Raw genomic sequence first — 218,151 nt, 5'->3', positions numbered from 1 at the left:
TCGGTTACAAGCTCTATTGGGATAGCGACGAGCCCAACCCGACCGATCTCGGCCGCGTGCAGTCGACCTATCACGGCGTCGGCGGCATTCCCGGGCAGCCGCGTCCGGAGGGCGCGGTCCGCTTCGTCGTCGATTTCACCGGTCCCAAGGTGGCCGAGCTGAAGCGCGGCGACGGCAAGGCCGACATCACCGTCTCGCGCGGCAATGTCACGCTTTCCGACGCCTATCCGGTCGTCGCCGGCGAGAAGGGCGTCTATCGCGTCTTCTTCGACCTGATGGCGCATGGCAACGAGCCGATCGACATGCGGATGTTCGTCCGCGACAAGGACGGCTCGGCGCTGACCGAAACCTGGCTCTACCAGTTCTTCCCCGGCAACGGACACGGCGACAAGGCCTGATCCCGGCCGGGCTTCTGGCATGTAGATGAAAAGGCCCGCCGGTCGCTCCGGCGGGCTTTTTGTTTGCCGCCTCTCTTCGTGTCATCCGTTCAGGAAGTGCAGGCTAACTCTGCCGTCATCCCGGCGGAGGCCGGGATCCAGACACACCGGCGCTTGGCCAGAAGGCTCGGCTCTCACGTGCCCGGCCGGTGTTCATGGCCCCCGGCCTTCGCCGGGGTGACGAGCTTTGCTCGTTGGCCGTGGCAACCTTCGACGCCGTGCAAGAGCCCCTTCCGGAAAGGTGAAGTAAGCAGAGCCATCCGCCCCCCGATCGCGCTAAAATCGGCGCGAGGGTGAACATGCGCTGCTGCATTGGCCTCCTCCTGCTGTTGCTGGCGAACGGCGCTTCGGCCGAGGAGATGGCGCGCGTCTATCTTGAGGCGTTTCAGCTTGGCAGTCCCACCCGGCGCATCGAAGGCTGGCGCGAGCTCGATCCGGCCCGGGCCGTGGCCGGCTGCAAGGCGCTCGGCTTCGATTGCAGCGACGACCCCGATCCGGCCCGCGCGGCGACGCGCTTCCTGAAGCCGATCCTCGTCTCCGGCCCCTATCGCGGCACGGCCAAGATCCTGCGCCGGCGCGGCAACAGCTTTTATGCCGCCTTCGAGGCCCCGCCGGGCTTTCGCCTCTGCAAGGCCGGCATCGACCGGGTGGGCGGCAGCATCCATCGCGGCGCCGTCTTCGCCGGATCGATCCAGCGCGCCGGCGGCGACCGCCTCGGCGTCTATGCGGCGGTTCCGGCCGACGGCTCCGGCGCCATCGCCTTCCGCCTGCTGGTCGTCATGGTGCCGGAAGCCCGCTTCGCCGCCGCACCCTGCTGGCCGGACGGCACGCTCCTGTTCCTCTGCTCCGGCTCAACCCGCTGCCAGGTCAGCCGCGCCTTTCCGGAGGCGGATTTGCGGTAGGGCTGAATCCATCGGCAAGGCAGCCTTCTCACCTCTTCCTTGGAAGAGGTGAGAAGCCAGAGCGCATCGGCTCTATTGCTGGTTGATTCCGCTCCTCGACCCCCGCCGGACGACCCCATCCCAGGCGCGGCGATACGCCTGTGGTGGGGAGGCGGATCCGACATGATCACTGTCAATGATGGGCAATGGCAATGGCGTCTGACCTATTAATGTTGTTGGCGTGCGACCCACTGCGTATGTTCGCGAGAGAAAGCGAGTTCGGTCTCGTTGACGAAATCCGAAAATTCTTGTTCTGTTTTGACTTCGGACAACCCAGCCTGTGCTATACCTATTTCATGCGCTGTAAGCGTGTAGCTTGACGCCAGCTCGTTGAATTTCTTAATCTGAATCCAGCCAACTATTGATGATGCGACTACTATAAGCGGTTCTATCGGCCAAATAGTCCAGTTTGGCTCCGCAATTCTGTATAGTATAACTGATATTGCGGCGGCATATACGAGTGAGCTGGCGATAACCCATTGGCGTGCGCGTTTCTTATTGTAGGCTGCTTTTTTCCGGTACCAATCGCGTTGATTTCGTATTCGCCCATCTAGATAGAATTGTTTTCGATCCGCTAGCTCGAGAGAGCGAGCTCGTTCCATTTCCGAAGTTATTTGATCGCCTGCGGCGAAATCGGAAGAAAACCTCTCACTTATTCCTCGGTTTGCCTCCAGAACACCTTTTAAATATTTTGCAAATTCCGTACGCGAAATACGAATGTCTTCCGAATCTGAAAATGGAGCCGATTTCATGCAGTATCGCCAAGTCGAGGTCTTGATTGACTCCGCTAGCGCCCGCCCTTTATACCAATCTTGTTCCGGTTTTTTGTGGGACCTGAATAGCAATGTTCCCAGTGCCAAGACGAATATCAATGCGTATGCTGAGTAGTAAATTCTACTTTTACTGAGGTCAATAGACAGTATCGCGGCGGATAAAAGTAATGCGTACTCTGCTCTCAGAAGATTTAGATATAGGTTCTGAGATCGACGTGATAATTCGTTTGCTGCTTTGTAGAGTGCTGGGTACTCGTCCATTACGGTGTGATCGCTCTAATGCCGCCCACAATTGCAGCAGAATTCCACGAGACCATTCTATCTGCCGCTTGAGTTACCGCTATTGGCGTTCGCTCCGCGCCCCATGGAACAACACCAAGTATGGGTTTTCCCATCTGCTTGGCTAAATCGATCTCATATTGAATCCATCCGCTGTGAGCGACGTACATTCCAGCCAGTATTACTACACATTGTACTGGAGCAATCTGATTTCTAAGTTGGTTTCCAAGCTGAGCGCTACTCAGTCCGGTGAACGCCTTGTTTTCCGGGACCGAGTAGTTTGTCCAGCGAAAGTGTGTTGAATCATTGATGAACCGTACCATGCGTTCGTAGCCGTCGCTATAACGCCAAGCGTGACTTATAAATATTCGATAATTGTGAAGATATGGCATGATATTCCCCCCAGGAGCGTTGATAATATTCATCGAGCGGCCGATTTTCAATGCGGAGCTGGCTATTTTCGGGAAACTCGATTTGTTAGCCGCATGCGGTTCTTGAGGCGCAGTTGATGTCCCGACGATTTCTCCGCTCCCCCTAATTTCCCGCAATCCCAACACCCCTTTTGCGCAATTTTCTTCTCCGGGGGTTGACGGCTCCCCGGAGCTGCGCCATGTTCCGGCGAATTCAATTCGAGGGGCCCGGACATGATCCGCCGCGACGTTATTGTACTTAGAGAGCGCACTGCCTGATGGTCTAAAGCCGTCACGATAGGTAGTGCGCGAAAATGGGCCCCGAGAGGGCCTTTTTTATTGGCTTGATGGAACTGACAAAAGGCGGACCCGGCGATGAGCGTCCGCGACGGAGCGAAACGATGACACGGCAGATGACCGGCGCAGAGATGGTCGTTCAGGCATTGATCGACCAGGGCGTGGAACACCTCTTCGGTTATCCCGGCGGCTCGGTGCTGCCGATCTATGACGAGCTGTTCCAGCAGGACAAGGTCCAGCACATCCTCGTCCGCCAGGAAGGCGGAGCCGGGCATTCGGCCGAAGGCTATGCCCGCTCCACCGGCAAGGTCGGCGTCGCGCTCGTCACGTCCGGCCCCGGCGCCACCAACATGGTGACCCCGCTCGCTGACGCGCTGATGGATTCCATCCCCATGGTCTGCATCACCGGCCAGGTCGCGACGCATCTGATCGGCTCGGACGCCTTCCAGGAGGCGGACACCGTCGGCATCACGCGCCCCTGCACCAAGCACAACTGGCTGGTCAAGGACGTCAACGACCTCGCGCGCATCCTGCACGAGGCCTTCTATGTCGCGCGTTCCGGCCGTCCGGGTCCGGTCGTCGTCGACATTCCGAAGGACGTCCAGTTCGCCACCGGCACCTATAACGGTCCGGCGATGGTCGAGCACAAGACCTATCGTCCGCGCGTTGAGGGCGACCAGGATGCAATCCTGGCTGCCGTCGAGATGATCGCCAAGGCGAAGAAGCCGATCTTCTATACCGGCGGAGGCGTCATCAATTCCGGCCCCGAGGCTTCGCAGTTGCTGCGCGAGCTGGCGCATCTGACTGGCTTCCCGGTCACGTCGACGCTGATGGGCCTCGGCGCGTTCCCGGCGACCGACAAGCAGTGGCTCGGAATGCTGGGCATGCACGGCACCTATGAAGCCAACCATGCGATGCATGACTGCGACGTCATGATCAATGTCGGCGCGCGCTTCGACGACCGCATCACCGGCCGCCTGGACGGGTTCTCGCCCGGCTCGAAGAAGATCCATATCGACATCGATCCGTCCTCGATCAACAAGAACGTCCGCGTCGACATCGGCATTGTCGGCGATGTCGCGCATGTGCTGAAGGCGATGCTGGCGGCCTGGAAATCGGCCGGCCACAAGCCGGACAAGGCCGCGCTGAAGAGCTGGTGGGGCGAGATCGACCGCTGGCGCGCGCGCAACAGCCTCGGCTTCCGCCAGAACAGCGAGACGATCCTGCCGCAATATGCGATCCGCACGCTCTATGAGCGGACGCGGGGCAAGGACGTCTACATCTCGACGGAAGTCGGCCAGCACCAGATGTGGGCGGCGCAGTACTTTGGCTTCGACGAGCCGAACCGCTGGATGACCTCGGGCGGACTGGGCACGATGGGCTATGGCCTGCCGGCGGCGATCGGTGCGCAGGCGGCGCATCGCGACGCGCTCTGCATCGACATTGCCGGCGACGCCTCGATCCTGATGAACATGCAGGAGCTGTCGACGGCAATCCAGCATGAGCTGCCGGTCAAGGTGTTCATCCTGAACAACCAGTATATGGGCATGGTGCGCCAGTGGCAGCAGCTGCTGCATGGCAACCGCCTGTCGCACTCCTACACGGACTCGCTGCCCGATTTCGTCAAGCTGGCGGAAGCCTATGGCGCGGTCGGCATGCGCTGCGAGAAGGCGTCGGAGCTCGAAGGCGCGATCGACGCGATGATCGCGGCCAAGGGACCGGTGCTGTTCGATTGCCGCGTCGCCAATCTCGCGAATTGCTTCCCGATGATCCCCTCGGGCAAGGCGCATAACGAGATGCTGCTGGCGGAAGAGGCGACGGACGAAGTGATCGCCAACGCGATCGACGCGGCCGGCAAGGCGCTGGTCTGAGTCTTTCGATATGCCAAACTTGGCGTCATCCCGGGCGAAGCGCAGCTGAGACCCGGGATCCATTCAGCCGAGGACCGTCACGGCTGAATGGATCCCCGCTTTCGCGGGGATGACGGCGAGTTCTTGTTTCAGGCGGATGCCGAATATTTGGAGAACAACATGCAGCCCGGATCCGTCTACGCGATCAAGGAAGGCAAGGATAAGACCGAGCAGCACACGCTATCGGTGCTTGTCGACAACGAGCCGGGCGTCCTAGCCCGCGTCATCGGCCTGTTCTCGGGGCGCGGCTACAATATCGAGAGCCTGACCGTCTCGGAGACGGAGCACGAGAAGCATCGCTCGCGCATCACGGTCGTGACCATGGGCCCGCCGCAGGTGATCGAGCAGATCAAGTCGCAGCTGGAGCGCATGGTTCCGGTGCACCGGGTCATCGACCTGACCGTCACCGGCAAGGCGATCGAGCGCGAGCTGCTGCTGATCAAGGTGCGCGGCGCCGGCGACGACCGGGTCGAGGCGCTGCGCCTCGCCGACGCGTTCCGCGCCCGCGTCATCGACGCGACCACCGAGAGCTTCGTGTTCGAGCTGACCGGCCGCACCGACAAGCTCGACCAGTTCATCCTGCTGATGCAGCCGCTCGGCCTGGTCGAAGTCTCGCGCACCGGCGTCGCCGCCATCACGCGCGGCGCCGACGCAACCTGATTCGTGACCTTGCCCCGGCCCGCCACGGGCCGGGGATCCGCCGCCTAGCCGAGCTTGGCGTGGCCCCAGGCCCGCATCAGCACGCGCTTCAGCACGGCGAAATCCGCCTCGCCCAGTTCGTCGCGCCAGTCGCGCTCGACCGCGTGCTGGATCTCGACGATTTTCCGGAACGCGGCGTGCCCCCGCTCCGTGAAGCGGATGACGCGCGCGCTGCCATCTCCCTCGACATTCGACCGCACGAGATAGCCGAAGCCTTCCAGGCTGCGCAGCAGCTGGTTGATCGCCTGCTTGCTCATGCCGACGCGCTCGGCCAGCGCAGCGGGGCGCACGCCATCCGGCCCCGGATATTGCAGCACCGGAATATGCGGCAGGCGCAATTCGTCGAAACCGGCCGCGTTCAGCTCGCGGATGACGCGCCGGTGGATCGCCTGCGCCGGCGCGCGCAGCAGCGCGCCGATCAGCGGATCCTCCGGGGAGAGGGCGGGTGCGTCGGGAGCTGTCAGGGTCATTGACTTTCAGTAAATGGAGTTTACCACTATGCGTAAATTCAGTTTACTCGAAGGAGCTTTTCGATGCCAGCGCCCGACACCGGCCTCCGCGTCAATCCGGCCGAGGAAATCATCGCCACCAAGGGGCTTTCCATCCGCTTCCTGCTGACCGGCGAAAGCTCGAATGGCAGCGTCGCCACCTTCGAGCTCACCGTGCCGCATGCCGAAGGTTTGCCCGCGCCGGCGCACAGCCACGATCACTATGAAGAGACGATCTATGGCCTGGAGGGCGTGCTGCGCTGGACGGTCGATGGCGCGGGGATCGATCTCGGGCCCGGCGAGGTGCTCTGCATCCCGCGCGGCGCGGTGCACCGCTTCGACAACCAGGGAACGCAGGATGCGAAGGCGCTCTGCGTGATCACGCCGGCGGCGATCGGGCCGGATTATTTCCGCGAGACCTTCGCGGTGATCAACGAGGCCGCCGGCGGTCCGCCCGATCGCGCCCGGATGCTGGAAATCATGCGCCGCCACGGCCTGACGCCGGCACCGCCGCCGGTGGCGAAGGCCTGAGGGCGGTAGGAATACCCTCATCCCAGCCCTCTCTCCCGCGTGGCGGGAGAGAGGGCAAGTCGGCGGTTGCCTTGCCTCAGGCGAGCTGCAGCTCGGCGCGCTTCCACCCGATCGCCGGCGCGATGTGGTCGGCGATGGTCTTCAACAGCTTGGCATTGTATTCGACGCCGAGCTGGTTCGGCACCGTCAGCAGCAGCGTGTCGGCGTCGAGCACGGCCTGGTCCTTGGCCAGTTCGGCCGCGATCACGTCCGGCGCGCCGATATAGCTCTTGCCGAAACGGGCGATGCCGCCGCCGAGATAGCCGACCTGGTCCTGGTCCGAGCCGTCGCGGGCGCCGAAATACATCCGGTCGACGTCGTCAACGATCGGCATCACGCTGCGCGAGACCGACACGCGCGGCTCGTGCTGCCAGCCGGCCGCTTTCCAGGCGTCGCGATAGAGCTGGATCTGCTCGGCCTGCAATTCGCTGAACGGCACGCCGGTATCTTCCGAAAGCAGGGTCGAGCTCATCAGGTTCATGCCGTGCTCGGCGGTCCAGACCGCCGTCTTGCGCGTGCCGGCGCCCCACCAGATGCGCTCCGGCAAGCCGGCCGATTGCGGCTGGATCGCCAGCCGGCCGCTCATGCCGGTCATCTTCAGGTCGGCCTTGGCGATGCCGGCGCCCTTGATGGCGGCGCGGAACAGTTCGGTGTGGGTGCGGGCGAGGTCGGCGCCACTCAGATCCTCGCCGGAATCATAGCCGAACGCCTCCCAGCCGCGCTCGGCAGGCTCGGGCGAGCCGCGGCTGATGCCGAGCTGCAGCCTTCCGTCGCCGATCAGGTCGGTCGCCGCGGCCTCCTCGGCCATGTAGAGCGGGTTCTCGTAGCGCATGTCGACGACGGCGGTGCCGAATTCGATCCGCTTGGTGCGGGCTGCGATCGCCGCGAGTACGGGGAAGGGGGCCGCCGCCTGGCGGGCGAAATGGTGGACGCGGAAATAGGCGCCATCGATGCCGATCTCCTCGGCCGCGACGGCGAGATCGATCGCCTGGAGCAGGGACTCCTGTGCTGTGCGCGTCTGCGAGCCGCGGGCGGCCTGCCAATGGCCGAAGGAAAGGAAGCCGATCTTTTTCTGCAACGAAATTCTCCATGGGCGGACGCGGCGATGACTGTTCAGATAGGCGCGAGGCCGCTCGTTTCCCATGGCTATGAACCCGGCAAGGCCTACCCGTCCAGAGCGCGTTCGGTGAACGGCCTGTCGCGTTTCGGTGATCGGGAAGCTTGACCGCCTCCGGGGCTTGCTGTAGTCAACTGGAACCGTACCGTACGGTACGCTGCAACGCAGCATGAGGCAGGTCGCCCCGCCTCCTGGCAAGGACATTCCGGAAGCCGCATGAACGAGACGCTGCCCCAGACCGAGGCCTATTCGCCGCGCCAGAACGCCGTTCTGGAAAGCGCGCTCGGCCTGCTGGTCGAGGGCGGCGAGCGGGCGCTGACGACGGCGGGCGTGGCGCGGGCGGCGAACTGCTCGAAGGAAAGCCTCTACAAGTGGTTCGGCGATCGCGATGGCCTGCTGGCGGCGATGATCACCTTCCAGTCGAGCAAGGTGAAGGCCGAACCCGCGGGTTCCGGTTCGACGGGCCGGGCGGCGCTGGCCGCGCAGCTGACCGGGATCGCCGCCACCCTGCTGAAGGTGCTGGCCGGCGACGTGTCGCTGGCGCTGAACCGGCTCGCCATTGGCCAGGCCAAGCGCGGCGAGGCCGATCTGGGCCAGCTTTTGCGTGAGCATGGCCGCCGGCCGATCGAGACGCGGCTTTCGGCGCTGCTCGAAAGCGGGCGGCGGGAGCGGCTGCTTGACTTCGCCGACACGCGCGAGGCCTATCGCACGCTGTACGGCCTGATCGTGCGCGACATGCATGTGCGCCTGCTGCTGGGCGACAGCCTGGACGGCGAGGAGCCGGCGAAGCGCGCGGCGCAGGCCATCAAGGAATTTTTCCGGCTCTATGGCACGGAAGAAAATACCGGACCGGCTCCAGAGAGAGCCGGCGCGGGAAACGAACGGACGGGATAGAAAGGAACACCCTCATGCGCGTTTATTACGATCGCGATGCCGATCTCAATCTGATCAAGTCCAAGAAGGTCGCGATCATCGGCTACGGCTCCCAGGGCCGCGCCCATGCGCTGAACCTCAAGGATTCGGGCGCCAAGGACGTTGTCGTCGCTCTGCGCGCCGGCTCGAACACCGTCGCCAAGGCCGAGGCCGATGGCTTCAAGGTCATGACCGTCGCCGAGGCAGCCGCCTGGGCCGACCTGATGATGATGGCCGCTCCCGACGAGCTGCAGGCCGACATCTACAAGGACGACATCGCCGCCAACATCCGTGACGGCGCCGCGATCGCCTTCGCGCACGGCCTCAACGTTCACTTCGGCCTCATCGAAGCCAAGAAGACCGTCGACGTCGTCATGATCGCGCCGAAGGGCCCGGGCCACACGGTCCGCGGCGAATACCAGAAGGGCGGCGGCGTTCCCTGCCTCGTCGCGATCTCGCAGGACGCATCGGGCAACGCGCTCGACCTGGCTCTGTCCTACGCCTGTGGCGTTGGCGGCGGCCGTTCGGGCATCATCGAGACCACCTTCAAGGAAGAGTGCGAGACCGACCTGTTCGGCGAGCAGGCCGTTCTCTGCGGCGGCCTGGTCGAGCTGATCCGCGCTGGTTTCGAGACGCTGGTCGAAGCCGGCTACGCGCCGGAAATGGCGTATTTCGAGTGCCTTCACGAAGTGAAGCTGATCGTCGACCTCATCTATGAGGGCGGCATCGCCAACATGAACTACTCGATCTCGAACACCGCCGAGTGGGGCGAGTATGTCACGGGTCCGCGTATCGTCACCGCCGAGACCAAGGCCGAGATGAAGCGCGTCCTCACCGACATCCAGACCGGCAAGTTCACCTCCGACTGGATGCAGGAATACAAGGCCGGCGCATCGCGCTTCAAGGCCATCCGTCGCAACAACGACGCACACCAGATCGAGGCCGTCGGCGCCAAGCTGCGCGAGATGATGCCGTGGATCGGCAAGAACAAGCTGGTCGACAAGTCCGTCAACTAAGCTTTCGGCTTCAGCAAGGGCCCTCGCCACAACCCTCTCCCGCTCGCGGGAGAGGGGACATTGCGGGGCTTCCTGCCACCGAACCGAAAAAAATGCCCTGCGGGAGCGATCCCGCGGGGCTTTTGCATGTCCGGCAGCGGCGGCTCAGTAGGAGCCGCGGCAGCGATATTCGTAGCCGTCCGCGCCGATGAACGTATCGGTCTCCGGGCTGTAGCTGCGGTAGCGGTCGAGGCAATAGTCGACATGCGCGCGCCAGGCGGCGCCGCGCGGCGGCGGAACCTCGTAGTCGTCGGCATAGGCGCGCGGTTGCGACGCGATGGCGCCGATGCCGAGGCCGAGCAGCGTGCCGGCGGCGAGGCCGCCAATGACGGCGCCGCTATTGTCGCGGTGATAATGGCCATAATAGCGCGGCCCGCCGTGCCAGCGGTCCGCCGACGCTGTCGAAGCCGTTGCCGTAACGGCAAGAATGCCGAGAACGCCAGCGAGAGACGCGGTAACGAAGCTTCTCATCGTGAAGCCTCCTGTTCGTGAAGCCTGTGATGACGCGAATATCCGTGCGCATCGGGGCAAAACTATGACTGGAGAACTTCAGGTTTCGGTTGTAAAACTACCTTAGGTAGCATCCCCGTTGTTGAATTAACCCAATTTAAACCAAGAATAGACGCATTCGCCGCGTCGCATCCGGGCGTGGCGGATGTCGTCGCGTCGGGCGGCCTGTTGCCGGGTGATCGTGGGCCCGCGCAAGGAGGGCGCGGGCCGATCTTCGCCGAGGCCGATCTCTAGAAAAAGTCGGTGGACGAGAGCTCTCGCCCCGTCAACCTATGGCGAAGGCCGGACAAACTGGCCTAGGCTGACGCCCAATCACGATTGGGAGGAACTGCATTGGCTGAAGGAATTATTCTGGTCGATCCGCTGCCGCGGACGCTGGATCTGATCATGGAACCGGATGTCCGCGCGCGGCTGGAAAAGCTGGGCCGGGTGGTGATCTCGGAAGATGCGCCGATGTCTGACGCGCAAATTGACGAGTTGCTGCCGGAGACGGTCCTGATCTTCGGCCAGACCGCATTGCCGCGCGAGCGGCTCGACCGGGCGAAGAAGCTGAAGGGGGTCATCAATGTCGAGACCAACTTCCTGCCCAATATCGACTACCAGGCCTGCCAGGAACGCAACATCTGGGTGCTGACGCCGGGCTCGGCCTTTGCCGCCCCGGTGGCGGAGGCCGCCCTCGGCATGGCGATCGACCTGGCGCGCGGCATTACGGCGGCGGATCGCGCGTTTCGCGCCGGCACGGAGCAGATATGGCCTCGCTGCCAACGCCGAGACCTTCCGCTTCGCCGGCGCCTCGGTCGGCATCATCGGGCTTGGTGATCTCGGCAAGAATCTGCGCGAGCTGATCCGGCCGTTCAAGAATCCGGTCAAGGTGTTCGACCCCTGGCTGCCGGACGAGATCATCGAGCGTCATGACTGCACGCCCGCCTCGCTGGACGAACTGCTTTCGACCAGCCAGGTGGTGTTCGTCTTCGCGGCGGTGACGGGCGAGAACCAGGGCTTCCTGGGCGCCCGCGAATTCGCGCTGATGCAGAAGGGCGCCGCCTTCCTGCTGATGAGCCGCGCGGCGGTGGTCGATTTCCCGGCCATGCTTGACGCGGTCCGCTCCGGCCATATCCGCGTCGCAACCGACGTGTTCCCGGAGGAGCCGGTGCCGGCCGATGATCCGGTACGCCAGATGGAGGGCATTCTGCTCTCCGCGCACCGGACCGGCGGCACGGTCGACGCGCTGTTTTCGATCGGCCGGATGGCGGTGGCGGATGCGGAACTGATCCTGCGCGGCCTGCCGCCGCAACTTTGCCGTCGCGCCGATCCGGCGCTCGCAAGCCGGCTGCGCTCGAAGCCCGTCAGCGTGACCTGAAGCCACCCCGCCGAAACGCAAAGGCGGGAGACCTTTCGAGGTTCTTCCGCCTAGCGGCTTTGCTGGAGCTGCGCTTTTCGGATCTTCCGGATCGTGCCGACGATGGCCAGGAGGAAGACCGCCATCGAAAGAAGGATCGAGATTTCGATGTAGCGCTCGAAGGCCCAGTCTCCGACGATCAGCCGGATCAGGCGTTCGTTGCGGGACATGATCGCCGGGATTCGATTGGCGCTCCAGATCGCATCCCGAAAGATGAATGCGATCAGCAGAAAGATTTCGATGCCGATGAAGGCGGCGAGATATTTAAGATTCTTCGACACGGGGAACGGCAGACTGCGGCTTGTATGAAAACAGACTGCAGCATCCTGGATTCGCGGGCGGGGGTAAACCTCGGCGGTCAACGGTCGGAGACAGGGACCGGAAACGGGCCGGGACAGGCAGCGCGTTCAACCGGCTGCCTGTCCCGAAACGGAACGTTTAGTAGGAACCGCGGCAGCGATATTCGTTGCCGTCGCGACCGATGAAGGTATCGGTGCGCTCGTCATAGGAGCGGTAGTTGTCGTAGCACCACTCGGTGTGGGCGCGCCAATTGGCGCGGACGACGCGGCGCGGCGGTGCACGGTAGCCATCGTCATAGACCGGGGCGGCGTAACGGGGCGGGGCGACCTCGTAGCCATTGTCGTAGCGGGGCGCGGCGAGCAGGGCGCCGACACCGAGGCCGACGGCCGCGCCGGCTGCCAGGGCGGCGTTGCGGCCGTTTTCGGCCGAGGCGGTCTGCGCCGTGCCGACGACGGCGGTGATCCCGATGAGGGTAGCAAGAGCGGCGGCTGCGATCTTCTTCATGCTGGTATCTCCGGTAGGCATTGATGCGGTTTTAGAGGGGGCGACCTGAACGCTCGCTGAATGACCGGAGCACACCAAAACGCGGCCTTCGCCGCTATGAATGCCATCACAGAGGCCGCGCCGCTTCCCGCCGTGCTATGACGGATCATCTAGTTCCGATCGACGCATGAGGTTGCCTTGTCCCGCCGTTTTGCCCTTCTCGACGTGTTTGCCAAAACCCCGCTTCAGGGCAATCAGCTTGCCGTGGTCCTCGATAGCGAGGGGCTGAGCGACGAGCGCATGCAGGCGATCACGCGCGAGTTCAACCTGGCCGAGACGGTGTTCGTCCTGCCGCCGGAACGGCCTGGCCATCGCGCGCATCTGCGCATCTTCTGCCCGGCCTATGAAATGCCGTTTGCCGGCCACCCGACCGTCGGCACGGCGGTGCTGCTGGCGCTCGAAACCTTTGGTCCGGATGCGGCCGGGCAGGATGCCGTCTTCGTCGTCGAGGAAAAGGTCGGCGACATCCGCTGCGCTGTGGCGCTGCATTCCGGCAAGGCGGGCCACGCCATCTTCGACGTGCCGCGCCAGGCGGAAAAGATCGAGGCCGACATCGACGACGCAGCGCTGGCGGCGATGCTGGGGCTGGAGCCCTCGCAACTGGGCTGCGAGAACCACCGCCCGTCGGTCTATTCGGCCGGTGTGCCCTATCTGCTGGTGCCGGTGCGCGATCTCTCGGCCATCGCCCGCGCCAGGCCGGTGATCCAGAACTGGAAGAGCGTGCTGCCGGAGGGCGTCGGCAGCGTCTATCTCTACACGCGCGAGACCACGACCAACGAGCACCAGTTTCACGCGCGCATGTTCTGGCTCGGCGAAGGCATCATCGAGGACCCGGCGACGGGCTCCGCCGCCGCCGCCTTCGCCGGCGCTGTCGCGGCCTTCGACCAGTTGCCCTCGGGCACGCATCGCTTCGTCATCGAGCAGGGTTTTGAAATCGACCGCCCGAGCCTGATCTCGCTCGAGGTCGACATCGAGAATCACGCCCTGTTCGCCAGCCGGATCGGCGGCGACACCGTGCTGATCGCCCGGGGAACGCTGGATATCTAGGTCTTCTGCAGGGCGTCGGGTGGCTTTCGCCAACAGACCCTCACCTCAGCCCTCTCCCCGTGCGGGAGAGGGGGAAAATTGGAGCTCCCCCATCTCGATCCCGCGGGGCCCTAAAGCCCTCGCTTGGCTTCGGGGGAGGGTGGGGTCGGGGCTTGCTTTTTTCCTGCTGCTCGGTGTCTCACCCGCAGCCATCATCCTGAGGTGCCCGGCAAAGCCGGGCCTCGAAGGAGCGTCCAGGGAATGACAAGTCAGGACGGCAAACCTGGCGTTCTCCGCTGGAGCCTCCTTCGAGGCTTCGCTGGCGCGAAGCACCTCAGGATGTTGGCGGTGCGGTTAGAGGCTTCCCTCACCTCTCCCTCAGGAAGAGGTGAGGGAAGTTGTCCAGCCCTGTCGAAACGGAGCCTGATCCGAACCTCAGCCCCCTACGATGTCAACGTAGAGCTCTCTCACGCCACCGCCGCCGGTTCTCCGTCCAGCGAACGCCCCAGCACCGTAGTCACCACATATTCCGCGCGGGCGCGGATCGTGTGGTTTTCCAGCGTGAAGGCCCGCGCCGCGACGGCCATGCCGGCGAGGCGGTCGGGGTCCTGCAGGGCGCCGCGCACGGCGCGCGCGAGGCCGCCCGGTTCGGGCGAATAGTAGAAGCAATGCTCGCCATTGCGGAACGGCCTGTGCTGGCAGATCGTCGGATAGTTCATCATCGGTACGGTGCCGAGTTCGCTCGACTCGTAGTGGCGATAGCAATCCCAACCATAGCCCATTGGCGACCAGGCGAGCCGGGCCGAGGCGAGGCGGTGGTGGAAGGTGGCGCGATCGAGCGGGCCATCCGGCACGTCGATGATGTAGCCCTCGTTGCGCAGCGCCAGCAATTCCTCGATGCCTTCGCTGCGCACGCTGCTGTTCGGGTGCGTGTCGCCGGCGAAGAACACGTCCGACGTCTTCACCGTCGTCGGCTGGCTGGCGAGCCGGCCGGGATAGCCGAGATGGATCGGCTTCAGTTTGTGGATCCGGCGCTGCGAGCTCTTCTTCAGCCGCCAGCGCCGGCCGGGCAGGTCCCAATGGCTCGACTTGAAGAACACCTGCCATTTGTCGGCGGTGAGCTCGCGCTTGAAATAGCTGTGGCAGCGGTCGATCAGGCGGAAATTGTGCTTACCCACGCCGAAGGAATCATTGATGTCGATCACCGCCACGGGCACGTCGTGGAAGCGATGCATCAGCCGCGTGGCGGCAATGGCGAACAGCGCCTTGGGCGCGCGCACGTGATAATCGCGCAACGCCGTCAGCCAGGTGCGCGGATGCCAGGCGGGAAGCGTCGGCCCGTCCACGACGACCAGATCATAGTCGCCGTCGCGCAGCATTCGCATCGTGCGGAAGAAGGCGCCGGGGCCGAGCAGGGGCGCGTTCGCGCCGCCGGGCTTCCGGCCCGACCAGAAGAAGTCGGTCTGGTCGGGGGCTGCATGATGGAACAGGCGCGTGTTGATATCGAGAATGCGCAACGGGCGGCCGCCACGCGTCCTGGCTTCGTCGACGGTCATGGTGGGGCCCGGTCCTCTGCTTCGCGTGGTCTATAGCAACCCGCCAAATCCCCATGCAACAGAAACGGCGAAGGTCCGATTGTCGCCTTGCTTCCGATAGGGGTCCTTTGCTATGGGTCTTGCAGTCTGATCCCGGCGTGACGCCGCGCGGTCCGGCGGAATGCAAACGAGGGCGAGAGCGTGCAGCTCTTCACGATTCATGGTTCCGGGTTCCAGGTTGCGTCCGACGCGACCGGCCGTGCCATGTCCGCTCTTCGTGGTCTGCTTCTCCTTAGACGCCCCTGAGCGTCGGCTGCCCCATGTCGGGCGGGCACTCAGGGGAATGAAAGCGAAGACCTCCGCCATTCATGCCCTGATCGCCATGCGCGAGTCGGGCACCCGATAAGGAAGACCAGAATGACCGCGAATGCCAACTCGTCCTCGTCCAAGGACCGGATCGTCATCTTCGACACGACCTTGCGCGACGGCGAGCAGTGCCCCGGCGCCTCGATGACGTTCGAAGAAAAGATCGAAGTCGCCGAACTGCTCGAAGACATGGGCGTCGACGTGATCGAAGCCGGCTTCCCGATCGCCAGCCAGGGCGATTTCGAGGCTGTGCACGAGATCGCCAAGCGCGCGGGTGACAATGTCACCATCGCCGGCCTCGCTCGCGCCATCTCCGGCGACATCATCCGCGCCGGCGAGGCGGTCCGCGTCGCCAAGCGTTCGCGCATCCACACCTTCGTCTCGACCTCGCCGATTCATCTGGCGCATCAGATGCGCAAGACCGAGGAGCAGGTGCTCGACATCATCGCCGCCACGGTTGCGCAGGCGCGCAACCTGGTCGAGGATGTCGAGTGGTCGGCGATGGACGCCACTCGCACGCCGATCGAATATCTGGTCCGCTGCGTCGACGCCGCCATCAAGGCCGGCGCCACCACGATTAACCTGCCCGATACGGTTGGCTATGCCGTGCCCGACGAATATGCGGCGATGTTCCGCCAGGTGATCGAGCGCGTGCCCAATTCCGACAAGGCAATCTTCTCGACCCACTGCCATAACGATCTGGGCTTGGCCGTCGCCAATTCGCTGGCGGGTATCGCTGGCGGCGCGCGCCAGATCGAATGCACGATCAACGGCCTCGGCGAGCGCGCCGGCAATGCGGCGCTGGAAGAGATCGTCATGGCGATCCGCACCCGCCGCGATGTCATGCCCTATGACAGCAACATCGACGCGACCATGCTGACCCGCGCCTCGAAGCTCGTCTCCAACGTTTCGGCTTTCCCGGTCCAGTACAACAAGGCGATCGTCGGCCGGAACGCCTTCGCGCATGAAAGCGGCATCCATCAGGATGGTATGCTGAAGAACGCCGAAACCTACGAGATCATGACGCCGGAGAGCGTCGGCGTGAAGGCGACCTCGCTGGTCATGGGCAAGCATTCGGGCCGCCATGCTTTCCGCGAGAAGCTGAAGGAATTGGGCTACGAGGTCGGCGACAACGCCCTGGAGGACGCTTTCAAGCGCTTCAAGGATTTGGCGGACCGCAAGAAGCATGTCTATGACGAGGATATCGAGGCGCTGATCGGCGACGAGGTCGCAACTGCGGCCGAATCGATCCGCCTGTTGTCGCTGACCGTCATCGCCGGCACCGGCGGCGCCGCCAAGGCGATCATCAGCCTCGACGTCGAAGGCTCGCACGTCACCAAGGAAGTCTCCGGCAACGGCCCGGTCGACGCGATCTTCAACGCGATCAAGGCGATTGTCCCGCATGAGGCGACGCTGTCGCTCTATCAGGTGCACGCGGTCACCGAAGGCACCGACGCGCAGGCCGAGGTTTCGGTCCGGCTCGAGGAAGACGGCAAGTCGGTCACCGGCAAGGGCGCCGACCCGGATACCATGGTTGCCTCGGCCAAGGCGTATCTCTCCAGCCTGAACAAGCTGACGGTGAAGCGCCAGCGCCAGCACGCCCAGGCCGTCAACGCCTGATCGGGTGACGTTTGAATGCCAACGGCCGCGTCGATGACGCGGCCGTTTTCGTTTGTGACGGCACTTTCGCGGATAGGGGCCTTCAACGACGGTTGCTCCGCCATCATCCTGAGGTGCTTCGCGAGAGCGAAGCCTCGAAGGAGGATCCAGCGTGACGCCTCTCGCCGCATACGATCGTGCCCGGCCTGCGTGGTCACTGGACCCTCCTTCGAGGCCCGGCTTCGCCGGGCACCTCAGGATGATGGCGGAGCCTTGGGCCAGCCCTGGAATCCGTCCCCGCCGAGTGAAATAGCGTCCCCAGCAGCGAAACGGCGCCCTGCTTTCGCAGGACGCCGTTTCCGTCGATCCGAATGCCGTCTTATTCCGGCAGGGAGAAATCCAGGCGCAGGAACTGCGTCTCGCCGGAATGGTCGTCGACGCCGTCATTGTCGGTGATCGCATAGCCATTGCCGGCAGCGTCGATGGCGAAGCTCTCGATCTTGTCGAGGACGTAGCCATTCGTCGCCTGCAGGGCCGGCAGCAGGTCGTAGAGGTCTTCCTTGGCGACCTTGGGCAGTTCGCCGCCGAGCGGTACCGGCTTGACGCCGTCCAGCGAGACGAAGGTCAGCTTCTTGATCTTCGCGTCGCGGCCGATCTGGTTGTCGCGCTCGATGGCGACGAGGCCGCCGGGAACGGCGGTCAGCTCGGACAGCCCGACCCATCCCTTTTCCGCCTTGTCGAGCGGGTAGAGCACGGCCGCCCATTCCTTCGACGCAGGCTTGTAGGCGAGGAGCTTGGTGAAGCCCTTGGGATCGTCCTTCCATTCGCGCTGCACGGCGACCCAGACCGTCTCGTCGGCGCCGGTGCCGACGACCGTCACGCCTTCGAAGCCGAATCGCGTGGCGTGCTGGGCCAGCGCTTCCGGCAGGGCGATCTCTTCCTGTACGACGCCCTTGGCGTCGACACGGACGAGCGAGGACTGGGTCTTGTTCTTCTCGCGCTCGGGATTGCCTTCCGAGGCGAGCCAGAAGCCGCCATCGTTCGAAAGCGCGATGCCTTCGAGGTCGAGGTTCTCGACCGGCTTGCCATCCTTGGTGACCGTCATCTCGTCGGTGATGACGGCCGGAGTCTGGGTGGCGTCGATGGTCAGGATGCGGCCGATCTTCTGCGCGCTGTCGATGACGGCGTAGAGCTTGCCGGCCTCCTTGGCGTCGGCAACCGTGCCCGAGAGGGCGGCCCAGCCGATCGGCTTGCCGTTCTTGTTGGCGGAGACGAGGGTCGGGTAGGCGGCCGGCGCGTCGCTGCGCTCATAGATCGTCACGACGGAGCCGATCAGGCCGTCCTCGCGCAGATCGTTTTCGGCGGCCGTCACGAACAGGTTGCGTGAGGGGATGGCGAGCAGGCCTTCCGGGCCGATGCCGCCCGGCAGCGCCTGAAGGAAGGTCGGGGCTTTGCCGGCGCCCTCGTCCTTGTAGACGCCGACTAGCGAGGCGCGCTCGGAGCCGACGAAGATCAGCTTGTCCGCGCCAAACGTCGCGACTTCGGCGCCTTCCGGCTCGTTGCCCTTCTTGTTGCGCTTTTCCGGGTAGTGGCCGAGGCGGACGGTCTCGTATTCGAGCGCGGTGCCCGAGTCATATTCGAGCGTGCCGTCGACGTTGAAGATCGAGAAGCCGCGCGAGCCGCCCTTCCAGTCGCCCTCATTGGCGGTGAAGAAGCGATTGGAGTCGATCCACTGCACGCCGTCCGGCTCGCGGGCGACCTTTTCCATCTTGCCGGAAAGGTCGATCACGCCGTCCTTCTTCACGTCGATGCCATCGAGATCGACGGTGCCAGCTGAAAAATGCTTCACGACCTTGCCGGTGGCGAGGTCGGCGATGACGATGTGGTTGTTCTCCTGCAGGGTGAGAACGACCTGGTTCTTGTCGTTGATATCGACGAATTCCGGCTCGGGATCGGTCGGGGCGACGTCGGCAAGGCCCGTGACGTCGATGACCATCTTGCTGGCGCAATCGACGGCACCATCGGCGCCAATCGCGAAGCTGGTCAGGTTGCCGCCCGGCAGCTGCGGGATGGCGCCTTCATTGATGTCCTCGTCGCGCTCGTTCTCGATCGCGATGGCGAGGAATTTGCCGTCCGGGCTCTTGGCGAGCGAATCCGGCTGGCCGGCGAGATCACAGGTAGCCTTCACGCTCTTGGAGGCGAGGTCGACGATGGCGAGATGGCCCGAGGGCTCGCTCTTCGACTTGGAGGTGACGACGCCGACCAGGGCGAAGCCGTTGGCGACGACGGTCGAGGTCGGCTCGCCGCCGAGCGCCACGGTTCCCGCAGGCTTCGGGGTCTTCGGATCGGTGATGTCGATCAGGCCGATGCGCTCGCCGGGGCTGTCGGTATAGACCAGCGTCTTGCCGTCCGCAGTCGCGGTGATGATCTCGGCGACCGTCTTTTGCTTCGCGTCGGCATCGGCAGGCAGGTTGTCGACGACATGGAAGGTCGCGATGCGGTTGAAGTTTTCCGCGGCGTGGGAGGCGAGGGCGGTGCCCGCCAGGAGGCTGGCTGCGAGCGCGCTGCGCAGGATCGGCTTGAGCATGGTTTCCTCAATCATTTCAGAGAGGTCCGGGGCGGAGAGCGCCAAGGATTGCCGGCAATAGACCGAGCGCGCATGACGGGAGAATGACAGTTTCCCGTGGCTTGCCGCCTGGCTTTCGAAGATTTCCACAGTCCATTGAAAGGGCGGCTGGACAGGCCGGGAGCGCTTTGCTACATACCGCCTCGTTCCGGGCGTCGCGGCGAAGGCTTCGAGGCCGCCACGGAATGGGTGCATAGCTCAGTTGGTAGAGCAGCTGACTCTTAATCAGCTTGTCCTAGGTTCGATCCCTAGTGCACCCACCAAATTCCCGACCGTTCGCGGGTTCCAGAGCCTTCTTGTTTTCGCTCTGTGATGTCAGCGAATGGGTGCATAGCTCAGTTGGTAGAGCAGCTGACTCTTAATCAGCTTGTCCTAGGTTCGATCCCTAGTGCACCCACCATCTTCGACAAGGCCGCCAGTCTCCGACTGGCGGCCTTGTTCGTTTCCGGACCTTGCCAGACCCACGGAGTTGCCCGACTGATACGGGAACGTCCCGGCGTCCGCGCGGTTGATTGCCCAGCGGGCGGGCGGATGGTCTACTGGCCCGACGACAACAAGGAGTGGTGAGCCGACATGAATGTCCTTCAATGCAGGATGGCGCTGGCGGGTCTTGGCTGGAGCGTCGAGGATCTGGCGCGGCACGCGGGTGTTCCGGCCGATGCGGCGCTGCGCTTCGACGCCGGCGAGGTCGTGCCGCCGCACGTCTACGAGACGCTGCGGGACACGCTGCAGACTGCCGGCATCATCTTCGAGGACGAGGGCCAGATGCTCGAGGGCGGGCCCGGCGTGCGGCTCCAGCGCAACCATATCGACGAAGGCAAGCGCCCGGAAGAGCTCAGCTCGGCGAATGACGGCTGAAGGTTGATTTCGGACAGCTGAGATTCCAAGGCCGGACGCCGAAAGACCCTCACCCCAGCCCTCTCCCGTGGACGGGAGAGGGGGCAGACCGAGGCCCGTCAGTTCGGTCTCAAAGGCGCCGCCAAGCCGGCCGGAAAGCCCTCGCCCGCTTGCGGGAGAGGGTTGGGTGAGGGGCTTTCTCATCCCCTTGCGCTGGCTGCCGGCTATACGCAATCCCTAAGGCTAGCCCACTTCTCCGAGGGCGAGTTGCCTCCCGCGCCTTCACCTGGCCTTCGGCAGCGTCGTGCCGAAGACGTGATCCCAGAACAGTGTCGTGACGCCGAAATTGCCTTCATCGCCGCTGTGGTGGTGAAGGGCGTGCCGGCGCTTGACCTTGTACAGGTAGGAATCGTGCGGCGGGTGCCAGTGGTGCAGCACGTGGTGCACGAAACTGTAGCTGAGATAGCCGGTGGTGACGCCGGCCGTGAAACCGCTCGCGACGCCGAAGCCGAACAGGTGCCAGCTCGGCCAGAACACGACGGCGGCGATGACGAAGAAGGACAGCCAGATCGGCGTGCCGATCAGCGCGGTCGGCGCGGCGTGATGCGTCTCGTGCAGATCGCGGAAATAGACAACGTTGTGCAGGATACCGCGATGGATCCAATACTCGGCGAAGGTCCACACGCACAGGCCGACGCCAAAGGCGGCGATCCAGACGAGAGGATTGATGTGTCCCTGCCAGAACACGACAGCCAAGACCAGCCCGGCTAGCGTGATTGGGTAGATGACGAAGTCGGAATAATACGTGACGGGTCTCAACTGCATTTCGCCAACCTAGTCTGGATACACGTCTACAGGAGCGTCATCTTGAATTGAGCCAGCTTAACAGCTTCACTACAAGTGGCGATCCGAGGGTGCGACCAAATATGTTCGACAGACCCATTTCGGGCCCGCGAGGCAGGTGACGGCATCGCACCGGCATGGCATGGTCGCGCCATGCGCATCCTCACTTTCTGCCTCGCCCTGCTGCTTCCCGCCGCTTCCCAGGCCATGGATCTCTCGACTCGGATCGGTTTCGCGGACCTGCAACCTGAGCGGTCGGCGCAGCTGCTGCAGCGGGTGAACATCATCGACGGCACGGATGACCGCGATTCGCTGCTCAAGATCGGGCCTTCGCTTGGCCTCACCCGCAGCGAGATTTCGCGCATCCGCAGCGTCTCGGGCTATGTCGGTTGCCTGTCGCCATCGCCTTCCGTCGGATCGGCGGCGCTGTTCCTGAACAACCAGCAGATCCTCACCGCGGCGCATGTCTTCTTCGAGCCCTCGGGCAAGCGGCGCTGGAAATGCTTCTTCCGTCCGCAGAGCGTCGATGGGCCGATGATCGACCTGATCGTCGACGACCGGACGCATTTCGGCTCCAAGAAGCCGAAGGCGGGATCGAACAATGATTATGCGATCGTGCGGCTGGTCGAGCCCCTGGCGGGCGCCGTGCCGTTTCCGGTTGTGCCGGACGTGCCGGTGCAGAATGGCGACAAGCTGATCGTCATCACCGCGCATCCGGCCGAGATGGAGAAGGAAGTCGATCGCGACATTCCCGTCGCGCAGGGGTGCCAGGTGCGGCGCGCCATCGACAAGTCGCGCTCGGCGGCGGCGACCTCGTTTTTCCGGACGGATTGCGATGCGACCGGCGCCTCGTCGGGCGGCATGAACCTGTCGCGCGTTAATGGCCAACTGGTCTTTCGCGGCATCACCATCACCACGGGGCCATGGCGGGATCCGCGCTACAAGGGCGCGCCCTATAACGAGAAGGGCGGCAGCGTCACCACAGCCCTGGGAGCTGACGCCGCCATTCTCGCCGCCGGCCGGGCAATGGCTGCCGGCGGTTCCTGACGCTGGGGTCGGATCCCGGTCATCTCAGCGGCCGCGCGCGCCGGAGAGATAGAGGTCGATCTGCGACCGGCTGATGCCGACATCGGCAAGCATGCGATCGTCCATCGACATCAGGATCCGGCGATCCTGGCGACGACGCAGCCAGCGCGGAAGGTTGAGCGCGTTCTTCATGATGGTATCTCCCTGCAAGACCGGCGGTTCATCCGTCGGCGAGGGGTTGATACCGTAGCGTCAGGCCGGGCGCTGTGAACGCTGTCACGGCGCGCGGCGGCTAGCCGAGATGCAGCGCCGCCGTGCTGCTCGCCGCGCCCTCATAGCGCGGCAGCAGGTAGATCGCGGCGATCGCCGGCAGGGTGATGACCGCGAAGGCGATGGCCAGCGCCGGCAGGCCGAACTGGATGAACGGCGCCACGAGCGCCGTGCCGATGGTCGGCAGCAGCGTGATCGCCAGCATCAGCGCCGCCGAGCCGCGCCCCTCGTCGGGGGCGGAAGCCGCCAGCGACTTGACGAAGCCGACGCCGCCGCGAAGTCCCAGCCCGCCCGGAACCGGCAACATGATGAACAGCAGTACGACGATGCTGGAGCCGCCGGCAAAGGCATAGACCAGAAGGGCGATCGCCGAGGCGCCGACCATCAGCGTGCCGATGGTGACCAGCCGCTCCGGACCCCAGCGATGCACGAACACGCCGGCCAGATTGGAGGTCACCACGAACATGGCGACGCTCAGGAGCTGGAACAGGACGAAGGCCTCCACCGTGCCGCCCATCGTCTCGACCATGATGTAGGGCGCGCTAAAGACGAAGGTGATCAGGCCGCCGAGGATCAGCGAGTGGCTGAGGGCATAGCGCAGATACGGCCGATTGCGGAGCAGCGCCCAATAGCCGCCGCGCGTCTGGCCGGCCTGCATCTCCGGATTGGCCGGCAGCAGCGACGGCTTGATGAAGATGACGGCGGAGACGAGCCCGCCCAGGACGGCCGGCACGATGAACGAGGCCTGCCAGCCGGAGACATGCAGCAGCCACGCACCGATCAGCGGCGCCAGGCCCGGCACCAGCGACTGGATGCTGCCGATGACGGAAATGGCGCGCACCGCGCCGGTGTCGCTGAAAAGTCGGCGCAGCATGGGGGCGGGGAGGACCGCCGCGCCGGCCGAGGTCGCGCCCTGGACGACGCGGATGGCGTTCAGCGTCCAGATATCGGTCGAAAGCGCCGCCAGCGCCGAAACGATCGCATAGGCCAGCAGCGACCAAGCCAGCAGCTTTCGTGCGTCGAAGCGATGGGCGATGCTGCCGAACAGGATCAGGCCGATGCTGGAGCCGCCCATATAGGTCGCGAGCACATATTGCGCCGCCTGCGGATCGCCGCCCAGCAGCGAGGGCAGGGTCGGGATTGCCGGCAGAACCAGATCGATCGACACCATGGTCGAGAGGGTGGCGATGACAACGATCAGGCAGGCCAGCATTCGTTCGCGCGAGGTGCGGGCTTCGTCGACGGCGGAATCAGGGTGGTGCATGGGAGACGCGATCCATAGGCAGGGATGCGTCAGCTACCGCAATGGGCGGCGCGGGGATAGTGCTGGAATGCAATCCGCGAGGGGTTCGCTGCTAGGAGCGAGTCGGGCGTCGCCGCGCCCAAAAGAAAAATGGCCTCCCGAGGGAGGCCATTTTCTGGTTCAGGCTAGAGCCTGCCCATCAGCAGGAGGATCAGAAGAATGATCAGGATCAGGCCGAGACCGCCGCTCGGGTAGTAGCCCCAGCCGGAGCTGTAGGGCCAACTGGGCAGCGCTGCGATCACCAGGATCACGATGATAATGAGAAGAATGGTACTCATGTCAGCTCCCCGAATTGGCTCATATGAAGCTCAATGCGGCGGGCCTGTTTCGGTTCCGTGAAACGCGCCGTCCCAAGGATCCATTTCGTTGGGATCAGGGGCGTCCGTCGAGATGGCGGGCGCGGCGCAGATCCGGGAAGAACCGGGCCCACAGCGCCGCGACGGCAACCGTGCCCGCGCCGCCGATCACCACCGCGCTGACGGCGCCGAAAACGGCGGCCGACATGCCGGCCCGGAACTCGCCAAGCTCGTTGGAGGCGCCGACGAACACCATGTTGACGGCGTTCACCCGACCGCGCACGGCGTCTGGCGTCCAGAGCTGGATCAGGGTTTCGCGGATATAGACGCTGACCATGTCGCTGGCGCCCATCAGGATAAGGGCGACGACCGAAACCCAGACCAGCGTCGACAGGCCGAAGACGATGGTGGTCAGGCCGAACATGGTGACAAACGCGAACAGCAGCAGGCCGGCATGGTTGCGGATCGGATGGAAGGCGAGCCAGGCCGCCACCGTCAATGCGCCGACGGCCGGCGCGGCGCGCAGCAGGCCGAGGCCCCACGGGCCGACGTCGAGGATGTCGCGGGCGAAGATCGGCATCAGGGCCGTGGCGCCGCCGAGCAGGACGGCGAACAGGTCGAGCGAGATGGCGCCCAGTACGATCTTTTCCTTCCAGACATAGCGGAAGCCGGCGATGACCGTTTCCCAGCTCGCCTTGTCGCCGAGGATCTTCTGCGCCGGCTTCGGCACCAGCAGGATCAGGATCGCGCCGATGATCATCATGGCCAGCGCGACGGCATAAGGCGCCTCGGGTGAGATGCCATAGAGCAGGCCGCCGGCGACGGGGCCGACGATGGTCGCGATCTGCCAGGCGGACGAATTCCAGGCGATGGCGCTGGCGAGATCCTGCGTCGGCACGAGATTGGGCGCCAGCGATTGCGAGGCCGGGCCCATGAAGGCGCGGACGATGCCGAAGAAGAGCAGGATGCCGAAGACGATGACGACCATCTCGCTGCCCGAGATGGTGAAGGCCAGCAGCGCCATCACGGCCACGGCTTCGCCGGCCAGGCAGAGCGCCATGATCATGCGGCGGTTGAAGCGGTCGGCGACCGAGCCCGTCACCAGGACGAGCAGCAGCGCCGGCAGGAACTGCACTAGCCCGATCAGGCCCAGATCGAAGGGATCGCGCGTCAGGTCATAGACCTGCCAGCCGACGGAGACGCTCACCATGTTGACGGCGAAGGTCGCACAGAGGCGGGACAGCCAATAGAACAGGAAGCCGCGATGTTGGAAGGCGCCGAAGCTCTTGCGCCTGTGCGCAGCCGTGGTGTCGGGCATGGGAGGGAGGTCCAGACCTCTGATGCTGGGAGCGCCGGAAGCGACGCCCGGCGCGATGGTCAGAATGGCCTGTCTAGTCCCGCGCCGGGACTGCGACAATCCGGAACAGCCCATTAATCGCAATGCAGCCGGCCGTGTGACCTTCTGGTCGCAACGAGCGGGCCCCAACGAAAAAGGGCGCAGCCTTGGCTGCGCCCTTTTGGGATTCCGGTGCCGGGTCGATCAGTCGAAACGGCCGCTCGCATGGGCGAGCATCGTGTAGACCTTGCCGGTATCGGACACGAGGTAGGCATTGTTGCCGGCCGTGTCCTGGCCGTTGCGGGCCACTTCCTTCAGCAGGCGCTCGAAATCGCCGACATAGCGATCGACCGCTGCCTTGAAGTCCGCCTCGCTCTGATACTTGCGGCGGATCTCGTCGAAGGTCTGCTGGCCCGCCAGCGTATAGAGGCGGCGGGTGAAGACGTTCTTCTCGCCGCGATGGTGACGCTCCCAGAGCTCCGCCGCCGCGCGCGGGTCGATCGCCCGGGCAATGTCGGAAGAGAGGTTGCCGAGCGACGCGCCGTTGCCGGCGGCGGCAGCCGGAGCTTCCGCCTCACGACGCTCGACCGGAGCGGCGCTGTGGTCTTCGTCGCGCGAGGCGCGGCGCAGCAGGTCGGAGACCCAGCCGCGCGGCTCGGCCTGTTCCGTGGCCGGAGCGGGCTTGGCCTCGGCGCGGGCCGGGGCCGGAGCCGGGCGGGCCGAAACCGCCGGACGGGCCGGCTCGACAGGAGCCGGACGAACCGGGGCAGGGCGCTGGGCAACCGGGGCAGGCGCCGCCGGAGTCGGAGCGACGGCCGCGGCGCGAACCGGCTCGGGTGCCGGCTGGCGGAGGGACGGCGCGGCGGCCGGCTGCGACCGGGCGAAGGAGGGCGCTGCCTCGGCGATGCGGCCGCGCGGCGCCGGAGCCGGCGTGCCGGGGACCGAGACGTCGAGCGACTTGCCATGCTTGCCGACGATTTCCGAAAGCTCGGAAAGGGCCTTCAGCTGGTCGGTGACGACCCGGCGCATGGCGTCGGCGCTTTCGCGCGTTTCGGCCGGGAGCTCGAGCACGCCACGCTTCAGTTCGGTGCGGGTGGTTTCGAGATCCTGCGCCATCTCCTTGGCGGCGGAGCGCATTTCATCGGTCGCGGCCGAGAACTGCTTGGTCGCCTGGGCCACCACGGCGGCCATGTCTTCCATCAGGGCGCGGTTCGCCTCGCGGACGGCGTCGGCTGCCTTCTGGCTCTGGCTGCTGGCGGTAGCCTGCATGCCCTCGAGGTTCTCGAGAACGCCCTTGGCGGCGGTCTCGCTCGAACGGGCGAGCATCCGGGCGACCTCGGCAGCGCGCTCCTCGGCATCCTTCAGCGAGGTGCTGACGGTTTCCGTGAAGGTGCGCATCATGCCATCCAGCTCGGACGAGCGGGCGGCAAGGCTCTGGGCGAGCTGGTCGAGGGCGATGCGACGCTGCTCGATCGAACCTTCGATCTCGCTGTTGGCCGAGGTGAGCGTGCTGGCGGCGAGGCTGAGCGAGCGGCCCTGGTCCTCGAAGCGGCCGGCGATGGCGCCGACATTTTCCAGCACGTCCTTCGACACGTCGCGCAGCATCTCGACCTGCGAGGCGAGCAGGGTGGAGGAATTCTGCGTGCCGCCGATGGCCTGTTCGATCGCCTGGGCGAACTCGCCGGTCCGGGTCGCGAGACCCGTCTCGATCTGGTTCAGGTTCTCGGTGGTGCGGGTCAGCAGCGCGTTGAGCATCTCGTTCGACTGCGCCAGGCGGTCGACGATGCCGGCCACGTCGGTGCGGAGCCGCTCATTGGTGGAGCCGAAGCTGCGCGACACGGTCTCGCCGCTGTCGATCAGGGCGCGGGCCGCCTCGTCGGTGCGCGACAGCACCATCGAGACGATCTCGGAGCCCTTCGTCGACAGCAGGTCGACGATGGTGTCGCCGGCGGTGGCGACGCTGCTGGTCAGGTCGTTGCTGCGCTGATCGATCGCTGCGACGAGGCGGTTGCCTTCGCCGTCGAGCAACTGGGCGAGTTCCGCGCTGCGGGTCTCGAGAACCGCGTTGAAGGCGCGGGTCCGTTCTTCCAGCGCGCTGGCCGTGTTCATCGCACGGCCGCCGAGGCTCTGCTCGACTTCGAGGGAGACCCGCGAAATCTGCTCGGCAGCTTCGGCGGAAACCCGCGACAGGTGACCGGCCGCGTCAGCGCTCGAGGTCGACAGCAGCTCGACCGTCGAGCTCGCCACCTGCGACAGGGCCTCGGATGCCTGATTGGCCGAAAGCGTGACGCTTTCGGAAGCATTGGCCGCCGAACGGGTGAGGTTCTGCGACGCGTCTTCCACCGACTGCATCAGCGCCTGCGTCGCTTCGGCCGCGGACTGCGAGAAGACCTGGGTGGCGTCGGCCGCCGACTGGGTCAGGCTCTGCGAGGCGTCGCTTGCCGAGGCACGCAGCACGCCACTGGTCGTGGTCGAGGCAGCAACGAGCTGCTCGGTCGCGTCCGAGAGCGAGCCAACGATCTGCTCGGCGGCGCGGACCGATTCACGGCCGAGCGTCGAGCTGATGTCGCTGAGGCGCGTCGAGAGGATCTGGTCCATCTGCGCGGCGCGGGCGTCGAAGCTGTTGGCTGCCTCGACTGCCTTTTCGCCCAGCGTCTCGTTGATCGACTGCCAGCGCTCGGACAGCATGTCCGAAAGGGCCTGGGTGCGATCCGAGAGACGGTTGGTCACGTCCGACAGGCGGTCGTCGATGATCGCGCCGATTTCGGCCTGGCCGTTGGAGAAGGCCTCGGCGATGTGGCGCGTGCGCTCGATCAGGGTCTGGTTGATCTGGGCCGAGCGGGCGTCCAGGGCCTCGTCGATGCGACGGGTATTGCTGTCGAGCGTCTCGGAGACGGCGCCGATCTTGGATTCGATCGCGTCGCCGAAGCCTTCGAGGCGTTCCGCCAGCGTCGTGTCCATCAGGTTGGCGCGATCGGCGAAGCGGGTGACCAGTTCGGGGCCGCGAACCTCGATGATGTCGCGCAGCGCCGCGAAGCGCTCGTCGAGACCGGTTGCGATGGCAAGGCCGCGATCGTTGATCAGGTCGCCGAAGCGGCTGGACGTATCGACGATCCGGTCATGCACGGAGGTGGCGCGGTTCTCGATCTCGCCGGCCAGGTCGGTGCCCGAGGCAACAATGCGCTCATGCACGGCCGTGGCGCGGCCCTCGATCTCGTTGGCGAGATTGGCGCCGGAGCTGACGATGCGCTGATGCACGGCATTGGCGCGGTCTTCGATCTCGTTGGCGAGCCCGGAGCCGGAGGTCAGGATCCGGTCATGCGCGACGCGGGCCTGGTTGGCGATCTCTTCCGAGAGCGACGTGCCGGACGCGACGATCTGCTCGTTGGCGAGGCGGGCATGGCTGGCGATCTGGTCGACCAAGCCCGAACCCGAGGTGACGATCTCCTCATGCGCGGCGCGCGCCTGGCTGGTCAGCTCGCCGATCAGCGTATTGCCGGACGAGATGAACTGGCGATGCGCGGAGAGCGCCTGGTTGGCGATCTGGTCGGCAAGGCCGGCGCTGGCTTCCAGCATCTGCTCCTGCGCCAGGCTCGCCTGGCCGGCAATGTCGCCGATCAGGGACGAGCCGGCGGTGACGATCCGGTCATGCACGGCGCCGGTGCGGGTCTCGATCTCCTCGATCAGGCCGGTGCCGGCCTGGATCACGCGCTGATGCACGGTCGAGGCGCGGTTCTCGATCTCGTCAGCGATTTCGCTGCCGGAGACGATGATGCGCTGGTGCACGGCTTCGGCGCGGCTGGTGATCTCGTTGGCGAGTTCGGAACCGGAGCTGACGATGCGCTGATGCACGTCGGTGCCGCGGCTTTCGATCTCGGCCGCGATCTCGCTGCCCGAGGAAAGGATGCGCTGGTGGATCGCGGTGGCGCGGTTGGCCAGTTCGTCGGCCAGTTCCGAGCCGGAGCTGACGATGCGCTGCTGCGCATCGAGGCCGCGACGCTCGATCTCGCCGGAGATGTCGGTGCCGGACGCGATGATGCTCTGGTGGACAGCATCGGCGCGGTCGGTGATGTCCTGCGCCAGCTCGGTGCCGCTGGAAAGGATGCGCTCATGCACCGCCTGGGCGCGGCTTTCGATCTCGCCGGCCAGTTCGGTGCCGGAAGCGACGATGCGCTTGTGCACGGCCTCGGCCCGGCTCTCGATGTCGCCGGCCAGATTGACGCTGGAAGACAGGATCCGCTCATGCGCCGCCTGGGCGCGCGTCTCGATCTCGCCGACCAGATTGCTGCCCGAGGTCAGGATGCGCTCATGCGCCACTTCGGCGCGGCTCTCGATCTCGCCGGCCAGGTTGGTGCCCGAAGCGATGATGCGCTGGTGCGCGGCTTCGGCGCGGCTCTCGATCGTGTCGGCCAGCTCGGTTCCGGAAGCGAGGATGCGCTGGTGCACGGCGCCGGCGCGGCTTTCGATCGCGTCCGCCAGTTCGGTGCCGGAAGCGAGGATCTGCTGGTGCGCGCTGTCGGCGCGGTTGGCGATCTCGTCGGCGAAACGGCTGCCCGAAGCGAGGATGCGCTCGTGGATGTCGGTGCCGCGGCTCTCGATCGTCGAGGCGATCTCGTTGCCGGAATGCAGGATGCGCTGGTGAACGGCCGAGCCGCGCGTCTCGATCGCATCAGCCAGCTGCTGGCTCGATTCGATGATCAGGTCGTAAACGGCAGTGCCGCGGCTCTCCATCGTGTCGGAGATCTGCTTGCCGGATTCGATGATCCGCTCATGCAGCAGGCCGGCGCGCGAGGCGATGGTCTCGGAAATCTCGTTGCCGGAGGCGATGATCGTCTCGTTGACCTTGAGGCCGCGCACCGCGATCGCCTTGGCGACTTCGCCGCCGACGGTGGCGAGGCGCTCGGTCAGCTCGGCCGAGCGGGCGTCAAAGGTCTCGTTGACCGCGTTGGAAGCGCCGTCGATGGTGTCGCGCAGCGCCGCCGTGCGGGCTTCGATCAGCGTCGCCATGATGTCGCCGGCCGAGGTCAGCCGCTCCGCGAGCGCGCTGCCGTCGATGGCGATGGCGTCCTGGATCCGGTCGCCGGTCAGCGCCAGACGGTCGGCGAGGTCGCCGCCGCGGTCGGAAATGGTATCGGCGATGCGGTTGCCGGTCTCGTCGAGCTTGTCGTTGATCTCCTGGCCGCGCAGGGCCAGGTCGACGATCAGGCTGTCCGCATTGGATTTGAGCGCCGCGTTCACTTCGCGGGTGTGCAGCGAAATCGTCTCGGCGACCTGGTTGCCGGTGACCGAGATCGAGCGGGTCATGTCGGCGGTGCGGCGGTCGAGGCCTTCGGTCAGCTCTTCCGTGACGCGCGCCAGGGTCTCGTTGACCTCGCGGCCGCGCTCCGCGACGGTTTCGGCCATGGCGCGGCCGGTCGTCTCGAGCGTCTCGTTGATGTCGGCGCTGCGCGACAGCAGCACGTCCGTCACTTCGACGCTGGTGCGCGAGAAGGATTCGGTGACGTCGGTGGCGGCGCTGGTCAGGCGGTTGACCAGATCCTCGCCGCGCAGCGACAGCTTGCTGATCATCTCGTCGCCGGCCGTGCCGAGCGCAGTGGTGATGTTTTCGCCGCGTCCGGCCAGGGCCTGGGTGATGCGGTCGCCGGAGCCGATGATGTTGGCGGCGATCTGCTCGCTCGCCTCGCCCAGATCCTTCGACAGCGATTCCTGCGCCGAAACGATCGAGGTGCGGACGCGCTCGGAATTGATGACGATCGCCTCGCGCTGGTTGGCGAGGTCGTCGATCAGGCCGCGCATGCGGACTTCATTGTCGGAATAGGAGCGTTCGAGCGCGGCGACTTCGTTATGGACGAGCAGTTCGAGCTCGCTGGCGCGGGCCAGTGCCCGCTCGATGCCGTCGCCCATGGCGGCGACTTCGCGGCGGATGGCCTGGCTGACGGTAACGACGGCTTCAGAAGCGGCGTCCTCGGGTTCGGAGAGGCGGGCGGCGACATCGGAGATCGAGCGCGCGGCGATGCGCATTTCCTGGGCGCGGGCCACCATCATGGCGATACCCCAGACGATGCCGACCGGCAGCACTAGGGCGAGCGCAATATTGGTGAACTGGGCCGAGCCCACGGCGCTGTCGCCGGAGAACAGGCTGATATTGGCGGAGCTCACATAGGCCGCAATGGCGCCGACCCAGGCGATCGAGAACAGCGAGGCGAGCGGATAGATCAGGCGCGACGGACGGCGCGCGGGCAGCGAGGCACCGCCGACGCGACGGTCGTCATTGGCGGGCATGCGGCTGTTGCGGCTGGACTGGCGGCCGCGCGGCGAGGCGCCGGCTTCTTCGGAACGGGTCGGGGAGGGCAGGGCGCGATTCGCAGCCGCTGCTGGGGCTTCTACCTTGCGCGGCGCATCGGCGCGGCGGGGCGCATCTCCCTTGCGGGGCGCCTCCTGAAGTCGGGGCGGCTCAAGCCGGCGATCACGTGGAACGCCACCAGCAGGTGCCCTCGGGCTTGCCGCCGTCGGAGCGTCGAAATCGATCCGGAGCGCCTCCTCCACGGCGGTGAGCGCTGCATCCACCGGGTCCTTGGACTTCGGGGTATTCGCCATTTTTTAGCCTCGCGTCCGTACTCGATACTCTGTCGGCCGCTTCGACGGGAACCCGTCAAAAGCACGAGGATGCTTCCAGGACACAGCTAGCGCTTGATACGTGCGCCGAGATTGCCACAACCCGTAGATCAGCCTGTCCCCCGGAGACGCCATACTCGCGATCCAGATCGGCCTTCACACCCTTGCCCGTAGCCCCACCTTTTGGCACATTAGGGGCAGGGGTACAAGAAAGTACGGCTTTCGGTCGCAATTTGTTAACAAGGTATTGACGGCGTGCGTCCCGGCTCCCCGCGAGACCGGCCGGAGCAGTTGTGTCCAAACGGAAAGACGTCGCAACCCGTTGAACGGCCCTTTGGCCCGCCCAGGTTGTATTGGATCTCGATCATCTTTGTGCCTTGCGGCTGTGACGTGTTTTTCGCGGCGGTTCGCCTGTCGAATTGGCTCTTTCAGAGCGGCTCTTCGAACGACGCGAAATATTCGCGATCGCGGTTGCAGCCTTTTCGGTCGCCGATTGCGATCTAGACCATCCGACGCCCGCATGACGAAACGGAAAGTCTGCGCGGCACCGCGATTTCGCTAGGGGATTCGCGGGCGTCGGATCGGCGATCGATCGTTAACCATCGCATCGGATTTCGGGTCGGCTGCGCCCATGCCGGCGGGGCCGGAGTACCAATCGGTCGCGGGCGCGGCTGCGCACAGGCCTTGGCACGCAAGCGGCATATCGCCTATAGGGGGCGGTCTTTTGCAGCGTCGCGGATGCCATGGCCAAGATCACCTATATCGCCTTTGACGGTACGCCATACGAGATTGAAGCCCGTGACGGCTCCACCGTCATGGAAAACGCCGTGCGCAATGCGGTGCCCGGCATCGAGGCGGAATGCGGCGGCGCCTGCGCCTGCGCCACCTGCCATGTCTATGTCGATGAGGCCTGGGTTGCGATCACCGGCGAGCCGGAGGCGATGGAGGAGGACATGCTCGACTTCGCCCAGGACGTACAGCCGAATTCGCGTCTCTCCTGCCAGATCCGCGTCAAGCCCGAGCTGGACGGCCTGATCGTCCGGATCCCCGAGCGCCAGGGCTAAGCCCCAGCGCGGCCGCGAGTGAGGTTGGTTTTGCTCGCTGGAGGCGTTTGCGCGGAACTTTGATCCTTTGCAGCGGTGCGCGCAGCGGTTAAACGTCGCGCGCATTCACTATTTTAACGGTATGATCATGAGCGAAACCATCGAAGCCGATGTCGTCATCGTCGGCGCTGGACCTGTCGGACTGTTTGCCGTCTTCGAACTGGGCCTGCTGGACGTTCGCTGCCACCTGATCGATATCCTGGACAAGCCCGGCGGCCAGTGCGCCGAGCTCTATCCCGAAAAGCCGATCTACGACATTCCGGCGTTTCCGATCATCACCGGCGACGGCCTGACCGAAAACCTGATGGCGCAGATCAAGCCGTTCGATCCGACCTTCCATCTCGGCGAGCAGGTGAACGGCATTGAGCGCCTGGAAGACGGTTCGTTCCGAGTCACGACCGATGCCGACAAGGTGTTCCTCACCAAGGTCGTCGTGATCGCGGCCGGCGGCGGTTCGTTCCAGCCCAAGCGCCCGCCGGTGCCCTCGATCGAGAACTTCGAAGGCAAGTCGGTCTTCTATTCCGTCCGCAAGATGGAATCCTTCCGCGACCACGACATCCTGATCGTCGGCGGCGGCGATTCAGCGCTCGACTGGACGCTGAACCTGCAGCCGATCGCCCGCAGCGTCACGCTGATGCACCGCCGCGACGCTTTCCGCGCCGCGCCGGACAGCGTCAACAAGATGCGCGCGCTGGTCGAGGCGGGCGAGATGAAGCTGATGTTCGGTCAGGTCACCGGGCTTGAGGGCGCCGATGGTCAGATCACGCACGCTGTCATCGCCGATAATGACGACAACGAGCACAAGCTGCCGACGACGCGTCTGCTGCCCTTTTTCGGCCTGACGATGAAGCTCGGCCCGATCGCCAATTGGGGCCTCAACCTGCATGAGAACCTGATCAAGGTCGACACCGAGAAGTTCCAGACCTCGGAGCCGGGCATCTTCTCGATCGGCGACATCAACTGGTATCCCGGCAAGCTGAAGCTGATCCTGTCCGGATTCCACGAGGCGGCGCTGATGGCGCAGGCCGCGAGCCGGATCGTGTTCCCGGACAAGAAGATCCTGTTCCAGTACACGACCTCGTCGACCAGCCTGCAGAAGAAGCTCGGCGTCGCCTGACCGACCGCGCCCGATGGCCCGGCGACAGCGCCGGGCCGGAACTCCGGGCGGCTCGGCCCGTTTTCCGATGATCCAGAGTCGGAGACGACGATGAAATCCAGCACGCATGAATTCGCCGATGCCGGCGACATCCCCAATAACCCGTCCTTGCCGCTGATCCTCTATCGGCAGGCGTTGACGGAGGACGGCACCGACCGCGCCTCCGCCTTCGAGCGCCTGTTCGCGTCGCATGGCTGGGGCGGCACCTGGCGGAACGGCATGTATCCGTTCCATCACTACCATTCGACCGCGCATGAAGTGCTCGGCATCGCTTCCGGGACGGTGACCGTCCAGCTCGGCGGCGAAACCGGCAAGGCGATGGAACTGGCGGCCGGCGATGCCGTACTCATTCCGGCCGGTGTCGGGCACAAGCGCCTCAGCTCCAGTCCCGACCTGTTGGTCGTCGGCGCCTATCCCGTCGGCCAGCGCTGGGATCTGATACGCGACGACGACGTCGTCGACGGCGTGGCGGTCCGGGCCAGGATCCGTGCGCTCGAGATGCCAGGCCAGGACCCGATCCGCGGCGCCGAAGGCCCGCTGCGCACCCATTGGGTGCAGGGCTAGGGGCGAGGTCCGAGGTCCGAGGCATCCCCACACTCGGCGTCATCCCGGGCTTGACCCGGGATCCATGCAGCCGGGTTCTTTGCCATCATGCTCTCGGGTAGTTCGGTCTGGAGCGAACCTCCCGGTATCACAGCTGCATGGATCCTCGCCTGCGCGAGGATGACGGCAGTGCGAGGGCTAAAGTCTGAAGGGCCTTGCGACGACCCAGCCCCGCGCCCGGCCGCCTTACGCTTCCGGTTTGCGGCCGCCCTTGCCGCCGATCTTGGTCAGTTCCGCGATGAAGTCCGCCATCGCCGGCGGCTTTTCGGCGATGAAGGGCAGGGGGCGGCAGACGTCGATCGCGGCGATGCCAACGCGCGCCGTCAAGATGCCGTTGATCACGCCTTCGCCAAGTCGCGCCGAAAGGCGGGCTGCGATGCCGTGGCCCAGGATCTGCTGCACCAGTGAGTCGCCCGCCGCCATGCCACCGGTAACGGCGAGATGGGCGATGACGGTGCGGGCGAGGCGGAGGAAGCCGAGCGTGCCGGGCCGGCCGCCATAGAGCTGGCCGAGCTGGCGGATCAGCCGCAGCGCGGTCACCAGCACGAACAGCAGGTCGACCAGCGCGCGCGGCGAGATCGCGGTCACCAGCGTCACCCGCTTGGCAGCGGATAGCACCAGCGTCTGCGCGGCGATATCGAGCGGGCGCAGCAGCTCCTGCTCGGAGAGGCCGATCAGGTCGCGTCCGTCGATGATCTCGGCGGCGTGCTGCGCCAAGGCGGCGCGGCCATGCGCCGTGTCCGGGCGCTCGCCATAGAGTTCCGTCAGGTCGCGCACCGAGGCGCGGGCGGCGATGCGGTCGTCGCGGCGGGCGGCGTCTTCGGCCGCCTCGCGAATCCTCGTGATCCGCCGCAGTCGCAGGAGGCCACCGATCTCGCGGAAGGCGAGGGCGATCAGCGCCATCCCGCCAATGGCGGCCACCGCCAGCGCGAACCAGCCAAGCCATTCGGCGCGCTGGAACAGATCCCGGATCAACTGGTCGACGGCGAGACCGATGCCAAGCGACAGCAGGATGCCGAGCGCGGAGACAAGAATGTTCGCCCAGCGCGGGCCGCGGCGCGGCTTCGGCAGGACAGGAACCGGCAGTTCCAGTTCCTCCGGCTCGGCGATCACCACCGGCCGGTCGCCGGGGCGGTGCGCGATATCGGGATCGTCGACGACGCGGATGCGGTCGAGGCGGAAGGCGGTCGGCTTGCGCGGAATGTCGGTCATGACAGCCGGTCTCCGATCAGGAATTCCAGCGCCCGGTCGAGGCGGATATGCGGCAGCGAGAGGGTGATGCCCTCCGCCGTCCGCTCCAGCGCGGGCGGACGGAAACGGACGAAGCGCAGCGAGGTCTGGCCCAGTTCAGAAGTTGAGTCAGCGCCTGAAAGAACTGAATCAGGATTGTTCGGCAAGTCGCCGGGAAAGAACGCGATTTCGGTTTTGCCGTCGAAGGTCTCGCCATCGATCGTCTCGCCGGCGAGCGGCGTTCCGATGATCGACGGCAACTTTTCCGAGTCCTGGATGACCACGCCTTCGCGGGTGGCGCGGACCGAGGCGAGGGCCGCCACCTCGACGCGCGCGCCGGCGGCCGAGGCCCGTTCGATCGCCGGCGCCAGCAGGCGGGACAGGATCGCTTCGAGCCGGTCATGGTCGGCGTGATGCAGGTGGTCGGCCTTGGTGGCGCCGATCAGGATGCGGTCGATACGGCGGGTCATCAGCCCGCCCAGCCACGAGCCGGAGCCGGGCCGGTAGCAGCCGAGGATCTCGGTCAGCGCAGCGCCGAGATCGGCCACGGCGGCGGGGCCTGCATTCAGCGCGTTCAGCGCGTCGACCAGCACGATCTGGCGGTCGAGCCGGGCGAAGTGATCGCGGAAGAATGGCTTTACCACCACGGACTTATAGGCCTCGTAGCGGCGCGCCATCATCCGGCCGAGCGAGCCGGGCGGCAGGGCGTCTTCCCGCTCGGGGAGCGGCGAGAAGGTCAGCGCCGGCGAGCCCTCGAGATCGCCCGGCATCAGGAAGCGGCCGGGCGGCAGGGTCGACATGGCGTTTTCATCGGCGCGGCAGGCGCGCAGATAACCGGTGAACAGCGCCGCCAGCTCGCGCGCCACGGCTTCGTCCTCTGCTGCCGCGGGATCGATGGTCTCGAGCCGCGCCAGCCAGGGGGCGGCGGCGGCCATTCGCGCCGGGCTTCGGGCCATGCCGAGCGCCTCGCGCGACCAGCTGGCGTAGTCCTTGGCGAGCAGGGGGAGATCGAGCAGCCACTCGCCGGGATAATCGACGATGTCGAGGTTGAGCTTGCCGGGCCCGAAGCGGTGCTTGAAATAGGACGCGGATTCGTAGGCGATGGTCAGCCGCAATTCGCTGATCCGGTAGGTCGAATCCGGCCAGATGCGCTGGTCGACCAGGGCGCGGACGTGATCCTCGTAATCGAAGCGCGGCACGTCGTCGTCGGGCTGAGGCTCCAGCTTGGCGCCGGTCACGCGGCCCGTCGAATAGGCGCGGAACAGCGGCAGGCGGCCGCCATGGACAAGATTGTGCACCAGCGCCGTGATGAAGACCGTCTTGCCGGCGCGCGCCAGCCCCGTGACCCCCAGGCGGACGGTCGGCGAGACGAGATCCGCCGCGCGATCTCCAAGCGTTGCGAGCGCGAGGCGCGCTTCGTCGGTCAGCGTGGTCAGCTTCAAGGGTCCCGTTCCTGGCCGGAGGAGTGCGGCCGCTCGCGTCTGGGCCGAACAGCCGGCCGCTGTCCCATGTAGGCACGGCCGGCGGGCGGCAAAAGATCTATTCGTCGTCGGCGATCGGTTCGGAGCCGACCAGCTCCAACTCGCGCGGGCGGAAGAAGGCGACGACACGCCCGGTCCGGGGCCGGAGTTCCGACCATTTGTGGATGTCGAAGTCGATGACCGCCAGGCCGGCGGTCGGGAACTTGTCGGCGATCTCCTCGCGCAACGCGGGATTGCCGTTGCCGATCAGTTCGATGGCGGTGTCCTGCATGGTCGGGTTGTGGCCGATCATCATGAGGTTGCGCGCATTGCCGCCCAGCGCGCCGATCGTGTCGATATAGGCGTCGGCGCCGACTTCGTAGAGCCCGCGCGTGATGCGGATCTCCAGATCGGTCGAGATCATCGGCATCAGCCCCATCAGCGTCTCGCGCGTGCGGCGGGCGGAGGAGCAGAGAATGCGGTCCGGGATCAGGCGGTGGGCCGCGAGATGCTCGCCGATCATCGTGGCCGCGCGCCGTCCGCGAGGGGCCAGCGGTCGATCGAAATCGGCGAGGCCGGCGACATCCCAGGCGGACTTGGCGTGGCGGAGCAGAAGAAGACGCATGTTGGTCGTTTCGTTCCCGGTTCGGCCGCGAATTCTACCTCAATCGAGGCAGCCGCGCGCGTTCTGATGAATACGCTGTCATGGCTTGCTTCCGAACTCAATCCGGCGCCGAAGGGAGACGGGGCGCCGATCGGCAGGGGGAGTGGCGTCAGCCCGCGTTGCGAGCGAAGCGCGGATTGGGGCGCACTTCCCCATTATAAGGCTCGGGACGGCGGACATTGCGCGAATTGTCGACCACGGCCTGGAGCGCGCTGTCGGAAACGGCGCGGGCGGTCGCCAAGGCGGCAAGGTTGATCTGCAGCACCGAGCGGAACTCCTCGTGCCGCTGGCGCAGTCGGGCGACCTGGCCCGGATCGAGGTCTTCCAGGCTCTGGCCGATCGCGCCCAGCACGGCGAGTTCGTCCATGTAGCGCTTGGCATAATAGCTCTTGCGCTGGCCCAGTTCGCGCGCGGCGAAGATCTTGCCGGCGCGCAGCAGCTCGGCCTCGGCTTCGATCAGCTGCAGCAGGGCATCCATGGTCGCCTCGATGCCGGTGAGCGTGGTGGCGGCGTCGGGGTTTCCGGCTTTGGGTGCCGGCTCCGGCGAGGGCCTGCGGTGGGCGTGCTGGGATCGAGCTTCAGTCACCGAGATTTTCCCTGGTCGAGCGCAGCGGACGCGGAACGGTAGGCCACCCGCCTGGACGCGGGACCGGCAGCTCTGGCCGCAAAGCTCATTCAAACATTGGTAATATTAACGAAGTTTTACCTTCCGTTGCGGCAATGTCACGGTCGTCGCGGGCCTATTGCGCCGCAACAAGGCCATTTTCCGGTTTGGCGGCGGCATGAGTATTTCAAGTATATTCAATGGGTTGAAGAGAAACCCGAAACTTCGGCGGCCGTCATAGCCGGCTTCGAAAGTGCTTTTTTCGGGAGTCTCATAATCCCGCTCGCGGGCGGTTGTCCTAGGCAAGACGCATCGCTATATTCCGCGCCGAAATGCCATCGACAAGGGGTCATTCATGACGCTAGATACCCTTGAAGCGTATCGGCCTTCGGAAGCCGAACCCTTCATGAACGAGCGGCAAAGGGAGTACTTCCGCAAGAAGCTCCTCGCCTGGAAAGACGATATTCTCCGGGAGTCCCGGGAAACCCTTCAGCATTTGCAGGACGAAAACGTAAACCATCCGGATCTCGCCGACCGTGCGTCGTCGGAGACGGATCGCGCGATCGAACTCAGGGCCCGTGATCGTCAGCGCAAGCTGATCGCCAAGATCGATGCCGCCCTGCAGCGGATCGATGATGGCAGCTACGGCTACTGCGAGGAAACCGGCGAACCGATCAGCCTCAAGCGTCTTGACGCCCGGCCGATCGCAACGCTGTCGATCGAGGCACAGGAGCGCCATGAGCGGCGCGAGCGCGTCTATCGCGACGAATAGCGCGATCGTCCTTCGAAGAATTGAAAAGGGCGCGGAACCATGGTTCCGCGCCCTTTTTGTTGCTTTCGCGCTGGCAGAGCCACGCGGTACCGACGGTTCGCCCTAGCGAACCGTGGCCCAGGCCTCGCTTAGCTCTTGCGAGCGTTGGAAATCTCGCCCAGCAGGCGCGCCATTTCCTTTTCGAGATCGCCGACCGACGACGAGACCTCGGAGGGTGCGGGCGATTCCGGCTGCGGCGCTTCGATGAAGTCCTCGGCGATCGCCACCGGGGCGTCTTCCGGCTGCGGCGGCTCGACCGAAGGAGCGGAGGAGCGGGGCGGCGCGCCATAGAGATGCGCGTCGTCGGCGCTGGCCGAGTCCGGTCCCAGATCGAAGATCGGCTCGAAGCGCGCCAGGCGGTCGGCCTCGTCCTCCATTCCCGCGAAGGGATCGGCATCTGAGATCACCGGAGGCGCGGGCGGAATGATCGGACGGCGCGGTCCGGCGCGGGCCGGGTCGACGGAAGGCGCCGGCGCGGCGTTGGGGGCTACCGGCGTCTGCTGCGAGCCGAGCAGCGGGCGCGGATCGTAGGGGCGGGGGCGCTGGCCGGTCGGACGACCTTCATTCGGCTCGGAGGGCGATGCCGCCGGCATCGGGCGCGGCATGGGAACCGATTCCGGCGGGATCTCGACGGTGGTCGGCGTGTGGCGCGGACGATTGCCGGACAGGAAGCTCGGGAAGCCCCGGCCGGTGCGCGGCTCGGGCGCCGGGCGCTGCGGCGGGGTAGAGGGAGCCGGCGGGGCGGCGCGCTGCGGCTGGGGCGCGGGCTCGAAGCTGGCGTCGGGTTCGGTCGGCGCGAAGTCCGTCTCGGTCACGCGCTCCTCGATCGATTCCGATTCCTCTTCGAAAACCGCAGCCGGACGGCGAGCGGACGCCTCGGCGGGCAAGGGCGCTTCGGCCGGCTGAATGTCGGCCGGCTGCGCCAGATCCGGGCGGCGCGATTCCGCCGGGCGCGCGGCACCTTCCGCGACGGGCGGCACGGCGCGGGCGGTCTGCGGCATCGGGCGCGCCGGGGCCGGCTCGGCGCGGGCCGGAACCGGCTCCGGACGCTGCGGCTCCTGGCGGATCGGATCCGGACGGATCGGTTCCTGCCGGATCGGCTCCTGGCGCAAGGGCTCGAGACGGCGCGTCTGCTGCTGCGGGCGCTGGATGCCGGGCTCGACGACCACGTCGCTCGGGCCACCGATCAGGATCAGGTGCTCGACATTGTCGCGGCGCACCAGGATCAGCCGGCGGCGCTGGTCGAGCGGCAGGGCGTCCAGCACGGCGAGCCGCGGCTGGCGGCCGCGCGCCGGGTTGGCGCCGAGACTGCCATTGGTGAACAGGCGGATCAGCCAGAAGACCACCAGGATGACCAGGAGAACCACGACGAGCGTGATCACGAACTGGGCAATGGTCGCGCCTGTGTCGCCGAACATTGGCGCCAGATAATCGTGCATCTTACTCTCCCGACTTCCGATTCCGGTGCTGCCCGCATGCAGGCCATGAAACGGATCGAACCAGCGCCATCAGGCGTCTCGGCTCGATTCCTTGCTTATTCGACGTCTTTGCCGGGCGCTAGGCCTGGAAAGGCCCCGCAACACCAGCCGTCGCCAACAATCCCTTGGCGCCGTTAAGAATTCATTGACCATGGCTGTGGCAGAATCCAGTGGATTCGCATGTCCATGCGCGTTGAAGGCGTCATTGTTCTGGGAAAAGTGGCCTTGTCAGGGCTCAGCCGGCTTCATGTCGCCGGTGATTCTCGATCCTGCGGGGGCAGGGGGAGGCTCCCTCTTTAGGGGAGAGCCTGCCGTCCTGCCCCGATTTCCGCCGGTCTGCGTTGAATTAACAAGCGATCCTCCGCATTCTGCCTGTTAGAAGCGAACAGCGATTCTTCGCGGTCAACAAGCGTTCGCAAGGATCTATGAACAGATGGGCAGACCGGGGTGCAGGGGTTCATGCCGCACAAGTCGAGCCGCGTGACGGCATGACCGACGACAGCAACCAGAAAACGCATCGCCGCGCGCTGGTCGATCGGTCGGATCGCCCCGGCGGGATCGGGCGACTGCTGGTGCTTGCCTGCTGCCTGGTCGGCGCGGCGCTCGCCTTTGCCCTGCTGCCGCCCCAGGCGGCGGAGCCCTTCATCTTCGCGCTGCTCGGACTGCTCGCCGTGGTCGGCGTCTTCACGCTGTTCGCTGCGGCCATCGGGCTGATGCGCTTCACCGGCCGCTCGCCGCGCGACGATCTCGGCCGCGGCTTCATCGACAGCATGGCCGAAGGCTTGGTCATCACCGATCGGGACAGCCGCATCCTCTATGCCAATGCCGCCTATGCCGATCTGGTCGGCGCCGACGAGGGCAAGGATGTGCGCGTCGTCGAGCGCGTCTTCTCCGGCGACCAGGCAGCGAGCGAGGCGATCTACCGCCTGTCGCAATCGATCCGCGAAGGTCGCGCCGCCGTCGAGGAAGTGCGCATGCCGAGCCCGCTGGCGGGGCCTGCTAACGGCACGCCGCGCTGGTATCGCATCCGCGTCCGCCCGGTGAATGCCGGCAAGGATGACGGCCGCCTGCTGACCGCCTGGCAGGTCGCCGACGTGACCCATGACCGCGCCCAGCAGGAGACCGTCTTCCAGGACCTGCAGCACGCCATCGACTATCTCGACCATGCGCCGGCCGGCTTCTTCTCGGCCGAGCCGGATGGCCGCATCGTCTATCTGAACGCGACGCTCGCCGACTGGCTCGGCATCGACCTGACCTATTTCAAGGCCGGCGCCCTCACGCTCGGCGACATCGTGCGCGGCGACGGCGCGGCGCTGCTCTCGGTCGACCGCGAGAATTCCGGCGAGATGCGGCCGCAGACGATCGATCTCGATCTCGTCAAGCAGAACGGCCAGAGCCTGCCGGTGCGTCTGCTGCATCGCGTGCCCTTCGCCGGCGACGGCGCACCGGGCGCGACCCGCACCATCGTACTCAATCGCGGCCCCGGCGAGGAGACGTCCGAGGCGTTGCGCGCGGCGGAAGTGCGCTTCACCCGCTTCTTCAACCATACCCCCTTCGCGATCGCCTCGATCGACAAGTCCGGCCGGATCGGCCGCACCAACGCGCCCTTCGCGCGCCTGTTCGGGCCGATCAAATCGGATGGCGGCAGCCGCGCCCGCCTGATCGACGTGATCGCCGAGAGCGAGCGCCCGGCGCTGGAGGCAGCGCTGGAAAGCGCTGCCGGCGGCCGCAGCGAGATCCCGCCTGTCGACACCACCATTCTCGGCCATGGCGAGCGCAGCGTGCGCTTCTATGTGACGGCCGTCGACGAGGGCGCCAACGAGCGCGAGATCGCCACCGTCTATGCGCTGGAGACGACCGAGCAGCGGGCGCTGGAGCTGCAATTCGCGCAGAGCCAGAAGATGCAGGCGATCGGCCAGCTGGCCGGCGGCGTCGCGCACGACTTCAACAACGTGCTGACGGCGATCATCGGCTTCTCCGACCTGTTGCTTGCCAACCATCGGCCGAGCGACCCGTCCTTCCAGGACATCATGAACATCAAGCAGAACGCCAACCGCGCGGCCGGACTCGTCCGCCAGCTGCTGGCCTTCTCGCGCCGCCAGACGCTGCGCCCGCAGGTGCTGGCGATGGGCGACGTGCTGTCCGATCTCTCGATCCTGCTGGAGCGTCTGCTCGGCGAGAAGGTCAAGCTGCAACTGGTGCATGGCCGCGATGTCTGGCCGATCAAGGCCGACCTCAACCAGTTCGAGCAGGTCGTCATCAACCTCGCCGTCAATGCGCGCGACGCCATGCCGAAGGGCGGCACGCTGACCATCCGTACGCGCAACGTCACGCCGGAAGAGGTAGCGGAGTTCAGCTACAAGCCGCTGCCGCCGGCCGACTACGTGCTGATCGAAGTGGCGGATACCGGCACCGGCATCCCCGTCGAGGTGCAGTCGAAGATTTTCGAGCCGTTCTTCTCAACCAAGGATGTCGGCAAGGGCACCGGCCTCGGCCTCTCGACGGTGTACGGCATCGTCAAGCAGACCGGCGCGCATATCTTCTTCGACAGCGAGACGGATGTCGGCACGACCTTCCGCATCTTCGTGCCGCGCCACGTTCCGCTCGTCTCGGCCAAGCCCGAGGTTATCGCCGAGAAGGCGCCGGAGATCGCCGATCTCACCGGCAGCGCCAGTATTCTTCTGGTCGAGGATGAGGAGGCCGTGCGCGCCTTCGCCGCCCGGGCGCTCGCCTCCCGCGGCTACACCGTGCACGAGGCGGCCTCCGGCATCGAGGCGCTGGAGATCATGCGCGAGACCGGCGGCACGATCGATCTTGTCGTCTCGGACGTCGTCATGCCGGAACTCGATGGCCCGTCGCTGCTTCGCGAGCTGCGCAAGGAGCGTCCGGGGCTGAAGATCATCTTCGTCTCTGGCTATGCCGAGGATGCCTTCGCCAAGAACCTGCCGGATGGCGAGACCTTCAACTTCCTGCCGAAGCCGTTCTCGCTCAAGCAGCTGGCGACCGCCGTCAAGGAAACGCTCGGCCAGTAGGCCGGGCGGTTAGCGCTGGCGCGTGCGGCGCTTGCCAAGCCGCGGCCGCCTGCGGAGAATGCTGGTCTGTTTCCAACTGGAATGATGTGCATGAACGACCGAACCGCGTCCGCCGTCGAGGCCGCGACCACCGCCTTGCCTTTCCGGATCGACCCGGTCACCCGGCGCGTTTCGATCGACGCGAAGGATCCGGCCTTCTTCCAGAACCCCTATCCGGTGTTCGAGGCGATCCGCGCCATCGCGCCGGTGTTCTTCTGGGAAGAGCTGAATGTCTGGTGCTTCCTGTCGGCCGATGACGTCAACGCGCTCTATCGCGACCGCCGCTTCGGCCGCGAGATCCTGCATGTGGCCACGCGCGAAGAGCTCGGCATCCCGGAGATCCCCGCGCACCTGAAGCCGTTCTACGACGTCGACAACCTCTCCATGCTGGAGCGCGAACCGCCGGTTCACACCCGCCTGCGCACGCTCGTGAACCGCGCCTTCGTCTCGCGCCAGATCGAAAGGCTGCGCCCGCGCATCGAAGCGCTCTGCCACGAGCTGATCGACGGGTTCGCGGCGAAGGGCGAGATCGACCTGATCGAGGCCTATGCGACGCCGATCCCGATCACGGTGATCGCCGAAATCCTCGGCGTGCCGGTGGAGCGCGCGCCGGACCTGCTCGCCTGGTCGCATGCCATGGTCGGCATGTACCAGCTCGGCCGCACCCGCGCGATGGAGGACGCCGCTGTTGCCGCGACGCTCGCCTTCTCCGCCTTCCTCCGGGGCTATGTGCAGGAGCGGCGCGGCAAGCCCGGCGACGACCTGATCAGCCAGTTGATCGCGGCCGAGGAACAGGGCGAGAAGCTCTCCGAGGACGAGCTGATCACCACCTGCATCCTGCTGCTCAATGCCGGCCACGAGGCGACGGTGCATGCGCTGGGCAATGGCGTGCGCGCGATCCTGCGCTCGGGCGCGGATCCGGCGGCCCTGTTCGCGACGCCCGAATCGACGGCCGCGACGGTGGAGGAATGCCTGCGCTACGACCCGCCGCTGCACATGTTCATGCGCTATGCGCTGGAGGATCTGGAATTCGGCGGCCTCGCGCTGAAGAAGGGCCAGCAGGTCGGCCTGATGCTGGGCGCGGCCAATCGCGATCCCAACCGCTATCTCGCCGCCGACCAGTTCGATACCACGCGGGAGCTGAAGCCGCATGTCTCCTTCGGCCTCGGCATTCATTTCTGCATCGGCGCGCCGCTGGCGCGGCTGGAAATGCAGGTCGCGCTGCCGATCCTGTTCGAGCGGCTGAAGGGCCTGCGCCTGGCCGGCGCGCCCAGCTATCGCGACGACTATCATTTCCATGGTCTGGACGGGCTGCAGCTCGCATGGGACGCCTGATGCGGAACGCCTCCGCCGACGCTCGTGCCGTTTCGTCGCTGCAGCCGCGCCGGCCTGTCCGGTGTGTGGCGGGTGCGGAAACGGGGACAAGGCCGCTTATCAAGCCGGGCCGCGTGGAGTAAAACCCAGCCATGATTGAAGGTCAGCCCAGCGCAACAGCCTTTCGCGTCGCCATGCGTCGCGCGGCCCACCAGCTCCTCGATAAGCCTTTGATATTCGAGGATCCGCTCGCTCTCACCATCGTCGGGGGCGATCGCGGCTCGGTTCTGGCCCGCGACGAACTTTCCCGCGCCGATTCGCCGGGCGGCGAGACGATCCGCGCCTTCCTCGCGGCGCGCAGCCGCTTTGCCGAGGACCGGCTCGCCGCCGCCGTCGCGCGCGGGGTGCGCCACGTCGTCGTGCTCGGCGCCGGGCTCGACACCTTCGCCTATCGCAATCCCTTCGCTGACAAGGGCGTCGTCGTCTATGAGGTCGACCACCCGGCCACCCAGGCCTGGAAGCGCGATCGCCTGGCCGCGACCGGCATTCCGGTGCCCGAAGGCGTGCGTTTCGTGCCGGTCGATTTCTCCGTCGACAAGCTGGACGAACGGCTGCTCGCCGCGGGGCTCGACCCCGCCGCACCGACCTTCTTCTCCTGGCTCGGCGTCGCGCCCTATCTGACCGAGGCGGCGATCTTCTCGACGCTGGGCATCATCGCGGCGCGCCCGGGCGGCAGCGAAGTCGTGTTCGATTATGCCGAGATCCCGGACAAGCTCACCCTGCTGCAGCGGCTGGCCTTCACGACGCTCTCCGGCCGCACAGCGAGCCTCGGCGAGCCCTTCGTCACCTTCTTCAAGCCCGATGATCTGGCAGGCCGCCTCGCCGGGCTCGGTTTCGCCTCGATCGAGGATCGCACCGGTCCGGAACTGGGGCAGCTCTATCTCGGCGGGGCTTCGGCGCTGGACCGCGCCGCCGTTGGCCATGTCGTGGCCGCGATCAAGGCCCCCGCAGCGCCATCGCCGTGACGGAGACTGTCCGCGGGCGGTAGCGCCGCCAGGTCTTCCGAGCCTCGGATCTCGCGCAGCAATTTGCGCCGGATCGCTTCCTGGAAATGGTGGAGCCCAAGCACGGGCTCCACGAAGGCGTCCGGCCCGCCAATCACCTCGCTGTGGAAATAATCGACCAGTCGCATCGGCGTGACGGTGTCGTCGTCCTGCGACGAAACCCCTTGCAGCAGGCGCTTGTAGACGATCGGCAGTCCGTTGATGGTGATGCCGCGCGCCACCAGGACATCGCGCACGCTGGCCGGGTCGGGTCCGCGATTGTTGACGCCATCGCCGGATATGTCGATCACCCGGCGCGCGCCGACATACCCGGCGCTGTCAAACAGCGAGGCGGCGCGAAGCAGCGCGCTACTGATCGAGGTTCCCATCGGCAGCCGACCGGGAATGCGGCGCTCCAGCGCATCGGCCAGTTCCCCGGCACTGGCGGCGTCCGAGACCAGTCGCCAGTCGACGATGACATTCTGGCGCTGCTCGCCGGCCCATTCCACGCACACCACGGCGATTCGCCGATGACGGCCGCTCCGGATCGCCTGCACGATCTCCGCGTCGCGAAACGCGGCGACGAAGCCATCGCGCTGCAGGGCACGCTCTTCGACATCCATGGACGTGGAAACGTCGAGGGCAATCACGAGTTGTAGATCAACTTGGATGCGGTCTTGGGCATTTGCTTCCCGCCAAATGCCTATTTGACTTATCGCGAAGGCAGCCAAAGTTATGATGAGGCATGTCCGAAGCGCTTTTCCAGTCTTCCGGAGGGCGGAAGAGCACGACATGCTTCACCCCATGGCGGCGTTGTTCTGGATTCCTGTGGCAGAATCCCTGGACAAGCCGCGTCTTCGCGCCATTGAGGGGATTATGCATGGCGCCATCCCATCACGATCTTGATGGAGGTGTCCATTCACATTCGCGCCGGTTGGGGACGGGCGCTGGGGGGCTTCTGGGATGTTGGCGCAATCGGCCTGGTCCGGCGGCGCGGCGTGCGAGCGGGCAGGGGTGGCTGACCGCCTCCGGCAAGGGGCCGAGCCCGGGCGCGAAATGCCCGGGGCTCGGCGGGGTCTCAGACCAGGGCCGCGGCGATCTCGGCGGCGAGCTTGGCATTGTTCTTCACCAGGGCGATGTTGGTGACCAGGCTGCGGCCGGCGGTCAGTTCCAGCATGCGGCCGAGCACATAGGGCGTCACCTGCTTGGCGCGAATGCCGTCGCGATCGGCATCGGCGATCGCGGTGTCAATATAGCCACGCATTTCCTCGGCCGGGATCTCGTCGGCGAGCGGCACCGGATTGGCGACCAGCATGCCGCCCTCGAGGCCGATCTCGGCGCGCTTGGCGATGAAGGCTGCGATCTCGCGCGGCGCGTCGAGGCGCAGCGGCGTGGGCAGGCCGCTCTGGCGCGACCAGAAGGCCGGCAGTTCGTCCTGGCCGACCGTGACGACCGGCACGCCCAGCGTCTCCAACACTTCCAGCGTCTTCGGGATGTCGAGCAGCGCCTTTGCGCCGGCGCAGACGACCGTCACCGGGGTCTTGGCGAATTCGTAGAGATCGGCCGAAACGTCATAGGTCGTCTCTGCGCCGCGATGCACGCCGCCGATTCCGCCCGTTGCGAACACGCGCACGCCGGCCAAATGGGCGGTGATCATGGTGGCGGCCACCGTCGTGGCGCCGGGACGGCCGGTCGACAGCGCGAAGGCGAGATCGGCCCGCGACACCTTCATCACATCCTTGAGGCCCGCCAGACGCTCGAGCTCGTCCGCCGTCAGGCCGACCCGGATCTTGCCGTCCATGATGGCGATCGTTGCCGGCACCGCGCCATTGGCCCGCACGATGTCCTCGACGGCGCGCGCCGTCGCGATGTTGTCGGGATAGGGCATGCCATGGGTGACGATCGTCGTTTCCAGCGCGACCAGCGGCTTGCCATCGGCCTTGGCCGCCGCGACTTCGTCGGAAAGGATGATGAGATCGGACTCGGACATTCTGTGGATCACCATTCTGAAGGGGGCGGACCGGCACCGGGGTTCGGCGAAGCGCATCCGCGAAAAGGCGGACCATGGCCGATCGCCCCCGTTCTCGGCAAGCCTTGTCCGCGCCGGGCGGCCATGTCCGGCGCACATGTCGCGCCGGTCGATTGCAGGCCGAGCGGTTTGCGGTTCTTATCGGCGCTCGATCGATCCAATCCGGCCTTGGCTGGCAGCAAGAGGCTTCCAGCATGTCGAAGACCGCTCTCGTCACCGCCGCCAGCAAGGGAATCGGCGCGGGTATCGCCCGCCGCCTGGCCGCCGACGGCTACCGGGTCGGCCTGCTCGGCCGTTCGGAAGGCGTCGAGTCGCTCGCCGAGGAGCTGGGCGGCTTCGCCGTGCGCGGCGATGTGACGAACGCCGAGGATTTGCAGGCGCTGGTCGAGCGCGCCCGGGCGGAGACGGGCCGGATCGACGCCATCGTCGCCAATAGCGGCCATGCCGCCAAGAAGAAGCTGCTCGATCTCGACGACGAGGACTGGCGCGCCGCGCAGGACATGTTCCTGATGCCGACCGTTCGCCTGTTGCGGGCGGCGCGCGCCGATCTGGAAGCCTCGAAGGGCGCTTTCGTCGCCATGTCGAGCTTTGCCGCCGCCCGGCCGGATGGCGATTTCGCCTCGTCCTCGGTGTTACGCGCCGGGCTTTCCGCCTATGTCGCGGTGGCGGCGCGCACGCTCGCCAAGGATGGCATCACCATCAACGCCGTCGCGCCCGGCTTCATCGATTCGCTGCCCAGCACGCCCGAGCGGATCGCCCGCATCCCGGCCGGCCGCTATGGCGAAGTCGCCGAGCTTGCCAGCGCCGTCGCCTATCTCGTCTCGCCGCTGGCGCGCTATGTCACCGGCCAGACGATCACCGTCGATGGCGGCCTGACATCCTGATCCCCCGCGCGGGCGGGGCTACTTGTCCTTCAGGTAGTCCGCCACGGCCGCGTAGGCCGGAAGGCTCGTCGGGTCGTTGGCCGCATTGCTGGTGACCGGGTTCGAAGCGAAGCGGGCAATCACCATCTGCGCGGCCGGATCGACATAGATCGCCTGGCCGTGCACGCCGCGCGCCATGAAGGCGCCGTTCGGATTGTTGGTGATCCACCACATGCCGGTATAGCTCCAGCCCTTGAGCAGCGGGTAGTCAGCCTTGGCGAACTTGGCCGGGTCGCCGCCGGCGCGGATATGGGCTATCGCGGCCTCCGGGATCAGGCGTTCACCATTCAGCATCCCGCCACCCAGCATCAGCTGGCCGATCCGCGCGAGGTCGCGCAGGCCGGCGTTGAACCCGCCGCCGGCAAACGGTGTGCCGATCGAATCAACCGTGTAATAGGCGTCCAGCTCGGCGCCCATCCGGCTCCAGATCCGTTCCGACAGCAGCGTGGCTACCGACTTGCCGGTGACGCGGGCGATGATCCAGCCGAGCGCATCGGAATTGATCGTCTTGTAGCCGAAGGCGGCGCCATGCTCGCCTTCCTTGCGCACCGTCTTCAGGTAGTCGAAATAGCTGCGCGGGCCCTTGTAGTCGGCGGGCTTTGGCAACGGACTGCCGGCGGCCGAATAGATCCAGACATCGGCGTTCGGATCCGAATAATCCTCGCTGTAGTGAAGCCCGGTGGTCATATCGAGCACCTGGCGCACGGTCGCGTCGCCGAACGCGCTGCCGGCGAGTTCCGGCACCAGCGTCGCCACCTTGGACTTGTCGTCGATCGTCCCCTCGGCGACGAGTATTTCGCCCAGCAGGCCGGTCAGCGACTTGGTCACTGACATCGCGGCATGCTGCCCGGTCTCGTCCAGGCAGCCGGCATAGCGCTCATAGACCAGCACGCCCTTGTGCAGGATGACGAGGCCATCGGTATAGTTGACGTCGAACGCCTCGCCGAACGTCATCGGCTTGGCTCCGCCGAGCGGCATGAAGCTCAGGCCCTCGATCGAATCGTCGATCTTCCGCTCGAAGAAGCGCAGCCGCCCGAGGCCGCGCCCGACGCCGATTGTCGGCATCAGCTGGCGGAAATGGCAGACCGTCCAGCGCAGCTTGGGGAAGGCGAAATAGTCGCCATCGCTGAAGCGGATGATCTTGTCGGCCGGCGGCGGCGCGCCGACCATCCAGCCAAGCGTTGCGGGATCCGATTGCTGCGCTGTCATCGGGGTCGCCTCCTCGGCGCTGGCAGGGTGTGGCAGTGTCATCGCGCAGCCCAGGCCCAGGGCGACAAGGGCGGCCAGGCGGCGGGGCAGGGCGCGGAGAGGCGGCGGAGCTGGAATCGGGGCCGGCGGGAGCGACATCATGCGGTCTCCTCGGGTCCGGCTTGCGGCTCGCAATGGCGGCGTCCGTGCCGTCCTCGCTGCCACTCTAGCCTGCCCTGCGGCGTCGTGGCTCAAAAAGAGAACAAGGGTCGCCGCATTGCCGCTTGAAGACGAGAACAAAACGTGTACATTGTCCCTGTTTGCTCACGTCCGAGCGGTGTGGAATAAGGAGCGCCGGAATGTCTCAATCTTCTCTCCGTCTCGTCGAAGGGGCCACAATGGACAAGTCGAAGGCGCTGGATGCAGCGCTCTCCCAGATCGAACGGGCCTTTGGCAAGGGCTCGATCATGCGCCTCGGCCAGAACAAGGCCGTCGAGATCGGAACCGTTTCCACCGGCTCGATCGGGCTCGATATCGCACTCGGCATTGGCGGCCTGCCGCGCGGCCGAATCGTCGAGGTGTACGGTCCGGAATCCTCGGGCAAGACCACGCTGGCGCTGCAGACCATCGCCGAAGCGCAGAAGAATGGCGGCATCTGCGCCTTCGTCGACGCGGAACACGCGCTCGATCCGATCTACGCCCGCAAGCTCGGCGTCAATCTCGATGACCTGCTGATCTCGCAGCCCGATACGGGCGAGCAGGCCCTGGAGATCACCGACACGCTGGTGCGCTCCGGCGCCGTCGACGTGCTCGTCGTCGATTCGGTCGCAGCGCTGACGCCGCGCGCCGAAATCGAAGGCGAGATGGGCGACAGCCTGCCGGGCCTGCAGGCCCGCCTGATGAGCCAGGCGCTGCGCAAGCTCACCGCTTCGATCTCGAAGTCGAACACCATGGTGATCTTCATCAACCAGATCCGCATGAAGATCGGCGTGATGTTCGGCAATCCCGAGACCACGACCGGCGGCAATGCGCTGAAGTTCTACGCGTCCGTCCGCCTCGACATCCGCCGCATCGGCGCGATCAAGGAGCGCGACGACGTCGTCGGCAACCAGACCCGCGTCAAGGTGGTCAAGAACAAGCTGGCGCCGCCCTTCAAGCAGGTCGAATTCGACATCATGTATGGCGAAGGCATCTCCAAGATGGGCGAGCTGGTCGATCTCGGCGTCAAGGCCGGCGTCGTCGAGAAGTCGGGCGCCTGGTTCTCCTATGACAGCCAGCGACTCGGCCAGGGCCGCGAGAACGCCAAGAGCTTCCTGCGCGACAACCCGAAGGCAGCGGCCGCGATCGAGCTGGCGATCCGCCAGAATGCGGGCCTGATCGCCGAGCAGCTGACCAAGGGCGAGCCCGAGTCGGATGACGGCGAGGACGACGCACTCGAGGCGTGATCGTCCCGGCCGGGCACATCGGGTGGCGGCGGTCGCCGCCATCCGCGCTTGGTCATGCTGGTTAGAAGTCGTGCCGGGGAGGAACGCAAATGACCGAGCTGGAGACGCGGAGCGGCGGCTGTCATTGCGGGCGCGTGCGCTTCACGGCGCGCGGCGCCTTCGACGCGGCGATCTCGTGCAATTGCTCGATCTGTGGCAAGCGCGGCCATTGGCTCGCCTTCGTGCCCGCCGGCGATTTCGAGCTGGAGCAGGGTGCCGATTCCCTTTCCGACTACCAGTTCAGCCATCGCCGCATCCACCATCTCTTCTGCGCGACCTGCGGCGTCGGCTCCTTCGGCCGCGGCACCGCGCCGGACGGTTCGGCGATGGTGGCGGTCAATGTGCGATGCCTCGACGACGTCGATCTCACGGCGGTGACGGTCACGGCCTATGACGGTCGCAGCGCCTGAACGGCGCCGCCGCGCGAGGCGTTAAGGACGGCTTACGCGTTTTCTGGACAGTCCGTCGACCGGTCGCTACAAACGCCCGCACAATTCCTTCGGCGGGGTACGCTCTTGCGCGCCCCCCTCTGTAGCAGGCGGGTCAGTTTCCATGAGCAGCGTCAACGACATCCGGTCGGCGTATCTCGGCTTCTATCAGAAGAACGGTCACGAGATCGTCGCGTCGAGCCCGCTCGTGCCGCGCAACGATCCGACCCTGATGTTCACCAATGCCGGCATGGTCCAGTTCAAGGACTATTTCACCGGCCGGTCGGCAGCGCCCTATCCGCGCGCCACGACCTCGCAGAAATGCGTCCGCGCCGGCGGCAAGCACAATGATCTCGACAATGTCGGCTACACCGCCCGGCATCACACCTTCTTCGAGATGCTCGGCAATTTCTCGTTCGGCGACTATTTCAAGGAACGCGCGATCGAGCTGGCCTGGACGCTGGTCACCAAGGAATTCGGCCTGGCGCGCGAGAAGCTGCTCGTCACCGTCTATCACGACGACGAGGAAGCCTTCGGCCTCTGGAAGAAGATCGCCGGCCTGTCGGAAGACCGGATCATCCGCATCGCGACGTCGGACAATTTCTGGCAGATGGGCGATACCGGCCCGTGCGGCCCGTGCTCGGAGATCTTCTTCGACCATGGCGACCACATCCCCGGCGGCCCGCCCGGCAGCCCGGACGAGGATGGCGACCGCTTCATCGAGATCTGGAATCTCGTCTTCATGCAGTTCGAGCAGATCGCGCCGGGCGACCGCGTGCCGCTGCCGCGCCCGTCAATCGATACCGGCATGGGCCTCGAGCGCGTCGCCGCCGTCATGCAGGGTGTGCACGACAATTACGACATCGACCTGTTCAAGGCGCTGATCCGCGCCTCGGTCGAGGCGACGGGCGTGCCGGCCGAGGGCGCCAACCGCGCCAGCCACCGCATCATTGCGGACCATCTGCGCGCCACCTCCTTCCTGATCGCCGACGGCGTGCTGCCGTCCAATGAAGGCCGCGGCTATGTGCTGCGCCGCATCATGCGCCGCGCCATGCGCCATGCGCATCTGCTGGGCGCGGCGGAGCCGCTGATGTGGCGCCTGGTGCCGGCGCTGGTCCGCGAAATGGGCCAGGCCTATCCGGAACTGCTGCGCGCCGAAGCGCTGATCACCGAGACGCTGCGGCTGGAGGAAATCCGCTTCCGCCGCACGCTGGCGCGCGGCCTGACGCTGCTCGACGACGCGACGGGCACGCTCACCAGCGGCGCGACGCTCGATGGCGAGACCGCGTTCAAGCTCTACGACACCTATGGCTTCCCGCTGGACCTGACGCAGGACGCGCTGCGCGCCCGCGGCATCGGCGTCGATACCGACGCGTTCCAGACCGCGATGGAGCGGCAGAAGGCCGAGGCCCGCGCCAATTGGGCGGGTTCGGGCGACACGGCGACCGAGACGGTCTGGTTCTCGCTGCGCGACAAGCTCGGCGCGACCGAGTTCCTCGGCTATTCGGCGGAAGCGGCCGAAGGCAAGGTGCTGGCCCTGGTACGCGACGGCGCCGAGATTGCCGAGGCCAAGGCCGGCGAACCGGTGTCGATCGTCGTCAACCAGACGCCGTTCTATGCCGAATCGGGCGGCCAGGTCGGCGATGCCGGCCGGATCGAGACCGAAGGCGGCGCCGTCGTCCGGATCGAGGACACGCAGAAGCGCGCCGATGGCCTGTTCGTGCATGTCGGGCAGGTCGAGAGCGGTTCGGTCAAGACCGGCGACGCCGTGCGCCTGGTCGTCGATCATGGCCGCCGCGGCACCATCCGCTCCAACCATTCGGCGACGCATCTTCTGCACGCGGCGCTGCGCCGCGTGCTCGGCGACCACGTGGCCCAGAAGGGCTCGCTGGTCGCGCCGGAACGCCTGCGCTTCGACTTCAGCCACCCGAAGCCGATCGACGAGGCCGAACTCGCCGCCGTCGAGGAGATCGCCAACCAGATCGTGCTGCAGGACGCGCCGGTCGTCACCCGCCTCATGGATCGCGACGAGGCGATGCATTCCGGCGCGATGGCGCTGTTCGGCGAGAAGTATGGCGATGAAGTTCGCGTCGTCACGATGGGTGAGGAGAACGGCAAGCCCTATTCGGTCGAGCTTTGCGGCGGCACCCATGTCGGACGCACCGGCGAGATTGGCCTGGTCACCTTTGTCGGCGAAAGCGCGGTCGCGGCCGGCGTGCGCCGCGTCGAGGCGCTGACCGGCAAGGCAGCCCGCGAGCATCTGGAACTGCAGGACAAGCGCCTGAAGGCGGTCGCGGCTGCGCTCAAGGTGCGTCCCGACGAGGCGGCGGACCGGGTCCAGTCGCTGGTCGAGGAAAAGCGTCGCCTGGAGCGTGAACTGGCCGAGGCCAAGAAGAAGCTGGCGCTGGGCGGCGGTGGCGGCCAGGCGGCCGGCGACGGCGTTCGCGAAGTCGGCTCCGTGCGCTATCTTGGACGTGTGGTGTCGGGCATTTCGCCCAAGGACCTGAAGGGACTGGTCGACGACGCCAAGAAGTCGGTCGGTTCCGGCATCGTCGCGATCGTCGGCGTCTCGGATGACGGTAAGGCCGGTCTGGTCGTCGGCGTCAGCGAGGATCTGGTCGGCCAGTACAGCGCCATCGACCTGGTACGTGCCGGCTCGGATGCGCTGGGCGGCAAGGGCGGCGGCGGCCGTCCGGACATGGCGCAGGCCGGTGGTCCGGATGGCGCCAAGGCCGACGATGCGCTGGCGGCGATCGAGGCGGTACTGGCAGGCTAGTTCCGGCGGGGCGAAGCCCCAACAGAGGATAACGCTGTGGAACATCTCGCGGCGGGCAGGGAACTTCTGATCTTCCTGGTCGCCGCGGGCATCGTCGTTCCGCTGTTCCAGTATATGCGGCTCGGCGTCGTGCTGGGCTTTCTCATCGCCGGCGTGGCGGTGGGGCCTGGCGGCTTCGGCCATCTGGCCGAGACCTGGCCGATCTTTGGCTATGCCGCGATCACCGACGTGACCCGGCTCCAGACGCTGGGCGATCTCGGCGTTCTGTTCCTGCTATTCACCATCGGGCTGGAGCTGTCGCTGGCGCGGCTTGCCGCCATCGGCAAGATGATGGTTCAAGTCGGCGGCCTTCAGGTCATCCTTGCCACCGGCGCCATCTACGCGCTCTCCGCGATGGCCGGGTTCCAGTTCGACGATTCGCTGGTGCTCGGCATGGCGTTCGCGCTGTCCTCGACCGCGATCGTCACCCAGTCGCTGATCGAACGGAAGCGCCTCGTGGCGCCGGCGGGCCGGACGACGCTCGGCGTGCTGATCCTCCAGGATCTGACCGTCGTCCCCGTGGTCATCGTCGTCGGCATCCTGGGCACCGCGGGGGCGACGGCCGGCGTCAGCGTCGGCCTTGCGCTCGTCCAGGGCATCGGAATCGCCATCGCCGTGGTCATCGCCGTGCTCGCGCTCGGCCGCTTCCTGATCAAGCCGTTGATGCAGCTGGCCGGCGCCACCGGAAATCGCACCCTGCTGATCGCGATCACGCTGCTGATCATCATCGGCGCGGGCGCGCTGACCTCGGCGGCGGGGCTTTCCTCGGCGCTCGGCGCGTTCCTTGCCGGCCTGCTGCTCAGCGAAAGCGAATATCGCCATCAGCTCGATGTCGACGTCGAGCCGTTCCGGGATCTGCTGCTCGGCCTGTTCTTCATGACCGTCGGCATGACGATCGATCTCGACATCGTCTACCTGCAATGGACGATGGTGCTGCTGGCGCTCGTGCTGATGCTGGCGGTCAAGCTCGTGACTGCCTATGTCGCCGCCCGTCTCGTCCGCGTCGAGCGGTCGGTGGCGATCGAGATGGCCTTCCTGCTCGCCGGCGCCGGCGAGTTCGCCTTCGTCATGTTCGCGCTGGCCTTCCGCGACAATGTCATCACCGCCGATGTCGCCCATTTCGCGACCACCGTTGCGGCGCTTTCCATGATGTTCACCCCGGCGCTTGGCATGATCGGCGGGCGCATCGCAAAGGCGATGGAAAGCCGGACCCATATGGCGAAGCACGGCGTCCACGCCGATGAGGAGTGGGTCGATCACGTCATCATCGGCGGCTATGGCCGCGTCGGCGGGATGGTCGGCGGCCTGCTCCGCGCCGAGGGCATTCCCTTCGTGGCGCTGGACCTCGATGTCGTGCATGTCGAGCGCGCGAAGCAGGACGGACTGCCGGTCTTCTACGGCGATGCGACGCGCGCCGAGATCCTGACGCGGCTCGGCGCGGAAAATGCGCTGGCTTTCGTGGTCACGGCCGATGGCGGCGACATGGCGAAGCGCATGGTCGAGACGATTCGCGCCCGCTGGCCGGGCGCCACGATCCATGCCCGCGCGCGCAGCGTCGCGCATGCGCGCGAATTGCTGGATCTGGGCGCCACCCATGTCGTGCCGGAGGCCTTCGAGGGCAGCCTGCAGCTGAGCGGCGAATTGCTGGCGTCGATTGGCCTTCCCCCGGAAGCGATCGCCAACCGCCTGGCGGTCGTGCGCGCCGTCGTCGAGGCGCGGCTGAGCGAGGAAGGGCCTTATCCGGCCAATCCCGAGGCGGAGGCCGGAGCCGCAATGCAGCCCGGCGACGGCTGACCCGCCAGAAGGGCAGGCCAGCCGGTCGTATCGTCAGTTGACCAGGAATCCGCCATCGACCGGCAGCGCCACGCCATTGATCATCGAGGCGCGGTCGGAGAGCAGATAGGCGATCGTCTCGGCGACTTCGCGCGGCTCGATGAACCGGCCAAGCGGGATGCGCGCCAGCATCGGGTCGGCCTTGGCCGGGTCGCTCCAGGCCTTGACCGCCATCGGGGTCAGCGTCACGCAGGGATTGACGGCATTGACGCGGATGCCCTTGCGGCCGAGCTCGTTGGCCATCACCGTGGTCAGCCCGTCGAGCCCGCCCTTGGAGGCGCAATAGGCGGCGTGATCCTCGAAGCCGATCCAGGACGAGAGCGAGGAGACGTTGACGATCGCGCCCTTCACGCCGCGCTCGATCATGCTGCGCGCGGTTTCCTGGGCCACGACCGCCGCGGCGATCACGTTGACGTTGTAGAGATGCTGGAAGCTCTCGACCTTGGCTTCGAGGAACGGCTCCAGCGTGGTGGTGCCGGCGCAATTGACCAGCAGGTCGATCGGCTGGGCCGCGCGGGCCGCCTCGCGCGTCGCGACCGGGTCGGCGAGGTCGACGGCATAGGTCTCGCAGCCGATCTCGGCCGCCAGCGTCTCCAGATCCTTCGGATCGCGCGAAAGCGCCACGACGGTGGCGCCATATTCGGCCAGCAGCAGCGCCGTGGCGCGGCCGATGCCCTTGCCGGCGCCGGTGACCAGGATGCGCTTGCCCTTGAATTCAGTCATGGATTTCCTCCCGATATTGTTGAGCGAAACTAGCCCGAACCCCGGGGAAAAGGCCATGGGGTTGATCACTCCGGATCATCGTCCCCAGATTGTCAGCGGCTCGCAGGCGGTGAAGCCCAGCGCGAGGGATTGGGCGAGCGCTTCGCCGCGCTCATAGCCGAGGAGCGGCAGGTTTCCCGCGAGGCTGAGCGCGAAACGGAGCGCTCCTGCGCGGCATTCGCGCGCTTCATCGTCCGGGACGAAGACATTGGACCAGCCCATGGCGCTCGTGGAGCGGTTGAGCGCCGCGCCGGCAAGGATCGTGTCGCCGTGCCAGCCGCCGACCAAGGTGATGGCAGGATCCGGAAGCAGCGACGCGGCGAAAGGCGAGGGGGTGCTGGCCTCGCCCGCCCACCCGGACTGCCAGGCGTCGAAGGCTTCCGGCGTCGAGACGATCCGCCAGTCGAGACCGTTGTAGTCGCCTGCCGGTACCGGATTGCCGGGCAGGCGGGCGATCCAGCTGGCAGAGAAGAGCGGTGCGAAGCCAAGCGGGGCGAGATCGAGCGTCGCGAAGCTGTCCTTGATCGCGAAGCCGTTGCCGAGTTCGTTTGCGAGCGCGTCGAGGGCGGCGCGCTGGCCGCGGTCGTCGTCAGGGGTGAGCGTGACGGCATTGGGATAGAAGGGCGGCGCCGGATGCAGGTTGAGCCAGACGTTCGGCCGGAACTCTCCCGGACGGCCCCAGTTGCGGCACACGGCGTCGCACCATTCTGCGTTGTTGCGGGCGGCAAGGCGGACGAGATCGCTCATCCGCCCTGCATCCCCTGGCGGCCGGCTGCCGTCAAGCGTCAGTCCGGACGGCGGTTGGCGCTCTGGCGTTCGATCATCCAGCCGGGATATTCCGCCGGCAGCGCGCTGACTTCATCGAGGCGCTTCAGTTCCTCGGCTGAGAGCGTCACGCTCGTCGCGGCGAGATTGTCGTCCAGCTGTTCCACGCTCTTGGCGCCGATGATCACCGAGGTGACCACCGGCTGGTGCAGCAGCCAGGCGAGCGCGATGCGGGCGACCGAGACACCCTTGGCGTCGCCGATCTCGCGCATCACGTCGATGACGTCGAAGGCGCGGTCCTTGTTGATCGGCGGGAAGTCGAAGCTGGCGCGGCGGGCGCCGTCCGGTCCCTTGCCGTCGCGATCATACTTGCCGGACAGGAAGCCGCCGGCGAGCGGGCTCCAGACCATCAGGCCGACCTTCTGGTCCCGCAGCATCGGCGCAATGTCGCGCTCCAGGTCGCGGCCGGCGATGGTGTAATAGGCCTGCAGCGAGGCGAAGCGGGCCCAGTCCTTGTGATCGGCGATCCCCAACGCCTTCATGATCTGCCACGACGCCCAGTTGGAGACGCCGACATAGCGGACATGGCCCTGGCGGACGAGATCGTCGAGCGCCCGCACGGTTTCCTCGATTGGGGTCAGCGGATCGAAGCCGTGGATCTGGTAGAGGTCGATATAGTCGGTGCCGAGCCGCTTCAGGCTCGCCTTGACGGCGTCCATGATGTGGCCGCGCGAAGCGCCGCGATCGTTCGGGCCGGGGCCGGTCTGGCCGAGCGCCTTGGTGGCGAGCACGATGTCCGAGCGCTGGCGGCCTGAATTGACCATGGCGCGGCCGGTGACTTCCTCCGAGACGCCTTCCGAATAGACGTCGGCCGTGTCGATGAAGTTGACGCCGGCATCGAGCGCCCGGGCGACGATGCTGTCGGCGACCGACTGGTCGAGCTGGCCGATCGCCGTCCAGAAGCCGCGGCCGCCGAAGGTCATGGTGCCGAGGCAGATTTCGGAAACGAGAAGTCCGGTGCCGCCGAGTGTCTTGGTGCGCATAAGTGAGATCCGTTCTGGTGGGGGCGCCGGGGCGCCGATCGGGAGATAGGGCAGGCGGCCGGACGCGCCAGGGGCGGTCCGGCCGGGCACAGGCCTTTGCGGGGCTAGAAGCTGCCGTCCGTGGTTGCGGAAAGCGGGCGGCTCGCTTCGAGTTCGGATTGCAGCCGCTCGATCTTCGTGGCGAACACGCCGGCGGAATCGGAGCCGGCGGCATAGCGGAACAGCGGCTTCTCGCGGGCAGCGAGTTCGACGATCACGGCCGCGAGCTTGGCCGGGTCGCCCGCCTGCTGGTGGTTGCGATCGCGATAGCCGGCGCGGATCTGGGCCGAGATTTCGGCATAGTCCTCGATCGGCTTAGCGCCGAAGCGCACCGAGCTTTCGTCCAGGAAATCGGTCCGGAAGAAGCCGGGTTCGACCACCGTCACATGGATGCCGAAGGGCTCGACTTCCTGGGCCAAAGATTCCGAGAAGCCCTCGATAGCGAACTTGCTGGCGCAATAGAGCGAGCCGCCCAGCCCGCCGCGAATGCCGGCGATCGAGGAGATGTTGAAGACATGGCCGGCACGCTGCTGGCGCATGACCGGCAGGACCGCGCGGGTGACGTTGAACAGGCCGAAGACGTTGGTCGCGAACTGGCGCTCGGCGTCTTCGGGAGCCGATTCCTCGAACAGGCCGAGATGGCCATAGCCGGCATTGTTGACCAGCACGTCGATGCGGCCGAACTTCGCGATGGCGGCTTCGACGGCGGCGGTGATCGCGGCCGGGTCGGTGACGTCGAGCGCCAGCGCCAGGACGCGGTCGGCATCCGCCGCGAAGGCCGCGCGGATCTTGTCGGGGTCGCGGCCCGTGGCGACGACGCTGTCGCCGCTCTGGAGTGCCGCCTTGACGATCTCGGCGCCGATGCCGCGCGTCGAGCCGGTGACGAACCAAATCTTGCTCATGTCGAACTCCTTCGATTGCAGGACCAAGATGGGGCGCGGGGTAACGAAGCGTTACCAGGATGCTACCAGCTTCTTGCCTGATCCTCTCAGAGTGCCGATCCAGGTTGCGACCGCGCTTGCGCGATGCGAAAGCCGGATGTCTTATCGGAGCCATCATGGAAGCGATGAACGAACTCCGCGCGCTGATCGAACGGCATTGCGTCTCGACCCGTTTCGAGACGGCTATCCCGCGCGTCACCCTGCTGCGCTCCTGCACCCAGACCGGGCCGGCCCGCGTGCTCTACGAGCCGCTGTTCTGCGTCGTGGCCCAGGGCCGCAAGCAGGTGATGGTCGGCGACAAGATGCTGATCTACGACACGGCGAAATATCTGGTGGTCTCGGTCGACCTGCCGGCCAGCGGCGCCATCCTGGATGCCAGCGCCACCGAGCCCTATCTCGCCTTCAGCATGCGTCTCGACCGCGGCGCGCTGGCTTCGCTGCTGCTCGAACTGGCGAGCATCGACGATGATGGCGCGCCCTCGGCCGGCATGGCCGTCAGCCCGATCGACGCGGAATTGCTCGATCCTGTCATCCGCCTGTTACGTTTGTTGGACCGTCCCCGCGACCTGGCGATTCTATCCCCGCTGATCGAGCGCGAAATCCTCTATCGTCTGCTGACCGGGGCGCAGGGGCGCATGCTGCGGCAGATCGCGCTTTCCGACAGCCGGCTATCCTGCATCAGCCGCGCCATCGACTGGATCAAGCACAATTACAGCGAGACGATGCGCGTCGAGGCGCTGGCCGAGATCGCCGGCATGAGCGGATCGTCGTTCCATAGGCATTTCAAGGCCGTGACCTCGATGAGCCCGCTGCAGTTCCAGAAGCAGATCCGATTGCAGGAGGCTCGCCGCCTGCTGCTGGTGCAGCGCGCCGACGCCGGCAGCATCGGCTTCGCTGTCGGCTATGAGAGCCAGTCTCAGTTCAGCCGCGAATATAGCCGCCTGTTCGGCGAACCCCCGGCGCGCGACGCCGCAAGGCTGCGCGACCTCTCGGCGCTCGATCCGCAGCGCCTGTCGCAGCCCGTCTGACCCTGGCCAACGAAAAAACGGCGCGGGAGGGCCCGCGCCGTTTCCAATGAGCTTGGCTGGAAGGCCCTCTATTCCTTGACCGCGCCCGTCATAGACGAGACGTAGGAGTCGACGAAGAACGAATAGAGGATGACGACGGGAAGCGAGCCGAACAGCGCGCCTGCCATCAGCGCTCCCCATTCGAACACGTCGCCGCGCACCAGTTCCGTTAGCACGCCGACGGGGATCGTCTTGTTCTCCGACGACTGGATGAAGGTCAGCGCGTAGATGAATTCGTTCCACGACAGGGTGAAGGCGAAGATGCCGGCCGAGATCAGCCCCGGCACAGCGAGCGGCAGGATGACCCTGATCAGGATCTGCCAGCGCGTCGCCCCGTCGACCAGGGCGCTCTCCTCAAGCTCGAAGGGAATCGAGCGGAAATAGCCCATCAGCAGCCAGGTGCAGAACGGAATCAGGAAGGTCGGGTAAGTGAAGATCAGCGCCAGCTTGGTGTCGTAGATTCCGAACTGGAAGACGATGACCGCGAGCGGGATGAACAGGATCGAGGGCGGAACGAGATAGGCGAGGAAGATCAGCAACCCCGCCGGCCGCGACCCGGTGAACCGCACCCTTTCGATGGCGTAGGCCGCGAAGACGGACGCTGCGAGGGAGAGGACCGTTGACCCGAAGGCGACCAGCATCGTGTTCCAGAGCCAGCCCGGATAGGACGTTTCGAACAGCAAGTACTTGATGTGGTCCAGCGTCGGCTCGACCACCCAGAACGGGCTGTATTGCTCGTAATTGGTCAGCTGGTGGTTGGGCTTCACCGCCGTGATCGCCATCCAGTAGAATGGGAAGATCAGGACGAAGACGAAGACGGCGAGCGGGAGATAGACCGTCACGATCCGGCGGGGCAGGCGGTTCAGATAGCTCATGCCCTCCGCGTCATCGTTGAGGGACGGGTCGTTCTGTGCGGTAATTGCCATGGTTTCTCTCCTAGTCCTGACCGCCCTGCTGCCACTTCCGCCGTTGCAGGCCGAAGAAGCTGAACAGGATTGCTGCGAGCAGGAAGGGGATCATCGCGACGGCAATCGCCGCACCCTCGCCAAGCTGCCCGCCGGGGATGCCGCGCTGGAACGACAGCGTCGCCATGAGGTGGGTCGCGTTGACCGGGCCGCCCTTGGTGAGGACGTAGATCAGCTGGAAGTCTGTGAAGGTGAACAGGACCGAGAAGGTCATCACCACGGCGATGATCGGGCTCAGCAAGGGCAGCGTCACGAGACGGAAGCGCTGCCAGCTGGTGGCGCCGTCGAGCGACGCGGCCTCCTGCAGCGACGGCGAGATGGTCTGCAAGCCGGCCAGCAGCGAGATGGCGACGAACGGAATGCCGCGCCAGACATTGGCCGCGATCACCGAGATGCGGGCATTGGTGGGATCGCCGAGGAAATTGATCGGGCCATCGATCCAGCCGATCTGCATCAGCGACCAGGAGATGATCGAAAACTGCGCGTCGAAGATCCACCAGAAGGCGAGCGCGGAAAGAACCGTCGGCACGACCCAGGGCAGAAGCACGAGAGCGCGAAAGAAGGATTTGAACGGCAGGTTCTCGTTCAGGATCATCGCCAGCCAGAGGCCGAGCGCGAATTTGAGGACCGAGGCGACGAAGGTGTAGACGACCGTGTTGAAGACGGAGGTCCAGAAAACCGGGTCGTGCCAGAGATATCGATAGTTCTCCAGGCCGATGAAGACGCCGTCGCGGCCGATCTTCGCATCGGTGAAACCAAGCCAGACGCCGAGGCCGAGCGGATAGGTCAGGAAGCAGATCAGGAACGCCGCGGCCGGCAGCATGAACATCAGTCCCATCGCATTCCGGCTCTGGAACATTTCCGCGATGCGCGATGGCGGCTTTTGGGTGGGGTAGGCACTCATGGACATCTCCGCGCCCAGCAAGGAATCAGGGTGTTTCCCGCCGCTTGCGCGGCGGGAAAGGAGGGCGTCGACTAGACGCGGTAGTAGCGCTGGGCCCGGCGCTCGGCCTGGGCGATGGCGTCTTCCGGCGACATCTGGCCGGTGACGGCGGTCGCGTACATGTCGACCAGCACATAGTCGGCCATCGTCGCGGCCGAGGCGGTGCCGAGCGGGCCGGCATAGCCATTGGGACGCAGCGAGCCCGATGCCTTCGCATAGGCCGCATGGATCGGATTGCTGGTCCAGACGGGGTTGTCGGCAAAGGCCTTGAGCGGCTGGCAGCAATAGGCGCTGGCGCCTTCGATCCAGCTGTTCATGTTGTCCGGCTGGTACATGAACTGCAGATAGGCCTTGGCGGCTTCCGGGTACTTCGTGTGCTTGAAGACCGAGAGGGTCGAGGCCTGGTGCAGCTCGACGGATTCACCGACCGGGCCGATCGGCAAATTGACCGAACGCATGTCCTCGGCAATCTCCTTCATCGAAGGATCCTTGAGGGCGGCGTAATAGACCGAGACGCCGTTGGCGGTCAGCGACACCTGGCCGGCCAGGAAGGCGCGGTTGTTGTTGACGTCCTGCCAGCTTTCCGTGCCCGGGATGAAGGTCTTGTAGAGCTCCTGCGCATATTTGACCGAAGCCAGCGTCTCCGGGCTGTTGAGGACGACATTGCCCCCCTCATCGACCATCTTGCCGCCATGGCTCCACAGCAGCCAATGCGCATAGTTGTTGCCGTCGCCCACCGCCTTGCCATGCGGGAAGCCCGCCGGCGTGCCCTTCGCCTGCAGGGCCTTGCAGAGTTCGAGGAAGCCGGCCGTATCCTTCGGGAATTCGTTGAAGCCGGCCGCCTTCATGTGGCTGTCGCGATAGACGATGGCGTTGCCGATGGCGCAGAGCGGCAGGGCAATGAACTTGCCGTCGCGCTTGGCATAGCCCTCGAGGCCCGGATACCAGCCGCCATTGGCGCTGCCCAGATATTCGCCGAGTTCCGTCAGGTCGACCAGCTTGTCGGGATATTGCTGCGGGTCGTCGAACCAGCTCATCACCATGTCCGGACCCGAGCCGATATTGGCCGCGACGGCAGCCTTCGGGCGGACGTCTTCCCAGCTTTCCTTGTCGATGCGCACCGGGACGCCGGTGGCGTCGGTGAACTTTTTGGTGTTGGCGAGCCAGGCGGCTTCTTCGCCCGGAACGAACGGGACCCAGCGCAACAGCCGCAGCGACGCGCCTTCCTCCGGCTTGTAGGTCGGCGCAGCGGCCTGGGCGAATGCCGGGCTGATACCGAAGCCGCCGAGGCCCGTGGCGGCGACGAGTCCGGCGGATGTGGTCAGAAAATGGCGTCGGTTCAAAGTCATGGGGTTCCTCCTCCTCCTGCTTTTGCGGGATTTGCCTGCTAGGCAGGCAACGCCGTCCCGAAGCGGCGCGGATCTTGGGACTCTCCTAGAGGCGAAGTCCCGTGGCGGCGTTGAAGATGTGCGTCGAAGCCGTGTCGATGCCGATGTTCAGCGTCTCGCCCGGCTTGGCGGGCACGCGCTCGCGGAACACGCAGGTGACATCCGTTCCGGCGAGCTTGGCGATGATCTGCGTTTCCGAGCCGGTGGGTTCGGTGACCAGAACGGTCGCGGGGATGCCGGCGGGGTCGAGCCGCATGGCCTCCGGCCGCAGGCCATAGACGAGATCCTGGCCCTTGGCGGCCTCGATCTCCCGGTCAACGGGGAGCACGGTTCCATCGGTGGCGAAGAAGCGGCGCGGGTCGTTCGGATCGAGGCGTCCCTTGATCATGTTCATCGAGGGCGAGCCGATGAAACCGGCGACAAACAGATTGACCGGCCGATCATAGAGCTCGAGCGGCGCGCCGATCTGCTCGACGCGGCCATCCTGCATGACGACGATCTTGTCGGCCATAGTCATGGCCTCGATCTGGTCGTGCGTCACATAGACGGTCGTCGTCTTCAGGCGCTGGTGCAGTTCCTTGATTTCGGCCCGCATGGCGACGCGCAGCTTGGCGTCGAGATTGGAAAGCGGTTCATCGAACAGGAACACCTGGGGGTCCCGGACGATGGCCCGGCCCATGGCGACGCGCTGGCGCTGGCCGCCCGAGAGCTGGCGCGGGTAGCGTTCGAGCAGATGGGTCAATCCGAGGATCTCGGCGGCGGGGCGGACGCGCTCGTCGATCGTGGCCTTGCTGGCGCCCTTCAGCGTGAGCGAGAACGCCATGTTGTCGGCAACCGTCATATGCGGATAGAGCGCATAGTTCTGGAACACCATGGCAATGTCGCGTTCCTTCGGCGGCACGCGATTCACGACCTTGTCGCCGATGCGGATCTCGCCCGCGGTGATGTTTTCCAGCCCCGCCAGCATCCGCAGCAGAGTCGACTTGCCGCATCCGGACGGGCCGACCAGGATGACGAACTCGCCATCATCGATCCGGACATCGACGCCCCGGATGATGGGCTGAGCACCGAAGGACTTCTTCACATTTACGAATTCTACTGACGCCATGCACGTCCTCCCGGAATTTTATGGTTGTGCCGCCTTGGGCTGAATTTGGGCGGGGATGGTTCGAAGCCCGCCTTGGTCCCGGGCGCCGACGGCGTGTGTCCCGCAGGACGCGTTGGCTCCGCATAGGAGGGCCCGGTCACGCCCTGTGACGGACCTGCGGATGCCGCCGGAAAGGGGGCCTGCAAGGCTCCCGGCGCCTGTCGCCCTTTGCGCCCGCTATGTCCCTCACGGGGCCGAGTGCGCCGGAGCGCGGCCGAAGCGGCCAGCCAGAGGGCGAGGGGGCGTTGCGGCACACATTCTGTCGATCGCCCCGCCAACAGCCAGAAGCTTCGCGCTTCGCCGTGCCAGCGACCGTCTCATTCGTCGCACGAAAGGTAGTGGGAATTCGACCCGATGATCAAAGACAGCTTCTCCCTCTGTCTGTGAAATGCGCTCCGTGGCGCCTCTCTATTGATCCTATGAAAACTTATCCGGCGGGGTCAACCGACTGTTGGGTGTATTTCCCAAGAAGGTCCGAGTCTGTGTATTTGTTGCGATGCAACAATATGATTATTGGCCGTAACTTAATCCATAGATACTGGCAAATTATCGATAGTATTTACTGTATAGCTTCAAATGCATTTTCCCTTTCCGTAATCGGAATCCTGACCGCTGGGGAAGCGCTTGGCGGGCCTGCCGGAGACTGGATGGGGCTGCCAGCGCAGCGGGAGTTGGGGCGAGGCTGCGCGATGCCAGAAAACGCAAACGGCGCGGGGATGAGCCCGCGCCGTTTCCTGTGTCGATTGAGAAGGGTGAGGCTTATGCCATCGCCTTGGTCAGGTTCTCGCTGACCTTGTCGAGGAAGCCCGTCGTCGACAGCCACTTCTGATCCGGGCCGACGAGCAGCGCCAGATCCTTGGTCATGTCGCCGGCTTCGACCGTATCGACGCAGACCTTCTCGAGCGTCAGCGCGAACTTCGCCAGTTCGGCGTTGTCGTCGAGCTTGGCGCGATGCGCGAGGCCGCGGGTCCAGGCGAAGATCGACGCGATCGAGTTGGTCGACGTCTCCTTGCCCTGCTGGTGCTGGCGATAGTGGCGCGTCACAGTGCCGTGGGCGGCTTCCGCTTCGACGGTCTTGCCGTCGGGCGTCAGCAGCACGGAGGTCATCAGGCCGAGCGAGCCGAAGCCCTGCGCGACCGTGTCGGACTGGACGTCGCCGTCATAGTTCTTGCACGCCCACACATAGCCGCCGGACCACTTCAGGGCGGAGGCGACCATGTCGTCGATCAGCCGATGCTCGTAGGTGATGCCGGCTGCCTTGAACTCGGCTGCGAATTCGGCGTCGAACACTTCCTGGAACAGGTCCTTGAAGCGGCCGTCATAGGCCTTGAGGATGGTGTTCTTGGTCGAGAGATAAACCGGATACTTGCGCATCAGGCCGTAGTTCAGCGAGGCGCGGGCGAACTCGCGGATCGATTCGTCGAGGTTGTACATCGCCATGGCGACGCCCGCGCCCGGGAACTTGAAGACTTCCTTCTCGATGACGGTGCCGTCTTCGCCCTCGAACTTGATCGTCATGCGGCCCTTGCCGGGGACAAGGAAGTCGGTCGCCTTGTACTGGTCGCCAAAGGCATGACGGCCGACGATGATCGGCTGGGTCCAGCCGGGCACCAGGCGGGGCACGTTCTGGCAGATGATCGGCTCGCGGAAGATCACGCCGCCGAGGATGTTGCGGATGGTGCCGTTCGGCGACTTCCACATTTCCTTGAGGTTGAATTCCTTCACGCGGGCTTCGTCCGGCGTGATGGTGGCGCACTTGACGCCGACGCCGACCTTCTTGATCGCCTCGGCGGCCTCGACCGTCACCTTGTCGTTGGTGGCGTCGCGATGCTCGATGCCCAGGTCGAAATACTGGAGGTCGAGATCGAGGTAGGGGTGGATCAGCTTGTCCTTGATGTTCTGCCAGATGATCCGGGTCATCTCGTCGCCGTCGAGCTCAACGACGGGATTGGCTACCTTGATCTTCGCCATGGATGAGAACCTCGCTTCGGGGTTGGACGGCTCGGCTTGCCGGCGGAAGGAGGTCGCGGGCGGCAAGGCAGCGCCGAGGATGGTGCGGGCTCCCCTATAGCATCGCACTCAAAACGCGCAAAGGCGCGCGGGCAGGAGAATGTTGCCGCGGCGCGGGGATTCGACAGCGTCGGCGGGGCTGCGTCAGGAGACGTGCGACGGCAGCATCCGGCGTCGTTTGCCGATGGCACGCTTGATCCGGGCGTGCAGGCGACGCGGCGCGCTCAGATGCAGTTCGATATGCGCATGGACCGGCCATTTGCCGCCATGAAGCGCTTCGACGCCCTCTCGCAGCAAGGGTTTTGGAATGAACGTCGCCAGCTTGCGAATGGCCCGGCGTTCCCCGAATGTTGCGGCAAGCTGCCGGACCTGCTCGTTGAAGAACTGGTCGCGGTTCCAGTCTGCGAGGTCGCGCGCCGTCGCGAGGCCGCCCCACTGGAACAGGGCCGCCAGCGCGTTCCAGTACCGCTTTTCGCCGATCCGTACCGAGAAGTCCGCTGCGTTGGCGACGAGAACCCGGACGCCCTCCCGCATGCGGATGGATTTGTATTGCGTTGCCGGGCCAGCGTCGCTGCCCAGATGGGCGAGACTCGGCGTCGAGGCCGCGAAATTGCTGCCATGGATGCGGTAGGTCGAAAGCGGAAGATCGATGACCATCGAGCCGCCGAGAAGATGGGCGAGACGGTTATAGTGCCCGTCCGCCGAGAGCTTCGGGAGGTCGCACGCTTGGCACGCCGGCGCGAGCATGGTGAGGATGAAGCGGCGGTACATGTTCGCCGTGCCGGGGGACCATGGCCACTCCATCGGCACGGGCTGAAGCAGGCGCGTGTTCCGGTGGAGGACTCCGTAAGTTTCGTCGTCGATCGAGCGAAGGCGAGGCACGATCTCGGCCGGGCGCAGCCCAGCGGATGTCACTTCTGGTCGTGTGCCAGCGGTATTGCGCCGCCCGTTGACGATTGCGCCATCCGGTCCCGTCTCCAGGGTGGAACTGGACGTGAAGGCCACGTTGAGCCGGCTCGCCAGATGCGCCTGGATATGAACCGAGGCAAAGTTCGACAGCAGCGTGTCATCGGAGTCGACGAACGTGACGAAGTCGCCTGTCACCAGTTCCAGGCCGCGCAGGGCGCCTCCCAATGGGCCGAGATTGACGTCGGAATGGACGACGCGAAAGCGCGGGTCCGCTGCGACGTGCTTTTCGATGACCTCGTGGCTCTCATCCGTCGAGGCGTTGTCGACGATCACGACTTCGAAGTTCGGATAGTCCTGGGCGCGGATGGAATCGATCGTGCGGCCAATGTACCGGCCGTAATTCCAGTTGCGGACGATGAAGGACACTTTGGGAAGCTGTACGTCTCCGAAAGCTGCCAGCCGGGATGTCGCGACGCCGCCAATCGTCAGCTCCTCGCCGAGGTTGGCGCGGCTCGATGCTGGCAGTTCCGATGATCCGGAATCGTCCAAGCGGTCCAACATGGCTCGAATTGCGCCCTTTCGAGGTGCTCATCCCCGTTCGATTGATCGGTTTGCCTCGGCCTCATGAGCTTGCCACGGCCAAACCTGCGAATGAGTTGTACTGGTATTAACATGCTCGTCGGTGCGCAATGACTGGTTTGGAATTCGTCCAAAATAGCCGTTGAAAAGGCTGCCGCTGAGGCAGGATCACAACACTGGAAAGCATATCGGTGTCGGTAGACTGCATGGGACGCTACGACGATGTCGATTCAGCAGAGGACAGGATGTATTCGCGCCGCTTCGCGCGGCGAATCGAGCGGGTTCGATTGGTCCAGTTTAATTGCCGTGACATGTCTTGCTGCGGTGGGGTGCGGATCCCCACGCGCCAGATTCCTCCGGGGCGTCCTGCGACAGGGAAGGCCTCAGCGCGCGCGAGATCTGCCCCCTTGCTAGCTTTGGCGGCGCTTCGCCTTGCGGGCGCGAAGATGCTGGCGGAGCCTCTCGTTCATCTGTCGCAGGACCGTGGTGTGAAGCGCGAAGTGCACACGCAGCGGCAGGCCGGCTCCGTGGTGCTTCCGGAGGATCGCCAGCACGGCGGGGCGAGGCAGTTGGCTGTCCAATCGGTGAATGGCCCGCCTCTCACCAAAGGCGCGGACAAGCAACGGCAGCAGGCCGTCGGTACGCTCCGCGATTTGTGAGGGGCTTGGCACTTCGCCGGATCCCGGCGGCAGGCCGCCAAGCAACAGGGTCAAGCCGTCCCAATAGCGTTGCGCGCCAATGCGGCGGGCAAAGTCCGAACCATTGGCGGCCCAGACCCGGAGCCTGAGCCGGTGGTCGGCGACAGGTCCCCCGGCCAAGTCCTCGTCGGTTGGCTCGGGAACGGCACCTGGCAACCGTCTCGAAAGCGGCATCCCGATCCCGGCCGACCCGCCCAGCAACTGGCAGAGGGGCGCATATAGCGCGGCAGGCGAGGATGGCTGTTCCGTCGACGCGCCGGCGCCTGGATCCAGCAGATCGATGATGAAGCGCCGATACATCTGGGCCGCGTCGGGAGAGGCCGACCAGCCCAGCCTTGGCGGCTCGATCAGCGTCGTGCGCGAGGCGAGATCCGCGAAGGCGTCGTCGGCGAGGCAGGAAAGCCGCAGGACCGGCGTTTCCGGCTGCAGCCACGCAGCGGCTGGCGCGGGCGCCGGGGATGCGGGTGGCAAGCCGCCGCGTGCGGGTTCGTCCGTTGAGATCGACGAGGCGGTGAAGGCGACGTTATGACGGCTCGCGAGATGAGCCTGGATATGGACGGCGGTGAAGCTCGGCAGTGGAATTTCCGTCGCCTCGAGAAACGTGACGAACTCTCCGTCGGCAGCCGCAAGACCAAGAGACGCCCGGCTGAACCGCCCCGGATCCGTATCAACGGACACCGTCTTGAAGCGCGGATCACCGTCGATCAGGTGCTCAAGGGTTGTGCGACTGGAGGCGGTGGCGCCGGCGTCTACGAGAATTGCTTCGAAACGGGGATAGGTCTGCATCCGCATCGCTTCGATGACCCGGGCGAAATCGTCGCCGGGCTGGCGCGTGAGCACGAAGGAGACCAGAGGCAGCCGGATGGCGCCGGGAGGGGCCAGGGTCGCCTCGCCACGGTCCTGGATGGAGAAATCGGATCTATCCATGGCGTTTCCCATCCAGAGCGATCGTGTTGGGTGCGGATCGGCTGTCGCACCGCAATGCGGCCGTCATGCCGTCCGCTGCTTCCGGAAGTTCTTGCGGAACCAGCGTTCCTGCCGCTTGTTTCCCTTCTCGAACGAAGCGCGCCCGGAATCGAAATGCTGCAATTGGGGTGCGGTCACGCTCGAATTCCTGCCGTGGATCCGATAGCCGGACAGCGGCTCGTTCAGCATGATGCTCCCGCCTTCCGTGTGACAGAAGGGGGCAGCCGAGGCGTCGAGCGCGAACTTGACCTCGATCGGATCGCGGATTGCCCGCATCAGGCGCTCGATTTTCGGCCGGCGGTAGACGATCGAGGTTCCCGGATACCAGCACCAGCGCCGCTGCGTCGGCGGGATCAGAGTCACGGAAAGCCGTTGTGGCGCGTCTTGATGCGTTGTGACCGCGGTGTCGACCCAACCCGGCCGGTCCACGCCCAGTTCCTTCCACCAATGCGGCATGTTGCCGGCGACAATTGTGCCGTGCCGGTCGACCTGCAGCGTGTCACCCGTCGAGACGTCGGCGCCGTTATTCAGCAGCAGATGCGCGCGAATGTGGTGGCTGATGAAATGCGGAAACAGGAAATCGTCGGTGTCGAGGAAGGACGCGTAATCGCCGGAGACGGGATGCTGCGTCAAAATGTGGTGCGCGGCGCCGAGCTGGCCGATGTTCTGCGCCAGTTGGATGAAGCGTACCTGCGGATTCTGCTCGACGAAGGTCCTGATCAGGGCCGGGCTGTCGTCCTCGGAGCCATTGTCGAGGACGATGATTTCCAGCGCCGGGTAGTCTTGCGCCACCGCGGATCGGAGCGCCGTCAGCAGATAGGCGGCGTAGTTCCAGTTGATCGCGATGATCGTGACGAGCGGCAGCTTTTCGCCGCCGCTCACGCCGTAGATCCGGCGCCACTCGGTCTCGTTCATGCAATGATGCGTCGCGCGGCCAGGGCCAGCGCGATGTAGCTCCAGCCCGTGAAGAGCAGCGAGATGCCCGCCAGCGTGCCGGGGACCCAGAGGCCCGAGAACGGATACTGCAGCAGGATGAACAGGCCGGCCAGGAAGGCGATGATGCCGGCGGCCAGGATCCAGCCCCAGCCATCCATCGGCCGGACGCGCATCGACAGGGCGATCTGGAAGATGCCCTTGGCCATGAAGACGGAAGCGATGATCAGGGTGAGCGCGACGCTGCCGACGACGGGCGACATGTAGATCGCGATGCCGCCGATCAGCACCACGATGCCGACTACCAGCTGCCACAGGAAGCCGCCCCAGCCCTGGACGCTGAAAGACTGGAAGATCTGGACCGCGCCGGCGATGACCAGGACGACGGCGAGGAAGATCGTGACGGTGACGCTGGAGATCAGCGGCATCGCGATGGCGCAAATGCCGCCAATCACGAACACGATGCCGAGAAACAGGAACCAGCCCCACTTTTCTCGAACGCTTGTCGAGAAGCTCTTACCGGCTGTCAGATCTGCGGCCATTTTCGCGTCCTCCCCATGAACCGTCCGTGTTGCCAAGGTTGCGACTCGGTTGAGCCCTGCAACCTGCTTTGCGCAGTGCAAATATAGCGTGAGAGCTCTCTATGGGCTAGGAGAGGGCGAAATCAACATGATGCACGGACGCAATGGTCGCTTCTGAACTTCTCGTCGACGGGCCTGCCGTCATTCTCGTCGAACCGCAGCTTGGCGAGAACATCGGCACGGCCGCGCGCGCCATGGCGAATTTCGGTCTGCGCGATCTGCGCATCGTCAATCCGCGCGACGGCTGGCCGAGCGAGACCGCGCGCCGCGCCGCCAGCCGGGCCGACCATGTCTTCGACCGCATCCGCCTGTTCCAGACGGTGGAGGAAGCTGTCGCCGATCTCGGCTATCTCGTCGCGACCACGGCCCGCTCGCGCGAGCTTGCCAAGACGGTACGCGGCCCCGCCGCCGCGGCCGGCATCATGCGCGGGCATATGACCGGCGGCGTGAAGACCGGCATTCTGTTCGGGCGCGAGCGCATCGGTCTCACCAATGAGGAGATCTCGCTGGCCGACGAGATCGTGACGCTGCCGATCGATCCGCAATTCGCCTCGCTCAACATCGCCCAGGCGGTGCTGATCCTCGCTTATGAATGGCGGCGCAGCGGGCTCGAGACGGAGGAGGCGGGGCTTCGCTTCACCACGCCGAACGATAGCCGGCCGGCGACCAAGCAGGAACTGATCGGCCTGTTCGAGCATCTGGAAGGCGCGCTCGACGCGGTCACATTCTTCCGCCCGCTCGAGAAGCGGCCTGTTGTCGTGCAGACCCTGCGCGCCATGCTGCAGAAGGCGCAGTTCACCGAGGCCGATATCCGCACGCTGCGCGGCGTCGTCGCGGCGCTGGAAAACCGGCCGACCCGGCCGCGCCGTCGCGCCGATGGCACGGAAACCACGAGCCGCGAGGCCGAGGATTGACCGCCAGGCTGCTGGTCTTCGATTCGGGCATTGGCGGCCTCTCGGTTCTGCGCGAGATCCGGCGCCCATTGCCGTCCGCCGATATCACCTATGTCGCGGACGATGCCGCCTTTCCCTATGGCGACTGGGAGGCCGGTCCGCTTTCCGATCATATCGTCGCGCTGATGGGGCGGTTGATCGAGCGCTTTCGGCCGGATGCGGTGGTGATCGCTTGCAATACGGCCTCGACGCTGGTGCTGCCGCCGCTGCGGGCGCTGCATGCGATCCCCTTCATCGGCACGGTGCCCGCGATCAAACCGGCGGCCGAGCGTTCCGGCAGCCATGTCGTCGGCGTGCTGGCGACACCGGGAACGATGAAGCGCGACTATACGCGCGAACTGATCCGCAGCTTTGCTCGGGATTGCCATGTCCGGCTGGTTGGCTCGTCGGAGCTGGCGCCGCTGGCGGAAGCGGTGATGCGCGGCGATCCCGTCGACGATGCCGCCCTTCGCACCGAGATCGAGCCGGCCTTCATCGAGGTCGAGGGCCGGCGAACCGACACGATCGTGCTCGCCTGCACGCATTATCCCTTTCTGATCGATAGGCTGGAGGCCGTGGCGCCCTGGCCGGTCACCTGGATCGACCCCGCCGAGGCGATCGCGCGCCGAGTTCTATCGGTCCTGTCGTTGCCGGCCGAGCCGTCGGACGTCCCGATGGCGGAGGGGCAGGCGTTCTTGACCTCCGGCAAGGCCTGGGCGCCCGCCCAATTGCGCCTTCTGGCGCAGTTCGGCCTCACCGGCGCCGTCCTGGACTGAAACGGGCGCGGGCCTGCCGCGCCCGGTCGCTTAGCCGCGATGCGCGTCCATCAGGATCTCGAAGGAACGCTTGCGGTCGGCCGGATCGTAGAAATCCGTCGTGACAATCAACTCGTCGGCCCCGGTCTGCTCGAGCACGGCCGCGAGCTTCTGCTTCACCGTTTCCGGGCCGCCGATGATCGCCACACCGAGGTGTGAGCGGACATAGGCTTCTTCGCGTGGCTCCCAGCGGCCTTCCATGCTGTCGACCGGCGGCATCAGTACCGTCGGCTGGCCGCGCACGAGATTGACCAGGCGCTGGTACTGCGTCGTCACCTGGTAGTTCGCTTCCTCGTCGGTTTCGGCCGCGATGACCGGCAGCCCGACCATCACATAGGGCTTCGCCAGATATTCGGACGGGCGGAAGAAGTGGCGGTAGGTCTCCAGCGCCTCCATCAGCCGCTGCGGCGCGAAATGGCTGGCGAAGGAGAAGGGCAGGCCAAGCAGCGCGGCGAGTTGGGCGCTGAAGGTCGAGGATCCGAGCAGCCAGACAGGCACGTTGGAGCCTTCGCCAGGAACGGCGCGCAGCTTCTGGCCCTCGGCGGCGGGCGCGAGCAGCGCCAGGAGTTCCTGCACATTCTGCGGAAACGCGTTGTCGTCGTCCGTCATGTCGCGGCGGAGCGCCCGCATCGTCATCGGGTCGCTACCCGGCGCGCGGCCGAGACCGAGATCGATGCGGCCGGGATAGAGCGCTTCCAGCGTGCCGAACTGCTCGGCAATGACGAGCGGCGCATGGTTGGGCAGCATCACGCCGCCGGACCCGACGCGGATCGTCGACGTGCCGCCGGCGAGATAGCCGATCAGCACCGACGTCGCCGAACTGGCGATGCCGGGCATGTTGTGGTGCTCGGCCACCCAGAAGCGATTGTAGCCGAGCTTTTCGACATGGCGCGCGAGATCGAGCGAGTTGTTCAGCGCCGCGGTGACGGTCCCGTTCTGGCGAACCGGTGCGAGGTCGAGGACGGAGAGCGGAATGGGGGATGGCTGGGGCATGGATCGGTCCGGTGGGGCAAATGTGGACTCCCATGTGGGAAGCCGCGGCCGGATCGGGAAGGTCGCGGGGCGAAAATTTTTGTATTGATCGGTACATAAATCTATGCCCCTTTTCGCGGCCTCTGTGCGACGCTGAAGGCACGGCAGGCAGGCAAGGGACGTGGCGATGATCGGTTGGGGCATTCTGGGCACGGGGTTCATCTCCGATACCGTTGCGGCGGCGATCGGCGAGAGCCCGGGGTCTCGGCTTGCCGCCGTTGCCGGGCGCGAAGTCGCCCGCACCGAAGAATTCCGCGCCCGCTTCGGCGGGAACCGCGCCTATGGCGATGTCGCCGGTCTGCTCGCGGATCCGGCCGTCGACATCGTCTATGTCGGCCTGCCGAACCATCTGCACCACGGCTTCGTCGCCGAGGCGGCGGCGGCCGGCAAGGCGGTCCTCAGCGAAAAGTCGCTCTCGATCGACATGGAGAAGAGCCGCGCGTTGGTCGATGCGGTGGCGGCGAACGACGTCTTCTTCGTCGAGGGACTGATGTATCTCGCCCATCCGCTGATCGCGCGTTTCGTCGATATCCTGAGGGATGGCAGGCTCGGGACCGTGAAGTCGATCCACGCCAGCTACGCGGCCGACATCTGGCAGGTCGTCAATCCGCAAGGGCGGGGCACGCTGTACAATCTCGGCTGCTATCCGGTCTCGCTGCTGCAACTCGCGGTGCAGACCGTGGCCGGCGAGGGCGCTTTCCGGGATCGGCGCCAGACCGGTACCGGCTCGATCTCTGCCCATGACGGCAATGTGAGCGAGGCGGCGCTGGCGGTTTGTTTCGGCAACGGCATTCTGGCGACCGTCCAGACTGCCGATACCTATGGCATGCATCCGGAATTCATCGTCGTGGGCGACAAAGGCAGCCTACGCTTCCTCGACAATCCCTGGCTGCCGCAGGCTGGCACCAGCCGGCTGCTCTTCACCGGCTTCGATGGAACGGTCGAGGAAGTCCAGGTCGACAGCGATGCGGACGCTTTCCTGCACCAGGTACGCATGGTCGAGCGCAGTCTTGCCGCCGATGCGAAGGTCGCGGACCGGCCGTCGCCGAGGCCGGCGGACTCGATCGAGATCATGGAGATGCTGACCGAGTGGGAAGCGGACATCCGTCGCGTTCCGGCCTGAAGGGCCGGACTCGTTCACTCTCAAGCCTTTCCCTAGCTTCTAGACGCGGCGTGGCCGCAACCATCAGGAGATTGCAATGGACCTTCAACTGTCGAACAAGACGGCTCTGGTGACCGGCTCTACCGGCGGCATCGGGCTGGCGATTGCCAGGACCCTGGCCGAGGAAGGCGCGGCCGTCATCGTCAGCGGCCGTTCGGCCGAGTCGGTCGAGAGGACCGTTCAGGAGATTGGCGCGGCGCGCGGCATTGTCGCCGATCCCGCCACGGCCGAAGGCGCCGCCGCGCTGACCAGTGCCGTACCCTCGGTCGACATTCTCGTCAACAATCTCGGCATCTACGAAGTGAAGCCCTTCGCCGAGATCACCGACGCGGACTGGCTGCGTTTCTTCGACGTCAACGTGCTCTCCGGCATCCGGTTGGCGCGGCACTATTTCCCGGCCATGCTGGAGCGCAACTGGGGCCGCATCATCTTCGTCTCCAGCGAATCGGCGCTGCAGGTGCCGCCGGACATGATCCACTACGGCATGACCAAGACGGCGCAGCTCTCCGTGGCGCGCGGCCTGGCCGAGCTCACCAAGGGTACTGCCGTGACGGTCAATTCCGTGCTGCCGGGGCCGACGCGTTCGGCAGGAATCGGCGATTTCCTGCGTTCCGTCTTCCCGGGCAATCCCGGCAGCGAGGCGGAACTGGAGAAGGAATTCTTCCGGCAGTATCGGTCGTCGTCGCTGCTGCAGCGGATGATCGATCCCAAGGAGATCGCCGCGCTGGTCGCCTATGTCGCGAGCCCGCTCGGCGCAGCCACGAATGGCGCGGCGCTGCGGGTTGAAGGCGGCTTGCTGATGTCGGCTACCTGAGGCGGCGAACCGTCTCCGGCATTTGACTCATCCGGGCTTCTCCTCTACACCCCGGCCCATCGCGTCGGCTCGTTCGGGCCGGCGTGGTATTTCACGCACCCGCGGAAACGTTCTTCGTTTCCTGTCGGCCGGCCCAAAAGACCGGCAGAGGAGGGCACGTGTCCCTGTAACTCGTATCCAAGGGATATGCGATGTCGAAGCGTGCTTCGTCTAAACACAAGATTGACCGCCGTCTTGGCGAAAACCTCTGGGGTCGTCCCAAGTCTCCGGTCAACAAGCGCGAATACGGCCCCGGCCAGCATGGCCAGCGCCGCAAGGGCAAGGTTTCCGATTACGGTACCCAGCTCCGCGCCAAGCAGAAGCTCAAGGGCTACTACGGCAACATCTCCGAGAAGCAGTTCCGGAAGATCTATGCCGATGCGACCCGTCGCAAGGGCGATTCGTCGGAGAACCTGATCGGCCTCCTCGAGTGCCGTCTGGACGCGATCGTCTATCGCGCCAAGTTCGTCCCGACCGTGTTCGCCGCGCGCCAGTTCATCTCGCACGGTCACATCAAGGTCAACGGCCGCCGCGTCAACATTCCGTCCTTCCAGGCGAAGGTCGGCGATGTGATCGAGGTCAAGGAAGCTTCGCGTCAGCTGACGATCGTCCTCGAGGCGACCCAGCTCGCCGAGCGTGACGTTCCCGACTACATCGAAGTCGATCATCACAAGATGAGCGCCAAGTTCTCGCGCGTGCCGGCTCTGGCCGACGTGCCGTATCCGGTTCACATGGAACCGAACCTGGTCGTCGAATTCTATTCGCGCTGATCCGTCAGCGTTATCGAGTTCTGGAAAAGGCCGCCTTCGGGCGGCCTTTTCTTTTTCGCCGCCTTTGCCGGCATTTCCGACCTTCGGATTGGCGGTTGGGCGGCGTATCAAGGAAACATCCGGCCAAAAGGGTGCGACATGACCGAAATCGGGATCGAGAAGCGGCGCGGCGGCGATCTCGTGGGTTTCGCGGCCATTGCCACGACGATCATCGGCTGGGCATCGGCTTTCGCGGCCATCCGTGTCGGGTTGACCGCGCTGACGCCGGTCGAACTGGCCGCCGCGCGCTATCTCGCCGCCGCCGTTCCGGCCGGCCTCTATCTGCTCATCGCCCGGCCGCCGCTGCCATCGCTCCGGGATTTCCTGCGCCTGATCGTCATTGGCGTGCTGTTCATCGCCGCCTATGCGGTGCTGCTCAACACCGGCGAGCAGACGATCGCGGCGGGTCCGGCCTCGTTCATCATCCAGATTAACCCGATCATCGTGGCGCTGATCGCCATGCCGCTGCTCGGCGAGCGCTTCGGCCTGGGTGGCTGGGTCGGCACGCTGGTGTCGTTCCTGGGCGTCGGGCTGATCGCCTATGGCAGCGGCGACGGGCTCGGGCTGAATATCGGGGCGCTGCTGATCCTCGGCGCGGCGCTTTGCACCTCGGTCTCGACCATCCTGCAGAAGCCGCTTTTGGCGCGCATGCCGGCGCTGGCTGTTACCGCCTGGGTGCTCCTTCTTGGTAGCCTTCCGTTAACCCCGGCGATCCCCGACACGCTGGCCGCGCTGAAACTGGCGCCGCCCGCGGTCCTCTGGTCGATCGCCTATCTCGTCGTGCTGCCCACCGTCGTCGGCTACCTGACCTGGGCGATCGCGCTGAAGCGCTTCCCGGCCTCGCGCGCCTCCAACTTCCTCTATTGCATCGCCCCGACCGCGACGCTGATCGGCTATCTGTGGCTCGGCGAAGTGCCCTCGCTCATCAGCCTGCTCGGCGGCGCCATGGCGATCGGCGGCGTCGTCATCGTGAATCTCACCCGCCGGCGATAGGCTCGCGGGCGTTTGGGCTTGCCGGGCGGCTCGCGAAGCGGCATCAAGGCGGCAACAGCCGGAACCCACACACCATGACCGAACTGCTCGACATCGCCCGCCGCATCGCGGCCTCGGACCCGCTGGAGGCGGAGAGCAGCGACGCGTGCCATCCGATGTTCCGCAAGGGGCCGGACAGCGTCGAGTTCGGCAAGCTGCGCAAGCGGCTGATCCGGCAGGTGCGGCAGGCGCTGGACGATTTCGCCATGGTGCGGCCGGGCGACCGCTGGCTGGTCTGCCTCTCCGGCGGCAAGGACAGCTATACGCTGCTGGCGCTGCTGCTCGATCTGAAATGGCGCGGCATGCTGCCGGTCGACCTGCTCGCCTGCAATCTCGACCAGGCGCAGCCGGGCTTTCCGGCCGAGATCCTGCCCAATTACCTGACCGAACTCGGCGTGCCGCACCGGATCGAGCGGCAGGACACCTATTCGATCGTCACCTCCAAGATCGAGCCCGGCAAGACCTATTGCGCGCTCTGCTCCAGGCTGCGGCGCGGCCATCTCTACCGGATCGCGCGGGAGGAGGGGTGCCAGGCCGTGGTGCTCGGCCATCACCGCGAGGACATCCTCGAGACGTTCTTCCTGAACCTCTTCCATGGCGGCAAGCTCGCCTCCATGCCGCCGAAGCTGCTGAACGAGGAGGGCGACCGGCTGGTGCTGCGGCCGCTCGCCTATGCGGCCGAGGATGACATTGCACGCTTCGCTACGGCGATGCAGTTTCCGATCATTCCCTGCGACCTCTGCGGTTCGCAGGAGGGCCTGCAGCGCAATGTCGTCAAGCAGATGCTGGCCGACTGGGAAAAGCAGACGCCCGGCCGCAAGGAGATCATGCTGCGGGCGCTCGGCAAGGCGAACCCGTCCCACCTGCTCGACCGCAACCTGTTCGACTTCGAAAGCCTGGTCGGCAAGCGGTAGGCGAAAGCCGCGCGCCTATCCCGCCGTCGTCAGCCAGAGCGCCAGCAGCGCGCCGATCAGGGCCGGCGGCATGACCAGAATGCCGAGCTTCAGGAAGGTCCAGGCGCCGACGCGCTGACCCTCGCGGCGCAGTGCGACCAGCCAGAGGATCGTCGCCAGCGAGCCGGTGATCGACAGGTTGGGTCCGAGATCGACGCCGACCAGCACGGCGCTGGTGACCGAATGCGGCAGCTGCGCTGCCTCGATGGTCGCACCGGCGATCAGACCGGTCGGCAGGTTGTTGAGCAGATTGCTGGCGATGGCGACGATGATGCCGGCGCCCGTCGCGGCCCAGCCGATCGAATGCGCCGCCGATTGCTGGGCCAAGCGCGCCAGCGCGTCGATGACGCCGGTCAACTGCAGCGCCTCGACCAGAACGAACAGGCCGGCCACCAGCGGCAGCACGCCCCAGGAAATGTCCCGCAGCACCGGCCAGGGGGATTGCCGGCTGCCGAGCAGGATCCCGGCGGCGGTCAGCGTTCCCGCGATGAAGGTCGGCAGGCCGAGCTGCCAGTCGAGCGCGGAGGCGACCAGCAGTACCAGCGCCGTCGCGGCGATGCCGCCGGCCGCAAGCTTGCCGCCGAAGGTCAGGACGACGGGCGGGATGTCCGTCCTCAGCCGGTCCCGAATGGACCGGCGCAGCGTCAGCCGCAGCATCAGATAGGTCAGGCCGATCGCCGCGATCGAGGGCAGGGTGAAGGTAGCGAGCCAGGTGGTCAGCGGCGGCATCTGGCTGCCGAAGATCACCAGATTGGCCGGGTTGGAGATCGGCAGCACGAAGCTCGCGGCATTGGCGATGAAGGCGCAGATGAACAAGTAGGGCAGCGGCTCGGCGTCGGCGGCGCGGGCGGCCGCATAGACGGCCGGCGTCAGCACCACGGCGGTGGCGTCGTTCGACAGGAACACCGTGACGACGATGCCGACGACATAGATCAGCCAGAACAGGCGCGTGCCCGAGCCGCGCGCGTGGCGGACCGCCAGCGTCGCCAGCCAGTCGAACAGCCCTTCCTTGCGCGCCAGCTCGGCCAGAAGCATCATGCCGATCAGGAAGAGATAGACGTCGCTGCCGCGGCCGATGCCTTCGAGCGCGGCCGAAAGCGGCATCAGCCCGAGCAGCACGAGCAGGGCAGCGCCGCCAAACGCCCAGATCGCCTCCGGCAGGTTCCACGGACGCACCAGGACGCCCCCGAGAGCGATGGCGGCAATGCTCCAGATGGCGACGGGCGCACCCATGGTCATGTCTCGTGCTTGGCGGGGAAACGGTTGGCGGGAGGCGGCTTCTGCCGTCTCCCGCAAGCTTGTGCCATATCCGCAGCGCCGCTTCCATGCGGCGTTGCGCACTTTTCGATCAGGGTTTGAACCAGGCGCGCGGGCCGCCATGCGGGGGCGGCGGCGGGCCAACCGGGCCGATCGCCTCGGCGCGTCCATCGGCGTGCACGACGAAGCTGGCGCGCAGGAAGCCATCGTCGAACCGCCCCTGGACGGTGACCGGCTCATCCTTGGCGACGAGCTTTCCGCCTTCGCCGGCGCGGCCCGTCTCGACCAAGGCGCGGCCGCTCGAATCCTGCAGCACGAACTTGTTGCCGTAGATCTCGGCGACCTGGCCCTTGACCGTTACCAGGCCGGTGGTCGGCATGGAGGCGATGGCGACCGGGGTCGTCGGCGCCATTTCCGGCGAGGGGCGCGTCAGGCTGACGGCACCGGCGCCGGCGATGATGCCGACGGCCAGGATTCCCAGAACGCCCAGCGTCATCGCCGCGTAGCGGGTCGAAGCGCCGTGTGGGGCGCGGGTCAATCGAGCGTCGCCCGGCTTCGGCGCGTTCGGCTCATGAGAAGGGGTGACAGTGCTATCCGAGGACATCGCGATCTCCTTTGGTTGCGACATGCCCTTTTCTAGCGAAGGGCCGCCCAATCCCGCCTGAACCGAACCGTTCAGGTTGAGTTAAGGTCGGGAGACTAGCGATGGATCTCGCAATCGGAGCCAAGCCAAGACATGCGCGTCCTTCTCGTCGAAGATGACAAGCTCCTCGCCGAGCGGATCGCAGGCGCGCTGCGGGCCGAGAATTTCGCGGTCGACGTGGCGAGCAATGGCGAGGACGGCCAGCATCTCGGCGCCACCGAACTCTTCGATGTCGTCATCCTCGATCTGGGTTTGCCTAAGGTCGACGGAATATCCGTCCTGAAGGCCTGGCGCGCCGAGGAGCGCGGCGTCCCCGTGTTGATCCTGACGGCCCGCGACGGCTGGTCGGAAAAGGTCGAGGGCTTCAAGGCCGGCGCCGACGACTATCTGACCAAGCCCTTCAAGCTCGAGGAACTGGTGATGCGGCTGCGCGCGCTGGTGCGCCGCTCCAAGGGCCACGCCGCGACCCGGCTGGTCTGCGGGCCGCTCGTCTTCGACGCGCAGGTGGGCACGTTCGAGCTGGACGGCCTGCCGCTGAAGCTGACGGCGCTGGAATGGCGCGTGCTCTCCTGCCTGATGTTGCGCAAGGAGGTGGTGGTCGAGCGCGCCGATCTCGTCGAGCGCGTCTATGAGGGCGATGCCGAGGTCGATTCCAACTCGCTGGAGGTGATCATCGCGCGGCTGCGGCGAAAGATCGGCCATGACCGGATCGAGACCTATCGCGGCCGTGGCTATCGGCTGACGGCCGAGTCGGCATCGGCATGAGGCTTCTCCCGGCCTCGTTGAGCGGGCGGCTTCTGGCCGGCGCCGCCGTCTTCGTCACCCTGGCGCTGGTGGCCGCCGCCGTCCTGATCAGCCTCATCCTGCAGCAATTCGTGACCGACCAGCTCGACCAGCGGCTGGACAGCCAGATGGTCGCCGTCGCCGACGCCCTGCAACGAAACAGCGAGGGCAAGCTCATCCTGTCGGTGGATGTCGATGGCCCGCCCTTCGATCGACTTGCCTCCGGCTGGTACTGGCAGGCGAGCGGCGATGGGGTGGACCTGCGGTCGAAATCGCTCGGCAATGGCTCCATCGATGTTCCGCCGCACCGTTTTGAGTGGCGCGAGCTTCTCTCGGGCCGGGGCAGCCCGGCGGAGGGAACGGGACCCGCCGGCGAGAGCCTGCATCTGCGCACGCGGACGATGGCCGCCGCCGGCCAGACCGTCACTTTGGTCGTCTCGGCGCCGCGCGAGGCCCTGCTCGGGCCGATGAAGAAGGCACTGGTGCCGCTGGTCGGCTCGCTGATTGCGATCGGCGTCGGATTGCTGCTCGCCAGTTTCCTGCAGGTGCGGCTCGGCCTGCGCCCGCTTCGGCATCTGCAGGCGAGCCTGCGCGAAATCCGGGCCGGCCGGGCGCAGCATGTATCCTCGGACCAGCCGGACGAACTGCGGCCTCTGGTGGACGAACTCAATGCGCTGATCGACCAGAATGCGCAGGGGCTCGCGGCGGCCCGGCGGCACGTTGCCAACCTGGCGCATGGGCTGAAGACGCCGCTGGCGACGCTGGCCCTGGAACTGAACGAACCGGGCGCCGACCCCACGCGGGCGATGAAGCCGCTGGTCGAGCGCATCGAGGGGAGCATACGCCATCACCTTGCCCGCGCCCGTTCGGGGGCCCTCGGTGCCTCGGGGCGGGTGTCGACCCCGCTGCTGCCGCGCTGCCGGGAGATCGCGTCCGTGCTGGGCAAGATCCATGCGGACAGGAACGTCGAGGCGGTGATCGTCGGCGACGGGGCGCTCGCCGTCGCCTGCGAGATGCAGGACCTCGACGAGATGCTCGGCAATCTGCTCGACAATGCGTTCAAATGGGCCCGCTCTCGCGTCTCGCTCGCAGCCACTGCCGAAGGGCAGTTCGTCGTCATTCGCATCGAGGATGATGGCGTCGGATTGGCCGAGGAACGCTTGCCCGATGTTTTGCTGCCGGGAAGGCGGCTGGACGAGGCGATGCCTGGCCATGGCTTCGGGCTTTCGATCACGCGGGAGTTGGCGGAACTCTATGGCGGATCGCTGGCGCTTCGTTCCGGTCCGCCCGGCGGCCTCACCGCCATCCTCACCCTGCCCATCGCCAGCGCCTGAACGCAGCTCACAAAAAAGCGGCGCAAAATGCGCCGCTTTCCTGAGGTCTTCTTGCCGATCAGCGCATCACGCAACGATGCTGTAGGCCGTCATAGCCGGTATAGGTGCCGGTGCGCGGGTTGAACGAGCGATAGCGGCTCGAGCAATACGAGACATAGTCGTCGCCGGCATAATACCGGGGCTGATTGGCCGAATTGGCGATCATGGCGCCGGCGGCCAGGCCGATGATGCCGGCGGCGGCCGCACCGCCCCAATTGTTGTTGTCGCGATAATAGTAGCCGCGATTGCCGTAATAGCCGCGATTGCCATAGTAGCGCGGGCCGTTGTGGTAGCCGTGGTGGCCGCGCCAGTTGCCGCCGCGATGGCGACGCCAGTCATTGCCACCATTCCAACCCCTATGGTCCGCAACCTGGAAGGATCCGTCGGATCTCACGCCAGACTGTGCCTGCGCCGTGGCCGGAACAGCCAGGAAAGACGTAGCAACAACCGAGGCAATCAGGCCCGCTTTCAGAAAATTCTTCGTCTTCGTCAGCATTGGATCGCTCCTCAAACGTCGAGTGAAGGACCGCGGACAGAATCGACACACGGTGAACATCAACACAGACGGTCCATTCGATGACTTATCAACGTTGAACGCAGGAGATCGTTCCTTCCGTCGCGAAATCCTTGCGGTGGAGGCGATTATTTCAACGGGGTATGGGAAATCAGGCGCAGCGGCGTTTGGACGGAGTGTTTCGCAAACAAAAACCGCGCGAGACGGCGTCACGCGCGGTTTTCATGGGGTCGCGGAAAGGAAGGATCAGGCCGACTTGGCGACCGTGATGCCCTTTTCCGTCAGGAAGGTCTGCATCTCGCCGGCCTGGAACATCTCGCGGATGATGTCGCAGCCGCCGACGAACTCGCCCTTGACGTAGAGCTGCGGAATGGTCGGCCAGTTGGAGAAGTCCTTGATGCCCTGGCGGATTTCCGGGTCGGCGAGCACGTTGATGCCCTTGTAGTCGACGCCGAGGAAATCGAGAATCTGGACGACCTGGCCGGAGAAACCGCACTGCGGGAACGCCGGGGTGCCCTTCAGGAAGAGCACGACATCGTTGGAGCTGACTTCGTTCTGGATAAGGGCGTGGATATCGCTCATCTCAACTATTTCCTTTTTGCCGGCCGCTGGCCGATCTCAATCCGGAGCGCTGGTCTGCAGGGCGAGCGCGTGGAGGACGCCGCCCATGTTTCCCTTGAGCGCAGCGTAGATCATCTGGTGCTGCTGCACGCGGTTTTTTCCGCGAAAAGCCTCGGACACAACTTCGGCAGCATAATGGTCACCATCACCCGCGAGATCGCGGATCGTGACCGTCGCGTCCGGGAGAGCCTCCTTGATCAGAGCCTCAATGTCGCGTGCGTCCATTGCCATCAGTCAATCCCCTCAGCCGTCGGTATGGGTAGGTCCGCCGATCACTCGGCGGCGGCCATGAATTCAGGGAACCAATTCTCATGGCCCTGCTTCAGCTTTGCAACAGATATGGTGGCGATGCCGGCGACATCCAACACCTCGCCGCCGACGGTGCCCAGAACCCGGGCCTCGACGCCGGCTTCCGCTGCGGCTGACGTGACCGCATCGAGCACCGACGGGTCGACGGTGACGACGTAGCGGGCCTGGTCCTCGCCGAACAGGAAGCCATGCGGCGTCGCAGCGCTTTCCGGCACTTTGACCGAAGCGCCGAGGCCGCGCGCCATCGCCATTTCGGCGAGGGCGACCAGCAGGCCGCCATCGGAAATGTCGTGGCAGGCGGTGACGAGACGGCTGCGGATGATGCCGCGCACGAAATCGCCGACGCGGCGTTCCTCGGCGAGGTCGACCGGCGGCGGAGCGCCTTCCTCGCGGCCGAGGATCTCGCGCAGATAGACCGACTGGCCGAGATGGTGGCCGTCGCGGCCGAGCTGGACGATGACGTCACCGGCATTCTTGAAGGCGACGGTCGCCATCACGTCGATGTCGGGCAGCAGGCCGACGCCGCCGATCGCCGGGGTCGGCAGGATGCCGACGCCATTGGTCTCGTTGTAGAGCGAGACATTGCCGGAGACGATCGGGAAGTCGAGCGCGCGGCAGGCGGCGCCGATGCCCTCGATCGCGCCGACCAGCTGGCCCATGATCTCGGGCTTTTCCGGATTGCCGAAATTGAGATTGTCGGTGGCGGCGAGCGGCTCGGCGCCGACGGCCGACAGGTTGCGCCAGCATTCGGCGATCGCCTGCTTGCCGCCTTCGAACGGATCCGCCTCGCAATAGCGCGGCGACACGTCGAGCGTGAAGGCGAGGCCCTTCTTGTCGTGGCCCTCGACGCGGATGACGGCGGCGTCGCCGCCCGGCTTCTGCGCCGTGTTGCCCTGGATCAGGTGGTCATACTGCTCCCAGACCCAGCGGCGCGAGGCCATGTCGGGGGCGGAGACCAGCTTCAGCAGCGCCTCGGCATAATCGTTCGGCTCGGCGACGTCCTCGGCCTTGAGAACGGCGGGAACCGGGCGGCGGACGAAGGGGCGGTCATATTCCGGCGCTTCGTCGCCCAGTTCCTTGATCGGCAGGTCGGCGACGACGGCGCCCTTGTGCAGGATGCGGAAGCGCAGATCGTCCGTGGTCCAGCCGACGATGGCGAAGTCGAGGCCCCATTTGTGGAAGATCGCCTGGGCTTCCTTCTCCTGCTCGGGGCGCAGCACCATGAGCATGCGCTCCTGGCTTTCCGAGAGCATCATCTCGTAGGCCGTCATGTTGGCTTCGCGGCAGGGGACCTTGTCGAGGTCGAGCTCGATGCCGAGGTCGCCCTTGGCGCCCATTTCGACGGCCGAGCAGGTGAGGCCGGCGGCGCCCATGTCCTGGATGGCGATGACCGCGCCGGTCTTCATCAGCTCCAGGCAGGCTTCCAGCAGCAGTTTCTCGCCGAAGGGGTCGCCGACCTGAACCGTCGGGCGCTTCTCCTCGATCGATTCGTCGAACTCGGCCGATGCCATGGTGGCGCCGCCGACGCCGTCGCGGCCGGTCTTCGAGCCGAGATAGACGACGGGCAGGCCGACGCCTTCCGCCTTCGAATAGAAGATCTTGTCCGCGTCGGCGAGGCCGGCGGCAAAGGCGTTGACCAGGATGTTGCCGTTGTAGCGCTCGTGGAAGTTCACTTCGCCGCCGACCGTCGGCACGCCGAAGGAATTGCCGTAGCCGCCGACGCCCGAGACCACGCCGGAAACCAGGTGGCGGGTCTTCGGGTGATCCGGCGAGCCGAAACGCAGCGCGTTCATCGCCGCGACCGGGCGGGCGCCCATGGTGAAGACGTCGCGAAGGATGCCGCCGACGCCCGTCGCTGCGCCTTGGTAGGGCTCGATGAAGGAGGGGTGGTTGTGGCTCTCCATCTTGAAGATGATCGCCTGGCCGTCATCGATATCGACCACGCCGGCATTCTCGCCGGGGCCGCAGATCACGCGCGGGCCGGTGGTCGGCAGGGTGCGCAGCCACTTCTTGGACGATTTGTAGGAACAATGCTCGTTCCACATCGCCGAGAAGATGCCGAGTTCGGTGAGCGTCGGCACGCGGCCGATCAGATCGAGGATGCGCTGATATTCGTCGGGCTTGAGGCCATGGCTGGCGACGAGTTCGGGCGTGATCGGCGTGTCGTTCTGGAGCACGGAAACCTCAGGGGCAATCGGGTCGCGGACCGGCGGGCGGTCGGGAATTTGGCTGTCGGGATCAGTCGGGCGAAAGTCAGGCGACGGCGGAAAGGGCTGCCTCGAACAGAGGCCGGCCGTCGGTGCCGCCATTCAGCGGCTCGATCAGGTTTTCGGGATGCGGCATCATGCCGAGGATGTTGCGCTTCTCCGAAAGAACGCCGGCAATGTCGTCGACTGATCCGTTGGGATTGGCGACATAGCGGAAGGCGATGCGGTCCTCGCCCTTCAGGCGGGCCAGCGTCTCGTCATCGGTGCGGTAGTTGCCGTCGCCATGCGCGACCGGCGAACGGATCACCTGGCCCTTGGCGTAGCCGCGCGTGAACTGGCTTGCCGTCGTCTCGACGCGCAGCTCGACTTCCTTGCAGATGAACTTGAGCCCGGCATTGCGCATCAGCACGCCCGGCAGCAGGCCTGCTTCGCACAGGATCTGGAAGCCGTTGCAGACGCCCAGCACGGCGACGCCGCGTTCGGCTTCGCGGGCAATGGCGCCCATGATCGGCTCGCGCGCGGCGATCGCGCCGGAGCGCAGATAGTCGCCATAGGAAAAGCCGCCGGGGATGACGATCAGGTCGACCTTGGGAAGGTCGTGGTCGCCGTGCCAGACGGTGACGGGCCGGTGGCCGGTGATCTTCTCGATCGCGGCGACCATGTCGCGCTCGCGATTGGACCCGGGGAAGACGACGACAGCGGATTTCATGGGCTATCCCAAATCAAAGTTGCTCAGGGCAGGGCGGGGGAGGAGAGCTCCAGCCGCCGCTCGATGCGATCAAGCCGTGTTTCGTGGCGATCGAGGGTCAGGTAGATGTTGTGGAGGTCCGTCTGGAGCGCAATCATGTGCCCACGCATGGCCTGAAGCTCGGCCTTTATCTCATCGGTCTTGTGATCGATGCGCGTGACGTCATTCCGGATCGACTTCAGAACCTCGTAGATCAGTTCGTTGGTCACGTCCGCCATGAGGATGCTCCGCCTTCGGGATCAGTCCACGATCTCCACACGATAGTTCTCGATGACCGTATTGGCCAGAAGCTTGGCGGCCATGGCTTCGAGCTCGGTCTTGGCCTTGACGGCATCGGTCGCTTCGACCTCGATGTCGAACACCTTGCCCTGGCGGACGCTGCCGACGCCGGCAAAGCCCAACGCGCCGAGGGCGCCTTCGATTGCCTTACCCTGGGGGTCCAGAACGCCGTTCTTCAGGGTGACGGTGACGCGGGCCTTCATCGGTAACTCCAAGTCGGGGTAGTGAAAGTCGGGGTGATCCAGAAATGCAAACGGCCGCCTCGCGGCGGCCGTTGCCATGAACGGGTGACTACTGAACGAGGACAGGCCCGCCGCCCTGCGGCCGCTCCTGCTCTTCGGTCAGGATGCCGAGACGGCGCGCGACTTCCTGGTAGGCCTCGACGAGGCCGCCCATGTCGCGGCGGAAGCGGTCCTTGTCGAGCTTGTTCTGGGTCTGAACGTCCCAGAGCCGGCACGAATCGGGCGAGATCTCGTCGGCGACGACGATCCGCATCATGTCGGCTTCCCAGAGGCGTCCGCACTCGATCTTGAAATCGACGAGCTGGATGCCAGCGCCCAGGAAGAGGCCGGACAGGAAGTCGTTGACGCGGATGGCAAGCGCCATGATGTCGTCGATTTCCTGCGGCGTGGCCCAGCCGAATGCCGTGATGTGCTCTTCCGAGACCATGGGGTCGTCGAGCGCATCTGCCTTATAGTAGAACTCGATGATTGAGCGCGGCAGGACCGTGCCCTCTTCGAGGCCAAGGCGCTTGGCAAGCGAGCCGGCCGCAACGTTGCGGACGACGATTTCGAGCGGGATGATCTCGACTTCGCGGATCAGCTGCTCGCGCATGTTCAACCGACGGATGAAATGCGTCGGGATGCCCATCCGGTTCAGATGCGTGAAAATGTGCTCGGAAATGCGGTTGTTCAACACGCCCTTTCCGTCAACAACCTCATGCTTCTTGTTGTTGAAGGCAGTCGCATCGTCTTTGAAGAACTGGATCAGCGTCCCAGGCTCAGGTCCTTCGAAAAGGATCTTGCCTTTGCCTTCATAGATGCGCCGACGACGGTTCATGGGCACATACCGTGGTTTGAGGAAATCCATATAGCCGGGGTTCCAATGTAAGGGATTCGCCGCGGCGAAGCTTCAGGCAACCGACTCTTTAAAAGGGTCGCTTGCGCGGCGTGAACCTACTCGATCACTCGCCAATTCACAATGACGGATAAATGCGGCGCTTTGAGCACCTTCGAGCAACGAGTTCCCTTTCGGTACTGTCGTTGATTTGGGGTGGCGAGGAAGATATGCAAGGCCCATATCATGGCCGTGGCCAACAAGTTGACCGAGTGGAGAGACTGCGAATGACGACGTTCGACCAGCGCAAGGACGCTTTCGAGAACCGTTTTGCCCTTGATGCGGCGCTTCAGTTCAAGGCCGTCTCGCGGCGGAACAAGCAGCTCGGCATCTGGGCCGCGGCGCTTCTGGGCAAGTCCGGCGTCGACGCCGAAACCTATGCCTCCGACGTGATCGCAGCCGATTTCGAGGAGGCCGGCGACGAGGACGTGTTCCGCAAGATCCGCGCCGATTTCGACGCGGCCGGCGTTCAGCAGTCGGATCACCAGATCCGCCGCACCATGGACGAACTGCTCGCGCAGGCCGTCGAGCAGATCAAGTCCGAAGGCTAAGCCTTTCGCAGATCCTTCGGAGCACCGAAAAATGGCGTCGATTTCCCTTGTTTCGGTGCTCCGTTCGCGCGGCAGCTGCCTCACCGCGTGGCTGGCCAGTCCGGAGCCGCTGATCGCCGAAAGCGCAGCGCGCGCCGGCTTCGATTGCGTGACCCTCGACATGCAGCATGGCCTGCATGATCCGGGGAGCATCATGAGGGGGATCGGCGCGATCGCCCTGGGCGGCGTCCCCGCGATCGTCCGGATTCCTGTCGGGGATTTCGCCATGGCGAGCCGCGCGCTCGACATGGGCGCCAGCGCCATCATCGCGCCGATGATCAATTCGGCCGAGGATGCGCGCGCCTTCGCGGCGGCGACCAAGTATCAGCCGCTTGGCGAACGGAGCTGGGGCCCTGTGCGCGCCATGCAGCTCGCCGGCGCCACGGACGGCGCCGCCTTCCTGCGCAATACCAATGCCGAGACGCTGACATTCGCGATGATCGAGACCCGCGCGGCGCTGGCCGCCCTCGACGACATTCTCGCGGTGCCCGGCATCGACGCGGTCTTCATCGGCCCGTCCGATCTCTCGATCGCCCTTTCGGACGGCGCCGACGTCAACCCAATGCGCCCGGACAACCAGGCCGCAGCCGCCGATGTCCTGGCCCGCGCCCGCAAGGCCGGCAAGCTGGTCGGCATCTTCGCCATCACCGGTGAGCAGGGCCGTCTTTACCGGTCGCTCGGCTACGATTTCATCGCGCTGGGCACGGACGGCATGTATTTCCACCTCGGTGCCTCTACAATGCTTGCAGAAGCGCGCGCTGGTTAAGCCGGCACTATTTTACAAGTTCAAGATCAGGCGTACCTTTTCCGAGCAGTGATTCGCTGTTTTCGGGGAAGTTACACATGCAAAAAGCCATCGCAGAGTTCATCGGGACTTTTACACTCGTTCTGTTCGGCTGCGGTGCAGCCGTTATCGCGGGTCCCTCGATCGCCGGCGCCGGCACGGTCGGCGTTCTGGGCATTGCCTTTTCCTTCGGCCTGGCGATCGTCGCGATGGCCTATGCGATCGGCCCGATCTCCGGTTGCCACGTCAATCCCGCCGTCAGCCTCGGCGCTCTCATCGCCGGGCGCATGAATGTCAGCGACTTCATCACCTACGTGATCGCCCAGGTTGCGGGCGCCATCGTCGGCGCGTTGGTTCTCTTCATCATCATGCAGGGCAAGGCATCCGGCTGGACGGGCGGCATGGGCACCAATGGCTGGGGCCCCGGTTATCTCGGCGAATACAACGTCATCTCGGCGTTCATCTTCGAAGTGGTCGCGACCTTCATCTTCCTGGTCGTCATTCTGGGCGTCACGCACAAGCTGGTGCCGCACCACTTCGCCGGTCTCGCCATCGGCCTGACGCTGGTCATGATCCACATCGTCGGCATCAACGTCACCGGCGTTTCGGTCAATCCGGCCCGCAGCCTCGGCCCGGCCCTGTTCGCCGGCGGCGCGGCGCTGTCGCAGCTCTGGCTGTTCATCGTGGCGCCGTTCATCGGTGCGGCCCTCGCCGGCTTCGTCTACAAGGCCGGCATTCTCTATAACGGCGACGCGGCATAGCGCCTTCGAGCCAAAGCAAAGGGGCCGGTGCAAGCCGGCCCCTCGACGTCCCGAAAGAAGAACAAGCCCGCCTTTGGCGGGCTTTCCTTTGCCTTCAGCCCTTCGCCAGTTCCGTCTCGATCGCTTCGACGACGGCCGGATCCTGAGGCTCCGTCTTCGGCGCGAAACGCGCGACGACCTTGCCATCGCGGCCGATCAGGAACTTCTCGAAGTTCCACGAGATATCCTCGTCGCCGGCCAGCGCGTCATAGAGCGGGTGGCGGTCGTCGCCCTTGACCGAGATCTTGGCGAACATCGGGAAGTCGACGCCATAGGTCAGGCGGCAGAAGTCCTGGATCTCTTCATTGGTACCTGGCTCCTGGCCCATGAAGTTGTTGGCCGGGAAGCCGACGACGGTCAGTCCCTTGTCCTTGTAGCTGCGATAGAGCGCTTCCAGCCCGTCATATTGTGGCGTCAGCCCGCATTTCGAGGCGACGTTGACGACGAGCAGGACGCGCCCGGCATAGTCGCCGAGCGAAGCCTGGCTGCCGTCGATGCGGTTGACGGGAATGTCGTAGAGCGGGGAGGACATGCTGGGGATCTCGCGGTCTGATGGCAGGGAACACTTTCGTAGATATGGGCCGGGCACGAATACGCAACCGTCGCAGAAGGATCAGGATGATGAAGGATGCAGCGGCAGCAAACGTAGCCGGGCGCGATCGGCGTCAATGGTGACGAGCGCACCTTCGCGGAGCGCGTCTGCGGATTGAGCGAGTGCCGAAAGGATTTGGTCGGCGATGTTGTCGGGGTCTAGATTGCCCGATCGTATCTGGACGACGCTTGGGCTTCTTCCACCCGTCGCGGCAAGGATGGCGCTGAAGTCGAGGTCGCTCGTCAAGACGACGAAATCATGCGTCGCCGCGTACGCCATGATGACCGAATCGAAGGCCGCCGGGTCGCCAATATCGGACCAATGAACCGCCTCGAAGCCGGACTTTTCCAGCGTGCCGCGCCACCGCGGCGATAGGTTCATGTCGATAAGGATCTTCACCGCGCGAGGGCGATTTCACGCTCTTCGGCGCGCCATGCGGCGTAACGCAGTGCCTGAAGGATGTCTTCGCGCTCAAGGTAGGGATAGTCGGTCAGCAGCGCTTCTATGCTTCTGCCAGCGGCGATCTGCTCCACGATCATGCCCACGGAGACCCGCAATCCGCGGATCGTCGCCTTGCCCCCCATAAGGCCGGGAATTTGAGTAATCCGATCGAGATCCTGCATCGCACGCTCCCGCCGCAGCTTCGGCCGATCCTACCAGACCGGCCGAAGATTGGAAAAGCGGACGAATTCCTACGCTTCGCCGAAGACGCGGCGGAAGATCGTGTCGATGTGCTTGGTGTGGTAGCCGAGATCGAACTTCTCCTCGATCTCCGCGTCCGACAGGAGCGCGGTCACATCCGGATCGGCCTTCAGCTCGGTCAGGAAGTCGGCGCCCTGTTCCCAGACCTTCATCGCGTTTCGCTGGACCAGGCTATAGGCGTCTTCGCGCGAGGCACCCTTCTGGGTCAGGGCGAGAAGCACGCGCTGGGAATGCACCAGGCCGCCGAGGCGGTCGAGGTTCTTCTGCATGTTGTCGGGATAGACGAGCAGCTTGTCGATGACGTTGGTCATGCGGGCAAGCGCGAAATCGAGGGTCACCGTCGCGTCGGGGCCGATCATGCGCTCGACCGAGGAGTGCGAGATGTCGCGCTCATGCCAGAGGGCGACGTTTTCCATCGCCGGCAGCGCCATGCCGCGCACCAGACGGGCGAGGCCGGTCAGGTTCTCGGTCAGAACGGGATTGCGCTTGTGCGGCATTGCCGACGAGCCCTTCTGGCCGGGGGAGAAATACTCCTCGGCTTCGAGCACTTCGGTGCGCTGCAGATGGCGGATCTCGGTCGCCAGGCGCTCGATCGACGAGGCGACGACGCCGAGCGTTGCGAAATACATGGCGTGGCGGTCGCGCGGGATGACCTGGGTCGAGACCGGCTCCGGCACCAGGCCGAGCTTTTCCGCCACATGCTCCTCGACGCGCGGGTCGATATTCGCGAACGAACCGACGGCTCCGGAAATGGCGCAGGTGGCGACTTCGGCGCGGGCCGCGACCAGGCGGGCGCGGTTGCGGTCGAACTCGGCATAGGCCTGGGCCAGCTTCATGCCAAAAGTGATCGGCTCGGCATGGATGCCGTGGCTGCGGCCGATGGTGACGGTGTTCTTGTGCTCGAAGGCGCGGCGCTTCAAGGCGGCGAGCAGCTTGTCGACATCGGCGATCAGGAGATCGGCGGCGCGCACCAGCTGGACATTGAAGCATGTGTCGAGCACGTCGGAGGAGGTCATGCCCTGATGCACGAAGCGGGCGTCCTCGCCGACGATCTCGGCCAGATGGGTCAGGAAGGCGATGACGTCATGCTTGGTGACGCGCTCGATCTCGTCGATCTTGTCGATGTCGAAGGTTGCGGCACCGCCCTTTTCCCAGACGGTCGCGGCGGCAGATTTCGGCACGGTGCCGATTTCGGCGAGCGCGTCGAGCGCATGCGCCTCGATCTCGAACCAGATGCGGAATTTGGTCTCCGGCGACCAGATCGCCGTCATTTCGGGGCGCGAGTAGCGCGGGATCATAGGCGGGCCCTCTTGGTTTCGCCCGGCAAATACCAGACCAAGAGGGCCCTAACAACCCGATGGGGTGCTTAATCGAGCGGCGGGGGCGGCGGCGGCTCGTCCGGGTCCATGTAGCCATCCGGCGGCGGCGGGGGCGGGGGCGTGCAGTCGGTGCGGCGCTCGGTGGTCGTGCCGGTCTCGTCCTGCGTCTCGATCGTCGTCTGGCTGCAACCGGGCGGCGGCAGAGGCGGCTCGTCGCGAACGGAGGGCGGCGGCGGAACCTCGATATCCTCGGCCAGAACGATGTTTCCGGCCGATGCGGCGGATGGCACTGTCAGCGCGCCGAACGTGCAGGCGACCACGCCCAGCGCTGCCAGCCGCACCGTTTTCGATACTAAACCGCGCGGGTTCGAATGCAATGTCATGGAACGATCCTCTTGCCTGCCCCGGAGCTTCAACGGCGGGCCGACGGAGGCGTTCCCACGATAGGCCGGCGGCGCCGCCGGGCGATCAGGGCAGTTGCGCCGTCACCGCCATGTAGCGGCCATCGGGGCCCTCGAAACCGCGCGTCAGCACCATCACCAGGACAACCAGCGTCGTCGGCTGGCCGAAGCGCTGCTGGATGATGACATCGTTGATCCGGTAGTCGAGCGCCGTGCCGCGGCTCGCCGGCAGCATCTTGTCCTCATGCAGGACCGTCTCGCCGCGCTCGTCCTTGAGGACGAGGCGGAAGCCCTGGGTCTTGTAGTCCGGGTCGTCGTTGTTCGGGGCGTCGAGCGGGATCGTCTGCAGCGAGACGGTGAGCTCCGGCCCGTCGAGTTGCTGGACCGGATGGCGCCGGAACGTCACGGAATAGGGATCGCGGCCGCTCTCGGTGATCGGGTTGGAGGCGAGCAGCGTGCCGGGCTGGTCGAGGCCGGTCAGCTTATCGCTGGCCTGCTTGCGGGCGGCGGCGCGGGCCGCGGCGATCCCGGCGGTCTCGTCGTCCAGCCGGACGCGCACCGGCGTGCCGGCGACCCAGGCGTCCTTCTGCGTGTCGAGCACGAAGATGTTGGAATAGGGGAAGCCGGAGCCGTCCTGGATGCCGAACTCCTCGAAGGCGAAACGGCTGCCGTCCGGCGAGAAGCCGAGGATCGAGCGCTCGGCGAAATCGCCGGCCATGGCGAGGGCGGGCGCGCCGGCGAGGACACCTGCCGCGAAAAGCCTGGCAAGGATGCGCATGGATCTGTCTCTCCTTTGGCTTGGGGGCGCGGGGATCAGCCCCGGGCGACCGCGTCCCGGATGGCGGCAATGTTGCCGGCAAAGGCGCTGCTGCCGCCCTTGAAGATCGAGGAGCCGGCCACGAGCACGTCGGCGCCCGCCTTGACGAGGGCCGGGGCGGTATCCGGGGCGACGCCGCCATCCACTTCGATATGGATCGGACGGTCGCCGATCATCGTCTTGATGCGGGCGACCTTGTCGACCGATTCCGGGATGAAGCTCTGGCCGCCGAAGCCGGGATTGACGCTCATCACCAGCACCAGGTCGATCATGTCGAGCACATAGGCGATGGCGCTTTCCGGCGTCGAGGGATTGAGCGCGACGCCGGCCTTCTTGCCGAGATGGCGAATGGTCTGCAGCGAGCGGTGCAGATGCGGGCCTGCCTCGGCATGGACGGTGATCAGATCGGCGCCGGCCTCGGCGAATTCGGCCAGGTAGGGATCGGCCGGCGCGATCATCAGATGCACGTCGAACATGGCATCGGTCAGCGGCCGCAGCGCGCGCACGACCGGCGGGCCGAAGGTGATGTTGGGCACGAAATGTCCGTCCATGATGTCGAGATGGATCCAGTCAGCGCCCGCCGCCTCGACCGCGCGCACTTCCTCGCCGAGACGGGAAAAGTCCGAAGCGAGGATGGATGGCGAGATCAGCAGGGGCGCGGCCATGGTATCAGCTTTCAGCTTCGAGCCCCTCGATCAGCGGGGCGGGACGGGGTTCGTTCGGCCGTAACACGGCAATCGGGCCTCGGCAATTGCCCGCCCGCCCCGGGACGGGCAAACTCACGCCGGCCCAGGAAAGGAACAGAGCGATTCCCGCGATTCAACCGCCTTCCAGCACCCCGGAAATGGAGCGTTTCGACGCGATCGTGCTCGGCGCCGGGATCGTCGGCGTCTCGGCCGCGCTCAACCTGCAGAAGCGCAACCGAAACGTGGTCCTGATCGACCGGCGCGATCCGGGCGAGGCCACGTCCTATGGCAATGCCGGCGTCATCGAGCGCGACGGTTTCTATCCGATCGTGTTTCCCCGCCAGTTCGGTGCGCTGTGGAAATATGGCCGCAACGACGAAACCGCGCTGCACTACAATCGCCGCTTCCTGCCGAAGATCGCGCCCTGGCTGCTGAAGCTCAGGGCCGAATCCTCGCCGCGCGCCATCGACGCCTATGCCGAGGCGATGAACCCGATCCTGGCGCATGCGGCGAGCGAGCATGGCGTGCTGGCCGGCAAGGGCAGGGCGGTCGAGTTCTTCCGCGGCACGGGATGGCTCAAGGGCTATCGCAGCATCGCCCGCTTCGAGGCCGATACCAAGATGCAGCTGGCCTTGGCCAAGCGTTTCGGCGTTCGCTACGAGATCCTCGACAATCACGAGATCACGGATCTGGAGCCCGACCTCGCGCCGGTTTTTGCCCGCGCCGTGTTCTGGCCGGATACCGTCTCCGTCGCCAGCCCCGGCGGCGTCGTCAAGGCCTATGCACGGCTGTTCGAGGCGATGGGCGGCACCTTCGCGCATGGCGACGCGATGTCGCTTCGGCGCGAGAACGATCTCTGGGTGGTCGACATGGACGGCCGCAAGGCGACCGCGCCGGATGTCGTCGTGGCGCTCGGACCCTGGGCGATGGACCTGCTCAAGCCGCTCGGTTACCGCTACCCGCTCGCCGTGAAGCGCGGCTATCACCTGCATTTCAAGCCGCGCGGCGACGCCGCCCTCGAGCGGCCGGTCGTCGATGTCGCGCATGGCTATGCGCTGACGCCGATGCGGCAAGGTTACCGGATCACCTCGGGCATCGAGTTCGACGCGCGCGATGCGCCGCCGACCCCGGTGCAGATCGCCAAGATCCTGCCGCAGGTCAAGGCGCTGTTTCCGCTCGGCGAGCAGATCGAGGAGGAGCCCTGGATGGGCTCGCGGCCCTGCTTCCCGGACTCCATGCCGATCGTCGGGCCGGCGCCGCGCCATCCCGGCCTCTGGCTGAACTTCGGCCACGGCCATCTGGGCTTCACGCTGGGGCCGGCCACGGGCCGGCTCCTTGCCGAACTGATCACCCGCGAAATGCCCTTCGTCGACCCCGCCCCGTTCAGCGCGACGCGGTTTTCCTAGTGGCCTGACGGGGGACGGTTCGAACCCCATGATCGCGCCCGCGTGGTGGCAAGTGTTGACGGGCGAAGGCTGAAGCGGACGTTGGACGGTCGGCCATAGTCGGCCATTTCCAGCCGTTCGCAGCACCGTATCCACGGCCCGGTTCTGGTCCAGGGCCAATACGATGCGCCGGGGCGCCCTGCGGATGCCGGCCAGCTCAATCGAGATCCGTCGCGTTGTCAGCGGGATTTTATTATAATGGTCGGAAGCGCATCGGAGGAGGGTGCCGTGAAAGCCATCGACCGCAGGGTACTGATGAAGGGCGGGCTCGCGGCTGCGGCCCTGATCGGGCCGGCCGGGCGCGTCTTCGGCGAGACTAGCTCCCTTTCGGACCTCGGGGCCTCGCTCGTATCGTCGCCCGAAGCGACGATCTACTTGGCGCGCGAGATCGTCACGATCGATCCCGTCCGTCCGTCGGCGAGTGCCGTCGCCGTCGTGAACGGCCGCATCCTGGCGGTCGGGTCGCTCAATGACGTCCGGCTCATTCTCGGCGACCAGCCGCATCGCGTCGACGACAGGTTCGGGGACAAAGTTATCATACCGGGCTTCATCGCCCAACACGATCACCCGGTCCTCGCCGCCCTGACCATGTCGTCGGACATCCTCTCCATCGAGGACTGGGTTCTGCCATCCGGCACGGTTCGTGCCGTCAAGGACAAGCGGGACTTCATCGAGCGCCTGACGAAGGCCTCAAACGCACTGAGCGGACCGGACGAGCCGCTCGTGAGCTGGGGCTATCACCCGGCCTTCTACGGCCCTCTGACGCGCGAGGATTTGGACGCAGTCAGCTCCGAGCGCCCCATCCTTGTCTGGGCGCGCTCCTGCCACGAAATGATCCTCAATAGCGCGGCCCTTGCCGCCGGCGGCGTGACGCGGGCGGTGGTGGACGGATTCGACGAGACGTCCCGCAAGCAGTCTGATCTTGACCAGGGGCGGTTCTGGGAGCAGGGGCTGTTCGCGGTCCTGCCGCGCATCGCGTTCCTGGTCGCGACGCCCGAGCGGCTGCGCGCCGGGCTCGAGCTGAGCCGAGACTATATGCACGCCAAGGGGATTACCTTCGGAAACGAACCCGGCGGCATTCTCTCGAAGCCCGTGCAGGATGGGGTGAACGCGGTCTTCTCGAGCCCCGACATGCCCTTCCGCTGGTCTTTCATCGTCGACGCCAAGAGCCTCGTCGCCGCTCATGACGACGAGGCCGAGGTTATCGCCCGGTCGGAGGCGCTGGCCTCCTGGTACGGCGGAATGACCAGCCTCGCACCGAGGCAGGCCAAGCTCTTCAGCGACGGTGCGATCTACTCGCAGCTCATGCAGGCGCGAGCCCTATCTTGACGACCATCATGGCGAGTGGATGATGGACAAGGCGCTGTTCGATCGGGCTTTCCGCATCTACTGGGACGCCGGCTACCAGCTCCATGTGCATGTCAACGGGGATGCCGGACTCGACCGGGTGCTCGACACGCTCGAGGCGAACCTGCGGCGCAATCCACGCTACGACCACCGTACCGTGATCGTGCACTTCGCGGTGAGCGCCTTCGAGCAAGTCCAGCGCATCCGCAACCTCGGCGCGATCGTCAGCGGCAATCCCTACTATGTCAGGGCGCTCGCCGACCAGTATTCGGTGGTCGGCCTCGGCCCCGAACGCGCGGACGCGATGGTCCGGCTCGGAGACCTGTCGCGGGCGGGTATCCGCTGGTCCTTGCATTCCGACATGCCGATGGCGCCCGCAGATCCCCTGTTCCTGATGTGGTGCGCGGTTAACCGCGTCACCGCGTCGGGCCGCGTCGCCGCGCCCGATCAGAGGATCTCGGCGGAGGAGGCTCTGCGCGGCGTGACCATCGAGGCCGCCTACTCGCTGAAGATGGAGGATGAGATCGGCAGCCTCGCGCCGGGGAAGCGCGCCAACATGACGATCCTCGACCGGAATCCGTTGGCCGTGAACCCCATGGAGATCCGCGACATCGCGGTCTGGGGAACCGTCATGGAAGGTCGCGTGCTACCCGGCGCAAAGGGCGAGCGGCACGCCTCGAAAGTGCCGGCGGATGGCGGCGGGGCCGCTCGGGCGTTCGAACGGGCGGCATTGCAGCACGCGCTGAAGGTCGTGCACGCTCATCTCTGAGCGAGGTCGGCCGAAGCGTGGGAGCTCGCGTACGGCATATTGCGGAGATAGCCATGCTCCGTCGCCCCGGCGAAGGCCGGGGCCCATAAATACCGGCCCGGCAAGCCATGGCGAGCCCCGAAAGGCCTGTGGGTATGGATCCCGGCCTTCGCCGGGATGACGGCGGAGGAAGGAGACGCCTCCTCAACCAAGGCTGGGTCAGGCAGAAGCGGCCGCCTACTGACCCGTCTCCGGCACCAGGGCGCCGTTTGCCCAGCGATAGATCGAAAAGCCCGCAAGCTGGGCGTCGCCCTTGCCGTCGAAGGCGACGGTGCCCAAGACCGTCGGGGTCGGGGACGCCGAGAGCGTCGAGGCCAGCGTGTCGCCGGCAGCGGGGCCGCTCGACTGGCGGGCGGCGGCCCAGAGCTGGACGGCGGCATAGGCCGGCAGGACATAGCCCTGCGGCTCGATTCCTGCCTGGCGCAGGGCGGCGTTGGCCGCCTCGGCCGGGGGCTGCAGGCGCCAGTCGGTAAAGAAGGTGAGCAGCGTGCCGTTGGCAGCGTCGCCGGCCGCGGTGACGAACTCGCTGGTCCCGAGCGAATCGCCGCCCATGACGACCGCCGGCGAACCCTTGGCGCGCAGCGCCTTCAGGATCAGCGCGATGTCGCCCTGGTCGCCGCCGACGAAGACGACGTCGATCGCGTCGGCGATCAGGCGGTCGGCGAGCGCGTTATATTCCTTGGCGCCGGGATCGAACGTGTCGAGCCGCGCCTCGCGCTTGCCGGCCTCGTTCATCGCCTGCTTGGTGGCCTCGGCCAGCGGCTTGCCATAGGACGAGCCGTCATTCAGCAGGGCGATGCGCTTGTTGCCGAAGCGCTCGGCCAGGAACGCACCGGCGGTCGGCCCCTGCGCGTCGTCGCGCGTGGCGAGGCGGAAGAGCGTGGGTCCCGCGCGCTGGTCGGTGTAGCGGTTGGCGGTGACGGCCGGCGTGATGGCGAGCAGCCTGTTGTCGGCATAGACGCTGGCTGCCGCGATCGCCGCTTCGGCGCAGACATGGCCGACCACGAGCTGGTCGCCGCGTCCGACCGCGCGATTGGCGGCGGCAACCGCCGCTTCCGGCTTGCAGGCATCATCCTCGATGTCGACGCTGATCCGTTCGCCATTGATGCCGCCCTTTGCATTGAGCGCATCGACTGCCGTTTCGACGCCGGCGCGGATCTGCTTGCCGAGCGCCTGGTAGGGCCCGGTCATGGGGCCGACCGCGAGGATGCGGATATCGGCCAGCGCTGGGCCGGCAGTGGTGGCGAGCAGAAGGGCGAGGCAGGCGGGCAGGCAATTGACGCGCAACATCAGTGGTCCTTTTCGGGCTTGGCGCGATCATGCCCGGCGGCGGCGCAAAAGAAAACGCCCGCATCTGCGAGAGATGCGGGCGCTTGGCGTTCAAACCGCGATCGGCTTAGAGCTGCTTGTAGTCCAGCTTGCCGTCGGCGTCCTTGATCCAGGAGTAGACGACATAGTCGGCCGTGGTGCGGTCGCCCTTGGCGTCATAGGAGAGCGGGCCGAGAACCGTCTTCCACGGGCCGCCGGACTTGATGACTTCCGCGACCTTCTGCGGATCGGTCGTGCCGGCCTTCTCGATCGCCTGGGCGATGACCTGCACGCTGGCATAGGAGTAGAGCGTGTAGGCTTCCGGCTCGAAGCCCGAAGCGCGGAAGCGTTCCACCACTTCCTTGGCGTCGGGGTTCAGGCGCGGATCGGGGCCGAAGGTCATCAGCGTGCCGTCGGCAGCCGGGCCGGCGATCGCCGCGAATTCGCGGTCGGTGATGCCGTCGCCGGAGAAGAGCACGGCCTTCAGGCCCTGCTCGGCCGCCTGGCGGACGATGAGGCCGGCTTCCTGGTGCAGGCCGCCGTAATAGATGACCTCGACGCCGGCCGACTTCATCTTGGAGATGAGGGCGGAGAAGTCCTTGTCGCCGACATTGATGCCTTCATAGACGACTTCGGTGACGCCGCCGGCATTGGCGGTCTTCTTGGTCTCGTCGGCAAGGCCCTGACCATACGGGGTCTTGTCGTGGATGATGGCGAGCTTCTTGTCCTTCAGGTGGTCGATGATGTACTTGCCGGCCACCGCGCCCTGCTGGTCGTCACGACCGCAGGTACGGAAGGTGTTCCAGAGGTCCCGCTCGGTGAATTTCGGGTTGGTCGAGGCGGGCGAGATCTGGAGGATGCCGTTTTCGGCATAGACTTCCGAGGCCGGGATCGACACGCCCGAGTTGAAGTGGCCGACGACGAAGGTGACGCCGTCGCCGACGAACTTGTTGGCGACCGAAACGCCCTGCTTCGGATCGGAAACGTCGTCGCCCAGCGTCAGGACGAACTTGTTGCCATTGATGCCGCCGGCGGCATTGAGGTCGGCGATGGCCTGCTCGGTGCCCTTCTGGATCTGGGCGCCAAAGGCGGCGTTCGGGCCGGTCAGGGGGCCTGCGGCGGCGATCTTGATATCGTCGGCATGGGCCAGTCCGGCCAGTGTCAGGCCCGCGGCGAGCGCCAGGCCTGAAATGAGGGTCTTCTTCATTCTTAAGTCTCCCGTTGGATCTGGAAGGTGGGCTTTCTGCCCTATCGGCGGATGACGGGTCGCCTTGGTCGGTTATCTTGCCGATTTCCTTAGGGCTGTCATCCGGATTCTAAAAACAGTCTTGGTTCAACTTTGCGCAATTGTGCACGAGACAGGCGATCGTCAGATCGATCGCCAGGCAAACGGCCCCGACTTTGCGTAAAGCCAATAATATTGCGACACCATCTGGTTGGTGCGGGTGTAGCGGTAGGCGATCGATCCGACGACCAGCACGAAGATAGCGTCGACGATCCAGTAATGAACCGACAGCAGCGTCGCCTGGAACAGCGAGAAGTGGATGAAGCGAACCGCGAAGGACAGCAGCAGCAGGTAGAACAGCAGCAGGTAGAAGGGCCGCCAGGTTATGGCGCAGGCTCGCCCGGTCATCCAGGCGCCGGCGCCGCCCAGAATGACGGTGACGAACAGGAAGGTCGCCAGCGAGGCTTCTTCATAGAGGATGCCCGACATCAGGAATGCCTCCTTGGCGTGCAGGACGGGGAGGGGATCAATGGGCACCGCCTTCCAGGTAGGCGGCGCGGATTTCCGGCTTCTGCAGCAATTCCTTGCCGGTGCCGGACATGGTGACGAGACCATTGACCAGCACATAGCCGCGATGGGCGAGCTTCAGCGCGTGATAGGCGTTCTGCTCGACCAGGAAGACGGTGAGGCCTTCCGTGCGGTTCAATTCGCCGATCACGTCGAAGATCTGCTTGACGATCAGCGGCGCGAGGCCCAGCGACGGCTCGTCCAGCATCAGGAGCTTCGGCCGCGCCATCAGCGCGCGGGCGATCGCCAGCATCTGCTGCTCGCCGCCCGAAAGCGTGCCGCCGCGCTGGGCGACGCGCTCCTTCAGGCGCGGGAACAGCGTGAACATCCGCTCCACGTCCTCGTCGAAATGGGCGAGCTTGTCGAGCGCCGCGCCCATCTGCAGGTTTTCCAGCACCGTCATGCGCGGGAAGATGCGCCGGCCTTCCGGCGACTGGGCGATGCGCAGCCGGGCAATCTCATGCGTCGGCATCTCGGTGATGTCGCGGCCTTCGAAGAGGATCCGGCCTTCGCGGGCCCGCGGGTTGCCGCAGATGGTCATCATCAGCGTCGACTTGCCGGCGCCGTTGGCGCCGATCAGCGTGACGATCTCGCCCTGGTGGACGTCGACGTCGACGCCCTTGAGCGCGATGATCTTTCCGTAATAGGTCTTGGCGCCCTGCACGGACAGCAGCGGCGTCCCGTTCTGACCGGTCATGTCGCCGCTCCCTCGATGATCTCGTCCAGCGCTTCCTCGACGACCTCGACCTCCTCGTCATCGACGCCGAGATAGGCGGCGATCACGCGCGGATCGTTGCGCACCTCGGTCGGCGTGCCGTCGGCGATCTTGGTGCCGTATTCGAGCACGATGACATGGTCGGAAATCTCCATGACCACGGACATGTCGTGCTCGATCAGCAGGATCGAGGTCTTCTCGGTTTCGCGGATGCCGAGCAGCAGCGCGTTCAGCTCCGCCGATTCGCGCGGATTAAGGCCCGCGGCCGGCTCGTCCAGGCAGAGCAGTTCCGGCTCCGTGCACATCGCGCGCGCGATTTCGAGCCGGCGCTGGGCGCCATAGGGCAGGTCGCCGGCCGGATCGTCGGCGCGCGGCGTCAGGCCGGTCTTTTCCAGCCAGTACTTGGCCTTCTCGACGGCCTGCTTCTCGGCCTTGCGATAGCCCGGCAGGCCGAGCACGCCCAGGATCGTCATGCCGGAGGCGAGCATCAGCGTGTTGTGCTGCGCGACCAGCAGGTTTTCGAGCACGGTCATGCCCGAGAACAGGCGGATGTTCTGGAACGTCCGCGCCACCCGCGCCTTGGCCGAGATCTTGAAGTCCGGCATGCGCTCGAGCAGGAAGGTCGAGCCGGCCTCGTGCTCGAGCCGCAGCATCCCCTGCGTCGGCTTGTAGAAGCCGGTGATGCAGTTGAACACCGTGGTCTTGCCGGCGCCGTTGGGGCCGATCAGCGCCGTGATGTCGCCGCGGCCGACGCTGAAGGACAGGTCGTTGACGGCGATGAGGCCGCCGAAGCGCATGAACACATGCTCGACCTTCAGCACCGGGCGGTTCTCCCAGGGCATCGGCGCGTCGCGGGTCATGGTGAGGGTTTCGCTCATCAGCCATGCCCCTCTTTGACGAGCGAGCCGGAGATCGTCTTCTTCTCGGCCAGGAAGATCGTCGGCTCGCGCGAGGACACGAAGCCGCGCGGCTTCCAGATCATGATGCCGACCATGGCGAGGCCGAAGATCAGCATGCGGAACTGGTCGGGATTGAAATTGTCGCCGAAGATCGTCTTGAGGAAGGCGAGTTCGCGCAGCAGTTCCGTGCCGCCGATCATGGCGACCGCGGCGAGCGCCACGCCGACCATCGAGCCCATGCCGCCCAGGACGACGATCGCCACGATGATCGCCGATTCCATGAAGGTGAAGGATTCGGGGCTGACGAAGCCCTGGCGCGCGGCGAAGAACGACCCGGCGAAACCGGCGAACATTGCGCCGAGCGCGAAGGCGGTCAGCTTGGTGTTGGTGGTGTTGATGCCGAGTGAGCGGCAGGCGATCTCATCCTCGCGCAGCGCCTCCCAGGCGCGGCCGACCGGCAGCTTGCGCAGCCGGATCGTGACGAAGGCGGTGAGCAGCGCCAGCAGCAGGATCAGGTAGTAGAGGAAGATCTTGTAGTAGGCCGAGGAGACCGGCAGATCCATGAGCTTGGCGAAGCCGGTCGGCGAGGCGTCGAACTTGATGCCGAACAGCGTGATCTTCGGGATCGAGCTGATGCCGGAGGAACCGTTGGTGAGTTCGCGCCAGTTGATCAGCACCAGGCGGATGATCTCGCCGAAGGCCAGCGTCACGATGGCGAGGTAATCGCCGCGCAGGCGCAGCACCGGGAAGCCCAGCAGGATGCCCCAGAGCGCCGCGAAGATGCCGGCCATGGGCAGCAGGATCCAGAACGACAGGCCGAAATGGCTCGACAGCAGGGCATAGGAATAGGCGCCGACGGCGTAGAAGGCGACATAGCCCAGGTCGAGCAGGCCGGCGAGGCCGACGACGATGTTCAGGCCCCAGCCGAGCATGACGTAGATCAGGATCTGGATGCCGAAATTGTCGACCCATTTCAGCGAGCCCTGGAAACCGAGCAGGCTGACGATGATCACCGGATAGAGGAACAGGAAGACCAGCGAGGCCGGGGCGAACCAGCGCGAGACGGCCTGGCGCGCCGCGGACGGCGTCTCGGAGACGGGGCCGGCCCGCTCCTTGCGCGCCGCCATGGCGGGCCATACCAGCGTCAGCAGCAGGAAGCGGCCGACGACGATGACGCCGATGACCGAGGCGAGCAGGCCCCAGCGTCCCTGCACCACCAGTTCGTTGCGCATGTTCTGTTCGGTGCGCAGGCCGACCAGCGGGCCGAACAGGCCGAGGGCGATGAGCCCGGACAACAAGGCATCCTTCACGGCCGCGGAGATGTCCGGGCCATGTTTGTTCGCGATCACGTCTGCCATGTCACACCTTCTCGACTTCAGGTCGTCCGAGGAGGCCCTGCGGCATGAAGATCAGCACGATCGCCAGGATCGAGAACGCCGCGACGTCCTTGTAGTCGATCGAGAAATATCCGGACCAGAAGGTCTCGATCAGGCCGATCAGCAGCCCCCCGATCACGGCGCCCGGCAGCGAGCCGATGCCGCCTAGAACCGCGGCGGTGAACGCCTTGACGCCCGGAACGAAGCCGTCCGAGAAGTTGACGACGCCGTAATAGGACAGGAACAGCGTACCGGCGACGGCGGCCAGCGCCGCGCCCATCACGAAGGTCAGCGAGATCGTGCGGTCGACATTGACGCCGAGCAGCGCCGCCATCTTGCGGTCCTGCTCGCAGGCGCGCTGAGCCCGGCCGAGCGAGGTCTTCTGCACGAGATACCAGAAGCCGGCCAGCAGCACGGCGGTGGTGACCCAGATCAGGATCTGCTTGTAGGACAGGGTGACGGCGAAGTTGTTGGAATTCATCACCTCGATGCCGCCGCTCAACATGGGCGGGATCGGCTTGTTGCGCGGGCCCTGGGCGACCTGCACGAAGTTGGAGAGCACGATCGACATGCCGATGGCCGAGATCAGGGGCGCCAGGCGGAACGAGCCGCGCAAGGGCCGATAGGCGACCCGCTCGATCGCCCAGCTCATCAGGCTCGTCAGCACCATGGCAATGACCATGACGATGATCAGCGCCAGTATCATCGACGACATGCCGAGAACTGTGGTCAGGACCAGCAGGAAAATCAGCGCGATGAACGCAGACGTCATGAAAACGTCGCCATGCGCGAAGTTCACCATTCCGATGATGCCGAACACCATCGTGTATCCGATCGCAATCAGGCCGTAGATAGACCCAAGCGTGATCCCATTGATCAACTGTTGTAGGAAAACTTCCATCTCGTGGATCCCCGCGTGCAGCGCAGTGCTTTATTGTTCCCGGAGGTTGTATCCGTAGACCACCCTCTCATTGAACCTCGATTAGGTACACGAACCGAACAAAACAACAAGCCATCGCCGAACACTGTCCGCGACGCGGTCGTAACGCTAAGTCATCCTTATAAAATGGCCGACCGATTTTTGCCGGGGGAAGCGCCGTCCGGCTTGTCGTCGCCGGCCCGACCCGATACGACCAGACGTGACGGCGCCAGCAGGATTGGGATAGATACAGGCATGGATACGCTCACGGATCTGGTCGATCCGGCAATGTTCCGCGAGGCGATGAGTCGCCTTGTCGCTCCTGTCCACGTGGTGACCACCTCGGGCGAGGGCGGCGCCTGCGGCCTGACGGCCTCTGCCGTGACATCCGTTTCCGACCGTCCGCCGATCGTGCTGGTCTGCGTCAATCGCAAGAGCCTGACCAACGCCGCCTTCAAGCTGAATGGCAGCTTCTGCATCAATACGCTCGAGGGCAACCAGCAGGGCCTGGCCGAGGCCTTTGCCGGCCGCACGGGCCTGACCATGCCGGAGCGCTTCGCGCTCGGCTCCTGGGTGACGCTGGCGACCGGCGCCCCGGTGCTGGAATCGGCGCGCGCCAGCTTCGATTGCCGCCTGACCGAGGTGATCGAGCAGGGGTCCCATTCGGTGATGTTCGGTCTTGTCGAGGCCGTCCGCGTCGGTCCGAATGACAGCGCGCTGGTCTATCTCGACCGGACGTATCACCGGGTCTGAGCCCGACAAACGATCCAGAAATCAAGCCCCGCACCCAACCCTCTCGCGCAAGGGGGCGAGGGTTTTTCGGCCTGTGTGATGGAGCTATTACGGCTCGCTCGACGTGCTTCTTCGCTCGCGAGAAGGAGGCGCGACGGCCGTCAGACTGCCGGCGGCAGCGCGGGCGGCAGGACCGGAAGCGGCGCCGTGGGCGGGGCCACCGTCTGCGGCGGCTTGGCTTCCTCGGCGCGCGGGTCGAGCGCGATTGTCTCCGGCGTGGCGTTCTTCAGCGGCGGCATCGATTGGAACGCATCGCGGGGGACGTCGCGCGGCGCGGGGCGGCGCGACATCCGATAGGCCGTGTAGCCGATCAGCACGACATGGACGATCGAGAAGAAGGTGAACAGGCCGGCCGGGCCAAGATAGGTCATGGCGAGCGCGCCGATGATCGGGCCGATCATCGTGCCGAAGCCGGACATCAGCAGCAGGCCACTCGCCACCTTCACGAAATCGTCCGGTGCGGCATAGTCGTTGGCATGGGCCACCGTCAGTCCGTACATCGGATAGATCATGCCGCCGAACAGGGCGATCATCCCGATGATGACGGTGGGCTGGGTGGGACTGCCGAAGGCGATGGCGAGGCTCATCACGATCGCCGCCGTAGCGACGCCGATCAGCACCAAGCGGCGGTCGATCTTGTCGGAGAGCTTGCCGAGCGGCACCTGGGTGATGGCGCCGCCGAGCACGGCCGCGCTCATGAAGAAGGCGATCACCGCCGTTGGCAGGCCGATCTTCTGGCCATAGACGGCGCCGAGCGTGCCGAAGGCGCCGTTGACGAGGCCGATCAGGAAGCAGCCCACCGCCGAAACGGGCGAATTGCGGAACAGGCTGCGCAGGTCGAGCGTGGTGGTCTTCAGCGGGCGCGGCGTCTGCGCCGTCGAGAGCGCGGAGGGCAGGATCGCCAGGCAGTAGAAGATGGCGCCGAGCACGAAGAAGAAGAACCCTTCGGCCGGGGCGGTGGCGAGCAGCAGCTGGCCCGCGGTCGACGCGGCGAAGTTCACCATCTGGTAGACGGAGAAGATCGTGCCGCGATTTTCGCGGGTGGCGCGCTCGTTGAGCCAGCTTTCCACGATCATCTGGGCGCCGGCGAAGCAGAAGCCGGAAAAGGCGCGTAGGCCGATCCACGCCCAGGGCGAGATCCACAGCAGGTTGATCAGGATGACGACGCCGGCGATCGAGGCCATGACGCCATAGGCGCGAACGTGGCCGACGCGGCGCACGATGCGCGGGACGATGATGCAGCCCAGCACGAAGCCGACCGCCCAGCCCGTGCCGATCAGGCCAAGCTCCGTGGTCGAGAACCCTTCAATCGCCCCGCGGATCGGGAGAAGCAGGCCGTGAATGCCGCCTGCGATGAGGAGAAGTGCCGACCCCATGAGGAGCGCGGCGACGGGAAGGAGCTGGGATGCCATTTTGACCGGGGGCGCCGAATTGCGGCCAATTCGATTTGAGGTGATGACTGACTTTGTCAGCCGTCCGCATGTCCAAAAGATGGCACTTTGTGGTGAATATCAGGTTTACAGAATGAAAAACCTGCGTCGCGCCAGATCTTTAGACTGGAGCAGCGTCCAAAGCAGCCTTCAGCACCAGAAGATCGCGCCAGACCAGACGCTTCTGCAGCGGTTGCAGTAGCAGATAGGCCGGATGCAGCGTTGCCATCGCCTGGATCTTGCGCTTGCCGGTGTCGTAGGGGAACCATTGACCTCGGACGCGCAAAAGACCTTCGCTCGTCGGCAATAATTCCTTGGCGGCCATTGGTCCGAGGCAGACCAGGAAATCCGGATCGACGAGCTCGATCTGCCGGTCGAGGAAGGGCCGGCAGATGGCGGTCTCCTGCGGGGTCGGCGCGCGGTTGCCCGGTGGCCGCCACGGAACGATGTTGGTCAGGCAGACTTCGGCCCGCGACAGGCCGATCGCGGCCAGCATGCGGTCGAGCAGGGGACCCGGCGGTCCCACGAAAGGCTCGCCCTGCAGGTCCTCGTCGCGGCCCGGCGGATCGCCGACCAGCATGACGCGGGCGGCGGGGTTGCCGCTCGCAAAGACCAGCGACTTCGCCGTCGTCTTCAGCGCGCAACCCTCGAAGCGCGTCAGCACGTCCTTCAGCGCTTCCAGCGTATCGGCGCTCGCGGCGGCTTCCCGGGCTGCGAGCGCGTCCGCCTCCGGCGACATGGCGGTGGCAATCGCCGCGGCGACGGTCGGCTGAGAATGGGGGCGGGCCGCGGGCTCGAAGCTTGGTAGGGGGCGATGCGCCGGCTCCGGCGCTGCCTCCTCGGCAACCCTCGCAACCAGGCGATTGACAGGCTCTTCCTCGATCGCCACGTCGACATCATTGGCGACGTACCAATCCAGCAGCGCCGCCAGCGCTTCGGGGGACGGGGATTGCAACTCGGAAGCCATCATATCGTTCTTGAGTAGGCGCAACGCTCGCCTATGTCGACCCTGTGGGGCCGCCGCACAATAGCATAATTCAGGGAGATGCCGCCGTGACCCGACGCCTGCTGGCCGCCGCCCTTGTCCTCCTTCCTGCGATGGCGCTCGCCGATGCGCCGAAGACGGGAGCGGCGGCCTTTGGCGACTGGCGGGCCGACCGGCCCGGTGTGCAGCGCTGGATTCGCCCGGGCGATCTCCCGGCGCCCTATGCGACGGAATCGGTCGCGACCCAGCCCGATATCGTGGCGCGGCCGAAGGGCAGGGTGCCGCGCGTTCCCGCCGGCTTCGTCGCGGAGCTGGTGGCGGACGGGCTGAACATCCCGCGCGTCCTGCGCACGGCGCCGAACGGCGATATCTTCCTGGCCGAAAGCGGCGCCGGGCAGGTCCGCGTGCTGCCGGCCGGAGGCGGTGACCCGGCAGTCTTCGCCAAGGGGCTCGACCGTCCCTATGGCATCGCCTTCTATCCGCCCGGCCCGGATCCGCAATTCGTCTATGTCGCCGAGACCGACAAGGTGGTGCGCTTCCCCTATGCGGCCGGCGACCGTCAGGCGCGGGGCAAGAGCGAGGTCATCGTCCAAGGATTGCCGAAGGGCGGCTCGCACTGGACGCGCGACATCGCCTTCTCGCAGGATGGCAGCAAGCTGTTCGTCTCCGTCGGCTCGGCCTCGAATGCCGGTGAGTCGATGGGGAAGAAGGACAAGCAGGCCATCGCCGACTGGGAGGCCGGGCACGGGCTTGGCGCCGCCTGGGGATCGGAAGCCGGCCGCGCCGCGGTTCTGACCGCGGATCCGGATGGTCGCAATGTCAGCAGCTTCGCGACCGGCATCCGCAATTGCTCGGGGCTGGCGATCGAGCCCGTCAGCGGGGCGCTCTGGTGCGCCACCAACGAGCGCGACGGCCTCGGGGACAATTTGCCGCCCGACTACGCGACCAGCGTCCAGGAGGGTGGGTTCTACGGCTGGCCCTGGTTCTATATCGGCGCCAATCCGGACCCTCGCCATGAGGGGGCGCGGGCCGATCTGAAGGCGCGCGTCACCGTGCCGGACGTGCTGATCCAGCCGCATTCGGCGCCGCTCGGCATCACTTTCTATGAGGGCGAGGCCTTTCCTCAGGACTATCGCGGTGATGGCTTCGTCGCCCTGCATGGCTCGTGGAATCGCGGCAAGCCAACGGGCTACAAGGTAGTCCGCCTGCTCATGAGGGATGGCAAGCCGACGGGCGCCTATGAGGACTTCATGACCGGCTTCGTTCTCTCCGATCACAGCCTGTGGGGACGCCCGGTCGGCGTCGCCACCGGCAAGGACGGCGCGCTCTATGTCTCGGAAGACGCCAATGGAACGGTCTGGCGCGTTCGGAAGGTGAAATAATTCGCTGCCCGCCGCGAGTGCTGCGGCTTGCGCTGGTAGGCAGGAGCGAACCTTGCCCGATCGGCATCATGTTGATGCGCGAGGCTCATCAAGTCCTTCGCTTCACTATATTTTCGGCATTGCCTGAGGTTTGTTGCTCTTCTAAAGAGGGGCCAACAACCGAACCGGATGGGCACGCATGGCAATCTCGGCAGAGCTTCCCGATCGCGAAGCGATGGAATTTGACGTTGTGATCGTGGGCGCCGGTCCGGCCGGGCTCGCGGCGGCCATCCGCTTGAAGCAGCTCGATCCGGACGTCACCGTCGTCGTGGTCGAAAAGGGCTCCGAAGTCGGCGCGCATATCCTGTCCGGCGCGGTGATCGATCCGATCGCGCTCGACAAGCTGCTGCCGGAATGGCGGCAGGAGAGCGACACGCCGCTGAAGACGCCGGTGGTCGAGGACCAGTTCCTGTTCCTGGGCCCTGCCGGATCGGTTCGCCTGCCGAACTTTATGATGCCGCCGCTGATGTCGAACCACGGCAATTATGTCGTCTCGCTCGGCAATGTCTGCCGCTGGCTGGCGGCCAAGGCCGAGGCGCTGGGCGTCGAGATCTATCCGGGCTTCGCCGCCGCCGAACTGCTTTTCGACGAGAACGGCGCCGTTGCCGGTGTCGCGACCGGTGACATGGGCGTCGGCCGCGATGGCGAGCCGGGCCCCAATTTCCAGCGCGGCATGGAACTGCGCGGCAAGTACACGCTGATCGGCGAGGGGGCGCGCGGCTCGCTCGCCAAGCAGCTGATCGGCTCGTTCGGCCTGGCGGAAGGGCGCGAGCCGCAGAAATACGGCCTCGGCATCAAGGAGCTCTGGCAGGTCGACCCGAAGCTGCACAAGCCCGGACTGGTGCAGCATTCCTTCGGCTGGCCGCTCGATTTCTCGACCGGCGGCGGCTCGTTCCTCTATCACCTCGAGGACAACCAGGTCGTCGTCGGCTTCGTCGTGCACCTGAACTACAAGAATCCCTATCTGTCGCCCTTCGAGGAATTCCAGCGCTTCAAGACGCACCCCGCGATTGCGCCCGTTTTCGCCGGCGGCAAGCGCCTTTCCTATGGCGCGCGCGCGATCACCGAAGGCGGCTACCAGTCGGTGCCGAAGCTGGTGTTCCCCGGCGGCGCGCTGATCGGCTGCTCGGCCGGTTTCGTCAACCTGCCCCGCATCAAGGGCAGCCACAACGCCATGCTCTCCGGCATGGAGGCGGCCGAGAATGTTGCCGAGGCGCTGGCGGCGGGCCGCTCGGGCGACGAGTTGCTGGGCTATGAGGCGAACTGGCGCAAGGGGCCGATCGGCCGCGACCTGAAGACGGTGCGCAACGTCAAGCCGCTCTGGTCGAAGCTCGGCACGCTGGGCGGCATCCTCGCCGGCGGCATCGACATGTGGGCGAACACGCTCGGCTTCACCCTTTTCGGCACGCTGAAGCACGGCAAGCCGGACTTCGCCGCGACGCGTCCGGCGGCCGAATGCAAGAAGATCGCATATCCCAAGCCGGACGGCGTGCTGACCTTCGATCGGCTCTCCTCGGTGTTCCTGTCGAACACCAACCATGAGGAAGACCAGCCGATCCACCTGAAGGTGCTGGACCCGGCGTTGCAGAAGACGTCGGAGCACGACGTCTATGCCGGTCCCTCGGCCCGCTATTGCCCGGCCGGCGTCTATGAATGGGTGGAAGAGCCGAACGGGCCGCGCTTCGTGATCAACGCGCAGAACTGCGTCCACTGCAAGACCTGCGATATCAAGGACCCGAACCAGAACATCAACTGGACGACGCCCGAGGGCGCCGGGGGACCCAACTATCCCAATATGTGATCACGTTTGCGTGATCATAAGTTTATCTTCTGTCCCCGTCTCGATGTCGCCCTGTGCTAGGCGCGCTCCCTGATGCTGTGTTAGCAGGGGCGCACCGATCACCTGGAGATGTTGACAGTGCTATTTGAGAAGATTTCTAAGTTTCAGCCTTATACGCTTGGGTTGTTGCGCATCGTTTCTTCGTTGATCTTCATGGCGCACGGAACGCAGAAGATTCTCGGCTTCCCGGCCTCGGATAATTCGCCGGCTATGTTCAGTCTTTCCTGGACCGCCGGCATGCTGGAACTGATTGGCGGTTTCCTGCTGCTGATCGGCCTGTTCTCGCGCCCGGTCGCCTTCGTGCTGTCCGGCCTGATGGCCTTCGCCTACTGGATGGCCCATGCGCCGCGGAGCGTCTACCCGGTGCTGAATGGCGGCGACGCCGCCATCCTCTATTGCTTCATCTTCCTGTATCTGGTCTTCGCCGGCCCCGGCCGCTGGAGCGTCGACGCGCTGCTGAAGCGCGAGCGCGCCTGATCAGGCCAGGAGGAAGTCGAGCAGGATGCGGTTGAAAGCCTCGGGCTGCTCGACATTGCACAGATGCGCGGCGTTCCGGATGACTTCCATCCGGGCGCCGTCGATATGCGACACCCATTCGCGCGCCTTGGCCGGCTGCACCGTCGCATCGTGGTCGGCGCAGATCACCAGGGTCGGCGTCTGGATCAAGGCGAGGTCCTCGCGCAGGTCCATTTCGCCCAGCGCCTCGCAGCAGGCGGCATAGCCCTCGGCCGGCGTATCGAGAATCATCTCGCGGATGCGGGCCACGGTTTCCGGGTGGGCGGCGCGAAAACTTTCCTGGAACCAGCGGCCGATCACGGCGTCGACGAGCGCCGACAGGCCTTCGTTGCGCGCCGTCTTGGCCCGGCCTTCCCACATGTCGCGCGGCGGCAAATGCGGCGCCGAGGCGCAGATCACCAGCTTCTCGACATAGTCCGGCTTGTTGGCCGCGAGCCAGGCCGCGACCATGCCGCCCTTGGACAGGCCGACGACATGCGCCGTTTCGACCTCGACCGCGTCGAGCACGCCGCGCGCGTCGCGGCCGAGCCGGTCGATCGTATAGGGCGTATCGGGCACGTCGGAGCCGCCATGGCCCCGGTCGTCGAAGCGGATCACGCGGAAATGCTCGCGCAGCGCCGGGAGCTGTGGCTCCCACATGCCGAGATTGGTGCCGAGGGCGTTGGTCAGGAGGAGTGGTGGTTTGCCATTGTCCGGATCTGCCTCGACATTCAGTCGGATGCGATCGTCCATAGCGATCAGTGGCATGAGAAACCCCGTCAAACTTGCCAGCGGATCGGGTCGGCCCGCAGGATGGCGGCATGCTCCTGACGAGAGCATTGCTGGCGTCAGCCTATATAAGGGAAATGGTTCGGCCAAGAGGCTGGATCAACCGGGACTTCGTCAACCGCTGATCTTCCCCAATCCTTGGCGCGGCAAGATGAGCAGGCCGGGCAGCCCCCGGCCGTCTTGCGGGACGCGACGGCATGAGCGCGCCGTCGCACGTTCCCGGAGCGCCGCCGCTATTTCTTGCCGCCGCGGGTTACAAAGCGTTCGAGCCGCTCGATCGCCCCGGTCCAGATCACCTGCTGGCTGGCGCGGCTCGCCTCGTCGGCGAGGCCTTCCTGGGTGAGCGTCAGCATGGTGCCGCCTTGCTCGCCGTGGAACGTCACGGTCACCAGGCTCGGCGCCTCGGGGTCGACCAGCCAGGTCCAGTTCATCGCCAGCGACTGGTCGGGTACAAGCGCCTGGTAGCTGCCGTTGGCCTCCTGCTGCTGGCCGTCGGCGGTCTTGAAGCGGATGCGGAAGGCGCCGCCGACGCGGAGATCCGTCTCCGCCTCGACGCTGCCTTCTGCGGTGTCATGGGGGCCAAACCAATGGACAAGCTTGGCAGGGTCGGTCCAGGCCTTGAAGATCCGGGCGGGCGACGCCTTCAACTGGCGCTTCAGCGTCAGGCTTGGCTTGTCGGTCATGATGTCGGGTGCTCCACGAAAACGGCGGGGCGGCCGAACGGCGCCGCCCTCGACGCTGGTATCGATGCAGCCATCCCGCCTGTCAATCGAACGCGGCGCTCCCTCCCGCTCGATCCCGCCGCCAAGGTCGCGCCAGCGGGAGCTGTCGGGACCTGGCGGGGAGATGGTTCCAGAGTCAGCGAAGACCGGCGATGGTGAACCCGCCGTCGACGAGCAGGGACTGGCCGGTGACGAAACGCGCTTCGTCCGTCGAGAGCCAGACGGCGACGTCGCCGACATCCTCGGAGGTTCCGACACGCTTGGCCGGCGTGTGGGCGACGAAAGGCGCCAGCGCGCTGGCGTCATTGTTCGTCATGCGCCGCGCCATCGGCGTGTCGATGATGCCGGGATTGATGTTGTTGATGCGGATGTTGTGCGGACCGACTTCCACGGCCACGGCGCGGACCATCGCATCCAGACCGCCCTTGCTGGCCGAATAGGCGGAGGATCCGAAGGAGGCGCCGGCCGCCAGCCAGGATGAGGTGTTGACGATAGCGCCGCCCTGGCCGAGGGCGATCATCGCCTCGACCTCATATTTCACCGACAGCCAGACACCCTTCAGATTAATGCCGATGACGCGGTCGAATTCCTCTTCGGTCATCGCGGTGATCGGCGCGAAGCCCTCGATGCCGGCATTGTTGAAGGCGGCATCGAGGCGACCGAAGCGGTCGACGGTCGCCTTGACCAGCGCCTGGACCTCGCCCGACTTTGCGACGTCGGTGGAGACGGCGAGGGCGCTGCCGCCGGCTGTCTCGATGAGGCGGACGGTCTCGTCCAGTTCGGCGGCGCGCCGGCCGGCAACGACGACCCTGGCGCCCTCGCGGGCATAGGCCAAAGCTGCCGCGCGGCCGATGCCGCTGCCGCCGCCGGTAACGAGCGCGACGCGATCCTGCAGGCGGGGGGAGGGTGACTGGGACATTTAGACCTCATCCTTGGGACGGATGGCGCGCCGCAGACCGGCAGGGCCATCGATTGGTGACGAGGTGAAAATGGCTGTCGCGATTGTGAAACATAAGCCATGGTGCTTCGCATGTAGTCATGGGTGACATTCATCAATCATGCGTGCCAATGAACTGGCCGAACTGACGGCTTTCATCGCGGTCGCCGAGGAACGCAGCTTTCGCCGCGCCGCGGCGCGGTTGAACCTGACGCCGTCGACGCTCAGCCACTCGCTTCGGTCGCTGGAAACCAGGCTGGGTGTCCGCCTGCTGAACCGCACGACGAGGACCGTCTCTCCGACCGAAGCAGGGCAGGCGCTGCTCGACCAGATCGGTCCCGCCTTCGCCAGTGTCGATCGGGCGGTCGAGGGGGTGAATGCGTTCAGCGCGCGGCCACATGGCACGGTGCGCCTCAACGTGCCGCGCATGGCGGCCGCGCTGATCCTGGCACCGCTGTTCCGCCGCTTCACACAGGCCTATCCGGAAGTCACGCTGGAGGTCGCCGTCAACGACGCCTTCGTCGATATCGTGAGCGGCGGTTTCGACGCCGGCATCCGGCTCGGCGACAGCATCCACCAGGACATGAGCGCGGTGCGGGTTTCCGCGGATTTCCGGGCGGCGATTGTCGGTTCGCCCGATTATTTCGCCCGGCATCCGCCGCCGAGGCAGCCGCAGGATCTGCGCGACCATCTCTGCATCGGCCGGCGGGAGATCTCGAGCGGCGGGCTCTATCGCTGGGAGTTCGAGAAGGACGGCAAGTCCCTGGCGATGCCCGTCACCGGGCCGCTGGTGGTCGACACGTTCGACACGCTGTTGATCACGGCGGCCGTGGAGGGCATCGGCCTGCTCTACGCCGCCGATATCCTCGTCGCGAAGGAACTCGCGGATGGGCGGCTGATCCGCGTGCTGGAAGACTGGAGCCCGACGGTGCCGGGCTTCCATCTCTATTTATCCCGGCCGCCGCCATGTCTCGGCCGCCTTGCGCGCGCTGATCGAGATGATCCGCGTCGAGTCCTGAGCGTTCCGGACCTAGATCGGGCCGTAGGGCGGCTCGGGGATCGCCTGGTGCGCGGCGCGCAGCGCGGCCGACCAGCGTTCGCGCAGGCCCGCGAAATAGGCGTCATTGTCATCGATGCGATGCGAGATCGATATCTTCAACTCGTCGCGACGGACGACCAGGACGTCGATCGGCATGCCGACGCCGAGATTGGAGCGCAGCGTCGAATCCATCGACACGAGACCGAGCTTCAGCGCTTCGGAAATCGGCGTGTCGGCGGTGACGGCGCGGTCGAGGATCGGCTTGCCGTATTTGTGCTCGCCAATCTGCAGATAGGGCGTATCGGTCGTCGCTTCGATGAAATTGCCGGCCGAGTAGACCATGAACAGGCGCAGGCGTCCGCCCTTGACCTGGCCGGCCAGCAGCATCGTGACGTCGAAGCTCGCGGCCTGCTGCTCCATCGACTTGCCGTGGATGCGGTAGACCTCGCGGATCGCCCGGCCGACGAACTGCGCCACCTTGAACATGCTGGGGATGGTGTAGATCGTGTCGATCTTGCCCGTTTCCGGGTTTTCGAGGCCTTCGGTCAGGACATTGAGGACGGACTGGCTGACGGCAAGGTTGCCCGCCGTGGCGAGCGCGATCACGCGCTCGCCCTCGGTCTGGTAGAGGTGCAGCTTCCGGAACGTCGCAATGTTGTCGAGGCCGGCATTGGTGCGCGTGTCGGCCAGCATAACAAGGCCTTCGCGAACCAGGATTCCAACGCAATAGGTCATAAATTCTTTATCCTGCCCCACCCCGGCCGGTGTTTTAGGCCGCTAAATTTGAGGCGCAAGTGAAAAATTGCCATCGACCTATCTCCGGGCCGAGCGCGCTTCCGACACACTGATCGAAATCGTCGGCGCGGTAACCCCGTCGCCATAGGCTGCCCCGCGTACCGGAGACGAACCGATTCGGTCCAATCCGATGGCCAGTCGGACATGAGTATCCGTCGGACAGAGATTCGTTGCTACATCGAATCCGACCCAGCCTACTCCATCGAGAAAGGCCTCGGCCCAGCCATGCTCGCTGGTCGCCGGCGCCTCGGCCTCCGGCCGGAACAGATAGCCGCTGGCATAGCGGGCCGGGATGCCGAGATGGCGGGCGGCGGCGATCATCACATGCGCCATGGCGCGGGCGTCGCCCCGGCTGGCGGCGAAGGTGGCCTTGGCGCTGTCGTCGGTCGTCTCGCCGAGCAGGATGCGCTCGTGCAGGCTGTTCATCAGCCAGTGCAGCCGCGACAGCCGGTCGGTCGGCGCGGAGGCGGCGACATCGTCGGCAAAGGAGCGGATCTCGGCATCGGGCACCGTCAGCGGCGTCCCGCGCAGGAAGACGCCGACCGGAAAACGCTCCGCCTGGCCGCGCACCATGCCGGCCATGTCATGCGTCTCGACATCGCCCAGCGCGGTAATGACCAGGCCGTCGAGCTTGCCCTGGGTTGTGAAGGACTGCACGACATTGCCGAACGGGTCGGTGTCGGTGTCGAGCCGGCAGTCGTGATCGACCTCGATGCGCCAGTTGACGACGAACTGGCCGTCATGGCCGCGCGGGGTCAGCCGAAGCGTCTGGATCGCGCCCAGAGCGGGCGGGTCGAAGCTGTAGGCGGTTTCGTGAACGATCCGGAGGCGCATGAACCGTTCCCGTCAGGCCAGATACTGGTCGGTGATCGCCTGTCCCAGACGGCCATTGTCGGCGATGAACTCGGTCAGGAATTCATGCAGGCCGCCGCTGAATACGTCGTCGATATTGGCGTTTTGCAGCCGGTTGCGGGTCGAGCGGGCGACGCGCTGGGCCGGCCCCTGGCGGCCATAGGCGAGCGAGAGCTCGTCGAGGAAGGCGCAGATGTTCTCGTAGCAGGAGGCGAGCGAGCGCGGCAGCTGGTCGTTCAGGACCAGGAGATCGGCGACGAGCCAGGGCTTCAGGCTCTCGCGATAGACCCAGTGATAGGCCGTGTTGGCGGAGACCGAGCGCAGGATCGATGACCACTGGAAGAAATCGAGGCCGCCGCCGACGCTCTCCTCGGCCGGCAGCAGCAAATGATATTTGACGTCGAGGATGCGGGCCGTGTTGTCGGCGCGCTCGATGAAGGAGCCGAGGCTCGAGAAGAAATAGACGTCGTTGCGGATCATCGTCCGGTAGGCCGAGCCGTCGAAGCGCAGCGAGGCTTCCTTCACATAGACGAGGAAGTCGTTGAGCCGCATGCGGTCGCGCGAGGCGCCGTTGAAATCGCGCAGGCCGAGCCAGGCGCCGTTGATGGCGTCCCACATCTCCGACGTCAGCGCGGTGCGCACGGTGCGCGCGTTCACCCGGGCACGCTCCAGGCAGGAGCGGATGGAGGAGGGGTTTTCCGGCGAGAAGGCGAGGAAGTCGATGATGTTCTCGGCCGTCGGTTCCCGGTTCAGCGACTTGAACAGTCCGAGCGCGCCGGTGGCGGCGACGGCGGATTCCCATTCGTTCGAGCCGCCGGCATAGGCGATCGGCATGGCGGCGAGGCGGTTGGCGGCGTCGATGATGCGGGCGGTGTTTTCGGCGCGCTCGACATAGCGGGCAAGCCAGAACAGATTATCGGCGGTACGGCTCAGCACGGAAAACAACTCCGGATGGTAAGGCCCTCGCTCCGGTCCCGCCCTGTGAGGGGGAGGGAAGAAGCGGCTGTCGCAAGTCGATCCAGCCCGCGCGCCGCATGCGTCGCCCGATGAAGGGCGCAGGCATGGGGCCGGGGGCTATCCAGTTCAGGCATCGAGCACCCACGTGTCCTTGGTGCCGCCGCCCTGGCTCGAATTGACCACCAGCGAGCCCTCCTTGAGGGCGACGCGGGTCAAGCCGCCGGGAACGATGCGTACCTTGTCCTTGCCCGAAAGCACGAAGGGACGCAGGTCGACATGGCGCGGCGCGATGCCGGCATCGACGAAGGTCGGCGAGGTCGAGAGCGCCAGCGTCGGCTGGGCGATGAAATCGTCCGGGTTGGCGCGCAGCTTGGCGCCGAACTCCTCGCGGGTCTTCTTGTCGGCTGCCGGGCCGATCAGCATGCCATAGCCGCCGGAGCCCGCCACTTCCTTGACCACCATCGTGTCGAGATGTTCGAGGACGTATTTGAGCGCATCCGGCTCGCGGCAGCGCCAGGTCGGCACGTTCTTCAGGATCGGCTCCTCGCCGAGATAGAAGCGGACGATCTCCGGCATGTAGGAATAGACCGCCTTGTCATCGGCGACGCCGGTGCCGACCGCGTTCGACAGCGTGATGTTGCCGGCGCGATAGGCATTCATCAGCCCCGGCACGCCGAGGATCGAATCCGGCCGGAAAGTGAGGGGGTCGAGGAAGTCGTCGTCGAGGCGGCGATACAGCACGTCGACGCGCTTGGGCCCCTCGGTCGTGCGCATGTAGACGACATTGTCGCGCACCTGCAGGTCGCGGCCTTCGACGAGTTCGATGCCTAGCTTGTCGGCCAGGAACGAGTGTTCGTAGAAGGCCGAGTTGAACGGACCGGGGGTGAGCAGGGCCACCGTCGGGTCGCCGGGGGCCGAGCGCGGCGCGACCGATTTCAGCGTGGCGAGCAGCGCGTCCGGATAATTCTCGACCGGGGCGATGCGGTGCTCGGCGAACAGGTCCGGGAACAGCTTCATCATCACTTCCCGGTTCTCCAGCATGTAGGAGACCCCGGAAGGCGTGCGGGCGTTGTCCTCGAGCACGTAGAAGGTGTCGGGGTCGACGCGGACGATGTCGATGCCGGCGATCATCACATAGATGTCATGGGCCAGCTTCACGCCGGCCATTTCCGGCTGGTAGTAGGGATTCTGATAGATCAGGTCCTGCGGCACGATGCCGGCGCGCAGGATGTCTCCTTTGGAATAGATGTCGGTCAGGAACGCGTTCAGCGCCTTGACCCGCTGTTCCAGTCCCTTCGAAAGCTTGGTCCATTCCGGCGCGGTGATGATGCGCGGAATGATGTCGAACGGAATGATCCGCTCCTCGCCATCATTATCGCCATAGACGGCGAAGGTGATGCCGATCCGGCGGAACAGCAGTTCCGCCTCGGCGCGGCGCGTCGAAAGGAGATCCGGCGGCGTCGCGTCCAGCCAACGCTTGAGGATCTCGTAGCCCGGCCGGCAGCTTTCGCTGCTCGCGCTCATCTCATCGAAGGCGACGACCATTGCGCGCTATCCCCCTTTGGTTGTCGTCACTCCCCAACCGCAAGCCCCGTGCCAGACAAGAAACCTCTCGGCTGTCACGGCGCCTCCAGCACGGGAGCGCGAGCACCATTGCATATGAGCCGGGCAATCTTGGCTAGGGGCTATCTGCCAAATTCGGCAGTTCCGCATTGACGCGGCGCGGAAGGCACCATTTGCCGCATAAATAGGCAGTTTGGGACTGCCGCCGACCGACGGGGCTTCGGCGCCAGGGAACGTAAACGGCCTGCTGGCGTTTTCCGGTTTCTCGCCAGTGCGACCTTGCGCGCCCTAGGGCCCCGACAGGTCGGGCCGCGCTTCGAGCGATCGCAGCGAGTCCGTTTTTCCGGAGGCTGCATCTTCGGCATCGGGCGGGATCGGTCAGCTCGGTGCGCAACTCGGATCAAAGGACATAGCCATGCAGAAGATCACTCCCTTCCTGTGGTTCGATAACCAGGTCGAAGAGGCGATCATCTACTACGTCTCGATCTTCAAGAGTGCGAAGGTCGGCAGGGTGGTTCGCTATGGCGAGGCGGGCCCGGGCCCCAAGGGCAGCGTCATGGCGGCGTCGTTCGAACTGGAGGGACTGGAGTTCACGGCGCTGAATGGCGGTCCTCATTTCAAGTTCAACGAGGCGATCTCCTTCGTGGTGAAATGCGATGACCAGGCGGAACTCGACGATCTCTGGGAGCGGCTTTCCGAAGATGGCCAGGAACGGCGCTGCGGCTGGGTGACGGACCGGTTCGGCATTTGCTGGCAGATCGTGCCCAGTACGTTGACGCCGATGTTGACCGACCCGGACGCCCAGAAGTCGCAGCGCGTCATGGAGGCGCTGCTCAAAATGAACAAGATCGACATCGCGACGCTGGAGCAGGCCTTCGAGGGCCAGCCGGTCGAGTCGTGACGAACCTCAAGGGGCGGATGGTGGCGCGGCGCGAGCAACTCCACTAGTTTGCAGCCGCGGCGCGTGCGCCGCACAAAGATTTCCAGAAGGATCGGATTCAAGATGCAGTATCGCCGTTTGGGCAAGTCGGGCCTGCAGGTCAGCGAGTTTTCGCTCGGCTCCTGGGTTACGTTCGGCAAGCAGGTCGACCAGCGCGACGCGCTCGACATCATGACGCTGGCCTATGACAGCGGAATCAATTTCTTCGACAACGCCGAGGGCTATGAGGCCGGCGTCTCCGAGACGCTGATGGGCGAGGCGCTCGCCAAGCTCGCCTGGAGCCGCGATTCCTATATCGTCTCCAGCAAGGTGTTCTGGGGCGGCTCGAAGCCGACGCAGCGCGGTCTTTCGCGCAAGCACGTCACCGATGCCTGCCACGCGGCGCTGAAGCGGCTGCAGGTCGAATATCTCGACCTCTATTTCTGCCACCGCCCCGACATCGATACGCCGATCGAGGAAACGGTGCGCGCCATGCACGACCTCGTGCAGCAGGGCAAGGTGCTCTACTGGGGCACGTCGGAATGGTCGGCGCAGCAGCTGACCGAGGCCTGGGCCGTGGCGAAGGATCTGAAGATCACGCCGCCCACCATGGAGCAGCCGCAGTACAATCTGTTCGAGCGCGACAAGGTCGAGGGCGACTATCGCCCGCTCTACGACCTGATGGGCCTCGGCACGACGATCTGGTCGCCGCTCGCTTCCGGCATCCTGACGGGCAAGTACAACAAGGGCATTCCCGCCGGCAGCCGCCTGGACCTGCCGGGCTATGAGTGGCTCAAGGAGCTTTGGCAGAGCGAGAAGGGCAAGCAGCGCATCGGCCAGGTCGAAAAGCTGGCGGCGCTGGCCGAAGAGATCGGCATGCCGATCCACCACATGGCGCTGCTCTGGTGCCTTGCCAACAAGAACGTCTCGACCGTCATCCTCGGCGCATCCAAGAAGAGCCAGCTGCAGGACAACCTCGCCGCCCTCGACAGCCGCGACAAGCTGACGCCCGAAGTGCTCGACAAGATCGACGCGATCCTCGGCAACAAGCCGGCCGCGCCCGAGCGCTACTAGGCGGGCCGGTCTGCTACAGTTTCACGAAGAAGATGTCATGGCCGGGCTTGTCCCGGCCATTTCCTTTTGTGCCTGCCGCCGGGACGTCGCGACATCTGTGGTTGTGGCCTTGTTGGCGGCGCGCGCCGATGTATCATGGCCCAACTGCCGTAGCGCTATCCGGGGCTCATCGATGACGTTGCCATGCTTTTCCGTTCGCTGGTCGGCGTGCGCCACGGCCCTGCTCCTGGGCCTGCTGCTGGTCTCAGGCTCCGGCAGTCCGGCGAAGGCGGGGACGCTGGAGGACGTGAAGGCGCGCGGCACGCTGGTATGCGGTGTCAGCGAGGGGCTGGGCGGATTCTCGGAGAAGGACGAGCAGGGCACCTGGCGCGGCTTCGATGTCGATTTCTGCAAGGCGGTCGCGCTCGCCATCTTTGCCGATGCCGGCAAGGTCGATTACGTGCCGCTGTCGGCCTCCGACCGCTTCCACGCGCTGACGGACCGAAAGGTGGACCTGCTCTCCCGCAACAGCACCTGGACGCTGGCGCGCGATGCCGGGCAGTCGCTGGAATTCGTCGGCGTCAGCTATTTCGACGGCCAGGGCTTCATGGTGCCGGCGCTCTATGGCGCAACCAGCCCGCTGCAGCTGAACGGTGCCACCATCTGCGTCGTCAGCGGAACCACGACCCAGGACAACGCCACCGCCTATTTCGAGCGGGCCGGGCTCAAGATTTCGTTCCTGCCCTTTGAAGCGCGGCAGGATGCGCGCAAGGCCTATGCGGACGGCAAGTGCGACGCCTACACGGCGGATCGCTCGGCGCTTGCCGGCGAACGGGCCGACCTGCCCAAGCCGGACGACCATGTCATTCTCAAGGACGTCATCTCGAAGGAGCCGCTCGGGCCCGTGGTGCGCGACGATGATCCGAAATGGGTCAACCTCGTGCGATGGGTGCTGTTCGGGCTGATCGACGCGGAGGAGGTCGGGCTGACCTCCGATTCCATCGCCGCCGACAAGGCGCAGCAGGCGGGCATGCTCGGTTCCCTGAGCGGACCTTCCCTGGGCCTGCCCGATGGCTGGCTAACCCAGGTGATCGGCGGGGTCGGCAATATGGGCGAGATCTTCGAACGCAATCTCGGCGAGGAAACGCCGATGCAATTGAGCCGTGGCATCAACGCACTCTGGACACAAGGCGGGATCCTCTATGCGCCGCCCCTTCAGTAACGCCCCGATCCGTCAATTCCCGATCCGCCTCTGCGCGGCAGCTTTTCTCGCATTCGCGACCCTGTTGCCGGCGCTTGCGGCCGCCGAGGCCGCCACCGTCCAGGAACAGCAGCGCAACCTCGCCGTCATCCGCATCAATGCGATCGACCTCCTGGCGCGGGAGAAGCGGCTGCCCCTGCCGATCCAACAGCGCCGCGAGGTGCTGCGCGCCTATTACGAGGAACAGGCAGGAGAACTGCTCTGGCTGCGCGACGACCGAGCCGAGGCGCTGGTCGCGATCCTCAACGATGCCGGCTCGGACGGATTGCGCCCGGACGACTATCCGACGCGCCAGCTGATGTCGCTGATGCAGAATACCGATCCGGAAGACGTTCGGGGTCTTGCCCTGATCGAGCTGTTCTTCTCGGCCGCCTTTCTCGAATATAGCGGCGACCTGTCGGTCGGACGCTTCCTGCCGGCCAAGGTCGATCCCAATTTCTTCCTGAAGACCCGCACCTTCGATCAGGCGGCGGCGTTGCAGGCTGTCGCCAAGGCCGACGATCTCGACGCTTTCTTCGACGCCTGGCAGCCGCCGAGCAGCTATTACGCGTCTCTGCGTGGCGCGCTGGCGCAGTATCGCGAGCTTGCGGTGGAAGGCGGGTGGGACCTCGTTCCTCTTGGCCCGACGCTGAAGCCCGGCATGACCGATCCGCGCGTCGCCGCCCTTCGCGATCGGCTGGCGACGACCGATGGCGCCGATCCGTCGCCGGCGAGCGGGGCCGAGGTCTACGACGCCGAGCTGGTCAAGGCGGTCGAGCGCTTCCAGGCCCGTCACGGGCTCGATGTCGACGGCGTCGTCGGGCCAGCGGCGCTGGTCGCGATGAACGTGCCGATCGAGGAACGCATCCAGGAAATCGAACTGGCGATGGAGCGCTGGCGCTGGATGCCGCGCGATCTCGGCCAGCAATATCTGATGGTCAACATCGCCGGCTTCGAGCTTCGCCGCGTCAAGGACGGCCGCGCCGAGGAGCGCATGTCGGTCGTCGTCGGCAAGCCCTATAGCCGCACGCCGGTATTCAGCGACCAGGTTCGCTACATCGAGATCAATCCCTACTGGACGGTGCCGTCCGGCATCGCCGTCAAGGAACAGCTCGGCAAACTGCGCAGGAATCCCGGCGGGCTCGCCGCGCAGGGCTTCCAGGCCGTGCGCGGCAAGGACGTCTACGACCTTACCTCGATCAATTGGGCGAGTTACGGGCCGGGCAATTTCCCGTTCCAGCTGCGCCAGCAGCCGGGGCCGAAAAATGCGCTCGGCCGCGTCAAGTTCATGTTCCCCAACCAGCACGATGTCTATCTGCACGATACGCCGTCGCGCGCTGCCTTCTCGAAAGCCGAGCGCGCCTTCAGCCATGGCTGCATCCGCCTGAGCCGGCCGCTTGAACTGGCCCTGCAGGTGCTGACCGCCGGCGGTGTCACCGGATGGAGCATGGACCGGATCAACCAGGTGGTGGCGACGGAAAAGAACACCGTCGTCAAGCTGGCCACGCCGCTTCCCATCCACCTGACCTACCTGACCGCCTGGGTGGACGAGGACGGCGTCAATTTCCGCAAGGACATTTACGGCCAGGACGCCAAGCTGCTCGCCGCGCTGGATGGCAAGGCATTGGCCTGGTGAGGAACAATTTGATCAGGAAAAATCAACGAAATATATTCTTGCATCAATGATTTTCTATTAGCCTTGGGGCTTGGCCCCACATTTCTGTTTTAGGACCAATAGATGCGTGTTTCTTTTGCGGTTGCTCTCTCGATACTCTTGATCGGGTGCACGACGTATCAGCCAGAGGGCTTGATGGGGGGCTTTTCTGAAGTTCCGCTGAGTGCAAGTTCCTACGAGATAACTACTCGTGGCAACGAATTTACCTCTCCAGCGCGAGCGCAGGCGATCACCTTAGTGCGGGCTGCGGAGCTGACTTTGGAAAAGGGCTACCATTCATTTGTCATTTTGGGGAAGTCGGACACAGTAACGCGAAGCACTGCAGTTGTGAGCAATGGTCACTACAGCGAATCTACCACGCTGAATGGCCGGCTAAGCGGCAGTTCATTTAGCGGGACTTCTTATTCGTCGGGGTCGTATCAGCCGCCTACGACTGTTGATTTTGAAAGCCCGAAATCCACCGTCGTGGTTCAAATGTTCAGTAAAGATGAACCCGGCGCGAAGGACGGGCTTAGTCCTTTGGACATCATAAATCACTACGGTCCGACCATCGGTTACAAAGGAAAGTATGGGCCTCCGCAAAGCTGAGCCATGTTGTCTAGAGTTAGTTTTTCGTTTCGATCCGCGCCGCGCGACGGGTCGAGATCAGGAAGGCGGCGATGAAGACGATCGTCAGCAGCAGCACGATGGTCGGCGCCGGGGCGCTGTCGAGGAAGAAGCTCAGATAGACACCGCTAAGCGAGGCGATCCCCGCGATCGCGGTCGCGAGGCACAGCATCGTGCTGAACTTCCTCGTCAGCAGGAAGGCGATGGCGCCGGGCGAGACCAGCATGGCGATGGCGAGGATGATGCCGACCGCCTTCAGCGCGCCGACGATGGCGAGCGAAAGGATCGCCAGCAGCCCGTAATGCAGCCAGTTCACACGCAGGCCGACGACCCTGGCCTGGACAGGATCGAAGCTGTGCAGCAGCAGATCCCGCCATTTCAGCGCGAGGATGCCGGTGATGACCAGGGCGATGATCCCCGTCTCGGCGATGTCGCGCCAACCCACCCCCAGCATGTCGCCGAACAGGATGTGGTCGAGGTGAACGTCGGTCTCGATCTTGGTGTAGAGCACGATCCCAAGCCCGAACATGCCGGAGAACACGATGCCCATCACCGTATCCTGCTTGATGCGGCTGTTTGCTTTGAGATAGCCGCTGGCCAGCGCGCAGCCCATGCCGGCAAGGAAGGCGCCGATGGCGAGCGGCGCGCCGACGATATAGGCGATGACGACGCCCGGCAGCACCGCATGCGAGATGGCGTCGCCCATCAGCGACCAGCCCTTCAGAACCAGATAGCAGGAGAGCAGCGCGGTCGGCACGGCGACCAGTGCCGAGATGAGGAGCGCGTTGCGCATGAACTCGAACTGAAACGGCTGCAGAAGCGTTTCGAGGATCGTCATGATGCCGTCTCCAGCGCTTCGGCCGCGCGGCGGCGGGCGGCGACCAGGCCGTGCTTCGGGGCGAAGACGAAGGCTGCGAGGAAGATGAGCGTCTGCAGCACGACGATGATGCCGCCGGTGGCGCCGTCGAGGAAATAGCTGGCGTAGGCGCCGGTGAGGCTGGTCAGCGCGCCGACGGCGACGCTGATCGCGAGCAGCCGTGGAAAACGGTCGGTGAGCAGATAGGCGGTGGCGCCCGGGGTCACCACCATGGCGATGACCAGGAAGGCGCCGACCGTCTGCAGCGCGGCCACCGTGCAGGCCGAGAGCAATGTGAAGAACAGGATCTTCAGCGCCGTCGGGTTGAGGCCGATCGAGCGGGCATGGCTCTCGTCGAAGAAGGTGACCATCAGGTCCTTCCATTTCACCAGCAGAATGGCGAGCGAGACGAAGCCGATGATGGCGAGCTGCAGCGTGTCCTCTGGCGTGATCGCCAGGATGTTGCCGAGCACGATGGTCTGGATGTTCACTGATGTCGGCGACAGCGACACCATGAACAGGCCGAGACCGAAGAAGCCGGTGAAGATCAGGCCGATGATCGCATCTTCCTTCAGCTTGGTGCGCTGGTTGAGAAACAGCATGGCCGCGGCGGCGAGGCCGCCGGAGAAGAAGGCGCCGATGGAAAAGGGCAGGCCGAGCATGTAGGCGCCGGCGACGCCGGGCACGATCGAGTGGGAGAGGGCGTCGCCGATCAGGGACCAGCCCTTCAGCATCAGATAGGCGGAGAGGAAGGCGCAGACGCCGCCGACCAGCGCGCTGACCCACATGGCGTTGAGCATGTAGCTGTAGCCGAAGGGCTCGAGCAGCAGGGCCATCAGCGCTGCCCCTCCGCGCCCTCGGCCTGGACGAGCAGCGGGCTTTCGTCGTCGGTCAGGATGTCGATCGTGCCGCCGCCGCCCGATGCCGGATCGAGCACGATATGGCGCAGCACGCCACCAAAGGTCTTTTCGAGATTGGCGCGGGTGAAGGTCTCGCGCGTCGGGCCATAGGCCAGCACCGTGCGGTTCAGCAGCACGGCGCGATCGCAGAATTCCGGCACGCTGCCGAGATTGTGGGTCGAGACCAGCATCACCCGGCCTTCGTCGCGAAGCCCGCGCAGAAGTTCGATGATCGCGCCTTCCGTCTGCACGTCGACGCCGGTGAAGGGTTCGTCGAGCAGGATGACTCGGCCATCCTGCGCCAGAGCGCGGGCGAGGAAGACGCGCTTGCGCTGGCCGCCGGAAAGCTCGCCGATCTGGCGCTTGCGCATCGCGCTCATGCCGACCCGTTCCAGCGCCTTGTCGACGGCGGCATGATCGCGTGCTGAGGCGATGCGCATGAAATTCATGTGGCCATAGCGGCCCATCATCACGACGTCCTCGACGAGGACGGGAAAATTCCAGTCGACGTCCTCGCTCTGCGGCACATAGGCGACGAGGTTCTGTTTCAGCGCCTTCTCGACGGGTAGGCCGAGAACCGTGATCTCGCCTCGCGAGACGCGGACGAAGCCCATGATCGCCTTGAACAGGGTCGACTTGCCGCTGCCATTGACGCCGACCAGGGCCGTGATCGTGCCGGTCGGGATCTGGAAGCTGGCGTCGCGCAGCGCGGTGTGGCCATTGCGGTAGGTGACGGTCGCGTTGGCGACCGAGATGCCGTCGGCCACGATGGTGCGGGCGGGAAGGGGGGCATTCATTCGGTGGCCGCCTCCGGCTGCGCGATGCCCTTGGCGATCGTTTCCGACGTGACGCGCAGCAGGTCGAGATAGGTTGGCACCGGGCCGCCGGCCTCGCTGAGACTGTCGACATAGAGGACGCCGCCATAGGCCGCGCCGGTTTCGCGCGCCACCTGCTTGGCCGGGTTGGCCGAAATCGTGCTTTCGCTGAACACCACCGGGATGGCGTTGGCGCGCACCGCATCGATCACCTTGCGCACCTGCTGCGGCGTGCCCTGCTGGTCGGCGTTGATCGGCCAGAGATAGAGCTCCTTCAGGCCGAAATCGCGCGCGAGGTAGCTGAAGGCGCCTTCGCTCGAGACGAGCCAGCGCCTCTCTTCGGGGATGGCGGCGAGCGCGTCGCGGATCGGCGCCACGGTGGCGTCGATCTTCGCTTTGTAGGCCTCGGCATTCGCCTTGTACGTTTCGGCATTGGCCGGGTCATGCTGCACGAAGGCGTCGCGGATGTTGTCGACATAGAGGCGGGCGGCGGCGGGCGACATCCAGGCATGCGGGTTCGGCTTGCCGGAATAGGGGCCCTCGGCAATGCCCATCGGCTCAACGCCGGCCGAGACGGTCGCCTGCGGCACGCCGTCCAGATTGGCGAAGAACTTCTCGAACCAGAGTTCGAGGCCGAGCCCATTCCAGAGGATGAGCTGCGCGTCCTGCGCCTTCACGATGTCGCGCGGCGTCGGCTGGTAGTTGTGGATCTCGGCACCGGGCTTGGTGATCGATTCAACGATCGCCACCTCGCCGGCGACGTTCCGCGCCATGTCGGCAATGATGGTGAAGGTCGTGACGGCCTTGAATTTCTGGCCCTCTGCGGCGGCAGCAGCCGCCGGTGACATCATCGTGGCCGCCAGCAATCCGGACACGGCGAGGAGAAGGCGGCGGCGCGTGCGGTCGAGCATGTTGGGTCCAGTCCGTGCAATTGCGACTTATTCGCAATAAGCTGGCATGGCCGGATCGCAATTGCAACTCATTCTCAATAATGGGGCCAGGTGCTGTTCCAGCTTGGCGCGGGCAGCGTGTGCGAGCGTTGCAGACACGGGCAGGCGGCAAAGGCGGGATAGCGGCCGCCCGGCGGTTGCAAAGGCAGCCTCTCGGCGACACTGTCGGTCCCGTCACACGGGCCGCGATGCGCGCAGAAGAGGGGAAACACATGCTTCAGACGCCAGAACAGCGGGCCATGCTGGCCGTGCTGGACCATGCGCCGATGGGTTTCGCGCAGCGCTGGTACTGGCTGCTGTCGACCGGCGGCACCACGCTGGGCGGCTTCTCGGTCTTCACGCTCGGCGTCGCTCTACCACTTCTGATGCAGACCTTCGTCATCGATGCGACCATGCAGGGCTTGCTGGGCGCCGCTCTTCTCTTCGGTGCTGTGCCGGGCTCGCTGCTCGGCGGTCCGCTGGCCGACCGGTTCGGCCGCAAGCCGCTGATGATCCTCGACATGGCGATGATTACGCTCGGCGCGCTGATCTGCGTCTTTGCCGGCAGCCCCGAGATGCTGCTGGTGGGCCTGTTCATTTTCGGCGTCGGCGTCGGCATCGATTATCCCGTCGGCAGCGCCTATGTCGCCGAGTGGATGCCGATCCAGGCCCGCAGTCGCATGATGGTCGCGACCATCGCGTTCCAGGCGGTCGGCTTCGTCCTGGCGGCGGCGCTGACAGGATCGGTGCTGTGGTGGGTTGAAAGCGCCTCGGCCTGGCGCGGTTTCATGCTGGCGCTGGCGGGCCTGCCGCTTCTCTATCTCGTCCTGCGCTTGCCGCTGAAGGAAAGCCCGCGCTGGCTGATGGGCAAGGGGCGCAATCTGGAGGCTGCCCGCGCCATAGGCGCCGTGGTGGTCACCGACAAGGCGAAGCTGGAGGCGCTTGGCAAGGCCGCCGCTGCCAATGTGCATCTGGTCGCCAGGGACGCGGAGGCGGTGAAGACGCAGGGCATGGCCGCCTTGTTCGGGCGCAGCTATCGCCGTCGCACGGCGCTGGCCTGCGTGCCCTGGTTCCTGATGGATATCGCGTCCTATGGCATCGGCCTGTTCACGCCGTTGCTGCTGGCGGACCTGCATTTCGGCAAGGCCGCCCGCGGGCCGGTCGCTTCGGGTTTCTCCGATATTGGCGGCTCGTCGCTGATCGACCTGTTCCTGCTGATCGGCTTCCTGATCGCGTTCTGGGTGGTCCCGCGCTACGGCCACATTCGCCCGCAGGTGCTGGGTTTCCTCGGCATGGCGGTCGGCATGGTGGTGCTGATCGCGGTGCTGTGGACCAGCGGGACGGCGGCGCCCGGCGCGATGGCGGTGTTCCTCGGCTTCGTCCTGTTCAACCTCGCCATGAATATCGGGCCGCATTCGACCACCTTCGCGCTGCCGGCGGAGCTTTTTCCGACGCAGCTGCGCGGGGCCGGCTCCGGCTTCGCATCGGCGGCCGCCAAAGTCGGCGCGGCGCTCGGCGCGTTTCTGCTGCCAATCATCCGGGCGGAATATGGGCTCGAAGCCGTTCTGCTGCTGGTGGCGGTTGTCAGCCTCGCCGGCGCGCTGGTGACGGCATGGCTGGTCGAGGAACTGGGTGGCGCGGCAAGCCTGGAGGACCGGCATGGCGACGCCATCGCCTCAAAGCCGACCGATCCGAAACCCGCCGTCAGATCAGCTTGAGACCGCGAAAGCTGGCGTGGCCGTTGCGTCCGACGATGATGTGATCATGCACGGCGATGCCGAGCGGGCCGGCGATATCGACGATCGTCTTGGTCATTTCGATATCGGCGCGCGAGGGCGTCGGGTCGCCGGAAGGATGGTTATGCGCCAAGACGATGGCGGTGGCCGATAGCTCCAGCGCGCGCTTCACCACCTCGCGCGGATAGACCGGCGTGTGGTCGACGGTGCCGACCTGCTGCACCTCATCGGCGATCAGCACGTTCTTGCGGTCGAGGAACAGGATGCGGAACTGGGGCAAGCCATTGGCCCAGAACGAGGACGACCCTCGGACCGCTCATAAAAAAGCCGCTCCGCGGGGCAAGCGGAACGGCTCTATCGAATACTCAACATCAGCACCCGAAAAGTACCCGAGTTCGGCAGATTGTTCAATATCCGTGAACGATCTTCTGACCGCTGAAGACCTCGCCGCGCATATCGATCTCATGGCGGCAGACAGTATCGCCATAGGGCGCCATTGCGCGGAAGTTCACTATCTTGAAGATGGGCTCCCTCCGGATGCGGGAGAGCTGGAAGACCTGAAGCAGGGGTTTCGGGCAGGGTCCGCGACCATGCTTGACAGCCGCTTCGTCTGTCGCGAGGGCCAGGAGCTGCCGGAAGACCTTCGGAAGGTGCTCGTCGAATTCCTCGCGCTCAGTGCCGTCAGGGCGTTCCTTCTGCGGGTCAACCAGATCGCGAGAGGGGAGGCGGCCGGTGCTTGGCCAACCGGTCGGGCCCGGGTGCCATCATGAGCAGGGCCGCCCTCAAGGTTGGCAACTGCGTCATCGCCGAGAAGGCCAGTCGACAGCGCGGGGAGAGCTCGTTCTCGATCGAGCTGCAGCGTCTCCGGGAAATCGAAAGGGTAATCACGGCCCGGCATGGGCAGATCATCCCGGAAACGGACGACGCGGACATCTATCTCCGCGCCGCCGCCCTCGCGGCTACCGAGCAGGATCTCTCTGCATGGTGTGCCCGGTGGGCGCCCTGGGCGAGCGCTGCGCTCGTGGCGACTGTCGAAATCGAGACTGCAAATCGCAACCGCATGCTGCCGGCCGACGCGATCGCACATCTCCTGATGGTCACCATGGCCGAGCGGGATCGTCTCGGGCTGCGCACGATCGGGGCCTGTGACCTGCCACGAGATGGGCGGCTCAAGATCGCTCGAGCTCGAAAGCAGCAGCGGGATCGTCAGCGGCAGGCTGCAAAACGAGCGGAGGCCCAAGTGCTGGATCGCGAATCCTATGAGCGCCAATCATTGAGCCGGACTAAGCCCTGGGAAGCGGAAGGCGTATGCCGCCGAACCTGGGAACGCCGCCGCGCCGCCATGTCGCAAGTTCCGTCGCGAGTAGAAGAAGACCCTACTGGCGACACACTTGCGACATGCAGGGGCGAAGAACGGAGATCTGGCGTGCATCTCCAGAGCCATCGCGCGCCAGCGGCGCGTGTTCGGGGTTCGGGGACCATGTCCCCGGCGGGGTGCCAAGGGGCGGAGCCCCATGGGAATGACGACACTTTGACCGAGGTGGCAGCATGAAGGGCGAGCAGATGGACTTTTTCGCTTCGATGGATTTCCTCGCTACGAGCAAGCCTGCCGACGCGGCCCCAGCAATGCAGGGGCGCATTGTCGCATTCCCCGTATATCGAGAGGTGCATTTTGTTCGGCGAACGGCTGAACGGATGATGCGACGGGAAGGCGCCGCACGAAACAAGTTCTGGCGGACGGAAGCCCTTCGGCTCTACGGCCGCCTTCAGGTCCAAGGCCTCTGCCACGGAGCGATTGAAGCTCAGATCTGGGGCTTCGCAGCAGCAGTCGACCACGAGATGCAGGCGATATCGGTGAAGGCCGGCCCCCTGCCCACCACATCAGAGGGAGCCGCTTCGTGACCAAGCTCAACTGGAAGAAGGCCAAGGTTCTGACCCGGACCCTATCGCTGGAGGACGAGAAGGAACGCCGCGGCCAGGATCGAGCGGCGAAGTGGCTCCAGACGGTTGATGCCAACCGAGCCCGAAAGGGCAGCCGATCAGAAACGGCCTACTGGCGCGGCAAGGGCAAGCCGACAAGCGAACCGCCGTTCTGACCGTCAGTTGTCAAGGAAACCTTGACTGCTGCCGCCCAAATTCACCAGACCCAAGCCGCCCTGTGAGAAATCGCAGGGCGGCTTTTTGCTGTCCGGGCTTTGCTCACGCCTGATTGCAGCTAAGCGACTGTAAGGACTGGCGAATATGGCGGCGCTGGTGCTCTGGACGCGTTGCACACATTCGGGCCAAAAGGGGGGTGCAAATCGATAGCCTGCCGATTTCTGCGTCGGAGAGACCAGAGGGCGAGTATGGCGGCGCCGAAAGGCGCGAGATGGTCGGTTGGTACAGCGGCGCTCCCGAGGCCAACCTGAGAATAGAGCGCCCGGACTGGCAGACGAAAGCCGCGTAAAAGCGGCGCCATGGATTCAGGAGCGCAGCCACGACGTTTTTCGTCCGGCCGCAAACCGCCGAACCGGCAAGCGATATCAGACCGTTGGCTTAACCCACTGCAAACGCAGCGTTTTGTTGCGCGCAGAAGATCGACGCCGGGTGTTACAAGTCGGGGCTCAACGGGGTAGAGAAGCCCTTAGGGTCGGGAAGTTGCGCCACCGAGCTGGCGCCAAGCGTTTCAGTAGGGTGGAGAAGAGGCATCTCTTCAGGCTCATAACCTGAAGACCGGCGGTTCGAGTCCGCCCCCTGCAACCAATCGAGGGGAAGCCAACGCGCCCCGCTTATGAATGTGCTGGATATGCAACCAGCACCGTCGGCCAAGCCGGGAGGGTAGCCCGGCGTCGCCCTCTTCAATCACCATCGGAGAACTGCATGTTCCGCCGCTCGTACATGGGCTTCGGCCTGGTCGCGCTTGCTCTCGTCATGGCAGGCTGCACCACGGATGCCGACGTTGCCTCACGCAACCTGTCGCGGGCGGCGGACATGTTCGAGGTCAATCGCCGCGTCGTGTTCTACAACGGCATCACCGGCGACTATATGCTGAGCATCGAAGGTCTCTGCTCGCTGGGCAACAATGACAAGGCCCGCGAGGTGTCGATCACCTGCAAGACCGGGCCGGGCGAATTCAAGAAGCACTTCCTCGGTCTGTCGGACAACGTGACCTATTTCGTCGAGCAGTTGGAGCCCCAGCCGATCAGCACCTACCGGTACCGCGTGGTCTTCAAGCCGGCGGCGATCCTGCCCGACATCGACGTGCGGCCGTGACCATGGACAGCCACCGTGACGAGCCATGGCGCGCCTGGTACGGGCTAGCCCGATGGAAGAAGGCCCGAGCCGCGCATCTGAAGGCGCACCCGCTCTGTGTGAAGTGCGAGCAACAAGGGATCACCGAGATCGCCACATTGTGCGACTACAGGAATCCCCATCGTGGCGACCCTGCGCTGTTCTGGGACCCGGCTAACTATCAGGGCCTGTGCACCACGCACCACAGCGCAACGAAGCAAAGGGAAGAGGAGCGCGGGCAGGTGATCGGCAACCAGCTGTCCGGCCGACCGCGTGACCCAGACCATCCTTGGAACATCACTAAAGCAGACGGAGTGACCCGTCCCTGACATTCGCAGTTGCGAGCAGTTCAAGTGGCGGGCTTCCCTGCCATCCCTCTATAGCTTCGAGATCCGCTTGAGAGAGGTCGATGGTGTATTCTGGACTCCGCTTATCGACTGATTCAGCGGGGTCGGCCAAATATGCCAAGTGCCCCGAATATCGGCCTGCTGGTAGCGGCACACCATCGACGGTGACAGGGTCTATCGCCTCATACCGAACCTTCATCTAAACCTCTTCGTCACCTGGAACATCAGCCCCGGTGGGTTTGAACCCTTTGGACTCAACAGCCGCCTGATGGGAGTAGGCAATTGGGCCGTCACAATTCCTGCACGAGCGACCTGTGTTACGCGGTAGCGCGACGGGGCTCGGAAATGGTCGCCAGGACCGCCTTTATGGCGCGACACCTCTTAGCGTATTCCTCGTCGAGGGCGGCCTGGATAGCAGGTAGACGTTCGTGGAGAAACGACTGGATCTCCGTTTCGGACATATCCCGTATCGCCTTGATCTCTCGCAACGTCAGGCCGGCCGCCGACCAGGACACAATTTTCTGCACCCATTGTCGGTCGGCTTCGGTGTAGACGCGGTGAGTCCCGGGCCGGATGGGGAAGAGAAGAGCGGCTTCCTCCCAAAACCTCAGGGTGCGAGGCGTCAGGTTGAACTCGGAAGCAAGCTCTCCAATCGAGTACCGTCTCATGTTCGCCCCCAGTGAGCGTAGAAATGGTTCGGGACTCTTACAACATCGGTGAGCACTGCGGGTTGCATGGTTCAGCTGACCGGCACCCTCGGCGTGCGTCATCGACAACAGTTCCGCCACGCGCGGCGGGAGGGTCGAAGCCCAGAAGACCGGGTATTCGTGGACCTCACGCCGGTCTGCCTCACTCTGAAGGCCTTAGACGGCGAATGCCGGCAAAACTTGGTGGTACTCGGGTTAGAGCTGCCCATTAAGCTGGCTCAGGGATCCGGTGCGGCTTCCGAAAAGCTGAAAATCTGCATTGAAATGGCGAGACCATGGAAATCGAGATCAGCCTCAACGGGGCGGCGCTCGACGGATGGATGCGTGCGTTCCGCGACATGCCTGCCAAGGCAAAGCGCGAGTTCGGCAACGGGCTGAGTGACGGTGGTCTGAAGTTGCGCACCCAAGTTCGTCTGGCTCTGCGAGCCCAGATGAGCACGCGCACCGCAGCGCCCATCAACATGCGCACGCCGTCCAAGCTCGACCGGGGCCGGCTGACGTTCACCATCATGGGCGTAGGCAAGGGCCTGCCCATCAACGCTTTCCCCCTGCGCCTCAGCAGGTCCAAGCGAGCCATGGTGCGGTGGAGCCCGCGCCAGCACTGGCGGCTCCAGCCCCGCAACGCCTCAGGCCAATTCGGCGCGATCCAGGACACCCCCGAGGCTGCTGTCTCGGCGACGCTCTGGGGCAGCGTCCACGCCTTCCAGCGATCCTTCGTCGGACCACGCGGACCCCGTGCCGTCCGAGGTGGAGAGAAGGGACGCATCCGCCAGCTTTACGGCCCCGCCGTCTCGAAAGAGCTGGTGCGCGATCAGTCGCTCATCGCCTTCCGCCGAGGCGTGGTGGAGATCATCGAACCATCGATCGCGCGCCGCCTGGCTGCGCTCGTGCCTCAGTAGACCCGCGACCTGGCCAGCTAGAGAAGGCCGCCGTCGGATTTACTTACTGGATTATCATCCGGCCGCCGGCGGCTGGGTGATCAGCGGAAGGGCAATGCGGTAAGCAGGTCCTCCATCCCCAGATGAAGAATTCCGCTCTAGAAGAAGGAACATGGCAGGGGGATGAGCGCCTCTGAATCGGGGATGGGTCGGCCCACCAGTCTGGTGAGCGCGGAAGCTCGCATGATAAAATGACGTAACGGAACCGATTCGGAGCCTCGATGTCGAAGTCTGCGATTGCGAAATGGCATTCCGCTATCACCCGGGCAGCTTCCCGACCGAAGATCCTGCGGATGAAGGATCATCCCCGCATTCAGCTGCTGGAGCGAAAGCTGCTCCTGGGGAGTCATCCCGGCAGGGCCAACCCGCCTGAGCTCGACCGCCTGATTGATGAGGTGTCGATAGAGTTGTTCGGCATCACGAGCGCGGACACCGAGTTCAAGGGCCCGGCCGACTACGATGAACTACCCATGCAGCGGCAATGGGCGGTCGATCACCAATACGACGAGTACGAAACGCCGTTTGACGCCGTTGATCTCGCGCCCGACCAGATAGTTCCAGCCCTCAAGAGGCATGGGCTCGACTTCACATCTGAGCGGGGGCAACCGCTGCTTTGCACGAAGATCCTATCTCGCCAGGCAATTGCAGCTGCCAAGGGGATCATGGGCCGTATGCCAGATCCCGCTGACTTCCAGGTCAAAGGCTTTGAGAACTGGCTGCAGCGGGAGGCCGAGGCCTTCACCTCTCGTCGCCGGCGCGACTGACCGCACCTCCACCCCCGGCCGAAGGTACTTCGGGGAGGCCAGGCGCCCGCAGTGCGGCGGCAGCGTGGCTTTTGAGCGTATCTGCTCACCCGAAATTCGCATTTTACTTGATATCGGCGATCCGCCGCCGCCCGCGGGCCCAGCCCCGCTTTTTGGCGGCGTCGTGCCGAAAGGCGACCCGCACGTCCGATTTTGAAAGTCTGCAAAGATGGTCGCGACCAAAAAGCCGGCGCTCAGCGACATGGTTGTGTCGGCCCGAGCGGCATCAACGCTCATCGGCGTAACGCCTCAGCGCGTCCAGCAGCTTACCGTCGATGGCTGGATCAAACTGAACTCCAAGGGGCAAAACACCCTGCGCGGTGTGGTCGGCGGATACATCGCTTTCCTCAAAGCAGAAGAGCGCCGCACGTCACGGGTTCAGAGCGAGAGCGGCCTGAAGGCGGCCCGACAGCGCGAGGTCGAGCTTCGGATCGCCGAGCGCGAGCGCGAGGTCGTGCCGAGGGACGAAGCAGAGGCCGCGATGGATCTCGTGGTCGGCAAGGTCAATGCGGAGATGAACGGTCTCGCGGCGCGCGTCACCCGTGACATCGAGTTGCGCACCAAGATCGAGATCGAAGTTCATGCAAGCCTCCAGCGCATCTCGGAAGCCCTCGAAGCCGGATCGGAAAATCTTGCTTCGGGCAGCGCTGATGCTGCGGCCGACACCGAGGACGACACCTGACGCCTGGGCGATCGAGCACCGCGTCTATCCGACCAGTTCGGGCAAGCCGGGGCCGCGCGATCCCTTCCTGACGCCCTACATGGTCCCGTTCGGCCGCGCGGTCGCCGCGCGCACGCATCGTCGTGTGGTGCTGGCGTGCAGCGCCCAGATGGGAAAGAGCGAGACCTTTCTCGACGTGATCGGTCAGCGTCTGGACCAGTCGCCGGCGCCGATCCTCTATGTCGGTCCGTCGAAGCAGTTTGTGACCGAGCAGTTCGAGCCCCGCATCATGGGGCTGCTGGACCAGGCGGCGTCGCTCTCCCGGAAGGTGGCGCGCGGCAAGCGCATGAAGCAGACGCGCAAGCTCGTCGCCGGCGTGCCGCTTCGCCTTGCCCATGCTGGCTCGTCGACGGCGCTGAAGTCGGATCCGTTCGCCCTGGCGCTGACCGATGAGGCGGACGACCTGCTCGCGAACGTCAAAGGGCAGGGTGACCCGATCAGCCTCGTCGATCGACGAGGCGACACGTACGCGGACTTTGTCCACGCGATTGTCTCGACGCCGAGCGTGGGAGCGAAGGAAGTGACGCGGGACCCGGAAAGCGGCCTCGAGTTCTGGGCCGTGCAGGAGCCGGAGGATCTCGACAGCAAGGTGTGGGCGCTCTGGCAGGAGGGAACGCGGTACCATTGGGCCTGGCCGTGCCCGCATTGTGGCGAGTTCTTCATTCCTCGCTTCGAATGCCTCGACATTCCGCGCGGCGCCGACCCGACGCGCGCCCGCCGCGAGACGCGGATGATCTGTCCGCGCAATGGCTGCCTGATCGAGGACGACCCGAACGGCGAGGACCTCAAGGCCGAGATGAACGCACGGGGCGTCTATGTCGCGCCGGGCCAGAGGATCACGGCCGATGGCGATGTGACAGGCTCTGCCCCGGATAGCTCGACGCTGTCGTTCTGGGTCTCGGGTCTTTGCTCGCCCTTCGTCACCTTCGGCCAGCGAGCCGAGGCCTATGTCACGGCGCTTCGCTCGGGTAATCAGAGCGAGGTGCAGACGGCCGTCAATGGCGGCTTCGGCGAGGTATGGGCGCCTTCCGGCGGCGACGTCCCGGAATGGGAAGAGATCAAGCATCTCGCCTTGCCTTACCGGCGCGGCGACATCCCGGACGGCGTGTTGTTCCTGACCAAAGGCGTCGACGTCCAGAAGAACCGCCTCGTCTACGTCGTGCGTGGCTGGGGCGTTCGCCAGGAAAGCTGGCTGATCGACGCCGGGGAACTCTGGGGCGACACGGCGCACGATGACGTCTGGGCCGACCTTGCGACGCTCCTCGATGGGGAATATGGCGGGCTGCCCATCTCGCGGACGTTCGTCGACGCCGGCTTCCGTCCTGGCAAAAAGGACGAGGTGCCGGAGCACCGGGTCTACGAATTTTGCCGGAAGCGCCCGCGGCAGGCCTTCGCAACAAAGGGCTTCGATCATCGCGACAAGCCGCTTTCGGTGAACCGCATCGACGTCACGCCGCGCGGCAAGACGACGAAGGTCGGGCTCGACCTGGTGCGCCTCGACAGCGACTTCATGAAATCGTGGGTGCATCAGCGGTTGCGCTGGCCAGCTGATCAGCCCGGCGGCTGGCACGTCTACGAGTTCAAGAGCGACGAAAACCCGGACGGCCTGACCGAGGACTATTGCCGGCAGATCGTTTCGGAAGCGCGCGTGCGCAAGCCGAGCGGCGGGTTCCAGTGGATCCCTAAGGCTCGCAACAACCACTACCTGGACGCGGAGGCGCTGGCTTTTGCAGCGGCATACATGCTCGGCGTCCAGCGTCTCCCGGACGCCGCGCGCCGCCCGGCGGCGCGAGCCCCGGAACCGGCCCGACCTGTCGAAAGCACCGTGCCCGAAACGCCAAAGCCATCGCCACCGCCGAAGCGAAGTGGCTGGCTCGACGGCGGCGGACGCGGCCGGGGCTTCCTCGGATAGCGGCGGTCCGCCGCGCAACCCAAAAACCATGGTGAGAGATGTCGATCGCTGATGAGATCGCGGCGATCCGCGAAGCTATTGCTTCGGGCGCCAAGAAGATCCGCACCAAGACAAACGGGGTAGAGCGCGAGGTCGAGTACCCGTCATTCGACGACCTCAGGAAGCGTCTGGATTACCTCGAAGGCCTCAACGCTGGCACTGGCCGATCCCGTGTCAGCCTGGCTTCGTTCTCGAAAGGCCGCTGACGATGCGCGCAACGTTCATCGACAAGGCCATCAGCTATGTCTCGCCGCGCTTTGCCGCGCGACGGGTGCTGCAGCGGGCGGCCTTCGACAAGCTCGTCGGCTCCGGCCGGCGGGGCTATGAGGGCGCGTCAAAGGGGCGTCGCACGGAAGGCTGGAAAACGGCCGGGACGTCGGCGGATGCCGAGATTGAGATGGCAGGGCCCGTCCTCCGCTCGCGCATGCGGGACCTCGTGCGGAACAACCCGCATGCGGCGAAGGCGATGTCGGTGCTCTCCACCAACATCATCGGGGACGGCATCCTGCCGCGCGCCAAGACCGGCGACGACAAGCTCGACAAGAAGGTCAACGATCTCTGGGACGAATGGTCGAAACGCTGCGACGCGGATGGCCAACTCGACTTCCTGGGACTTCAAACGCTCGCCTGCCGCGAGATGCTGGAAGGCGGCGAGGTGCTGGTGCGGCGCCGGGCCCGAAGGGTCTCGGACGGACTGCCGGTGCCGATGCAGATCCAGATCCTCGAGGCGGACCTGCTCGACAGCAACCGCACGCTCACGGCAGTCGGTGGCATGAACATCGTTCAGGGTGTCGAGTTCGACAAAATCGGGCGGCGGTCGAAGTACTGGCTGTTCGCGTCTCACCCCGGCGACAACCACGCCTATACGGCGGCCGGCGTGACGAGCAAGGCTTACCCGGCCGCCGACATCCTGCATGTCTACGAGAAACAGCGCACCCAGGTGCGCGGCGTGCCGTGGGGATCGCCCGCGCTGATCACCCTTCGCGACCTCGACGAATACGAGGACGCGGAGCTGATGCGGAAGAAGGTCGAGGCCTGCCTCGTCGGCGTCGTCACCGGCGGTGACGAGGCGGACATGAGCCTCGGCATCCCGCTCGGGGAGGATCAGAAGCCCGGCATCTATGACGCTGATGGAACGCTGGTGGAGCGCTTCGAGCCGGGCATGTTTCTGCATGCGCGGGGCGGTCGGGACGTCAAGTTCAACGACCCGGCGGCGAAGAGCGGGCACGAGGCCTACAAGCGCGTCACTCTCCGGTCGGTCGCCGCCGGCTTCCGCGTCCCCTACGAACTGATCTCGGGCGACCTGGCCGAGGTCAACTATTCCAGCATCCGAGCCGGCCTCGTCGAGTTTCGGAGGCTGGTGTCGAGCGTCCAGTGGCAGTTGTTCATTCCGATGCTTTGCCAGCCGGTCTGGGACTGGTTCATCGACACAGCCCAGACAGCCGGCCTGCTGCCGGACGGCAAGTTCCCGGTCGAGTGGAGCCCGCCGCGCTTCGTGTCGGTCGACCCGTTCAAGGATGCGATGGCGGCTCTCATGGAGGTGCGCTCGGGCCAGCGCTCGCTGCTCGACGTGATCGCCGAGACCGGCCGCAACCCGCGCGCCGTGCTGAACGAGATCGCCGAGGCGAACAAACTGCTCGATCAGCTCGGCATCAAGCTCGATAGCGACCCGAGGCACACGGACAAGTCCGGCATCCTGCAAGACCCGGCCGTCATCGCGGCGGCGCTCTCAGACGGCGGCGGGACCGCCAATTCCAAGGCCAAGGCCTGAAAGGCAAACTCTCATGCCCCAGAACACTGTGAACGTCCCGCCGCAGCGGCGGGGCGCGGAATTTCGTGCGGAAAGCTTCGACGAAGCGACCAACACGATCGAGGTCGTCTTCACCGCCGGCGCGACGGTGCGCCGCTACAGCTGGTGGGATGGCGAATACAACGAGGAACTCGTCGTCGACACCGGATCGGTCCGCCTTGAGCGCCTGAATGCCGGCGCGCCCTTCCTCAACACCCACAGCAGCTATGACCTCTCCGACATCATCGGATCGGTCGTGCCCGGCTCCGCACGGATCGAGGGAGGCCAGGGCATTGCCCGCATCCTGCTGTCGCAGGCGCCCGGCGATGCCGACAACGTCCAGAAGATCCGCGACGGCATCATCCGCAACGTCAGCGTCGGCTACCGGCTGCACAAGATCGAGAAGACCGAGGCCGATGACGGCACGCTGGCGCACTGGCGGGTCGTCGATTGGGAGCCGTTCGAGATCTCGGCCGTGCCTGTTCCGGCCGATCCCGGCGCCCAGGTGCGCTCTGCAGATGATCAGCAGCGCGCCGAAGCCCAGCCCTGCATCGTCATCCGTGCCGATGTTTCCCCCGCCGAGCAGTCGGCACTCAAGAAGGAGACCGCGATGCCCCATCGCACCAATGCCGCTGCCGATGAAGCACGCGGAAACGAGAACGACGTCGATGCGCAGGTTCGGAGCGCCGCCGATGAGGCGATCCGTGCCGAGCGCACCCGCGTCGACACGATTCGGACGTTGGCCGCCAAGGTAGGGCTTCCTGCCTTGGCCGACGCCCATGTTCGCACCGACACCACCGTCGAGGCGTTTCGGGTGCTGCTGATCGACGAGATGGCAGCCCAGCAGGAGCGCGCCGGCAATCCGACCTCTCACGCCCGCGTCGAAGTGCAGGCGGACGAGAACGAGAAGCGAGGGGCGGCGATCGAGAGCGCGCTGCTTCATCGCTCGGCCCCGGACACTTTCCAGCTTTCCTCCGCCGGTCGCGACTTCCGCGGCTACAGCTTGCTGGAGCTCGGCCGCGAGAGCCTGGAGCGTGCTGGTGTCCGGACGCGAGGCTTCTCCAAACTGGAGATAGCGCAGCGCGCGCTGGAGCTCCGTAGCGGCGGCATGATGTCGACCAGCGATTTCCCCGGCATCCTCGCCAACGTCGCCAACAAGACGCTGCGCGCGGCCTACGAAGCGGCGCCGCAGACGTTCCGACCGCTGGTTCGCGAGACCTCGGTCTCCGACTTCAAGCAGGTTAGCCGCGCGCAGCTCGGCGACGCCCCGAGCTTCGAGAAGGTCAACGAGCACGGCGAGTTCAAGCGCGGCGCGATTGGCGAGGGCGTCGAGAAGTACGCCGTCGAGACCTATGGCCGTATCGTCGGCATTACCCGACAGGTGATCGTCAATGACGACCTGGATGCGTTCACGCGCCTGCCGCGCCAGTTCGGCGTCCAGGCAGCCAATCTCGAAAGCGATCTGGTCTGGGCGCAGATCCTGGGCGCCTATCTGATGAATGACGGCAAGGCGCTGTTCCATGCCGATCACAGCAACCTCGCCGGCACCAATGCGGCCATCACCGTCGACAGTATCGGCGCCGGCCGTCTCGGCATGTCGAAGCAGACCGGCATCGACGGGACGACTCTGCTCAACATCGATCCGCAGTACCTGATCGTGCCGAAGTCGCTGCAGACCAAGGCGGAGCAGTTCGTCGGCCAGATCTTCCCGACCAAGGCTGCCGACCAGGTTCCGGAGAGCTTGCGCAGCCTGACCATCATCGCCGAGCCGCGGCTTGATATCGGCATCCCGAAGCTCGGCATCAACGGCTCCGCCACGGCTTGGTACCTGGCCGCAAACGTCAACCAGATCGACCTCGTCGAGCTCGCCTATCTCGAAGGCCAGCGCGGCGTCTTCACCGAGACCCGCTCGGGCTTCGACGTCGACGGCGTCGAGGTCAAGGTTCGCCTGGATGTCGGCGCCAAGGCGATCGACTGGCGCGGCTTCTTCAAGAACGCCGGCGCCTAAGCGCTGGCCTGCGGCGAGGCTCCGGCCTCGCCATTCCCTCCCTTCCCATCTGGAGCATCTTCGATGAAGAACTTCGTTCAGCCGGGTGACATGCTCACCCTCACGGCCCCCTACGATGTCCCCTCCGGCGGCGGCATCCTCGTCGGCTCGATCTTCGGTATCGCCGCCTTCTCCGCGCTGAGCGGGGCGGTGGTCGAGGCCAAAACCACCGGCGTGTTCGACCTGGTGGCCGCCACCCATGCCACCACGCAGGCTTTCGCGGTCGGCGACGCGGTCTATTGGGACAACAGCGCCAAGAAGGCGACCAAGGTCGACACCAGCAACACCAAGATCGGTGTTGCGATCCTGGCCAAGGCCTCCCCGGACGCCGTCGTCCGCGTCCGCCTCAACGGCAGCTTCTGATGTCCTGGGCTCGACTTGACGCGCTCGCCGGCCGGGCAAGCGATCGCCTGTTCGGGGAGCGCGTCAGGATCGAGCCGCAGGCCGCCGGCCGCGTCGTGATCGGCGGACCGGACCCGGATCGCCCCGCCTTCGAGATCCGGGCGACGCTCGATGTGACCGAGCATGCCGAGCACGCTCGAGGCGAGGGATCTCGCAACGGCTCGCGGCAGGAGGTCAACGTCCAGGAGACCGCCCTGCTGATCGAGGCGGGATCGATCCTCGCGCCGAACGCGCTTCCGAAGACCGGCGACCGCGTTGTAGCGCTCGATCGCCTCGGTGCGCCGGTGTTCAAAATCGCAACGCCGGCCGAACAGAACGGCGGGCGCTTCCTGTTCATGATGGTTCCGCTTCCGGTGGTGTGATGGGAATTACCTCGATCGCCCTGCAATATCTGACCGTCGCCGCCCTGCGCGGCGCCACGCTCGCCGGCGACGCCGTGCAGCCCGGCGCCATTGATGCGCTGGACGTCGACGTCGCGCGATTGGCCAAGCCGCTGATCGCCGTGTTCATCGGCGAGGACGACCGCAAGGTTCAGGGCAAGGAACTGATCGGTGGCGAGCACCGCGTCGAGCTGCTGATCCAGGCCTTCCTGCCTGCCGAGATCGACGTGGCTGTCAACGGCCAGGCGCTCCGCATCAACACCCGCGAGGGCGCTGCGGATCTGGTCATGGGCATGCTGCGGCGCCAGATCGATCGCGCCCTGAGCGCGAGCGACAGCGATGCCGCGAACCTCTGGCGCATCCTGGTCGCAGAGGTGGAGACGACCTCGGCCATCCCGTTCCTCTTCCAGATCGCCGAGCAGGTCCGGATCGCCGCCAACGAAAGCTCCTATCTCTGCCGGCTGACCGTGAACGAGCCTGCGTTCGGGGAGCCGCTGACGAGCAATTTCTGGCAGGCGGTGATCGCCGTGTTCGCGGCGGACCCGGACTATGAGCCGGTGGCCACATGGGTTGCCGCCGAGATCTCCGCTCCCGATGGCATGGCTACCTGGCGCGTGCAGCAGGCGGACCTGGGCTTGACGCAAGAGGGGCGGGAGGGCATCGGGCTTGGTCCGCTGGAGCTGCCGACCTCGCCCGCGGCTGAAGCCCCAGCGATCGACGGCGCAACCGTCGATACCGGCGACGAAGCGTGGAGCCTTCCATGACCTCGATCGCGGACGTCATTGAGGCGCTGTTCCTTCGGCTCGCCGCAGTCGAGCGGCGTCAGGACGGCCAGATCACCCAGGGCACGGTCGAGGAGATTGACGCCAAGGCCGGCACGGTCCGGATCAAGATCGGCGAGGACGAGGACGGCAAGCCGTTCCTGACCGCCCCGATCCCCTACGCGCAGTTCATGGGCGCCCTCAAGGTTCATACGCCGCCCTCGAAGGGGCAGCAGATGACGGTGTTGAACGTCGCCGGCGACTTCAGCCAGGGCCTGGCCGTGCCAATGACGCAGTCGGACCAGAACAAGAGCCCGAGCGAGAAGGGCGACGAAAACGTCGCCACCTATGCCGGTTTCCGGTTCACGCTCGACGGCGACAAAATCCAGATCACCGAGGGCGGTCTGTCGGTGACGATCGGTGCCGGCAAGGTGGCGATCAAGGCCGATGTCTCGATCGACGGCGACGTCACGATCAAAGGCAACTTCGACACCGAGGGCTCGTCCTTCACGAACAACGGCAAGGACGTCGGCGCGGAGCACAAGCACTCCGGCGTCACGCAGGGCGGCTCGAACACCGGACCGCCTGCCTAACCGCATCCCTTCACCAACGAGATCGCCCGTCATGGCGAGAGAAAGGACGTGCCATGCGCTTTGTCGGCAGCACTTCGGACGACCGTGTCGTCAACAACACCCTGCGTCACAGCTATCGCGTGCTGTCGGACGAGGAGAAGGCGGCTATGGCCGCGATCAAGGATAAGGGCGCCGAGTTCCTCGCGCTAATCGAGAGCCTGCGAACGGCCCCCGAGCCGCTGCTGGAAGATGACGGGGGCCCGATACTCGACGCTGAATTGCGGCCCATGGCCATTGGCACCTTCGACCGCGAGTTGAACATCGCTGCCGAGCGCATCGAGGAAGCCGTCATGTGGGCGGTCAAGCACGTCACCGCCTGAAGCTTCCCTGGAGCAAAAGCCCGCCTGCTGAGGCCGGCGCGCCCGCATCTCATCTGTTCATAGGAGGGCCTCATGGCCGAGAAGAAGCCGTACCGCGTCACGGACGCGGCCGGGCCGTATGTCGCTGGCCGAAAGGTCAAGCCGGGCAGCATCCTCGATCTGTCCGCTGCGCAGGCCGAATATGAGCTGCAGCGCGGCGTGATCGCGCCGCACGGCACCGTGGCGCCGCTGCGCACGCCCGAAGACGGCGGCTCCGTGGATCTCGTCAACCGGGGCAAGCCGGGCGCCGGCGTACGCAACCGGCGCTGACGCCCATGGCCTCTACAGGCGTCAATCGGCACACCGGGCGGCTCCTGAGCGATTGGGAGCACGTCCTCCAATCCATCGAGGTGATCCTTTCCACCCGCTTCGGCGACCGCGTGATGCGCCGGTGGTTCGGCAGCAACATCCCGGTCCTGCTCGGCCGCAACATGGTGACTGTCACCTTCGTCCGCTTCTACGCCGCCGTTGGCGTGGCGCTGACGCAGGAACCGCGCGTCGAGTTGATCCGGATCTCGCCGCTATCGGTCACGCGCGAAGGTCATGCCGGGTTCCTGATCGAACTTCACTACCGCCCGCGCGGCCACCTCGGCGACTTCACGGTCGAGGGGACGAAGCGGATCACCGTCTCGCCTGGCTCGGGCGATCGACTTGAGGTCAAATCCGCATGACGACGATCGATCTCCAGGCTTACCCGGCGCCCGAGGCGATCGAGGCGCTCAACTACGAAGTCATCCTCGCCGAGATCATGGCCGACACGCAGTCGCGCTTTGATGCTGCCGGCATCGACTATGACGTCGGCGGCCTCGAAACCGACCCGGTCAAGGTCGTCGACGAGGCTGCGGCATATCGGGATCTCATCCTGCGCGCCCGGGTCAATGACGCGGTCCGCTCGAACCTGCTGGCGTTCGCGACTGGTGCGGATCTCGATCACCTCGCTGCGTTCTATGACGCGGTCAGGATGTCGGGGGAGGACGACGAGCGGTTTCGGCTTCGCACCCTGCTGATCATCCAGGGGCGATCCACCGGGGGCACCGCACCGCGCTATCGGGCGGTCGCGCTCGGCGCTGACCTGCGGGTGGCCGATGCTGCCGTCTATCGGGTCGGGACTTCGCCGCTGATCGAGATCGCGGTCACATCGACCGACAATGACGGGGCTGCCGATGCAGGCCTGCTCGCTCTCGTCAACGCCGCCGTGCAGGACGAGGCCGTGCGGATGGTGACGGACACGATCAGCGTCGTCGCCGCCGTCAAGACGGTCGTGAATGTCTCGGCCAACATCTGGCTGCTGCCCGAGGCCAGCGCCTCGCTCCTGGACGCGCTCGGCGCCGCCGTCAAAGCGGATTTGGCGGCCGAGGGCGGGCTGGGCTTCGATCTCACGAAGGAATGGCTCTCTGCGCGCCTGATGCGCGCCGGCGTCTACCGCGTCGAGGTTCTGACGCCCGCGGCCACCATCGTCGTCCCGCCATCCGAGGCAATCGCCCTCGGCACATTCACGCTAACCCTGGCCGGTCGAGATCGATGACCACTCCCCTCCATCTCCTCCCGTCGTCCTCGACCCCGTTCGAGGTCGCGCTGTCCGAGGCGACGGACATTTCGCCTCGCTTCGACGGCGCGATCTGGGGGATGCACGGCATCAAGTTCTCACCGCCGCCTTCGTTCTTGCCCTTCCTGGTTTACGAATACGGTCTCGGCGAGCTGACCCCTTATGTGCCGAACCTCTACGACCTCATCGACGAGGGCGTGAAGTGGACGCGGCAGCGCGGAACACCGGCTGCCCTTCATCGGGCGCTGAGCTGGCTCAACTACACTGGCGAGGTGGAAGAGAGCCCCATCCGGCGCACCCGCTGGAACCTGTTCCAGATCGAACTCGGCCGCATCCGCGACAGCGAGGATGATCTGGAGGGCGTCGAGGGTGTCGCCGACCTGTCGACGCCGCTGCGCGCGGTCTTCTGGCGCGGGTTTCGCGGCTATGACATCCGCGCGCTGGAATACGGCCAGAGCCGCTGGGGGCAGACCCTGTGGGGCGCGTTCTCAGGGGCACGCATCCGTGAGGATGGGGCAAAATGGTCGTTTGGTCGGGACTATGCCTCCGACCACACTATGACCGAAGCCGAGCTGAGCGCCCTCGGCGTCTGGATTGCGCCGACCGGCGACGTCGAACCAAGTTGGCTCGATGTCGAATGGCCGGACATCGAATGGGACGCCTTTTCCGGGGCTTCGCGCTCGGTGATCATGCTGCTCGGCGTGCCGGTAGGGACCGCTTGGACGTGCTTCCGGGATGGCGCGGGCGATGTGATCGGCTACCGCCGCGCACGCGTTCACCATCGCGTCGAGCAGACGCTTTCCGGCCCATATTCCTTCGGCGGGCTGCATTACACGCCACTGGAGAGCGGTGCGACCCTGATCCTGATCGAGGCTCTTACCGACTTCGGCGACGGCTACGGTCGCACGGCGGCCTCCGTCTCCTTCATCCTGTCGGGCCAGCCTGAAGATCCAGCGACGCCCGGCGCCCTGTGGCTCGGCCCAGGCCAGCTCGACGCGGCCCTGCCTGAGATCGGGCAGATGGCCGTGAACATCGAATTCGGCCGTACCGTTCGCGAGCGCGTGCGCATCCTCATGAGGTTCTGATGACCGACTTTTCGGACCCCTCCGGTCTTCCCGGAGCCTATAACCGTGCCTTGAAGAAGCCAGACTGGCAGAGCCTCGTCGCGCGCGAAAACCGCTTCGCCCAGGCGACGGACCTGAACGACCTTCAGACGATGATCGAGCGGCGAAATCGCCGCGTCGGCAATCTCGTCGCCTCGGACGGCGACCGGATCGCGGACGGCGACATCATCGTCGACGTCGGGTCGGGCATCGTCACTCTGGCGCCGGGGCTGGTCTATGCGCGCGGCGATGTTCGGGAGATCTCGGGCGCTGTCCTGACCGGCGTTCCCATGACCGGCGAAATTGTGATCGGTGTCCGGATCACGTCGACGGTCGTCACCGAGGCCGAGGATCCGGACCTGCTCGGCCTGCATCCCGGCACCGAGGGTGAGGGCGAGGCGGGCTCCGCGCGTCAGGTCGAGACCTCGACCTGGGGGAGGTCGGGCGACGGCAACGATGGCGATCTGATCGGCGTCTATCTGCTGCGCAACGGGACGGTGCTGGACCAGTCGCCGCCGCCGACACTCTCGGGCGTCGTCAAGGTAATCGCGATCTACGACTACCAGGCGCACGGCAACTACATCGTGCAGGGCTGCCGCGTCACTGCGCTCGGCAAGACCGGCGCGGATCAGGTCTTCTCGATCGAGGAGGGCATCGCCAACATTTTCGGGTTCAAGACGACGCGTCAGACGGCGCTGCGCTACGCCCAGCCCGAACTCTACGACCTGGCATCCGCGCAGAGCGAGCCGCACATCTTTGCGGATGGCGGCACCGGCACGGCCGTCATTGCGCTCAATCATGCGCCGCTTTCCGCGCTGGCGACGGCGATCATCACCAAGGAAGTCACTGAGACCAAGACGCGCGGCTCGCCGGCCAATTCCTCGGACCTGCTCGATCACGACAACGCGACCGTGATCATCGAGGTCAAGCAGGGCGCCACGACCTATATCGCCGGCACCGACTTCAATCTTTCGGGCAACAGCATCTCGTGGGCACCGGCCGGCGCCGAGCCGGCGCTGGGCTCGTCCTACACCGTGAAGTACCGCTATCTGGTCGCGGTTGCTCCGACCGCAACCTCCGCGACGAGCGTCACCTTGACCGGCGGCGTGACCGGGGCGAGCGTCTTCCTTACCTATGATTGGAAGCTGCCGCGCCTCGACCTTCTCTGCCTCGACCAGGAGGGTTTGCCCGTCTACCTGAAGGGCATCTCCGCCCGCAGTCGTCCCGTGGCGCCTATCCCGGCGGTCGACCTGCTGCCGCTCTGCACCGTCACCAACAATTGGGTGGCGAAGCCGGACATCGTGAATAGCGGCGTCCGGTCGGTGCCCTATTCCGAGCAGTGGCGATATTACAACCGTCTGTTCGATCTGATCGACCTGGTCGCGCTCGAGCGGCTGAAGCGGTCGGTCGACACGAAGGACCCTGTCGCGAAGCGGGGCGTCTTCGTCGACCCGTTCGTCGATGATTATTATCGCGACGCGGGTGCCGCGCAGACGGCCGCGGTCTTCGACGGCTCCTGTCAGCTGGCGATCGATCCTACCTTCTTCTCTGTCCCCATGTCGGCGCCGATCCTGCTCGACTGGACGAAAGAGACGGTCATTCGCCAGGAGCTGTCGACCGGCTGCGTCCTGATCAACCCGTACCAGAACTTCACGCCGCTCCCGATCGGCATGTCGCTGTCGCCTGCGACCGATTTCTGGACCACCACCGCGACGGTCTGGCTATCGCCCCAGACGCAGCGCTTCGGCTCCGGCAACACGAGCCGGACCACCGTTCGCAATGCTCTGGTCGACCAGCGGCAGGAGCTGATCGAGTTCCTCCGGCCGATCCCGGTCGGCTTCACCCTGACCGGCTTCGGGCCTGGCGAGGCGCTGGCGCATCTCTCGTTTGATGGTGTCGACGTCACGCCGGCTGGTCCTTTGGTCGGCAACTCCGAAGGTCGCATAACCGGTTCGTTCACGATCCCGGCCAATGTGACGGCAGGGCAGAAATCGGTTGTGGCTGTCGGCGCTTCCGGCGCCAGCGGCACCGCGTCCTTTGTCGGGCAGGGCACCATCGACGTGACCGTGATGCAGCGCATCTCGACCACGCAGTTTTTCAACACCCAGACCCAGAGCCCGACCTCGGGCGTCGACCCCCAGGCGCAGACCTATACGCTGGACGAGGGGCGGCAGATGGCCGCCTTCGACATCAAGTTCTGCGCGATCGGCGACCGGTCGAACGACTGCATCCTGGAAGTCAGGACGGTCGAGAATGGCTGGCCAACCGGCGAGGTCCTCGCCGCTGTCCGGATCGACATGGACGCGGTCGTGATCGGGGCATGGACGACAGTCGACTTCGCGGTGCCGCTCTATCAGGCCCCGGGAAGCGAGTTCGTGTTCGTCATCAAGACCGACGACGCGGCCCACGCCATTTCCGAAGCAACGATCGGGTCTTACGACAGCGTCAACAACGCCTGGGTTTCGGCGCAGCCCTACACGATCGGCACCCGTCTTTCGTCGGCCAACGCCAACACATGGACGGCGCACCAGGATAGCGACCTGACATTCCGGGCGGTGGCGGCGAAGTTCGGCCCTAACGCGAAGACGGTCAATCTGGGCAGCTATTCCCTGACCAACTGCTCCGATCTGATGATCTGCGGCACGGTCCTGCTGCCGACTTCCGACTGCAGCCTCTACTTCGAGGTCCAGCGCGTCTCGGGCGAGATCATCAAGCTTCTGCCGGATCAGGTTTACGAGTTCACCGAGTATGTGACCGAGGTGGTCCAGCTTCGCGCCGTCCTGAAGGGCTCGGAGAAGGCGAGCCCGGTGCTGTTCCCCGGCGTGCAGCTCATCGCCGGCACGATCCGGGGCTCCGGAACCTACATCAGCCGGTCGATGACGATGGGAAGCGGCGTCCGGGTCGCGACCAATCTGGCGACGAAGCTGCCAGCTGGTTCGACGCTCAAGATCGAGCACGACGCCAACGACAACAACTGGACCGAGGCGACCTTTACGGCTCAGTCACTGCTCGATGAGGGCTGGATCGAACGTGAATACGCGAAAAATCCCTACTCGGCAGTGGAGGGGCGCTTGCGGCTGACGCTGACCGGGACACCGGCGGCGCGCCCGTCTGTCGCCGATCTCCGCTCCTGGTCGGTGTGAGGATAAGCAATGGAAGACAATCGCACCGCCAACCGGGACTATCTGCTCCCGAACCCGCTGAACAAGATGAGGAGCGAGGACGTTCCTCGTCTCATAGCTGCTTTGGCAGCGATCGACGCCGATGTCGCGGCGTTGTTCGTGGCCCTGGTGGGCAAGGCGGCATCCGTCCATACCCACGAAATGTCCGAGATCCTCGGTCTGGTCTCGGCGCTCGCGGGCAAGTCGCCTCTCATCCATAACCACTCGATCGGCTCGTTGACCGGCGTCGACTTCTCCGGCGCCGCCAACGGCCAGTTCGTCAAGTACAACGGCAATATCTTCATCCCCGCGTCAATTCAGGCGGCGGATATCGCCAACGGCACGACGATCGGTCGAGGACTGCTGACGGCAGCCAATGCGGCGGCAGCCCGCGACCTTATCATCCTGGACGGGGGGCTCACGTTCGCCAAGCTGGCCGCCGCTGCTCTGGCCGCCGTGGCGGACCTGCGAGAGGCGAACGCGAACAAGCTGTTGACGCCTGACGCCGTGCTGGCGGCCATGGCGTGGGTTCCGCTCGCCGACGGGGCGACGATCGCGGTCGATCACGCGGCCGGTGTCAATCGCTCGGTCACGGTCGCCGGCAATCGCGTGTTCGGTAGCCCAGCCAACGCGAAGCCGGGCTGGCCGTGGAACGTCCTGATCAAGCAGGATGCGACAGGAAACCGGGTGCCAACCTGGTCGGCCGACTTCGATTTCGGAGACTTTGGGACACCCGCTTTGAGTACAGCGGCCGGCGCTCAAGATCTGCTCGCGTTCGTCTGCGTCGGTTCCGGGAAGTTCGCCTTTATGGGCATGCGCCGGAGGGTCGACTAATGCTTCCGGGTCTCGCGGCGCTCCCGCCATTTCGCAAGCAGATCACGCCCTACACGGTAACCCTAACCACTGGCTCCGGGAACTGGCCTCTGCCGGCCGATTTCAACGAGTTGACAGTTGAGGGCTGGGGTGGAGGCGCGGCCGGCGCGGGGACAGATGCGGGGCCGCCGTCCGCGGCGCACGGCACCGCTACCACGTTCGGCCCTTGTACAGCGCCGGGAGGTCTATCGGGCTATGTCGCGCAAGCCACCAACGGCAACGGCATTGGTCCGGGCGGCGCTGGTGGCGCGATGGCTACCGGCGGCGATACCAATTTCGCAGGCATCGCCGGCGGCGATAGCAAGACGTGGAACTTCGCCGGCAAGGGCGCGGACGCCCCAGATGGCGGGGGAATAGGAGCAGCCGGCAGGACGACGGGCGGCGGCTCCGCCGCGCTATCAACGACACCCGGCGCCGGTGGCGCCGGCAAATATGATACTTCGGGATCGACATGCTGGGCCGGAGGCGGCGGCGGCTCCGGCAGCAAGTTTAAGCGGGTCTTTTCTGAAGGCTACTTCACAGGGTCCGTGCCTTATTCGGTAGGCGTGGGCGGCACGAAGACAGGCACCGCTGGCGCCGGCGCGCGCGGCGAGATCCGCATCATAGTGAGCTGAAGAACCATGTACGCACGCAAGCTGAACGGAGCCTGGGAAGAGTGGGACGGCAAACCTTTGCCGTTCTTCGCGAGCGATCCGACCCAAAAATTTCACGTTCCCCAGGAGTGGTCGGAGGAGGAGAAGATGGTGCGGTTTGGGCTGCATCGGGTGATCGAGACCCCCCTGCCAGTCGGCAAGCTGTCGCTGTCCCACACGCTCGTGGACGATGGCGGAAAGCCGCGCAAGATCGACGTCTTCGAAGAGACCGAAGCAGCGCTGCTTGCCTGGGCGGCGGCCAAACGCTGGCAGGTGGAGACCGGCGGGCTCATCGTTGCGGGATCGGCGATCGATACCGGCCGCGAGAGCCAGTCGATGATCACAGGCGCCTATTCCTACTCGCAGGCGAACCCAACCGAGTTGATCCGGTTCAAGGCGGCATCCGGTTGGGTGACGCTCGACGCGCCCACCGTCGCAGCGATTGCTACCGCGGTCGGCGCTCATGTGCAGGCATGCTTTGCCGTCGAGGAAGCCCTCGCCACAGCCATCGGTGCCGGCACCGTCACAACCATCGCAGAAATCGACGCGGCCAACTGGCCGGGTTGATCAGCAACTAACCCATCTCGCCGGTTCGCCGGTCCATCCGCAAGCCGCCCCTCGGGCGGCTTTTTTATTGCCCCCAGCGCGGCGACACGGCCGCTTATCAGGAGACCGCGATGAGCGATCCGACTTTTGGAATTTCCATCACGACCCTCGACGGCGAGCCCCGCCCGGGGCTTCGTGCCAATATGAGCGTGGCCGGCCTGGTCGTGACGGCACCGGCGGCAGATGCGGCCATCTTCCCCCTCAACGAGCCGGTCACCTTCTTCTCGGATGATAGCGTCATGCTGGCGGCGCTGGGCGAGGAAGGCACCGCCTATGCATCCCTTGCGGCGATCACCGAGCAGCTCACCGAGTTCGAGGTGGCCGCCCAGGTCGTGCTGGTGCGCGTCGAGCAGGGCGCGACCGTCAAGGAGACCATCGCCAACCTGCGCGGCGATATCAACGCCAAGACCGGCATGTTCGCGCTGCTCGACGCTGCGCATGTCCTCGGCGTCACCCCGCGCATCGTCGCAATCCCCGGCTACACGTCCCAGGCGATCAATCAGGTCGCGGCGGCGATCGTAGTCACGTCGCCCGGCAGCGCCTACGTTACCGCGCCGACCGTCACCTTCTCCGGCGGCGGTTCGGATCCCGGCAAGGTGCTCCCGACCGGTCACGCGGTCCTCGGCACTGGAGCGGATGCGGGCAAGGTCGTCGCCGTTGTCGTCGACACGCGCGGCGAGAACCTCACCGTCGCGCCCACGATCGCCTTCGCCGGCGGCTCCGGCAGCGGTGCGGCGGCAACGGCGACGCTCGACAGCGCCACCAACGCAATCTGCGCTAGCCTGCCGACGCTGCTCGACCAGCTTCTCGCCGTGGGTGTCGTCGACGGACCGGCCTCGACCATGAACGCGGCGATCGCCTGGCGCACCTCGCTGTCCTCGAAGCGCATCATCCCGGTCGATCCTGCCTACAAGGTGGTCAATGACGAGGGCGACATCGTCATTGTGCCGAAGTCGCCGCGCGCTGTCGGCGCGCTGATCGCCAACGATCACGAGCATGGCGGCCTGCCGTCGCACTCGGCGGCCAACCGGGCCGTGCGCGGCATCGTTGGCACGAGCCGGCCGATCGCCTTCTCGCTGCTCGACGGCGCCAACGAGGGTCAGACGCTTCTCTCGCACAACATCGGCATCACCGTGCGGGGCGAGAATACGGACGGCGCGATTGCCGATGGTGGCTATGTCCTGATCATGACGGACACCTGCTCCGCCGATCCGATCTGGAAGTTCTACAATCAGGTCCGGATGCGTGACTTCATCCACCTGATGTTCATCAAGACGCTGCGGTTCTATCTCGGCCGCTACAATCTCACCGGCCAGACGCTGCAGGCCGTGATGAACACCATGAACTTCGCGTTGCGCGATCTGAAGGCCCAGCAGGCGATCCTCGACTACAAGCCGGTGAACTTCGATCGCGACAAGAACTCGCCGGAGCAGCTCCGCCTCGGCCGCTTCACCCTCGACGTCAAGTTCGAGGAGCCGGCGCCCCTGGTCTATCTCGGCATCCAGTCGGCGCGTTATCGCCCGGCGCTCGACATCCTGCTGTCGGATCTCCAGTCGCAGCTCGCCACTGCCGCGTAACGGCTCGCGCCGGCAACGCGCCGGCGCTCCTTCCTTCCACCTATCTCCCTAGATTGGAGCCCCGACATGACGACGAACACCGTCTACGTGATGGAGGCCGCGAACCTGTTCTGCGGCGATCACGACCCGGAAAACTCGAAGCACCTGACCCTCGACGAACTCTCGCTGCCGAGCCTGCAGGCGATGTACCAGGACCACCATCCCGGCGGCTCGTTCGTCGCGATGGAGTTCGAGGTCGGCATCCAGAAGCTCACCTCGAGCTTCAAGCTCAAGGGCTGGGATCCGGAGCTGCTGAAGCAGTTCGGCCTCGGTACGCCGCTGAAGCGCGTCTACACCGCCTACGGCGTCGTGCGCGACAAGCGTTCGGGCGACGCCCTGCGCGCGAAGGCGATCATGGAGGCCCGGCTTGGCCAGGCCGCGCCGGACGCTTTCTCGCGCGGCAACCTGATGGGCTTTGCCTACTCGCTGAACGAGATCACCCACTACGAGCTCCACTTCGGCAGTGAGGAGATCTTCTTCTGGGACGCGTTCACCAACTCGCTGCGGACCGGTGGCGTCGACCAGAACGCCCAGATCAACAGCCTGCTGAGCATCCCCGGCGTCTCCGCCTGAAGCGCAGCCTGACGACCAACAAGCCAGGCCGCCGGATCAACCGGCGGCCATTTTCATTTGGAGCCCCCGCTATGAACGATGAAGCTTCCGTGCGCGCTGCCATGGTCGCCAGCGCCGCCAGTGCCGCCAGCCCGACCGAAGAGAGCGTCGCCAAGCTCGCGAGCCGGTTCGACAACGAGGCCGAACGCTTCGAGGATGTGCCGCTGGACTGGCCGGTGACTGTCGACGGCATCCGCTACGACAAGATCACCGTCCACCGCATGACGGTCGGCGAGCTCGGCGATTTCCTGACCTCGATGCGCGCCGACGACAGCCGCGCCCGCTTCCCGATGTACAGCGTCCCCGACGCCGTCCTGGACGCGCTGGACGCTGACGACGGCGACAAGATCGAGGCTGCCGTGCAGCGTTTTTTGCCCCGCCGCTTCCGGGTCGCCCAGATGGCGGCACGGCCAACCCTTTCGGATGGCGCCGACTAGCGGCGTCGACGATGCACGGCATCCCAGGCCTGTCCCTGCACGACGTCAGGGCCATGGACTGGCACGAGTTGATCGCGTGGTGGGGGGAAGCGCGGCTTCTCCTCGGCGACAGATAGGGGGCCGAACATGGCCACGAGCACCTCCGAGCTGATCGTCCGGATCAAGGACGAAGCCTCGAAGCAGGCCGGCGGCATTGCTGACGCGCTGGGCAAGATCGGAGCCGCTGAAAAGGGTATCCAGTCGGCCCAGATGAAGGCGCTGACGGACCAGCTTGCCAAGGCCCAGGAGGCCACCAGCAAGGTCGCCAACTTCCGCGCCGCGCAGGAGAAGCTGAAGGCGACGCGCCGGCAGTTCAACGAGGCCCAGACCGCCGTTCAGAACGCGGCGAAGGCGCTGGCAACCTCGACGGACGAGACCTCCCGCAAGATGCAGACCGCGATGCGCAAGGCGCAGAGCGAGATCAAGCGGACGGCGGCCGAATACGCGAATGCGCAGGCCAAGGCCAAGTCGGCCTACGCCGATATCGGTGGCGCCGTCGACAAGGCGATCGGCGCCGAGAAGCGCCTGCGCGAGCAGATCCAGCAGACCACCGACGCGATCCGCAACCAGGCGGCAGCGGAGGAGACCGCGGCTATCAAGGCCAACGCCCGGCAGCGCCGGCGCGAGATCATCGGCGGAGGGCTCGCAACCGCTGGCATCTACGGCGCTTACAAGGCGCGCGAATTCGGACGCGAGGCGATCGTCTCTGCCGCCGACTTCGACATCGGCATTCGTCGGCAGCGGGAATATACCGGCACGAGCGAGGCGGAGCAGGCCGCCCTTTTGATCCCGCAGGCGAAGCGAATCGGCCAGGAGACGCAGTTCACCAATCTCGACATCGTCGAAAGCCAAACGGCGGTGATGCAGCGCCTGTCGCCGAAGCTGCCGCGCGCGCAAGTGGCGGCCGGCATCACCGAGGAGGTGAAGAACTACGCGTTGGCCATGCAGGCCGACATGAAGGTCTCGGCCGAGGGCATCACTTCGTTCCTGCAGCAGACCCAGAAGGACATCAGTACGCAGGAGAAGGCGGTCAAGGAAGCCCGGCGGGCGACCAACATGATGATCCGCATGGCCAAGATCGGCGGCATGTCGGACGAGGATATCCAGAACTTCTTCAGCTACGCCGGTGCCTCGGCAACGATCGCAGGCCTGTCCGATACGACCATCGGCGCGCTTGGCGTCGGCATGCGCCGCTCAGGCTTCCGGGGCGACGTCGCCGGCGTCGCGCTGCGGTCCTTCTCGTCCAAGCTTGTTTCGCCGACGAACAAGGGTATGGCTGCGCTCGACAGCATGGGGATCAACTTCGACGACTTCACCACTGCGCCGGAGAAGATGACCAGCGGCGCTATCGGCAGCGCTATGAAGCGGAACTTCGGCAAGTCGATCTCTGCCGCGACCTTGGGTGCCATCGAGGAAGTCCTAGATGACCCGGACCTCATGAATGACAAGGACGCGTTCACCGCTGCAATTACCGAAGCCGTGTCGCCGGAATTCGGCGACAAGATGGGTGCAAAAGATCGCAATGCGGTGGCGAAGGTTTTCGGCCAATATTACAAAATGTCGGTCGCGAGCACCGACACCGAAGGCCTGCTGGCCGCCATCCTCGCGGCTGATCCATCGCTGGCCCAGCTCAATGCGTTCTTCACCGACAAGCACGGCGGCAAGGCGGGCGTGCTCGCGGCAAACCTCGGCGCGATCGCCGATGACAAGGCCGATCTGGCCAGCGTCCCGGACAATTACGGCGCCCAGATCTCCGCCGAAATCATGGGCGGCCTGGGCGGCTCGTTCGAGCGGCTGAAGGGCTCGGTCGAGAACGCGACGCTGGCCATGGGCGAGGCCAACGCCAAATGGCTCTCCTACACCTTCGAGGGCGTGGGCAACACGATCGACGCGTTCTCGAACCTGAGCGAGCCGGTGCGCCAGGCAGCAACAGCCCTCGGGACGCTCGCGGCTGGCGCGGGCTTTACATGGGGCTCGATAAAGCTGCTCGGGACGTTCTTCGGCCGCGACGGCGGGCTGAAAGGGTCCGCACTGGCCCTCGACGGTTCCGCAGCTGCCCTCACACGAGCGGCGGTGGCCTTGGGTGGCGGTGGCGTCATGGACGGGGTAGGGGGCGCCGCCGGCGGGAAGGGCAAAGGCGGCTTCTGGAGTAAGTTCGGCGGCTTTGCCAAGAACGTCATCCCCCAGGTCCTGGCTTACGAGCTCGGATCGGAGGCGCTGGATATGGGCTTCGACGCCGTTTCGGGGCCCAAACCGCAGACCGATCACAGCACGATCGGAACCTTCAAGCGGCTCTGGAACGACATGCCGCCGATGATCGGCCGGCGGGAGGGTACGGCGGCCGTCGACGGCTCGGCGCTGGACCAGACCAAGGCCAAGGCCGATGCCGCCAGCCAGGCCGTTTACGGCCTGGGAATGACCGTGCGGCCCAACGTCGACACGACGTCGCTGGACGAGGCGCTCGGAAAGCTCTCGGCGCTCAGCAGCGGCCTGGGTAGCGTCAACGCCGGGATATCGAGGACCTCGCGCGGGGTTGATCAGAAGCTCCGGGCGATCCATGCCGACACCGGCGTGACCGGCGTCGGCCATCAATAGGAGGTTGAGCTGTGCTCGCAATTCTCGGAGGCGTGGTCTTCGAGATCGCGCCGATCAATGTCACGGCCATTGAGCACAGCTCGGAGGCCCGGTTCGCCGAAAAACCCATCCTCGGGCGCCGGCCGCCGCTTGAGTTCATCGGCGACGGCGCCGAGACGTTCGGGCTGACGGTGAAGTTGCTCCCGTATGAGTTCGGCGGGCTGGACGGCCTCAGCAACCTGGCGGCCATGCGCCAGAGCGGTATCGCGCAATACTTCATGCGCGGCGACGGCGTGCCGATGGGGTGGTTCGTGATCGAAAAGGTCAGCGAGCGATCCTCCTATCTCAGCGCGCAGGGCATCGGCCGGGTGGTCGACGTCGACATCTCGATCAAGCGGGCCGATGCTCCGGTCGGCTCCGACTTCTTTGCCTCGATCATGGGAATGCTGTGATGTCCGCCACGACTTACGAGACGGTCGTCGTCGCCGGCGACTTCATCACCATCGACCTGCTGGTCTGGCGCCGCTTTAAGCGCCGGACGGACGGGCTGGTCGATCGCATCCTGATGTCCAACCCCGAGCTTGCCGTCGCCGGTCCCTACCTACCGGTCGGCACCGTCGTGAAGATCCCGATCGATGCGCCGGCCAGTGGTGCCGTTCGCGTCGAAGCCATCCGGTTGTGGAACTGATGACCCAGACCCTTTGCGTGATCACCATCGACGGGCAGGACGTCTCGTCGGGCATCCTGCCGCGCCTTCTTAACCTGTCCGTCGTCGACAAGGCGGGGTCGAGCTCGGACACTTGCTCGATCGAGTTGGACGACACCGGCGGCGTGCTGCTGCTGCCGCGAACCGGTGCGTCGATCGAAGTCCTCCTGGGCGCGGCGGCCAGCGGCGTTTCCCTGGTCTTCTCTGGAACGGTCGATGAGGTTCAGAGCCAGGGCTCCGGGTCAGGCATGACGTTGACAGTGTCGGCAAAGGGCTTCGACAGCCAGGGCAAGGCCAAGCAGCCGCAGCGCAAGCATTGGGATAGGAAATCACTCGGCGATGTTCTTCGTGAGGCGGGACAGCTCGCCGGCATCGGCGATGTTCAGGTCATCGGCGCGCTCGCCTCGCTCACGCGCAAATATTGGGCGATGCAGAACGAGAGTTTCCTTCACTTCGGCGAGCGGCTGGCGCGCGAGGTCGGCGGCACGTTCAAGATCGCCGGCAAGCGGGCCATTCTAGCGGAACGCAACGGCGGGTCTTCGGCCTCGGGCGCCGCGCTGCCGTCCGTGACCGCAAGCCACGGCGTCAACCTGATCTCGTGGGATATCTCGCCAGCCCTCGGGCGTCCTCGCTTCAAGGAAACGAGGGTTCGGCACTACGACGCCAAGGCCGGCAAGTACGTTTACGAGACCGAGCAGGTCGAGGATCCGGACGCGAAGGCCATTCTGACAGATCGCTTCGACGCCCCGGACGCCGACCAGGCGAAGGCGAAAGCCAAGGCGCACAAGACGAGCGCCGATCGCGAGAAGGGCGGCGGCACCGTGGTTATGAACGGCACGACGACGCCCCAGCCGGAGGCCAACGTCACCCTCATCGGGGCCCGGCCGGGCATCGACGGCACCTACCGGATCGACACCGTCACGCACCAATTCGACGGCAATGGCTGGACGACGCGCCTTGAAGTGAAGCAGCCGCAGGGCCAGGCGGGCCAAGACGCCCGCGGCGACACCAATCGCGCGACGGATGCGGCTTCAGTAGCTTAGCCCGCTCGACGCCGCGCGTTTCGGGTCTGAATGTGAATGAGCAGGGGTGGATTTTGGTGGCATCAACACACGCGGCTCGTACCTTGGAACAGAACTGCTGACGCTGAAAAGCAAGCCCGTCAGCGTGATTCGCGCTGACGGGCTCTAAAGCACCAGCCCGGGGTGGGGCGGAGGTGCTCATCTGGATAAGGGTGCGGGCGGTTCACCGGACCTTGAAACCGCGAACTGCCGGCCTGAGAGCTAATCGAAAACCGGCATGCCAGAGCACGCCCGCATCCGTCAATACGCGGCTTGTTGTGTGGTTCCCTGTCATAAAAAACCCGCCGGGGTTACCGGCGGGTGATGTGTTCTTTGGGCCGCGAACGAACGACTACGGGTTGAAGTAGCCGCTCGGCGCCGGCTCTGCGGCGATGCGCTGCAGAAGGGCCGACTTCACGATAGCCGGCTTCTCATAGGTCTTCTTCATATCAGTGCCCCTTGGCATTGTTGACGTTACGTCTTCTGCCACCGACCTCGCGCTCTGTCGATTGCAGCTGCGCAACACCGACCCCGAAATCCCCTCATCACTGGAGACGAGACATGAACCACATCTCGACGTGGGAGCACACCCATGCGTGAAACGCTCCCCAAAGCCCTGTCCCTGATGTTCGGCGACGAAGGCGGCTATGTGAACCGCAAGACCGACGCGGGTGGCCCGACCAAGTATGGCATCACCCAACGGACCCTCAGCGCCGATCTCGGCCGGCCGGCGTCGATCGAGGATGTCCGGAACCTCACCCCGGACCGTGCAGAGGCGATCTACCGCAAGAGCTTCTGGGCGCAGAGCGGCGGCGACCTGCTGCCGGCTGGCCTCGATTACGCCGTCTTCACCGCGTCCGTTATGTCCGGGCCGGCCAGGGGCGTGAAGATCCTGCAGCAACTCGTCGGCGTCGCCGCCGACGGCATCGTCGGCGTGCAGACGGTCGACGCGGTTCGGCGCTACGGCGCTATCGACAAGCTGATCCGCGCCTACTGCGACGCCTATATGGCCTATCTGCGCAGCATCCCGGGGCCGCAGGGTTTCGGCCCGAACGGGCGCGGCTGGACAATCCGCATCACCGGCAAGGATCCCAAGGGCCAGTGGAAGGCGCAGCCCGGCGTGGTCGGGCACGCTCTCGCGCTGGCGGCGGCGGCCCAGCCGTTCGCCTCCGATAAGAAGATTGAGCCGTCCGAGCCGCCGGCGGATCCTGTCGTGGCTGATGCCATGTCGGCCAAGGCCGTACAGCCGCCAGCCAAGCCTCTGACCGATCCGACCGTGATCGTCACCACCGTCACGGCCGGCACCGGGGTTTTGTCGGCGCTCTCCGGCATCAGCGGCCCGATCGCCTGGGCCGTCGCCGCGGTGATCGTCGGTGGCGCTCTGTTTGTCGGCATCCGCTACTGGCGCACGGTCCGGGAAGCGGAGAGTTCGGCATGAGCGCGCTGTGGGCGTGGTTCTTCGGCACCCGCGTCGGACGGTACGCCGCCGGCGTGCTGGCCATCGCCGCGATCGTTGCTGTCGCGCTGCTCAAGGCCTTCTCGGCCGGGCGCGCACAGCAAAAGGCCAGCCAGACGGCCGACAAGCTCAAGGCCATTTCGAACAAGAGGATCAGCGATGACGAAGTCGATCGCATGGATGCTGGCGCTCGCCGCGATCAGCTTGGTCAGTGGATGCGCGACAAGCGGTAGCGGCGACTTCTGTGACGTCTCCTCTGCCATCAGGCCGTCTGTCACCGACAGCCTCTCCGAAGGCACCACGGATCAGATCCTGAAACACAATCGCTATGGAGCGGTGGCCTGTGGCTGGAAGGGCAAGCAGTGACCGATGCATTCGAGCCCAACGACCACTTCCAGCAGCTGCCGTCCGAGAAATACGCCGACCTCCCCAAGGAGACGCGCGACTTTCTCGACGAGCTCCGGCCGGAGGAAGTCGAGACCATTCGCAAGATCGCTCGGCTGGGTAAGGACGGGACAGCGCAGCTGCTTGAAGCGATCAAGCTCGCCCAGTCCGTGATGACCGTCGGCCGATTCGCGCGCTGGGCGATCATTGGCCTGCTCGGTGTGTTCTTCGGCGCCGTGCTGCTCGCCGAAAAGATCATGCAGGTTGTCTCATGGTTCAGCAGCGGAGGATCACCCAAATGACCTCGGTGCTCAAAACGGCAATCATGTCGGTGCTTGTCGCCGGGACCGTCGTCCTCGGCGTCTGGGCAGGCGATCGAAACCCGGCCACGGATAGCCTGCTGGCAGAGGCGCGCCCGCCCGATGTCGAGCCCGGCGGCCTGCTGCACGTCGCCTACGAATTCCGACGATATCGCCTCTGCACGCGCGACACGCAGCGCATCATCTTCGACGGCAAGACGGTTCGCTTCGACCTCGGCACGCAGTCCCGGCCGCTCTCAGGCCCGGTCGGCACCGACGCCTATGTGCAGCCGATCCGCGTGCCTGAAACGGCCTCACCGGGCCCGGCGCGCTATCGGGTGATCATCCTCGACTACTGCAATCCGCTGCACCGCATCTGGCCGCTCAGGAAGGTTATCGACGTGCCTTTCAGGATCGTGTCACCAGCTCAACCTTAGCCCCTACTAGGGTCTTGCTGCCGAATCCCGGATCGATCGCCGTCCGCAGTAGCGTACATTGACCGCCACAACCGCTACGGTATCTTGTGCCGAGTTGAGGGGCTCGACCATTTTTCGCGCAATCATCGACTGGCGTAAAATGAGTGGCGGGGAAATCCGTCAGCAGCTTTGTGATATCGCAACAGGTCGATCAAGATCGTCGGGCTCGGCCACCCGCTGCAAAAGAGGGATGTTGTTCTGATGCTTACGAAACGCGAGCTGATGCGCAATGCTGCGGTCGTCGCACTCGGGGTCACAGTTGCCAAATTGCCCCCCGCCTATGCGGCGAACAATGCCGAATGGCCCACGCTGGTGGAGGCCAAAGACCTCGCTGAGGCCGGCTTTGTCTACGGGCTGCCTATCGTGATGAACTACGCCGTCATGTACGAATATGCGGTAGATCGCAACTCGGGCCAGTTTAAGGCGCCCTTCAATCAGTTAAAGAACGAGCCCAACGTCTTCACCTACAAAGACACGGCAATCGTCACGCCAAACAGCGACACGCCCTATTCCTTCGCCTGGTTGGATTTGCGGGCAGAGCCGGTGGTACTCTCGGTGCCGGCAATCGATCCCAAGCGCTACTACTCGGTCATGCTCTGCGACGGTAATACCTACAATTTCGGCTATATCGGCACTCGTGCCACGGGGAGCGAGGCCGGCGACTACATGGTGGTCGGACCGGATTGGCAAGGCGACACCCCGGCCGGCATCAAGCAGGTTTTTCGTTCGAGCACACAGTTTGCTCTTGCTGGATATCGAACCCAGCTTTTCGGTCCGGATGACTTGGCCAACGTAAAGAGCGTGCAGGACGGCTACAGGGTTCAGATGCTCTCGGCCTATTTGAAACAGCCCGCTCCGCCGGCCGCGCCAACCGTTGTTTTCCCAAAGATCGACAAGGAACTCGTGAAGACGAATTTCTTCGACTATCTCGACTTCGCACTGCAATTCGCGCCGGCGCAGGACAACGAGAAGGAGATGCGTGCCAAGCTGGCTCGCATCGGCGTGGGGCCTGGCAAGAGTTTCAATTTCAAAGACCTCCCTCTGGAGCAGAAGCTGGAGTTCGGCCTTGGCATGAAGGAAGGCCAGCGGAAGGTCGACGAGGCCGTCGCCAAAGTTGGCAAGACGATCAATGGCTGGCGGGTTAGCGGTCTTCCGGGCGATAGCGCGCATTACAATGGCGACTGGATGAAACGTGCTGTCGCCGCTCAGGCGGGCATCTACGGCAACGATCCGGAAGAGGCGACCTATCCGTTCACGCGCGTCGACAGCGATGGCCAGACGCTCGACGGTAGCAAGCACAACTACACGCTGACGTTCCCGCCTGGTCAGCAGCCGCCCGTGAATGCTTTCTGGTCGCTGACCATGTACGACGGCAAAACCCAGCTCCTGATCGAAAATCCAATCAACCGCTACCTGATCAATTCTCCCATGCTGCCCGGCATGAAGACCAACGCGGACGGCTCGCTCACCCTGTATATCCAGAAAGACAGTCCCGGGCCGGACAAGGAAGCCAATTGGCTTCCGGCTCCAGACGACAAGATCTATCTCGTGATGCGCCTGTATTGGCCGAAGATCGAAGCGCCTTCGATCCTGCCGGCGGGCGCAGGGACATGGCAGCCTCCGGGGGTGCAACGCACTTCTTAATCACAAAAGGGCGAGGCCGAAGCGGTTGGCCAGCCCACCGTCCCCAATGCGAGCAGGGAGACCTTCACTCCGCATCATCCTTGCGGAGATTTAAGAGACTCGCTTTCGCCGGGACGGAGGGAGGGCTTTGCGAAAGGCTACGGGCTCACCACCGGCCAAACGGATTGTGATGTCGTCCCGGTGGTCTGCCGGCGCAATCCGCTCGCTCAGGGGGCGCCCGATTCAGGTAAAGACGCCGCAATGCCACGCGCACGGCGCTCGGCTTCCGCCATGGCTTCTATCAGCAGACTGGCCAACTGGTGCTCGTTCATCGCCGTGGCTTCCTCCGCAAAGCCTGCCAGGGCCTTCGCCATCGTCTCCAATTTCACAATCCTGTGTGTCATGTCGCCCCCCCCAAAAAAATCGCAGGCGTTGGAGCGTCCCTAAGCTACCGAGTCATCGCCTTCGCTCTATGTTGGATAACATGGGCGACGAATTCAAACCCGTTCACGTCTGGATAACCGCAGGCACAACACAAGTTGTGGGGGATGTCGTGCGCGCGGCAGAAATGCTGCTGAAGCATTGGCCGGTGGAATTCGCCAATACCGACTTGCACAACGCGGCAAGGTTGGCTTGCCTCGAGGCTTGGCAGGATGATGGCGAGATCTCCGCGGCGCGCGACACATTTCATGCGGCCGCTCAAGAGGCCGGCATCCTCGCCCCGGAGGAGGTCCGCCCTACTCGTGGAACAGATCCGCGCCGACGCCGAGTACCCAGGCGAGGTTGACCTGGGCTTCAAGCGAGAGTTCGCGGCCTGCCTCAGCTCCCTCTATAGTCGCCACGCTGACGCCTGACCTGCCCGCCAGCTGCTCGACGCTCAACTGTTTCCATTGCCGCACAGCAGCGAGAGGCATGGTGCCGCTCTCGATCACGGCCAAGATTTGCTCGGGCAGATACTCGTTGGCATTCGAGCCGTATTTGATGGGCATGACGTATACTCTGCCGGCTCGTCGCGGGGCTGCGATGGGTCGTTGCATGTCAACAACCATTCCCGCGCGTCGTTCGTTCCGACCGGCTGACATCCCTGTCAGCTCATGCGTCAGTCTCTGATGATCTCAAAAGACACATTTCGACTGGGCAACGAAGTGCTAGGCTTGGTCAATGACGGTGCCCCATCAATACAGCTTTCGCAAAGCAACGATTTACGATCTCCCATTGCTTGCAGCGTGGCAATCGAACCCGCATGTCCGCGCATGGTGGGGCTCAGGTGAGCCATACAGTGCGGCCGATTTGGCTGATCCTCGGGTAGCGCGCTGGATTGTTTCAACCCGCGGACGCCCCTTTGCGTTCATGCAAGACTACACCGTCCACGGTTGGGAGGATCACCATTTTTTCAAGCTTCCTAATGGGTCGCGCGGTATCGACCAGTTCATAGGAGAGCCCAAAATGATGGGGTTGGGACACGGATCAGCATTTATCGGGGCGCGAATGAGGGCTCTTTTCGATTTCGGTGTTCCTGTCATCGCTACCGATCCTCACCCCGCCAATGAAAGGGCGATTGCCGTTTATAAGAAACTGGGTTTCGAACCGATCGGATCGCCACAAGAGACGCGGTGGGGCTTAATTTTGCCAATGGTTGCGAGGCGGTAGGCGATTCGTTATCAGGCGTAGCTTTTTGATGCGGCCATAAGAAAGGCGCCCACTAAGGGCGCCCTTCAAGATGGTCGAGCTGGAAAGAAACTTAGAATTTGTAACCGATCGTGGCCGTCACGGTGCTGAACTTTGTATCGACGTCATGGTTAGTGAAGCTCTCGCTGCTGTCACCGTCATAGCGCACAACGTTCTGGTCGATATTATAGCTGCCGAGATCGACGTAGTTGTATTCAAGGCCGAGCAGGACGTTGTTGGTCACAGCGTACTCAGCGCCAGCGCCCACGGTCCAGCCCGTCCGGGTATCCTTGACCTCGACGAAGTCCGAGCCGTCGTGGACGTGGTTGGAAACGCGACCGAAGGCCAGACCGCCCTTGGCGAAGACCTGTGCGCGGTCGAAAGCATAGCCAATGCGCGGGGTGACGGTGCCGTACCAGTCAACCTTGGTCTCGAAGATATCGTCTTCATCGTAGGGGCTGACCACGCCGGCCTTGCCGATGTCAGACCAGCTTAGCGAACCGGCGATGCCGACTACGAAATTGTTGATCTGGTAGTTGTAGCCGATCTGACCACCGAAGACGCCACCACCGACGCTGTGGCCGAACTTGTCGCCAGCGTCGTCATTGTAATGGCCGTCATCGTTGAAGCTGTAATCAACATCGCCCCAACCATAACCGCCATGGACGCCGGCATAGAAGCCAGTCCAGTTGAACGACTCGGCGGCAGCAACGACGGGCGCCGGCTCCTGGGTCAGATCGGCAGCGAATGCCGAAGAGCTCATGAGAACGGCCAGGACGGCCGCGGAAAGAACGCGCATGGTAACCCCCAAAATGCGTATACGAATGAATGGATACGTTACGTCGGGGATTCGACGCTGTAGCGCGAGAGCAACACTTAGCTGGGTTGTAAAACGCTTTACGGCACTACCTTGGTTCGTCTCTGCCTCTGCCCAGCTAGCGGTGTAACCCTGCTAAAGGGGGGTAGGAATACGGAAGTCGGGCGACGGGGACGCGCTTCATGCGCCACCCGAAGCAATATTGCTTCCTCTCTGCTACCCGGCTGAATCTCGCCATGCTGCAAAAGCAGATTTGCCGTGTCCAATAAAAAAAGGCGCCTCAAAAACACCTGCCCTTGGGGATCTGCAGGATGGCTATCTCAATACCGCCATCCTGCAGATCCGACGCCGCCTCTGCGTTTCGCCGCGTCACACCCCGCTGATCTATCCATGAGGGGGCACACCCCACCTGGATGGCATGGTCAAGTGGTCAGGCCACGCCCTTTCCGCCGGTCGCTCCGAAAACCTCTCCATTGATGTAGCTGGCTTCCTGGCTGGCGAGCAGCACATAAATCGGTGCTAGCTCGACTGGTTGCCCCGGTCGGCCGAAGTCACTGTCCTTGCCGAAATTCTTCACCTTGTCCTTCGGCTGGCCGCCGCTCGGCTGAAGTACGGTCCAGAATGGGCCGGGTGCCACCACATTGGCGCGCACGCCCTTCTCGATCAGTTGTTTGGCGAGCGCTTTTGTATAGGCGACTATGCCTGCCTTAGTGGTGGCATAGTCCAGCAGGATGGGCGAAGGCTCATAGGCCTGGATCGAGGCTGTGGTGATGACTGCGGCGCCCGGCGGCAAGTGCGGCGTGGCTGCCTGCGCGATCCAGTGCAGCGCATAGAGGTTGGTCTTGAGCGTCGCGTCGAAATCCTGGGTGGTGACCTGGGACACGTCTTCTCGGAACTGCTGGCGCGCTGCATTGATGACAAGGATGTCGAGGCCGCCGAAGGCGTCCACCACGCTCTCCACCATCTCTTGGCAGAAGCCTTCGTCTTTCACGTCACCCGGCACCGCAAGAGCCTTCCGACCCTCGGCTTGGATCAGCGCGATGACTTCCTTCGCGTCGGCCTCCTCGCTCGGCAGGTAGCCGATCGCGACGTCAGCGCCCTCGCGGGCATAGGCGATGGCGGCGGCTCGTCCAATCCCGGAATCGCCCCCAGTGATCAGCGCCTTGCGGCCCACAAGTTTGCTCGAACCACGATAGCTTTCCTCGCCATGATCGGGCTTGGGGTCCATTGTCGCTGCAACGCCCGGTGCGGGCTGGTCGGGTTGGTCCGGAAAGGGCGGCGCTGGGTATTGTTTGCGCGGGTCCTGCATGGTGAGGCGGTCAGTCATGGTGGCGCTCCAGATCGCGTGATATTTGCGATTGCTAATGGCTCGCTGCCATAAGGGTTCCATGGTTGGCGACCGAGAGGCGATGGCGACGAGAGAGGTCGCGGAACTTGTTTATCGGCCCCAGTATGGCGCCCGCCATCCAGCCTTGATCGCCTCACCTTCGTCGCAGAACCAGCGCTCACCCTTCTCGATGCTGACCTTGGTCTTGGCATACCAAGGCGACCAGGGCGCGTGGTAGATGTGCTCGCCCTTCTTGTTGATGTTGCCCTTGATCGGGCAACCTTCTGGGGCCTTTTGAGAGGCGACATCCCAGCGGTGCTGGCGGAACTCCCACGGAGCCTCGCTCTCCTGCTCCCAGATCCCGACCGCCGCGGCGCGCGCTTCGTCCTCGGCGTCGATGTAGTCCTCGGAATAGCGGCGGAAGGCCCAGGCCATCCCCTCCTTGACCATCAGGCGGCCTAGGTCGAGCCCAGCGATCTTGCAGACTCCGAGCGTCCGGCCATAGACGTCGAGCCCTCGGTCGTCGCAGGCGACGTCGCCCTCGGCGACGGCCTTCTCCATCTGGCTGATTGCAGCCTGGCCGCACTGCCATGTGCCGCCGCCGGGCTTCCTGCAGCTTTGGCCGGCCTCCGGTGCATCAATGCCGAAGATCCGGATCGTCTTGCCATCGACCCTGAGAGTGTCGCCATCGATTACGTGAACTTCAGACGCTGACGCAGGAAGAGCAAAAAGCATCGCAGCGATCAGATATGCGCACCGCATGATTGCACCTTGAGCTCGGTTGCGAACCGGATCATCCTACGGTTGTGCCTTGGAAAGCAACATGGGGCTGATGCAATGTCACGGCAGCTTGGATATCGCCCGTAGGCCGCGCACTCACGAGGGCTTGCGTCTATGCCGCCATAATCGCGGCATCAATCATCCTTTGGTGGGGAGTTCTCGATTTGCTTTCACGGCCGCTACCGATCTAGCGATCCGGCCGCGACGCATCATCTTCCTCGTCGGCGAAGGGATTGATCTCTCCTCGCATCAAATACTTCAGCTCCCACGCTGTCTCCTGACACCGACGGCAGAGTGGTTGGCAGGGAGCCCGCTTGACGTTGTGCCGCATGCACATGATCGCAGCGATGCGATCGCGCTTCGGGTTGGCCAGATAGGCACGAAGGGCCTGAAGGAGCAGGCGGGCGGTATCTGGCGTGAGCCGCACTTGCCTTTGCTGGCTGATCCTCTGTTCGAGCTTGGCCATTCCCGACCAAGGTGACAGCGGTCGATCTGGGTTCATAGTTGGTCAGGCAGCCGGCCCCGAACATACTCAAACGAGATCCTTTCGGAGCGGCTGTCGGCCAGCAGCAACAGTGTTTCTATGACCGCGCGGGCGTCCCAGCCGTGGGCTGCGAACAGGCTCTCAACCCGCTCGTCCAGTATTGCCCGTTCAACATCGATCACCTCGGCAGCTTGCCCCATGGCGGTCTCCTCTGGTCCGATGTTCCCATTCTGTTCTCGCGCTGAAGAGAGTCAATGAGACTAGGAGTTGAATCCTATGATAAGAAAAGGCGGCTCGCGTCCGGAGCCGCCTCCGTGCCGTTCCATCCGCCCCAATGTTTTTCTGACGCAGCGCGTAGCGCGGCGGCCTTTGTTACGGCTTTTCGCCGATCTGCCCTCGGTCGAAAATCTTTCGCGCCGCTCGAAAGCCGTCCGCGTTTTCGACGATCCACGTCCAAAGCGGAACCATCCGGACCAAGAGTTCCAGTCCCCTTTCGGAAAGCGAATACTCGACGTGAGGGATGACCTCTTCAAAGTCGTGGCGGATCACTAATCCGTCCCGCTCCAGGTGGCGAAGGGTGCGCGTCAGCATTCGTTGCGTCACGCCATGCATCCGCCGGCCGATCTCCGCGTGCCGCAACTGGCCATACACACCCAGCGTGTGAATAACGCCGAGCGACCAGCGATTGCCGGCATGCGCCAGCACTTCTCGCCGCACTCCATCGTCATCGTCCCTTAGGCCGTCGCAGACGGTCTGGGAATATTTCAGGACGTCGTCCCGGCCGAGGGATGTGACCCTGGTATCACGCATGTACCCTTCTTTCGCAGTCACCGATGGAATGCCACATCGACGCGGCAACCAGATTGAATGAGGCAGACTATGAACGATTCAGTTTCCACGGTGAAGTCGCGGAACATCCTCGTACTGGGCGCCGGCGAGCTTGGGATGCCGGTCCTGCGCAATCTCGCGCGCCGCGCCACGAATATCGACGGCGCCAAGATCAGCGTCCTGCTGCGCCAAAGCGCCGTTGAGTCCGGCGACCCTGCCAAGCAGCGCGACATCTCCGAACTTCGCGCGGCCGGCATAGAGATTGTTCTCGGAGATCTCGTAAGCGACTCGATTGATGAGCTGGCCGCCCTGTTCTCGCGCTATGACACGGTGATCGGCTGCGCAGGCTATGCGGCGGGCATCAACACCCCCATGAAGCTCGCCAAGGCGGCGCTTCAATCCGGCATTCCGCGCTACTTCCCGTGGCAGTTCGGCGTCGATTTCGAAGCGATAGGCCGCGGCGGACCGCAGGACATCTTCGATGCGCAGCTCGACGTCCGCAAACTGCTGCGTTCGCAGGACAAGACCGAGTGGGTCATCATCTCCACCGGCATGTTCATGAGCTATCTGTTCGAACCGGAGTTTGGCGTCGTCGATCTGGAGAACAGCGAGGTCCGCGCGCTCGGCAGCCTCGACAACGCCGTGACGCTGACCACGCCCGACGACATCGGTATGCTGACCGCCGAGATCGTGTTTTTCGAGCCGACGATCCAGAATGAGATTGTGTTGCTCGCCGGAGACACCGTCACCTATGGCGAAGTCGCCGATAAGCTGGAGGCGGCACTGGGGCGTCCCTTCAAGCGGTCGGTCTGGACCGTGCCCTTTCTGATGGACGAGTTGGCGAGCGATCCGAACAACATGATGCGGAAGTATCGGGCCGCCTTCGCTATCGGTCGCGGTATGTCCTGGCCTAAGGCGGGCACGTTCAACGAGCGCCAGAGTATCCCGGTCACCGACGTCTCGACTCTGATCGATACCGATCTGCGCGCCGGGCAGCGCGGACGGGGCCGGGCTATTTCACTATGATGGCACCATGGAACAGAAGCGAGAGCGCCGCATCCGTGACCGCTCCGGATGAAGGCCAAGGCCCTGCATGTCGGGATGGTCCGTGGCCTGCCCGGCAACTACGACCACCTCTATGACCATCTGTGCGTCTGCTCTGGTCCATGCTGCGGCAATCCCCGCCGCTGGTATGGCGAGCCGACGAGCAGGAGCGCCGGTTCCTCGCAGCCTAGCCCGCCACCCACCTGACGAGCGCCAACATGTTCCCGCCTATCACCCACAGCATCACAGCCCATAGACCAGCCACGAAGATCCAGGCGGCGAGGGGTATGCGAAGGCGACGGTAGGACATGGGGGCGCCCCAAGGCTCGCGCTGGGAGTCTGTAAGCGGTACCCAAGGCAGTACCCATAGCCCGGTCAGCGCGGATCCGCCGGCCTATTCGCCTATCGGCGCCAGCCCGGCCCGCACGGCCGCGCAGGCCAGCGCGACCGTCTTGGGGATGATGACCGGGCGGCCGTCGTCGCGACGGCTGCCGCTCTCATAGTTGAGGATTGTCCCTCTCGCGACGCCAAGCGCTTCCGCTGCCTGGTTCTGCGTCAGGCCCATTTCATCGCGCCAGGATTTGAACTGCTCGGGCGTCATGGTATTGTCCCTGGTGTGAGGGGGTGAGACGATCTACTTCCTCCGGTGGAGGCCGGGCTTTCGCCCGACCCCCGTTGTCCTAGAGCTTGATCTTCAGGCGCAGTTCGTAGCCGCAGAACCTGATGACCAGCCTAAGCCGGATTTTCAATCGTCTCACCCCCTTCCAACTGCCGGCCCCGATTGGCCGGTAAGGAATGTGTACTAAGGACACACTCCTCCGTCAATATAGAAGTGTACTGTGGTCTCTTTTATTTGGCGTGCAGTTCGGGTTTCGTCGCCATGCTGGCTTTCTTCGACAAGCGCCTCATCAGCGGCTTGTCGGTATGGCTCGCCTCGACGCGGATGTGCCATGTTCCATCCCGAAGTGATCCGATCTTGTCTGGGCGCGGGCGGGCGATGCCAGTCCACTCTTCCCCCGGCTCCAGCACGTGGGGCACGTTCGGCGGATAGCCAAGGTGCTGTGAATTGGGGAAGAGGACAGACATGCTCGGCTTCTTTCGCCACCGAGCCAGCCGGCTGTCGAACTTTTGCGCCCCCAGGCCCTTGATGGTGGTCCGTTGGTCACCCCTGTTCACGACAGTGACGATGACCACGCCGCGCTCGTATGCCCCAGGCTCTCCGCCGATCACCACCCCATCCTCGATCACCCGCATCTTGAGTTGAGGGCCGCTCGTCCACCAGCGCCTAACCTCGAGCGCAATCGCCAAGGTGCTGACGACCGCAGCATAGGCCGCGACATATGCTTCCGGTGTCCATTCCAAAGGCATCAGGCCCCCCTTCATTGGCCCTGCGCCTGCGGCGGAGGCCGGCATATTGGGCAATTCCCCGTTGTTTCATTATCCGCAAAACTGCGTGAAAGGGATATTGCGCGGCCTGCAATAACCGGAAGGATCCTTTTTCACGGCTGGCGTGAGAATTCCGAGGGGCCATTTGCACGCGCCGAATGCAAATCGGTTTGTCCTCGCCGGGCACGAACCGGACCATTGCACGCGAGGAATGCAATGATCGGCGGGGCACGTTGCACGCCGGGAATGCATCATCCGAAGCTATCGCCATGTGCGTGGCTCCACCTCAGCTCGGAGCAGGGCCCGGCAAGCAAGCAGACAGCACAAGCCGTCCCCCGGGAGGGTGACGCTTGTCGTGCTTGGCAAATCAGGGCATCTTGTCCGTGGGCTTGGAAACCCGGACTGAAGATAGACCGCGATCCTTTGGCGAGGATGTATGTCGTTCCCTTGGCGGGGAATGACTGCGGTCGAATAGCATCCGCCCTCGGGCGGAGAAGCTGGCAGCGCCTTGGCGGGCGCGCCGACCTGGCTAATATGGCCGGGAGCGGTGCGCTATGTCCAGAGGGTAGCTCCCTTAAAAGCGCGTCGGCCTGTCTCTTCAGCAGGTTTCCAACTCCCGGCTGCCCAGTCTGCCACTGGGCGCGGCCTTGGAAAGCCGTCAACTGAAGAGCGAAACATGATTCCCCATTTCAATATGGAAGGGCTCGCACTTGCGGGCGAATCGTCCCTCGCGGCTTTGCGCCGTCTGCGTGTGGAGGCGGCCGCCGAAGTCGAGCGCCTGATAGCGTTGCTTGATGCGATCGACGCGGATGTCGATCTGGAGCCAGGGGGCGATGATGAGCCGTCGCTCGGCGCCTGCGAAAGCCACCCTCACGCCTGGCTGCCGGACGAATACATCGACCAGACCCGATGGTCTGCCAGCGGAGTCGATGACCGAGAGGACGAGGACGAGCGGGAGGACGGCTGCGATGCCGAGCCCAGCCTCGGCTGGACGGCAAGTGGCGCCCTCGGCAGCGACAGCGACTGCGAGGACCAGGACGAGGAGGACGAGGACACCCACGACAGCGAGAGCGACCCGGCGGAGATGGGGATCGCGGACAGGGATGCTGCCGAGGATTTCCACCTAGAGCACGCTGCCATCGCGGCATTCCGCGACGACCGCGCCATCCGGACGACGGGGCAGCCGGTGCCCGAGCCATCGTGGCCGACCTGCGAGCCACGGCAACTGGACCCTCACTTCGCCGGCTTGATCCCGCATACCTCCATGAGTTCGACCGCCATTATTTGGTGAACTCCGAAAAAGTAGCGTTGTCATGGGCTTATGCCCTCGTCTTGGCGGTGATCCTGCCGCCAAGACACTTCTCCCTATTTTGTGGAAACTCCCATTGACGCGCGATATCGGCTCAGCCATACATTGTGGAGAAACTCCATAAGAGGTTTTGCCGTGCGATCTCGTGAACTCCAGCAGGAACTTGCTCGTACCTTCCGAGGGCGCTCGGCGAGCGATATCGACCAGCGCCTGCGCGTGTTGCGAGACTTTTATCGCCAGAAGGGCGAGGGGGGGATGGCATCGGGAGCGCGGGGGCTAGCTGCTCCGCACCTGACGTTGGAGGAAGTCGCAGCTCATGTGCTCGTCCTCGTTTCTCGACGTCCAGGAGACTTCCCCGAGGTCATCGGCAGGATGGCCGACTGTGGGTACGTGCCCCACCCTCTATTAGAGGGGGTGCCCGCTGGCCGTCAGGGACCGATGCGGCTCTTGACGCCCGGCCTGACCATCATCGCCGCTATCACGCTCGCTGTCCGTAGCTATCAGCCCGGTTGGAAAAACTTCGAGATCGCCGAGGACGGCGATCTCGCCTGGCTTTCGATCCGCGAAGGAACACCCTTGGGATACCGGGTAATGTTCGCGCAGGATCACGAGGCCGTCGCCAAGCACGTGCAGGAGTTGGCCGCTTCTTCTGAAGACGGCCCGGAGTGGAGCCGGAAGCTCCTCGCCTATGAGGAGCGGGACCGTCAGACCAGGGGCAGCCGGTTTGTTGTGAGCGCTATGGATCTCTTCTGGATGGGCCTCCGCGCCATCAAGAGCAATCCCGACTTGGCGGCAGAGTTCGAAGCCGAAGCCGAAGCCGCGGAAAGGCTCAAGGGCTAGATCATGGCACCCCGCGGGACATCATCGAGCAACGGGAAGGGCGCGGCATCGGCCTCGCTCTATAAGCCCGAGCACGAAATTGCCCTGCTGGTGCTCGGCGGCGACGCACGGCGATGGAAGGATGTCTCGGCGGTGCTGGAGCGGGAAGGTCTCCCTCGCGTCGACGCAATGACCGGCATGCGGTTCTGGCCGGCGGTTCAAGCATTTCTTTATCGACGCCACGGCTTGCGCCAAGATCATGTCCCGGCAAAAGCTGATGGGGACGAGACATGGTGAAACGGTCAGAGGCGCCCGGCCTCAAGAAGAAGCGGAATGCCGATGGCTCCTTCCGCTGGTATTGGGAAGCCCGCTCAGACCTCGTGAAGCGCGGGTACCGGCCCAGCACCGTCAGGCTGCACTATCCCGAGACAGCCGAGGGCGATGCGCAACGTGCCGCCCGATGCGGCATCCTGTGGGCTGAAATGCTCGCCTGGGACGCGGCAGGTGGAAGCATCCCGCCGGTAGGGTACGATGGAACGATCGGCAGCCTTGCACGGCTGTTCGCGTCGGATAAGGACGGGCCCTATGCGTCCGTCAAATGGAACACTCAGCGCCTTTATGACGGCTGCATCAAGATCATCATGGGGACGGTGCAGGCGAGGGCGGTTCGAGCTCTGGTGGGCAAAGACTTCGCCCTATGGCACCGAAACTGGGGGCTGCCCGAGAAGGACGGCGGGAAGCCCAGGCCCTACCGAGCCAAGCACACGATGGACACGCTGCGTCGGATCATCTCTTACGGGGTGACCTTGGGCTACGCCGACTGCATGCAGGCGGACACCATTCTCGGCAAGATGCGCTTCGCGTCGCCGCCGCCCCGCACGTCCTACATGCTTCCCGAGCATGTTGAGATGATCCGGGCCAAGGCTCATGAGATGGGGCTCGCTTCCGTGGCGCTCGCGACAGCCTTCCAGTTCGACCTCGCGATGCGCCAGAAGGACGTCATCGGTGAGTGGTTGAAAGTCACGGATGGTGAGGGCGGCGGGATTGTCGTCAAAGGCCGGCGTTGGGCGAATGGGCTGCTCTGGTCCGACATTGGGCCGGATCTGATCGTGCGCAAAAAGCACGTCAAGACCGGCTTCGAAGTTCAATACGACCTGCGCCTGGCACCGAATGTGCTGGCCGAAGTCGATCTGGTGCCGTCCGGTCGTCGCATCGGCCCGGTCATCGTCTCCGAGGCAACCGGCGAGCCCTACAAGTGGACCAAGTATCCAGAGAACTACCGGCGGGTCGCTGATGCTGCTGGTGTCCCGTCGACTGTCTGGAGCATGGATGCTCGAGCGGGAGCGATTTCCGAGGCCTACGCCGGCGGCGCCGATGGCACGGACGTCCAAAAGCATGCGGGTCACACTAACCCCCAGACCAGCGCAAAATACAATCGCTCAAGCCTGAAACAGACCCGCAGGGCAATGAGCCAGCGCATCGAGGCACGGACCAAGAACGAAACTTAAGGGACGTCTCAGGGACGTCTGAGGGACGTTTGTCGTAACTATCTGAAAAGAAAGGTCTATGTGATGAGAGGAAATAGCATGCGGAACTGCTCCTTTTCCTCATAGGCCATAGCGGCGCGGCAATAATCGATCACCGCGCTCCACGAGCCGAGGAGCGGGCGCTGACGCACCGCGCCTCGGGCGTAGCGGGTCGCCGCGGCATGGACGAGCTTCAGATGGGTCGCGACCGAGGCGCCGACGCCGGAAATCTCTACGAGCCGGGCTTCCGGCGCCGCCAGCACGTCGGAAAATGTGCCGAAGCGGGCCAGCAGCGCCTTGGCGATCGGCTTGGTGTCGCGCCGGGGCACGACCTGGAACAGGATCAGTTCCAGCAATTCGTAATCGGCGACGGCCTCGGGGCCGTTTTCACGGAAGCGCGCCTTCAGCCGCTCCCGATGCCCCGCATAGTGGGGTACATTTTGGAGATTGTCGTCGAACCCGCTCATTCCCCGGTCGGGTAGGGCGGGCAGGTATAGCCGCGCGGCGACAGGGTGAAGATCTCGCAGCCCGTGTCGGTGACGCCGACGGTGTGCTCGAACTGGGCCGAGAGCGAGCGGTCGCGGGTCACGGCGGTCCAGCCGTCGCGCAGCACCTTCACATGCGGCCTGCCGAGATTGATCATCGGCTCGATGGTGAAGATCATGCCGGCACGCAGTTCGACGCCTTCGCCGGGATTGCCGTAATGCAGGATGTTCGGCGTGTCGTGGAATACCTTGCCGACGCCATGGCCGCAGAAATCGCGCACAACACTGCAGCGCTCGGCTTCGGCATAGGACTGGATCGCGTAGCCGATGTCGCCGGTGGTGTTGCCGGGCTTCACCGCCGCGATGCCGCGCATCAGCGATTCATAGGTGACCTCGACCAGCCGGACGGCAGCGCGCTTGACGTCACCGACCAGGTACATCCGGCTGGAATCGCCATACCAGCCATCGACGATATAGGTGACGTCGACATTGACGATGTCGCCATCCTTGAGCGGCTTGTCGTCGGGAATGCCGTGGCAGACCACATGGTTGATCGAGGTGCAGGTCGACTTGGTATAGCCGCGATAGCCAAGCGTTGCCGGCAGGGCGCCATGGTCTGCGCCGAACTCGTAGACGAAGCGGTCGATCTCGTCGGTGGGGATGCCCGGCTTGACGATGTCGGCGAGGCCGTCGAGGCAGGCCGCGGCCAACTGGCCCGCGCGCCGCATCGCCGCGAAGGCTTCGGGGCCGTAGAGACGGATCTGCCCGGTATTCTTCAACGGGGTGGCATCGGCATCGACATAAGTGACCATGTGTGTACTCCGTGCCCCGCCAGCACATCATCGAGTGGACGCGGGGACAAGCCTGAATATGAGATTTTCCCCCGATCTGGCGTATCGGGCGGCGAGTTACAAGAGGATTCGCGTCAGGCGGCCGCAGCACCACGTCGTCCGGGCGACGTGCCACCCTCTGTCATCATCCTGAGGCGCTTCGCGCAGCGAAGCCTCGAAGGAGCATCCAGCAGGCTGATGCTTTCCTGCAAGCCAGTTCCTGGACCCTCCTTCGAGGCCCGGCTACGCCGGGCACCTCAGGATGATGGTCGAGTTTTGGAAGGCAGTCCTGGCCGGCATCGTGCTCTCGCCCTTGAGCGCCCGGCGCGGGGAGGCTAAACCCATTCCAGACCGATGGAGTTAGTGAATGGCCGAAACTGCCACTGAAGCGGCGCCTGTCGTCGTCACCGCAGCGATCCTCGTCATCGGCGACGAGATCCTTTCGGGGCGGACCAAGGACAAGAACATCGGCTACATCGCCGAATACTGCACCCAGATCGGCGTCGACATCCGCGAAGTGCGGATCGTGCCGGATATCGAGGATGAAATCGTCGCCGCGGTCAACGCGCTGCGCGCCCGCTATGACCACGTCTTCTCGACCGGTGGCATCGGGCCGACGCATGACGATATCACCGCGGATTCGATGGCCAAGGCCTTTGGCGTGACGATCGACCATGATCCGCGCGCCGTCGCCATCCTGACCGACCATTATGCGACCGGCCAGTTGAACGAAGCGCGGATGCGCATGGCGCGCATTCCCGCCGGCGCCGACCTGATCCTGAACAAGGTATCGAAGGCGCCCGGCTTCACGCTCGGCAATGTGCATGTGATGGCCGGCGTGCCGTCGATCATGCAGGCGATGTTCGACGAGGTGGCCGCCAAGATCCCGACGGGCGCCAGGATGCTGTCACGCACCGTGCCGGTCGGCATGGGCGAGGGCCGCATCGCCAAGCAGCTCGGCGAGATCCAGCTCGATTATCCCGATGTCTCGATCGGCAGCTATCCGAAGATGCTCGACGGATCCTTCGCCACCGACATCGTGCTGCGCTCGCGCGACGAAGCCCGGCTCGACGAGGCCGCCCGTGCCGTCGAGGCGATGGTGGCCGCCTTGATGCAGGCGAATGGCTGACATGACCGGAATTTCTGTGGATCGCCCGATGTGCGGATTGCCAGGCGCGGGGCCGCATCCCAAGGGTTCGCCTTCCAACACGCGCAGGAGACTTTGATGGTGGACGCTCGCAGCGACAAGGCGTTTCCCGTATCCTGGGACCAGTTCCACCGGGATGCGCGGGCGCTGACCTGGCGCCTCTCCGGCGACCAGAAATGGCAGGCCATCGTCTGCGTGACCCGCGGCGGCCTGGTGCCGGCGGCGATCGTGGCGCGTGAGCTTGGCATTCGCATGATCGAGACGATCTGCGTCGCCTCCTACCAGAACTACAAAGAACAGGGCGAGTTGAAGGTCCTGAAGCCGGTCAGCCAGGAGATCGTCGATCTCGGTGGCGGCGAGGGCGCCGGCGTGCTCGTGATCGACGATCTCGTCGATACCGGCCGTACCGCCCGGCTCGTGCGCGAGATGCTGCCCAAGGCGCATTACGCGACGCTCTATTCCAAGCCGATGGGGCGCCCGCTCGTCGACACCTTCATCACCGAAGTGTCACAGGATACGTGGATCTATTTCCCCTGGGACATGGGTCTCACCTTCCAACCGCCGATCGTCGGCTAGAAGCGCGACCGGTCGCGTCTTCTTCACGCGAACTGCACGCCCTTCGTTCGAACACGCTCAGGAGACAGCGAAATGACCGATCAGAACCCGCCCGTCGACGACGAAGATTTCGAGGCTTTTGCCGAGGAATATGAGGAACATCGCGACGCCCTCTACGACCTGATCTCGGACTATGCCGACGACAAGCAGCTCGATGACGGCCTGCTCGCCGCGATGGTGCTCGATCTCGCCGTCTCGCTGCGCATGATCGCCTATGCCAACAGCGTCGAGAAGCCTTCGGTCAGCGGCCTGAAGATGGAGCTCGATCGCTTCAACAAGGACGCCGAGGAACACGCCCGTTCGGCCAAGCAGGACGCCGAGGACTTCATCGCCGAGGTCAAGGCTTCGCGCGAAGAGGGCGGCGAGCCCAACGCCTGATCGGCGCTGACCTCGCGGAATATCAAGGCGGCGGCTCCTTTCGGGGCCGCCGCCTTTTCTTTTTGCGGGTTAGCCGCGCGTCACCATGGCGATCCCGATGGCGATCGGAACGATCCCCAGGCAATCGACGAGGCTGACCGGCTCGCGAAAGATCAACCAGCCGAAGAAGAGGCCGAGCGGGGGCATCAGGAAATGCAGCGACGAGGCTTCCGTCGCCGTCTTCTTCTGCAGCAGGCGGAACCAGAGCAGGTAGCCGCCGATCGAGGCGGCGATCACCAGATAGCTCCAGCCGCCGATGAGCGCGGGCGTCAGGCGTATATCGCCGAGGCTTTCGGTCGCGAGCGCAACGGGCAGCAGCAGGATGCCCGCCGCGAGCGACTGGATCGCCGTGCCGGTCCAAAGGTCGCCGCCGGGCTTCAGCTTCTTGAACAAGATGGTGCCGGCGACCAGCGCGACCAGGCCGGCCAGGACCAGAAGCGTGCCGTGTCCGTCCTCGATGCCGCCCGAGAGCCGCGAGCGCAGCAGGATGGCGACACCGAGCATGCCAAGCAGCAGCCCGCCCAGCTTGAGCGCCGAGAGCTTTTCGCCCAGCACCGGCGCCGCGACCAGCGCGGTGAGCAGCGGATTGGCGCTGATCAGCACGGCCGTGAAGGCGGAGGATACAGTCGCCATGCCGGAATAGCTGAGGCCGAGATAGAGCGCGCTGTTGAAGGCGCCGAGAATGGCCCAGCTCGCGACCTTGCGCCGATCCAGCCGCTCGAGGCGGCCGGCGATCTTGGCCAAGAGGAGCAGGATCACCCCGGCGGCCAGGAAGCGACTCGAGAGCAGGATCAGCGGCGGACAGTCTGGCAGCGCGAATTTCGCCGCCGCGAAAGCCGAGCTCCAGATCAGGCAGAACAGCGCGATCAGCCCGAGATCGGCCAGGCTGTTGCCATGCTCGACACGGGCCCTGGGCGTTGCTGCTCTCATTGCCACTCGATCCGTCATTTCCGCCTGCCTGCTGTTTCAACATCCGGCCGGAGCCGGGCAAGGCATGGAATAGGCGCTTGGCGCAGCATTTGGAAATTCAATGTTCGGATGTTATGCATTCGATAATCGAATGCCTGCTCCGAGGTGCGCCATTTTCGATCTCGATCTCCTGAAAACCTTTGTCTCGGTCGTCGATGCCGGGGGCTTCACCCGTGCCGGCGAGCGGGTGCACCGGACGCAGTCGACGATCAGCCAGCAGATCCGCAAGCTCGAGGATCTCGCGGGAACGCAACTCCTGCTTCGCGAGGGAAGGGGCGTGACGCTCACGCGCGAAGGCGAGCGCCTGGTCGGCTACGCCCGCCGCATCCTCGCGCTGTCAGAGGAGGCGCGCAGCGTCGTCGGCGCGTCGCTGGCGTCGGAGCATGTCCGCCTCGGCCTGACCGAGGATTTCGCGGTTGCGGAACTGACCGGGTTGGTGGCGGAATTCGCGCGGCTCCGCCCGGAATGCCGGCTCGACGTGCGATGCGACCTTTCCGTGGAACTGGAGCGCGGGCTGGGACGCGGCGATCTCGATATCGTGCTGATGAAGCGCGACGCCGGCGGCGGTCCCGCCGAAGGCGTCTGGCCGGAGCGGCTCGTCTGGGTCGGCGCACGCGATCTCGATTGGAAGCGCGCCGATCCGGTGCCGCTGATCGCCTTTCCGCAGGGCTGCCGCTATCGCGACCGCGCCGTGCATGCGCTGGAATCGTCCGGGCGGCGCTGGCGGGTGGCCTATGAATGCGCCAGCCTGATCGGCATCGAGGCGGCGATCGCAGGCGGCCTCGGCGTCGCGCTGGTCGAGGCGCGGGCGGTCCGCCCGGCCTATGCGGTGCTGTCGGGCGAGGGCTTTCCGTCCGTGCCCCCGACCGAACTCGCGCTGCGGGTGGCATCGGGCGCGCGCCGTCCCGTCCGGGACCTGGCCGACCTCGTCATCGCCTTTTGCGAAAGGGAAGGCCTTGCGCGCGCCGCTTGAGGTCGCCTAGCCGGCGAGGGCGCCGGCTTCGGCCGTCAGGGTGAGGCCGATCGCCTTGCCCGCGCCGTCGATCGCGCTGAATACTTCGGAGCCGCCGACGCTTTCCCTGTTCCACGAGGTGATCGCGCCGGCGCGGATATGTAGGTGCATGTCGGGCTGCATGGCATTCAGGAAGCCATGGCTGAACGAAACGCTGGTCAGCGTGCCGGTCCAGCGGTGCACGACGCCGGTCTTCACGGCCTGGAGCGTGACCGGCTTGCCGGCGGCTTCTGCGGCCTTGAGCGGACCGTCGGCGGGCTCATCGCCCGGACCGGGGCGGGCGGCGGCCGGGGCGGCGTCGAGCGGCGTGCGCGCAAGGCCATCGAGCGCCGCATCGAAGCCCTCCAGCCCGTCGAGCGCGGTGAGCTTGGCGATCGTATTGCCCTCGGCATCAAGGATTTCGAGGAAGGGCAGGACGTTCTTCATCACCATCTGGTCGGTGACGATCTGGGCGATGGCGGCGAGTTCGAGCCGCGTCTCGCGGCCGGGTCCGCGGAGCACGGCGTAGCCATCCTCCAGCGTGGCGGTATCGATCGCGCCGATGCCTTCCAGCAAGGCGCCGTCCGCGCGCACGCCGAGAATGAGATTGCCGATGGCCGGCACGCGGCTCAGGACAGCAAAAGGTTCCACCGCCAGGGCTTGGCGATGCGAAACGGGATCGGTCATGGGAGCACCCTCTATGGCTCGTCTTCCAAAGCTTGGGCGAGCCGTCGTGGTGCCACGATTCCCCCGCGCCGATGTAGCAGCGGGAGGGAGGGGATTTGAAGGTCTAATGTTGGGCTGGGTCGTATCGCCGCCCTCGCGATCGCAGGCGGCCCTGCCGGTCCTATCGCCGGAGGCGACCCGTCAGCGCCACGAGCTCATGCTGGCGATGCGTGTTCGTCTTGGAAAAGATGGACTTCAGATGGGTCCGCACCGTGTGCAGCGACAGGCCGTTCGCCTCCGCAAAGGCGCTGAGGCTGTCGCCGCGTTCCAGCGCCAGCACCAGCCGGATCTCGGCCTGAGTCAGCCGGAAGTCGGAAACCAGCCGCCTGCGCGCCTGGTCGACGGAATCGGCCTTGCCGTAGGGGCGCAGCACGACCAGGAAACTGGCGGCTGAGGGGAAGAGCACGCCCACGCCGGTCGTGTCGGGAAGAGGGCCGGCGATCGGCAGGATCGAGATCGTCATCGGCGTCTCGGGATGGTTGAGGACGAGGTCGTCGGGAGGCGGTTGATAGCGCAGCCCGTCGCCGCGGTGACGCAGCCGTTCCAGAAACAGCGCCTGAACCTCGGGCAATCCGAAACGCAGCAGGTCGCCGCTGCCGATGGCAACCGCATCGTTGCGGCCGAGGATGTCGGCCAGCGCCTGGTTCGACGCGATGACCTTGCCGCTGGCCGTGACGATCAGGGCGGGAGTTTCGAGCGCATGCAGCAAGGAAACGTCCCCTCGAAAGCGTGGCGTCGCCTGCGCGAGCACTCGGTTTATGTCCAGCGATTGACGCATTCGCCCGCCGATCCCTTGCAGGATCGACCCGACAAAGCTGTGCATCTCCTGCCCGAATCTCCCATCGTAATGCGCCGCGAGTACGGCCGCGCGGCTTCCCTCCTTGATCAGGGATATGCCGGTGGCGCTATCCATCTGTCCTTCGGGGCGTGCCAGGTCATGGTAGAACTCCGTCTTGCGGAACTCTTCTGGGGGCAGCAGGTGGTCGGACCATACGGGGCGCTTGACGGTGGAGCGGATCATCAAATCGCGCCAGGGCGATATCCGGACATAGTAGTCGGCGTAGTTGCGTAGCGTGCTGTCCATGAAGCCGCTGCTGTGGATCGTCAGGGACTTGGATGCTTCATGGTCGAGGACCTGAAAGGTGACCTTCGAATCCAGTGTCTTCTGGCGAAGCAGGTCGATGAAGTCGGCCCAGCGCCCCGGCTCGAGCGCGGCTGCGTCCGCGACCTCGCCAAGCTCGGAGAGTGCCTTCGTCAGATAGGATCTGCGTCTGTGCATGCGCGCCTCGCCGCAACCCTAGGGTATTTTGTTCCGCACTTGAAGATATGCCCGTAGAGATCGGCATCTTTCACACCGACGACTGAAATGGGCCGCGTAAGACAGTAGGGGGTGCCTGTCTCGTCGTGACCTTGAGGAACCTTACATCGGCGGGCCGCGTTTGCTTGCCGATTGGGATTGGCAACGCGCCGGCCCCACGTGGAGGAGATCTCCCATGAGACTTCGAATTCTACTCGCAACGACCCTCTTTGCTTCCGCCCTGATCGGCGTGGTGCCCGCGGTCTCCGCGCAGGGCGTCATCATCGACGAGGGCGGTGTCCGGGTCGTGCCGCAGCAGGGCCGCGGCTATGACCGCTACGACCGGCAGGATCGCCAGGACAGTTACGATCGCGGAATCGGCCCGCGCGATGCGCGTCGCATCGCACGCGGCGCTGGCATGGCCGATGTGAACAGCGTTGGCCGACGCGGCCGCGCCTGGATCGTCGACGGCGAGGATTATCGCGGTCGGGACATCCGCGTCACCATCAGCGCCCGCAGCGGCGAAGTGATGGACGTCCAGCGCTACCGTCGCTGATACGTTTCCTCAGATGCGAAAGGGGTCCAGCCCGAAAGGCTGGGCCCCTTTTGTATCCGCCTTGTTGGGGCTCGGTGCCCGCGCCGTGCCGCGGTGATAGGCGGGTCGAGGATAGCTGCGCTTCCATTGCCTGCCTGCATCTCCGCCCAAATCCTTACGGCGCCTTTTCATGTCGCATTGCGGGACTGGAAGCCTTTGCCCGTTGTCGATAGTGTATCTTCAGTCTTGGAAGCATCGGCGCCGCTGCATTCGTGTCGTCGCGGCCAGTTTGAAATTAGTTCGAATGTAGTTTCGTTTTAGCGCAGAGATATCGCATGGAAGAGCTGTTCTCCGGTCAGTCTTACCGGGTATGGGCGGATTTGCAGAACGATGGGCCGGCGGTGGTCTGCTTTGATCCCTGGTACAACCGCCAGGATCCGGACCGTCCCGCGTTTGGCCTGCGCTATTTCTCGACCAACAACATCAATGTCGTGGCCGTGAAATCCCATGGCAATCACTGGTACCAGCATGCCGAGATGGATGAGGTCGTTGACCGCATCAACCAGCGGCTGGGCAGTCGGCAGCGCGTCGGCTACGGCTCGAGCATGGGCGGCTATGGCGCGCTCAATTTCTCCGAGCGCCTGTCGCTCGACCGCGTGCTGCTGTTCGCACCGCAATTCTCGGCCGATATCCGCACCGTGCCGTGGGAGCGGCGCTGGCAAAGCGAGCAGGATACGCTGGCCTGCCGGTATGATGCCGTGGCGCAGATCGCCCCGGTCGGCGGCTACATCTTTTTCGACCCCCACAATCGCAACGACCAACGGCATGCCGATCTGATCCGGCAGCGCCATCCTTTGACGCCCATCAAGATGCCGTTCTCGGGCCATCATGCGCTCGACTGGTTCAGCCAGAACCGGACCATCAGCGCGCTGATCCGGTCGCTGGTGTTCGACGGCACCCGCGAGCGAGAGGCAATTCGCGCCCGGCGGCAGGATCGGGCCAAGGTCGCGACCTACTGGCTCAATCTCTCGGCGCATCTGCGGGCCAAGGGACGGATGGGACCGGCGCTGCAGGCGGCCCGGCAGGGGGCGGCCTGCGAAAAGGGCGACCTGATCTTCGCGCGCCACACCTATGCCATGTGCCTCTACGCCACTGGCGAGACGGAGGCCGCCAGCGCCATCTGGCAGGCGGCGCTCGCCAATCCCGAGGAAACAAACCGCCAGCGTTGGCTGCTCCGCCAGTCGATCGCCGATCATGGCTGGGAAGAACTCCGCAGCGCCTTTTTGGAGCCAGCGGCATCGGCCTAGGCCAGCCCCGCGATGCCAGAGCGAATGCTAGAGAAGCGACACGCTCGGGGTAGGGCCGGGTGTCGGCCTCTCCGGGTTTTGCGGCGTTCGCGACACGATTTTGCACAGCCGCGTTGCGAGTTGTGCAATTCCCCTATCCAGCACGCCGCCAAGATGGCAGAAAGCCGCCGCTGCGGGCGTGGCGAAACTGGTAGACGCAAGGGACTTAAAATCCCTCGACCTCGGTCATGCGGGTTCGATCCCCGCCGCCCGCACCAGCGCCGGAAAACCTAGATGTCGATGCCGTCTTCCGGGTGGTCGGCGCGGATTTCCGCGACCGCGCGCATCAGGATTTCCACGACGCGGTGCTGCTCGATCGAGCTTGCGCTGATCTTCGAGGCGATCGCCGCCTTCAAGGCGCGCCGTGCGTCGTTCATTTCGGGAATGACGCCGGGAATGTCGCGATCGGGCCGGTCGTCGCGCAAGGCGGCCTCGCCGCGCCCGAACCATTCCCGCGCCTGCGCGATGCGGCGGCCGATCCGGTCTAGATGGTCGAGGATCACGTCGACCGCGAGCCGGTTCTCCGCCAGATAGGCCGTGCCCATCGGCGAGATGGAATAGACCTTCTTGTTGCCCTGGCTGCTCGCCGTCGCGTGGCCCGCCTCCTCGAGATAGTTGAGGGTCGGATAGATCACGCCCGGGCTCGGGCTGTAGCTGCCGCTGGTCAGTTCCTCGATGGCCTTGATGATGTCGTAGCCATGACGGGGCAGATCCGCGAGCAGCGAGAGCACCACCAGGCGCAGATCGCCATCGGCGACCATGCGGCCGACACGGAATCCGTCGCCGCCCCTTCCGCCCAGCGGCGCGCGGCCTGAGACCGGGCTTTCGGGGCTGTCGCCGCGGCGGGCCATCGACAACAGGCCACGGCCCTGGGCGGCGCGCGGATCTCCCGGAGGGGTATGAGGCAAGATCGCTCCGATATATCGTAAGATACAAAATCGCTAAATCGATCGCGCTTTCGCGTCAAGATATATCTTACGACATGTCGCGGCGCAGCCGCAGGCGAGGCGGCGGTCACGCTGACCTCGCTTCTGTGTCGCTCGTCATTGTATGTTGACGCGCCGTTCGGATGATGCGCGGCCCGACTGACCCCGTAGCAGAGCGAACCAGCGCCTATGGACATGCCGACTGCCATTCCCAGCCCTGCCACGCAGGCGATTCCGCTCGACGAGAAGCGCTGGCGAAAGACGCTGTTCGGCATGCTGCTCGATTCGCGCGCCCGCTTCGGCGGCAAGCGCGAGGTGATCGAGGACAATCAGCGCAAGCCCATGACCTTCGATCGCGTCGTCATCGGCGCGCAGGTGCTGGGCCGGGTCTTTGCGGCGAAGACGAAGCGCGGCGAGCGGGTCGGCCTGCTGCTGCCCAACGTCGCCACTGTGGCGCCGGCCTTTTTCGGCCTGGTGGCGTTTGGCCGGGTGCCGGCCATGCTCAACTTTTCCGCCGGGCCGAAGAACCTGCTCGTCGCCTGCAAGGCGGCCGACATCAAGCATGTGATTTCCTCGCGCCGCTTCATCGCCGAGGGCAAGCTGGAAGAACTCGTCGCGGCGCTGCAGGCGCATGTCGAGATCCTGTGGCTCGAGGACATCGGCAAGACCGTCAGCAAGTTCGACAAGCTGCGCGGGGTCGTCTCGTCCTGGCTGGCGCGTCCGCTGCATGCGCTTTCCCGTGTCAAGCCGGACGACATCGCCGTCCTGCTGTTCACCTCCGGCTCGGAGGGAGCGCCGAAGGGCGTGGCCCTGACGCATGCCAACGTGCTCGCCAATGTCGAGCAGTTCCTGCGGACGCTGGAGCTGAAATCGGACGATTCGCTGTTCAATCCGCTGCCGGTGTTCCATTCCTTCGGCATGACGGTCGGCCTGATCGCGCCGTTCGCGATCGGCATGCGCGTGTTCTTCTATCCGACGCCGCTGCACTACAAGCAGATCCCGGCGCTGGTGCGCGATAGCGGCTCGACCATCCTGATCGGTACCGATACCTTCGCGGCCGGCTGGGCGCGCATGGCCGAGCCCGAGGATTTCGCCAAGCTGCGGCTTGTGGTGCTCGGCGCCGAGAAGATCAAGCCGGCGACCCGCACGCTCTGGCGCGACCGCTTCGGCATCGAGCTGTTCGAGGGCTACGGCGCGACCGAGGCGGCGCCCGTCGTCTCTGCCAATACGCCGCTCTATCATCGCGACGGCACGGTCGGCCGGTTGCTGCCGGGCATGTCCTATCGGATCGAACCGGTGCCGGGCCTCGAGGAAGGTGGTCGCTTCTGGATCAAGGGGCCGAACGTCATGCTCGGCTACATGCGCGAAAGCGCGCCGGGCGTCCTGGAGAAGACCCCGGATGGCTGGCACGACACCGGCGATATCGTCACGCTCGATTCGGACGGCTACATCACCATTCGCGGCCGCGCCAAGCGCTTTGCCAAGATCGGCGGCGAGATGATCTCGCTGGCGGCGGTCGAAGCCTATGCGGCGCAGGTCTGGCCGGACAATATCCACGCCGCCGTCTCGGTGCCGGACGAGCGCAAGGGCGAGCAGATCGTGCTGGTGACCGACCGGGTCGAGGCGGACCGCAATGCGCTGATCGCTTCCGCCAAGCTGCATGGCGTGCCGGAAATCATGGTGCCGAAGCGGATCGTCACCATCGAAGCGCTGCCGATGCTGGCGACGGGCAAGACGGACTATCTGGCGATCGCGGCGTTGGCGCGGGGATAGGGTTTGCGTGCATGATGCGCGGGAACGGGAAGGCGCTTGTGCCGGAGGTTCGTTGCGCATCGTGGCGATGACGGCGTCCGCGCCTTTCGAAACTGCGTCCTACCCCAGCGGATCGAGCCGATCCGGCATGTTGCGACCAAAGCGGACATGATGAACAGCAACACCGAGCGCATTCGAAGCGGGATCGACGCGATCCTCGACCGGCTTCGATCGATAGGCTGGGTTGCGCTGGTCGTGTTCTGCGCCGCTGAACTCGGCATTCTGACCCGGCCACTCGGATTCGTCGCGGCCTTCTGGCCTGCCAATGCCATCCTGCTTGGCCTCTTCGTCATTCGTCCGGCCTTCTCGGACGTCTATGGCTGGCTGGCGGCGGTGGCGGCGTTTCTCTTTGCCGGCTATCTGAGCGGTGATGAATTCGCCACCAGCCTGTGGCTGACGGCCGCCAACATACTGGGCGTCGCGAGCGGCGTGCTCCTGTTCCGACGCCTTGGGGCGGAGGATCGGGCGCTCCGCCATCCCCTGTCGGTGCTGCGCATGCTGCTGATCTGCGTCGCCGCCGCCGGCACTTCGGCCGTGGTGGGTTGCCTGATCGCGCCTGTCCTGTCGAATTTCTCGATCCGCACCGGCATCGCCTTCTGGTTCACCACCGAGCTCAGCAACTACGTCATCATCCTGCCGGTTCTGCTGACCCTGCCGGCGGTGTGGGACCTGGAGAAGCTCGCCACTTCACTGGTCAACTTCGAGCCCGATGCCAAGACGACGATGCCCATGGCGGCGCTCTGCCTCTCGGTGGTGGGGTCCGTCGCCATTGGCGGGCCGGGCGCGATCGCGTTTCCGGTGCCCGCGCTGCTCTGGTGTTCGCTCACCTACGGATTGTTCCCGACGACCCTGCTGGTGATGATCACGAGCCTCGCCATGCTGGCGGCGGAGTCGGCCGATCTCTACGTCCTGATGCCCTCCGACGATCTGCTCGACAGCAAGACTTCCTTCCGCCTCGGCCTGACCCTGCTGGCGATGGGGCCGCTGACGGTCGCGACCATCTCGGTCATGCAAAGGAAACTGCTGGCCCGTCTCGATCGCGCCGTCAGCATGGACGGCCTGACCGACATCCTGGCGCGTCGCGCCTATCTCGAGCGCAGCGCCGTGCTGCTCGCCAAGCCGCGTGCCAATCTCTTTTCCGGCGTTGCCGTGCTGATGATCGACATCGACCACTTCAAGCGGGTCAATGACCAGCATGGCCATGCGGCGGGCGACGCGGTCCTGATCGCGGTGACCGATGCGATCGCCGGCGAGCTTCGGCGCCACGATCTGTTCGGCCGGGTCGGCGGCGAGGAGTTTGCGATCACCCTGCCGGACATTCCCTGCGACGACGCCGTCGCCATGGCAGAGCGGCTGCGCCATACGGTGGAGCGCTTGTCCGTGTCTGCCGGCGGGACCGATATCCGGGTCAGCATTTCGATCGGCGTCGTGCACCGCGTGCGCCATCCGGCGGGCGGCGTGATCGAGATGCTGCCGCTCGCCGACGCCGCGCTCTACCAGGCGAAGGCGATGGGGCGGAACCGGATCGTCCTCTTTGCGGCGCCGAGCCGGACCAGCCCGGCAACGCTCTAGGACGACCGCCAGCCATAGATCCAGTCGTAACGCTGCAGAAGCCTCCGGCCGCCCAGCGCCGTCATGGCGAGGTCGCGGGCGGTCGCCATCGGGCCGCCCAGATGATAGATCTGCCCGGCCTGGCGGGCCGTCTTCCAGACCCGCATCACCCGGGGGCGGCGCTGCGCCTGGTAGCGTTGCAGCGCGTCGGGGACGGGCGCATTGGACAGTTCGCGCGCTATCACGTCTGCATCCTCGATCGCCATCGCTGCGCCTTGCGCCAGGAAGGGCAGCATGGCGTGCGCGGCATCGCCGATCAGCGCGATCCGGCCATCGACCCAGGTGCCGGTCGGGGCCACTTCCGTCAGGCACCAGCGCGTCCATTGCAGGTCGAGCTCGGTCAGCCGGCTGATGTAGCGCGTGCTGTCGCGATCGAAGCGCTGGCGCAGAACCTCGGCGGCGCCCGGGCCGCTCCAGCTATCGTCGCCCCAGTCTTCCTCGATCACGACGATGATGTTGATCAGGCGGGCGCTGCGCAGCGGATAGATGACGACATGGGCATCGCGGCTCAGCAGCACAGTGGTGCGCTCATGCGGCAGGTCGCGCGGCGCGATCCCGACGGGAATGGTCGATCGCCAGGCCGTGCGGCCGTTCGGCCGGGGCGGCGAGGCGCCATCGACAGCCTGCTTCAGTTTGGAGCGTACGCCGTCGGCCACGATCATGGCGTCGAAATCGAGCGTCTCGTCGCCCACCGACAGCGTGGCGCTGTCGCGCGTCTGGCGCACCGACGTCGCCTCGGCGCCGAGCCGCAATTCGATCCGCGGCTCCGCCTGGACGGCTTCGAGCAGGATGGCTTGAAGATCGGCGCGATGCAGCAGCCGGTAGGGCGCGCCATAGGCCCGGCGGGCGCTCTCGCCCAGCGGCAGGCTGACGATCGGCTCGCCGGTCCGGCCCGAGCGCATGTCGATCGCCTCGGGCAGCACCGCTGCGCGATCCAGCGCTTCGGTCAGGTCCAGCGATTCCAGGATGCGCCCGGCATTGGGCGAGATCTGCAGTCCCGCGCCGACTTCCGACAATTGCGGCGCACGCTCGATCACGGTCGAGGCGATGCCCCGTCGCGCCAGCGCGAGGGCTGTGGTCAGGCCCGCGATGCCCGCGCCTGCAATTCCGACGCGGATCGACGTCATGCCCCGGGTCCGTTACGCCGCGATCGGATCGATGAACAGGTGGCCGGGCGGCGACGTCTCCGTGCCGTGCAGGCGGGGATTGAAGCGATAGAGGGTCGAGCAGTAGGAGCAGACCTTCTCGTGGTCGTCGCCCATGTCGATGAAGATGTGCGGATGGTCGAAGGGCGGCTTGGCGCCGACGCACATGAATTCCTTGACGCCGATCTCGATCGTCACGACACCGGAATCGTTATGGAAATGCGGAATCACATGTGCGGCCATGGCGCGGGTCCGTCGGTTCGAAGCAACAATTTCGCGGACCATAGCGTTGTGATCGCGCTATGAACAGACCGGGCTCACTTCCGGCGCGGCGACACCTTGGCGCGGCCGCAACCATCCTTCATAAGTGCGCCGCAGACATCCTCGGGTTCCCCTCATGCAAAGCTTCCTTTCGAACGGCTACTCCATCGCTTATCTCGATGAGGGCAAGGGGCCGCCGATCCTGCTTATCCACGGTTTCGGATCGAGCGCGCGGGTCAACTGGGTCAATCCCGGCTGGGTCGACACGCTGGTTAAGGCCGGGCGCCGGGTCATCGCCTTCGACAATCGCGGCCATGGTCACAGCGACAAGCCGCATGACGTGGGCGCCTACCGGGTCGCCGCCATGGCGGAGGACGCGCGCAACCTGCTGCAGCATCTGGGGATCGCCCGCGCCGACGTGATGGGCTACTCCATGGGCGCGCGCATCGCGGCCTTCCTGGCGCTCGGACATCCCGAGATGGTGAAGTCGATGATCCTGGGCGGCCTCGGCTACGGCATCGTCACCGGCATCGGCCCCTGGGGCCCGGTCGTCGATGCGCTGGAGACGGAAGAGCCGGACAGCATCGCGGATCCGATCGGCCAGATGTTCCGTAAGTTCGCCGACCAGACCAAGAGCGACCGCGTGGCGCTCGCCGCCTGCATGAAGGCGACGCGCCAGGCGATCTCGGCCGACGACCTCGCCACGCTGCGTCTGCCGGTGATGATCGCCGTCGGCGAACGCGACGAATTGGCCGGCTCCGCCGCCGACCTCGCCGAGATCATCCCGAATGCCGAGGTGCTGGATATTCCGAAGCGCGACCACATGCTGGCCGTCGGCGACAAGGTCTACAAGGCCGGCGTGCTGGCATTTCTGGAGAAGAATGGCCTGCGTTCCGCCTGAGCCAAACGCCTGTTCGGACAACGGGTTGGCGGCGTCGGTGCAGAGGATGATTCAAGCCGCGGGGCCCGTTGCAGGACGCGCTTGAGCGGCGGACAGTACCGTATTGGCTGTGCCGATGATTTGATTTCCGTTGCTTTTTCGCGTCCGGCCGATATGTCTCTCCCCCCGTCCGGAGCGCGCATCGCCGGCGCGGGTCGTGAGCAATATCTACTCACGGATGTCTGTTTTGCGGCATTTGGCCCCCATGTTAGGGTGCTGCCTGGAAATGGCTGCAGAGATGGATGGCAGCAAGGAGACGTCAATGTCGGCCGTCAATTCCCGCCTCGTCGGCGAGGGTCTCGCCAGCTTCGATCCGCTCTGGTCCGCCATGCGGGTGCAGGCCGAAGAAATCATGCGCGCCGAGCCGGCCCTCGCGAGCTTCATCTACGCGACGGTTCTGAACCATGATCGTCTGGAAGACGCGGTCGCGCACCGCATCGCCGAACGGCTGCATCATCGCGATCTCTCGGCCGAGTTCATCCGCCAGGCCTTTGCCGAGGCGTTCGCCTCCGAGCCGGACATCACCAAGGCCGTGCGCGTCGATATCCAGGCCGTGCTCGACCGCGACCCGGCCTGCAACCGGGCCATCGAGCCGATCCTCTATTTCAAGGGCTTTCACGCGATCGAGACCCATCGCCTGGCCAACTGGCTGTGGCGGCAGGGCCGGCGCGACTTCGCCTATTACCTGCAGAGCCGGGCGTCGTCCGTGTTCCAGGTGGACATCAATCCGGCCGTGCCGATGGGCAAGGGGATCTTCCTCGACCACGCTACCGGCCTCGTCGTCGGCGAGACCGCGGTGATCGAGGACGACGTCTCGATCCTCCAGGGCGTGACGCTCGGTGGCACCGGCAAGGAGACGGGCAACCGTCATCCCAAGGTGCGTCACGGCGTGTTGCTTGGCGCCGGCGCCAAGATCCTCGGCAATATCGAGATCGGCCATTGCTCGCGGGTTGCGGCCGGTTCCGTCGTGCTGCACGCTGTGCCGCCCAACACGACGGTGGCGGGCGTGCCGGCCAAGGTGGTCGGCAAGGCGCCCTGTGCCGAGCCGTCGCGGATGATGGACCAGATCGTGCCGGATCAGGCATAGTCGACATAGTTTCGTGGGTTGTAGCGGCGTCGCTCGGGGCGATGTCGCGACGGGCCTTGGCGCTTGCTGCGTCGGGGTGGCACCCGGTCTTTTCCCCGAACCTCAGGAGATCAAATTGGATCGAAAAGAGATCCAGAAGCTCGAGAGCTTCTTTCACCGCCGCTTCAACATGAAGGGCATCACCATTCGTCCGCGCCCCCGCAAGGACGACACCGCGGAAGTCTATTTCGGCGATGAATTCGTCGGCGTCCTGTTCCGGGACGACGAGGAGGGCGAACTCTCCTACAACTTCACGATGGCCATCCTCGACATCGACCTCGAGGAAGCCTGAGACGAAGCGCCTGAGGCGCCTCGTCGATCGACACTGAGGTTCCATGATTGGCGCTGGTTCAACCCAGCCGCCGGTCGTGGGCACCGCCAGAAGCGGCGACCCTTGCGTCCCCGCCCGCCGGTCCGGCGCGGAGCGCGACTCGCCCCGCAGCCTTGGATCGGATCCCCTTATGCCCCTGCACGCGCTCGACGGAATCTGGCCGGACGTTCCCGCCGCAGACCGGTTCTGGGTCGCCCCGGACGCGCGCGTGATCGGCAAGGTCACGCTCGGCGACGAGGTCGGCATCTGGTTCGGCGCCGTGCTGCGCGGAGACAATGAGCGCATCACCATCGGTGCGCGCAGCAATGTCCAGGAACATTGCGTCCTCCACACCGACATGGGCTATCCGCTGACGATCGGCGAGGGCTGCACCATCGGCCACCGCGCCATCCTGCATGGCTGCGTGATCGGCGAGAACAGCCTGGTCGGCATGGGCGCCACCATCATGAATGGCGCCAGGATCGGCGCGAACTGCGTCATCGGCGCCGGCGCGCTGGTGCCCGAAGGCAAGGAAATCCCGGATGGCTCTCTGGTCGTCGGCGTGCCGGCCAAGGTGATCCGTGCGCTGGACGAGGCAGCCATCATCAAGCTGCAGGGCGCTGCGACGCACTATGTCGCCAACTGGCGCCGCTACGCCGCCGGCTTCGAATAGCGGTCTCGTGACCCGAGCCACAAGAAAAGCCCGCCGGTCCGGCGGGCTTTGTATTTCGCAGGGCCGGAGCTCAGTTGCATTCCTGTCCCGGCTCCACAGGCCGCTTGACCTGCTGGCTCAGCACGAACGGGTTGTCGACATTGACGTTGCCGCGCAATTTGTAGCGGCAGACCCATTGCGTTCCCTGATGACCGTCGATCTCGCAGGTGGCGCGACCGCAGCCGAGATACTCGGTGTCTTTCCAGACCACCTGGGTGAAGTGGCCGTTGACCCTCGCACAATTCCGGGTGAATCCCCCGACGAAGACCGGATTGTTGAAGTCGTAATTGTCGATTTCACAATACCAGCTCTGGTCGAACGCATCCTGATCCGAGAGCGCCGGCAGGACGGGGTTGCCGTTCTGGATGTAATAGGCATTGGCCAGGTTCTCGCCGGTGTCTGGGGCGATGTTGGGGTCATGGGCTCCGACAATGCATTTGCTCGCATAAGTCTGCGCCGCCTTGGCAATGGACTCACACCATTTGAGCTTCGGGACGCAATGTTGCGCCCGCCGATCATTGTGCGCCTTGAGCATGTCGCTCCATTCGGAGGGCACTTCGTCGCCGCCGTCCGGGCAATCGACAACCTTTTCAGGTTCTCCCGCTTTGACCTTGATCTGGTCGAAGGTGTCGCAGACCAGGCCGATCGCATTCACATGCTTACCGTAACGAATGCGGGCGCCGACAACGGCTTCGCCGGTCGGACACATCTCGAAGATGCTCGGAAAGTAAGGCGAGGTGTTGCCAAGGTCCAGATTGTGTCGCGCGGTGCTGGTGGTCGAGACGCACTCAAAGACGAAGCTGCGGATCTGGCGTTCACCCCCGGTCATCGTCAGTCCGACGCCGTGAATGACGAAGCCGGGCAGGCATGTTCCGCTGGATTCGCCACCACCCGTCCCCGCCACGTGCCGGCAGCACGTCTTTCGCAAGGCCCGTTGCACCCGTGGTCGGGTCCACAGGCGCGCAGGTGAGGGCGATCTGATCCACCCATGCGCCGGAGCGAAGGCGAAGACCGACGAGTATCGTCCCTGAGGGGCAACTGTCGGTAACATCATGGTCGCCCACGCCGCCAAAGGGCGGGAAAGCTACGAAGGCTCGAGCTTCGCCTGCATAAAGGATGAGACTGAAGAGCGAGAAAGCCAACAGCGCAGCGAGAGCGCTGCCGTTCCATCTGGAGCGAGCGTTCGACATAAACCGCGTTCCCTCTGCTGAAAGGCCCCGACCGGAATTATGAGGCCCAGAGAATAACGCAGAAGTGACGTAAGGGAAAGTAGTGGTCAGCTTGCCGGACAAGCGGGCTTCCGTCGCCGCCAGGGGGCGGCGCGGATGGGGTGTCGGCGTGAAGAATGCCTCAGCCTAAGGCGGCTGGAGCAGGCCGCCCAGGCGGCCTGCCGGCGCGATCAGCGCTTGATGCTGCCGACGAGGGTCGGCCGGTCGTCGTCGATGGCAACCCAGCGGCCGCTGTTCTGGTCGGACTGGCGCTTGACGAACTGGTACTCGGTGTCGCCCCAGAGCTTGATCTTCGGCTCGAGATTGTCGAGCACGAGGTCGCCGCGATCGGAGCGGACGGTCAGCACCGCATGGCCTTCGCCATTGGTCTGGCGCACCACGGTGATCAGCAGGGCGCCTGCCGGCCAGCCCTTCTCGATCAGTTCGCGGCGCTTCAGCAGAACGAAGTCTTCGCAGTCGCCCTTACCGTCATCGGGATAGTTCCAGTATTCCTGACGACCATAGAGTTCTTCGTCGGTTACAGGCTCAATGGCAGTATTGACGTTGTCGTTGACGGCGATCAGCTCGTTCCAGCGCGTGACCGTCAGATGAACGGGAGCGGCATTGCGCGTGATCTCGTTGCATTCGACCGGCATCCGCGAGCAGAGCTCATAGTGGCCGACCGGCTGGCTTGTCTTGCCTGTTACCCGCATGAATGCGGCGTGTTCCTGTGCGGAAGCCCCGGCGATCAGGCCGAAGAACAACGCAAGCCCGGCAATGCAACTCGATACGCGTACAAACGACATAGAACCCGTCCTCTTGTCCGAGGAAGACTATGCCATATATGCTTTTACTGGGATCTAAGCCAAGCCCGATGATTCTAATCGACTTCTCTTCAAATTCGCGACGAAGTTTAAGCTTTGGTTTAATGAACGATTAACCAATTGCTCTCGCGCCATTGTCTCTGCTGAGTGGACAATGCGGAGCGGTCCGGCAAGCGTTTGTGGCGGAATCGCTGGGTTCCGGGGTCCGCTGTGATGCGGCGGACACATCATGGTAAGGAAATTGTGAATAGCGCCGTGAGCCGGGCCAAAACCGGGCTCCAGCCCCTCGTCGGGACGACCGGCTCGGGCAAATTCTGACAGCGCGGGGTCGGAGCCTCAGCGCGAAGGGCTTGCCAGCGCGATCGGCGCGGGCGCCATCAGCGGCCGGGCGAGGTCAGTCGCGACCGCCATCCAGCACGACGAGATGCTGCCGGCGACGTCCGGCAGGCTGGGTCGCGACGGCCGGCGAGGTCTCGCGGTGTGTGGGCCGCGCGGAAGCGGGCAGGGGGCGGGCCGCCAGGGGCTGGCTCTCTTCGACCGGCAGCCATCGGAGGCCGGCGATCTCCAGTCTCGGGATCGGATGCAGGCCAAGCCAGTAGGGCCGCTCCAGCGGCGCCAGCAGGCCCAGCACGCGGTCGATGTGGTCGCCGTCCTGGCTGAGCGGCAGCAGCAGCATTTCTATCGCCAGCGTGCTGCCCCGCCCGGTCCGTCCGGCGAGGTCGAGCACGACCGCGGCGGCGTCGCGCGTCACGCCGGTCAGCGCCGCCCGGACAGCGTCGCGATCCGCGCCCTGCCAAAGCGACAGGAAGCTCTCGCCCGTCAGTTCCCGCCCGACGCCCGCGCAAAGGCGGGTGCCGGCGAGGCGGAACGGGAAGCTCTGCGCCTGCGACGCATCGAGGATAAAGACATCGCCCAGCAGCCCCGCAATATGCGCCGGCTCGATGGCACTGCGCAGCGGGGCGGGCCTGCCGTCGCGCTGGCGCTGCCAATAGGCGTGGAGCTGTCGGGTCGAGGAATGCCGCATCGGGATCGAAACCGCACGGCGCCCAGGCTGTCCGATGGCATCCGGGAGCGCCGCGCCTCTGCAGTCCGCGCTCCGGAGGGAAGCGATGCCGCCACCGATGAAGGCGCTCATAGCAGATGGCGGACCCGCCGGGGCAAAAGCCGCCGGATAGGGTTACGCACAAGTTGAGAGTAGTTCGATATTGATCTTAAATTTGAAGCATGACAGGTTACGTGGCGTTCACGGGGCGTCTCATGCCGGGGGGCTAGACGGGGCGTGACGAAGGCCGTCCGCGCGTGCCCGTCTGAGAAGCGCGCCGGACGGCCGATCCATTTTGACGCCCCCGTTCTCGCCACGCTTGCGCTGAATTCGTGGGCCGACTATGCCGGATCGATGAGCCCGAGAAGCGAACGCGCCGAGCGCGAACCGATATTCAACCTCCCTGTCGTCATCATTGCCTCGCTGGCCGTGCTGGCGCTTGTGCACATCCTGCGCGTCTATGTGCTGGACGAGGAACAGGCGAGCTGGCTGATCGCCACCTTCGCCTTTTTCCCGATCCGCCTGACCGGGCCGGCGATCGAGGGCTTCTATTGGCCGGGCGGGGTCGCGGGCGATGTCTGGACCTTCTTCAGCTATGCCTTCCTGCATGCCGACTGGATGCATTATGGCGTCAACGCGCTGTGGCTCGCCGCTTTCGGCACGCCGCTGGCGCGCCGTTTCGGTGTCTGGCGTTTTCTGGCCTTCTCGCTTGGCGGCGCGGCGGCCGGGGCGGCGGCGCATCTGCTGCTCTATCCTTCCGGGCAGGCGCCGCTGATCGGTGCGTCGGCGGCGATCTCGGCCCAGATGGCGGCATCGGCGCGGTTTGCCTTTTCGGCCGGCGGGCGGCTTGGCGGCGGCATCCCGCGCAGCGATGCCGATTTCCGGCCGGCGCTTTCCTTCATGGAGATGGTGCGCGACCGGCGCATCGTCGCCTTCCTCGGCGTGTGGTTCGTCTTCAACCTGGTGTTCGGCCTGCTGTTCACCCCGCCCGGCGTGACCAACAGCACCGTCGCCTGGGAAGCCCATCTCGGCGGCTTCCTCTTCGGCGTCCTGCTGTTTCCCTGGTTCGATCCGATCGGACGTCAGCGCCGCTAGATCGGCTTTCCTTGCTTTCGCCCGCGCGCGGTCCCATCATCTGCACACGGGCATGACGACCGGGGCGCAGAGCCTGGCGTCGTGCACGGTGGATGATCGCAAGGCGATCGCGCCTCCGATCATGATTGGGGTCCGGACCGGTCCAGTTCAGAGAGCGGCCGGCCCTGTCTGGAACAGGGAGCCGACGCCAATGACGGTTGCAGCCATTCTTTCCAAGAAGGGGCGGGACGTTGTCACCGTTCCCGTCGATCTCAGCATCGCCGACGTGGTCCAGATCCTGGCCACGCGCCGGATCGGCGCGGTCGTCGTCACCGATAGCGCCCAGCGCATCCTGGGCATCGTCTCGGAGCGGGACGTGGTCCGCGCCCTGGCGCGGGGCGCCGATGCGCTCGCAGGCTCGGTGTCGTCGATCATGACGGCGAAGGTCGTCACCTGCACCGACGGCCACACCATCAACGACGTCATGACCCGCATGACGGAGGGGCGGTTCCGCCATCTCCCGGTGGTCGAGGGCGACCGCCTCGCCGGCATCGTTTCGATCGGCGACGTGGTGAAGGCGCGGATCGAACAGGTCGAGCGCGAAGCCGACGAGATGCGCGCCTATATCGCGATGGCCTGAGCGGCCGGCGAACGGCGGCGGCGGGCTCTGCCCTCAGCCGTCGCCGTAGACGGCCTTGGGGTCGAACAGCGGTGCGTCGCCGGTGAAGTCAAGCTTCAGCTCGGGCGAGAGCGGCTGGCCGACGGGAACCGTGCGGTAGAAGCAGCCCTTGCGGCCGGTATGGCAATTCGCGCCCGTGCCCGCGGTGCTGACCTTGATCCAGATCGCGTCCTGGTCGCAGTCGACCCGCATCTCGCGGACCGTCTGGGCGTGGCCGCTGGTGGCGCCCTTGTGCCAGAGTTCCTTGCGCGAGCGGCTCCAATACCAGCCTTCACCGGTCTCGATCGTTCTGGCCAGCGCCTCGGCATTCATCCAGGCGAGCATCACGACGTCGCCCGTGTCAAAGTCGGTGACGACGGCCGCGACCAGGCCATCGGCGCCGAAGCGGGGCGTCAGCGCGCTGCCTTCCTCGACTTCGGCATGGCTGCCGGGCGTGGCGAAACGGGGCTGGTCGGTGGCAAGGGTGGTCATGGTCTACTCCGGCGGTTTGCGATCGCCATAGCGCCGGAAACGCGGCGAAGGAAGCAAAAAGGGTGCTGCGCCGCATCCCGCCGGCAAAGGGGAATACGACTCTGCCTGAAACGCTAGCGGTGCTGGACCAGCGACAGGAAGCGGGCGCGCTCGGCCGGGTCCTTGTGGAAGATGCCGGTAAAGCTCGTGGTGATGGTCGAGACGCCGGATTTGTGGGCGCCGCGCATGGAAACGCAATGATGCTCGGCTTCCAGCATTACGGCGACGCCGCGCGGATCGAGACCGCTATCGACGGCCTGGGCGATCTGGTTGGTCAGCCGCTCCTGCATCTGCAGGCGGCGGGCGAAGATGTCGACGACCCGGGCCAGCTTCGACAGGCCGACCACGCCGCTCCTCGGATAATAGGCGATATGCGCCTTGCCGATGAACGGCACCATGTGGTGCTCGCAGTGCGAAAAGAAGGGGATATCGCGCACCAGGACGATGTCGTCATAGCCGCCGGCCTCGTCGAACACGCGGTCCAGCGTTTCGGCGGCGTCTTCGTGATAGCCTTTGTAGAATTCGCCAAAGGCCTTGGCGACGCGCTTCGGCGTGTCGAGCAGGCCCTCGCGCGACGGGTCGTCGCCGGCCCAGGCGATCAGCGTGCGGACGGCGGCTTCGGCTTCCTCGCGGCTCGGACGATGGCTCGCCTGCGGAACAGGCTGCGTCTCGGGCTTTGCCGGGGGGCTCTTGGCGTCCATGGGGGTACTCCGACTGGGCCGGACTCGGGCGGAGGATCCCGAATGGGCCGATGGTGCGACTGCGTGGCCGCAGTCCTACTATCTGGTCCCTCGGTTGGCGAGTTTCTATATTGGCGTGAGGAGGTCGCAATGATCGACGACATCTACAATGCGCGGATCCTGGAATTCGCCGCCAGTATCTCGCGACTCGGCCGGCTCGACCAGCCGGACGCGAGCGCGACGGCGCATTCCAGGCTCTGCGGCTCGACCGTGACCGTGCATCTCAAGATGGACGGCGACGTCGTCAGCGACTTCAGCCATGAGGTGCGCGCCTGCGCGCTGGGCCAGGCTTCGTCCTCGGTGATGGCGCGGCATGTCGTCGGCACCGACGCGCCGACCTTGCGGGCGCTGCGCGAGACCATGCGGAAGATGCTACAGGAGAGTGGCGCGCCGCCGGAAGGTCGCTTCGGCGATCTCCGATTCCTCGAGCCGGTGCGCGACTACAAGGCCCGCCATGCCTCGACCCTCTTGACCTTCGACGCGGTGGTCGATGCGATCGACCAGATCGAGGCGAAGCGGCAAGCGCTTGAAATGACGAGCTGTTAGTCGAGCCACCGGATGGTGGCAGGGAGATTGGCCATGCGGATGCAGAATTCTCTACAGATGGCACGGGGCGCGGTGGTTTGCCTCCTCGCTCTTGCCGCTGGAACCAGCGCGGCCTTCGCCCTTTCCAACGACGCGCAGGCCATCGTCGACCGGGTCAAGGCGACGACGCCCGAGTTGCACCCGGTCTGTTCCGACCGGGGCAAGCTCACCCAGGTGGTGACGGCGGCGACGATCGCGCTGGCCGAGGCCAAGAAGATCAATGGCGACCACACGGTCGCCCGGGCAGCGGGCCAGGAGGCCGGGCGCTATCTGTACTTCCACTGCCCATCGTGACGGCTGCCGGCACGGATCGGCCCGGACCGAGCCTTCGGCCGGCCGGGCAGGGGGCGATCTCTCGCCCGCGCGCTGGCCGGGGCTGCTCGGCATCGGGCTGATCCGCGTCTACAAGCTGACGCTCTCGCCCTTCATCGGCCAGAACTGCCGCTATCTGCCGACCTGTTCCAGCTATGGCGAGGAATGCATTCGCCGCTATGGGCTGTGGGCCGGCGGCTGGATGACGCTGGCGCGCTTCCAGCGCTGCGGTCCCTTCGGCGCCTCCGGCTACGACCCGGTGCCGGAAGAGCTGCCGTCAGAGGGCCGCTGGTACCGGCCCTGGGCCTATGGAAGATGGACGGGCAAGCATATCGACCCGAAGACGAGGCTGGATCTCTAGCCGCCGAAATAGCTCGGCCGGTCAAGATCGGCGATCAGGCCGGGGCCGGTCGGCTGCCACCCGAGGGTACGGCGGGTCCATTCGCTGGAGGTCGGGTTGTCGATCGCTGCGAAATGCGCGAACCAGCCGAAATGGGATGCGGCCTCCTCTTCCGAAAGGCTGACGACCGGCAAGCCCAGCCGCTTTCCGATGATGCCGGCGATCTCGCGGAACGGGACGCCGCCTTCGGCCGACGCGTGATAGCGGGCATCGGCCGCGCCTTTCTCCAACGCCAGCCGGAACAGGGCCGCCGCATCCTGGCGGTGCACCGCCGGCCAAAGGTTCCGCCCGGCGCCGATATAGGCGGATCTTCCCTTTTCACGCGCCATGCCGATCAGCATTGGCACGAAGCCGTGGTCGCCATCGCCATGGACGGAGGGCGGCAGGCGGACGATCGAGACGCGCACGCCTCGGGCCGCTGCCAGCCTCGCCGCTTCCTCGGTGGCAAGGCGCGGGTTGGGGTTGCCGGCGCGGGGCATGTCGGCTTCCGTCACCATGCCCTGGCCGGACAAAAGTCCGGTGCCGGAGGTGATGGCTAGCGGTCGGTCCGATCCGACGAGTCCGGCCCCCAGCGCTTCTATGACGGCGCGGTCCCACTCACAGCTGGCTTTGAAATTCGTGAAGTCATGGTTGAAAGCGGTGTGGATCACGCCGTCCGCGAGGTCGGCGCCTTTCCGCAGGCTGTCGAGATCGGTGAGATCGCCGCGATGCGGCGTGGCCCCGGCGGCGGCGAGCGCGCTCGCCGAAGCGTCGGAGCGGGCGAGGCCCAGAACCTGATGGCCGCCATCGATAAGGTTTCGGACGAGGGCGGAGCCGACGAAGCCCGAGGCTCCGGTGACGAAAACGCGCATGAGATGGATCCTCTTTGGGGCTCGGTCTGGCCGATCGCGGCCTTGGATCCGCAAGCTAGGCTCGGGCGACGATACGATCTATGCTGGGAAATCCGCATTTCATTCGCAATCGTCCGGTGCTCGTCATGGATCCGCTTTCCGACGTGCTGTCGCTCATGCGGCCGCGCAACCACATGTCCGCCGGCTTCGACGCGGGCGGAGACTGGTCGATCCAGTTTCCCGACCAGTGGGAAAGCATCAAATGCGGCGCCATCGTCTCCGGAAGCTGCTGGCTGACGGTCGACGGCGTCGCCGACCCCGCGCGGCTGGAGGCGGGCGACAGCTTCTTGCTGCCCAGTGGGCGGCCGTTCTGCCTTTCGAGCGACTTGGCGCTGGCGCCCGTCGGCGCGGCTTCGGTGTTCGCCCATGTTCCGGAAGGCGGCATCGTCACGCATCAGGGCGGCGGGGATTGCCTGCTCGTCAGCAGCCGCTTCGCCCTCGCCGGCAACTACGCCTCGATGCTGCTCGGCGTGCTGCCGCCCATCGTTCACCTTCGAAAGGAGACGGATCCGGCGACGCTGCGCTGGTCTGTGGAGCGAATGATGCAGGAATTGCGCGATCCGCAGCCGGGCGGCTTCCTCGTGGTCCAGCATCTGGCCCACATGATCCTGGTGCAGGCCCTGCGGCTGCATATGGCGGAAGGTCCGGCTGGCGGCGTCGGCTGGCTCTTTGCGCTCGGCGACCGGCAGATGGGAGCCGCCATCACCGCCATGCACGGCGATCCCGCGCATCGCTGGACCTTGCAGGCGCTGGCGGACCTGGCCGGTATGTCGCGCTCGACCTTCGCGCTCCGATTCAAGGAGACGGTCGGCAAGTCGCCGATGGAATATCTGACGCGCTGGCGCATGCTGCTGGCCGGCGACCGTCTCGCGAACTCGCGGGATTCGATTTCTACCATCGCTCTTTCGCTCGGCTACGAGTCGGAAAGCGCCTTCAGCACCGCCTTCAAGCGCATCATGGGCGGGTCGCCACGGCAATATGGCCGGGCCGGCACCCATGCTCGCCGCTCTGACGGCGCGAGCGGCACCGGGCGGCCGGATACGTTCGAACCGCGTGCCGAGGAACGTGAGGTTCGCGTCGGCGATCAGCTGGCCTCGGCGGCGTCGGAATAGGGCAGCGAGGCGGCGAGGATCCAGGCTTGGAACGCCCGCATCGCGGGCGTCGGCGCGGAGGATTTCAGCCAGGTCAGCCAGTAGCAGCCATGGGTGACGAAGATCTCGAAGGGCTGCTGGATGGCGCCTGCCGCCAGCTGGCGCTGGAACATCAGCGGCGGCGCCAGCGCTACGCCGGCGCCGAGGATGGCGGCCTCCACCATGGTGCGCGACGAGTCGAAGATAGGCCCCTTCACCGTTGGCGCTGCAATGCCGGCGGCGGCGAACCAGCTTGGCCATTCGTCCGCCCGGTAGGAGCGGAGCAGCGTTTCGCCATGCAGATCCTGCGGCTGCGCCAACCGCTCGGCGATCTCGGGGATGCAGAGGACCGAGAGAGGGGCGGCGAACAGCCGCTCGGCCTCCGTACTGTGCCAGGCGCCGTCGCCAAAGCGGATGGCGAAATCCAGCCCTTCGGCGGCGATGTCGACGCGGTTGTTGTTGGTGGAAAGGCGAAGGTCGATGAACGGGTGCGCCCGCTGGAACGCGGGCAGCCGCTCGATCAGCCAGCCGACCGCGAAGGTGCCGACCACGCCGACATTGAGCACCTCGCGGACATGGCCGCCCTCGAATTGCTCCAGGACGCCCGCGATCCGGTCGAAGGAATCCCGCAGCGTCGGCAGCAGCGCCTGGCCCTCATCGGTCAGAGCCAGTCCGCGCGGCAGGCGGCGGAACAGCGTCGAGCCCAGCCGTTCTTCCAGCGACTTGACCTGATGGCTGACGGCGGCCTGCGTTACGGCCAGTTCGATCGCCGCGCGTGTGAAGCTCAGGTGGCGGGCGGAGGCCTCGAAGGCCTTGAGCGCATTCAGTGGCAGATGCGGGCGAACCATTCGATCCCCTAGATTTTCTTATGGCTTGCCAGAGTTATCATCGTTTGCCGCAGCTTGGCGAGTGACCTACCAAGGGGCATCCCAATCAACGGAGATGGTGCGAATGATCGACAGGCGGCAGTTTTCCAAGGGTTTTGCGCTGGCGGCGGGAGCAGCCCTGTTGGCCGGTCCCGGCTTCGCCACCGCAGCGATGGCATCAGAGAAATTCGTGTCCACGGTGCTGGTCGACGTCGAGAGCGGCGCCGCCATCCATCGGGGAGGCCCGGCGGAACGACGTTTCACGCCCTGTTCGACCTTCAAGTTCCCGCTGGCGGTGATGGGCTTCGACTCCGGCGTGCTGATCGACCCGCACCATCCGCGCTGGGACTATCGTCCGGAATTCCAGACCACCATGGAATTGCAGAAGAAGGCGACGGATCCGACGATCTGGCTCAAGGATTCGATCGTCTGGTATTCGCAGGAACTGACCCGCAAGCTCGGCGAAGCGCGGTTCCGCGACTACGTCACCGCCTTCGGCTATGGCAATGAGAATGTCTCCGGCAATCCCGGCAAGAAGGACGGCTTGACCCAGTCCTGGCTGATGTCGTCGCTGGCGATCTCGCCGGACGAGCAGGTCGCTTTCGTGCGCCGCTTCCTCGACCGCAAGCTCGGCGTTTCCGACCATGCCTATGAGGCGACTCTGGCAAGCCTGGCGCAATACCCGGCCGAGGACGGCTGGACGCTGCACGGCAAGACAGGCAGCGGTTTTGTGCGCGACGCGAAGGGCGCCATCGATCGCAGCAAGCCGCTCGGCTGGTTTGTCGGCTGGGGCGAGAAGGATGGCCGCAAGGTTGCCTTTGCGCGCTTCAACCTCGGCAATCAGCGGTCGAAGACCTATGGCGGCATGATCGCCCGCGACGCGATGGTGAAAGATTTTGCCAGGCTGGCCGCAGGCTAGCGAGACCCGATGCCGGACTGGCCAAAATCGGGGGTGCCTGATTTTGGCCAGTCTGGCTCGGTTTCGGGCCGCGCGGCTTGAATGGCGGGCTGCCATCGTATAGCCGTCTCGAACCGGCATTGTCGGCCGGTGGGGCGGGGTCCGGATCTCGCCTCTCTTTCAGCCCAACCGCTTACCCGCGCTCGTCTGCGGGAGTGAGCAGGAGACAGATATGATCAATCTGACATTTCCCGATGGTTCCGTTCGCCAGTTCGAAGCCGGTGTGACCGGCAAGGCGATCGCCGAAGGCATTTCCAAGTCGCTCGCCAAGAAGTCGGTCGCCATGACCCTCGACGGCGTGCTGAGCGACCTTTCCGATCCGATCACCCGTGATGCCAGGCTCGAGATCGTGACGCGCGACGACCCGCGCGCGCTCGAGCTGATCCGCCATGACGCGGCGCATGTGATGGCCGAAGCCGTGCAGGAGCTGTTCCCCGGCACCCAGTGCACCATCGGCCCGGTGATCGAAAACGGCTTCTTCTACGATTTCGCCCGCAACGAGCCCTTCACGACCGAGGACCTGCCGAAGATCGAGCAGAAGATGCGCGAAATCATCGCGCGCAACGCTCACTTCACCAAGCAGGTCTGGTCGCGCGACTACGCCAAGAAGGTCTTTGCCGACAAGGGCGAGGCCTACAAGGTCGAGCTGATCGACGCGATCCCGGAAGGGCAGGATCTCAAGATCTACAACCAGGGCGACTGGTTTGATCTTTGCCGCGGCCCGCACATGGCCTCGACGGGCCAGATCGGCTCCGCCTTCAAGCTGATGAAGGTGGCGGGAGCCTATTGGCGCGGCGACAGCAACAACCCGATGCTGACGCGCATCTATGGCACCGCCTGGCACGACCAGGTCCAGCTCGACGCCTATATCCACATGCTGGAAGAAGCGGAGAAGCGCGACCACCGCAAGCTCGGTCGCGAGATGGATCTGTTCCATTTCCAGGAAGAGGGACCGGGCGTCGTCTTCTGGCACGCCAAGGGCTGGACCATGTTCCAGGAGCTGATCTCCTACATGCGCCGCCGGCTGCGTCCGCTTGGTTACCAGGAGGTTAACGCGCCGCAGCTGCTCGACAAGTCGCTCTGGGAAACGTCGGGCCACTGGGGCTGGTACAAGGAGAACATGTTCGCGGCGACGTCGGCCGGCGACGACACCGAGGATGAGCGCGTCTTCGCGTTGAAGCCGATGAACTGCCCCGGCCATGTGCAGATCTTCAAGCACGGCCTGAAGTCCTATCGCGACCTGCCGCTGCGCCTCGCCGAATTCGGCGCGGTGCATCGCTACGAGCCCTCGGGCGCGCTGCATGGTCTGATGCGCGTGCGCGGATTTACGCAGGACGACGCGCATATCTTCTGCACCGAAGAGCAGATGGCGGAAGAGTGCCTGAAGATCAACGACCTGATCCTCTCGACCTATGCCGATTTCGGCTTTGACGAGATCGTCGTGAAGCTTTCGACGCGTCCGGAAAAGCGCGTCGGCTCGGATGAGAACTGGGATCATGCCGAAGAGGTCATGACCAAGGTTCTGAAGACGATCGAGGAACAGTCGGGCGGCAAGATCAAGACCGGCATCCTCGAAGGCGAGGGCGCGTTCTACGGTCCGAAGTTCGAATATACGCTTCGCGACGCGATCGGCCGGGAATGGCAGTGCGGCACGACGCAGGTCGACTTCAACCTGCCGGAACGCTTCGGCGCCTTCTATGTCGATTCCGACAGCAACAAGAAGACGCCTGTGATGATCCACCGTGCCATCTGCGGCTCGATGGAGCGTTTCCTCGGCATCCTGATCGAGAATTTCGCCGGACACTTCCCGCTCTGGTTCGCGCCGCAGCAGGTCGTCGTCACGACGATCACCTCGGATTCCGATGCTTATGCGGAAGAAGTCTGCGCCAAGCTTCGCAAGGCCGGTCTTCGCGCCGAAGTTGATCTTCGCAACGAGAAGATCAACTACAAGGTCCGCGAGCATTCGGTCGCCAAGATCCCGGTGATCCTAGTCTGCGGCAAGCGCGAGGCGGAAGAGCAGACGGTGAATGTGCGCCGCATCGGCTCGCGCGACCAGGTGTCGATGTCGCTGGATGAGGCGATCGCTTCGCTGGTGGCCGAGGCGACGGCGCCGGACCTGGTGCGGGAGCGCGTCGAGGGCTGATCGCTGCCTGCATCAACACGGACTCAACAAAAAAACGGCCGGGGTTTCCCCCGGCCGTTTTTGCTTGCCGTGCCTGATCCAGGCCCGGAAGCGAGCTGGAGCCTTTACGGCCCGTAGGAGAAGCTGAGACCACCGGTGCCGGCCGTGCTGCCCTGCGACGAGCCGCCCGAGGTTCCGCCGCCGCCATGGCCGCCAAACCAGCCGCTGCCGCCGCCACCGCCATGATAGTCGCTGCCAGCGCCGCCCGAAGATCCACCAATGCCGCCGGCCACGCCGAGCGAACCGTAGTTGTTGCTCGAGGAGGCGGTCGTGGTGGTGGAATAGCTGCTGGACGAACTGGTGCTTGCGCCGGTGCCGCCGCCGCCGCCGCTGGACAAGCCACCGGTACCGCTGCCGCTACCGTTCGATGACGTCGAGGACGTGCCGCCTGCGGTCTGCGTGGCGCTGCTCGAAGCGGATCCGGCCATGGCCGAAGCCGAAGCGATCACGAACAATGCGGAAGTGGCAACACCGACGAGAATATTACGATACGTGGACATAGTGTAACTCCCTTGGGTTAGTGCAACATTTCACTTCTTGTTCTGGCATTTTGCGCTAAGGGCGCAATTTGCACTTTCTAATTTAAATAATTATAACGTAATTGGAAATGACATCTGTTGATATTTCTGTGATCGAAAGTTCTTGAAATACTTGTCGTGACAATGATCTATTTCCTGAACTCGCAGTAGTATTGCCACTGCTTTCTCTGCTTCCAGGTCTTGGGTTTGAAATTCTCGCAATTGATGTCGGAGGACGAGCCGCCCCCGCCAAACAGGCGTGCGAGAAAGCCGTTGGGATTGGGCGTTGGCCCAGGTCCGGGCCCCGGTCCCGGCCCGGGGTCGCCATCCGGACCCTCGGAATAGGCCCCCGCGAACGTGCCGACCGTGGCGGTGTGGGTTGCGGTCGCCGAGCCGCCGTCCCAGCCATTGCCGGTTGAGGTCGATCCACCATAGGCGAGGGCTCCCGCCGTGCCCATTCCGGATGTCGAGGCGTTTGCCCCGCTGGTCGACGTGCCATTGGCACCGGCGCTGGCCGATCCGCCGCCGCCGCCGCCATTCGAGCTTCCACTCGAGGTGTTGGAGGCGCTGGCCGAACCGGACGGGCCAGAGGAGGAGGCGCTTGAATGGCTGCCGCTGCTGCTGGACGCAGACCCGCCTGCAAAGCTCGCGTCGCTGAAAGCAACAAGGGTGAGAAAGGCCGCGGATGTCACGAGCGATAGTCTGGTGATCGAAATACTTTGCATGATCAAAACTCCCCTGTTCGTTCCATTTGTGGGAACGAGAATGAACTTCGGTCAGATCGTGTGAGTGTTCCGAAAGCTGGCCCGGCCGCTGCGGTTTTCGCTATGGCTGGGCTATGCGCGGAAGGCCCGAGTCACGGTTGCTTCGGCGCATCGCAACGATATTGCCACTTCTTGATGCCGCCATTTTCCCGCTTCCATTCGACGGCCATGCAGCTTGTGCTGGAACCGTTGGTGGTGGTCGTGACGGAGATCCCGTGGTCGCCGCTGCTTTCCGACCAGGCCGTTGCAGTGCTCTGCCCAGACGATGGGGGCGCGTTCATGGTTCCGTCGGTCAATTGCTGCACCAGGGCGTCGATATCCGGGGCGCCTCGATTGCTGGCGGCGGCGGTGCCGACGCCGATGGCCAACAGGCCAGTGGCGAGACCGATCGAGAGAGATGAGATCCGGCGTTTCTGGATGATGCTACTCATGATGGAACTCCATCCGTTTTCTTGTTCTTTTGGCGCATGCGAACTAGCGGGTGCCGAAGGGCTGGCAATAGAGGGTCTTCTGCTTCTGGCTCCAGACGCAGTTGGCGCCGCTCTGGCCGTTCTGGCTCGCAATGCGGACACTCTTCAAACCCTTGGTGCTGTTACCGAAGTTTGCACTAGCGAACGAACTGCTCGACGCCGAGGACGTGCCCCAGGGCGTTTTTGCATTGGACGAGGCTGTGGCGCGGGCCCATGCGGTTGCCGTGGTGCGTGTCGCCTGGGCATAAGCCGTGGCGGCGCTCCTGGCTGCGGCGCGGACATCGCTTGCGGTGAAGGCTGCGCCGTTCGCGAACGTGCTCGACATGGCGGTGGCGCTGACCCGGTTCGAGATGGCGATCGAATAGGTGCCTTGGCTCGTATAGGCCATCGACATCGTTCCGCCGCCCCTGATCTTCCGGTTGACGACCGTTTCGCCGGTCGCGGAAGTCTTGGCGTTCTTGCCGCCGATCGCGGTGGCGCTCGTCTGGTTGCCGGCGGAGGTGTAGGCCGTTGGCGTTTCCCCGGCTGTGGCGACGGCGGTTACCGTGGTGCCGGCCGTGGCGGACGCGTCATCGCTGGGCGTCGTTGCCGAGGCGCCTGCCGTGCCGGTCGCCGATGACGACGCCTGCATGCTGCCGCCTTCATTGGAGACACTGGCGGTTGCGCTCGTACCTGCCCCGGCACTGGTGGCGGAGCCTGTGGATGAGTCAGACTGGGACGACTGGGCGCCGCTGCTGCTTGTGGTCGAGCTCGAGCCGCCCGAGCCGTCGCCATCTTCCCCATGGCCAATGGCCGGGGCGGCGAGCAACAGAATTGCTGCCAGGGCAGCAAACCGCGATGCCTGCCCAACAATATGGGCAAACGAGTCCTTTTGCCGAAACATGATGTGAACCCCTCAGCCGAAATACAAATATAAAAATGTCCAATCGAGCGAAGTTCCCTGCCAGATACCCGCTCTCCAAGATCCAAAACTACTGCAGATTCGTGCGGTATTGAAGGGTGGCCGGCCAGAGCCTGTTGCCAAGTATCCATGATGCGTTCGGGAATTTCGCTACGGAAGGTATAGTTCAGATTCAGTATAGCTGGTGACGATTCCGGAGATAGAGTCAGGATTAGTGGAGAGCGGAGGCCGGATTCTCCGATCCAACGCAAACCAGCAAGACTTGGGAGACTGAGGATTGTTTCAAAATTCGTCGGATTGCCCATCCGTCCCGTATGGCTTTCCGGGAAGGATTATGTCTAGATTAAGGCAGCCTATTCGTATGATGAAATGGCGCCTGGGAAAGCGCTATGGTTGCGTTCGGGTGTAACGAAGTTGTGAGAGTCGGGGAGCTTGGCCGCGAATTCGACGGTCGCTTTACTTCCGTGATCGGAAAACTCGATCTGTCAGCCGCTTGCCGGAATCGCGATGTGCAAAAAGTCGATATTGGGTGGTATCGGGTTGTGACCGTCGTCACAGCCTTATGACCTGGCGGAAAACCGCCCCTCAAGTAGATCCGAAGACTTACGGGCTAGTTCTATCGATCAGGTTGCCAGTGGTCGGCCATATGGGGGGAGCCAGGCCGCCGTTTCCCCGGCTGACCACCGGCCCCAAAAGCCCGGCGATTCGCCGGCACCCGGCCGGACGCCTACTTTGCCAGGACCTCGATTTCGCGGTTCAGGCCTGGCTCGACCTTGAAGTTCCGCTCGTGGATCTGGTTGTCGTGCTTGGCGATGGCTGTGTAATCGCCGATGGCCAGGATCACGTCCGGAAAGGCGCCGGCGCTGTCGAAGACCGTCTCGCCGGCGGGCGTCATCACCGTCCAGGAGGTGTTGGCGAGAGCCTCGCCGCCGCTCTCCGATACCAGCTTCAGCGTGATGCGCGCCGCCTGGTGGAACATCCGCACTTCGGTCAGCTTGCCGGCCTCGACGACGATGTCGGCGCGTGCGATCGCGTTGGCGTCGCCATATTTGCTGACGATGTGATAGGTGCCGGCGTTGAGGCGGACGATCTGGTCGTCGCGCAGCGCGGGCACGAGGGGGCTGCGTTCCTCACCCCCGGCGCCATCACCCGGGAAGATGTCGAACTTGACCAGATTGGGCAGGGGCGCCAGGTCCTTGCCGACCAGCGCGTCGAGCTTGAGCCCGCCGGCGTTGAGCACAAGGGTCTCGTATTCGTCGCCACCTGCGACGCTGATCTGCTTCATGCCACCGGCGCGGCCATAGGCGGCGTGCACGACATAGTCGCCGGGCTTCAGCGGTACGTTGACAGCGCCGCCCTCGACCTCGCGGACCAGCGGCAGCTTGCCGTCCTTGCCTGGCTTCTTCGAGAAGACGCGCCAGACCACCCCCTTCGGGATGGTAGGGCCGCCATCGAGCAGCTTGGCTTCCAGCATCAGGCCGGGCTGCGGCCGGCTCTCGGTCGCGCGCTGGCTCGTCAGGTCGCCCTTGCCGGTCTTGAGCAGGGCGGCGGGATCGATCTTGTCAGGGAGCAAGGGCGCCAGCAGCATCGGGTCGGCGGGCGCGGCGCCATCGGGAATGTCGGCGGGAGGGATTGGCGCATCCTGCGCCAGAGCGGAGGTTGCGGACAGCGCGAGGGTGAACGCGGCGGCGGTGCCTGCCATCCGGACATGCCGCAGCAACCATGGTGAAGCGTTCGCGCGCAAATCCAGATCCCCGTCTCGAACGATCGTCTCGGTGGTTCGTTAGAGCCCGATCAGCGTGGCGATTTCAAGACCGGGCGTGGTCAAAGCTGCGACCGGGCAGGGGAAACCGGGCCGCCACGCCGCGGGGCCGGGGGTTGTATTGAGGGCGGATTCGTCCGATGTCTGGGGCAGCCAGACGCGCTTTGCCCGCGGCAAGCCGCTCGCCATTCCCTGTCCTTCCTGTTCGCGGTCCCCATGACAGATACCCTTTCGCTTCTGAAGACACGCCGCTCGTTCCCGTCCATGAACCTCGTCGAGCCCGGCCCGACGCCGGAGCAACTGACCGAGCTGCTGACCATCGCCAGCCGCGTCCCCGATCACGGCAAGCTGGCGCCCTGGCGCTTCATCCTGTTCCGGGGCGATACGCGCGCCCAGGCGGGCGAGGCGACGGCGGCGGTGCTGAAGAGCAACCGTCCCGACATCGACGACAAGTCGCTGGCGCATGAGAAGAACCGCTTCCTGCGCTCGCCGCTGGTGGTCGCCGTGGTCAGCCGCGCGGCGCCGCATGCGAAAATTCCCGAATGGGAACAGCTGATGTCGGCCGGCGCCGTGGCGATGAACCTGATCGTTGCCGCCAATGCGATGGGTTTCGCGACGCAGTGGCTGACCGAATGGGTCACCTATGACGCCGAAGCGCGCCGCGTGATGGGGCTCGCCGAGACCGAGAAGCTGGTCGGGCTGGTCTATGTCGGCACGCCGAACACCGAGCCGTTCGAGCGCCCGCGCCCCGCGCTCGCCGACATCGTCAGCGAATGGACGCCTACGGCCGCCTGATCCCAGGCAAGACCCCCACCCAACCCTCTCCCGCAAGCGGGCGAGGGCTTTTCTGACGGTGTGGCGTCGATGGCGAGGCGGGGCTCGATGCGGCCGCTCTCCCGCGAGCGGGCTGGGATGAGGGGACTGACTAAGGCTTCGGCCTCAGTACCGGAACTGCTCGGCCAGGATGCGGTCGTCCCAGCTGTGGCCGGGGTCGAACAGGATCAGGCTCTTGGCGCGGCGGTCCTGCTTGATGGCGATCTTCAGCACCGACTTGATTTCGGTATGGTCGGCAACCGCGTTGACCGGCCGCTTCTCCGGCTCGAGCACGTCGATCGACACCGTGACGCGATCGGGGATCAGCGCGCCGCGCCAGTGACGCGGCCGGAACGCGCTGATCGGCGTCAGCGCCAGCAGCGGCGCATGGATCGGCAGGATCGGCCCGTGCGCCGACAGATTATAGGCCGTGGAGCCGGCCGGGGTCGAAACCAGCACGCCGTCGCCGATCAGCTCCTCGAGCCGCACCTGCTGGTCGATCGAGATGCGCAGCTTCGCGGTCTGGTAGGACTGCCGAAACAGCGAGACCTCGTTGATGGCATAGGCGCGGTGTTCGTTGCCGCTGGCGTCCTGTGCGTCCATCCGCAGCGGATGCAGCAGCGAGGGCAAGGCGGCGGCGATTCGCTCGCGCAGGTGATCCTCGCGATACTCGTTCATCAGGAAACCGACCGAGCCGCGATTCATGCCGTAGATCGGCTTGCCGGAATTCATGAAGCGATGCAGCGTCTGCAGCATGAAGCCGTCGCCGCCCAGCGCCACGATGATGTCGGCGGCTTCCGGATCGACCGCGTCATATCGGGTCGACAGCCGCGCATGCGCCTCGGTCGCGTCCGGGGTGGCGCTGGCGATGAAGGCGATCGCCCCTTGCCGCGCTGGTTCGATCGCCATGATTTCCTCCCGGATGCGACGAAGGTCGCGCCCGCACTTCCTGTTGGACGGGCCCTACCATGCCGCCCGCATGTTGCCAAACCGTTGAGGGCGGCGGCGTCGTCAGGCGATGCTGACTTCCAGCTCGCCCAGCCCCTCGATCGCACCGACGACGACATCGCCGCGCTTCAGTTCGCCGACGCCGGCCGGCGTTCCCGTGAAGATGAGGTCGCCCGGCGCCAGCACGAACCAGCGCGACAGATGGGCGATGATCTCCGGCACGGACCAGATCATGTCGGCGAGGTCGCCATCCTGGCGCGGTGCGCCGTTGACGGTGGCGGTCAGCCGGCCGGACTTCGGATGGCCGAGCGTCGAGGCCGGCATGAGGGCGCCGATCGGCGCGGAGTGAGCGAACGCCTTGGCAGTGGCCCAGGGGCGGGCCGCCTTCTTGGCTTCCGCCTGTACGTCGCGGCGGGTCAGGTCGAGGCCGATGGCATAACCATAGACATGCGAAAGCGCGTCCTCGACCGCGATGTTGCTGCCGCCCTCGGCGAGCGCCACGACGAGCTCGACCTCGTGATGCAGGTCGGCTGTCTCCGGCGGGTAGGGCACCGGCGCGCCCGGCGCGACGAGATCGTCGGGGTTCTTCTGGAAGAAGAAGGGCGGCTCGCGGTCGTCATGGCCCATCTCGCGCGCATGCGCCGCATAGTTGCGGCCGACGCAATAGACCCGGTGGACCGGGAAGCGGGCAGTCGAATCGC

At 65.2% G+C, this 218,151-nt stretch carries 223 protein-coding genes, 4 tRNA genes and 3 pseudogenes (2 of these 230 cut by a window edge); 122 read left to right on the top strand and 108 right to left on the bottom strand.

Features of this window, described 5'->3' with window-relative positions:
• Both ACHMWQ_RS19610 and ACHMWQ_RS19605 read left to right on the top strand, forming a co-directional pair.
• Positions 1-398, top strand: partial view of a glucan biosynthesis protein D gene (locus ACHMWQ_RS19610; protein ID WP_354550361.1) — the end only. 1,183 nt of this gene lie to the left of the window's left edge; the window shows 398 of its 1,581 coding nt (coding positions 1,184-1,581); its start codon lies off the left edge, out of view; the stop codon is at positions 396-398.
• Positions 399-736: 338 nt separating this feature from the next.
• Positions 737-1,339: a hypothetical protein gene (locus ACHMWQ_RS19605; protein WP_396308751.1), complete on the top strand. Its 603-nt coding sequence runs from the start codon at positions 737-739 to the stop codon at positions 1,337-1,339.
• A 206-nt stretch (positions 1,340-1,545) separates the two neighbouring features.
• Here the strand turns inward: ACHMWQ_RS19605 and ACHMWQ_RS19600 are convergent, their stop codons facing one another.
• Entirely contained in the window at positions 1,546-2,412 is an 867-nt protein-coding gene (locus ACHMWQ_RS19600) for a DUF4231 domain-containing protein (RefSeq protein ID WP_396308750.1), read from the bottom strand.
• Entirely contained in the window at positions 2,412-2,855 is a 444-nt protein-coding gene (locus ACHMWQ_RS19595; RefSeq protein WP_396308749.1) for a TIR domain-containing protein, read from the bottom strand. Before ACHMWQ_RS19595 ends, ACHMWQ_RS19600 begins: the two co-directional genes overlap by 1 nt.
• Before the next feature lie 386 nt (positions 2,856-3,241).
• Here ACHMWQ_RS19595 and ACHMWQ_RS19590 point away from each other — a divergent pair, with 386 nt between their 5' ends.
• Entirely contained in the window at positions 3,242-5,008 is a 1,767-nt protein-coding gene (locus ACHMWQ_RS19590) for an acetolactate synthase 3 large subunit (RefSeq protein WP_396308748.1), read from the top strand.
• 159 nt (positions 5,009-5,167) lie between these two features.
• A complete protein-coding gene (gene ilvN / locus ACHMWQ_RS19585; RefSeq protein ID WP_354550356.1) occupies positions 5,168-5,707 on the top strand; it encodes an acetolactate synthase small subunit in 540 nt (179 codons plus the stop codon).
• 44 nt (positions 5,708-5,751) lie between these two features.
• Here the strand turns inward: ilvN and ACHMWQ_RS19580 are convergent, their stop codons facing one another.
• A complete protein-coding gene (locus tag ACHMWQ_RS19580) occupies positions 5,752-6,216 on the bottom strand; it encodes a MarR family winged helix-turn-helix transcriptional regulator (protein ID WP_396308747.1) in 465 nt (154 codons plus the stop codon).
• A gap of 63 nt (positions 6,217-6,279) precedes the next feature.
• Here ACHMWQ_RS19580 and ACHMWQ_RS19575 point away from each other — a divergent pair, with 63 nt between their 5' ends.
• Positions 6,280-6,765: a cupin domain-containing protein gene (locus ACHMWQ_RS19575; protein WP_396308746.1), complete on the top strand. Its 486-nt coding sequence runs from the start codon at positions 6,280-6,282 to the stop codon at positions 6,763-6,765.
• A gap of 76 nt (positions 6,766-6,841) precedes the next feature.
• Here the strand turns inward: ACHMWQ_RS19575 and ACHMWQ_RS19570 are convergent, their stop codons facing one another.
• Complete coding sequence (locus tag ACHMWQ_RS19570; protein ID WP_396308745.1) at positions 6,842-7,882, bottom strand: LLM class flavin-dependent oxidoreductase; 1,041 nt, start codon at positions 7,880-7,882, stop codon at positions 6,842-6,844.
• 255 nt (positions 7,883-8,137) lie between these two features.
• On the opposite strand from ACHMWQ_RS19570, the gene ACHMWQ_RS19565 reads away from it, so the two are divergent.
• Together ACHMWQ_RS19565 and ilvC are read left to right on the top strand one after the other, a co-directional pair.
• A complete protein-coding gene (locus ACHMWQ_RS19565) occupies positions 8,138-8,815 on the top strand; it encodes a TetR/AcrR family transcriptional regulator C-terminal domain-containing protein (protein WP_396308744.1) in 678 nt (225 codons plus the stop codon).
• A 14-nt stretch (positions 8,816-8,829) separates the two neighbouring features.
• A complete protein-coding gene (gene ilvC / locus ACHMWQ_RS19560; RefSeq protein WP_354550350.1) occupies positions 8,830-9,849 on the top strand; it encodes a ketol-acid reductoisomerase in 1,020 nt (339 codons plus the stop codon).
• A 144-nt stretch (positions 9,850-9,993) separates the two neighbouring features.
• Here the strand turns inward: ilvC and ACHMWQ_RS19555 are convergent, their stop codons facing one another.
• Complete coding sequence (locus tag ACHMWQ_RS19555; protein WP_396308743.1) at positions 9,994-10,359, bottom strand: BA14K family protein; 366 nt, start codon at positions 10,357-10,359, stop codon at positions 9,994-9,996.
• A 372-nt stretch (positions 10,360-10,731) separates the two neighbouring features.
• Here ACHMWQ_RS19555 and ACHMWQ_RS19550 point away from each other — a divergent pair.
• Positions 10,732-11,758 (top strand): annotated as a pseudogene (locus ACHMWQ_RS19550) (hydroxyacid dehydrogenase).
• A 50-nt stretch (positions 11,759-11,808) separates the two neighbouring features.
• On the opposite strand, the gene ACHMWQ_RS19545 reads toward ACHMWQ_RS19550, so the two are convergent.
• Together ACHMWQ_RS19545 and ACHMWQ_RS19540 are read right to left on the bottom strand one after the other, a co-directional pair.
• Complete coding sequence (locus ACHMWQ_RS19545) at positions 11,809-12,159, bottom strand: hypothetical protein (protein ID WP_396308742.1); 351 nt, start codon at positions 12,157-12,159, stop codon at positions 11,809-11,811.
• A 76-nt stretch (positions 12,160-12,235) separates the two neighbouring features.
• The gene (locus ACHMWQ_RS19540) at positions 12,236-12,601 is read right to left on the bottom strand and encodes a BA14K family protein (RefSeq protein ID WP_396308741.1); all 366 of its coding nucleotides are present in this window, start codon (positions 12,599-12,601) and stop codon (positions 12,236-12,238) included.
• A gap of 177 nt (positions 12,602-12,778) precedes the next feature.
• Here ACHMWQ_RS19540 and ACHMWQ_RS19535 point away from each other — a divergent pair, with 177 nt between their 5' ends.
• Positions 12,779-13,687, top strand: a complete 909-nt coding sequence (locus tag ACHMWQ_RS19535) for a PhzF family phenazine biosynthesis protein (protein WP_396308740.1) — start codon at positions 12,779-12,781, stop codon at positions 13,685-13,687.
• A gap of 446 nt (positions 13,688-14,133) precedes the next feature.
• Here ACHMWQ_RS19535 and ACHMWQ_RS19530 read toward each other — a convergent pair whose 3' ends face one another.
• On the bottom strand, positions 14,134-15,222 hold the full coding sequence (locus ACHMWQ_RS19530; protein WP_396308739.1) for a glycosyltransferase: 1,089 nt from the start codon (positions 15,220-15,222) through the stop codon (positions 14,134-14,136).
• Between the two features lie 396 nt (positions 15,223-15,618).
• Between ACHMWQ_RS19530 and ACHMWQ_RS19525 the strand changes: the two genes are divergently transcribed.
• The gene (locus tag ACHMWQ_RS19525; RefSeq protein WP_396308738.1) at positions 15,619-17,187 is read left to right on the top strand and encodes a 2-isopropylmalate synthase; all 1,569 of its coding nucleotides are present in this window, start codon (positions 15,619-15,621) and stop codon (positions 17,185-17,187) included.
• Positions 17,188-17,545: 358 nt separating this feature from the next.
• Here ACHMWQ_RS19525 and ACHMWQ_RS19520 read toward each other — a convergent pair whose 3' ends face one another.
• Positions 17,546-19,753, bottom strand: coding sequence for an esterase-like activity of phytase family protein (locus tag ACHMWQ_RS19520; RefSeq protein WP_396309488.1), 2,208 nt, complete (start codon positions 19,751-19,753; stop codon positions 17,546-17,548).
• A gap of 226 nt (positions 19,754-19,979) precedes the next feature.
• Between ACHMWQ_RS19520 and ACHMWQ_RS19515 the strand changes: the two genes are divergently transcribed.
• The 3 genes from ACHMWQ_RS19515 to ACHMWQ_RS19505 all read left to right on the top strand — a co-directional run bounded on the left by ACHMWQ_RS19515 (position 19,980) and on the right by ACHMWQ_RS19505 (position 20,650).
• Positions 19,980-20,055 (top strand) — tRNA-Lys (locus ACHMWQ_RS19515).
• A gap of 61 nt (positions 20,056-20,116) precedes the next feature.
• A tRNA-Lys gene (locus tag ACHMWQ_RS19510) sits at positions 20,117-20,192 on the top strand.
• A gap of 173 nt (positions 20,193-20,365) precedes the next feature.
• Positions 20,366-20,650 carry a hypothetical protein gene (locus ACHMWQ_RS19505; protein ID WP_396308737.1) on the top strand — a complete coding sequence of 95 codons (285 nt, stop codon included), beginning with the start codon at positions 20,366-20,368 and terminating at the stop codon, positions 20,648-20,650.
• Between the two features lie 261 nt (positions 20,651-20,911).
• Here ACHMWQ_RS19505 and ACHMWQ_RS19500 read toward each other — a convergent pair whose 3' ends face one another.
• Positions 20,912-21,454 (bottom strand): sterol desaturase family protein, encoded by a 543-nt coding sequence (locus ACHMWQ_RS19500; protein ID WP_396308736.1) that lies wholly within the window; start codon positions 21,452-21,454, stop codon positions 20,912-20,914.
• A gap of 171 nt (positions 21,455-21,625) precedes the next feature.
• Between ACHMWQ_RS19500 and ACHMWQ_RS19495 the strand changes: the two genes are divergently transcribed.
• Complete coding sequence (locus tag ACHMWQ_RS19495; RefSeq protein WP_396308735.1) at positions 21,626-22,519, top strand: trypsin-like peptidase domain-containing protein; 894 nt, start codon at positions 21,626-21,628, stop codon at positions 22,517-22,519.
• A gap of 24 nt (positions 22,520-22,543) precedes the next feature.
• On the opposite strand, the gene ACHMWQ_RS19490 is transcribed toward ACHMWQ_RS19495, so the two are convergent.
• The 5 genes from ACHMWQ_RS19490 to ACHMWQ_RS19470 all read right to left on the bottom strand — a co-directional run bounded on the left by ACHMWQ_RS19490 (position 22,544) and on the right by ACHMWQ_RS19470 (position 32,300).
• Complete coding sequence (locus ACHMWQ_RS19490) at positions 22,544-22,690, bottom strand: DUF1127 domain-containing protein (protein ID WP_396308734.1); 147 nt, start codon at positions 22,688-22,690, stop codon at positions 22,544-22,546.
• Positions 22,691-22,790: 100 nt separating this feature from the next.
• The gene (locus ACHMWQ_RS19485) at positions 22,791-24,032 is read right to left on the bottom strand and encodes an MFS transporter (protein WP_396308733.1); all 1,242 of its coding nucleotides are present in this window, start codon (positions 24,030-24,032) and stop codon (positions 22,791-22,793) included.
• Positions 24,033-24,196: 164 nt separating this feature from the next.
• Positions 24,197-24,349 (bottom strand): DUF3309 family protein, encoded by a 153-nt coding sequence (locus ACHMWQ_RS19480; RefSeq protein ID WP_266329490.1) that lies wholly within the window; start codon positions 24,347-24,349, stop codon positions 24,197-24,199.
• A gap of 94 nt (positions 24,350-24,443) precedes the next feature.
• Positions 24,444-25,685 (bottom strand): MFS transporter, encoded by a 1,242-nt coding sequence (locus ACHMWQ_RS19475; RefSeq protein ID WP_354550326.1) that lies wholly within the window; start codon positions 25,683-25,685, stop codon positions 24,444-24,446.
• A 222-nt stretch (positions 25,686-25,907) separates the two neighbouring features.
• The gene (locus tag ACHMWQ_RS19470) at positions 25,908-32,300 is read right to left on the bottom strand and encodes a hypothetical protein (RefSeq protein ID WP_396308732.1); all 6,393 of its coding nucleotides are present in this window, start codon (positions 32,298-32,300) and stop codon (positions 25,908-25,910) included.
• Between the two features lie 761 nt (positions 32,301-33,061).
• On the opposite strand from ACHMWQ_RS19470, the gene ACHMWQ_RS19465 reads away from it, so the two are divergent.
• From ACHMWQ_RS19465 to ACHMWQ_RS19455, 3 genes are all read left to right on the top strand, one after another.
• Positions 33,062-33,382, top strand: a complete 321-nt coding sequence (locus ACHMWQ_RS19465) for a 2Fe-2S iron-sulfur cluster-binding protein (RefSeq protein WP_266329487.1) — start codon at positions 33,062-33,064, stop codon at positions 33,380-33,382.
• A 127-nt stretch (positions 33,383-33,509) separates the two neighbouring features.
• Positions 33,510-34,538: an NAD(P)/FAD-dependent oxidoreductase gene (locus ACHMWQ_RS19460; RefSeq protein ID WP_396308731.1), complete on the top strand. Its 1,029-nt coding sequence runs from the start codon at positions 33,510-33,512 to the stop codon at positions 34,536-34,538.
• Positions 34,539-34,628: 90 nt separating this feature from the next.
• Positions 34,629-35,141 carry a cupin domain-containing protein gene (locus ACHMWQ_RS19455; protein WP_396308730.1) on the top strand — a complete coding sequence of 171 codons (513 nt, stop codon included), beginning with the start codon at positions 34,629-34,631 and terminating at the stop codon, positions 35,139-35,141.
• A 225-nt stretch (positions 35,142-35,366) separates the two neighbouring features.
• Here ACHMWQ_RS19455 and ACHMWQ_RS19450 read toward each other — a convergent pair whose 3' ends face one another.
• From ACHMWQ_RS19450 to ACHMWQ_RS19435, 4 genes are all read right to left on the bottom strand, one after another.
• A complete protein-coding gene (locus ACHMWQ_RS19450) occupies positions 35,367-36,392 on the bottom strand; it encodes a YcjF family protein (protein WP_396308729.1) in 1,026 nt (341 codons plus the stop codon).
• Positions 36,389-37,852, bottom strand: coding sequence for a YcjX family protein (locus tag ACHMWQ_RS19445; RefSeq protein ID WP_396308728.1), 1,464 nt, complete (start codon positions 37,850-37,852; stop codon positions 36,389-36,391). The genes ACHMWQ_RS19450 and ACHMWQ_RS19445 overlap by 4 nt, the downstream gene beginning before the upstream one ends.
• A gap of 97 nt (positions 37,853-37,949) precedes the next feature.
• The gene (locus ACHMWQ_RS19440) at positions 37,950-38,495 is read right to left on the bottom strand and encodes a histidine phosphatase family protein (RefSeq protein ID WP_354550314.1); all 546 of its coding nucleotides are present in this window, start codon (positions 38,493-38,495) and stop codon (positions 37,950-37,952) included.
• A 148-nt stretch (positions 38,496-38,643) separates the two neighbouring features.
• Positions 38,644-39,120, bottom strand: a complete 477-nt coding sequence (locus tag ACHMWQ_RS19435; protein WP_396308727.1) for a hypothetical protein — start codon at positions 39,118-39,120, stop codon at positions 38,644-38,646.
• A gap of 373 nt (positions 39,121-39,493) precedes the next feature.
• Here ACHMWQ_RS19435 and dksA point away from each other — a divergent pair, with 373 nt between their 5' ends.
• Complete coding sequence (gene dksA / locus ACHMWQ_RS19430) at positions 39,494-39,910, top strand: RNA polymerase-binding protein DksA (RefSeq protein ID WP_354550310.1); 417 nt, start codon at positions 39,494-39,496, stop codon at positions 39,908-39,910.
• A 128-nt stretch (positions 39,911-40,038) separates the two neighbouring features.
• Here dksA and ACHMWQ_RS19425 read toward each other — a convergent pair whose 3' ends face one another.
• Positions 40,039-41,388 carry a flagellar biosynthetic protein FliO gene (locus ACHMWQ_RS19425; RefSeq protein WP_396308726.1) on the bottom strand — a complete coding sequence of 450 codons (1,350 nt, stop codon included), beginning with the start codon at positions 41,386-41,388 and terminating at the stop codon, positions 40,039-40,041.
• A gap of 527 nt (positions 41,389-41,915) precedes the next feature.
• On the opposite strand from ACHMWQ_RS19425, the gene cckA reads away from it, so the two are divergent.
• From cckA to ACHMWQ_RS19410, 3 genes are all read left to right on the top strand, one after another.
• The gene (gene cckA, locus ACHMWQ_RS19420; protein WP_396308725.1) at positions 41,916-44,459 is read left to right on the top strand and encodes a cell cycle histidine kinase CckA; all 2,544 of its coding nucleotides are present in this window, start codon (positions 41,916-41,918) and stop codon (positions 44,457-44,459) included.
• Positions 44,460-44,549: 90 nt separating this feature from the next.
• Positions 44,550-45,833: a cytochrome P450 gene (locus ACHMWQ_RS19415; RefSeq protein WP_396308724.1), complete on the top strand. Its 1,284-nt coding sequence runs from the start codon at positions 44,550-44,552 to the stop codon at positions 45,831-45,833.
• A gap of 131 nt (positions 45,834-45,964) precedes the next feature.
• Positions 45,965-46,837, top strand: a complete 873-nt coding sequence (locus ACHMWQ_RS19410) for a class I SAM-dependent methyltransferase (protein WP_396308723.1) — start codon at positions 45,965-45,967, stop codon at positions 46,835-46,837.
• On the opposite strand, the gene ACHMWQ_RS19405 is transcribed toward ACHMWQ_RS19410, so the two are convergent.
• Both ACHMWQ_RS19405 and ACHMWQ_RS19400 read right to left on the bottom strand, forming a co-directional pair.
• On the bottom strand, positions 46,750-47,586 hold the full coding sequence (locus ACHMWQ_RS19405; RefSeq protein WP_396308722.1) for a DUF1194 domain-containing protein: 837 nt from the start codon (positions 47,584-47,586) through the stop codon (positions 46,750-46,752). The genes ACHMWQ_RS19410 and ACHMWQ_RS19405 overlap by 88 nt on opposite strands.
• Before the next feature lie 347 nt (positions 47,587-47,933).
• Positions 47,934-48,845 carry a pseudouridine-5'-phosphate glycosidase gene (locus tag ACHMWQ_RS19400; RefSeq protein ID WP_396308721.1) on the bottom strand — a complete coding sequence of 304 codons (912 nt, stop codon included), beginning with the start codon at positions 48,843-48,845 and terminating at the stop codon, positions 47,934-47,936.
• A gap of 233 nt (positions 48,846-49,078) precedes the next feature.
• Here ACHMWQ_RS19400 and ACHMWQ_RS19395 point away from each other — a divergent pair, with 233 nt between their 5' ends.
• Positions 49,079-49,768, top strand: a complete 690-nt coding sequence (locus ACHMWQ_RS19395; RefSeq protein WP_396308720.1) for an SDR family oxidoreductase — start codon at positions 49,079-49,081, stop codon at positions 49,766-49,768.
• An 18-nt stretch (positions 49,769-49,786) separates the two neighbouring features.
• Here the strand turns inward: ACHMWQ_RS19395 and ACHMWQ_RS19390 are convergent, their stop codons facing one another.
• Positions 49,787-51,016, bottom strand: a complete 1,230-nt coding sequence (locus tag ACHMWQ_RS19390; protein ID WP_396308719.1) for a serine hydrolase domain-containing protein — start codon at positions 51,014-51,016, stop codon at positions 49,787-49,789.
• A gap of 338 nt (positions 51,017-51,354) precedes the next feature.
• Between ACHMWQ_RS19390 and recA the strand changes: the two genes are divergently transcribed.
• The 4 genes from recA (at position 51,355) to ACHMWQ_RS19370 (ending at position 57,516) form a co-directional block, all read left to right on the top strand.
• The gene (gene recA, locus ACHMWQ_RS19385; protein ID WP_396308718.1) at positions 51,355-52,440 is read left to right on the top strand and encodes a recombinase RecA; all 1,086 of its coding nucleotides are present in this window, start codon (positions 51,355-51,357) and stop codon (positions 52,438-52,440) included.
• 89 nt (positions 52,441-52,529) lie between these two features.
• Positions 52,530-52,889, top strand: coding sequence for a GFA family protein (locus ACHMWQ_RS19380; protein WP_396308717.1), 360 nt, complete (start codon positions 52,530-52,532; stop codon positions 52,887-52,889).
• A gap of 142 nt (positions 52,890-53,031) precedes the next feature.
• Positions 53,032-55,683: an alanine--tRNA ligase gene (gene alaS / locus ACHMWQ_RS19375; RefSeq protein ID WP_396308716.1), complete on the top strand. Its 2,652-nt coding sequence runs from the start codon at positions 53,032-53,034 to the stop codon at positions 55,681-55,683.
• Positions 55,684-55,719: 36 nt separating this feature from the next.
• Positions 55,720-57,516 (top strand): cation:proton antiporter, encoded by a 1,797-nt coding sequence (locus tag ACHMWQ_RS19370; protein WP_396308715.1) that lies wholly within the window; start codon positions 55,720-55,722, stop codon positions 57,514-57,516.
• A 33-nt stretch (positions 57,517-57,549) separates the two neighbouring features.
• On the opposite strand, the gene ACHMWQ_RS19365 is transcribed toward ACHMWQ_RS19370, so the two are convergent.
• The 4 genes from ACHMWQ_RS19365 to ACHMWQ_RS19350 all read right to left on the bottom strand — a co-directional run bounded on the left by ACHMWQ_RS19365 (position 57,550) and on the right by ACHMWQ_RS19350 (position 61,066).
• Entirely contained in the window at positions 57,550-58,278 is a 729-nt protein-coding gene (locus ACHMWQ_RS19365) for an SDR family oxidoreductase (protein WP_396308714.1), read from the bottom strand.
• 75 nt (positions 58,279-58,353) lie between these two features.
• Complete coding sequence (locus ACHMWQ_RS19360; protein WP_396308713.1) at positions 58,354-59,064, bottom strand: hypothetical protein; 711 nt, start codon at positions 59,062-59,064, stop codon at positions 58,354-58,356.
• A gap of 38 nt (positions 59,065-59,102) precedes the next feature.
• Positions 59,103-60,125 carry an aldo/keto reductase gene (locus ACHMWQ_RS19355; protein WP_396308712.1) on the bottom strand — a complete coding sequence of 341 codons (1,023 nt, stop codon included), beginning with the start codon at positions 60,123-60,125 and terminating at the stop codon, positions 59,103-59,105.
• 104 nt (positions 60,126-60,229) lie between these two features.
• Positions 60,230-61,066, bottom strand: coding sequence for an oxidoreductase (locus ACHMWQ_RS19350; protein WP_396308711.1), 837 nt, complete (start codon positions 61,064-61,066; stop codon positions 60,230-60,232).
• Between the two features lie 155 nt (positions 61,067-61,221).
• Here ACHMWQ_RS19350 and ACHMWQ_RS19345 point away from each other — a divergent pair, with 155 nt between their 5' ends.
• Positions 61,222-62,133, top strand: coding sequence for an AraC family transcriptional regulator N-terminal domain-containing protein (locus tag ACHMWQ_RS19345; RefSeq protein ID WP_396308710.1), 912 nt, complete (start codon positions 61,222-61,224; stop codon positions 62,131-62,133).
• Positions 62,134-62,201: 68 nt separating this feature from the next.
• Here the strand turns inward: ACHMWQ_RS19345 and ACHMWQ_RS19340 are convergent, their stop codons facing one another.
• The 9 genes from ACHMWQ_RS19340 to ACHMWQ_RS19300 form a co-directional block, all read right to left on the bottom strand.
• Complete coding sequence (locus ACHMWQ_RS19340; RefSeq protein ID WP_396308709.1) at positions 62,202-63,098, bottom strand: carbohydrate ABC transporter permease; 897 nt, start codon at positions 63,096-63,098, stop codon at positions 62,202-62,204.
• A gap of 10 nt (positions 63,099-63,108) precedes the next feature.
• A complete protein-coding gene (locus ACHMWQ_RS19335) occupies positions 63,109-63,996 on the bottom strand; it encodes a carbohydrate ABC transporter permease (protein ID WP_396309487.1) in 888 nt (295 codons plus the stop codon).
• Between the two features lie 116 nt (positions 63,997-64,112).
• Complete coding sequence (locus ACHMWQ_RS19330) at positions 64,113-65,429, bottom strand: ABC transporter substrate-binding protein (RefSeq protein WP_396308708.1); 1,317 nt, start codon at positions 65,427-65,429, stop codon at positions 64,113-64,115.
• Positions 65,430-65,514: 85 nt separating this feature from the next.
• Positions 65,515-66,576 (bottom strand): ABC transporter ATP-binding protein, encoded by a 1,062-nt coding sequence (locus ACHMWQ_RS19325; RefSeq protein ID WP_396308707.1) that lies wholly within the window; start codon positions 66,574-66,576, stop codon positions 65,515-65,517.
• A 798-nt stretch (positions 66,577-67,374) separates the two neighbouring features.
• A complete protein-coding gene (locus ACHMWQ_RS19320) occupies positions 67,375-68,586 on the bottom strand; it encodes an NADP-dependent isocitrate dehydrogenase (protein WP_396308706.1) in 1,212 nt (403 codons plus the stop codon).
• Positions 68,587-68,769: 183 nt separating this feature from the next.
• Positions 68,770-70,083 (bottom strand): glycosyltransferase family 2 protein, encoded by a 1,314-nt coding sequence (locus ACHMWQ_RS19315; RefSeq protein WP_396308705.1) that lies wholly within the window; start codon positions 70,081-70,083, stop codon positions 68,770-68,772.
• Between the two features lie 440 nt (positions 70,084-70,523).
• A complete protein-coding gene (locus ACHMWQ_RS19310; RefSeq protein WP_396308704.1) occupies positions 70,524-71,738 on the bottom strand; it encodes a glycosyltransferase family 2 protein in 1,215 nt (404 codons plus the stop codon).
• 63 nt (positions 71,739-71,801) lie between these two features.
• Complete coding sequence (locus ACHMWQ_RS19305; protein ID WP_396308703.1) at positions 71,802-72,692, bottom strand: glycosyltransferase family 2 protein; 891 nt, start codon at positions 72,690-72,692, stop codon at positions 71,802-71,804.
• On the bottom strand, positions 72,689-73,252 hold the full coding sequence (locus ACHMWQ_RS19300) for an HdeD family acid-resistance protein (protein ID WP_354550258.1): 564 nt from the start codon (positions 73,250-73,252) through the stop codon (positions 72,689-72,691). Before ACHMWQ_RS19300 ends, ACHMWQ_RS19305 begins: the two co-directional genes overlap by 4 nt.
• A gap of 143 nt (positions 73,253-73,395) precedes the next feature.
• On the opposite strand from ACHMWQ_RS19300, the gene ACHMWQ_RS19295 reads away from it, so the two are divergent.
• Positions 73,396-74,205, top strand: a complete 810-nt coding sequence (locus ACHMWQ_RS19295) for an RNA methyltransferase (protein ID WP_396308702.1) — start codon at positions 73,396-73,398, stop codon at positions 74,203-74,205.
• Positions 74,202-74,999 (top strand): glutamate racemase, encoded by a 798-nt coding sequence (gene murI / locus ACHMWQ_RS19290; protein ID WP_396308701.1) that lies wholly within the window; start codon positions 74,202-74,204, stop codon positions 74,997-74,999. The genes ACHMWQ_RS19295 and murI overlap by 4 nt, the downstream gene beginning before the upstream one ends.
• 30 nt (positions 75,000-75,029) lie before the next feature.
• Here the strand turns inward: murI and ACHMWQ_RS19285 are convergent, their stop codons facing one another.
• Positions 75,030-76,031 (bottom strand): LLM class flavin-dependent oxidoreductase, encoded by a 1,002-nt coding sequence (locus tag ACHMWQ_RS19285; RefSeq protein ID WP_396308700.1) that lies wholly within the window; start codon positions 76,029-76,031, stop codon positions 75,030-75,032.
• A 166-nt stretch (positions 76,032-76,197) separates the two neighbouring features.
• Between ACHMWQ_RS19285 and ACHMWQ_RS19280 the strand changes: the two genes are divergently transcribed.
• The 5 genes from ACHMWQ_RS19280 to ttcA all read left to right on the top strand — a co-directional run bounded on the left by ACHMWQ_RS19280 (position 76,198) and on the right by ttcA (position 80,840).
• The gene (locus tag ACHMWQ_RS19280; RefSeq protein WP_396309486.1) at positions 76,198-77,193 is read left to right on the top strand and encodes a Gfo/Idh/MocA family protein; all 996 of its coding nucleotides are present in this window, start codon (positions 76,198-76,200) and stop codon (positions 77,191-77,193) included.
• 76 nt (positions 77,194-77,269) lie between these two features.
• Positions 77,270-78,046, top strand: a complete 777-nt coding sequence (locus tag ACHMWQ_RS19275; RefSeq protein ID WP_396308699.1) for an SDR family NAD(P)-dependent oxidoreductase — start codon at positions 77,270-77,272, stop codon at positions 78,044-78,046.
• A gap of 191 nt (positions 78,047-78,237) precedes the next feature.
• Positions 78,238-78,855: a 30S ribosomal protein S4 gene (gene rpsD / locus ACHMWQ_RS19270; RefSeq protein WP_266329449.1), complete on the top strand. Its 618-nt coding sequence runs from the start codon at positions 78,238-78,240 to the stop codon at positions 78,853-78,855.
• Positions 78,856-78,993: 138 nt separating this feature from the next.
• Positions 78,994-79,887, top strand: a complete 894-nt coding sequence (locus ACHMWQ_RS19265; RefSeq protein ID WP_396308698.1) for a DMT family transporter — start codon at positions 78,994-78,996, stop codon at positions 79,885-79,887.
• 155 nt (positions 79,888-80,042) lie between these two features.
• Positions 80,043-80,840 carry a tRNA 2-thiocytidine(32) synthetase TtcA gene (gene ttcA, locus ACHMWQ_RS19260; protein WP_396309485.1) on the top strand — a complete coding sequence of 266 codons (798 nt, stop codon included), beginning with the start codon at positions 80,043-80,045 and terminating at the stop codon, positions 80,838-80,840.
• Positions 80,841-80,855: 15 nt separating this feature from the next.
• Here the strand turns inward: ttcA and ACHMWQ_RS19255 are convergent, their stop codons facing one another.
• Together ACHMWQ_RS19255 and ACHMWQ_RS19250 are read right to left on the bottom strand one after the other, a co-directional pair.
• The gene (locus ACHMWQ_RS19255; RefSeq protein WP_396308697.1) at positions 80,856-82,118 is read right to left on the bottom strand and encodes an arsenic transporter; all 1,263 of its coding nucleotides are present in this window, start codon (positions 82,116-82,118) and stop codon (positions 80,856-80,858) included.
• A 109-nt stretch (positions 82,119-82,227) separates the two neighbouring features.
• Positions 82,228-82,740, bottom strand: coding sequence for a hypothetical protein (locus tag ACHMWQ_RS19250; protein ID WP_396308696.1), 513 nt, complete (start codon positions 82,738-82,740; stop codon positions 82,228-82,230).
• A gap of 132 nt (positions 82,741-82,872) precedes the next feature.
• Between ACHMWQ_RS19250 and ACHMWQ_RS19245 the strand changes: the two genes are divergently transcribed.
• Together ACHMWQ_RS19245 and ACHMWQ_RS19240 are read left to right on the top strand one after the other, a co-directional pair.
• Entirely contained in the window at positions 82,873-83,544 is a 672-nt protein-coding gene (locus tag ACHMWQ_RS19245) for a response regulator transcription factor (protein ID WP_354550243.1), read from the top strand.
• Entirely contained in the window at positions 83,541-84,896 is a 1,356-nt protein-coding gene (locus tag ACHMWQ_RS19240) for a sensor histidine kinase (RefSeq protein WP_396308695.1), read from the top strand. Before ACHMWQ_RS19245 ends, ACHMWQ_RS19240 begins: the two co-directional genes overlap by 4 nt.
• A gap of 58 nt (positions 84,897-84,954) precedes the next feature.
• On the opposite strand, the gene ACHMWQ_RS19235 is transcribed toward ACHMWQ_RS19240, so the two are convergent.
• From ACHMWQ_RS19235 to purC, 8 genes are all read right to left on the bottom strand, one after another.
• Positions 84,955-85,431 (bottom strand): BA14K family protein, encoded by a 477-nt coding sequence (locus tag ACHMWQ_RS19235; RefSeq protein WP_396308694.1) that lies wholly within the window; start codon positions 85,429-85,431, stop codon positions 84,955-84,957.
• Positions 85,432-85,695: 264 nt separating this feature from the next.
• Positions 85,696-86,031: a Grx4 family monothiol glutaredoxin gene (gene grxD / locus ACHMWQ_RS19230; protein ID WP_266329445.1), complete on the bottom strand. Its 336-nt coding sequence runs from the start codon at positions 86,029-86,031 to the stop codon at positions 85,696-85,698.
• Between the two features lie 36 nt (positions 86,032-86,067).
• The gene (locus tag ACHMWQ_RS19225; RefSeq protein ID WP_266329444.1) at positions 86,068-86,301 is read right to left on the bottom strand and encodes a BolA family protein; all 234 of its coding nucleotides are present in this window, start codon (positions 86,299-86,301) and stop codon (positions 86,068-86,070) included.
• A gap of 41 nt (positions 86,302-86,342) precedes the next feature.
• Positions 86,343-88,556, bottom strand: coding sequence for a phosphoribosylformylglycinamidine synthase subunit PurL (gene purL, locus ACHMWQ_RS19220; RefSeq protein WP_396308693.1), 2,214 nt, complete (start codon positions 88,554-88,556; stop codon positions 86,343-86,345).
• A 76-nt stretch (positions 88,557-88,632) separates the two neighbouring features.
• Positions 88,633-89,295: a phosphoribosylformylglycinamidine synthase subunit PurQ gene (gene purQ / locus ACHMWQ_RS19215; RefSeq protein ID WP_266329442.1), complete on the bottom strand. Its 663-nt coding sequence runs from the start codon at positions 89,293-89,295 to the stop codon at positions 88,633-88,635.
• A gap of 23 nt (positions 89,296-89,318) precedes the next feature.
• Positions 89,319-89,552 (bottom strand): hypothetical protein, encoded by a 234-nt coding sequence (locus ACHMWQ_RS19210; protein ID WP_396308692.1) that lies wholly within the window; start codon positions 89,550-89,552, stop codon positions 89,319-89,321.
• A gap of 21 nt (positions 89,553-89,573) precedes the next feature.
• Positions 89,574-89,816: a phosphoribosylformylglycinamidine synthase subunit PurS gene (purS, locus tag ACHMWQ_RS19205; RefSeq protein ID WP_396308691.1), complete on the bottom strand. Its 243-nt coding sequence runs from the start codon at positions 89,814-89,816 to the stop codon at positions 89,574-89,576.
• Positions 89,817-89,904: 88 nt separating this feature from the next.
• Positions 89,905-90,672: a phosphoribosylaminoimidazolesuccinocarboxamide synthase gene (gene purC, locus ACHMWQ_RS19200; RefSeq protein ID WP_018185113.1), complete on the bottom strand. Its 768-nt coding sequence runs from the start codon at positions 90,670-90,672 to the stop codon at positions 89,905-89,907.
• A gap of 284 nt (positions 90,673-90,956) precedes the next feature.
• On the opposite strand from purC, the gene ACHMWQ_RS19195 reads away from it, so the two are divergent.
• The 3 genes from ACHMWQ_RS19195 to ACHMWQ_RS19185 all read left to right on the top strand — a co-directional run bounded on the left by ACHMWQ_RS19195 (position 90,957) and on the right by ACHMWQ_RS19185 (position 92,864).
• On the top strand, positions 90,957-91,280 hold the full coding sequence (locus tag ACHMWQ_RS19195) for a DUF1476 domain-containing protein (protein ID WP_354550230.1): 324 nt from the start codon (positions 90,957-90,959) through the stop codon (positions 91,278-91,280).
• Positions 91,281-91,311: 31 nt separating this feature from the next.
• A complete protein-coding gene (locus ACHMWQ_RS19190; protein ID WP_396308690.1) occupies positions 91,312-92,085 on the top strand; it encodes an HpcH/HpaI aldolase/citrate lyase family protein in 774 nt (257 codons plus the stop codon).
• A gap of 77 nt (positions 92,086-92,162) precedes the next feature.
• On the top strand, positions 92,163-92,864 hold the full coding sequence (locus ACHMWQ_RS19185; RefSeq protein ID WP_396308689.1) for an MIP family channel protein: 702 nt from the start codon (positions 92,163-92,165) through the stop codon (positions 92,862-92,864).
• A gap of 94 nt (positions 92,865-92,958) precedes the next feature.
• On the opposite strand, the gene ACHMWQ_RS19180 is transcribed toward ACHMWQ_RS19185, so the two are convergent.
• The 7 genes from ACHMWQ_RS19180 to rpe all read right to left on the bottom strand — a co-directional run bounded on the left by ACHMWQ_RS19180 (position 92,959) and on the right by rpe (position 97,399).
• Complete coding sequence (locus tag ACHMWQ_RS19180) at positions 92,959-93,435, bottom strand: glutathione peroxidase (RefSeq protein WP_396308688.1); 477 nt, start codon at positions 93,433-93,435, stop codon at positions 92,959-92,961.
• A gap of 81 nt (positions 93,436-93,516) precedes the next feature.
• A complete protein-coding gene (locus tag ACHMWQ_RS19175; protein WP_396308687.1) occupies positions 93,517-93,894 on the bottom strand; it encodes a DUF5615 family PIN-like protein in 378 nt (125 codons plus the stop codon).
• Positions 93,891-94,118 (bottom strand): DUF433 domain-containing protein, encoded by a 228-nt coding sequence (locus tag ACHMWQ_RS19170; RefSeq protein WP_396308686.1) that lies wholly within the window; start codon positions 94,116-94,118, stop codon positions 93,891-93,893. The genes ACHMWQ_RS19175 and ACHMWQ_RS19170 overlap by 4 nt, the downstream gene beginning before the upstream one ends.
• A gap of 69 nt (positions 94,119-94,187) precedes the next feature.
• Positions 94,188-95,495: an adenylosuccinate lyase gene (purB, locus tag ACHMWQ_RS19165; protein WP_354550222.1), complete on the bottom strand. Its 1,308-nt coding sequence runs from the start codon at positions 95,493-95,495 to the stop codon at positions 94,188-94,190.
• Positions 95,496-95,563: 68 nt separating this feature from the next.
• Positions 95,564-95,899 (bottom strand): hypothetical protein, encoded by a 336-nt coding sequence (locus tag ACHMWQ_RS19160; protein ID WP_396308685.1) that lies wholly within the window; start codon positions 95,897-95,899, stop codon positions 95,564-95,566.
• Positions 95,900-95,984: 85 nt separating this feature from the next.
• Positions 95,985-96,695 (bottom strand): DUF2259 domain-containing protein, encoded by a 711-nt coding sequence (locus ACHMWQ_RS19155; protein ID WP_396308684.1) that lies wholly within the window; start codon positions 96,693-96,695, stop codon positions 95,985-95,987.
• Positions 96,696-96,730: 35 nt separating this feature from the next.
• Positions 96,731-97,399: a ribulose-phosphate 3-epimerase gene (gene rpe / locus ACHMWQ_RS19150; RefSeq protein WP_396308683.1), complete on the bottom strand. Its 669-nt coding sequence runs from the start codon at positions 97,397-97,399 to the stop codon at positions 96,731-96,733.
• A gap of 179 nt (positions 97,400-97,578) precedes the next feature.
• Between rpe and ACHMWQ_RS19145 the strand changes: the two genes are divergently transcribed.
• The 3 genes from ACHMWQ_RS19145 (at position 97,579) to ACHMWQ_RS19135 (ending at position 100,981) form a co-directional block, all read left to right on the top strand.
• On the top strand, positions 97,579-98,826 hold the full coding sequence (locus ACHMWQ_RS19145; protein WP_354550215.1) for an FAD-binding oxidoreductase: 1,248 nt from the start codon (positions 97,579-97,581) through the stop codon (positions 98,824-98,826).
• 267 nt (positions 98,827-99,093) lie between these two features.
• Positions 99,094-100,194: a hypothetical protein gene (locus ACHMWQ_RS19140; RefSeq protein ID WP_396308682.1), complete on the top strand. Its 1,101-nt coding sequence runs from the start codon at positions 99,094-99,096 to the stop codon at positions 100,192-100,194.
• A gap of 22 nt (positions 100,195-100,216) precedes the next feature.
• Positions 100,217-100,981, top strand: coding sequence for an amidohydrolase (locus ACHMWQ_RS19135; RefSeq protein ID WP_396308681.1), 765 nt, complete (start codon positions 100,217-100,219; stop codon positions 100,979-100,981).
• Positions 100,982-101,197: 216 nt separating this feature from the next.
• On the opposite strand, the gene ACHMWQ_RS19130 is transcribed toward ACHMWQ_RS19135, so the two are convergent.
• From ACHMWQ_RS19130 to ACHMWQ_RS19100, 7 genes are all read right to left on the bottom strand, one after another.
• Complete coding sequence (locus tag ACHMWQ_RS19130) at positions 101,198-102,310, bottom strand: branched-chain amino acid ABC transporter substrate-binding protein (protein ID WP_396308680.1); 1,113 nt, start codon at positions 102,308-102,310, stop codon at positions 101,198-101,200.
• A 106-nt stretch (positions 102,311-102,416) separates the two neighbouring features.
• Positions 102,417-103,535, bottom strand: coding sequence for a branched-chain amino acid ABC transporter substrate-binding protein (locus ACHMWQ_RS19125; RefSeq protein ID WP_354550209.1), 1,119 nt, complete (start codon positions 103,533-103,535; stop codon positions 102,417-102,419).
• Between the two features lie 162 nt (positions 103,536-103,697).
• On the bottom strand, positions 103,698-104,042 hold the full coding sequence (locus tag ACHMWQ_RS19120; RefSeq protein ID WP_354550208.1) for a DUF6867 family protein: 345 nt from the start codon (positions 104,040-104,042) through the stop codon (positions 103,698-103,700).
• 37 nt (positions 104,043-104,079) lie between these two features.
• Positions 104,080-104,817 (bottom strand): ABC transporter ATP-binding protein, encoded by a 738-nt coding sequence (locus tag ACHMWQ_RS19115; protein WP_354550206.1) that lies wholly within the window; start codon positions 104,815-104,817, stop codon positions 104,080-104,082.
• Positions 104,814-105,716 carry an ABC transporter ATP-binding protein gene (locus tag ACHMWQ_RS19110; RefSeq protein ID WP_396309484.1) on the bottom strand — a complete coding sequence of 301 codons (903 nt, stop codon included), beginning with the start codon at positions 105,714-105,716 and terminating at the stop codon, positions 104,814-104,816. The genes ACHMWQ_RS19115 and ACHMWQ_RS19110 overlap by 4 nt, the downstream gene beginning before the upstream one ends.
• Entirely contained in the window at positions 105,713-107,092 is a 1,380-nt protein-coding gene (gene livM, locus ACHMWQ_RS19105) for a high-affinity branched-chain amino acid ABC transporter permease LivM (protein ID WP_396308679.1), read from the bottom strand. The genes ACHMWQ_RS19110 and livM overlap by 4 nt, the downstream gene beginning before the upstream one ends.
• 1 nt (position 107,093) lies before the next feature.
• Entirely contained in the window at positions 107,094-108,011 is a 918-nt protein-coding gene (locus ACHMWQ_RS19100; RefSeq protein WP_354550200.1) for a branched-chain amino acid ABC transporter permease LivH, read from the bottom strand.
• Between the two features lie 273 nt (positions 108,012-108,284).
• Here ACHMWQ_RS19100 and ACHMWQ_RS19095 point away from each other — a divergent pair, with 273 nt between their 5' ends.
• Positions 108,285-108,782, top strand: a complete 498-nt coding sequence (locus tag ACHMWQ_RS19095; RefSeq protein ID WP_354550198.1) for a flavin reductase family protein — start codon at positions 108,285-108,287, stop codon at positions 108,780-108,782.
• A 140-nt stretch (positions 108,783-108,922) separates the two neighbouring features.
• On the opposite strand, the gene ACHMWQ_RS19090 is transcribed toward ACHMWQ_RS19095, so the two are convergent.
• A complete protein-coding gene (locus tag ACHMWQ_RS19090; protein WP_396308678.1) occupies positions 108,923-110,233 on the bottom strand; it encodes an MFS transporter in 1,311 nt (436 codons plus the stop codon).
• Positions 110,234-110,372: 139 nt separating this feature from the next.
• Positions 110,373-111,218, bottom strand: a complete 846-nt coding sequence (locus ACHMWQ_RS19085) for a uracil-DNA glycosylase (protein WP_396309483.1) — start codon at positions 111,216-111,218, stop codon at positions 110,373-110,375.
• A gap of 86 nt (positions 111,219-111,304) precedes the next feature.
• Between ACHMWQ_RS19085 and ACHMWQ_RS19080 the strand changes: the two genes are divergently transcribed.
• The 3 genes from ACHMWQ_RS19080 (at position 111,305) to ACHMWQ_RS19070 (ending at position 114,974) form a co-directional block, all read left to right on the top strand.
• Complete coding sequence (locus tag ACHMWQ_RS19080) at positions 111,305-112,618, top strand: PQQ-dependent sugar dehydrogenase (protein WP_396308677.1); 1,314 nt, start codon at positions 111,305-111,307, stop codon at positions 112,616-112,618.
• Between the two features lie 178 nt (positions 112,619-112,796).
• Entirely contained in the window at positions 112,797-114,458 is a 1,662-nt protein-coding gene (locus tag ACHMWQ_RS19075; RefSeq protein ID WP_396308676.1) for an electron transfer flavoprotein-ubiquinone oxidoreductase, read from the top strand.
• Positions 114,459-114,566: 108 nt separating this feature from the next.
• Positions 114,567-114,974, top strand: coding sequence for a DoxX family protein (locus ACHMWQ_RS19070; RefSeq protein WP_396308675.1), 408 nt, complete (start codon positions 114,567-114,569; stop codon positions 114,972-114,974).
• Here the strand turns inward: ACHMWQ_RS19070 and pcaD are convergent, their stop codons facing one another.
• From pcaD to ACHMWQ_RS19055, 3 genes are all read right to left on the bottom strand, one after another.
• On the bottom strand, positions 114,975-115,760 hold the full coding sequence (gene pcaD, locus ACHMWQ_RS19065; protein ID WP_396308674.1) for a 3-oxoadipate enol-lactonase: 786 nt from the start codon (positions 115,758-115,760) through the stop codon (positions 114,975-114,977). It lies immediately after the preceding gene.
• 254 nt (positions 115,761-116,014) lie between these two features.
• A complete protein-coding gene (locus ACHMWQ_RS19060) occupies positions 116,015-116,464 on the bottom strand; it encodes an SRPBCC domain-containing protein (RefSeq protein ID WP_396308673.1) in 450 nt (149 codons plus the stop codon).
• A 175-nt stretch (positions 116,465-116,639) separates the two neighbouring features.
• Positions 116,640-117,422: an SDR family NAD(P)-dependent oxidoreductase gene (locus tag ACHMWQ_RS19055; protein WP_396308672.1), complete on the bottom strand. Its 783-nt coding sequence runs from the start codon at positions 117,420-117,422 to the stop codon at positions 116,640-116,642.
• 139 nt (positions 117,423-117,561) lie between these two features.
• Here ACHMWQ_RS19055 and ACHMWQ_RS19050 point away from each other — a divergent pair.
• Positions 117,562-118,338, top strand: a pseudogene (locus tag ACHMWQ_RS19050) (LysR family transcriptional regulator); the annotation flags it as partial.
• Between the two features lie 132 nt (positions 118,339-118,470).
• Here the strand turns inward: ACHMWQ_RS19050 and ACHMWQ_RS19045 are convergent.
• The 4 genes from ACHMWQ_RS19045 to ACHMWQ_RS19030 all read right to left on the bottom strand — a co-directional run bounded on the left by ACHMWQ_RS19045 (position 118,471) and on the right by ACHMWQ_RS19030 (position 122,628).
• Positions 118,471-119,214 carry a peptidase gene (locus ACHMWQ_RS19045; RefSeq protein ID WP_354550180.1) on the bottom strand — a complete coding sequence of 248 codons (744 nt, stop codon included), beginning with the start codon at positions 119,212-119,214 and terminating at the stop codon, positions 118,471-118,473.
• 78 nt (positions 119,215-119,292) lie between these two features.
• Positions 119,293-120,108, bottom strand: a complete 816-nt coding sequence (locus ACHMWQ_RS19040; protein ID WP_396308671.1) for a transglutaminase N-terminal domain-containing protein — start codon at positions 120,106-120,108, stop codon at positions 119,293-119,295.
• Between the two features lie 12 nt (positions 120,109-120,120).
• Positions 120,121-121,062 (bottom strand): alpha-E domain-containing protein, encoded by a 942-nt coding sequence (locus ACHMWQ_RS19035; protein WP_354550176.1) that lies wholly within the window; start codon positions 121,060-121,062, stop codon positions 120,121-120,123.
• A gap of 147 nt (positions 121,063-121,209) precedes the next feature.
• The gene (locus ACHMWQ_RS19030) at positions 121,210-122,628 is read right to left on the bottom strand and encodes a circularly permuted type 2 ATP-grasp protein (protein ID WP_354550174.1); all 1,419 of its coding nucleotides are present in this window, start codon (positions 122,626-122,628) and stop codon (positions 121,210-121,212) included.
• Positions 122,629-123,061: 433 nt separating this feature from the next.
• Here ACHMWQ_RS19030 and ACHMWQ_RS19025 point away from each other — a divergent pair, with 433 nt between their 5' ends.
• The 5 genes from ACHMWQ_RS19025 to ACHMWQ_RS19005 all read left to right on the top strand — a co-directional run bounded on the left by ACHMWQ_RS19025 (position 123,062) and on the right by ACHMWQ_RS19005 (position 128,121).
• A complete protein-coding gene (locus ACHMWQ_RS19025; RefSeq protein WP_396308670.1) occupies positions 123,062-123,547 on the top strand; it encodes a VOC family protein in 486 nt (161 codons plus the stop codon).
• Positions 123,548-123,649: 102 nt separating this feature from the next.
• Positions 123,650-124,639, top strand: coding sequence for a potassium channel beta subunit family protein (locus ACHMWQ_RS19020; protein WP_396308669.1), 990 nt, complete (start codon positions 123,650-123,652; stop codon positions 124,637-124,639).
• A 172-nt stretch (positions 124,640-124,811) separates the two neighbouring features.
• Positions 124,812-125,840: an amino acid ABC transporter substrate-binding protein gene (locus ACHMWQ_RS19015; protein ID WP_396308668.1), complete on the top strand. Its 1,029-nt coding sequence runs from the start codon at positions 124,812-124,814 to the stop codon at positions 125,838-125,840.
• 64 nt (positions 125,841-125,904) lie between these two features.
• The gene (locus tag ACHMWQ_RS19010) at positions 125,905-127,494 is read left to right on the top strand and encodes a murein L,D-transpeptidase (RefSeq protein ID WP_396308667.1); all 1,590 of its coding nucleotides are present in this window, start codon (positions 125,905-125,907) and stop codon (positions 127,492-127,494) included.
• Between the two features lie 102 nt (positions 127,495-127,596).
• A complete protein-coding gene (locus tag ACHMWQ_RS19005; RefSeq protein WP_396308666.1) occupies positions 127,597-128,121 on the top strand; it encodes a CC0125/CC1285 family lipoprotein in 525 nt (174 codons plus the stop codon).
• Between the two features lie 16 nt (positions 128,122-128,137).
• Here the strand turns inward: ACHMWQ_RS19005 and ACHMWQ_RS19000 are convergent, their stop codons facing one another.
• The 4 genes from ACHMWQ_RS19000 to ACHMWQ_RS18985 are packed head-to-tail and all read right to left on the bottom strand — an operon-like array spanning position 128,138 to position 131,620.
• A complete protein-coding gene (locus ACHMWQ_RS19000; RefSeq protein ID WP_396308665.1) occupies positions 128,138-128,977 on the bottom strand; it encodes a metal ABC transporter permease in 840 nt (279 codons plus the stop codon).
• On the bottom strand, positions 128,974-129,834 hold the full coding sequence (locus ACHMWQ_RS18995; RefSeq protein ID WP_396309482.1) for a metal ABC transporter permease: 861 nt from the start codon (positions 129,832-129,834) through the stop codon (positions 128,974-128,976). The genes ACHMWQ_RS19000 and ACHMWQ_RS18995 overlap by 4 nt, the downstream gene beginning before the upstream one ends.
• Complete coding sequence (locus ACHMWQ_RS18990) at positions 129,831-130,691, bottom strand: manganese/iron ABC transporter ATP-binding protein (RefSeq protein ID WP_396308664.1); 861 nt, start codon at positions 130,689-130,691, stop codon at positions 129,831-129,833. Before ACHMWQ_RS18990 ends, ACHMWQ_RS18995 begins: the two co-directional genes overlap by 4 nt.
• Positions 130,688-131,620 (bottom strand): metal ABC transporter substrate-binding protein, encoded by a 933-nt coding sequence (locus tag ACHMWQ_RS18985; RefSeq protein ID WP_396308663.1) that lies wholly within the window; start codon positions 131,618-131,620, stop codon positions 130,688-130,690. The genes ACHMWQ_RS18990 and ACHMWQ_RS18985 overlap by 4 nt, the downstream gene beginning before the upstream one ends.
• Before the next feature lie 251 nt (positions 131,621-131,871).
• Between ACHMWQ_RS18985 and ACHMWQ_RS18980 the strand changes: the two genes are divergently transcribed.
• Positions 131,872-133,356 carry an MFS transporter gene (locus tag ACHMWQ_RS18980; RefSeq protein WP_396308662.1) on the top strand — a complete coding sequence of 495 codons (1,485 nt, stop codon included), beginning with the start codon at positions 131,872-131,874 and terminating at the stop codon, positions 133,354-133,356.
• On the opposite strand, the pseudogene ACHMWQ_RS18975 reads toward ACHMWQ_RS18980, so the two are convergent.
• A pseudogene (locus tag ACHMWQ_RS18975) lies at positions 133,343-133,648 on the bottom strand (RadC family protein); the annotation flags it as partial. The gene ACHMWQ_RS18980 and the pseudogene ACHMWQ_RS18975 overlap by 14 nt on opposite strands.
• Before the next feature lie 142 nt (positions 133,649-133,790).
• On the opposite strand from ACHMWQ_RS18975, the gene ACHMWQ_RS18970 reads away from it, so the two are divergent.
• The 7 genes from ACHMWQ_RS18970 (at position 133,791) to ACHMWQ_RS18940 (ending at position 136,973) form a co-directional block, all read left to right on the top strand.
• Entirely contained in the window at positions 133,791-134,144 is a 354-nt protein-coding gene (locus ACHMWQ_RS18970; RefSeq protein WP_396308661.1) for a hypothetical protein, read from the top strand.
• On the top strand, positions 134,141-134,926 hold the full coding sequence (locus tag ACHMWQ_RS18965) for a hypothetical protein (protein WP_396308660.1): 786 nt from the start codon (positions 134,141-134,143) through the stop codon (positions 134,924-134,926). The genes ACHMWQ_RS18970 and ACHMWQ_RS18965 overlap by 4 nt, the downstream gene beginning before the upstream one ends.
• Positions 134,923-135,276: a DUF6074 family protein gene (locus ACHMWQ_RS18960; RefSeq protein WP_396308659.1), complete on the top strand. Its 354-nt coding sequence runs from the start codon at positions 134,923-134,925 to the stop codon at positions 135,274-135,276. The genes ACHMWQ_RS18965 and ACHMWQ_RS18960 overlap by 4 nt, the downstream gene beginning before the upstream one ends.
• Positions 135,273-135,470, top strand: a complete 198-nt coding sequence (locus tag ACHMWQ_RS18955) for a hypothetical protein (protein ID WP_396308658.1) — start codon at positions 135,273-135,275, stop codon at positions 135,468-135,470. Before ACHMWQ_RS18960 ends, ACHMWQ_RS18955 begins: the two co-directional genes overlap by 4 nt.
• 571 nt (positions 135,471-136,041) lie before the next feature.
• Positions 136,042-136,116 (top strand) — tRNA-Met (locus tag ACHMWQ_RS18950).
• A gap of 117 nt (positions 136,117-136,233) precedes the next feature.
• Positions 136,234-136,626 carry a hypothetical protein gene (locus ACHMWQ_RS18945; RefSeq protein WP_396308657.1) on the top strand — a complete coding sequence of 131 codons (393 nt, stop codon included), beginning with the start codon at positions 136,234-136,236 and terminating at the stop codon, positions 136,624-136,626.
• Positions 136,623-136,973 carry an HNH endonuclease gene (locus ACHMWQ_RS18940; RefSeq protein ID WP_396308656.1) on the top strand — a complete coding sequence of 117 codons (351 nt, stop codon included), beginning with the start codon at positions 136,623-136,625 and terminating at the stop codon, positions 136,971-136,973. Before ACHMWQ_RS18945 ends, ACHMWQ_RS18940 begins: the two co-directional genes overlap by 4 nt.
• 335 nt (positions 136,974-137,308) lie before the next feature.
• Here the strand turns inward: ACHMWQ_RS18940 and ACHMWQ_RS18935 are convergent, their stop codons facing one another.
• A complete protein-coding gene (locus ACHMWQ_RS18935; RefSeq protein ID WP_396308655.1) occupies positions 137,309-137,659 on the bottom strand; it encodes a MerR family transcriptional regulator in 351 nt (116 codons plus the stop codon).
• A 314-nt stretch (positions 137,660-137,973) separates the two neighbouring features.
• Here ACHMWQ_RS18935 and ACHMWQ_RS18930 point away from each other — a divergent pair, with 314 nt between their 5' ends.
• From ACHMWQ_RS18930 to ACHMWQ_RS18775, 32 genes are all read left to right on the top strand, one after another.
• Entirely contained in the window at positions 137,974-138,597 is a 624-nt protein-coding gene (locus ACHMWQ_RS18930) for a hypothetical protein (protein WP_396308654.1), read from the top strand.
• 260 nt (positions 138,598-138,857) lie between these two features.
• Positions 138,858-139,400, top strand: a complete 543-nt coding sequence (locus tag ACHMWQ_RS18925) for a hypothetical protein (RefSeq protein WP_396308653.1) — start codon at positions 138,858-138,860, stop codon at positions 139,398-139,400.
• 208 nt (positions 139,401-139,608) lie between these two features.
• A complete protein-coding gene (locus ACHMWQ_RS18920; RefSeq protein ID WP_396308652.1) occupies positions 139,609-140,121 on the top strand; it encodes a hypothetical protein in 513 nt (170 codons plus the stop codon).
• Entirely contained in the window at positions 140,090-142,072 is a 1,983-nt protein-coding gene (locus ACHMWQ_RS18915) for a terminase gpA endonuclease subunit (protein ID WP_396308651.1), read from the top strand. Before ACHMWQ_RS18920 ends, ACHMWQ_RS18915 begins: the two co-directional genes overlap by 32 nt.
• Positions 142,073-142,110: 38 nt before the next feature.
• On the top strand, positions 142,111-142,317 hold the full coding sequence (locus ACHMWQ_RS18910; RefSeq protein WP_396308650.1) for a phage head-tail joining protein: 207 nt from the start codon (positions 142,111-142,113) through the stop codon (positions 142,315-142,317).
• A 2-nt stretch (positions 142,318-142,319) separates the two neighbouring features.
• Positions 142,320-143,882 (top strand): phage portal protein, encoded by a 1,563-nt coding sequence (locus ACHMWQ_RS18905; RefSeq protein WP_396308649.1) that lies wholly within the window; start codon positions 142,320-142,322, stop codon positions 143,880-143,882.
• 13 nt (positions 143,883-143,895) lie between these two features.
• On the top strand, positions 143,896-145,908 hold the full coding sequence (locus tag ACHMWQ_RS18900) for a prohead protease/major capsid protein fusion protein (protein ID WP_396308648.1): 2,013 nt from the start codon (positions 143,896-143,898) through the stop codon (positions 145,906-145,908).
• Positions 145,909-145,971: 63 nt separating this feature from the next.
• Positions 145,972-146,310: a DUF2190 family protein gene (locus ACHMWQ_RS18895; protein WP_396308647.1), complete on the top strand. Its 339-nt coding sequence runs from the start codon at positions 145,972-145,974 to the stop codon at positions 146,308-146,310.
• Positions 146,310-146,711, top strand: a complete 402-nt coding sequence (locus tag ACHMWQ_RS18890; RefSeq protein WP_396308646.1) for a hypothetical protein — start codon at positions 146,310-146,312, stop codon at positions 146,709-146,711. Before ACHMWQ_RS18895 ends, ACHMWQ_RS18890 begins: the two co-directional genes overlap by 1 nt.
• Positions 146,711-147,493, top strand: coding sequence for a hypothetical protein (locus ACHMWQ_RS18885; protein WP_396308645.1), 783 nt, complete (start codon positions 146,711-146,713; stop codon positions 147,491-147,493). Before ACHMWQ_RS18890 ends, ACHMWQ_RS18885 begins: the two co-directional genes overlap by 1 nt.
• On the top strand, positions 147,490-148,083 hold the full coding sequence (locus ACHMWQ_RS18880) for a phage baseplate assembly protein V (protein WP_396308644.1): 594 nt from the start codon (positions 147,490-147,492) through the stop codon (positions 148,081-148,083). The genes ACHMWQ_RS18885 and ACHMWQ_RS18880 overlap by 4 nt, the downstream gene beginning before the upstream one ends.
• Positions 148,084-148,136: 53 nt before the next feature.
• Complete coding sequence (locus tag ACHMWQ_RS18875; RefSeq protein ID WP_396308643.1) at positions 148,137-148,442, top strand: hypothetical protein; 306 nt, start codon at positions 148,137-148,139, stop codon at positions 148,440-148,442.
• Between the two features lie 72 nt (positions 148,443-148,514).
• On the top strand, positions 148,515-148,751 hold the full coding sequence (locus ACHMWQ_RS18870; protein ID WP_396308642.1) for a hypothetical protein: 237 nt from the start codon (positions 148,515-148,517) through the stop codon (positions 148,749-148,751).
• Between the two features lie 5 nt (positions 148,752-148,756).
• Positions 148,757-149,152 (top strand): GPW/gp25 family protein, encoded by a 396-nt coding sequence (locus ACHMWQ_RS18865; protein ID WP_396308641.1) that lies wholly within the window; start codon positions 148,757-148,759, stop codon positions 149,150-149,152.
• Positions 149,149-150,006, top strand: a complete 858-nt coding sequence (locus tag ACHMWQ_RS18860; protein WP_396308640.1) for a baseplate J/gp47 family protein — start codon at positions 149,149-149,151, stop codon at positions 150,004-150,006. Before ACHMWQ_RS18865 ends, ACHMWQ_RS18860 begins: the two co-directional genes overlap by 4 nt.
• Positions 150,003-151,112 carry a phage tail protein gene (locus ACHMWQ_RS18855; RefSeq protein WP_396308639.1) on the top strand — a complete coding sequence of 370 codons (1,110 nt, stop codon included), beginning with the start codon at positions 150,003-150,005 and terminating at the stop codon, positions 151,110-151,112. Before ACHMWQ_RS18860 ends, ACHMWQ_RS18855 begins: the two co-directional genes overlap by 4 nt.
• The gene (locus tag ACHMWQ_RS18850) at positions 151,112-154,273 is read left to right on the top strand and encodes a DUF4815 domain-containing protein (RefSeq protein ID WP_396308638.1); all 3,162 of its coding nucleotides are present in this window, start codon (positions 151,112-151,114) and stop codon (positions 154,271-154,273) included. The genes ACHMWQ_RS18855 and ACHMWQ_RS18850 overlap by 1 nt, the downstream gene beginning before the upstream one ends.
• A 9-nt stretch (positions 154,274-154,282) precedes the next feature.
• Positions 154,283-155,125: a hypothetical protein gene (locus ACHMWQ_RS18845; RefSeq protein WP_396308637.1), complete on the top strand. Its 843-nt coding sequence runs from the start codon at positions 154,283-154,285 to the stop codon at positions 155,123-155,125.
• Positions 155,125-155,778, top strand: a complete 654-nt coding sequence (locus tag ACHMWQ_RS18840) for a hypothetical protein (RefSeq protein WP_396308636.1) — start codon at positions 155,125-155,127, stop codon at positions 155,776-155,778. Before ACHMWQ_RS18845 ends, ACHMWQ_RS18840 begins: the two co-directional genes overlap by 1 nt.
• Before the next feature lie 6 nt (positions 155,779-155,784).
• Positions 155,785-156,363 carry a DUF4376 domain-containing protein gene (locus ACHMWQ_RS18835; protein ID WP_396308635.1) on the top strand — a complete coding sequence of 193 codons (579 nt, stop codon included), beginning with the start codon at positions 155,785-155,787 and terminating at the stop codon, positions 156,361-156,363.
• 110 nt (positions 156,364-156,473) lie between these two features.
• Positions 156,474-157,979, top strand: a complete 1,506-nt coding sequence (locus ACHMWQ_RS18830; protein ID WP_396308634.1) for a phage tail protein — start codon at positions 156,474-156,476, stop codon at positions 157,977-157,979.
• Positions 157,980-158,045: 66 nt separating this feature from the next.
• The gene (locus ACHMWQ_RS18825) at positions 158,046-158,591 is read left to right on the top strand and encodes a phage major tail tube protein (RefSeq protein WP_396308633.1); all 546 of its coding nucleotides are present in this window, start codon (positions 158,046-158,048) and stop codon (positions 158,589-158,591) included.
• A gap of 71 nt (positions 158,592-158,662) precedes the next feature.
• The gene (locus ACHMWQ_RS18820) at positions 158,663-159,067 is read left to right on the top strand and encodes a phage tail assembly protein (protein WP_396308632.1); all 405 of its coding nucleotides are present in this window, start codon (positions 158,663-158,665) and stop codon (positions 159,065-159,067) included.
• 249 nt (positions 159,068-159,316) lie between these two features.
• Positions 159,317-161,701: a phage tail tape measure protein gene (locus ACHMWQ_RS18815; RefSeq protein ID WP_396308631.1), complete on the top strand. Its 2,385-nt coding sequence runs from the start codon at positions 159,317-159,319 to the stop codon at positions 161,699-161,701.
• Between the two features lie 11 nt (positions 161,702-161,712).
• Positions 161,713-162,132 carry a phage tail protein gene (locus ACHMWQ_RS18810; protein ID WP_396308630.1) on the top strand — a complete coding sequence of 140 codons (420 nt, stop codon included), beginning with the start codon at positions 161,713-161,715 and terminating at the stop codon, positions 162,130-162,132.
• A complete protein-coding gene (locus ACHMWQ_RS18805) occupies positions 162,132-162,368 on the top strand; it encodes a tail protein X (protein ID WP_396308629.1) in 237 nt (78 codons plus the stop codon). Before ACHMWQ_RS18810 ends, ACHMWQ_RS18805 begins: the two co-directional genes overlap by 1 nt.
• Positions 162,368-163,429, top strand: a complete 1,062-nt coding sequence (locus tag ACHMWQ_RS18800; protein ID WP_396308628.1) for a phage late control D family protein — start codon at positions 162,368-162,370, stop codon at positions 163,427-163,429. The genes ACHMWQ_RS18805 and ACHMWQ_RS18800 overlap by 1 nt, the downstream gene beginning before the upstream one ends.
• Positions 163,430-164,039: 610 nt before the next feature.
• Positions 164,040-164,885 carry a glycoside hydrolase family 108 protein gene (locus tag ACHMWQ_RS18795; RefSeq protein ID WP_396308627.1) on the top strand — a complete coding sequence of 282 codons (846 nt, stop codon included), beginning with the start codon at positions 164,040-164,042 and terminating at the stop codon, positions 164,883-164,885.
• Positions 164,882-165,136, top strand: a complete 255-nt coding sequence (locus tag ACHMWQ_RS18790) for a hypothetical protein (RefSeq protein WP_396308626.1) — start codon at positions 164,882-164,884, stop codon at positions 165,134-165,136. Before ACHMWQ_RS18795 ends, ACHMWQ_RS18790 begins: the two co-directional genes overlap by 4 nt.
• A gap of 129 nt (positions 165,137-165,265) precedes the next feature.
• The gene (locus tag ACHMWQ_RS18785; RefSeq protein ID WP_396308625.1) at positions 165,266-165,589 is read left to right on the top strand and encodes a hypothetical protein; all 324 of its coding nucleotides are present in this window, start codon (positions 165,266-165,268) and stop codon (positions 165,587-165,589) included.
• On the top strand, positions 165,586-166,023 hold the full coding sequence (locus ACHMWQ_RS18780) for a hypothetical protein (RefSeq protein ID WP_396308624.1): 438 nt from the start codon (positions 165,586-165,588) through the stop codon (positions 166,021-166,023). Before ACHMWQ_RS18785 ends, ACHMWQ_RS18780 begins: the two co-directional genes overlap by 4 nt.
• Before the next feature lie 240 nt (positions 166,024-166,263).
• Positions 166,264-167,706, top strand: a complete 1,443-nt coding sequence (locus tag ACHMWQ_RS18775) for a DUF1254 domain-containing protein (protein WP_396308623.1) — start codon at positions 166,264-166,266, stop codon at positions 167,704-167,706.
• Between the two features lie 206 nt (positions 167,707-167,912).
• On the opposite strand, the gene ACHMWQ_RS18770 is transcribed toward ACHMWQ_RS18775, so the two are convergent.
• Positions 167,913-168,089, bottom strand: coding sequence for a hypothetical protein (locus tag ACHMWQ_RS18770; protein WP_396308622.1), 177 nt, complete (start codon positions 168,087-168,089; stop codon positions 167,913-167,915).
• 68 nt (positions 168,090-168,157) lie between these two features.
• Between ACHMWQ_RS18770 and ACHMWQ_RS18765 the strand changes: the two genes are divergently transcribed.
• Positions 168,158-168,472, top strand: coding sequence for a DUF982 domain-containing protein (locus ACHMWQ_RS18765; RefSeq protein WP_396308621.1), 315 nt, complete (start codon positions 168,158-168,160; stop codon positions 168,470-168,472).
• Here the strand turns inward: ACHMWQ_RS18765 and ACHMWQ_RS18760 are convergent.
• A complete protein-coding gene (locus tag ACHMWQ_RS18760; protein WP_396308620.1) occupies positions 168,423-168,674 on the bottom strand; it encodes a helix-turn-helix domain-containing protein in 252 nt (83 codons plus the stop codon). The two genes, ACHMWQ_RS18765 and ACHMWQ_RS18760, sit on opposite strands and share 50 nt — an antisense overlap.
• Positions 168,675-168,846: 172 nt before the next feature.
• Here ACHMWQ_RS18760 and ACHMWQ_RS18755 point away from each other — a divergent pair, with 172 nt between their 5' ends.
• Entirely contained in the window at positions 168,847-169,335 is a 489-nt protein-coding gene (locus tag ACHMWQ_RS18755) for a GNAT family N-acetyltransferase (protein WP_396308619.1), read from the top strand.
• Between the two features lie 91 nt (positions 169,336-169,426).
• Here ACHMWQ_RS18755 and ACHMWQ_RS18750 read toward each other — a convergent pair whose 3' ends face one another.
• The 6 genes from ACHMWQ_RS18750 to ACHMWQ_RS18725 all read right to left on the bottom strand — a co-directional run bounded on the left by ACHMWQ_RS18750 (position 169,427) and on the right by ACHMWQ_RS18725 (position 173,571).
• A complete protein-coding gene (locus ACHMWQ_RS18750) occupies positions 169,427-170,152 on the bottom strand; it encodes an outer membrane protein (protein WP_396308618.1) in 726 nt (241 codons plus the stop codon).
• Positions 170,153-170,600: 448 nt separating this feature from the next.
• Positions 170,601-171,497: an SDR family oxidoreductase gene (locus ACHMWQ_RS18745; protein ID WP_396308617.1), complete on the bottom strand. Its 897-nt coding sequence runs from the start codon at positions 171,495-171,497 to the stop codon at positions 170,601-170,603.
• A gap of 111 nt (positions 171,498-171,608) precedes the next feature.
• Positions 171,609-172,232, bottom strand: a complete 624-nt coding sequence (locus ACHMWQ_RS18740; protein WP_396308616.1) for a thermonuclease family protein — start codon at positions 172,230-172,232, stop codon at positions 171,609-171,611.
• A gap of 232 nt (positions 172,233-172,464) precedes the next feature.
• Positions 172,465-172,743 (bottom strand): hypothetical protein, encoded by a 279-nt coding sequence (locus tag ACHMWQ_RS18735; protein ID WP_396308615.1) that lies wholly within the window; start codon positions 172,741-172,743, stop codon positions 172,465-172,467.
• Positions 172,744-172,775: 32 nt separating this feature from the next.
• Positions 172,776-172,961: a hypothetical protein gene (locus tag ACHMWQ_RS18730; protein WP_396308614.1), complete on the bottom strand. Its 186-nt coding sequence runs from the start codon at positions 172,959-172,961 to the stop codon at positions 172,776-172,778.
• Positions 172,962-173,133: 172 nt separating this feature from the next.
• Positions 173,134-173,571, bottom strand: coding sequence for a winged helix-turn-helix transcriptional regulator (locus ACHMWQ_RS18725; protein ID WP_396308613.1), 438 nt, complete (start codon positions 173,569-173,571; stop codon positions 173,134-173,136).
• A 69-nt stretch (positions 173,572-173,640) separates the two neighbouring features.
• Between ACHMWQ_RS18725 and ACHMWQ_RS18720 the strand changes: the two genes are divergently transcribed.
• The gene (locus tag ACHMWQ_RS18720; RefSeq protein ID WP_396308612.1) at positions 173,641-174,615 is read left to right on the top strand and encodes an aromatic alcohol reductase; all 975 of its coding nucleotides are present in this window, start codon (positions 173,641-173,643) and stop codon (positions 174,613-174,615) included.
• A 412-nt stretch (positions 174,616-175,027) separates the two neighbouring features.
• Here the strand turns inward: ACHMWQ_RS18720 and ACHMWQ_RS18715 are convergent, their stop codons facing one another.
• Positions 175,028-175,234, bottom strand: a complete 207-nt coding sequence (locus ACHMWQ_RS18715) for a helix-turn-helix domain-containing protein (RefSeq protein WP_396308611.1) — start codon at positions 175,232-175,234, stop codon at positions 175,028-175,030.
• A 248-nt stretch (positions 175,235-175,482) separates the two neighbouring features.
• Positions 175,483-176,001: a hypothetical protein gene (locus tag ACHMWQ_RS18710; protein ID WP_396308610.1), complete on the bottom strand. Its 519-nt coding sequence runs from the start codon at positions 175,999-176,001 to the stop codon at positions 175,483-175,485.
• A gap of 694 nt (positions 176,002-176,695) precedes the next feature.
• Between ACHMWQ_RS18710 and ACHMWQ_RS18705 the strand changes: the two genes are divergently transcribed.
• The 4 genes from ACHMWQ_RS18705 (at position 176,696) to ACHMWQ_RS18690 (ending at position 179,655) form a co-directional block, all read left to right on the top strand.
• A complete protein-coding gene (locus tag ACHMWQ_RS18705; protein ID WP_396308609.1) occupies positions 176,696-177,310 on the top strand; it encodes a hypothetical protein in 615 nt (204 codons plus the stop codon).
• A 465-nt stretch (positions 177,311-177,775) separates the two neighbouring features.
• Positions 177,776-178,168: a hypothetical protein gene (locus ACHMWQ_RS18700; RefSeq protein WP_396308608.1), complete on the top strand. Its 393-nt coding sequence runs from the start codon at positions 177,776-177,778 to the stop codon at positions 178,166-178,168.
• A 3-nt stretch (positions 178,169-178,171) separates the two neighbouring features.
• On the top strand, positions 178,172-178,444 hold the full coding sequence (locus ACHMWQ_RS18695; protein WP_396308607.1) for a hypothetical protein: 273 nt from the start codon (positions 178,172-178,174) through the stop codon (positions 178,442-178,444).
• On the top strand, positions 178,438-179,655 hold the full coding sequence (locus ACHMWQ_RS18690; RefSeq protein WP_396308606.1) for an integrase: 1,218 nt from the start codon (positions 178,438-178,440) through the stop codon (positions 179,653-179,655). The genes ACHMWQ_RS18695 and ACHMWQ_RS18690 overlap by 7 nt, the downstream gene beginning before the upstream one ends.
• Before the next feature lie 56 nt (positions 179,656-179,711).
• Here ACHMWQ_RS18690 and ACHMWQ_RS18685 read toward each other — a convergent pair whose 3' ends face one another.
• Both ACHMWQ_RS18685 and map read right to left on the bottom strand, forming a co-directional pair.
• On the bottom strand, positions 179,712-180,140 hold the full coding sequence (locus ACHMWQ_RS18685) for a RadC family protein (RefSeq protein ID WP_396308605.1): 429 nt from the start codon (positions 180,138-180,140) through the stop codon (positions 179,712-179,714).
• On the bottom strand, positions 180,137-180,970 hold the full coding sequence (map, locus tag ACHMWQ_RS18680; RefSeq protein WP_354550156.1) for a type I methionyl aminopeptidase: 834 nt from the start codon (positions 180,968-180,970) through the stop codon (positions 180,137-180,139). The genes ACHMWQ_RS18685 and map overlap by 4 nt, the downstream gene beginning before the upstream one ends.
• A 385-nt stretch (positions 180,971-181,355) precedes the next feature.
• Here map and ACHMWQ_RS18675 point away from each other — a divergent pair, with 385 nt between their 5' ends.
• From ACHMWQ_RS18675 to ACHMWQ_RS18665, 3 genes are all read left to right on the top strand, one after another.
• Entirely contained in the window at positions 181,356-182,117 is a 762-nt protein-coding gene (locus ACHMWQ_RS18675; RefSeq protein WP_396308604.1) for a competence/damage-inducible protein A, read from the top strand.
• Between the two features lie 96 nt (positions 182,118-182,213).
• The gene (gene gpt / locus ACHMWQ_RS18670; RefSeq protein ID WP_354550153.1) at positions 182,214-182,711 is read left to right on the top strand and encodes a xanthine phosphoribosyltransferase; all 498 of its coding nucleotides are present in this window, start codon (positions 182,214-182,216) and stop codon (positions 182,709-182,711) included.
• A 72-nt stretch (positions 182,712-182,783) separates the two neighbouring features.
• Positions 182,784-183,128, top strand: coding sequence for a hypothetical protein (locus ACHMWQ_RS18665; RefSeq protein WP_396308603.1), 345 nt, complete (start codon positions 182,784-182,786; stop codon positions 183,126-183,128).
• Between the two features lie 69 nt (positions 183,129-183,197).
• On the opposite strand, the gene ACHMWQ_RS18660 is transcribed toward ACHMWQ_RS18665, so the two are convergent.
• Complete coding sequence (locus ACHMWQ_RS18660) at positions 183,198-184,097, bottom strand: DMT family transporter (RefSeq protein ID WP_396308602.1); 900 nt, start codon at positions 184,095-184,097, stop codon at positions 183,198-183,200.
• A gap of 130 nt (positions 184,098-184,227) precedes the next feature.
• Here ACHMWQ_RS18660 and ACHMWQ_RS18655 point away from each other — a divergent pair, with 130 nt between their 5' ends.
• Positions 184,228-185,109 carry a LysR substrate-binding domain-containing protein gene (locus tag ACHMWQ_RS18655; RefSeq protein WP_396308601.1) on the top strand — a complete coding sequence of 294 codons (882 nt, stop codon included), beginning with the start codon at positions 184,228-184,230 and terminating at the stop codon, positions 185,107-185,109.
• A 6-nt stretch (positions 185,110-185,115) separates the two neighbouring features.
• On the opposite strand, the gene ACHMWQ_RS18650 is transcribed toward ACHMWQ_RS18655, so the two are convergent.
• Both ACHMWQ_RS18650 and ACHMWQ_RS18645 read right to left on the bottom strand, forming a co-directional pair.
• Positions 185,116-185,814 carry a hypothetical protein gene (locus ACHMWQ_RS18650; protein ID WP_396308600.1) on the bottom strand — a complete coding sequence of 233 codons (699 nt, stop codon included), beginning with the start codon at positions 185,812-185,814 and terminating at the stop codon, positions 185,116-185,118.
• A 160-nt stretch (positions 185,815-185,974) separates the two neighbouring features.
• Positions 185,975-186,937: a helix-turn-helix transcriptional regulator gene (locus ACHMWQ_RS18645; RefSeq protein ID WP_396308599.1), complete on the bottom strand. Its 963-nt coding sequence runs from the start codon at positions 186,935-186,937 to the stop codon at positions 185,975-185,977.
• A gap of 409 nt (positions 186,938-187,346) precedes the next feature.
• Here ACHMWQ_RS18645 and ACHMWQ_RS18640 point away from each other — a divergent pair, with 409 nt between their 5' ends.
• From ACHMWQ_RS18640 to ACHMWQ_RS18630, 3 genes are all read left to right on the top strand, one after another.
• Positions 187,347-187,706 (top strand): PepSY domain-containing protein, encoded by a 360-nt coding sequence (locus tag ACHMWQ_RS18640; RefSeq protein WP_396308598.1) that lies wholly within the window; start codon positions 187,347-187,349, stop codon positions 187,704-187,706.
• Positions 187,707-188,020: 314 nt separating this feature from the next.
• Positions 188,021-188,992 carry a hypothetical protein gene (locus tag ACHMWQ_RS18635; RefSeq protein WP_396308597.1) on the top strand — a complete coding sequence of 324 codons (972 nt, stop codon included), beginning with the start codon at positions 188,021-188,023 and terminating at the stop codon, positions 188,990-188,992.
• A gap of 172 nt (positions 188,993-189,164) precedes the next feature.
• Positions 189,165-189,249 (top strand) — tRNA-Leu (locus ACHMWQ_RS18630).
• A gap of 12 nt (positions 189,250-189,261) precedes the next feature.
• On the opposite strand, the gene ACHMWQ_RS18625 is transcribed toward ACHMWQ_RS18630, so the two are convergent.
• Positions 189,262-189,939 (bottom strand): PadR family transcriptional regulator, encoded by a 678-nt coding sequence (locus ACHMWQ_RS18625; protein ID WP_396308596.1) that lies wholly within the window; start codon positions 189,937-189,939, stop codon positions 189,262-189,264.
• Between the two features lie 207 nt (positions 189,940-190,146).
• Here ACHMWQ_RS18625 and ACHMWQ_RS18620 point away from each other — a divergent pair, with 207 nt between their 5' ends.
• Positions 190,147-191,730 (top strand): AMP-binding protein, encoded by a 1,584-nt coding sequence (locus ACHMWQ_RS18620; RefSeq protein WP_396308595.1) that lies wholly within the window; start codon positions 190,147-190,149, stop codon positions 191,728-191,730.
• Positions 191,731-191,877: 147 nt separating this feature from the next.
• Complete coding sequence (locus tag ACHMWQ_RS18615) at positions 191,878-193,341, top strand: diguanylate cyclase (RefSeq protein WP_396308594.1); 1,464 nt, start codon at positions 191,878-191,880, stop codon at positions 193,339-193,341.
• Here ACHMWQ_RS18615 and ACHMWQ_RS18610 read toward each other — a convergent pair.
• Entirely contained in the window at positions 193,338-194,507 is a 1,170-nt protein-coding gene (locus ACHMWQ_RS18610; RefSeq protein ID WP_396308593.1) for an FAD-dependent monooxygenase, read from the bottom strand. The two genes, ACHMWQ_RS18615 and ACHMWQ_RS18610, sit on opposite strands and share 4 nt — an antisense overlap.
• 12 nt (positions 194,508-194,519) lie before the next feature.
• Positions 194,520-194,768, bottom strand: coding sequence for a zinc-finger domain-containing protein (locus ACHMWQ_RS18605; protein WP_354550131.1), 249 nt, complete (start codon positions 194,766-194,768; stop codon positions 194,520-194,522).
• Between the two features lie 154 nt (positions 194,769-194,922).
• Here ACHMWQ_RS18605 and ACHMWQ_RS18600 point away from each other — a divergent pair, with 154 nt between their 5' ends.
• From ACHMWQ_RS18600 to ACHMWQ_RS18585, 4 genes are all read left to right on the top strand, one after another.
• A complete protein-coding gene (locus ACHMWQ_RS18600) occupies positions 194,923-195,687 on the top strand; it encodes an alpha/beta fold hydrolase (RefSeq protein ID WP_396308592.1) in 765 nt (254 codons plus the stop codon).
• A 301-nt stretch (positions 195,688-195,988) separates the two neighbouring features.
• Positions 195,989-196,813: a serine O-acetyltransferase gene (cysE, locus tag ACHMWQ_RS18595; protein ID WP_354550127.1), complete on the top strand. Its 825-nt coding sequence runs from the start codon at positions 195,989-195,991 to the stop codon at positions 196,811-196,813.
• Between the two features lie 115 nt (positions 196,814-196,928).
• Positions 196,929-197,144 carry a DUF3126 family protein gene (locus ACHMWQ_RS18590; RefSeq protein ID WP_354550125.1) on the top strand — a complete coding sequence of 72 codons (216 nt, stop codon included), beginning with the start codon at positions 196,929-196,931 and terminating at the stop codon, positions 197,142-197,144.
• 169 nt (positions 197,145-197,313) lie between these two features.
• Positions 197,314-197,835, top strand: a complete 522-nt coding sequence (locus ACHMWQ_RS18585) for a gamma carbonic anhydrase family protein (protein WP_396308591.1) — start codon at positions 197,314-197,316, stop codon at positions 197,833-197,835.
• Positions 197,836-197,905: 70 nt separating this feature from the next.
• Here ACHMWQ_RS18585 and ACHMWQ_RS18580 read toward each other — a convergent pair whose 3' ends face one another.
• The 3 genes from ACHMWQ_RS18580 to ACHMWQ_RS18570 all read right to left on the bottom strand — a co-directional run bounded on the left by ACHMWQ_RS18580 (position 197,906) and on the right by ACHMWQ_RS18570 (position 200,930).
• Positions 197,906-198,778, bottom strand: a complete 873-nt coding sequence (locus tag ACHMWQ_RS18580; protein ID WP_396308590.1) for a CAP family protein — start codon at positions 198,776-198,778, stop codon at positions 197,906-197,908.
• 495 nt (positions 198,779-199,273) lie between these two features.
• The gene (locus tag ACHMWQ_RS18575) at positions 199,274-199,888 is read right to left on the bottom strand and encodes a transglutaminase-like cysteine peptidase (RefSeq protein ID WP_354550119.1); all 615 of its coding nucleotides are present in this window, start codon (positions 199,886-199,888) and stop codon (positions 199,274-199,276) included.
• Between the two features lie 412 nt (positions 199,889-200,300).
• Positions 200,301-200,930 (bottom strand): PAS domain-containing protein, encoded by a 630-nt coding sequence (locus ACHMWQ_RS18570; protein ID WP_396308589.1) that lies wholly within the window; start codon positions 200,928-200,930, stop codon positions 200,301-200,303.
• Positions 200,931-201,185: 255 nt separating this feature from the next.
• Here ACHMWQ_RS18570 and ACHMWQ_RS18565 point away from each other — a divergent pair, with 255 nt between their 5' ends.
• Positions 201,186-202,043 carry a rhomboid family intramembrane serine protease gene (locus ACHMWQ_RS18565; RefSeq protein WP_396308588.1) on the top strand — a complete coding sequence of 286 codons (858 nt, stop codon included), beginning with the start codon at positions 201,186-201,188 and terminating at the stop codon, positions 202,041-202,043.
• A 190-nt stretch (positions 202,044-202,233) separates the two neighbouring features.
• Positions 202,234-202,662, top strand: a complete 429-nt coding sequence (locus ACHMWQ_RS18560) for a CBS domain-containing protein (RefSeq protein ID WP_396308587.1) — start codon at positions 202,234-202,236, stop codon at positions 202,660-202,662.
• A gap of 33 nt (positions 202,663-202,695) precedes the next feature.
• Here ACHMWQ_RS18560 and hisI read toward each other — a convergent pair whose 3' ends face one another.
• Together hisI and folE are read right to left on the bottom strand one after the other, a co-directional pair.
• Complete coding sequence (gene hisI / locus ACHMWQ_RS18555) at positions 202,696-203,172, bottom strand: phosphoribosyl-AMP cyclohydrolase (RefSeq protein ID WP_396308586.1); 477 nt, start codon at positions 203,170-203,172, stop codon at positions 202,696-202,698.
• A gap of 113 nt (positions 203,173-203,285) precedes the next feature.
• On the bottom strand, positions 203,286-203,912 hold the full coding sequence (gene folE, locus ACHMWQ_RS18550; protein ID WP_396308585.1) for a GTP cyclohydrolase I FolE: 627 nt from the start codon (positions 203,910-203,912) through the stop codon (positions 203,286-203,288).
• 129 nt (positions 203,913-204,041) lie between these two features.
• Between folE and ACHMWQ_RS18545 the strand changes: the two genes are divergently transcribed.
• Genes ACHMWQ_RS18545 through yidD form a run of 3 tightly spaced genes read left to right on the top strand, consistent with a single transcriptional unit; the run spans position 204,042 to position 205,209 of the window.
• Positions 204,042-204,497: an iron-sulfur cluster assembly scaffold protein gene (locus ACHMWQ_RS18545; RefSeq protein ID WP_396308584.1), complete on the top strand. Its 456-nt coding sequence runs from the start codon at positions 204,042-204,044 to the stop codon at positions 204,495-204,497.
• A gap of 33 nt (positions 204,498-204,530) precedes the next feature.
• Positions 204,531-204,830, top strand: coding sequence for a hypothetical protein (locus ACHMWQ_RS18540; RefSeq protein WP_396308583.1), 300 nt, complete (start codon positions 204,531-204,533; stop codon positions 204,828-204,830).
• A complete protein-coding gene (gene yidD, locus ACHMWQ_RS18535; protein WP_396308582.1) occupies positions 204,757-205,209 on the top strand; it encodes a membrane protein insertion efficiency factor YidD in 453 nt (150 codons plus the stop codon). The genes ACHMWQ_RS18540 and yidD overlap by 74 nt, the downstream gene beginning before the upstream one ends.
• Here the strand turns inward: yidD and ACHMWQ_RS18530 are convergent.
• Positions 205,206-206,099 (bottom strand): SDR family oxidoreductase, encoded by an 894-nt coding sequence (locus ACHMWQ_RS18530; RefSeq protein ID WP_396308581.1) that lies wholly within the window; start codon positions 206,097-206,099, stop codon positions 205,206-205,208. The two genes, yidD and ACHMWQ_RS18530, sit on opposite strands and share 4 nt — an antisense overlap.
• Positions 206,100-206,224: 125 nt before the next feature.
• Between ACHMWQ_RS18530 and ACHMWQ_RS18525 the strand changes: the two genes are divergently transcribed.
• Complete coding sequence (locus ACHMWQ_RS18525; RefSeq protein ID WP_396309481.1) at positions 206,225-207,250, top strand: AraC family transcriptional regulator; 1,026 nt, start codon at positions 206,225-206,227, stop codon at positions 207,248-207,250.
• Here the strand turns inward: ACHMWQ_RS18525 and ACHMWQ_RS18520 are convergent.
• Positions 207,223-208,116, bottom strand: a complete 894-nt coding sequence (locus tag ACHMWQ_RS18520) for a LysR family transcriptional regulator (RefSeq protein WP_396308580.1) — start codon at positions 208,114-208,116, stop codon at positions 207,223-207,225. The genes ACHMWQ_RS18525 and ACHMWQ_RS18520 overlap by 28 nt on opposite strands.
• A gap of 103 nt (positions 208,117-208,219) precedes the next feature.
• Between ACHMWQ_RS18520 and blaOXA the strand changes: the two genes are divergently transcribed.
• A complete protein-coding gene (gene blaOXA, locus ACHMWQ_RS18515; RefSeq protein WP_396308579.1) occupies positions 208,220-209,053 on the top strand; it encodes a class D beta-lactamase in 834 nt (277 codons plus the stop codon).
• Between the two features lie 211 nt (positions 209,054-209,264).
• On the top strand, positions 209,265-211,235 hold the full coding sequence (thrS, locus tag ACHMWQ_RS18510) for a threonine--tRNA ligase (protein ID WP_396308578.1): 1,971 nt from the start codon (positions 209,265-209,267) through the stop codon (positions 211,233-211,235).
• Between the two features lie 104 nt (positions 211,236-211,339).
• Here thrS and ACHMWQ_RS18505 read toward each other — a convergent pair whose 3' ends face one another.
• Positions 211,340-211,774, bottom strand: coding sequence for a hypothetical protein (locus ACHMWQ_RS18505; RefSeq protein WP_396308577.1), 435 nt, complete (start codon positions 211,772-211,774; stop codon positions 211,340-211,342).
• Positions 211,775-211,941: 167 nt separating this feature from the next.
• Positions 211,942-212,250: a hypothetical protein gene (locus ACHMWQ_RS18500; protein ID WP_396308576.1), complete on the bottom strand. Its 309-nt coding sequence runs from the start codon at positions 212,248-212,250 to the stop codon at positions 211,942-211,944.
• Here ACHMWQ_RS18500 and ACHMWQ_RS18495 point away from each other — a divergent pair.
• Positions 212,243-212,581: a hypothetical protein gene (locus ACHMWQ_RS18495; RefSeq protein ID WP_396308575.1), complete on the top strand. Its 339-nt coding sequence runs from the start codon at positions 212,243-212,245 to the stop codon at positions 212,579-212,581. The two genes, ACHMWQ_RS18500 and ACHMWQ_RS18495, sit on opposite strands and share 8 nt — an antisense overlap.
• A 67-nt stretch (positions 212,582-212,648) precedes the next feature.
• Here the strand turns inward: ACHMWQ_RS18495 and ACHMWQ_RS18490 are convergent, their stop codons facing one another.
• From ACHMWQ_RS18490 to ACHMWQ_RS18480, 3 genes are all read right to left on the bottom strand, one after another.
• Positions 212,649-212,987 (bottom strand): hypothetical protein, encoded by a 339-nt coding sequence (locus ACHMWQ_RS18490; protein ID WP_396308574.1) that lies wholly within the window; start codon positions 212,985-212,987, stop codon positions 212,649-212,651.
• A 43-nt stretch (positions 212,988-213,030) separates the two neighbouring features.
• Positions 213,031-213,909: a hypothetical protein gene (locus ACHMWQ_RS18485; RefSeq protein ID WP_354550086.1), complete on the bottom strand. Its 879-nt coding sequence runs from the start codon at positions 213,907-213,909 to the stop codon at positions 213,031-213,033.
• A 745-nt stretch (positions 213,910-214,654) separates the two neighbouring features.
• Complete coding sequence (locus ACHMWQ_RS18480; RefSeq protein ID WP_396308573.1) at positions 214,655-215,629, bottom strand: hypothetical protein; 975 nt, start codon at positions 215,627-215,629, stop codon at positions 214,655-214,657.
• Between the two features lie 276 nt (positions 215,630-215,905).
• On the opposite strand from ACHMWQ_RS18480, the gene ACHMWQ_RS18475 reads away from it, so the two are divergent.
• Positions 215,906-216,484: a nitroreductase gene (locus ACHMWQ_RS18475; protein WP_396308572.1), complete on the top strand. Its 579-nt coding sequence runs from the start codon at positions 215,906-215,908 to the stop codon at positions 216,482-216,484.
• 144 nt (positions 216,485-216,628) lie between these two features.
• Here ACHMWQ_RS18475 and ACHMWQ_RS18470 read toward each other — a convergent pair whose 3' ends face one another.
• Together ACHMWQ_RS18470 and ACHMWQ_RS18465 are read right to left on the bottom strand one after the other, a co-directional pair.
• Positions 216,629-217,411: an NAD kinase gene (locus tag ACHMWQ_RS18470; protein ID WP_354550080.1), complete on the bottom strand. Its 783-nt coding sequence runs from the start codon at positions 217,409-217,411 to the stop codon at positions 216,629-216,631.
• Between the two features lie 102 nt (positions 217,412-217,513).
• On the bottom strand, positions 217,514-218,151 hold the 3' portion of the coding sequence (locus ACHMWQ_RS18465) for a fumarylacetoacetate hydrolase family protein (protein ID WP_396308571.1). 55 nt of this gene lie beyond the right edge of the window; only the last 638 of its 693 coding nucleotides appear in the window; its start codon lies off the right edge, out of view — the gene reads right to left on this strand; its stop codon occupies positions 217,514-217,516.

The organism is Kaistia sp. UC242_56 (assembly GCF_044452255.1).
GTDB lineage: Bacteria > Pseudomonadota > Alphaproteobacteria > Rhizobiales > Kaistiaceae > Kaistia > Kaistia defluvii_A.
This window is presented reverse-complemented; position numbering and strand designations above follow the sequence as displayed.

Excerpts from the sequence above, each read along its gene's own strand:
- ACHMWQ_RS19605 (WP_396308751.1), top strand. The coding sequence starts at position 737 with ATGCGCTGCTGCATTGGCCTCCTCCTGCTGTTGCTGGCGAACGGCGCT.
- ACHMWQ_RS19600 (WP_396308750.1), bottom strand. The coding sequence starts at position 2,412 with ATGGACGAGTACCCAGCACTCTACAAAGCAGCAAACGAATTATCACGT.
- ACHMWQ_RS19595 (WP_396308749.1), bottom strand. The coding sequence starts at position 2,855 with ATGAATATTATCAACGCTCCTGGGGGGAATATCATGCCATATCTTCAC.
- ACHMWQ_RS19590 (WP_396308748.1), top strand. The coding sequence starts at position 3,242 with ATGACACGGCAGATGACCGGCGCAGAGATGGTCGTTCAGGCATTGATC.
- ilvN (WP_354550356.1), top strand. The coding sequence starts at position 5,168 with ATGCAGCCCGGATCCGTCTACGCGATCAAGGAAGGCAAGGATAAGACC.
- ACHMWQ_RS19580 (WP_396308747.1), bottom strand. The coding sequence starts at position 6,216 with ATGACCCTGACAGCTCCCGACGCACCCGCCCTCTCCCCGGAGGATCCG.
- ACHMWQ_RS19575 (WP_396308746.1), top strand. The coding sequence starts at position 6,280 with ATGCCAGCGCCCGACACCGGCCTCCGCGTCAATCCGGCCGAGGAAATC.
- ACHMWQ_RS19565 (WP_396308744.1), top strand. The coding sequence starts at position 8,138 with ATGAACGAGACGCTGCCCCAGACCGAGGCCTATTCGCCGCGCCAGAAC.
- ilvC (WP_354550350.1), top strand. The coding sequence starts at position 8,830 with ATGCGCGTTTATTACGATCGCGATGCCGATCTCAATCTGATCAAGTCC.
- ACHMWQ_RS19555 (WP_396308743.1), bottom strand. The coding sequence starts at position 10,359 with ATGAGAAGCTTCGTTACCGCGTCTCTCGCTGGCGTTCTCGGCATTCTT.
- ACHMWQ_RS19540 (WP_396308741.1), bottom strand. The coding sequence starts at position 12,601 with ATGAAGAAGATCGCAGCCGCCGCTCTTGCTACCCTCATCGGGATCACC.
- ACHMWQ_RS19530 (WP_396308739.1), bottom strand. The coding sequence starts at position 15,222 with ATGACCGTCGACGAAGCCAGGACGCGTGGCGGCCGCCCGTTGCGCATT.
- ACHMWQ_RS19525 (WP_396308738.1), top strand. The coding sequence starts at position 15,619 with ATGACCGCGAATGCCAACTCGTCCTCGTCCAAGGACCGGATCGTCATC.
- ACHMWQ_RS19520 (WP_396309488.1), bottom strand. The coding sequence starts at position 19,753 with ATGCTCAAGCCGATCCTGCGCAGCGCGCTCGCAGCCAGCCTCCTGGCG.
- ACHMWQ_RS19505 (WP_396308737.1), top strand. The coding sequence starts at position 20,366 with ATGAATGTCCTTCAATGCAGGATGGCGCTGGCGGGTCTTGGCTGGAGC.
- ACHMWQ_RS19500 (WP_396308736.1), bottom strand. The coding sequence starts at position 21,454 with ATGCAGTTGAGACCCGTCACGTATTATTCCGACTTCGTCATCTACCCA.
- ACHMWQ_RS19495 (WP_396308735.1), top strand. The coding sequence starts at position 21,626 with ATGCGCATCCTCACTTTCTGCCTCGCCCTGCTGCTTCCCGCCGCTTCC.
- ACHMWQ_RS19490 (WP_396308734.1), bottom strand. The coding sequence starts at position 22,690 with ATGAAGAACGCGCTCAACCTTCCGCGCTGGCTGCGTCGTCGCCAGGAT.
- ACHMWQ_RS19485 (WP_396308733.1), bottom strand. The coding sequence starts at position 24,032 with ATGCACCACCCTGATTCCGCCGTCGACGAAGCCCGCACCTCGCGCGAA.
- ACHMWQ_RS19480 (WP_266329490.1), bottom strand. The coding sequence starts at position 24,349 with ATGAGTACCATTCTTCTCATTATCATCGTGATCCTGGTGATCGCAGCG.
- ACHMWQ_RS19475 (WP_354550326.1), bottom strand. The coding sequence starts at position 25,685 with ATGCCCGACACCACGGCTGCGCACAGGCGCAAGAGCTTCGGCGCCTTC.
- ACHMWQ_RS19470 (WP_396308732.1), bottom strand. The coding sequence starts at position 32,300 with ATGGCGAATACCCCGAAGTCCAAGGACCCGGTGGATGCAGCGCTCACC.
- ACHMWQ_RS19465 (WP_266329487.1), top strand. The coding sequence starts at position 33,062 with ATGGCCAAGATCACCTATATCGCCTTTGACGGTACGCCATACGAGATT.
- ACHMWQ_RS19460 (WP_396308731.1), top strand. The coding sequence starts at position 33,510 with ATGAGCGAAACCATCGAAGCCGATGTCGTCATCGTCGGCGCTGGACCT.
- ACHMWQ_RS19455 (WP_396308730.1), top strand. The coding sequence starts at position 34,629 with ATGAAATCCAGCACGCATGAATTCGCCGATGCCGGCGACATCCCCAAT.
- ACHMWQ_RS19450 (WP_396308729.1), bottom strand. The coding sequence starts at position 36,392 with ATGACCGACATTCCGCGCAAGCCGACCGCCTTCCGCCTCGACCGCATC.
- ACHMWQ_RS19440 (WP_354550314.1), bottom strand. The coding sequence starts at position 38,495 with ATGCGTCTTCTTCTGCTCCGCCACGCCAAGTCCGCCTGGGATGTCGCC.
- dksA (WP_354550310.1), top strand. The coding sequence starts at position 39,494 with ATGACGCTAGATACCCTTGAAGCGTATCGGCCTTCGGAAGCCGAACCC.
- ACHMWQ_RS19425 (WP_396308726.1), bottom strand. The coding sequence starts at position 41,388 with ATGCACGATTATCTGGCGCCAATGTTCGGCGACACAGGCGCGACCATT.
- cckA (WP_396308725.1), top strand. The coding sequence starts at position 41,916 with ATGACCGACGACAGCAACCAGAAAACGCATCGCCGCGCGCTGGTCGAT.
- ACHMWQ_RS19415 (WP_396308724.1), top strand. The coding sequence starts at position 44,550 with ATGAACGACCGAACCGCGTCCGCCGTCGAGGCCGCGACCACCGCCTTG.
- ACHMWQ_RS19410 (WP_396308723.1), top strand. The coding sequence starts at position 45,965 with ATGATTGAAGGTCAGCCCAGCGCAACAGCCTTTCGCGTCGCCATGCGT.
- ACHMWQ_RS19400 (WP_396308721.1), bottom strand. The coding sequence starts at position 48,845 with ATGTCCGAGTCCGATCTCATCATCCTTTCCGACGAAGTCGCGGCGGCC.
- ACHMWQ_RS19395 (WP_396308720.1), top strand. The coding sequence starts at position 49,079 with ATGTCGAAGACCGCTCTCGTCACCGCCGCCAGCAAGGGAATCGGCGCG.
- ACHMWQ_RS19390 (WP_396308719.1), bottom strand. The coding sequence starts at position 51,016 with ATGACAGCGCAGCAATCGGATCCCGCAACGCTTGGCTGGATGGTCGGC.
- recA (WP_396308718.1), top strand. The coding sequence starts at position 51,355 with ATGTCTCAATCTTCTCTCCGTCTCGTCGAAGGGGCCACAATGGACAAG.
- ACHMWQ_RS19380 (WP_396308717.1), top strand. The coding sequence starts at position 52,530 with ATGACCGAGCTGGAGACGCGGAGCGGCGGCTGTCATTGCGGGCGCGTG.
- alaS (WP_396308716.1), top strand. The coding sequence starts at position 53,032 with ATGAGCAGCGTCAACGACATCCGGTCGGCGTATCTCGGCTTCTATCAG.
- ACHMWQ_RS19365 (WP_396308714.1), bottom strand. The coding sequence starts at position 58,278 with ATGACTGAATTCAAGGGCAAGCGCATCCTGGTCACCGGCGCCGGCAAG.
- ACHMWQ_RS19360 (WP_396308713.1), bottom strand. The coding sequence starts at position 59,064 with ATGAGCGATCTCGTCCGCCTTGCCGCCCGCAACAACGCAGAATGGTGC.
- ACHMWQ_RS19355 (WP_396308712.1), bottom strand. The coding sequence starts at position 60,125 with ATGCGCACCAAGACACTCGGCGGCACCGGACTTCTCGTTTCCGAAATC.
- ACHMWQ_RS19350 (WP_396308711.1), bottom strand. The coding sequence starts at position 61,066 with ATGAGCAAGATTTGGTTCGTCACCGGCTCGACGCGCGGCATCGGCGCC.
- ACHMWQ_RS19345 (WP_396308710.1), top strand. The coding sequence starts at position 61,222 with ATGGAAGCGATGAACGAACTCCGCGCGCTGATCGAACGGCATTGCGTC.
- ACHMWQ_RS19340 (WP_396308709.1), bottom strand. The coding sequence starts at position 63,098 with ATGGCAATTACCGCACAGAACGACCCGTCCCTCAACGATGACGCGGAG.
- ACHMWQ_RS19335 (WP_396309487.1), bottom strand. The coding sequence starts at position 63,996 with ATGTTCCAGAGCCGGAATGCGATGGGACTGATGTTCATGCTGCCGGCC.
- ACHMWQ_RS19330 (WP_396308708.1), bottom strand. The coding sequence starts at position 65,429 with ATGACTTTGAACCGACGCCATTTTCTGACCACATCCGCCGGACTCGTC.
- ACHMWQ_RS19325 (WP_396308707.1), bottom strand. The coding sequence starts at position 66,576 with ATGGCGTCAGTAGAATTCGTAAATGTGAAGAAGTCCTTCGGTGCTCAG.
- ACHMWQ_RS19320 (WP_396308706.1), bottom strand. The coding sequence starts at position 68,586 with ATGGCGAAGATCAAGGTAGCCAATCCCGTCGTTGAGCTCGACGGCGAC.
- ACHMWQ_RS19310 (WP_396308704.1), bottom strand. The coding sequence starts at position 71,738 with ATGGATAGATCCGATTTCTCCATCCAGGACCGTGGCGAGGCGACCCTG.
- ACHMWQ_RS19305 (WP_396308703.1), bottom strand. The coding sequence starts at position 72,692 with ATGAACGAGACCGAGTGGCGCCGGATCTACGGCGTGAGCGGCGGCGAA.
- ACHMWQ_RS19300 (WP_354550258.1), bottom strand. The coding sequence starts at position 73,252 with ATGGCCGCAGATCTGACAGCCGGTAAGAGCTTCTCGACAAGCGTTCGA.
- ACHMWQ_RS19295 (WP_396308702.1), top strand. The coding sequence starts at position 73,396 with ATGGTCGCTTCTGAACTTCTCGTCGACGGGCCTGCCGTCATTCTCGTC.
- ACHMWQ_RS19285 (WP_396308700.1), bottom strand. The coding sequence starts at position 76,031 with ATGCCCCAGCCATCCCCCATTCCGCTCTCCGTCCTCGACCTCGCACCG.
- ACHMWQ_RS19280 (WP_396309486.1), top strand. The coding sequence starts at position 76,198 with ATGATCGGTTGGGGCATTCTGGGCACGGGGTTCATCTCCGATACCGTT.
- ACHMWQ_RS19275 (WP_396308699.1), top strand. The coding sequence starts at position 77,270 with ATGGACCTTCAACTGTCGAACAAGACGGCTCTGGTGACCGGCTCTACC.
- rpsD (WP_266329449.1), top strand. The coding sequence starts at position 78,238 with ATGTCGAAGCGTGCTTCGTCTAAACACAAGATTGACCGCCGTCTTGGC.
- ACHMWQ_RS19265 (WP_396308698.1), top strand. The coding sequence starts at position 78,994 with ATGACCGAAATCGGGATCGAGAAGCGGCGCGGCGGCGATCTCGTGGGT.
- ttcA (WP_396309485.1), top strand. The coding sequence starts at position 80,043 with ATGTTCCGCAAGGGGCCGGACAGCGTCGAGTTCGGCAAGCTGCGCAAG.
- ACHMWQ_RS19255 (WP_396308697.1), bottom strand. The coding sequence starts at position 82,118 with ATGACCATGGGTGCGCCCGTCGCCATCTGGAGCATTGCCGCCATCGCT.
- ACHMWQ_RS19250 (WP_396308696.1), bottom strand. The coding sequence starts at position 82,740 with ATGTCCTCGGATAGCACTGTCACCCCTTCTCATGAGCCGAACGCGCCG.
- ACHMWQ_RS19245 (WP_354550243.1), top strand. The coding sequence starts at position 82,873 with ATGCGCGTCCTTCTCGTCGAAGATGACAAGCTCCTCGCCGAGCGGATC.
- ACHMWQ_RS19240 (WP_396308695.1), top strand. The coding sequence starts at position 83,541 with ATGAGGCTTCTCCCGGCCTCGTTGAGCGGGCGGCTTCTGGCCGGCGCC.
- ACHMWQ_RS19235 (WP_396308694.1), bottom strand. The coding sequence starts at position 85,431 with ATGCTGACGAAGACGAAGAATTTTCTGAAAGCGGGCCTGATTGCCTCG.
- grxD (WP_266329445.1), bottom strand. The coding sequence starts at position 86,031 with ATGAGCGATATCCACGCCCTTATCCAGAACGAAGTCAGCTCCAACGAT.
- ACHMWQ_RS19225 (WP_266329444.1), bottom strand. The coding sequence starts at position 86,301 with ATGGCAATGGACGCACGCGACATTGAGGCTCTGATCAAGGAGGCTCTC.
- purQ (WP_266329442.1), bottom strand. The coding sequence starts at position 89,295 with ATGAAATCCGCTGTCGTCGTCTTCCCCGGGTCCAATCGCGAGCGCGAC.
- ACHMWQ_RS19210 (WP_396308692.1), bottom strand. The coding sequence starts at position 89,552 with ATGGCGGACGTGACCAACGAACTGATCTACGAGGTTCTGAAGTCGATC.
- purS (WP_396308691.1), bottom strand. The coding sequence starts at position 89,816 with ATGAAGGCCCGCGTCACCGTCACCCTGAAGAACGGCGTTCTGGACCCC.
- purC (WP_018185113.1), bottom strand. The coding sequence starts at position 90,672 with ATGAACCGTCGTCGGCGCATCTATGAAGGCAAAGGCAAGATCCTTTTC.
- ACHMWQ_RS19195 (WP_354550230.1), top strand. The coding sequence starts at position 90,957 with ATGACGACGTTCGACCAGCGCAAGGACGCTTTCGAGAACCGTTTTGCC.
- ACHMWQ_RS19190 (WP_396308690.1), top strand. The coding sequence starts at position 91,312 with ATGGCGTCGATTTCCCTTGTTTCGGTGCTCCGTTCGCGCGGCAGCTGC.
- ACHMWQ_RS19185 (WP_396308689.1), top strand. The coding sequence starts at position 92,163 with ATGCAAAAAGCCATCGCAGAGTTCATCGGGACTTTTACACTCGTTCTG.
- ACHMWQ_RS19180 (WP_396308688.1), bottom strand. The coding sequence starts at position 93,435 with ATGTCCTCCCCGCTCTACGACATTCCCGTCAACCGCATCGACGGCAGC.
- ACHMWQ_RS19170 (WP_396308686.1), bottom strand. The coding sequence starts at position 94,118 with ATGCAGGATCTCGATCGGATTACTCAAATTCCCGGCCTTATGGGGGGC.
- purB (WP_354550222.1), bottom strand. The coding sequence starts at position 95,495 with ATGATCCCGCGCTACTCGCGCCCCGAAATGACGGCGATCTGGTCGCCG.
- ACHMWQ_RS19160 (WP_396308685.1), bottom strand. The coding sequence starts at position 95,899 with ATGACATTGCATTCGAACCCGCGCGGTTTAGTATCGAAAACGGTGCGG.
- ACHMWQ_RS19155 (WP_396308684.1), bottom strand. The coding sequence starts at position 96,695 with ATGCGCATCCTTGCCAGGCTTTTCGCGGCAGGTGTCCTCGCCGGCGCG.
- rpe (WP_396308683.1), bottom strand. The coding sequence starts at position 97,399 with ATGGCCGCGCCCCTGCTGATCTCGCCATCCATCCTCGCTTCGGACTTT.
- ACHMWQ_RS19145 (WP_354550215.1), top strand. The coding sequence starts at position 97,579 with ATGGAGCGTTTCGACGCGATCGTGCTCGGCGCCGGGATCGTCGGCGTC.
- ACHMWQ_RS19135 (WP_396308681.1), top strand. The coding sequence starts at position 100,217 with ATGGACAAGGCGCTGTTCGATCGGGCTTTCCGCATCTACTGGGACGCC.
- ACHMWQ_RS19130 (WP_396308680.1), bottom strand. The coding sequence starts at position 102,310 with ATGTTGCGCGTCAATTGCCTGCCCGCCTGCCTCGCCCTTCTGCTCGCC.
- ACHMWQ_RS19125 (WP_354550209.1), bottom strand. The coding sequence starts at position 103,535 with ATGAAGAAGACCCTCATTTCAGGCCTGGCGCTCGCCGCGGGCCTGACA.
- ACHMWQ_RS19120 (WP_354550208.1), bottom strand. The coding sequence starts at position 104,042 with ATGTCGGGCATCCTCTATGAAGAAGCCTCGCTGGCGACCTTCCTGTTC.
- ACHMWQ_RS19115 (WP_354550206.1), bottom strand. The coding sequence starts at position 104,817 with ATGACCGGTCAGAACGGGACGCCGCTGCTGTCCGTGCAGGGCGCCAAG.
- livM (WP_396308679.1), bottom strand. The coding sequence starts at position 107,092 with ATGGCAGACGTGATCGCGAACAAACATGGCCCGGACATCTCCGCGGCC.
- ACHMWQ_RS19100 (WP_354550200.1), bottom strand. The coding sequence starts at position 108,011 with ATGGAAGTTTTCCTACAACAGTTGATCAATGGGATCACGCTTGGGTCT.
- ACHMWQ_RS19095 (WP_354550198.1), top strand. The coding sequence starts at position 108,285 with ATGGATACGCTCACGGATCTGGTCGATCCGGCAATGTTCCGCGAGGCG.
- ACHMWQ_RS19090 (WP_396308678.1), bottom strand. The coding sequence starts at position 110,233 with ATGGCATCCCAGCTCCTTCCCGTCGCCGCGCTCCTCATGGGGTCGGCA.
- ACHMWQ_RS19085 (WP_396309483.1), bottom strand. The coding sequence starts at position 111,218 with ATGGCTTCCGAGTTGCAATCCCCGTCCCCCGAAGCGCTGGCGGCGCTG.
- ACHMWQ_RS19075 (WP_396308676.1), top strand. The coding sequence starts at position 112,797 with ATGGCAATCTCGGCAGAGCTTCCCGATCGCGAAGCGATGGAATTTGAC.
- ACHMWQ_RS19070 (WP_396308675.1), top strand. The coding sequence starts at position 114,567 with ATGTTGACAGTGCTATTTGAGAAGATTTCTAAGTTTCAGCCTTATACG.
- pcaD (WP_396308674.1), bottom strand. The coding sequence starts at position 115,760 with ATGCCACTGATCGCTATGGACGATCGCATCCGACTGAATGTCGAGGCA.
- ACHMWQ_RS19060 (WP_396308673.1), bottom strand. The coding sequence starts at position 116,464 with ATGACCGACAAGCCAAGCCTGACGCTGAAGCGCCAGTTGAAGGCGTCG.
- ACHMWQ_RS19055 (WP_396308672.1), bottom strand. The coding sequence starts at position 117,422 with ATGTCCCAGTCACCCTCCCCCCGCCTGCAGGATCGCGTCGCGCTCGTT.
- ACHMWQ_RS19045 (WP_354550180.1), bottom strand. The coding sequence starts at position 119,214 with ATGACCTATTGCGTTGGAATCCTGGTTCGCGAAGGCCTTGTTATGCTG.
- ACHMWQ_RS19040 (WP_396308671.1), bottom strand. The coding sequence starts at position 120,108 with ATGCGCCTCCGGATCGTTCACGAAACCGCCTACAGCTTCGACCCGCCC.
- ACHMWQ_RS19030 (WP_354550174.1), bottom strand. The coding sequence starts at position 122,628 with ATGGTCGTCGCCTTCGATGAGATGAGCGCGAGCAGCGAAAGCTGCCGG.
- ACHMWQ_RS19025 (WP_396308670.1), top strand. The coding sequence starts at position 123,062 with ATGCAGAAGATCACTCCCTTCCTGTGGTTCGATAACCAGGTCGAAGAG.
- ACHMWQ_RS19020 (WP_396308669.1), top strand. The coding sequence starts at position 123,650 with ATGCAGTATCGCCGTTTGGGCAAGTCGGGCCTGCAGGTCAGCGAGTTT.
- ACHMWQ_RS19015 (WP_396308668.1), top strand. The coding sequence starts at position 124,812 with ATGACGTTGCCATGCTTTTCCGTTCGCTGGTCGGCGTGCGCCACGGCC.
- ACHMWQ_RS19005 (WP_396308666.1), top strand. The coding sequence starts at position 127,597 with ATGCGTGTTTCTTTTGCGGTTGCTCTCTCGATACTCTTGATCGGGTGC.
- ACHMWQ_RS19000 (WP_396308665.1), bottom strand. The coding sequence starts at position 128,977 with ATGACGATCCTCGAAACGCTTCTGCAGCCGTTTCAGTTCGAGTTCATG.
- ACHMWQ_RS18990 (WP_396308664.1), bottom strand. The coding sequence starts at position 130,691 with ATGAATGCCCCCCTTCCCGCCCGCACCATCGTGGCCGACGGCATCTCG.
- ACHMWQ_RS18985 (WP_396308663.1), bottom strand. The coding sequence starts at position 131,620 with ATGCTCGACCGCACGCGCCGCCGCCTTCTCCTCGCCGTGTCCGGATTG.
- ACHMWQ_RS18980 (WP_396308662.1), top strand. The coding sequence starts at position 131,872 with ATGCTTCAGACGCCAGAACAGCGGGCCATGCTGGCCGTGCTGGACCAT.
- ACHMWQ_RS18965 (WP_396308660.1), top strand. The coding sequence starts at position 134,141 with ATGAGCAGGGCCGCCCTCAAGGTTGGCAACTGCGTCATCGCCGAGAAG.
- ACHMWQ_RS18960 (WP_396308659.1), top strand. The coding sequence starts at position 134,923 with ATGAAGGGCGAGCAGATGGACTTTTTCGCTTCGATGGATTTCCTCGCT.
- ACHMWQ_RS18945 (WP_396308657.1), top strand. The coding sequence starts at position 136,234 with ATGTTCCGCCGCTCGTACATGGGCTTCGGCCTGGTCGCGCTTGCTCTC.
- ACHMWQ_RS18935 (WP_396308655.1), bottom strand. The coding sequence starts at position 137,659 with ATGAGACGGTACTCGATTGGAGAGCTTGCTTCCGAGTTCAACCTGACG.
- ACHMWQ_RS18930 (WP_396308654.1), top strand. The coding sequence starts at position 137,974 with ATGGAAATCGAGATCAGCCTCAACGGGGCGGCGCTCGACGGATGGATG.
- ACHMWQ_RS18925 (WP_396308653.1), top strand. The coding sequence starts at position 138,858 with ATGTCGAAGTCTGCGATTGCGAAATGGCATTCCGCTATCACCCGGGCA.
- ACHMWQ_RS18920 (WP_396308652.1), top strand. The coding sequence starts at position 139,609 with ATGGTCGCGACCAAAAAGCCGGCGCTCAGCGACATGGTTGTGTCGGCC.
- ACHMWQ_RS18915 (WP_396308651.1), top strand. The coding sequence starts at position 140,090 with ATGCTGCGGCCGACACCGAGGACGACACCTGACGCCTGGGCGATCGAG.
- ACHMWQ_RS18910 (WP_396308650.1), top strand. The coding sequence starts at position 142,111 with ATGTCGATCGCTGATGAGATCGCGGCGATCCGCGAAGCTATTGCTTCG.
- ACHMWQ_RS18905 (WP_396308649.1), top strand. The coding sequence starts at position 142,320 with ATGCGCGCAACGTTCATCGACAAGGCCATCAGCTATGTCTCGCCGCGC.
- ACHMWQ_RS18900 (WP_396308648.1), top strand. The coding sequence starts at position 143,896 with ATGCCCCAGAACACTGTGAACGTCCCGCCGCAGCGGCGGGGCGCGGAA.
- ACHMWQ_RS18895 (WP_396308647.1), top strand. The coding sequence starts at position 145,972 with ATGAAGAACTTCGTTCAGCCGGGTGACATGCTCACCCTCACGGCCCCC.
- ACHMWQ_RS18890 (WP_396308646.1), top strand. The coding sequence starts at position 146,310 with ATGTCCTGGGCTCGACTTGACGCGCTCGCCGGCCGGGCAAGCGATCGC.
- ACHMWQ_RS18885 (WP_396308645.1), top strand. The coding sequence starts at position 146,711 with ATGGGAATTACCTCGATCGCCCTGCAATATCTGACCGTCGCCGCCCTG.
- ACHMWQ_RS18880 (WP_396308644.1), top strand. The coding sequence starts at position 147,490 with ATGACCTCGATCGCGGACGTCATTGAGGCGCTGTTCCTTCGGCTCGCC.
- ACHMWQ_RS18875 (WP_396308643.1), top strand. The coding sequence starts at position 148,137 with ATGCGCTTTGTCGGCAGCACTTCGGACGACCGTGTCGTCAACAACACC.
- ACHMWQ_RS18870 (WP_396308642.1), top strand. The coding sequence starts at position 148,515 with ATGGCCGAGAAGAAGCCGTACCGCGTCACGGACGCGGCCGGGCCGTAT.
- ACHMWQ_RS18865 (WP_396308641.1), top strand. The coding sequence starts at position 148,757 with ATGGCCTCTACAGGCGTCAATCGGCACACCGGGCGGCTCCTGAGCGAT.
- ACHMWQ_RS18860 (WP_396308640.1), top strand. The coding sequence starts at position 149,149 with ATGACGACGATCGATCTCCAGGCTTACCCGGCGCCCGAGGCGATCGAG.
- ACHMWQ_RS18855 (WP_396308639.1), top strand. The coding sequence starts at position 150,003 with ATGACCACTCCCCTCCATCTCCTCCCGTCGTCCTCGACCCCGTTCGAG.
- ACHMWQ_RS18850 (WP_396308638.1), top strand. The coding sequence starts at position 151,112 with ATGACCGACTTTTCGGACCCCTCCGGTCTTCCCGGAGCCTATAACCGT.
- ACHMWQ_RS18845 (WP_396308637.1), top strand. The coding sequence starts at position 154,283 with ATGGAAGACAATCGCACCGCCAACCGGGACTATCTGCTCCCGAACCCG.
- ACHMWQ_RS18840 (WP_396308636.1), top strand. The coding sequence starts at position 155,125 with ATGCTTCCGGGTCTCGCGGCGCTCCCGCCATTTCGCAAGCAGATCACG.
- ACHMWQ_RS18835 (WP_396308635.1), top strand. The coding sequence starts at position 155,785 with ATGTACGCACGCAAGCTGAACGGAGCCTGGGAAGAGTGGGACGGCAAA.
- ACHMWQ_RS18830 (WP_396308634.1), top strand. The coding sequence starts at position 156,474 with ATGAGCGATCCGACTTTTGGAATTTCCATCACGACCCTCGACGGCGAG.
- ACHMWQ_RS18825 (WP_396308633.1), top strand. The coding sequence starts at position 158,046 with ATGACGACGAACACCGTCTACGTGATGGAGGCCGCGAACCTGTTCTGC.
- ACHMWQ_RS18820 (WP_396308632.1), top strand. The coding sequence starts at position 158,663 with ATGAACGATGAAGCTTCCGTGCGCGCTGCCATGGTCGCCAGCGCCGCC.
- ACHMWQ_RS18815 (WP_396308631.1), top strand. The coding sequence starts at position 159,317 with ATGAAGGCGCTGACGGACCAGCTTGCCAAGGCCCAGGAGGCCACCAGC.
- ACHMWQ_RS18805 (WP_396308629.1), top strand. The coding sequence starts at position 162,132 with ATGTCCGCCACGACTTACGAGACGGTCGTCGTCGCCGGCGACTTCATC.
- ACHMWQ_RS18800 (WP_396308628.1), top strand. The coding sequence starts at position 162,368 with ATGACCCAGACCCTTTGCGTGATCACCATCGACGGGCAGGACGTCTCG.
- ACHMWQ_RS18795 (WP_396308627.1), top strand. The coding sequence starts at position 164,040 with ATGCGTGAAACGCTCCCCAAAGCCCTGTCCCTGATGTTCGGCGACGAA.
- ACHMWQ_RS18790 (WP_396308626.1), top strand. The coding sequence starts at position 164,882 with ATGAGCGCGCTGTGGGCGTGGTTCTTCGGCACCCGCGTCGGACGGTAC.
- ACHMWQ_RS18780 (WP_396308624.1), top strand. The coding sequence starts at position 165,586 with ATGACCTCGGTGCTCAAAACGGCAATCATGTCGGTGCTTGTCGCCGGG.
- ACHMWQ_RS18775 (WP_396308623.1), top strand. The coding sequence starts at position 166,264 with ATGCTTACGAAACGCGAGCTGATGCGCAATGCTGCGGTCGTCGCACTC.
- ACHMWQ_RS18770 (WP_396308622.1), bottom strand. The coding sequence starts at position 168,089 with ATGACACACAGGATTGTGAAATTGGAGACGATGGCGAAGGCCCTGGCA.
- ACHMWQ_RS18765 (WP_396308621.1), top strand. The coding sequence starts at position 168,158 with ATGTTGGATAACATGGGCGACGAATTCAAACCCGTTCACGTCTGGATA.
- ACHMWQ_RS18760 (WP_396308620.1), bottom strand. The coding sequence starts at position 168,674 with ATGCCCATCAAATACGGCTCGAATGCCAACGAGTATCTGCCCGAGCAA.
- ACHMWQ_RS18755 (WP_396308619.1), top strand. The coding sequence starts at position 168,847 with ATGACGGTGCCCCATCAATACAGCTTTCGCAAAGCAACGATTTACGAT.
- ACHMWQ_RS18750 (WP_396308618.1), bottom strand. The coding sequence starts at position 170,152 with ATGCGCGTTCTTTCCGCGGCCGTCCTGGCCGTTCTCATGAGCTCTTCG.
- ACHMWQ_RS18745 (WP_396308617.1), bottom strand. The coding sequence starts at position 171,497 with ATGACTGACCGCCTCACCATGCAGGACCCGCGCAAACAATACCCAGCG.
- ACHMWQ_RS18740 (WP_396308616.1), bottom strand. The coding sequence starts at position 172,232 with ATGCTTTTTGCTCTTCCTGCGTCAGCGTCTGAAGTTCACGTAATCGAT.
- ACHMWQ_RS18735 (WP_396308615.1), bottom strand. The coding sequence starts at position 172,743 with ATGGCCAAGCTCGAACAGAGGATCAGCCAGCAAAGGCAAGTGCGGCTC.
- ACHMWQ_RS18730 (WP_396308614.1), bottom strand. The coding sequence starts at position 172,961 with ATGGGGCAAGCTGCCGAGGTGATCGATGTTGAACGGGCAATACTGGAC.
- ACHMWQ_RS18725 (WP_396308613.1), bottom strand. The coding sequence starts at position 173,571 with ATGCGTGATACCAGGGTCACATCCCTCGGCCGGGACGACGTCCTGAAA.
- ACHMWQ_RS18720 (WP_396308612.1), top strand. The coding sequence starts at position 173,641 with ATGAACGATTCAGTTTCCACGGTGAAGTCGCGGAACATCCTCGTACTG.
- ACHMWQ_RS18715 (WP_396308611.1), bottom strand. The coding sequence starts at position 175,234 with ATGACGCCCGAGCAGTTCAAATCCTGGCGCGATGAAATGGGCCTGACG.
- ACHMWQ_RS18710 (WP_396308610.1), bottom strand. The coding sequence starts at position 176,001 with ATGCCTTTGGAATGGACACCGGAAGCATATGTCGCGGCCTATGCTGCG.
- ACHMWQ_RS18705 (WP_396308609.1), top strand. The coding sequence starts at position 176,696 with ATGATTCCCCATTTCAATATGGAAGGGCTCGCACTTGCGGGCGAATCG.
- ACHMWQ_RS18695 (WP_396308607.1), top strand. The coding sequence starts at position 178,172 with ATGGCACCCCGCGGGACATCATCGAGCAACGGGAAGGGCGCGGCATCG.
- ACHMWQ_RS18690 (WP_396308606.1), top strand. The coding sequence starts at position 178,438 with ATGGTGAAACGGTCAGAGGCGCCCGGCCTCAAGAAGAAGCGGAATGCC.
- ACHMWQ_RS18685 (WP_396308605.1), bottom strand. The coding sequence starts at position 180,140 with ATGAGCGGGTTCGACGACAATCTCCAAAATGTACCCCACTATGCGGGG.
- map (WP_354550156.1), bottom strand. The coding sequence starts at position 180,970 with ATGGTCACTTATGTCGATGCCGATGCCACCCCGTTGAAGAATACCGGG.
- ACHMWQ_RS18675 (WP_396308604.1), top strand. The coding sequence starts at position 181,356 with ATGGCCGAAACTGCCACTGAAGCGGCGCCTGTCGTCGTCACCGCAGCG.
- gpt (WP_354550153.1), top strand. The coding sequence starts at position 182,214 with ATGGTGGACGCTCGCAGCGACAAGGCGTTTCCCGTATCCTGGGACCAG.
- ACHMWQ_RS18665 (WP_396308603.1), top strand. The coding sequence starts at position 182,784 with ATGACCGATCAGAACCCGCCCGTCGACGACGAAGATTTCGAGGCTTTT.
- ACHMWQ_RS18660 (WP_396308602.1), bottom strand. The coding sequence starts at position 184,097 with ATGAGAGCAGCAACGCCCAGGGCCCGTGTCGAGCATGGCAACAGCCTG.
- ACHMWQ_RS18655 (WP_396308601.1), top strand. The coding sequence starts at position 184,228 with ATGCCTGCTCCGAGGTGCGCCATTTTCGATCTCGATCTCCTGAAAACC.
- ACHMWQ_RS18650 (WP_396308600.1), bottom strand. The coding sequence starts at position 185,814 with ATGACCGATCCCGTTTCGCATCGCCAAGCCCTGGCGGTGGAACCTTTT.
- ACHMWQ_RS18645 (WP_396308599.1), bottom strand. The coding sequence starts at position 186,937 with ATGGACAGCACGCTACGCAACTACGCCGACTACTATGTCCGGATATCG.
- ACHMWQ_RS18640 (WP_396308598.1), top strand. The coding sequence starts at position 187,347 with ATGAGACTTCGAATTCTACTCGCAACGACCCTCTTTGCTTCCGCCCTG.
- ACHMWQ_RS18635 (WP_396308597.1), top strand. The coding sequence starts at position 188,021 with ATGGAAGAGCTGTTCTCCGGTCAGTCTTACCGGGTATGGGCGGATTTG.
- ACHMWQ_RS18620 (WP_396308595.1), top strand. The coding sequence starts at position 190,147 with ATGGACATGCCGACTGCCATTCCCAGCCCTGCCACGCAGGCGATTCCG.
- ACHMWQ_RS18615 (WP_396308594.1), top strand. The coding sequence starts at position 191,878 with ATGATGAACAGCAACACCGAGCGCATTCGAAGCGGGATCGACGCGATC.
- ACHMWQ_RS18610 (WP_396308593.1), bottom strand. The coding sequence starts at position 194,507 with ATGACGTCGATCCGCGTCGGAATTGCAGGCGCGGGCATCGCGGGCCTG.
- ACHMWQ_RS18605 (WP_354550131.1), bottom strand. The coding sequence starts at position 194,768 with ATGGCCGCACATGTGATTCCGCATTTCCATAACGATTCCGGTGTCGTG.
- ACHMWQ_RS18600 (WP_396308592.1), top strand. The coding sequence starts at position 194,923 with ATGCAAAGCTTCCTTTCGAACGGCTACTCCATCGCTTATCTCGATGAG.
- cysE (WP_354550127.1), top strand. The coding sequence starts at position 195,989 with ATGTCGGCCGTCAATTCCCGCCTCGTCGGCGAGGGTCTCGCCAGCTTC.
- ACHMWQ_RS18585 (WP_396308591.1), top strand. The coding sequence starts at position 197,314 with ATGCCCCTGCACGCGCTCGACGGAATCTGGCCGGACGTTCCCGCCGCA.
- ACHMWQ_RS18575 (WP_354550119.1), bottom strand. The coding sequence starts at position 199,888 with ATGTCGTTTGTACGCGTATCGAGTTGCATTGCCGGGCTTGCGTTGTTC.
- ACHMWQ_RS18570 (WP_396308589.1), bottom strand. The coding sequence starts at position 200,930 with ATGCGGCATTCCTCGACCCGACAGCTCCACGCCTATTGGCAGCGCCAG.
- ACHMWQ_RS18560 (WP_396308587.1), top strand. The coding sequence starts at position 202,234 with ATGACGGTTGCAGCCATTCTTTCCAAGAAGGGGCGGGACGTTGTCACC.
- hisI (WP_396308586.1), bottom strand. The coding sequence starts at position 203,172 with ATGACCACCCTTGCCACCGACCAGCCCCGTTTCGCCACGCCCGGCAGC.
- folE (WP_396308585.1), bottom strand. The coding sequence starts at position 203,912 with ATGGACGCCAAGAGCCCCCCGGCAAAGCCCGAGACGCAGCCTGTTCCG.
- ACHMWQ_RS18545 (WP_396308584.1), top strand. The coding sequence starts at position 204,042 with ATGATCGACGACATCTACAATGCGCGGATCCTGGAATTCGCCGCCAGT.
- ACHMWQ_RS18540 (WP_396308583.1), top strand. The coding sequence starts at position 204,531 with ATGCGGATGCAGAATTCTCTACAGATGGCACGGGGCGCGGTGGTTTGC.
- yidD (WP_396308582.1), top strand. The coding sequence starts at position 204,757 with ATGGCGACCACACGGTCGCCCGGGCAGCGGGCCAGGAGGCCGGGCGCT.
- ACHMWQ_RS18530 (WP_396308581.1), bottom strand. The coding sequence starts at position 206,099 with ATGCGCGTTTTCGTCACCGGAGCCTCGGGCTTCGTCGGCTCCGCCCTC.
- ACHMWQ_RS18525 (WP_396309481.1), top strand. The coding sequence starts at position 206,225 with ATGGATCCGCTTTCCGACGTGCTGTCGCTCATGCGGCCGCGCAACCAC.
- ACHMWQ_RS18520 (WP_396308580.1), bottom strand. The coding sequence starts at position 208,116 with ATGGTTCGCCCGCATCTGCCACTGAATGCGCTCAAGGCCTTCGAGGCC.
- blaOXA (WP_396308579.1), top strand. The coding sequence starts at position 208,220 with ATGATCGACAGGCGGCAGTTTTCCAAGGGTTTTGCGCTGGCGGCGGGA.
- thrS (WP_396308578.1), top strand. The coding sequence starts at position 209,265 with ATGATCAATCTGACATTTCCCGATGGTTCCGTTCGCCAGTTCGAAGCC.
- ACHMWQ_RS18505 (WP_396308577.1), bottom strand. The coding sequence starts at position 211,774 with ATGTCCACGTATCGTAATATTCTCGTCGGTGTTGCCACTTCCGCATTG.
- ACHMWQ_RS18500 (WP_396308576.1), bottom strand. The coding sequence starts at position 212,250 with ATGGGCACGGCGGGAGCCCTCGCCTATGGTGGATCGACCTCAACCGGC.
- ACHMWQ_RS18490 (WP_396308574.1), bottom strand. The coding sequence starts at position 212,987 with ATGAGTAGCATCATCCAGAAACGCCGGATCTCATCTCTCTCGATCGGT.
- ACHMWQ_RS18485 (WP_354550086.1), bottom strand. The coding sequence starts at position 213,909 with ATGTTTCGGCAAAAGGACTCGTTTGCCCATATTGTTGGGCAGGCATCG.
- ACHMWQ_RS18480 (WP_396308573.1), bottom strand. The coding sequence starts at position 215,629 with ATGGCAGGCACCGCCGCCGCGTTCACCCTCGCGCTGTCCGCAACCTCC.
- ACHMWQ_RS18475 (WP_396308572.1), top strand. The coding sequence starts at position 215,906 with ATGACAGATACCCTTTCGCTTCTGAAGACACGCCGCTCGTTCCCGTCC.
- ACHMWQ_RS18470 (WP_354550080.1), bottom strand. The coding sequence starts at position 217,411 with ATGGCGATCGAACCAGCGCGGCAAGGGGCGATCGCCTTCATCGCCAGC.